197 protein-coding genes, 5 tRNA genes, 2 pseudogenes and 2 riboswitches (2 of these 206 running past the window's edge) are annotated in these 230,686 nt (G+C 72.0%); of the genes and pseudogenes, 149 read left to right on the top strand and 55 right to left on the bottom strand.

All coding sequences use genetic code 11. The annotated features are described in order from the left end of the window. Both ACZ7MY_RS16245 and ACZ7MY_RS16240 read left to right on the top strand, forming a co-directional pair. A protein-coding gene (locus tag ACZ7MY_RS16245; RefSeq protein WP_499602348.1) for a YhgE/Pip domain-containing protein crosses the window boundary here: on the top strand, positions 1–134 show its final stretch. Its footprint begins 958 nt before the window's first position; only the last 134 of its 1,092 coding nucleotides appear in the window; its start codon lies off the left edge, out of view; the stop codon is at positions 132–134. 85 nt (positions 135–219) lie between these two features. Next, on the top strand, positions 220–1,002 hold the full coding sequence (locus tag ACZ7MY_RS16240; protein WP_499602346.1) for a hypothetical protein: 783 nt from the start codon (positions 220–222) through the stop codon (positions 1,000–1,002). Positions 1,003–1,058: 56 nt separating this feature from the next. On the opposite strand, the gene ACZ7MY_RS16235 is transcribed toward ACZ7MY_RS16240, so the two are convergent. The 9 genes from ACZ7MY_RS16235 to gcvT all read right to left on the bottom strand — a co-directional run bounded on the left by ACZ7MY_RS16235 (position 1,059) and on the right by gcvT (position 20,708). After that, positions 1,059–3,389, bottom strand: a complete 2,331-nt coding sequence (locus ACZ7MY_RS16235) for an ATP-binding protein (RefSeq protein WP_499602345.1) — start codon at positions 3,387–3,389, stop codon at positions 1,059–1,061. Next, positions 3,386–6,640, bottom strand: a complete 3,255-nt coding sequence (locus ACZ7MY_RS16230) for a hypothetical protein (RefSeq protein ID WP_499602343.1) — start codon at positions 6,638–6,640, stop codon at positions 3,386–3,388. The genes ACZ7MY_RS16235 and ACZ7MY_RS16230 overlap by 4 nt, the downstream gene beginning before the upstream one ends. Continuing rightward, complete coding sequence (locus ACZ7MY_RS16225; protein ID WP_499602342.1) at positions 6,637–10,338, bottom strand: AAA domain-containing protein; 3,702 nt, start codon at positions 10,336–10,338, stop codon at positions 6,637–6,639. The genes ACZ7MY_RS16230 and ACZ7MY_RS16225 overlap by 4 nt, the downstream gene beginning before the upstream one ends. Then, entirely contained in the window at positions 10,331–14,623 is a 4,293-nt protein-coding gene (locus ACZ7MY_RS16220; RefSeq protein ID WP_499602340.1) for an AAA family ATPase, read from the bottom strand. The genes ACZ7MY_RS16225 and ACZ7MY_RS16220 overlap by 8 nt, the downstream gene beginning before the upstream one ends. A 2-nt stretch (positions 14,624–14,625) precedes the next feature. After that, positions 14,626–15,990, bottom strand: a complete 1,365-nt coding sequence (locus ACZ7MY_RS16215) for a lipase/acyltransferase domain-containing protein (protein WP_499602339.1) — start codon at positions 15,988–15,990, stop codon at positions 14,626–14,628. 265 nt (positions 15,991–16,255) lie between these two features. Then, entirely contained in the window at positions 16,256–17,638 is a 1,383-nt protein-coding gene (locus ACZ7MY_RS16210) for an L-serine ammonia-lyase (protein ID WP_499602337.1), read from the bottom strand. 156 nt (positions 17,639–17,794) lie between these two features. Beyond that, complete coding sequence (gene glyA, locus ACZ7MY_RS16205; RefSeq protein ID WP_499602335.1) at positions 17,795–19,066, bottom strand: serine hydroxymethyltransferase; 1,272 nt, start codon at positions 19,064–19,066, stop codon at positions 17,795–17,797. Positions 19,067–19,129: 63 nt separating this feature from the next. Then, positions 19,130–19,510 (bottom strand): glycine cleavage system protein GcvH, encoded by a 381-nt coding sequence (gene gcvH / locus ACZ7MY_RS16200; RefSeq protein WP_499602333.1) that lies wholly within the window; start codon positions 19,508–19,510, stop codon positions 19,130–19,132. Between the two features lie 85 nt (positions 19,511–19,595). Continuing rightward, positions 19,596–20,708, bottom strand: coding sequence for a glycine cleavage system aminomethyltransferase GcvT (gcvT, locus tag ACZ7MY_RS16195; protein ID WP_499602331.1), 1,113 nt, complete (start codon positions 20,706–20,708; stop codon positions 19,596–19,598). A gap of 179 nt (positions 20,709–20,887) precedes the next feature. Beyond that, positions 20,888–20,988, bottom strand: a riboswitch (glycine riboswitch). Positions 20,989–21,161: 173 nt separating this feature from the next. Between gcvT and ACZ7MY_RS16190 the strand changes: the two genes are divergently transcribed. Beyond that, positions 21,162–21,839: an AAA family ATPase gene (locus ACZ7MY_RS16190; RefSeq protein WP_499602329.1), complete on the top strand. Its 678-nt coding sequence runs from the start codon at positions 21,162–21,164 to the stop codon at positions 21,837–21,839. A 42-nt stretch (positions 21,840–21,881) separates the two neighbouring features. On the opposite strand, the gene ACZ7MY_RS16185 is transcribed toward ACZ7MY_RS16190, so the two are convergent. Continuing rightward, entirely contained in the window at positions 21,882–22,625 is a 744-nt protein-coding gene (locus ACZ7MY_RS16185) for a hypothetical protein (protein WP_499602328.1), read from the bottom strand. Positions 22,626–22,833: 208 nt separating this feature from the next. Between ACZ7MY_RS16185 and ACZ7MY_RS16180 the strand changes: the two genes are divergently transcribed. Continuing rightward, entirely contained in the window at positions 22,834–23,616 is a 783-nt protein-coding gene (locus ACZ7MY_RS16180; RefSeq protein ID WP_499602326.1) for an enhanced serine sensitivity protein SseB, read from the top strand. 77 nt (positions 23,617–23,693) lie between these two features. After that, positions 23,694–24,488, top strand: a complete 795-nt coding sequence (locus ACZ7MY_RS16175) for an enhanced serine sensitivity protein SseB C-terminal domain-containing protein (protein ID WP_499602324.1) — start codon at positions 23,694–23,696, stop codon at positions 24,486–24,488. Positions 24,489–24,627: 139 nt separating this feature from the next. Here the strand turns inward: ACZ7MY_RS16175 and ACZ7MY_RS16170 are convergent, their stop codons facing one another. Beyond that, complete coding sequence (locus ACZ7MY_RS16170; RefSeq protein ID WP_499602323.1) at positions 24,628–26,139, bottom strand: DUF885 family protein; 1,512 nt, start codon at positions 26,137–26,139, stop codon at positions 24,628–24,630. 323 nt (positions 26,140–26,462) lie between these two features. Between ACZ7MY_RS16170 and ACZ7MY_RS16165 the strand changes: the two genes are divergently transcribed. The 21 genes from ACZ7MY_RS16165 to ACZ7MY_RS16065 all read left to right on the top strand — a co-directional run bounded on the left by ACZ7MY_RS16165 (position 26,463) and on the right by ACZ7MY_RS16065 (position 53,485). Continuing rightward, complete coding sequence (locus ACZ7MY_RS16165; RefSeq protein WP_499602321.1) at positions 26,463–27,455, top strand: ABC transporter permease; 993 nt, start codon at positions 26,463–26,465, stop codon at positions 27,453–27,455. Positions 27,456–27,560: 105 nt separating this feature from the next. Next, positions 27,561–29,333 carry an ABC transporter substrate-binding protein gene (locus tag ACZ7MY_RS16160; RefSeq protein WP_499602319.1) on the top strand — a complete coding sequence of 591 codons (1,773 nt, stop codon included), beginning with the start codon at positions 27,561–27,563 and terminating at the stop codon, positions 29,331–29,333. A 105-nt stretch (positions 29,334–29,438) separates the two neighbouring features. Continuing rightward, on the top strand, positions 29,439–30,437 hold the full coding sequence (locus ACZ7MY_RS16155; protein ID WP_499602317.1) for an ABC transporter permease: 999 nt from the start codon (positions 29,439–29,441) through the stop codon (positions 30,435–30,437). Next, the gene (locus ACZ7MY_RS16150) at positions 30,434–31,546 is read left to right on the top strand and encodes an ABC transporter ATP-binding protein (RefSeq protein ID WP_499602315.1); all 1,113 of its coding nucleotides are present in this window, start codon (positions 30,434–30,436) and stop codon (positions 31,544–31,546) included. The genes ACZ7MY_RS16155 and ACZ7MY_RS16150 overlap by 4 nt, the downstream gene beginning before the upstream one ends. 11 nt (positions 31,547–31,557) lie before the next feature. Further along, on the top strand, positions 31,558–32,622 hold the full coding sequence (locus tag ACZ7MY_RS16145) for an ABC transporter ATP-binding protein (protein WP_499602313.1): 1,065 nt from the start codon (positions 31,558–31,560) through the stop codon (positions 32,620–32,622). A 26-nt stretch (positions 32,623–32,648) separates the two neighbouring features. Beyond that, positions 32,649–33,314, top strand: coding sequence for a trimeric intracellular cation channel family protein (locus tag ACZ7MY_RS16140; protein ID WP_499602311.1), 666 nt, complete (start codon positions 32,649–32,651; stop codon positions 33,312–33,314). Positions 33,315–33,404: 90 nt separating this feature from the next. Beyond that, positions 33,405–34,574 carry a cysteine desulfurase family protein gene (locus ACZ7MY_RS16135; RefSeq protein WP_499602309.1) on the top strand — a complete coding sequence of 390 codons (1,170 nt, stop codon included), beginning with the start codon at positions 33,405–33,407 and terminating at the stop codon, positions 34,572–34,574. A gap of 343 nt (positions 34,575–34,917) precedes the next feature. Continuing rightward, positions 34,918–36,081, top strand: coding sequence for a tRNA 2-thiouridine(34) synthase MnmA (mnmA, locus tag ACZ7MY_RS16130; protein ID WP_499602307.1), 1,164 nt, complete (start codon positions 34,918–34,920; stop codon positions 36,079–36,081). A gap of 76 nt (positions 36,082–36,157) precedes the next feature. Further along, positions 36,158–36,697 carry an LOG family protein gene (locus ACZ7MY_RS16125; RefSeq protein ID WP_499602305.1) on the top strand — a complete coding sequence of 180 codons (540 nt, stop codon included), beginning with the start codon at positions 36,158–36,160 and terminating at the stop codon, positions 36,695–36,697. A 27-nt stretch (positions 36,698–36,724) separates the two neighbouring features. Next, entirely contained in the window at positions 36,725–37,414 is a 690-nt protein-coding gene (locus tag ACZ7MY_RS16120; protein WP_499602303.1) for an SDR family oxidoreductase, read from the top strand. 26 nt (positions 37,415–37,440) lie between these two features. Continuing rightward, positions 37,441–38,475 carry a methionine synthase gene (locus tag ACZ7MY_RS16115; RefSeq protein WP_499602301.1) on the top strand — a complete coding sequence of 345 codons (1,035 nt, stop codon included), beginning with the start codon at positions 37,441–37,443 and terminating at the stop codon, positions 38,473–38,475. Between the two features lie 25 nt (positions 38,476–38,500). Further along, positions 38,501–40,711 carry an NAD-dependent DNA ligase LigA gene (ligA, locus tag ACZ7MY_RS16110; protein ID WP_499602299.1) on the top strand — a complete coding sequence of 737 codons (2,211 nt, stop codon included), beginning with the start codon at positions 38,501–38,503 and terminating at the stop codon, positions 40,709–40,711. A gap of 215 nt (positions 40,712–40,926) precedes the next feature. Next, positions 40,927–43,035 (top strand): putative bifunctional diguanylate cyclase/phosphodiesterase, encoded by a 2,109-nt coding sequence (locus ACZ7MY_RS16105; protein ID WP_499602297.1) that lies wholly within the window; start codon positions 40,927–40,929, stop codon positions 43,033–43,035. Between the two features lie 211 nt (positions 43,036–43,246). Then, positions 43,247–43,543 (top strand): Asp-tRNA(Asn)/Glu-tRNA(Gln) amidotransferase subunit GatC, encoded by a 297-nt coding sequence (gene gatC / locus ACZ7MY_RS16100; RefSeq protein ID WP_499602295.1) that lies wholly within the window; start codon positions 43,247–43,249, stop codon positions 43,541–43,543. Positions 43,544–43,548: 5 nt separating this feature from the next. Beyond that, entirely contained in the window at positions 43,549–45,042 is a 1,494-nt protein-coding gene (gene gatA, locus ACZ7MY_RS16095; protein ID WP_499602293.1) for an Asp-tRNA(Asn)/Glu-tRNA(Gln) amidotransferase subunit GatA, read from the top strand. Further along, entirely contained in the window at positions 45,039–45,278 is a 240-nt protein-coding gene (locus tag ACZ7MY_RS16090) for a hypothetical protein (protein ID WP_499602291.1), read from the top strand. The genes gatA and ACZ7MY_RS16090 overlap by 4 nt, the downstream gene beginning before the upstream one ends. A 25-nt stretch (positions 45,279–45,303) precedes the next feature. Next, positions 45,304–46,812, top strand: coding sequence for an Asp-tRNA(Asn)/Glu-tRNA(Gln) amidotransferase subunit GatB (gene gatB / locus ACZ7MY_RS16085; protein ID WP_499602289.1), 1,509 nt, complete (start codon positions 45,304–45,306; stop codon positions 46,810–46,812). Between the two features lie 242 nt (positions 46,813–47,054). After that, entirely contained in the window at positions 47,055–49,256 is a 2,202-nt protein-coding gene (locus ACZ7MY_RS16080) for an MMPL family transporter (RefSeq protein ID WP_499602287.1), read from the top strand. A 17-nt stretch (positions 49,257–49,273) separates the two neighbouring features. Next, positions 49,274–49,948 (top strand): hypothetical protein, encoded by a 675-nt coding sequence (locus ACZ7MY_RS16075; protein WP_499602286.1) that lies wholly within the window; start codon positions 49,274–49,276, stop codon positions 49,946–49,948. 217 nt (positions 49,949–50,165) lie between these two features. Further along, a complete protein-coding gene (locus ACZ7MY_RS16070; protein WP_499602284.1) occupies positions 50,166–50,387 on the top strand; it encodes a hypothetical protein in 222 nt (73 codons plus the stop codon). A gap of 50 nt (positions 50,388–50,437) precedes the next feature. After that, positions 50,438–53,485 carry a helix-turn-helix transcriptional regulator gene (locus tag ACZ7MY_RS16065; RefSeq protein ID WP_499602283.1) on the top strand — a complete coding sequence of 1,016 codons (3,048 nt, stop codon included), beginning with the start codon at positions 50,438–50,440 and terminating at the stop codon, positions 53,483–53,485. Positions 53,486–53,509: 24 nt separating this feature from the next. On the opposite strand, the gene ACZ7MY_RS16060 is transcribed toward ACZ7MY_RS16065, so the two are convergent. From ACZ7MY_RS16060 to ACZ7MY_RS16050, 3 genes are all read right to left on the bottom strand, one after another. Beyond that, positions 53,510–53,680, bottom strand: coding sequence for a DUF6191 domain-containing protein (locus ACZ7MY_RS16060; RefSeq protein WP_179279865.1), 171 nt, complete (start codon positions 53,678–53,680; stop codon positions 53,510–53,512). Positions 53,681–53,703: 23 nt separating this feature from the next. Next, positions 53,704–54,843, bottom strand: a complete 1,140-nt coding sequence (locus ACZ7MY_RS16055) for a PQQ-dependent sugar dehydrogenase (RefSeq protein WP_499602745.1) — start codon at positions 54,841–54,843, stop codon at positions 53,704–53,706. Between the two features lie 211 nt (positions 54,844–55,054). Further along, positions 55,055–56,047 carry an aldo/keto reductase gene (locus tag ACZ7MY_RS16050; protein WP_499602282.1) on the bottom strand — a complete coding sequence of 331 codons (993 nt, stop codon included), beginning with the start codon at positions 56,045–56,047 and terminating at the stop codon, positions 55,055–55,057. Positions 56,048–56,103: 56 nt separating this feature from the next. Between ACZ7MY_RS16050 and ACZ7MY_RS16045 the strand changes: the two genes are divergently transcribed. The 6 genes from ACZ7MY_RS16045 to serA all read left to right on the top strand — a co-directional run bounded on the left by ACZ7MY_RS16045 (position 56,104) and on the right by serA (position 65,759). Beyond that, positions 56,104–57,057 carry a 2-hydroxyacid dehydrogenase gene (locus ACZ7MY_RS16045; protein ID WP_499602281.1) on the top strand — a complete coding sequence of 318 codons (954 nt, stop codon included), beginning with the start codon at positions 56,104–56,106 and terminating at the stop codon, positions 57,055–57,057. Between the two features lie 283 nt (positions 57,058–57,340). Further along, complete coding sequence (locus tag ACZ7MY_RS16040; protein ID WP_499602280.1) at positions 57,341–60,190, top strand: putative bifunctional diguanylate cyclase/phosphodiesterase; 2,850 nt, start codon at positions 57,341–57,343, stop codon at positions 60,188–60,190. 212 nt (positions 60,191–60,402) lie between these two features. Continuing rightward, positions 60,403–62,280 carry an acetolactate synthase large subunit gene (locus ACZ7MY_RS16035; protein ID WP_499602278.1) on the top strand — a complete coding sequence of 626 codons (1,878 nt, stop codon included), beginning with the start codon at positions 60,403–60,405 and terminating at the stop codon, positions 62,278–62,280. A gap of 32 nt (positions 62,281–62,312) precedes the next feature. Further along, entirely contained in the window at positions 62,313–62,840 is a 528-nt protein-coding gene (gene ilvN / locus ACZ7MY_RS16030; protein ID WP_400802304.1) for an acetolactate synthase small subunit, read from the top strand. 77 nt (positions 62,841–62,917) lie between these two features. Further along, positions 62,918–63,916 (top strand): ketol-acid reductoisomerase, encoded by a 999-nt coding sequence (gene ilvC / locus ACZ7MY_RS16025; protein ID WP_499602277.1) that lies wholly within the window; start codon positions 62,918–62,920, stop codon positions 63,914–63,916. A gap of 253 nt (positions 63,917–64,169) precedes the next feature. Beyond that, on the top strand, positions 64,170–65,759 hold the full coding sequence (gene serA, locus ACZ7MY_RS16020) for a phosphoglycerate dehydrogenase (RefSeq protein ID WP_499602275.1): 1,590 nt from the start codon (positions 64,170–64,172) through the stop codon (positions 65,757–65,759). Here the strand turns inward: serA and ACZ7MY_RS16015 are convergent. Both ACZ7MY_RS16015 and ACZ7MY_RS16010 read right to left on the bottom strand, forming a co-directional pair. Beyond that, positions 65,743–67,050 (bottom strand): glycosyltransferase 87 family protein, encoded by a 1,308-nt coding sequence (locus ACZ7MY_RS16015; protein WP_499602273.1) that lies wholly within the window; start codon positions 67,048–67,050, stop codon positions 65,743–65,745. The two genes, serA and ACZ7MY_RS16015, sit on opposite strands and share 17 nt — an antisense overlap. 175 nt (positions 67,051–67,225) lie before the next feature. Beyond that, positions 67,226–68,413, bottom strand: coding sequence for a PucR family transcriptional regulator (locus ACZ7MY_RS16010; protein WP_499602272.1), 1,188 nt, complete (start codon positions 68,411–68,413; stop codon positions 67,226–67,228). A 142-nt stretch (positions 68,414–68,555) separates the two neighbouring features. Between ACZ7MY_RS16010 and ACZ7MY_RS16005 the strand changes: the two genes are divergently transcribed. Next, entirely contained in the window at positions 68,556–69,485 is a 930-nt protein-coding gene (locus ACZ7MY_RS16005; RefSeq protein WP_499602271.1) for a proline dehydrogenase family protein, read from the top strand. A gap of 37 nt (positions 69,486–69,522) precedes the next feature. Further along, positions 69,523–71,163: an L-glutamate gamma-semialdehyde dehydrogenase gene (pruA, locus tag ACZ7MY_RS16000; protein ID WP_499602270.1), complete on the top strand. Its 1,641-nt coding sequence runs from the start codon at positions 69,523–69,525 to the stop codon at positions 71,161–71,163. A 420-nt stretch (positions 71,164–71,583) separates the two neighbouring features. Here pruA and ACZ7MY_RS15995 read toward each other — a convergent pair whose 3' ends face one another. Continuing rightward, positions 71,584–73,191 (bottom strand): purple acid phosphatase family protein, encoded by a 1,608-nt coding sequence (locus tag ACZ7MY_RS15995; RefSeq protein WP_499602268.1) that lies wholly within the window; start codon positions 73,189–73,191, stop codon positions 71,584–71,586. Between the two features lie 130 nt (positions 73,192–73,321). Here ACZ7MY_RS15995 and ACZ7MY_RS15990 point away from each other — a divergent pair, with 130 nt between their 5' ends. Both ACZ7MY_RS15990 and ACZ7MY_RS15985 read left to right on the top strand, forming a co-directional pair. Beyond that, positions 73,322–74,359 (top strand): 3-isopropylmalate dehydrogenase, encoded by a 1,038-nt coding sequence (locus tag ACZ7MY_RS15990; protein WP_499602266.1) that lies wholly within the window; start codon positions 73,322–73,324, stop codon positions 74,357–74,359. Between the two features lie 208 nt (positions 74,360–74,567). After that, positions 74,568–75,656 carry a branched-chain amino acid aminotransferase gene (locus tag ACZ7MY_RS15985; protein WP_499602264.1) on the top strand — a complete coding sequence of 363 codons (1,089 nt, stop codon included), beginning with the start codon at positions 74,568–74,570 and terminating at the stop codon, positions 75,654–75,656. Between the two features lie 99 nt (positions 75,657–75,755). Here ACZ7MY_RS15985 and ACZ7MY_RS15980 read toward each other — a convergent pair whose 3' ends face one another. Beyond that, positions 75,756–77,183, bottom strand: a complete 1,428-nt coding sequence (locus ACZ7MY_RS15980) for a cytosine permease (RefSeq protein ID WP_499602262.1) — start codon at positions 77,181–77,183, stop codon at positions 75,756–75,758. A gap of 143 nt (positions 77,184–77,326) precedes the next feature. On the opposite strand from ACZ7MY_RS15980, the gene ureA reads away from it, so the two are divergent. The 7 genes from ureA to ACZ7MY_RS15945 all read left to right on the top strand — a co-directional run bounded on the left by ureA (position 77,327) and on the right by ACZ7MY_RS15945 (position 84,697). Continuing rightward, positions 77,327–78,010 (top strand): urease subunit gamma, encoded by a 684-nt coding sequence (ureA, locus tag ACZ7MY_RS15975; protein WP_499602261.1) that lies wholly within the window; start codon positions 77,327–77,329, stop codon positions 78,008–78,010. Then, complete coding sequence (locus tag ACZ7MY_RS15970) at positions 78,007–79,695, top strand: urease subunit alpha (RefSeq protein ID WP_499602259.1); 1,689 nt, start codon at positions 78,007–78,009, stop codon at positions 79,693–79,695. Before ureA ends, ACZ7MY_RS15970 begins: the two co-directional genes overlap by 4 nt. 14 nt (positions 79,696–79,709) lie before the next feature. Further along, positions 79,710–80,753 (top strand): agmatine deiminase family protein, encoded by a 1,044-nt coding sequence (locus tag ACZ7MY_RS15965; RefSeq protein WP_499602258.1) that lies wholly within the window; start codon positions 79,710–79,712, stop codon positions 80,751–80,753. A 25-nt stretch (positions 80,754–80,778) separates the two neighbouring features. Further along, entirely contained in the window at positions 80,779–81,396 is a 618-nt protein-coding gene (locus ACZ7MY_RS15960; RefSeq protein WP_499602256.1) for a TetR/AcrR family transcriptional regulator, read from the top strand. A gap of 340 nt (positions 81,397–81,736) precedes the next feature. Beyond that, positions 81,737–83,341, top strand: a complete 1,605-nt coding sequence (gene cimA / locus ACZ7MY_RS15955) for a citramalate synthase (RefSeq protein WP_499602254.1) — start codon at positions 81,737–81,739, stop codon at positions 83,339–83,341. Between the two features lie 427 nt (positions 83,342–83,768). Then, positions 83,769–84,059 (top strand): hypothetical protein, encoded by a 291-nt coding sequence (locus ACZ7MY_RS15950; RefSeq protein ID WP_499602253.1) that lies wholly within the window; start codon positions 83,769–83,771, stop codon positions 84,057–84,059. Between the two features lie 131 nt (positions 84,060–84,190). Continuing rightward, entirely contained in the window at positions 84,191–84,697 is a 507-nt protein-coding gene (locus ACZ7MY_RS15945; protein ID WP_499602251.1) for a hypothetical protein, read from the top strand. Positions 84,698–84,892: 195 nt separating this feature from the next. On the opposite strand, the gene ACZ7MY_RS15940 is transcribed toward ACZ7MY_RS15945, so the two are convergent. Then, a complete protein-coding gene (locus ACZ7MY_RS15940; protein ID WP_499602250.1) occupies positions 84,893–85,726 on the bottom strand; it encodes an MOSC domain-containing protein in 834 nt (277 codons plus the stop codon). Between the two features lie 68 nt (positions 85,727–85,794). On the opposite strand from ACZ7MY_RS15940, the gene ACZ7MY_RS15935 reads away from it, so the two are divergent. The 5 genes from ACZ7MY_RS15935 (at position 85,795) to ACZ7MY_RS15915 (ending at position 90,340) form a co-directional block, all read left to right on the top strand. After that, positions 85,795–86,274 carry a GNAT family N-acetyltransferase gene (locus tag ACZ7MY_RS15935; RefSeq protein WP_499602248.1) on the top strand — a complete coding sequence of 160 codons (480 nt, stop codon included), beginning with the start codon at positions 85,795–85,797 and terminating at the stop codon, positions 86,272–86,274. A gap of 94 nt (positions 86,275–86,368) precedes the next feature. Then, complete coding sequence (locus ACZ7MY_RS15930) at positions 86,369–87,445, top strand: HpcH/HpaI aldolase/citrate lyase family protein (RefSeq protein WP_499602247.1); 1,077 nt, start codon at positions 86,369–86,371, stop codon at positions 87,443–87,445. Then, entirely contained in the window at positions 87,442–88,314 is an 873-nt protein-coding gene (locus tag ACZ7MY_RS15925) for an HpcH/HpaI aldolase/citrate lyase family protein (RefSeq protein WP_499602245.1), read from the top strand. Before ACZ7MY_RS15930 ends, ACZ7MY_RS15925 begins: the two co-directional genes overlap by 4 nt. Positions 88,315–88,481: 167 nt before the next feature. Continuing rightward, positions 88,482–90,104, top strand: coding sequence for an acyl-CoA carboxylase subunit beta (locus ACZ7MY_RS15920; protein ID WP_499602243.1), 1,623 nt, complete (start codon positions 88,482–88,484; stop codon positions 90,102–90,104). Between the two features lie 17 nt (positions 90,105–90,121). Then, positions 90,122–90,340, top strand: a complete 219-nt coding sequence (locus ACZ7MY_RS15915; RefSeq protein WP_089224994.1) for an acyl-CoA carboxylase epsilon subunit — start codon at positions 90,122–90,124, stop codon at positions 90,338–90,340. Positions 90,341–90,496: 156 nt separating this feature from the next. Here ACZ7MY_RS15915 and ACZ7MY_RS15910 read toward each other — a convergent pair whose 3' ends face one another. The 8 genes from ACZ7MY_RS15910 to ACZ7MY_RS15875 form a co-directional block, all read right to left on the bottom strand. Further along, positions 90,497–91,075: a GTP-binding protein gene (locus tag ACZ7MY_RS15910; RefSeq protein WP_089224993.1), complete on the bottom strand. Its 579-nt coding sequence runs from the start codon at positions 91,073–91,075 to the stop codon at positions 90,497–90,499. Next, the gene (locus tag ACZ7MY_RS15905; protein WP_499602242.1) at positions 91,056–91,616 is read right to left on the bottom strand and encodes a DUF742 domain-containing protein; all 561 of its coding nucleotides are present in this window, start codon (positions 91,614–91,616) and stop codon (positions 91,056–91,058) included. Before ACZ7MY_RS15905 ends, ACZ7MY_RS15910 begins: the two co-directional genes overlap by 20 nt. Before the next feature lie 71 nt (positions 91,617–91,687). Continuing rightward, positions 91,688–92,101, bottom strand: coding sequence for a roadblock/LC7 domain-containing protein (locus tag ACZ7MY_RS15900; protein WP_018562059.1), 414 nt, complete (start codon positions 92,099–92,101; stop codon positions 91,688–91,690). Between the two features lie 9 nt (positions 92,102–92,110). Further along, a complete protein-coding gene (locus ACZ7MY_RS15895) occupies positions 92,111–95,224 on the bottom strand; it encodes a sensor histidine kinase (protein ID WP_499602240.1) in 3,114 nt (1,037 codons plus the stop codon). Positions 95,225–95,686: 462 nt separating this feature from the next. Beyond that, positions 95,687–96,295, bottom strand: a complete 609-nt coding sequence (locus tag ACZ7MY_RS15890; RefSeq protein WP_450395134.1) for a GTP-binding protein — start codon at positions 96,293–96,295, stop codon at positions 95,687–95,689. Continuing rightward, a complete protein-coding gene (locus ACZ7MY_RS15885) occupies positions 96,276–96,683 on the bottom strand; it encodes a DUF742 domain-containing protein (RefSeq protein WP_018562062.1) in 408 nt (135 codons plus the stop codon). The genes ACZ7MY_RS15890 and ACZ7MY_RS15885 overlap by 20 nt, the downstream gene beginning before the upstream one ends. Before the next feature lie 76 nt (positions 96,684–96,759). Continuing rightward, positions 96,760–97,173, bottom strand: a complete 414-nt coding sequence (locus ACZ7MY_RS15880) for a roadblock/LC7 domain-containing protein (RefSeq protein WP_018562063.1) — start codon at positions 97,171–97,173, stop codon at positions 96,760–96,762. Positions 97,174–97,182: 9 nt separating this feature from the next. Continuing rightward, positions 97,183–100,737, bottom strand: a complete 3,555-nt coding sequence (locus tag ACZ7MY_RS15875; RefSeq protein ID WP_499602238.1) for a sensor histidine kinase — start codon at positions 100,735–100,737, stop codon at positions 97,183–97,185. Positions 100,738–101,302: 565 nt separating this feature from the next. Here ACZ7MY_RS15875 and ACZ7MY_RS15870 point away from each other — a divergent pair. The 10 genes from ACZ7MY_RS15870 (at position 101,303) to ACZ7MY_RS15825 (ending at position 106,128) form a co-directional block, all read left to right on the top strand. Further along, positions 101,303–101,491, top strand: a complete 189-nt coding sequence (locus ACZ7MY_RS15870; RefSeq protein ID WP_499602236.1) for a hypothetical protein — start codon at positions 101,303–101,305, stop codon at positions 101,489–101,491. An 85-nt stretch (positions 101,492–101,576) separates the two neighbouring features. Next, positions 101,577–102,368, top strand: a complete 792-nt coding sequence (locus tag ACZ7MY_RS15865) for a fumarylacetoacetate hydrolase family protein (RefSeq protein ID WP_499602234.1) — start codon at positions 101,577–101,579, stop codon at positions 102,366–102,368. Continuing rightward, positions 102,361–103,845 carry a glutamate--tRNA ligase gene (gltX, locus tag ACZ7MY_RS15860; protein ID WP_499602233.1) on the top strand — a complete coding sequence of 495 codons (1,485 nt, stop codon included), beginning with the start codon at positions 102,361–102,363 and terminating at the stop codon, positions 103,843–103,845. Before ACZ7MY_RS15865 ends, gltX begins: the two co-directional genes overlap by 8 nt. Positions 103,846–103,914: 69 nt before the next feature. Next, positions 103,915–104,874, top strand: a complete 960-nt coding sequence (locus ACZ7MY_RS15855; protein ID WP_499602231.1) for a pseudouridine synthase — start codon at positions 103,915–103,917, stop codon at positions 104,872–104,874. A gap of 9 nt (positions 104,875–104,883) precedes the next feature. Continuing rightward, positions 104,884–105,603, top strand: a complete 720-nt coding sequence (locus ACZ7MY_RS15850) for an HAD family hydrolase (protein WP_499602229.1) — start codon at positions 104,884–104,886, stop codon at positions 105,601–105,603. Between the two features lie 88 nt (positions 105,604–105,691). Continuing rightward, a tRNA-Gln gene (locus ACZ7MY_RS15845) sits at positions 105,692–105,763 on the top strand. Positions 105,764–105,780: 17 nt separating this feature from the next. Further along, positions 105,781–105,853: transfer RNA gene (locus tag ACZ7MY_RS15840), tRNA-Glu, on the top strand. A 27-nt stretch (positions 105,854–105,880) separates the two neighbouring features. Beyond that, positions 105,881–105,953: transfer RNA gene (locus tag ACZ7MY_RS15835), tRNA-Glu, on the top strand. A 12-nt stretch (positions 105,954–105,965) separates the two neighbouring features. Then, a tRNA-Gln gene (locus ACZ7MY_RS15830) sits at positions 105,966–106,037 on the top strand. An 18-nt stretch (positions 106,038–106,055) separates the two neighbouring features. Continuing rightward, a tRNA-Glu gene (locus ACZ7MY_RS15825) sits at positions 106,056–106,128 on the top strand. Between the two features lie 89 nt (positions 106,129–106,217). Here the strand turns inward: ACZ7MY_RS15825 and ACZ7MY_RS15820 are convergent. Next, positions 106,218–106,862, bottom strand: a complete 645-nt coding sequence (locus ACZ7MY_RS15820) for a MerR family transcriptional regulator (protein ID WP_499602227.1) — start codon at positions 106,860–106,862, stop codon at positions 106,218–106,220. Positions 106,863–106,943: 81 nt separating this feature from the next. Between ACZ7MY_RS15820 and ACZ7MY_RS15815 the strand changes: the two genes are divergently transcribed. Beyond that, the gene (locus ACZ7MY_RS15815) at positions 106,944–107,444 is read left to right on the top strand and encodes a DUF4188 domain-containing protein (RefSeq protein ID WP_499602226.1); all 501 of its coding nucleotides are present in this window, start codon (positions 106,944–106,946) and stop codon (positions 107,442–107,444) included. Between the two features lie 13 nt (positions 107,445–107,457). Here the strand turns inward: ACZ7MY_RS15815 and ndgR are convergent, their stop codons facing one another. Continuing rightward, the gene (ndgR, locus tag ACZ7MY_RS15810) at positions 107,458–108,174 is read right to left on the bottom strand and encodes an IclR family transcriptional regulator NdgR (protein WP_499602225.1); all 717 of its coding nucleotides are present in this window, start codon (positions 108,172–108,174) and stop codon (positions 107,458–107,460) included. A 161-nt stretch (positions 108,175–108,335) separates the two neighbouring features. Here ndgR and leuC point away from each other — a divergent pair, with 161 nt between their 5' ends. The 4 genes from leuC to ACZ7MY_RS15790 all read left to right on the top strand — a co-directional run bounded on the left by leuC (position 108,336) and on the right by ACZ7MY_RS15790 (position 111,456). After that, positions 108,336–109,757, top strand: a complete 1,422-nt coding sequence (gene leuC / locus ACZ7MY_RS15805) for a 3-isopropylmalate dehydratase large subunit (RefSeq protein WP_499602223.1) — start codon at positions 108,336–108,338, stop codon at positions 109,755–109,757. Between the two features lie 5 nt (positions 109,758–109,762). Continuing rightward, positions 109,763–110,356: a 3-isopropylmalate dehydratase small subunit gene (gene leuD, locus ACZ7MY_RS15800; RefSeq protein WP_499602222.1), complete on the top strand. Its 594-nt coding sequence runs from the start codon at positions 109,763–109,765 to the stop codon at positions 110,354–110,356. 134 nt (positions 110,357–110,490) lie between these two features. Beyond that, positions 110,491–110,724: an SCO5555 family protein gene (locus ACZ7MY_RS15795; protein WP_018562075.1), complete on the top strand. Its 234-nt coding sequence runs from the start codon at positions 110,491–110,493 to the stop codon at positions 110,722–110,724. A 123-nt stretch (positions 110,725–110,847) separates the two neighbouring features. Next, the gene (locus ACZ7MY_RS15790; protein WP_499602221.1) at positions 110,848–111,456 is read left to right on the top strand and encodes an HU family DNA-binding protein; all 609 of its coding nucleotides are present in this window, start codon (positions 110,848–110,850) and stop codon (positions 111,454–111,456) included. An 82-nt stretch (positions 111,457–111,538) separates the two neighbouring features. On the opposite strand, the gene ACZ7MY_RS15785 is transcribed toward ACZ7MY_RS15790, so the two are convergent. After that, positions 111,539–111,757: a hypothetical protein gene (locus ACZ7MY_RS15785; RefSeq protein WP_018562077.1), complete on the bottom strand. Its 219-nt coding sequence runs from the start codon at positions 111,755–111,757 to the stop codon at positions 111,539–111,541. 10 nt (positions 111,758–111,767) lie between these two features. Continuing rightward, positions 111,768–112,481 (bottom strand): 2-phospho-L-lactate guanylyltransferase, encoded by a 714-nt coding sequence (gene cofC, locus ACZ7MY_RS15780; RefSeq protein ID WP_499602743.1) that lies wholly within the window; start codon positions 112,479–112,481, stop codon positions 111,768–111,770. 290 nt (positions 112,482–112,771) lie between these two features. Between cofC and ACZ7MY_RS15775 the strand changes: the two genes are divergently transcribed. The 3 genes from ACZ7MY_RS15775 to ACZ7MY_RS15765 are packed head-to-tail and all read left to right on the top strand — an operon-like array spanning position 112,772 to position 115,659. Next, on the top strand, positions 112,772–113,497 hold the full coding sequence (locus tag ACZ7MY_RS15775) for a lysophospholipid acyltransferase family protein (RefSeq protein ID WP_499602220.1): 726 nt from the start codon (positions 112,772–112,774) through the stop codon (positions 113,495–113,497). A gap of 50 nt (positions 113,498–113,547) precedes the next feature. Further along, positions 113,548–114,495, top strand: a complete 948-nt coding sequence (locus tag ACZ7MY_RS15770; protein WP_499602741.1) for an NAD(P)H-dependent glycerol-3-phosphate dehydrogenase — start codon at positions 113,548–113,550, stop codon at positions 114,493–114,495. Between the two features lie 27 nt (positions 114,496–114,522). After that, positions 114,523–115,659, top strand: coding sequence for a D-alanine--D-alanine ligase family protein (locus ACZ7MY_RS15765; RefSeq protein ID WP_499602219.1), 1,137 nt, complete (start codon positions 114,523–114,525; stop codon positions 115,657–115,659). A 33-nt stretch (positions 115,660–115,692) separates the two neighbouring features. Here ACZ7MY_RS15765 and ACZ7MY_RS15760 read toward each other — a convergent pair whose 3' ends face one another. Beyond that, positions 115,693–116,157 (bottom strand): DUF3515 domain-containing protein, encoded by a 465-nt coding sequence (locus ACZ7MY_RS15760; protein ID WP_499602218.1) that lies wholly within the window; start codon positions 116,155–116,157, stop codon positions 115,693–115,695. Between the two features lie 50 nt (positions 116,158–116,207). Further along, positions 116,208–116,441 carry an Lrp/AsnC family transcriptional regulator gene (locus ACZ7MY_RS15755; protein WP_018562083.1) on the bottom strand — a complete coding sequence of 78 codons (234 nt, stop codon included), beginning with the start codon at positions 116,439–116,441 and terminating at the stop codon, positions 116,208–116,210. A 155-nt stretch (positions 116,442–116,596) separates the two neighbouring features. On the opposite strand from ACZ7MY_RS15755, the gene ACZ7MY_RS15750 reads away from it, so the two are divergent. Both ACZ7MY_RS15750 and thiD read left to right on the top strand, forming a co-directional pair. Further along, the gene (locus ACZ7MY_RS15750) at positions 116,597–117,556 is read left to right on the top strand and encodes a thiamine-phosphate kinase (RefSeq protein WP_499602217.1); all 960 of its coding nucleotides are present in this window, start codon (positions 116,597–116,599) and stop codon (positions 117,554–117,556) included. 22 nt (positions 117,557–117,578) lie between these two features. Next, entirely contained in the window at positions 117,579–118,367 is a 789-nt protein-coding gene (thiD, locus tag ACZ7MY_RS15745; protein WP_499602216.1) for a bifunctional hydroxymethylpyrimidine kinase/phosphomethylpyrimidine kinase, read from the top strand. Positions 118,368–118,471: 104 nt separating this feature from the next. Here the strand turns inward: thiD and rpmB are convergent, their stop codons facing one another. Beyond that, positions 118,472–118,657, bottom strand: coding sequence for a 50S ribosomal protein L28 (gene rpmB / locus ACZ7MY_RS15740; RefSeq protein ID WP_014628431.1), 186 nt, complete (start codon positions 118,655–118,657; stop codon positions 118,472–118,474). Between the two features lie 269 nt (positions 118,658–118,926). On the opposite strand from rpmB, the gene ACZ7MY_RS15735 reads away from it, so the two are divergent. From ACZ7MY_RS15735 to mutM, 11 genes are all read left to right on the top strand, one after another. Further along, a complete protein-coding gene (locus ACZ7MY_RS15735; protein ID WP_499602215.1) occupies positions 118,927–120,642 on the top strand; it encodes a DAK2 domain-containing protein in 1,716 nt (571 codons plus the stop codon). 207 nt (positions 120,643–120,849) lie between these two features. After that, on the top strand, positions 120,850–121,650 hold the full coding sequence (locus ACZ7MY_RS15730) for a calcium-binding protein (protein ID WP_499602213.1): 801 nt from the start codon (positions 120,850–120,852) through the stop codon (positions 121,648–121,650). 132 nt (positions 121,651–121,782) lie between these two features. Further along, on the top strand, positions 121,783–123,981 hold the full coding sequence (recG, locus tag ACZ7MY_RS15725; protein WP_499602211.1) for an ATP-dependent DNA helicase RecG: 2,199 nt from the start codon (positions 121,783–121,785) through the stop codon (positions 123,979–123,981). 95 nt (positions 123,982–124,076) lie between these two features. Next, a complete protein-coding gene (locus ACZ7MY_RS15720; RefSeq protein ID WP_499602210.1) occupies positions 124,077–124,622 on the top strand; it encodes a helix-turn-helix domain-containing protein in 546 nt (181 codons plus the stop codon). Positions 124,623–124,692: 70 nt separating this feature from the next. Beyond that, a complete protein-coding gene (gene rsmD / locus ACZ7MY_RS15715; RefSeq protein WP_499602208.1) occupies positions 124,693–125,274 on the top strand; it encodes a 16S rRNA (guanine(966)-N(2))-methyltransferase RsmD in 582 nt (193 codons plus the stop codon). Positions 125,275–125,309: 35 nt separating this feature from the next. Next, positions 125,310–125,789: a pantetheine-phosphate adenylyltransferase gene (coaD, locus tag ACZ7MY_RS15710; protein ID WP_499602207.1), complete on the top strand. Its 480-nt coding sequence runs from the start codon at positions 125,310–125,312 to the stop codon at positions 125,787–125,789. Between the two features lie 10 nt (positions 125,790–125,799). After that, positions 125,800–126,888: an ATP synthase subunit B family protein gene (locus tag ACZ7MY_RS15705; RefSeq protein ID WP_499602205.1), complete on the top strand. Its 1,089-nt coding sequence runs from the start codon at positions 125,800–125,802 to the stop codon at positions 126,886–126,888. A 181-nt stretch (positions 126,889–127,069) separates the two neighbouring features. Next, positions 127,070–127,609: a YceD family protein gene (locus ACZ7MY_RS15700; protein ID WP_499602204.1), complete on the top strand. Its 540-nt coding sequence runs from the start codon at positions 127,070–127,072 to the stop codon at positions 127,607–127,609. Positions 127,610–127,611: 2 nt separating this feature from the next. Next, positions 127,612–127,785 (top strand): 50S ribosomal protein L32, encoded by a 174-nt coding sequence (gene rpmF, locus ACZ7MY_RS15695; RefSeq protein ID WP_026251550.1) that lies wholly within the window; start codon positions 127,612–127,614, stop codon positions 127,783–127,785. A 19-nt stretch (positions 127,786–127,804) separates the two neighbouring features. Next, positions 127,805–128,554 (top strand): ribonuclease III, encoded by a 750-nt coding sequence (gene rnc / locus ACZ7MY_RS15690; RefSeq protein WP_499602203.1) that lies wholly within the window; start codon positions 127,805–127,807, stop codon positions 128,552–128,554. Positions 128,555–128,648: 94 nt separating this feature from the next. Further along, positions 128,649–129,548: a bifunctional DNA-formamidopyrimidine glycosylase/DNA-(apurinic or apyrimidinic site) lyase gene (mutM, locus tag ACZ7MY_RS15685; RefSeq protein WP_499602202.1), complete on the top strand. Its 900-nt coding sequence runs from the start codon at positions 128,649–128,651 to the stop codon at positions 129,546–129,548. Here the strand turns inward: mutM and ACZ7MY_RS15680 are convergent. Beyond that, positions 129,491–129,949, bottom strand: coding sequence for a winged helix-turn-helix transcriptional regulator (locus ACZ7MY_RS15680; RefSeq protein ID WP_499602201.1), 459 nt, complete (start codon positions 129,947–129,949; stop codon positions 129,491–129,493). The two genes, mutM and ACZ7MY_RS15680, sit on opposite strands and share 58 nt — an antisense overlap. Positions 129,950–130,072: 123 nt before the next feature. Here ACZ7MY_RS15680 and ACZ7MY_RS15675 point away from each other — a divergent pair, with 123 nt between their 5' ends. From ACZ7MY_RS15675 to ACZ7MY_RS15665, 3 genes are all read left to right on the top strand, one after another. Then, positions 130,073–130,969 carry a phosphotransferase gene (locus tag ACZ7MY_RS15675; protein ID WP_499602199.1) on the top strand — a complete coding sequence of 299 codons (897 nt, stop codon included), beginning with the start codon at positions 130,073–130,075 and terminating at the stop codon, positions 130,967–130,969. A 221-nt stretch (positions 130,970–131,190) separates the two neighbouring features. Next, on the top strand, positions 131,191–131,568 hold the full coding sequence (locus ACZ7MY_RS15670; protein ID WP_499602198.1) for an SMI1/KNR4 family protein: 378 nt from the start codon (positions 131,191–131,193) through the stop codon (positions 131,566–131,568). Between the two features lie 166 nt (positions 131,569–131,734). Further along, a complete protein-coding gene (locus ACZ7MY_RS15665) occupies positions 131,735–131,926 on the top strand; it encodes a hypothetical protein (RefSeq protein WP_499602197.1) in 192 nt (63 codons plus the stop codon). A 250-nt stretch (positions 131,927–132,176) separates the two neighbouring features. On the opposite strand, the gene ACZ7MY_RS15660 is transcribed toward ACZ7MY_RS15665, so the two are convergent. After that, positions 132,177–133,085, bottom strand: coding sequence for a CAP domain-containing protein (locus ACZ7MY_RS15660; RefSeq protein ID WP_499602196.1), 909 nt, complete (start codon positions 133,083–133,085; stop codon positions 132,177–132,179). Between the two features lie 124 nt (positions 133,086–133,209). Between ACZ7MY_RS15660 and ACZ7MY_RS15655 the strand changes: the two genes are divergently transcribed. The 4 genes and pseudogenes from ACZ7MY_RS15655 to ACZ7MY_RS15640 all read left to right on the top strand — a co-directional run. Beyond that, positions 133,210–133,491, top strand: coding sequence for an acylphosphatase (locus tag ACZ7MY_RS15655; RefSeq protein ID WP_026251710.1), 282 nt, complete (start codon positions 133,210–133,212; stop codon positions 133,489–133,491). A gap of 413 nt (positions 133,492–133,904) precedes the next feature. Further along, positions 133,905–134,093 carry a hypothetical protein gene (locus ACZ7MY_RS15650; protein ID WP_319131640.1) on the top strand — a complete coding sequence of 63 codons (189 nt, stop codon included), beginning with the start codon at positions 133,905–133,907 and terminating at the stop codon, positions 134,091–134,093. A gap of 175 nt (positions 134,094–134,268) precedes the next feature. Then, the gene (gene smc, locus ACZ7MY_RS15645; protein ID WP_499602195.1) at positions 134,269–137,829 is read left to right on the top strand and encodes a chromosome segregation protein SMC; all 3,561 of its coding nucleotides are present in this window, start codon (positions 134,269–134,271) and stop codon (positions 137,827–137,829) included. 61 nt (positions 137,830–137,890) lie between these two features. Next, positions 137,891–138,110 (top strand): annotated as a pseudogene (locus ACZ7MY_RS15640) (MFS transporter); the annotation flags it as partial. Between the two features lie 81 nt (positions 138,111–138,191). Here the strand turns inward: ACZ7MY_RS15640 and ACZ7MY_RS15635 are convergent. Beyond that, positions 138,192–139,181: an LLM class flavin-dependent oxidoreductase gene (locus ACZ7MY_RS15635; RefSeq protein WP_499602193.1), complete on the bottom strand. Its 990-nt coding sequence runs from the start codon at positions 139,179–139,181 to the stop codon at positions 138,192–138,194. 100 nt (positions 139,182–139,281) lie between these two features. On the opposite strand from ACZ7MY_RS15635, the gene ftsY reads away from it, so the two are divergent. Beyond that, positions 139,282–140,508, top strand: coding sequence for a signal recognition particle-docking protein FtsY (gene ftsY / locus ACZ7MY_RS15630; RefSeq protein ID WP_499602192.1), 1,227 nt, complete (start codon positions 139,282–139,284; stop codon positions 140,506–140,508). A gap of 64 nt (positions 140,509–140,572) precedes the next feature. Here ftsY and ACZ7MY_RS15625 read toward each other — a convergent pair whose 3' ends face one another. Beyond that, a complete protein-coding gene (locus ACZ7MY_RS15625; protein WP_499602191.1) occupies positions 140,573–141,247 on the bottom strand; it encodes a bifunctional DNA primase/polymerase in 675 nt (224 codons plus the stop codon). 299 nt (positions 141,248–141,546) lie between these two features. Between ACZ7MY_RS15625 and nsdA the strand changes: the two genes are divergently transcribed. From nsdA to ftsH, 7 genes are all read left to right on the top strand, one after another. Next, entirely contained in the window at positions 141,547–142,995 is a 1,449-nt protein-coding gene (gene nsdA / locus ACZ7MY_RS15620) for a transcriptional repressor NsdA (RefSeq protein WP_499602189.1), read from the top strand. A 418-nt stretch (positions 142,996–143,413) separates the two neighbouring features. After that, positions 143,414–144,772 (top strand): ammonium transporter, encoded by a 1,359-nt coding sequence (locus ACZ7MY_RS15615; protein WP_499602187.1) that lies wholly within the window; start codon positions 143,414–143,416, stop codon positions 144,770–144,772. Continuing rightward, on the top strand, positions 144,769–145,107 hold the full coding sequence (locus ACZ7MY_RS15610; RefSeq protein ID WP_391578994.1) for a P-II family nitrogen regulator: 339 nt from the start codon (positions 144,769–144,771) through the stop codon (positions 145,105–145,107). Before ACZ7MY_RS15615 ends, ACZ7MY_RS15610 begins: the two co-directional genes overlap by 4 nt. A gap of 93 nt (positions 145,108–145,200) precedes the next feature. Beyond that, positions 145,201–147,678 (top strand): [protein-PII] uridylyltransferase, encoded by a 2,478-nt coding sequence (locus tag ACZ7MY_RS15605; RefSeq protein WP_499602186.1) that lies wholly within the window; start codon positions 145,201–145,203, stop codon positions 147,676–147,678. A gap of 84 nt (positions 147,679–147,762) precedes the next feature. Further along, positions 147,763–149,301, top strand: a complete 1,539-nt coding sequence (gene ffh, locus ACZ7MY_RS15600) for a signal recognition particle protein (RefSeq protein WP_499602185.1) — start codon at positions 147,763–147,765, stop codon at positions 149,299–149,301. Between the two features lie 74 nt (positions 149,302–149,375). Then, a complete protein-coding gene (locus ACZ7MY_RS15595; protein ID WP_499602184.1) occupies positions 149,376–149,891 on the top strand; it encodes a GNAT family N-acetyltransferase in 516 nt (171 codons plus the stop codon). Positions 149,892–149,927: 36 nt separating this feature from the next. Further along, the gene (gene ftsH / locus ACZ7MY_RS15590) at positions 149,928–151,862 is read left to right on the top strand and encodes an ATP-dependent zinc metalloprotease FtsH (RefSeq protein WP_499602182.1); all 1,935 of its coding nucleotides are present in this window, start codon (positions 149,928–149,930) and stop codon (positions 151,860–151,862) included. A gap of 60 nt (positions 151,863–151,922) precedes the next feature. Here the strand turns inward: ftsH and ACZ7MY_RS15585 are convergent, their stop codons facing one another. Continuing rightward, positions 151,923–152,756 carry a class I SAM-dependent methyltransferase gene (locus tag ACZ7MY_RS15585; protein ID WP_499602180.1) on the bottom strand — a complete coding sequence of 278 codons (834 nt, stop codon included), beginning with the start codon at positions 152,754–152,756 and terminating at the stop codon, positions 151,923–151,925. A 216-nt stretch (positions 152,757–152,972) separates the two neighbouring features. Here ACZ7MY_RS15585 and proS point away from each other — a divergent pair, with 216 nt between their 5' ends. The 18 genes and pseudogenes from proS to ACZ7MY_RS15495 all read left to right on the top strand — a co-directional run bounded on the left by proS (position 152,973) and on the right by ACZ7MY_RS15495 (position 167,269). Further along, positions 152,973–154,385 carry a proline--tRNA ligase gene (proS, locus tag ACZ7MY_RS15580; protein ID WP_499602179.1) on the top strand — a complete coding sequence of 471 codons (1,413 nt, stop codon included), beginning with the start codon at positions 152,973–152,975 and terminating at the stop codon, positions 154,383–154,385. Positions 154,386–154,575: 190 nt separating this feature from the next. Beyond that, on the top strand, positions 154,576–155,166 hold the full coding sequence (locus tag ACZ7MY_RS15575; protein WP_319140678.1) for a hypothetical protein: 591 nt from the start codon (positions 154,576–154,578) through the stop codon (positions 155,164–155,166). Between the two features lie 227 nt (positions 155,167–155,393). Beyond that, positions 155,394–155,825 carry a 30S ribosomal protein S16 gene (gene rpsP / locus ACZ7MY_RS15570; RefSeq protein ID WP_326572235.1) on the top strand — a complete coding sequence of 144 codons (432 nt, stop codon included), beginning with the start codon at positions 155,394–155,396 and terminating at the stop codon, positions 155,823–155,825. A gap of 2 nt (positions 155,826–155,827) precedes the next feature. Beyond that, positions 155,828–156,067 carry an RNA-binding protein gene (locus ACZ7MY_RS15565; RefSeq protein WP_018562958.1) on the top strand — a complete coding sequence of 80 codons (240 nt, stop codon included), beginning with the start codon at positions 155,828–155,830 and terminating at the stop codon, positions 156,065–156,067. Between the two features lie 91 nt (positions 156,068–156,158). Then, positions 156,159–156,731 carry a ribosome maturation factor RimM gene (gene rimM, locus ACZ7MY_RS15560; protein ID WP_499602178.1) on the top strand — a complete coding sequence of 191 codons (573 nt, stop codon included), beginning with the start codon at positions 156,159–156,161 and terminating at the stop codon, positions 156,729–156,731. Between the two features lie 4 nt (positions 156,732–156,735). Next, positions 156,736–157,545: a tRNA (guanosine(37)-N1)-methyltransferase TrmD gene (gene trmD, locus ACZ7MY_RS15555; RefSeq protein ID WP_499602176.1), complete on the top strand. Its 810-nt coding sequence runs from the start codon at positions 156,736–156,738 to the stop codon at positions 157,543–157,545. Positions 157,546–157,676: 131 nt separating this feature from the next. Further along, positions 157,677–158,027 carry a 50S ribosomal protein L19 gene (rplS, locus tag ACZ7MY_RS15550; RefSeq protein ID WP_105869103.1) on the top strand — a complete coding sequence of 117 codons (351 nt, stop codon included), beginning with the start codon at positions 157,677–157,679 and terminating at the stop codon, positions 158,025–158,027. A gap of 41 nt (positions 158,028–158,068) precedes the next feature. Further along, on the top strand, positions 158,069–158,707 hold the full coding sequence (gene lepB, locus ACZ7MY_RS15545) for a signal peptidase I (protein ID WP_499602175.1): 639 nt from the start codon (positions 158,069–158,071) through the stop codon (positions 158,705–158,707). After that, a pseudogene (lepB, locus tag ACZ7MY_RS15540) lies at positions 158,700–159,386 on the top strand (signal peptidase I); the annotation flags it as partial. The gene lepB (ACZ7MY_RS15545) and the pseudogene lepB (ACZ7MY_RS15540), both read left to right, overlap by 8 nt. Before the next feature lie 295 nt (positions 159,387–159,681). Next, entirely contained in the window at positions 159,682–160,635 is a 954-nt protein-coding gene (gene lepB / locus ACZ7MY_RS15535; RefSeq protein ID WP_499602739.1) for a signal peptidase I, read from the top strand. A gap of 43 nt (positions 160,636–160,678) precedes the next feature. Further along, positions 160,679–161,443 (top strand): signal peptidase I, encoded by a 765-nt coding sequence (gene lepB, locus ACZ7MY_RS15530; RefSeq protein WP_499602174.1) that lies wholly within the window; start codon positions 160,679–160,681, stop codon positions 161,441–161,443. A gap of 2 nt (positions 161,444–161,445) precedes the next feature. Continuing rightward, positions 161,446–161,925: an NUDIX hydrolase gene (locus ACZ7MY_RS15525; protein WP_499602737.1), complete on the top strand. Its 480-nt coding sequence runs from the start codon at positions 161,446–161,448 to the stop codon at positions 161,923–161,925. A 39-nt stretch (positions 161,926–161,964) separates the two neighbouring features. Next, entirely contained in the window at positions 161,965–162,291 is a 327-nt protein-coding gene (locus tag ACZ7MY_RS15520; protein ID WP_018562949.1) for a DUF2469 domain-containing protein, read from the top strand. Positions 162,292–162,423: 132 nt separating this feature from the next. Continuing rightward, positions 162,424–162,795, top strand: a complete 372-nt coding sequence (locus ACZ7MY_RS15515; RefSeq protein ID WP_499602173.1) for a YraN family protein — start codon at positions 162,424–162,426, stop codon at positions 162,793–162,795. Continuing rightward, a complete protein-coding gene (locus ACZ7MY_RS15510) occupies positions 162,795–164,405 on the top strand; it encodes a YifB family Mg chelatase-like AAA ATPase (protein WP_499602171.1) in 1,611 nt (536 codons plus the stop codon). Before ACZ7MY_RS15515 ends, ACZ7MY_RS15510 begins: the two co-directional genes overlap by 1 nt. Next, the gene (gene dprA / locus ACZ7MY_RS15505) at positions 164,402–165,601 is read left to right on the top strand and encodes a DNA-processing protein DprA (protein WP_499602170.1); all 1,200 of its coding nucleotides are present in this window, start codon (positions 164,402–164,404) and stop codon (positions 165,599–165,601) included. Before ACZ7MY_RS15510 ends, dprA begins: the two co-directional genes overlap by 4 nt. Positions 165,602–165,794: 193 nt before the next feature. Beyond that, positions 165,795–166,631, top strand: coding sequence for an RNA polymerase sigma factor WhiG (gene whiG / locus ACZ7MY_RS15500; RefSeq protein WP_499602169.1), 837 nt, complete (start codon positions 165,795–165,797; stop codon positions 166,629–166,631). 80 nt (positions 166,632–166,711) lie between these two features. Further along, positions 166,712–167,269: a TetR/AcrR family transcriptional regulator gene (locus ACZ7MY_RS15495; protein ID WP_499602735.1), complete on the top strand. Its 558-nt coding sequence runs from the start codon at positions 166,712–166,714 to the stop codon at positions 167,267–167,269. Here ACZ7MY_RS15495 and ACZ7MY_RS15490 read toward each other — a convergent pair. After that, the gene (locus ACZ7MY_RS15490) at positions 167,238–167,867 is read right to left on the bottom strand and encodes a murein hydrolase activator EnvC family protein (RefSeq protein ID WP_499602167.1); all 630 of its coding nucleotides are present in this window, start codon (positions 167,865–167,867) and stop codon (positions 167,238–167,240) included. The genes ACZ7MY_RS15495 and ACZ7MY_RS15490 overlap by 32 nt on opposite strands. A gap of 285 nt (positions 167,868–168,152) precedes the next feature. Here ACZ7MY_RS15490 and rpsB point away from each other — a divergent pair, with 285 nt between their 5' ends. The 7 genes from rpsB to ACZ7MY_RS15455 all read left to right on the top strand — a co-directional run bounded on the left by rpsB (position 168,153) and on the right by ACZ7MY_RS15455 (position 174,299). Continuing rightward, complete coding sequence (gene rpsB, locus ACZ7MY_RS15485; RefSeq protein WP_499602166.1) at positions 168,153–169,094, top strand: 30S ribosomal protein S2; 942 nt, start codon at positions 168,153–168,155, stop codon at positions 169,092–169,094. Positions 169,095–169,209: 115 nt separating this feature from the next. Further along, positions 169,210–170,046 carry a translation elongation factor Ts gene (gene tsf, locus ACZ7MY_RS15480; RefSeq protein WP_499602164.1) on the top strand — a complete coding sequence of 279 codons (837 nt, stop codon included), beginning with the start codon at positions 169,210–169,212 and terminating at the stop codon, positions 170,044–170,046. A gap of 162 nt (positions 170,047–170,208) precedes the next feature. Next, the gene (gene pyrH, locus ACZ7MY_RS15475) at positions 170,209–170,973 is read left to right on the top strand and encodes a UMP kinase (RefSeq protein ID WP_499602163.1); all 765 of its coding nucleotides are present in this window, start codon (positions 170,209–170,211) and stop codon (positions 170,971–170,973) included. Between the two features lie 134 nt (positions 170,974–171,107). After that, entirely contained in the window at positions 171,108–171,665 is a 558-nt protein-coding gene (gene frr / locus ACZ7MY_RS15470; RefSeq protein WP_319159891.1) for a ribosome recycling factor, read from the top strand. A 115-nt stretch (positions 171,666–171,780) separates the two neighbouring features. Further along, positions 171,781–172,782: a phosphatidate cytidylyltransferase gene (locus ACZ7MY_RS15465; RefSeq protein WP_499602162.1), complete on the top strand. Its 1,002-nt coding sequence runs from the start codon at positions 171,781–171,783 to the stop codon at positions 172,780–172,782. 189 nt (positions 172,783–172,971) lie between these two features. After that, positions 172,972–173,349 carry a DUF6233 domain-containing protein gene (locus ACZ7MY_RS15460; protein ID WP_499602161.1) on the top strand — a complete coding sequence of 126 codons (378 nt, stop codon included), beginning with the start codon at positions 172,972–172,974 and terminating at the stop codon, positions 173,347–173,349. Between the two features lie 326 nt (positions 173,350–173,675). After that, positions 173,676–174,299, top strand: a complete 624-nt coding sequence (locus ACZ7MY_RS15455; RefSeq protein ID WP_499602159.1) for a DUF4253 domain-containing protein — start codon at positions 173,676–173,678, stop codon at positions 174,297–174,299. A gap of 54 nt (positions 174,300–174,353) precedes the next feature. On the opposite strand, the gene ACZ7MY_RS15450 is transcribed toward ACZ7MY_RS15455, so the two are convergent. Then, positions 174,354–175,748 carry a vanadium-dependent haloperoxidase gene (locus ACZ7MY_RS15450; protein ID WP_499602158.1) on the bottom strand — a complete coding sequence of 465 codons (1,395 nt, stop codon included), beginning with the start codon at positions 175,746–175,748 and terminating at the stop codon, positions 174,354–174,356. A gap of 252 nt (positions 175,749–176,000) precedes the next feature. Next, the gene (locus tag ACZ7MY_RS15445) at positions 176,001–176,828 is read right to left on the bottom strand and encodes a hypothetical protein (RefSeq protein WP_499602157.1); all 828 of its coding nucleotides are present in this window, start codon (positions 176,826–176,828) and stop codon (positions 176,001–176,003) included. Between the two features lie 342 nt (positions 176,829–177,170). On the opposite strand from ACZ7MY_RS15445, the gene ACZ7MY_RS15440 reads away from it, so the two are divergent. Together ACZ7MY_RS15440 and ACZ7MY_RS15435 are read left to right on the top strand one after the other, a co-directional pair. Further along, a complete protein-coding gene (locus tag ACZ7MY_RS15440; RefSeq protein WP_499602155.1) occupies positions 177,171–178,637 on the top strand; it encodes an APC family permease in 1,467 nt (488 codons plus the stop codon). 124 nt (positions 178,638–178,761) lie between these two features. Next, on the top strand, positions 178,762–179,295 hold the full coding sequence (locus tag ACZ7MY_RS15435) for a GNAT family N-acetyltransferase (protein ID WP_499602153.1): 534 nt from the start codon (positions 178,762–178,764) through the stop codon (positions 179,293–179,295). A 36-nt stretch (positions 179,296–179,331) separates the two neighbouring features. Here the strand turns inward: ACZ7MY_RS15435 and ACZ7MY_RS15430 are convergent, their stop codons facing one another. Then, the gene (locus ACZ7MY_RS15430) at positions 179,332–179,928 is read right to left on the bottom strand and encodes a helix-turn-helix domain-containing protein (RefSeq protein WP_499602152.1); all 597 of its coding nucleotides are present in this window, start codon (positions 179,926–179,928) and stop codon (positions 179,332–179,334) included. A gap of 133 nt (positions 179,929–180,061) precedes the next feature. Here ACZ7MY_RS15430 and ACZ7MY_RS15425 point away from each other — a divergent pair, with 133 nt between their 5' ends. Next, positions 180,062–181,063 (top strand): alpha/beta fold hydrolase, encoded by a 1,002-nt coding sequence (locus ACZ7MY_RS15425; protein ID WP_499602151.1) that lies wholly within the window; start codon positions 180,062–180,064, stop codon positions 181,061–181,063. A gap of 77 nt (positions 181,064–181,140) precedes the next feature. Here the strand turns inward: ACZ7MY_RS15425 and ACZ7MY_RS15420 are convergent, their stop codons facing one another. Further along, positions 181,141–181,764 (bottom strand): hypothetical protein, encoded by a 624-nt coding sequence (locus ACZ7MY_RS15420; protein WP_499602150.1) that lies wholly within the window; start codon positions 181,762–181,764, stop codon positions 181,141–181,143. A gap of 158 nt (positions 181,765–181,922) precedes the next feature. On the opposite strand from ACZ7MY_RS15420, the gene rlmN reads away from it, so the two are divergent. The 4 genes from rlmN (at position 181,923) to ACZ7MY_RS15400 (ending at position 186,988) form a co-directional block, all read left to right on the top strand. After that, the gene (gene rlmN / locus ACZ7MY_RS15415) at positions 181,923–183,029 is read left to right on the top strand and encodes a dual-specificity RNA methyltransferase RlmN (RefSeq protein WP_499602149.1); all 1,107 of its coding nucleotides are present in this window, start codon (positions 181,923–181,925) and stop codon (positions 183,027–183,029) included. A gap of 67 nt (positions 183,030–183,096) precedes the next feature. Then, positions 183,097–183,201: riboswitch (TPP riboswitch) on the top strand. Continuing rightward, a complete protein-coding gene (locus tag ACZ7MY_RS15410) occupies positions 183,193–184,281 on the top strand; it encodes a thiamine ABC transporter substrate-binding protein (protein ID WP_499602147.1) in 1,089 nt (362 codons plus the stop codon). Its footprint overlaps the riboswitch before it by 9 nt. 68 nt (positions 184,282–184,349) lie before the next feature. Continuing rightward, positions 184,350–185,963, top strand: a complete 1,614-nt coding sequence (locus tag ACZ7MY_RS15405) for an ABC transporter permease (RefSeq protein WP_499602734.1) — start codon at positions 184,350–184,352, stop codon at positions 185,961–185,963. Then, positions 185,963–186,988 (top strand): ABC transporter ATP-binding protein, encoded by a 1,026-nt coding sequence (locus ACZ7MY_RS15400; protein ID WP_499602146.1) that lies wholly within the window; start codon positions 185,963–185,965, stop codon positions 186,986–186,988. Before ACZ7MY_RS15405 ends, ACZ7MY_RS15400 begins: the two co-directional genes overlap by 1 nt. Before the next feature lie 636 nt (positions 186,989–187,624). Here the strand turns inward: ACZ7MY_RS15400 and ACZ7MY_RS15395 are convergent. The 5 genes from ACZ7MY_RS15395 to ACZ7MY_RS15375 all read right to left on the bottom strand — a co-directional run bounded on the left by ACZ7MY_RS15395 (position 187,625) and on the right by ACZ7MY_RS15375 (position 192,729). Beyond that, the gene (locus ACZ7MY_RS15395; RefSeq protein ID WP_499602144.1) at positions 187,625–188,743 is read right to left on the bottom strand and encodes an LOG family protein; all 1,119 of its coding nucleotides are present in this window, start codon (positions 188,741–188,743) and stop codon (positions 187,625–187,627) included. Between the two features lie 46 nt (positions 188,744–188,789). Next, on the bottom strand, positions 188,790–189,944 hold the full coding sequence (locus tag ACZ7MY_RS15390; RefSeq protein ID WP_499602143.1) for a hypothetical protein: 1,155 nt from the start codon (positions 189,942–189,944) through the stop codon (positions 188,790–188,792). Then, positions 189,926–190,651: an ABC transporter ATP-binding protein gene (locus ACZ7MY_RS15385; RefSeq protein ID WP_499602142.1), complete on the bottom strand. Its 726-nt coding sequence runs from the start codon at positions 190,649–190,651 to the stop codon at positions 189,926–189,928. The genes ACZ7MY_RS15390 and ACZ7MY_RS15385 overlap by 19 nt, the downstream gene beginning before the upstream one ends. 210 nt (positions 190,652–190,861) lie before the next feature. After that, positions 190,862–192,223: an aspartate aminotransferase family protein gene (locus ACZ7MY_RS15380; RefSeq protein WP_499602141.1), complete on the bottom strand. Its 1,362-nt coding sequence runs from the start codon at positions 192,221–192,223 to the stop codon at positions 190,862–190,864. A gap of 2 nt (positions 192,224–192,225) precedes the next feature. Continuing rightward, a complete protein-coding gene (locus ACZ7MY_RS15375; RefSeq protein WP_499602139.1) occupies positions 192,226–192,729 on the bottom strand; it encodes an Lrp/AsnC family transcriptional regulator in 504 nt (167 codons plus the stop codon). A gap of 164 nt (positions 192,730–192,893) precedes the next feature. Between ACZ7MY_RS15375 and ACZ7MY_RS15370 the strand changes: the two genes are divergently transcribed. Together ACZ7MY_RS15370 and ACZ7MY_RS15365 are read left to right on the top strand one after the other, a co-directional pair. Then, positions 192,894–194,330, top strand: a complete 1,437-nt coding sequence (locus ACZ7MY_RS15370) for a gamma-aminobutyraldehyde dehydrogenase (protein WP_499602137.1) — start codon at positions 192,894–192,896, stop codon at positions 194,328–194,330. Between the two features lie 85 nt (positions 194,331–194,415). Continuing rightward, positions 194,416–194,919 (top strand): hypothetical protein, encoded by a 504-nt coding sequence (locus ACZ7MY_RS15365; protein WP_499602136.1) that lies wholly within the window; start codon positions 194,416–194,418, stop codon positions 194,917–194,919. A 38-nt stretch (positions 194,920–194,957) separates the two neighbouring features. Here the strand turns inward: ACZ7MY_RS15365 and ACZ7MY_RS15360 are convergent, their stop codons facing one another. Both ACZ7MY_RS15360 and ACZ7MY_RS15355 read right to left on the bottom strand, forming a co-directional pair. Then, on the bottom strand, positions 194,958–195,620 hold the full coding sequence (locus tag ACZ7MY_RS15360) for a glycerophosphodiester phosphodiesterase (protein WP_499602134.1): 663 nt from the start codon (positions 195,618–195,620) through the stop codon (positions 194,958–194,960). Then, positions 195,608–196,642, bottom strand: a complete 1,035-nt coding sequence (locus ACZ7MY_RS15355) for an adenosine deaminase (protein ID WP_499602132.1) — start codon at positions 196,640–196,642, stop codon at positions 195,608–195,610. Before ACZ7MY_RS15355 ends, ACZ7MY_RS15360 begins: the two co-directional genes overlap by 13 nt. A gap of 114 nt (positions 196,643–196,756) precedes the next feature. Here ACZ7MY_RS15355 and ACZ7MY_RS15350 point away from each other — a divergent pair, with 114 nt between their 5' ends. Further along, positions 196,757–198,334: a DUF4190 domain-containing protein gene (locus ACZ7MY_RS15350; RefSeq protein WP_499602131.1), complete on the top strand. Its 1,578-nt coding sequence runs from the start codon at positions 196,757–196,759 to the stop codon at positions 198,332–198,334. 19 nt (positions 198,335–198,353) lie between these two features. Here ACZ7MY_RS15350 and ACZ7MY_RS15345 read toward each other — a convergent pair whose 3' ends face one another. Next, positions 198,354–200,093: a PucR family transcriptional regulator gene (locus ACZ7MY_RS15345; RefSeq protein WP_499602130.1), complete on the bottom strand. Its 1,740-nt coding sequence runs from the start codon at positions 200,091–200,093 to the stop codon at positions 198,354–198,356. Between the two features lie 326 nt (positions 200,094–200,419). Between ACZ7MY_RS15345 and ACZ7MY_RS15340 the strand changes: the two genes are divergently transcribed. From ACZ7MY_RS15340 to ACZ7MY_RS15300, 9 genes are all read left to right on the top strand, one after another. Further along, entirely contained in the window at positions 200,420–201,937 is a 1,518-nt protein-coding gene (locus ACZ7MY_RS15340; RefSeq protein ID WP_499602129.1) for a gamma-aminobutyraldehyde dehydrogenase, read from the top strand. A gap of 91 nt (positions 201,938–202,028) precedes the next feature. Beyond that, a complete protein-coding gene (locus tag ACZ7MY_RS15335; RefSeq protein WP_499602127.1) occupies positions 202,029–203,258 on the top strand; it encodes a polyamine ABC transporter substrate-binding protein in 1,230 nt (409 codons plus the stop codon). A 29-nt stretch (positions 203,259–203,287) separates the two neighbouring features. Further along, positions 203,288–204,472, top strand: coding sequence for an ABC transporter ATP-binding protein (locus tag ACZ7MY_RS15330; protein ID WP_499602126.1), 1,185 nt, complete (start codon positions 203,288–203,290; stop codon positions 204,470–204,472). Next, positions 204,472–205,407 (top strand): ABC transporter permease, encoded by a 936-nt coding sequence (locus ACZ7MY_RS15325; RefSeq protein WP_499602124.1) that lies wholly within the window; start codon positions 204,472–204,474, stop codon positions 205,405–205,407. Before ACZ7MY_RS15330 ends, ACZ7MY_RS15325 begins: the two co-directional genes overlap by 1 nt. After that, positions 205,407–206,207 (top strand): ABC transporter permease, encoded by an 801-nt coding sequence (locus ACZ7MY_RS15320; RefSeq protein ID WP_499602123.1) that lies wholly within the window; start codon positions 205,407–205,409, stop codon positions 206,205–206,207. The genes ACZ7MY_RS15325 and ACZ7MY_RS15320 overlap by 1 nt, the downstream gene beginning before the upstream one ends. Before the next feature lie 34 nt (positions 206,208–206,241). After that, positions 206,242–207,636, top strand: coding sequence for an NAD(P)/FAD-dependent oxidoreductase (locus tag ACZ7MY_RS15315; protein WP_499602122.1), 1,395 nt, complete (start codon positions 206,242–206,244; stop codon positions 207,634–207,636). A gap of 140 nt (positions 207,637–207,776) precedes the next feature. Next, positions 207,777–208,247, top strand: coding sequence for a hypothetical protein (locus ACZ7MY_RS15310; RefSeq protein ID WP_499602120.1), 471 nt, complete (start codon positions 207,777–207,779; stop codon positions 208,245–208,247). A 141-nt stretch (positions 208,248–208,388) separates the two neighbouring features. Further along, on the top strand, positions 208,389–209,081 hold the full coding sequence (locus ACZ7MY_RS15305) for a nucleotidyl transferase AbiEii/AbiGii toxin family protein (protein ID WP_499602119.1): 693 nt from the start codon (positions 208,389–208,391) through the stop codon (positions 209,079–209,081). 90 nt (positions 209,082–209,171) lie between these two features. Beyond that, on the top strand, positions 209,172–210,677 hold the full coding sequence (locus tag ACZ7MY_RS15300; protein WP_499602117.1) for a CoA-acylating methylmalonate-semialdehyde dehydrogenase: 1,506 nt from the start codon (positions 209,172–209,174) through the stop codon (positions 210,675–210,677). A gap of 75 nt (positions 210,678–210,752) precedes the next feature. Here the strand turns inward: ACZ7MY_RS15300 and ACZ7MY_RS15295 are convergent, their stop codons facing one another. The 3 genes from ACZ7MY_RS15295 to gabT form a co-directional block, all read right to left on the bottom strand. Further along, positions 210,753–211,046: a hypothetical protein gene (locus ACZ7MY_RS15295; protein WP_499602115.1), complete on the bottom strand. Its 294-nt coding sequence runs from the start codon at positions 211,044–211,046 to the stop codon at positions 210,753–210,755. Positions 211,047–211,102: 56 nt separating this feature from the next. Continuing rightward, positions 211,103–211,738 carry a phosphatase PAP2 family protein gene (locus ACZ7MY_RS15290; RefSeq protein ID WP_499602113.1) on the bottom strand — a complete coding sequence of 212 codons (636 nt, stop codon included), beginning with the start codon at positions 211,736–211,738 and terminating at the stop codon, positions 211,103–211,105. Between the two features lie 346 nt (positions 211,739–212,084). After that, on the bottom strand, positions 212,085–213,416 hold the full coding sequence (gene gabT, locus ACZ7MY_RS15285) for a 4-aminobutyrate--2-oxoglutarate transaminase (RefSeq protein WP_499602112.1): 1,332 nt from the start codon (positions 213,414–213,416) through the stop codon (positions 212,085–212,087). 287 nt (positions 213,417–213,703) lie between these two features. Here gabT and ACZ7MY_RS15280 point away from each other — a divergent pair, with 287 nt between their 5' ends. From ACZ7MY_RS15280 to ACZ7MY_RS15230, 11 genes are all read left to right on the top strand, one after another. Continuing rightward, positions 213,704–215,923 carry an ATP-binding protein gene (locus tag ACZ7MY_RS15280; protein WP_499602110.1) on the top strand — a complete coding sequence of 740 codons (2,220 nt, stop codon included), beginning with the start codon at positions 213,704–213,706 and terminating at the stop codon, positions 215,921–215,923. 884 nt (positions 215,924–216,807) lie between these two features. Beyond that, complete coding sequence (locus ACZ7MY_RS15275; RefSeq protein WP_499602733.1) at positions 216,808–218,343, top strand: PucR family transcriptional regulator; 1,536 nt, start codon at positions 216,808–216,810, stop codon at positions 218,341–218,343. Between the two features lie 90 nt (positions 218,344–218,433). Continuing rightward, on the top strand, positions 218,434–219,882 hold the full coding sequence (locus tag ACZ7MY_RS15270; protein WP_499602108.1) for an aldehyde dehydrogenase family protein: 1,449 nt from the start codon (positions 218,434–218,436) through the stop codon (positions 219,880–219,882). Between the two features lie 145 nt (positions 219,883–220,027). Continuing rightward, positions 220,028–222,220, top strand: a complete 2,193-nt coding sequence (locus ACZ7MY_RS15265) for a M48 family metalloprotease (RefSeq protein WP_499602106.1) — start codon at positions 220,028–220,030, stop codon at positions 222,218–222,220. A 122-nt stretch (positions 222,221–222,342) separates the two neighbouring features. Beyond that, the gene (locus ACZ7MY_RS15260) at positions 222,343–224,280 is read left to right on the top strand and encodes an acyl-CoA dehydrogenase family protein (protein ID WP_499602105.1); all 1,938 of its coding nucleotides are present in this window, start codon (positions 222,343–222,345) and stop codon (positions 224,278–224,280) included. Positions 224,281–224,369: 89 nt separating this feature from the next. After that, positions 224,370–225,638, top strand: coding sequence for a 1-deoxy-D-xylulose-5-phosphate reductoisomerase (dxr, locus tag ACZ7MY_RS15255; RefSeq protein WP_499602104.1), 1,269 nt, complete (start codon positions 224,370–224,372; stop codon positions 225,636–225,638). After that, positions 225,635–226,960 (top strand): M50 family metallopeptidase, encoded by a 1,326-nt coding sequence (locus ACZ7MY_RS15250; RefSeq protein ID WP_499602103.1) that lies wholly within the window; start codon positions 225,635–225,637, stop codon positions 226,958–226,960. Before dxr ends, ACZ7MY_RS15250 begins: the two co-directional genes overlap by 4 nt. A gap of 100 nt (positions 226,961–227,060) precedes the next feature. Then, the gene (ispG, locus tag ACZ7MY_RS15245; RefSeq protein ID WP_396347457.1) at positions 227,061–228,215 is read left to right on the top strand and encodes a flavodoxin-dependent (E)-4-hydroxy-3-methylbut-2-enyl-diphosphate synthase; all 1,155 of its coding nucleotides are present in this window, start codon (positions 227,061–227,063) and stop codon (positions 228,213–228,215) included. 132 nt (positions 228,216–228,347) lie between these two features. Continuing rightward, complete coding sequence (locus tag ACZ7MY_RS15240; RefSeq protein ID WP_499602102.1) at positions 228,348–229,193, top strand: GNAT family N-acetyltransferase; 846 nt, start codon at positions 228,348–228,350, stop codon at positions 229,191–229,193. 14 nt (positions 229,194–229,207) lie between these two features. Further along, positions 229,208–229,741 carry a GNAT family N-acetyltransferase gene (locus ACZ7MY_RS15235; protein WP_499602100.1) on the top strand — a complete coding sequence of 178 codons (534 nt, stop codon included), beginning with the start codon at positions 229,208–229,210 and terminating at the stop codon, positions 229,739–229,741. A gap of 70 nt (positions 229,742–229,811) precedes the next feature. Next, on the top strand, positions 229,812–230,686 hold the 5' portion of the coding sequence (locus ACZ7MY_RS15230; RefSeq protein WP_499602098.1) for a proline--tRNA ligase. 814 nt of this gene lie beyond the right edge of the window; only the first 875 of its 1,689 coding nucleotides appear in the window; it begins with the start codon at positions 229,812–229,814; its stop codon lies beyond the right edge, outside the window.

The following is a 230,686-nucleotide window of genomic DNA, read 5'->3' as shown; positions in this document are numbered from 1 at the left end:
CCTACTTCCACCACGACGGCCTGACCCGCGGGATCGTCATCCTCTGCAGCTGGATCGTGGCGAGCGTCGGCACCATGTTCCTGCTCGACCGCATCGCGGCGACCTCGGGGATCGTGCACGCGGCCACCCGCTGACGGGAACCGGCTGCTCCCGGGGGCGCAGCCGGCCGGCCTCCCCCCGGACGACGACCGGCCGCGCCGCCCGCGGCAGCCTGGGGCCATGGCGACGACCACCATCCCCGCGGCCCCGGGACGGACCCTCGGCGGCCCCCGCACGGCAGACCGCCTGTGCCATGCGACCGGTGCCGTGCTGATCCTCTCGGGCCTGTTCCACCTCGCCGTCCTCGCGGTGGACGGCGGCCCCTGGGACGGCCCGGTGTCCTGGCGCAAGCCGGTGACCTTCGGGCTCTCCTTCGGCCTGACGCTCCTCGCGGTCGCCTGGGTCACCTCGTACCTCGACGTCGGCGCGCGCCTGCGCGGGCTGCTGCTCACCGTGTTCGCCGCCGACTGCGTCGTCGAGGTCGCCGGCATCACCCTGCAGGCGTGGCGGCACGTGCCGTCGCACCTCGACATGGAGACCGGCTTCGACACCGCGGTCTCCATGACGCTCGCCGCCGGCGGCGCCGTCCTGGTGGCCGTCCTGTCGGTCTTCGCCGCCGCGTCCTTCCGGCGCCGCCCCGGCGGGCCCACCGGGATGCCCCTCGCCCTGCGTGCCGGCTTCGCGATCCTGCTCGTCGGACTGCTCTCCGGCGCGGCCATGATCGCCCGCGGCGTCTACCTCACCCGCACCGGCCACCAGGCCGCCGCGTACGCCTCGACGGCCCCTCTCAAGCCCCTCCACGGCGTCGGCCTCCACGCCGTCCTCGTCCTCCCCGCCCTCGCCCGGCTGCTGTCCCGCACCCGCCTGTCCGCCCGCGCGAAGCTCCGCGTCCTGCACACCGTCACCGCCTGCTACGCCCTCGCGGTCGCGGCGACGGCGGTGGCAGTGGCCACGTACCGCTGACGCCGCGTGGCCCGGCGCCAGCCAACGCAATGCCTTCCAGTGCTTGTGCGGTGGGACTACGCAAGGGGTAGGACGAGTTTGAAATGGGCGCCATGGAGGACGGGATGGACAGCCTGGCGAGCCGAGAGCAGCAGGTCGCCGTCGGCGAGCTGCGCGAGCGCGCGGGCTCTGTACAAGCCTGCGCCACGACCGGGTCCGCGGGTGGAGACACCCTTGCGGAAGACACGGTGGTCCCCGGCGGTGTCGGCCACGCCTGGGCCACTGTCTTGGACCTCGATGGTCAGGTCGCCGTGGACGACCGTGGCTTGGACGCGTACGGAGCCACCGCTGGTCCCCAACGCCTCCGCGGCGTTGCTGAGCAGTTCGTAGAGGAGCGCCTGCAACATCTCCGGACGGACGGCGGCAACCGCTCCCTGGGACACTGCGACGGTGAGTTCGATGTTCTCGTTGGCTGACTGGAACACGGGCCGTAGCGCGGACAGGACGTCGAGCAGGTCCGCACGGCCGGCCAGTCGCGGATCCCCCGTGAGCAACTTGTCCGTATCGTCTGTGAGCGCCTGCGCAGCCTGCGGACTCGGGTTCGCCCGATACGCCGCAACGCTGGGAGTGAGCGCGTACTTGTACAGGCTCCACTCGTCCAGGAGCTCGACGGAGGTCTCGGCGGTGTTGGCAGTGAGGCGCTCCAGCGCCTCGCCGAGGTATCTCCGGGCGTGGGCGGTCAGGCCGTTCAGAACACCGCTCTCTTCGAAGAGCACGCCCTGGTCGGTGACCTGCCTGACGACAGGAAGGCCGGCGAGCCGGGAGGTGCCCGCCCACAGCACGGATTCCGCCACCGGTTCGAGACGTTCCGTCGCCAATGCGATCTCCCGCATCATGTCATTGACCCCTACGGGCTCGCCCGCCACATTGAGTGCCAGAGCTGTCCAGAAGGCGACTTCGGCCGCGGGATCATTGGAGATCGGGGCGAGCACCGCCGCGCGGACGGACGCCGCCATACGGGGATCGTCGGTCCATCGGGGCAGGTTGTCCAGGGCCCCGCGATGGTTGGCGTAGCGGGGGAGGAAGTCGAGGAAGAGCCGGATCAACTCGGGGTACATGCCCGTCTCGAATGCCAGCGTCGCGGTGGTGGTGAGGTCACCGAGCCCGGTCAGGTCGACGATCCAGGATAGCCTGCGCCAGAGCGTCGTCGGGTCGCTGAGCAGCGGGTCGGCGGTGAACGAACTCAGTGGCCAGTGCCGGCCTGCCAGCCGCAGCAGCGCGACCGGCCGACGAGTGCGGACCCGGACGAGCTGCAGCAGGGACCGCAGGTCGAGGACGGCGGCATGGGAACGATTCGCGTAACCGTCCGGGGCCAGTCCGGCCCCGACCGCGAGGAACGGCTGGAGCCCTTCGAGGGTCGGCACGGACCGAGTGCCCGCGTCGGCCACGAACAGGTCCACGTCGCCGGCGGGACGGAATAGGGCTAGGTCCGGGTCGGTGAACAGGCCGGAAATCGAGGTCAGATGGCCCCCGTCGACCGGATGGGCAGTCTTCGGCTGTGGCTCGTGTCCAAGGAACTGGTCGAGTGCCGTCGCGAAGTCGATGGCGAGCTGAGCGCTGCCCCCCTTCTGTAGCGCCTGGTAGGCGTCGAGCAGCCGATGCTCCGCGGAGCCCGGACGAACCGACCATCTCGCGAAGGACGGCGCCCGGGGCGTGGCGGGATCCAAATGCCAGCGGAGCAGCTCCTCCGGGGTCTCGCGCCAGGTCCACTCCGGCAGGGGGGGCACGGTGGCAGGGCCACCGCTGCGGTCCTCCGGTCGGCTGAGCAGCGCTTCGGCCGCCTGGAGCCGACCGGCGTCGATCAGCGCCAGACAGGCGGCGGTCCATTCGTCGTCGGCGCCTTCCAGAGCGACCAACCGGGGTTTCAGCGCTTCCCTGCCCGCCTGGACTGCGTTCTTCAGGCGTTCCTTCTGCAGGTCAAGTTCGGCGCCCGCCTCGGGCCAGGACGTCCGGCACAGCTCGAGCAGGCCGTCTCGGTCGACGTCGAAGTGGAGGCCAGCGAGCTCCGCCTCCTGCACCAGGGCTTCGATGCGCGCCCGCAACTGACTGTGACGGCGCTGCCGTACCGTTTCGAGTCGTTGTCCGAGCACGGTGGCGCGTTGCCTGTCGAGCGCGTTGCAGTCGGCGAGCATCATATCGGCCAGGGCGAACCGGCCCTCAGCCACGAGGCCGTCAAAGACCTCGTACTCGTCCTGGTCCGCGGCGATCCCTTCGACCAGGGCGCGGGCCAACGCGGCTGGATCGTCACTGTCCGGCACGCCTAGGGCCACCAGGAGCGCACGGAATTTGAACCGGCCGGGCCAGGACCGCAACAGCGTGCCCAGGAGCTGGTCTAGCTCTTCCGTCATCGCTGCTCCCTGGCCCAGTCGTGGAGCGGGCGCAACCGTTCCAGGAAGGCGGTCATGGGGAGCCGGTAGGGGGCGTCAACACGGCCGGCCTCGCTGAACAGGTCGTCCCATGTCGTCGAGAGGACCGTGCCGAGTCGCCTGCAGTAGTGCGGCTCCTGAGGGTCGGCGGCAACACCGGAGATCTCGGCCTCCGCGACGACCAGTTCCCGGGCGGTCCCGACGATTCCCTCGATCCTCCGCAGGAAAGAGGCCTGGCTACGCCAGTTGATGGCCTTCTTGCCGGCGTCGTGCACGAGGGCATCCATGAAACGCTTGATGTTGTCGGGCAGTCGTCGCTCCAGCGAGGCACGAAGGCTCTGGTCCGCAGCGCCCGCCCTAATGGCCGTCAGCAGTCCGTTATTCATGAACAGGCCGTCGTGCAAGGCGATTCCGGCGTCGAAATCGAACCGTCGGCGCAACTTTTCGATGTGGTCGATCTGGGCGGCGAGATCCGCCCAGGAGCTCTCTGCCGCGGCCTGGTCCGCTGCATAGGCGAGTTCGGCCGACAGCCATTTCATCGGCAGTGGCCGGCGTGACTGCCGCTCGCTCGCGACTTCGGCCAGGCGCTGCCAGCGGCCCGGAAGCGACGGTAGGAACATGCGGGTGACGCCGGCACCCTCGGAGCCTCCCCACAGGAGCGTCTCGGCCATACCGGCCACCGCGCCGACGACCTGGGCGGGTGAGTCGCGCTCGGCCAGGATCAGTGCGGAATTGACCAGCAGCTCGTCGATCGGACCGACCTCCAGGGCTGTCGCCGCAGTGCATGCGGCCACGTCGTGGGGCGCGGACAGCAGACGCCCGACCACTGCCGCCTCCACGAAGGCGCGGCGCTGCCAGGCGTCCGACACCAGCCACTGCGCCCACCGCTCCCTTTGGTTTCTGGAGGCGGCGTCCCGGGCCAAGCCGAGCACCAGCGCGGCGCCACGCCGCAGTTCGACTGGGGAGACGTCGGCATCCTGCCACAGGTCCAGTACCTGCCACGGGTCGTCGAGTTCGCTGATCCGCTCACCGACGACACTGGTGAACCCGTTCGGTCCCTGAGCCAACTTCGCCTGCTCCAGCAAGGGCAGCGCGGCGCTCACCGCAACCCTTGAACGACGGGGGACGGCCGCGGTACCGACGCCCGAGTGTGTTTGATCCGGGACGTCGCCCCGCAGTGCGTCGCCCACGTCGGTGCCCCCGGCGAGCGGAATGCCCAGCGCGGTGGCGAAGGCGTCGGCGAAGTCCAGACCGCGGATGCGTACACCCACCTGGCTGATCCGGCCTGACGGATTACTGCGTGCACCCTCGCTCAACGGGGAGAAGCTACCGAGCAGCACCACGTCGTCACTGAGCATGGCCCGCACGCGGGCCTTCCGGCGCTGTACGTGGATGCCCGCCTCTTGCGCCGCCAGCAATTCGGTGAAGGCCTTCCCAACATTGCCGGTCACGGTCGTGGCCGGATGAATGAGGTGGACGGCGGCACCGCCCTTGGCGATCTCCTTGATTCGACGGGCCATAACGTCGTTGGCGACCCTGGGGTCGATACGGTCGTCGGCGATCGCCAGTCGGTAGCTACGGGTGGTCAGCGCCGAGGTCAGCAGGTTGCGGTGGGAGCTGTCGCGGATCAGCTCGACGGAGGGCGTGCGGCCGGCCGTCCCCCGGATCGACTCGGTGACAGCCGCGTGGTACTCGGCCCAACTGTCGGCCCACAGCCGGACGGCCGCCTCGTCTGCGAGCGAGGGGCCGGGGGTGGGCAGATGGTCAGCGAGTTCCCGGCGGCCCTGGGCGCGGTGGGACGGCTGCTGGGTTTCCTCCGGCTGGAGCTGGATACGGGCACCGTCGGCCGCGAATGGGTAGGTCCTGCGTGCCCACACGAGTGCCTCCGCGATGCACAATGGTGCGAGCGGCGTGTCCGGTGCGGGTTCCACGAGCACACCGATCTCGCCCTGGTCGTTCGCGGGATCCACCGCAAGCGGGCTCTGCGATCCGAAGAGGGCGCGGCACCCGTCCTGGATTACCATGCACGCATCCGTCTGAGAGCTGCGCTCGTCGAAGACGACCTGGGCACGGTACCGGGTCTTCAGTTCGTTCAGTGCGGTCAGCACCGGTGAGGCCAGTGTGTCCTCCGGAGTGCGCCCCCACAGCACCACCAGCCCCACACCCTTGGCGAGGCGCTCATTGAGCAGGGACAGCACATGATTGAGCGTGCTGTAGCGGATCAGCGGGCTGGAGATGACCACCTGCGCTGTGGCCGAACCGATCAACTCCTCCACTGCCCATGTGTAGCCGGCCGCATGCTCAACGAGGGTTGCCATGGCCCTGCCGCGCTCGGAGTCCGCAACGCGTTCGCTGATGCCGATAGCGAGCTCGGCCAGCTGCTTCTGCACCAGGCCGATGTGCTCGGGGCGCTTCGTAGGCAATTCGGCGACGAGTCCCGCCATTTTCGCGAGCAGGCTTTCCAGGGTCTCCGCTTTGACCAGGCCGCGATCGGCCTGTCCGGTCAGTTTGCGGACGAACTCGTGCTCGGGCTGCTCCTCGGCCAGGTTGGTCAGATGTTCGGCCATCCGCTGGCGGGCTCTCGCCCCCCACATGTGCTCGTCGTCGATCAGGCTCGCCGAAAGGACCTCCCGGGCGGTGTCCACGCGGACTGCCACGCGCACCGCGAGCCAGCGGAGTTCGTCCGGCGGTCGCAGCACCGGGCTGCCGAAACCGACGTCGAGGACATTCTGCCGAAATCCGGTACGGCGTCGGTCGTGGTGGATGGCGGACTGCACGGCCTCCAGCAGGTCGCTAGCGGAGAGGTCGGCCTCGGTCACACCATGGTGCGCGGGCAGTTCGAGACTTCCCTCCGGGGCGAAGCGGACACCGCGCTGCTCGGGAAAGAACTGGCCGGTCACCGGCTCGAACAGGAAACGCCGGGTCTCGTTCTTCGCGGCCACGTCTCTGAGGCCGCCGCTGGTCAGCATGTCCCGTGCGCCGTCCGTGAGATCCAGGTCCCCTGTGTCGAACCTGACCAGGACGTGCCCCTTGCTCCACAGGCTGTGCACGACGTCCACGATGATGCGTTCAGGGAGCCGGAAAAGGTCGACCTGCCCCTCCACCGTGGTTCGCCCGGCGGCGATCGCGCGGGCCACCAGGTCCTCCAAGGTCGTCAGCCCGCTCTCCGGCCCCAGCAGCACCTTCAGAGCCACGAGGCGGCAGGGCAGCGCCAGTTGCACGACTCCGTTCATCGTTCCACCATGTCCTTGACCTGCTGGACATGGCCGTACCGCTTCACCGCGTTGGTGATGATCTCCCAGTAGGTGCCGCCGTTCTCGGCGAAGTGCGCGAGGTTTCCGACCAGGACGAGCAGCCGGCGACCCCGTGAGAGCAGCACGTTGGCAACCTCGCTCTGTCCGACGTGGCCGACATTCCCGGCGACGGTATTGCCCGACTGGGTGGAACGCACGAGAGAGACGATGACTCGGTCGGCCTCGCGCCCTTGGAAGGAATGTACGGTGTGCACCCTGCCGCGTAGCGACCCCTTGGCCTCCAGTAGTTTCTTCTGCGCCCGGTAGGGTGTCAGCACGACCAGCCCCCGGTCGTCTTCCTGCGCTTCGTCGACGTCGAGCGGGGACGGGATCATGCGGGTGACCACTTCGTCAATGAGCTCGACCTCGCCGGGGTTGTACCAGAAGGGATGCTCGGTGCACTCCTCCAAACCGTCGGTGTCGAGCCATACGAGGGCGTGACCCCTCAGGAATCCCGGTTGCGTCACGTCGTGGTCGAGCGCGGCGAGTCCGGAGGTCCTCAGATAGGTCTTCGGCAGCCCATCGTCGTCGAGCTCCAGGGGATCGGATCGGTAGAAGGCCCGGCCGACCGGTTGCGCGATGTCCGGGTGCATACGGAACTGCAGTTTCAGCTGGCCCAGCGGCGCGGTCTCGTAGCTGGTCTTCTCATCCGCGATCTCGGCGCGGTCGAAGATGTGACCGAAGGTCCTGAGTACCTGCTCGCGCTGTTTGCGTTCCTCGAAGTGCTGCCGCATGTCCTTGTCGGCGTTGTTCCGCAGGCTGGTGAGAAAGCGCATCACCTCCTCCTCACGGTGCGCGCCCAGTTGCTGGTGGTCGCCGATCAGGGTCCATCGCGACCCGAGCACCAAGGGGATGATTAGTTCGGTGGGCCAGGCCTTGGCCGCCTCCTCCACGATCACCCAGTCGAACATGTCGCCCGGATCCCGCTCCGTGTCCGTGATCGTGGCCGCGATGGAGCAGGTTGCCAAGACAATGCTCGCCCCGCTCTTGATCCGGTCCGTCAGCTCGATCTTGTTGGAGGTCACGTTCTGCAGCCACTCGAGGGCCACCGGCCGATCCTTGGGAGTGAGGGCCGACGGACGCTCCTCTAGGGGAAGGTCCTCGAACTTCTTGCGCTGTACGGGGGTCAGCCGCTCCGGGCGAAGCATCCACGTCAGTTCGAGCTCGATGCTCTGAGCCAGCCGCTCGGTCAGCCGGCCAAGCGTGTACTCCAGGATCTTATTGTCCTTGACCTTTTCCGCGCCGTCCTTCCCCTCGGGGGTCTCCCGAAGAATCAGTGCATCCGGCATCTCCTTGATCAACCGTGCCGCCAGGTTGTCGAGCGCGTAGTTCGACTGTGCGCTCACCAGGATGCGGGCCCCCGGTTCCTCCTTCAGGAACCGGCGCATGGCATGTGCGGCGACGGTGGACTTGCCCGTGCCGGGCGGCCCTTGGAGGGCATAGAAGGGGTGCAGCGCCAGCATGTCGTTGATCCGGTCGGGTGCCTCGCCCTCGAGGTCGCCGCCCTCCCCGGCGTCCCACCGGCCTCGCCCGAGGTCGTAGGCGATTGGTTCGCGCAAACTGCGGATCAACGCGGACTGGTTCTCCAGCATGGTTCTGGCCCGGCTCTGCCGGCCGATCTGGGACTCCGAGCCGCCGTCGTCCGCGGGGCGTAGCCAGCCCACGCTCGGCAGCATCTCGTTCTTGTGCGGCCGAACCACAATGGTGTTCCCGTCCTTGCGCTCGACGAAGTCCACCTTGATCCGGCTACGCCCGAAGTACGGGCCCTTCTGCACGCCGCTGACGATGTCGAGTGTGATGTAACCGGTCTCGCCGTCTAGGTTCTCGACGAAGTCCGCCAACCGCGGACGTCGCTTGAGGTCCTCGCTGTAGGCGGTCAGCAGCGGCGACCGATGGCGCCACTCTCGATCGCGCCGCTCGTCGAAGGTGAGGACGGCCAGACCGGGATCCTCAGCGCGGTCGGTGCGTGTGAAAGGATACTTACGTGCATCCAAGGCCGTGCGCTGGTACGCGAGCAGGAAGTCCAGTGAGCGGATGTACTCCTGCTCCTCGCTGCTGCGCTTGCGGGTCTTCTGCACCGAATCGGTCAGCGGCGCCCACGAGGGCCGGCCCTTCCGAACGTGGGCCAGGCTCTGTCCGGGGTAGAAGGGCACGACCTCGATGCGGCCCACCTTGCGGCGCGGTCGCGCGTGGGTCAGGCCCTGCGCGTGGTTGCGGTCCTTGAGGTACTTGATGACCAGGGTGTCCTCGTAGTACTCACTGCGTTGCCGGCTGAGCAGGTTCTCGTCGTAGAGGTACGCGCAGAACCAGACGGCCTGTTCCCCAATCAGGACCCAGCGCGCCTCCTCCAGCTTGTAGGTTTCGTCCGTGGCGTAGCCGACGGCACCGGTCGGCGACCATACGAGTTCGGCCCTCCGCAGTTCGCGGATGTAGAAGTTCCGCAGCGCCTCTCTGCCGGCGGCGGTGTCGGGACTGTGGCTGATCCACTTGCGGAGTTCGAAGATCGTCTCGACCGACTGGTCTGGCATGAAGGCGACGAGGCGGGGAGTGCTCTCGGCGGGTTCCTCCCACAACTGCCTGATCCCGTCCCAGTTCTGTTCCAGTCGCCGCAAAGCCTGGAAGGACGTGGGGCGTGACTCGGGTGCTTGGCGCAGCATCTCCCTGAGCAGCGCGGTGAGCGGCTTGGGCAGGTCGAAACGGCCCGTGAGGTGAGACCTCATCCCGTCGTGCAGCCGGGCCAGTGCCACGGCGAGCGCCGATCCATCAGCTGCCTGAGCAGCAGCGTATGCCTCGGGTAACAACTCAGGGATCGGGCCGCAGAACCATTCCCAGCCGAGTACGCCGAGGCCGAAGACGTCCGTGGTCTCCCAGTCACGACGCCGGCCGTTGCGCTCGCGCAGGAGGAAGTCGAGCGTTTCCGGAGCGAGGTAGGCCAGGTGCCGTACCTGGTCCATCCCCTGGGGCGGCGACAGGTAAAGGCGGCGGACGAGTTCGCGAACCTGGGCGGAATCCTGCAGTACGGTGCGCCGTACGAGGTTGCCGATCAGGGCACTCAGTTCGAACCTGGTGAGCTGGACCGTAACCGTGGTCTCGCCGTGGATCTGCACGGCACGCAGAGCACCCATCGTCAGGTTGCGGTGAAGCAGTCGCGCGCCGTGCAGATGACTGAGGGCGTCAAGCAGGACGCTGAACGATTCGAATGCCGCAACGCGGTCAGAGATGGCCCAGGCAATCGTCTCGTCCACGTTGAGCTGTTGGCCCTGGCTTTCGGTGATCGCGAAGGCGATCTCGTCCGCGGCGTGGAAGCTTCCGCTTACGATCTTGGGCAAGGCCGGATGTCCGAGCGCGTCCAGTCGGAGCAGACTGCGTACCTCGTGCTCCCACAGTTCGCCGGCGAAGCCCTGGATGCCCATGAAGATCGACGCTTCGAGACGCCCGGACATGTCTCCGGGGCGGTGCAACTCGACGCGGACCAGGAGCCCTGGCACGACCACCTCGGGCTCCCCGACTCGCTCGTACGGGCCATACGGAGCATTCGGCCGGCAGAAGAGCCGGTCGACCAGTTCCCGGTACTCCTCGGCCCGGTAGTTGCGTGCCTCTCGGCGGGAGCCGATCACGCCTTCCAGCCACTCATCCATCATTAGTCCCCCCGTCACCTCGTACGATGCTCAAACTCCCGCCCAGGCGCAGGGTCAGCAGCCCCGCGTCGGTACCGACAGCGAGCAGGCCGCCCACGGTGCACAGCGACCTGCACGGCACACCGAGAGGTATCGCGTGCAGTTGCATTCGGGTGAGCGGCTCCCAAACCCGTACGGTGCCGTCCTCGCCCGCCGATGCCACCAGGGGAGTGCCGTACGCCCCGTAGTAGGACACCAGCCCCTCCACCCAGCCCTCGTGGCCGTCGAGTTCCCCGATGAGGCGCTCGTCCTCGGCGGCGGAACACCGAACGGTCCCATCGGTCGCAGTCCTGATCACGACGATCGACCCGTCAGGCGCGCGGAAGCCACTGATGGCGCGGATCGCGCCGTGGCCCTCAGTGTCGCCTTCAGGAACGTCGTTCCGGTGCGGGCGGTCCACCCAATTGCCGCGTCGGCAGCTCCACATCCGCACGGCCCCCGAATCCCAACCGGTGAGCAGAAGGTCCGGGGCTCCTGCGCAGCCCGCAACAGCGGTGATCGTCTCCGTGGGGACGGCAGCCCCCTGCGCGTTGCGTGCGGTGAGCCGAGTGCTGAAGAGTGCCTCACGCCGACCGCTCGTCGGGAAGACCTCTGTCACTACCATGGGGGATCGGGCCATTGCGCCCCGGAGGCCAGGGACGATCACCAGACCCGACCGTCCCGAGGCGTGGGCGAGAGCGGTCATCGCCCTGGGCGTGGGCCAAACCTGTGTTTCCGGCAGCGGCCCATCCTCCGGTGAGGGCCAAAGGGTGGGGCCCCAACTCGTGCCGCCGGCAGCGAGCACCGGTCCCGCCTGAACGGTGACAGATGCCACCGTCCGTACCGGGCCGGGCGCGCTTGTGTCCCGGGCGTTCCGGGCGGCGGTGTGATTCCAGACCTTTGCCGTGCGGTCGTGCGCACAGCTCACCAACCGGGTCCCGCTGCCGGTGGGTAGGACGGCGAGTGCGTTGACACGCTGACGATGCCCGGTGAGCAGGCGCGGTTCGTGCGAACCTGCGGTGACGCTGTGCACAGACACGGTTCCGTCCTGCGATCCGACGGCGACAGTTTCCGGCGACAGGGCGGCGAGAGCGTGGATGCCCCCGGTGACATGGGTCGGACAGCGCACCGGTTCGCCGCCGTGGGGGTTCCACACCACGAGCTCGCCCCGCGGTCCGCCGACCGCCAGACGGATCCCGTCCCTGGTCCGCAACGCAGCGGCAGCTTCGAGGGGGCCGCACTCGGCGTTGAGATGCCGGATCTGCCGGCCCGTCTCCGGCTCCCAGACCCGTACCGTTCCGTCGTCACCGGTGCTGACCAGCAAGGTGGTGTCATGGGTGTCGAGGGCGGTAAGCGTGGTCACCGGATTGGTGTGGCCGGTCAGCGGAGACCCGGCGGGTTTGCCTGTGGAGGGATCGAAGAGGTGGATGCGGCCGGCATACGTGCCGAACGCGATCAGTCGGCGGCCGTCGGGCCCCGTGTACGCAGCGCTGGAGACGTACCACTCCGGGCAATCGAACTCGTGCTCCCTGCCGGTCTCCACCGCCCACAACCGCAGGGTGCCGCGGGTCTTCCGCGCACCGGTGATGACCAACAGCTGGGTACCGTCGACCGCGGTCACCGCTGTCAGGGTGAGGATGCGGTCTCCGTGCGACCTGGGCGCCGGGACGACCGAGTGGCCGGCAACTGGGTCCCAGATGCGGACGGTATGGTCGTCGCCACCGGTAGCCACCAGCCAGGTCCCGTCCGCAGCGCGCAGGCCCGCCACGGCTCGCACGGGTTCGCTGTGACCGGCGAGCGTGAGGTGTGGCACCTGACGGTCTAGCGCCGACCAGGCCACGTCCCAGGTCGCCGTCGTTTGAAGGGGGGCCGGTGAGGCCGGGGCGGACAGCAGGGGGACCGGCCGATCCGGGATGCGGTCACGGGACGGCACCGGTCTGTCAGACGCCTTCTCCGCTGGATCCCCGACCGCGGCGGCCGGTCTGTCCGGACGTTCGGCAGCGGGCGCCAGGCCAGTTGTCTGGGCCATGCCCAGTCGGCGTAGCCCCTGTCGGTCCTCCGCTGTAGCGCGGTCACTGAGGTGGGCCGTCACGACGGTGCCGAGCACCTCTGCCGGCAACTCGTTGAGGTCGCCGCCGCGCATGGCGTCAGCGGTAACGGCCCGTGGGTCGAGGCGGTCGAGGATGTCGGGGCGCATGCTCAATTCCCGCCACGGGTCGGCCATGGAAGCCGTGAGGTGGCCCGACAGGTGGCGGGTCAGGTAGGGATTGAGGTCGCCTTCCTGCCGGTCTGCCAACTCCAGGAGGGCCGTAGCCATCGCCAGACGGTGCCTGGGACTCTGCGGTCCTTCCAGGAAGTGCTCCTGAAAGGTGCGGTGCGCCAGCCTGAACACCGCCTGCCCGGCATCGGCATCCACCATGATGTAGGGGGCAGCCACCTTCTGAACCCGACGGATCACCTCGTCGTTGACCTGCTCCGAGCCGAGCGACGCAGCCGCAGTCGCCCAGACCCGGTCCGCTTCCGGCAGACCTCGGCCCTGAGCGAGGGCCAGTGCCTCCAACACCTGGCCACCGCACCGAACATCGCGGGTCACCCGGGCGACGGCGGCGGCGAAGAGGTCACTTTGATCGCCGCTGAGCAGGTCTGTCAGCTCGGCGGTGCGTTCAGGAGTCAACAGGCCCGGGTCGGCGAGTATTTCGTGGATGGCCAGGCCCGCGTAGAGGAACTCGCGCTTCTCACCGGTGACCACCCCCGTCACGTGATCGAGCACTGCGGTGAATCCGTCACCGTGACCGTCCCTCAGTTGCTCCAGTGACGTTCGGACCAGCTCCGCGAGGGACTCCTCGTCCCGTTCGATCCACAGTGTCTCGACGGGCACAGAGTTCTCCTCCGCACCCAGCGCGTGCAACAGATTCGGTTCGGCGTCCGGCGGGAGATGAACGTCGTCGAAGGTTGACGACCGGGTGCCGACGATCACGCGCAGGCCTGCCACATCGGTGAGCTGCCGGAGCAGCGCGGCGACGACCAACGGTTCGCGCGCCTCGTCCAGCGCGTCGGCCATGATGGTGAGAGTGCGGTTGCCGTGGTCGAGTGCCTCATTCAGCGCGTCGGCAAGCGCACGTGTACGTTCGCTGGCGGACAGGGCGGCACCAGGGGCCGCCACGCCGGCCGACCGCGCGATCGCCGTGGTGACATCGTCAACGGTGGCACCGGTCAGCGGGATCGACAGATCGAGCCGGGGCATTGCCCGCTCGTCGGCCCAGCCTGCCCCCGGGAACCCCGCCCGGGCCAGTATTGCGTTGATCTCCGGATAGCTGTTCAGCAGCACGTTGCCCAGCACTGCCGACTTGCCGGAGCCGGGCCGGCCGGTCACCACGAGCATGCCTGAGCCGGTGTGTGCCAGCCAGTCCGCGATGTGCTGCCGCTCGGGGCGCCGACCAACGAAGTTCCATGCGAGTTCGCCCAGAGCGGTACCAACGCCTCGTCGTGCGAAATGCACCCGCTCTTGATCCGGGAGTTCCGAGATCAGCGTCTGGAACCTCGTGTAGACGTCGATTGGCGCGGTCAGCGGTTCGGACAGGCGGGAGGGACGGGTCAGCGGTCGCACGCCGACCAGACCGCGATGCGTCACCGAGCCATGACCGTCGGCTTCCAGTTGCTCCTCGAGCCGCCATACGAGGTCGCGCAGTCCTATCTCGGTGTAGTTGTCGTTGTAGGTGGCGAGCACTTTCGCCAGCCCCTCGCGAAACACGGAGATGTAGCCGCGACCCTGGTCCTTGCCGGTGGCAACCAACACCAGCCCAGCGGTAGCCCGGACGCGCAGCAGTTCGGCCTCCGCCAGGTCCAGGAACCGCTTGGCTCCGCATGCCTCGACCAGGACGAAGGTCCAGTGGGGACCCGAACCGCGCTCGCGGATGTGGCTGGCGATGTGCTCCGCCAGCGTGCGTGGATTCATGCTCGAGTCGGTGTCCGTGCCTACGGGGCCGGGTACTGCCAGCCACGCGTCATCCTGATTGGACCCGCCGTGCCCGAACCAGAGAAGCATCGACGAGCGCCCGTGTGCGCGCGTGCTCCATTGACGGAGCCGCTGGTCCGTGCCGGTCAGGTCCCGGACCGATGCCTTGTCCCAGGCGACGACCGACCCACCCAGCGAGGCGAGCAGATCGGTTACGGCCCTCGCCTCCTCGGTCGCGGGGATCGGCGGATGAAGCCTGGTGTTGCGGTACTCGTCGAACGCCACGGGGACGACTTGGAATCCGGCTTCCACGCTCAGTCCTGAATGAGGACGAGCTGCGTGACGGGATCGGTGCCGGCGGAAACCGCCACCCGGTACAGCCCGGGGTCGTCGATGACCACCGGGGCGAGCAACTGGCCGTTCTCGTCGCCGCGGGTCAGAAGCGGACGGGACACGGGTGTGCCTGTCTGATCGAGGGCGTCCTCAATCAGACAGCTCGTTCCGGCTGCGTCGTGGGCGCGGTCGACCGTGACGGTGAACGGCTGGCCGACCTTCGCCAGGTCCGGTACCGACAACCCCACCGCGTCATTGGGTATCCGCGGACCCCCCAGGGCCGCCCGAGGCGGTGTGCGGGTGACGACGCCACACACGATGTCCACCGCGGAGGCGCTGCTGGCGAGGGCGCCGTGCTGCTGGCCAAGGCAGAGCTCCGTCATCCCGTCGAGAGGGGTCGCGGAGTAGCGGAACACCGTGCCGTCTCCCGTGTGGTCCACAGGGATCGGGCGCCCGATGGAGTCCCGCGTCAATTCGTCGTGCTCGTCGCGGAGGTAGCCGAGCGGAAAGGCTTCCACGACACCGTCGCGCAACGCCATCGTCTGGTCGGTTCGCTGGCCGGTACCCACCACGAGCCGGTGGTTCGGCAGCACCGAGGGGTCGAGGTACGGGCGGTCCCGCACGGTGCGCTCGTAAAGTTCCGTATCGGCGCCCAAGGCTGCGGCTGTGCTCGCGTCGAGTGCGACGACATGATCCACGCCGTCGTCCTCGGTGAGTAGGCAGCGGTAGTTCGGCAGCAGGTCGTGCACGCTGGGCAAGGTGCGGGCCAGTTCACGCAGGTTCTCGTGTTCCAGTGCCGTGCCGTGACCGCTGTTGAGTATCGTCGCGGCCTTCACGGCGCCGAGGAACGGTGTCCCCAGCGTGACGGTCGACCGGACCTCCTGCACCAGGTCCGGGTGCCGTGCGCACATCGCAGCGGCGACGAGCCCGCCCATGGAATGCGCGACGATGACTAGTGACGGCTCCGGCCCGCGTGGCCGGGCCGGATGGGCACGCCAAGCGTTCATGTGTTCCCGCAGCACCAGGGCCAGGACGTCGGCGTTGTGCGTGACCGGCAGTCGCCAGTCGTACCCGAATTCGAGCAGTGCGTCCGGATGCGCGAGGACACCTCGGATGCGGCGCACTAGCGAGCCGTAGGGTTCGATTCCGCGCAGGACGGGCGCCCATTCGGCCGTGTCGAGCAACCCGTCAGCGATGACCCTTCCGACCCGTCCGTCGCGTTCCTCGGGCGTCAGCGCGAGTTCGCCCAGGCCCTGACCGTGCCGCCAGCGCAGTCCGAGCTGCACGGCTTTGCCCAGCCCCCAAAGGGTTCGTCCGGTCTCGGCTTCGATCAGCCGACTGCCCATGATCCCTGGGATCACCACTACCGCGTCCGCGCTGACCGGTCTGCGTACAACGACGGGTTGCAGCGGCCTAGGTGCCGTCATACGAGCAGATTAGACGGGTTCCGCTCACAGTGAGGGCACTCTGGGTATTTGGTCTCTGTCACGCGATCAGCTCCCGCGGCCTGCGGGGCAGGGGGCTTCGGACGGATCGCGGTGCGGGCGGCCGGCGGCGGGTACGGCGGGGCCCCGGCCGCCCGGAGGTCCGGGGCGGCCGGGGCCCGCGGCGTCAGCACTCGATGACGTTGACCGCGAGCCCGCCCCGCGCGGTCTCCTTGTACTTGACCTTCATGTCGGCCCCGGTCTCCTTCATGGTCTTGATGACCTTGTCGAGGGAGACGTGGTGCCGGCCGTCCCCGCGCATCGCCATGCGGGCGGCGGTGACGGCCTTGACCGCGGCCATGCCGTTGCGCTCGATGCAGGGGATCTGGACGAGCCCGCCGACGGGGTCGCAGGTGAGGCCCAGGTTGTGCTCCATGCCGATCTCGGCGGCGTTCTCGACCTTCTCCGGGCCGCCGCCGAGGACCTCGGCGAGCCCGCCCGCGGCCATGGAGCAGGCGGAGCCGACCTCGCCCTGGCAGCCGACCTCGGCGCCGGAGATGGAGGCGTTCTCCTTGAAGAGCATGCCGATCGCGCCCGCCGCGAGCAGGAAGCGGACGACGCCGTCCTCCTTCTCCGCCTCCGTCGACTGCCCGGCCACGAAGTTGACGTAGTAGTGCAGCACGGCCGGGATGATGCCGGCGGCACCGTTGGTCGGGGCGGTGACGACGCGGCCGCCCGCGGCGTTCTCCTCGTTGACGGCCATGGCGTACAGGGTGACCCACTCCATGGCGTGCGCCGCCGTGTTGCCCTCGGCGCGCAGCTGGCGGGCGGTGGCCGAGGCGCGGCGGCGGACCTTGAGGCCGCCGGGGAGGATGCCCTCGCGGGTCAGCCCGGCCTTGACGCAGTCCTGCATGACGCGCCAGATCTCCAGCAGGCCCGCGCGGATCTCCGCCTCGGTGCGCCACGCCTTCTCGTTCTCCAGCATCAGCCCGGAGATCGACAGCCCGGTCTCCCGGGTGAGCCGCAGCAGCTCGTCGCCGGTACGGAAGGGGTACCTCAGCACGGTGTCGTCGAGCTTGATGCGGTCCTCGCCGACCGCGTCCTCGTCGACGACGAAGCCGCCGCCCACCGAGTAGTAGGTCTTCTCCAGCACGGGCGCGCCGGTCTCGTCGTACGCGGCGAGCGTCATGCCGTTGGCGTGGTAGGGCAGCGAGCGGCGCCGGTGCAGCACCAGGTCGTCGTCGGCGGAGAACGGGATCTCGTGGGCGCCGAGCAGGTTGATGCGGCGGCTGCCGCGGATCTGCTCGACCCGCTGGTCGGCGGTGTCCACGTCGACCGTGCGGGGGGAGTGCCCCTCCAGGCCCAGCAGCACCGCCTTGGGGGTGCCGTGGCCGTGGCCGGTCGCGCCGAGCGAGCCGAACAGTTCGGCGCGCACGGAGGCGACGCCCGCAAGCATGCCGTCGTTCTTCAGCCGCTGGACGAACATCCGCGCGGCGCGCATCGGGCCCACGGTGTGGGAGCTGGAGGGGCCTATGCCGATCGAGAAGAGGTCGAAGACGGAGATGGCCACGGTGCGATGACTCCTCGGGTTCGCGGACCCCGTTGTCCGCGGGCGGCCGGCGGGTTCGCCGCCGGGTGGTACGTGGGCGCGGCGTGGGTGCGCCGCATGTGTTCCAGTGTGCGGGACCGTCCTGACGGAGCGGCCCTGCACACCGGGTGACACTCGCTACTTCAGGCCGGGGTACAGCGGGTGCTTGCCGGCCAGGGCGGTGACCCGGGCGCCGAGCGCCTTCGCGGTCTCCGCGTCGAAGCCCGGCTTGAGGGCCTCGGCGATGACGTCGGCGACCTCACGGAAGTCCTCCGTGCCGAAGCCGCGGGTGGCCAGCGCCGGGGTGCCGATGCGCAGGCCGGAGGTGACCATCGGCGGGCGCGGGTCGTTGGGGACCGCGTTGCGGTTGACCGTGATCCCGATCTCGTGCAGCCGGTCCTCCGCCTGCTGCCCGTCGAGCTCGCTGTCGCGCAGGTCGACCAGGACCAGGTGGACGTCGGTGCCGCCGGACAGCACCGAGACGCCGGCCGCCGCGACGTCGTCCCGGGTCAGCCGCTCGGCGAGGATCCGCGCGCCCTCCAGGGTGCGGACCTGGCGGTCCTTGAACTCCTCGCTCGCCGCGATCTTGAAGGCGACCGCCTTCGCCGCGATGACGTGCTCCAGCGGGCCGCCCTGCTGGCCGGGGAAGACCGCCGAGTTGATCTTCTTGGCGAGCTCCGCCTTGCAGAGGATGACGCCGCCGCGCGGGCCGCCCAGCGTCTTGTGCGTGGTGGTGGTGACGACGTCCGCGTACGGCACGGGGGAGGGGTGCAGGCCCGCCGCCACCAGACCGGCGAAGTGCGCCATGTCGACCATCAGGTAGGCGCCGACCTCGTCGGCGATCCGGCGGAAGGCCGCGAAGTCCAGCTGCCGCGGGTACGCCGACCAGCCGGCGATGATCAGCTTCGGCCGGGACTCCTTGGCCAGGCGCTCGACCTCGGCCATGTCGACCTGACCGGTCTCCTGGTCCACGTGGTAGGCGACCACGTCGTACAGCTTGCCGGAGAAGTTGATCTTCATGCCGTGGGTCAGGTGCCCGCCGTGGGCGAGGTTCAGACCCAGGATCGTGTCGCCGGGGTTCAGCAGCGCGAACATCGCGGCCGCGTTGGCCTGCGCGCCCGAGTGCGGCTGGACGTTGGCGTGCTCGGCGCCGAAGAGCGCCTTGATCCGGTCGATCGCGAGCTGCTCGACGACGTCGACGTGCTCGCAACCGCCGTAGTAGCGGCGGCCGGGGTACCCCTCGGCGTACTTGTTGGTCAGCACCGAGCCCTGGGCCTGGAGCACCGCGACCGGAGCGAAGTTCTCCGAGGCGATCATCTCGAGGGTGGACTGCTGACGGTGGAGTTCGGCGTCGACGGCGGCGGCGACGTCGGGGTCGAGCTCGTGCAGTGAGCTGTTGAGAAGCGACATCAGGGGGTCATCCGTCCGGAGGTCGGAGTGGACAGGGCGGAGCTGCCGGGAGGTCCCGAGCGGTCAGTTGCCGGTGAAGGCGGTGTACTCGTCCGCGGAGAGCAGGTCGCCCGGCTCCTCGGTGACCTTCACCTTGAACAGCCAGCCGCCCTCGAAGGCCGCCGAGTTCACCAGCGAGGGGTCGTTGACGACGTCCTCGTTGACCTCGGTGACCTCACCGGAGACCGGGGCGTACAGGTCGCTGACCGACTTGGTCGACTCCAGCTCACCGCAGGTCTCGCCCGCGGCGACCGTGTCGCCGACCGCCGGGAGCTGGACGTAGACGACATCGCCGAGGGCGTTCGCCGCGTGCTCGGTGATGCCCACCGACGACACGCCGTCCGCGTCGGCGGCCGAGACCCACTCGTGCTCCTTGCTGTACCGCAGCTGCTGGGGGTTGCTCATGGCGTGAATTCTCCTGGATGACGGTATGTGCTGGTGAACGGCTGTCTTGACAGGTGGGACGGGTGTGCCGGATGTGACCGGGAACTCAGCGCTGCCGCTTGTAGAACGGCAGGGCCACCACCTCGTACGGCTCATGCGTACCGCGGATGTCCACGCCCACACCGGAGGTACCCGGCGCGGCGTGCGCGGCGTCCACGTACGCGATGGCGATCGGCTTGCCCAGGGTCGGGGAGGGGGCGCCGGAGGTGACCTCGCCGACCACCTCGCCGCCCGCCACCACCGGGTAGCCCGCCCGGGGTACCCGGCGGCCCTCGGCGACCAGGCCGACCAGCTTGCGCGGCGGCGTGGCCTCGGCCTTGGCGGCGGCCGCGGCCAGCGCCTCGCGGCCCACGAAGTCACCCGGCTTGTCGAACTTCACGACCCGGCCGAGCCCGGCGTCGAACGGGGTGAGCGCGGTGGTCAGCTCGTGCCCGTACAGCGGCATGCCCGCCTCCAGGCGCAGCGTGTCGCGGCAGGACAGGCCGCACGGCACCAGGCCGGCGTCCGCGCCGGCCTCGGTCAGCGCCTGCCACAGCTTCTCCGCGTCGGCCGGGGCGACGAAGAGCTCGAAGCCGTCCTCGCCGGTGTAGCCCGTGCGGGCGATCAGCGCGGGGACGCCGGCCACGGTGCCGGGCAGGCCCGCGTAGTACTTCAGCCCGTCGAGGTCGGCGTCGGTGACCGACTTCAGGATGGCGGGGGAGTTCGGCCCCTGGACGGCGATCAGCGCGTAGGCGTCCCGGTCGTCGCGGACCGCGGCGTCGAAGCCGGCGGCGCGCTCGGTCACCGCGTCGAGGACGACCTGGGCGTTGGAGGCGTTGGCGACGACCATGTACTCCTCGTCGCCGAGGCGGTAGACGATCAGGTCGTCGAGGATGCCGCCGTCGGGAGCGCAGATCATCGTGTAGCGGGCACGGCCCACGGCCAGCGCCGAGATGTGGCCCACCAGCGCATGGTCCAGGGCCTCGCCCGCACCCGGACCGGTGACCGTGATCTCACCCATGTGGGACAGGTCGAAGAGACCGGCCCGGGTCCGTACGGCGGTGTGCTCGTCGCGCTCGCTGGCGTACCGCAGCGGCATGTCCCAGCCCGCGAAGTCGGTCATGGTGGCGCCGAGGGCGCGGTGCAGCGCGTCCAGTGCGGTACGGCGGGATTCACTCATCGGGCGGGCTCCCAAGGCAAGGAAGAGACAGGTAGGGCGATGACGGGGCAGGTCCTCCCCATCTGTCATCGGAACCTGAGAGGTTCACCTGGACCCTCCGTGCGGAGGAGTCCCGGCTTGCACCTTGGGTGGGGCGGCACCCCCGTGGCCGGGAGGGCTCGCCCGCTTTTCAGATGTGCCTCGAACGCGCGGTATCTGTGCCTGAGAGATTCAAGGGAGGACTTGCTCCTTCGGCGTCCCGCCCGCCACAGCGGTGCGGAAACTCTCCCGCGCGGCCTCGAACGGCCTATATGCGATTGAGGCCGCCATCATTGCACGGGCGCCCGCCGTTGTCGCGATCGCGTCCCGGATGTCCCGGTCCGGTCCCGATCCGGTAGTAACGCCGCCGTTCCTCTGGGTAGGCAAAGACACAGGATTTACCATTTCTTGAACGTCGGACCCGGAGGGCGAACTGTGCGGTGGCAGAGTGCGTATGCGACGGCCGGGGGTCCGGCCGTGTCCCGGCCGGTACCGGCGCGGGCCGGGGAAGCGCGTCGCGGGGGACGTGCCGTACGGCCGCGGCGGCTGATCGATCTGCGACGGGGGCGCCGGCCCGTACGCACCCTGCGCTACCCGCCGGGGGACGTCCTGCTCGTCTCCGGCCTGCCGGGCGGCGGCAAGAGCACCCTCATGCGGCGCGCGACCGGCGGCGCCCGCCTGATCGACTCACAGGACGTCAGGGAACGCTGGCAGGCCCGGGTTCCGCGGCTGCTGCCGTACGCCCTCTACCGTCCCCTGGTACGGATCGCGCACTACGCCGGGCTGTGGCGGGCGCTGCGCTCGGGCGACAGCGTCGTCCTCCACGACTGCGGAACCCTGCGCTGGGTGCGCGCCTGGGTCGCCCGTGAGGCCCGGCGCCGGGGAAGGGGCATGCACCTGGTGCTGCTGGACGTCCCCGTCCGGACCGCGCTGGACGGCCAGCGCGAACGCGGCCGCCGGGTGTCGGCGTACGCCATGGCCCGGCACCGTGCCGCCTCCCGCCGCCTGCTGACGGAGGCGGAGGCGGGCCGGCTGCCGGGGGCGTGCGCCTCGGTGGTGCTGCTGGACCGCGAAGCGGCCCGGGAGCTCGAGGCCATCGACTTCGACGGCTGAGCGGCCGGGCCGCGACGCGTGAGGGGCGGTACCGCTGAACGATCAACCAAACTGCGGATCCACCTGGGCCTGGGGCGCGATCTGCGCCTCGGGCGGCAGCTGCTGCCCCTGGTCGTTCAGGGGGAGCGGCAGCGGGAGCGGAAGCGGCAGCGGCAGTGCGCCGGTGAGCAGCTTCGGCACCGCCAGCAGCAGGGCCTGCAGGTCGGCGACGACGGCGGCGACACCGGCCGTCACACCCGCGAGGTCCTTGGCGACCACCTTGGCCAGCAGGTCCGTGACGTCCTGGACCAGCTTGGTGAGCGCGTTCTTGACGTCGGTGACGGCGTCCGCGGCGCCCTGATCGCCGGGACCGCCGACCTGGTCGATGGTGCTCGGGTCACCCGGCAGGCCGGGGTCCCCTGGCTCCAGGCCCGGTTGTGGCGCGCCCGGATCCATGGCCGCCGGGTCGGTGAAGCCGGGAGAAACCGCACCCGCCTGGTCGAGGACCGAGGCCAGCTGCCCGCTCGCCTCCTCCAGACCCTTGCGGAGTTCCTCGAGCTTCGCCGAGTCCGGGCTTTCGACCTGGGCTTCCTGGGTGAGCTTGGCCCCGATGGACAGCGTGTCACCGAGCTTGGAGATCAGTTCGGCGTTGCCCGTGTCCGCCGCGCGAGCGGCGAGGTGCTCGACCTCGACGGCCGTGCTCCGGGTGGGGGCCTGGGCACTCGCGACACCGCCGGTGAGGCCCATCGTCAGCGAGGCGCACACGGCCGCCGCTATGAGGGTGGAGTTGATCCTGGTGATGCGCATGTCGAGATATCTCCCGGTTGAGGGTGTTCTCCTTGCTCGTCCTACCTTCGGAGCCGCTGTGACGCTTCGCAACCGGACGATCGCAATATGTGACCACGGCGTGGGGCGGCCGATGTGACGGGCGCGTGATGCGGGGGTCGTCCGCGCCCGCCGCCGGATAGGGTTTCCACGGAGCGCACCACCACAGGAAATTGCGAGGCGAAACGCAGTGAACATCCCGGGGCAGCGGATACCGGACGGCTTCGCCCCGCCTGGCCACGGCGCCGGCGGCTGGCCCGCCAACGAACTCGAGGAAGTGCTCTCCGTGGCACTCGGCGATCCGGGTGCCACGGCCCGCGTCCTGGAGGTGCTCGGACGCTCGCAGTTGTGGATCCCGCTGCCGAACGGCGGCAGCCCCGAGAGCACCGACCTCGACCTGCCGACGCTCGAACTCGACGGCGGCGTCTACGTCCCCGTCTTCAGCTCCGAGCAGCAGTTCCTCGCCGCCGGTACCGGCATGAGCTTCGCCGTCGCCCCCGCCCGTGAGTTCGCCCGGGGGCTGCCCCCGCAGATCGGGATCGCCGTGAACCCCGGAGGCGCGGTGGGCATCCCGCTGCCGCCCGCCGCGGTGATGGAGCTGTGCCGTACCGACCGCGAGCCCGGCACCCCCACCGGCGCCCGGGTCCGGCTGTGGGAACCCTCGCCGGACGAGGAGCCGGTCGACTTCCTGGCCGTTGCCGCGGGCGAGTTCGCCGTGACCCCGGTCGTGCTCTCCGCCCGCCGCGCGCTGGCCAGCGTCGAGGGCGACCCCGCCACCCTCTTCGTCGGCGTCGAACTCGACCGCTGGCAGGAAGAGGACCGGGCCGCCGCCATGGCCGCCCTCGGGCGCGCGCTCGGCGCCGTACCGCTGCCCTGGCAGGTCAATCTGGTGCTGCTGGACGTCGCACAGGACCCCATCGGCGACTGGATGCTGGAGCGCGTGCGACCCTTCTATGTCGGCACGGGCGCATAACCTGGGTCCCGTACGGCACCAGAGGCATTCGGCGGAGCAGACGACGCGGACGAGGCAGACGCGGAAGGGCGGGACACGTGAGCGCCGGCGTGGGAGGGGGCGGGGGGCTGGAGCATGCGCTCCGGCAGGTGACGCCCGGTAGGTACGACGCCTACGAGGAAGTGCTGCGGGCCCTCGCCGACAGCCAGGTGTGGATGCTGCTCTGGCAGGGCACCCCCGGCGGGGCGGACGCGCAGTACGGCAACATGGAGGTCGCCGGCCACGGCTACGCGCCGTGCGTGACCTCGCCGCAGGAGTTCACCGCCTGCGGCTGGAACCGGGCCCACGAGGTGGTGTCCGGCCGCGAGATCGCGGCCTCGCTCTTCCCCGACCGCTGGGGCCTGTGGCTCAACCCGCACGCTCCCGGCGGCGGCGTCGGCATCCCCTGGCTCGACCTGCGGCGCGTCAGCCTCGGCCTCGACCGCTCCCCGGCCGGACCGCTGCGGATCGGCGAGCCCGCGCTCCAGATCCCCCAGTACTACGCCCTGTTGTCCCAGCAGGCCCATCGCAGCCCGGCCGTCCGCTCCCTGCGGCGCGCCTGGGTCCAGCCCGTGCTGGGCGAGCCCTACCTGGCGATCGGCGTGGACCTCTACGACGCCGGGCCCCAGGCCGTGGAGTCGGTGCGCCTGATGATGCAGTCCGCCCTCGGGGCGGTGCCCCAGGGGCTGCCGGTCGCCACGGTCGCGCTCACCGACGAGTACGACCCGGTCGGTATGTGGATGCGGGCCTCGGCGCAGCCCTTCTACTCCCGTGACGCCCACGGCGCGCCGGGTGCACAGGGCGCGCCGGGTGCTCCCGGGGCGACGTACGGGTGGGCCCCGCAGCCCTACTGACGCTTCCGGCGGGTCTCTTCCACCCGCCCACCCGGACGGCGCCTCCGTTCAGGTCAGGAAGGCGGTGACGGGCGGGTGGTGAGTGGGTGGAAGGCGGCCCGCCGCAGGCGCGGCGGACCCGCTCCGCGGGGGACCCCGGTCACAGGATCGTGTCGATGAGCCCCAGCGGCGGGCTCCCCATTTCCAGCAGCGCCCCGTGGAACCGCTGGAGCGAGAACTCCGGCCCCCAGGCGCGCCGGGCGCGCTCCCGCAGCCGCATGATCTCCAACTTGCCCCAGGTGTAGCGCCCGTAGGCCGCGTCGAAGGTGCCGCGCCGGGCCTCGGAGGCCGCGCCGGCCCGCGCGAGGTGGGCGTCCCGCATGAAGCGCTGCGTGGCCTCCTCCAGCGTCATCGCCCCCGTGTGCAGCCCGATCGCGCACGCCAGGCGGGTGACGCGTACGAGCGCCTCCAGCGCCACGCCGATCGCGAAGCGGGGGTCGCGGGCACGGAAGCCCTCCTCCAGGCAGACCTCCTCGACGTAGTGCGCCCAGCCCTCGCAGAAGGAGAGCGAGTGCAGGACACGCCGTACCTGCGTGGGTGCGTGCCGCAATGCCCGGCCGTGGGCGAAATGGCCGGGCGCGACCTCGTGGACGGTGATCGCCGGCAGGCTCGTGCGGCTGAAGACGGAGAGCCACTCCTCGCGTTCCTCCTCCGGCCAGTCCGGCTCCGGCGGGGTGACGTGGTACCAGGAGGCGGAGTCGGCCTCCTCCGGTGCGGCCCAGGTCATCATCGCCATGGACCAGCGGCGTGACGGCGGTGCCGGTCCGACGAGGCAGTCCCCGTCGAGCCAGGGCACGAGCCCCCGCTGCCGGGTGAACTCGATGACCTCCTCGGTGAGCCGGGCGGCCTCGGGGATGACCCCGTCCGCGTCCGGGTGGTCGGCCAGCAGCCGCGGGATGAGCTCGTCCACGCCGGCCTTCGGGTCCAGCCGCCCGCAGGACTCGGTGAGGAGCGCGGTGAGCCGGTCCCGCTCGCGCTCGGCCTCGTCGGCCAGGGCCGACAGGTCGACGCGCAGGCCTTCCTGACTGCCCATCAGCAGGGCCAGCGCCTCGCCGCCGAGCCGCGGGTCGGGGTCGCCGGTCTCGGCGGCGCGGGCGATGTGGTCGACCAGCCGGGCGTGCGCGGCGAGCGCGGGACCCGCCTCCGGCTCGGCCTCCGGGTCGAGGTCGGCGGCGAGTCCGCGGACCGCCCCGAGGAGTGCCCCGGCGACCGGCGCGCTCACCCGGTCGAGCGACGCGATGGCCGCATCGACGGCGTCCGGCCACTGCTGCAGGTGGCGTCTGCGGGCCTCGGCCAGCTCCTCGCGGGGCGCGTACTCGCGGTCGTAGGCGGTGAGTTCGAGATTGGACAAATGCGGATATGGGTCGCGGCGGTGCAGTTCCAGTTCCCCGTACTGGACCTTGAGGGTGTCCTCGAAGACCGAGAGGTGCCGTTCGTCGTGGGGGTCGGCGAGGGCCGGCTCGCGCAGTCGGGCGTGGGCGAGCGAGGACAGTCCGCGGCGGACGCCGGCGGGCGACAGATCCTGCACCTGGCCGTCGTACTCGTGGAGTCCCGCCATCTCCCTGACCACGGGGACCATCAGGTCGCACACCGAGCGAAGCCGATCATTCATGGCGTCGACGGTAGCGACTCCAGTTGCATCGCGGCGATCTGTCAACGCGCGTAACACTGCGGTAATAACGGACGAAGGCTCACCACATCACGGTTGCGCATCGCTTCCCTGTGGGGTCTGGCGCGTGATCCACGCCCCATGAAGACTCGCGCACCAAGACGCCTCACGCGTCGCCTTAACGATTCATCACACGTCAAACACACAGCCCAGCGCCACCGCACCACCATCAAGAGCTGCGCCCGACATGGTCGGTCCGCTCCGTCGACCCGGGCGGACGGCCAGGCGAAGCCGGCCACCGCCGGCAGGGGGATGCACGAGGAGACATGACAGCACCGCTGCACGACACCGCTGAGACGGCCGTCGCCGACGTCGCCGCCGACATACCCGCGAAGGCGATCGAGGGGCGTTCGCCCGGGCGCATCGCATGGATGCGCCTCAAGCGCGACAAGGTGGCGCTGGCGGGCGGCGTGATCGTCGTCCTCCTCATCCTGGTCGCGATCTTCGCCCCCCTCATCGTCAGCGCCTTCGGCCACCCGCCGAACGACTTCCACGAGGACAAGATCGACCCGCTGTTCGGCACGCCCACCGGCAAGTGGGGCGGCATCAGCGGGGATTACCTCTTCGGCGTGGAGCCGGTCAACGGCCGCGACGTCTTCAGCCGCATCGTCTACGGCACGCGCATCTCCCTGCTGGTGGCCTTCCTGTCGGCGATCGTCGCCGTGGTCCTCGGCACCTTCTTCGGCATCATGGCCGGCTACTTCGGCGGCTGGGTCGACGCCGCCATCGGCCGTGTGATGGACGTGCTCCTCGCCTTCCCGCAGCTGCTCTTCATCATGTCCCTCGTCTCGGTCATGCCGAACTCGCTGCTGGGATTCAGCGGCACCGGCGTGCGCATGGGCGTCCTGGTGGTCGTGATCGGCTTCTTCGGCTGGCCGTACGTCGGGCGCATCGTGCGCGGCCAGACCCTGAGCCTGAGGGAGCGCGAGTACGTCGACGCGGCCCGCAGCCTCGGTGCCGGCCGCGGCTACATCCTCTTCCGTGAACTGCTGCCCAACCTCGTCGCGCCCATCACCGTCTACGCGACGCTGATGATCCCGACGAACATCCTCACCGAGGCCGCCCTGAGCTTCCTCGGGGTCGGCGTGAAGCCGCCCACCTCGTCGTGGGGACAGATGCTCTTCAAGGCGCTGTCCTTCTACGAGACGGACCCGATCTTCATGCTGATCCCGGGCCTGGCGATCTTCATCACCGTGCTCGCCTTCAACCTCTTCGGTGACGGCGTACGGGATGCGCTGGACCCGAAGGGCTCCCGCTAGCCCCTCGCACACCGCCCCTGCCATTCCCGTCAGGTGGCTTCTCACCGAGAAGGACCGCAGGTCCGCGGAAAGTCGCGGACCGCGAATCACGGAGGTTACGAAAAAGTGACATCCCCACGCTCATCGAGGCGCAGGCTGGCCGCAGGGACGGTCGTCGTGGTCGCCACGCTGCTGTCCACCGCCGCCTGCGGCGGAGGCGGCGGTGGCAAGTCCGACGGCAACGCCAAGGCCCCCGGATTCAACGCCGCCGTCAACAAGGTGGCGAACGCGTCCGACAAGAAGGGCGGCACGCTCAAGTTCATCGGTACCCAGGACGCCGACTCCTGGGACCCGCAGCGTGGTTACTACGGCTTCATGTGGGACTTCGCCCGGTACTACACCCGTCAGCTGGTCTCCTTCACCCCGGAGCCGGGCCTGGCCAGCACCACGCTGAAGCCGGACCTCGCGACCGGCCTCGCGAAGGTCGGCGACGGCGGCAAGACCTACACGTACACCCTGAAGGACGGCCTGAAGTGGGAGGACGGCTCCCCGCTGACCTCCAAGGACGTCAAGTACGGCATCGAGCGCATCTGGGCGCAGGACGTCATCTCCGGCGGCCCGATCTACCTGCAGCAGGTGCTCGACCCCAAGGGTGAGTACAAGGGTCCCTACAAGGACACCTCGCCGGACAAGCTCGGTCTGAAGGCCATCGAGACGCCGGACGACAAGACCATCACCTTCCACCTGGCGACGCCGAACAGCGACTTCGAGCAGATGCTCGCGATGCCGTCCGGCTCCCCGGTCCCCGCGGCGAAGGACACCGGCGCCAAGTACGGTCTGAAGCCGTTCTCCAGCGGCCCGTACAAGTTCCAGTCGTACACGCCGAACAAGTCGATGGTCCTGGTCCGCAACACCAACTGGAGCGCGTCCACCGACGACCTCCGCAAGGCGCTGCCGGACAAGATCACGGTCACCCTGACGACCAACGCCGACGACATGGACAAGCGCCTGATCAACGGCGACTACGACCTGGACCTGAACGCCACCGGCGTCGGCCAGGCCGCGCGCGCCGAGGTGCTCGGCAAGAACAAGGCCAACGCCGACAACCCGGACACCGGCTTCATCCGGTACGCGGTCTTCCCGACCACGGTCAAGCCGATGGACAACATCCACTGCCGCAAGGCGGTCATCCTCGCCGCCGACCACAAGTCGCTGCAGACCGCCCGCGGCGGCCCGCAGGCCGGCGGTGCCATCGCCCCGAACATGCTCCCGCTGGGCATCAAGGGCGCCGACGGTGCCTACGACCCGTACAACGTCCTGAAGGACACCACGGGCAACGTCGAGGAGGCCAAGAAGGAGCTCAAGGCCTGCGGCCAGCCCAACGGCTTCAAGACCACGATCGCGGTCCGCAACAACAAGCCGATCGAGATCGCCACGGCCGAGTCGCTGCAGGAGTCGCTGAAGAAGGTCGGCATCACCACCGAGCTCGACGAGTTCGACGGTGCGCAGACCTCCGGCATCATCGGTGCCCCGAAGACGGTCAAGTCCAAGAACTACGGCATCATCATCATGGGCTGGGGCGCCGACTTCCCGTCGGGCCAGGGCTTCCTCCAGCCGCTGGTCGACAGCCGGTTCATCCTCGAGAGCGGCAACAACAACTTCGCCGAGATCAAGGACAAGTCGATCGACGGCCTGTTCGACCAGGCGTTGCAGCAGACCGACCCGAACGCGGCGGCCGAGCTGTACAAGCAGATCAACCAGAAGGTCTCCGAGGGCGCGTACTACCTGCCCTTCACCTTCGAGAAGAACATCATCTGGCGCAGCTCGCGCCTGACCAACGTCTACACGGCCGACGCGTACAACGGCCGCTACGACTACGCCTCGCTGGGCGTGCAGTAACAACCCTCGAATCGATCGAGTGCCACACCCGCTAGGCACGAAGGGCAGGTGATGGCCGCGTGCGGCGGCCCGGGGAACCCCCGGGCCGCCGCCGGGCCGAGCACAGTGCTTGCATACATCATCCGGCGACTGTTCGCTGTCGTCGTCATGTTGCTGGTCATCACGTTGGTGACCTTCGGGATCTTCTTCCTGATCCCCAAATGGGTCGGTGTCGACCCCGCCACCTACTTCATCGGGAAGCAGGCGGACCCGGCCTCCCTCGAGGGCATTCGGAAGAAGATGGGCCTCGACGATCCCATCCTCGTGCAGTTCGGCAAGTTCCTGTGGGGGCTGATCGCCGGGCGTGACTACGCCAATGGCACCGACGTCACGCACTGCTCCGCCCCTTGCTTCGGCTACTCCTTCCGCAACGAGCAGGCGATCTGGCCGGTCCTGACGGACCGTCTCCCGGTGACCCTGCAGCTGGCGGCCGGCGCCTGCGTCATCTGGGTCGTCGTCGGCGTCGGCACCGGTGTCGTCTCCGCCCTCAAGCGCGGCTCCGCCCTGGACCGCACGCTGATGACGGTCGCGCTCGCCGGCGTCTCGCTCCCCATCTACTTCACCGGCATGATCGCCCTCGCGGTGGTCGTCTACGGACTCGGATGGATCGACGGCCAATACGTGCCGTTCGGTGATTCGCCATCCGGGTGGTTCGGCGGCATGCTGCTGCCCTGGGTCACGCTCGCCTTCCTCTACGCAGCCATGTACGCCCGGATGACCCGGGCCACCATGCTGGAGATCATGGGCGAGGACTACATCCGCACCGCCCGTGCCAAGGGCCTGCGCGAGCCGGTCGTCATCGGCAAGCACGCCATGCGCTCGACCATGACCCCGGTGCTGACCATCCTCGGCATGGACCTCGGCGCCCTCGTCGGCGGCGCGATCCTCACCGAGACGACGTTCAGCCTGCCCGGCATCGGCCAGGCGGCGGTGAAGGCGATCGGGGACAAGGACTTCCCACTGATCCTCGGCGTCACGCTGATCGCGGCCGTCGCCGTGGTGGTGGCCAACCTCCTCGTAGACCTGCTGTACGCCGTCGTCGACCCGCGCGTGAGGCTGTCATGACCGACCTCCCCATCCAGAAGTCCGGTACCGGGGCGGATTCCGCGCCGAACGAGCCGGTGGCCGGGAAGGCGCAGCCCACGTCGTTCCTCGAGGTCCGCGACCTCAAGGTGCACTTCCCGACCGACGACGGCCTGGTGAAGTCCGTCGACGGCCTCTCCTTCCAGCTGGAGAAGGGCAAGACCCTCGGCATCGTCGGCGAGTCCGGCTCCGGCAAGTCCGTCACGTCGCTCGCCATCATGGGCCTGCACCGGACCGGTCAGTACGGCCGGAGCAAGGCCCGGATGTCCGGCGAGATCTGGCTCGAGGGCAAGGAACTGATCTCGGCCGACCCGGACGAGGTCCGGCGGCTGCGCGGCAAGGACGTCGCGATGATCTTCCAGGACCCGCTGTCGGCGATGCACCCCTACTTCACCGTCGGGGCGCAGATCGTCGAGGCGTACCGGGTCCACCACGACGTGTCCAAGGCCGTGGCGCGCAAGCGCGCCATCGAGATGCTCGACCGTGTCGGCATCCCGCAGCCCGACAAGCGCGTCGACGACTACCCGCACCAGTTCTCCGGCGGCATGCGGCAGCGCGCCATGATCGCGATGGCGCTGTCCAACAACCCCGACCTGCTCATCGCGGACGAGCCGACCACCGCGCTCGACGTGACCGTGCAGGCGCAGATCCTGGACCTCATCCGGGACCTGCAGAAGGAGTTCGGCTCCGCGGTCATCATCATCACCCACGACCTCGGCGTCGTCGCCGAGCTCGCGGACGACATCCTGGTGATGTACGGCGGACGCTGCGTGGAGCGCGGGCCGGCGGACAAGGTCTTCTACGAGCCGCAGCACCCCTACACCTGGGGCCTGCTGGGCTCGATGCCCCGTCTGGACCGTGAGCGCACCGAACGGCTCAACCCGGTCAAGGGCTCGCCGCCCAGCCTGATCAACGTGCCGTCCGGCTGCGCCTTCCACCCGCGCTGCCCGTACGCGGAGCTCACCGGCGGCGCCAGCACCACCGTCGTTCCGGAACTGCGCGAGGTCGGCAGCCGGCACCACGCCGCCTGCCACCTGGGCGTGGCGGACCGGGAGCGCATCTGGACCGAAGAGATTGCGCCGAAGCTGTGAAAGGCCAGGAGATGACGATCCCCCAGCAGTCGACCGCCGACGGGTCGGATGCGCTGCTCAAGGTGAGCGGCCTGGTCAAGCACTTCCCGATCACCAAGGGCCTGCTGCGCCGTCAGGTCGGCGCGGTCAAGGCGGTCGACGGCATCGACTTCCACGTCAACCCCGGGGAGACCCTCGGCGTGGTCGGCGAGTCCGGGTGCGGCAAGTCCACCATGGGCCGGCTGATCACCCGGCTGCTCGAACCGACCGGCGGGACAATCGAGTTCGAGGGCCGCGACATCACGCACCTGGGCACCGCGGGCATGCGCCCGCTGCGCCGCGACGTGCAGATGATCTTCCAGGACCCGTACTCCTCCCTCAACCCGCGGCACACCGTCGGCACCATCGTCGGCGCGCCGTTCCGGCTGCAGAAGGTGCAGACGGAGAACGGGGTGAAGAAGGAGGTCCAGAACCTCCTGGAGCTGGTCGGCCTCAACCCCGAGCACTACAACCGCTACCCGCACGAGTTCTCCGGCGGACAGCGGCAGCGCATCGGCATCGCCCGCGCGCTGGCGCTCAAGCCCAAGCTCGTGGTCGCGGACGAGCCGGTCTCGGCGCTCGACGTCTCCATCCAGGCCCAGGTGGTCAACCTCCTGGACGACCTGCAGAGCGAGCTCGGCCTGACCTACGTGATCATCGCGCACGACCTGTCGGTCATCCGGCACGTGTCGGACCGCATCGCGGTCATGTACCTCGGCAAGATCGTGGAGGTCGCGGACCGCGAGGACCTCTACACCAAGCCGATGCACCCCTACACCAACGCACTGCTCTCCGCGGTGCCGGTGCCGGACCCCAAGCGGCGCGCCAAGCGCGAGCGGATCCTGCTGACCGGTGACGTCCCGTCGCCGATCTCCCCGCCGTCCGGCTGCCGCTTCCACACCCGCTGCTGGAAGGCGACCGAGGTCTGCAAGACCACGGAGCCCCCGCTGGCGACCCTGGCCACCGGGCACCAGGTGGCCTGCCACCACCCGGAGAACACCGGCGACTCCGGTGCCTCCGGCGACGGCACGGCGGGGAAGACGACCGAAAAGGCGTAACCCCGGCACCCTGCAGAATGGGACCGGTGCACACCGAACTGTTCAGCCACTCCGTCCAGCACGTGCTCGACCTCGTCGGAATCTTCGTCTTCGCGATCTCCGGCGCGCTGCTCGCCGTACGCAAGAACTACGACGTCTTCGGCATGGCGGTGCTCGCCGAGGTCACCGCGCTGGGCGGAGGGCTGATCAGGGACCTGATCATCGGGGCGGTCCCACCGGCCGCCTTCACCGACCTCGGGTACTTCCTCACCCCGCTGATCGCCACCACGGTGGTGTTCTTCCTGCACCCCCAGGTCGAGCGGATCAACACCACGATCAACGTCTTCGACGCCGCCGGCCTCGGCCTCTTCTGCGTCGCCGGCACCACCAAGGCCTACGACCACGGCCTCAACCTCACCGCCTCGGCCACCCTCGGGCTCGCCACCGCCGTCGGCGGCGGCGTACTGCGCGACCTGCTCGGCAACGAGGTCCCCTCGCTGCTGCGCTGGGACCGTGACCTGTACGCGGTGCCGGCCATCGTGGGGGCGACCGTGGTGGCGGTGCTGATCAAGTTCGAGGCCCTGACCCCCGGCACCGGGGTCCTCGCCGTGATCAGCGCCTTCACCCTCCGGCTGCTGGCCATGCGCTACCACTGGCGGGCCCCCCGCGCCTGGCACCGGCGCACCACCGCGGCGGAACAGCTCCACCTGTAGGCCACCCCCGCGGGGCACCCCAGCGACGGCGTACCCGGGGCGGGCCTCGGTCCGGGAAAGCGCCGCAGCGGCCGTAGAATCACGCTCATCATGGCCTACCTCGACCACGCCGCCACGACCCCGATGCTGCCGGAGGCGGTCGAGGCGATGACCGCGCACCTCGCCGTCACGGGCAACGCGTCCTCCCTGCACGCCGCCGGCCGCCGGGCCCGGCGCACGGTGGAGGAGTCCCGCGAGTCCCTGGCCGCCGCGCTCGGCGCCCGCCCCAGCGAGATCGTCTTCACCTCGGGCGGCACCGAGGCCGACAACCTCGCGGTCAAGGGCCTGTACTGGGCGCGCCGCGACGCGGACCCCCGGCGCACCCGGGTCCTCGCCAGCCCCGTCGAGCACCACGCCGTCCTCGACGCCGTCGACTGGCTCGCCACGCACGAGGGCGCCCGGGTCGAATGGCTCCCCGTCGACGCCCACGGACGCGTCCACCCCGAGGCCCTGCGCGAGGCCGTCGCCCGTGACCCCGGCGATGTGGCGCTCGCCACCGTGATGTGGGCCAACAACGAGGTCGGCACGGTCTTCCCGGTCGCCGAACTCGCGGCGGTGGCCAGGGAATTCGAGGTGCCGCTGCACTCCGACGCCGTCCAGGCCCTCGGCCAGGTCGAGGTCGACTTCGCGGCGTCCGGGCTCGACGCGATGACCGTCACCGGGCACAAGGTCGGCGGCCCGTACGGGGTCGGCGCGCTGGTGCTCCGGCGTGAGCTCGGCCCGGTCCCCGTCCTCCACGGCGGCGGCCAGGAGCGCGGCGTACGCTCCGGCACGCTCGACGTCCCCGCGGTCGCCGCGTTCGCCGTCGCCGGGACGCTGGCCGCGGAACGGCACGAGGCGTTCGCGCGGGACATCGGCGCCCTGCGCGACGACCTGGTCGCCCGAGTCCGGGAGGCCGTCCCCGAGGCCATCCTCAACGGCGACCCCGCCCCCGGCGGCCGCCTCCCCGCCGGCGCCCACTTCTCCTTCCCCGGGTGCGAGGGGGACTCCCTGCTGATGCTGCTCGACGCCCAGGGCATCGAGTGCTCCACCGGGTCCGCGTGCACCGCCGGCGTGCCCCAGCCCAGCCACGTCCTCCTCGCGATGGGCGCCGACCCCGACCTCGCGCGGGGCTCCCTGCGGTTCTCCCTCGGGCACACCTCGACGGCCGAGGACGTCGCGGCCCTCGGCGACGCCATCGCCCCCGCGGTGTCCCGCGCCCGCAGCGCGGGCTTGATGTAGCGCCCGCGGCGCCCTCGCCCTCGCCCTCGCGTTGCGTGCGGTGCCGGTTCGTGGGCGGCTCGCGCGCCGTTGCGCCTGCGGCGGGCCTCTCCCGCCCGCCCACCCGTGCGGCGCCGTGGGCGTGTGCGGGTGGCTCCCGTGGGTGGTCGCTGTGCGTCGGCGGCCTGCGGCGGTGTGCCGCCTTTCCGTTCACGCAACGCAGGGGGCAACGGGTGGGCGGTGGGAGACAGCCCGCCGCAGGCGCAACGCACCCGCACTCGCCCGCACACCCGCAGCCCCGCAACGGCCCCGCGGCGACCGGCCCCGCGAACCGGCGCCGGGGCGCCGTACCCTAGGAGGCGCTATGACTGACTTCCCCGGTGCACCCACAGGCCCTGGCGACGGCCGTCGCCTCCGCGTGCTCGCCGCGATGAGCGGTGGCGTCGACTCGGCCGTGGCGGCCGCCCGCGCCGCCGAAGCGGGGCACGACGTCACGGGCGTGCACCTCGCGCTCTCCGCGAACCCGCAGTCCTTCCGTACCGGCGCCCGCGGCTGCTGCACGATCGAGGACAGCCACGACGCCCGCCGCGCCGCCGACGTGATCGGCATCCCCTTCTACGTGTGGGACCTCGCCGACCGCTTCCGCGCCGACGTCGTCGACGACTTCGTCGCCGAGTACGCCGCCGGCCGCACCCCCAACCCCTGCCTGCGCTGCAACGAGAAGATCAAGTTCGCCGCGCTGCTCGACAAGGCGATCGCCCTCGGCTTCGACGCCGTGTGCACCGGCCACTACGCCACCGTCGTCGTCAACACCGACGGCTCCCGCGAGCTGCACCGCGCCTCCGACGCGGCCAAGGACCAGTCGTACGTGCTGGGCGTCCTCGACGAGCGGCAGCTGGCGCACGCCATGTTCCCGCTCGGCGACACCCTCACCACCAAGGACGAGATCCGGGCGGAGGCGGCCCGGCGCGGCCTGTCCGTCGCCAAGAAGCCCGACAGCCACGACATCTGCTTCATCGCGGACGGCGACACCCAGGGCTTCCTCGCGCGCCGCCTCGGCGCCGCCGAGGGCGACATCCTGGACGAGGACGGCAACCGCCTGGGCACCCACTCCGGCGCCTTCGGCTACACCGTGGGCCAGCGCAAGGGCCTGCGCCTGGGCGTGCCCGCCGCCGACGGCAAGCCGCGCTACGTGCTCGACATCTCCCCGGTGAACAACACGGTGACCGTCGGCCCGGCCGAGGCCCTGGACGTCACGGCCCTGACCGCGATCCGCCCGCGCTGGTGCGGGACCGCGCCCGACGGCGCCGGGCCGCGCACGTACACCGCCCAGCTGCGCGCCCACGGCGACGACGTGCCCGTCACCGCCGAGCTGGCCGACGGCGAACTGCGCGTCCGCTTCACCGGCGGCGCCGTCCGCGGCGTCGCGCCCGGCCAGGCGGTCGTGCTCTACGACGGCACGCGCGTCGTCGGCTCGGCGACCATCGCCACCACGGAGCGCAGCCGGCGCGCCACCGCGAGCGCCTGAACGCCCCCACGCGGCTCCCGGACGGGCCGGGCGCCCCCCTGCCCGGCCCGCGGCGTCATGCGCGAGACTGGCCCGCATGAACATCTGCGTCTTCCTCTCCGCCGCCGACCTCGAGCCCCGCTACACCGAACCCGCCCGCCAGTTCGCCGAGTTGATCGGCAAGGGCGGTCACACCCTGGTGTGGGGAGGCTCGGACGTGGGCCTGATGAAGGTGATGGCGGACGGGGTGCAGGAGCACGGCGGACGCCTGGTCGGGGTCTCGGTGGAGTTCCTGGCGGCCAAGGCCCGCAAGGGCGCCGACGAGATGGTGATCGCGGCCGACCTCGCCGAGCGCAAGGCGGAGCTGCTGGCCCGCGCCGACGCCGTGGTGGTCATGGTGGGCGGTACCGGCACGCTGGACGAGGCGACCGAGATCCTGGAGCTGAAGAAGCACGGGCTGCACACCAAGCCGGTCGTCCTGCTCAACACGGCGGGCTTCTACGACGGGCTCAAGGAGCAGTTCCAGCGCATGGACGCGGAGGGCTTCATGCCGCTGCCCCTCACCGACCTGGTGTTCTTCGCCGAGGACGGCGTCTCGGCGCTCGCCTACCTGGAGGAGGGCGCCGGCATCGTGTGAGCCGGCCGGGATGACAGCATGGGGCCCATGTCGATTCACCTGATCACCGGCGCGGGCTCCGGCATCGGAGCCGTCGTGGCCCGGCGTCTCCTCGACCGCGGCGACGAACTGTGGCTGCTGGCCCGCAACGCCGGACGCGCCAAGGAACTCGCCGACCGCTTCCCGGGCGCGCGGACCCTCGTCGGCGACCTCGCGGAGCCGGAGCGGCTGTCCTGGGCGCTGGGCCAGCAGGCGCCGCCGGACCGGCTGGACTCCCTGATGCACATCGCGGGCGTCGTGGACCTGGCGCAGGTCGGCGAGCTCACCCCGAAGGTCTGGAACCGGACGCTCGCCGCCAACCTCGTCGCACCCGCCGAGCTGACCCGTCTCGTCCTTCCCCAACTGCGGCTGTCCCGGGGCCACGTGCTCTTCGTCAACTCCGGCGCCGGACTCAACGCGCACGCCGAGTGGGGCGCCTACGCGGCCAGCAAGCACGGCCTCAAGGCGCTCGCCGACTCCCTGCGCGAGGAGGAGCACGCCAACGGGGTACGGGTCACCTCCGTCTACCCGGGCCGCACCGCCACACCGATGCAGGCCAAGGTGCACCAGCAGGAGGGCAAGACGTACGACCCCTCGCGGTGGATCGACCCCGGGTCGGTCGCGACGGCGATCCTGACCGCGATCGACCTGCCGCGGGACGCGGAGGTCAACGACCTGACCATCCGGCCGGGAGCCTGACCCGCCGGTCGTCGTAGGCTGCACCGGTGAGCACGGAAGGTACCGAAGCGAAGTTCCGGCTGCCCGAAGGGGCGGCCACCGGTGTGGGCTCGATGCCCGGAGGCGACGCGCGCGAGGCGGCAAGGACGGCGACCGGGGCGCTGGAGGCGCTGCCGTTCCTGCCGGAGCTGCCCGCGCGCGGCCCGGGCGCCGACATGATCGGCCGCACCCTCGGGATGCTGGTCGAGCTGTACGCGCGCGTGGAGCCCAGCGGATGGCGGTTCGGCGACCGCCCCGGCCGGGACACCCGCCGGGCCAGGGCGTGGCTGGGGGAGGACCTCGACGCCGTCGAGGAGTTCACCCAGGACTACCGGGGCCCCCTCAAGCTCCAGGCGGTCGGCCCCTGGACGCTCGCGGCCTCGGTCGAGCTGAAGAACGGCGAGGCCGCGCTCTCCGACCCGGGTGCCTGCCGCGACCTGGCCGCCTCGCTCGGCGAGGGGCTGCGGCTGCACCTGGAGGACGTGCGCCGGCGCGTGCCGGGCGCACAGCCCGTGCTGCAGCTGGACGAGCCCTCGCTGACCGCCGTCCTCCAGGGCCGGGTCAGGTCCGCCAGCGGCTACCGCACGCACCGCGCGGCGGACCGGGGCGTCGTCGAGGGCGCGCTGCGGGACGTCATGGCGGCCGCCGGCGGCGGCGCGGACGGCGTGCCCGTGATCGTGCACTCCTGCGCTCCCGAGGTGCCCTTCGCGCTGCTGCGCAGGGCCGGGGTGGCGGGGGTGTCGTTCGACTTCTCGCTGCTCACGGAGGGTGACTGGGATGCCTTCGGTGAGGCGGCCGAGGCGGGAACCGCGCTCCTCACCGGTGTCGTCCCGGGTACGGATGCCCCATTGTCGGACCCTGCGGGTAGCGTCAGTGGTGTTCGGGCGCTGTGGCGCAGGCTGGGGCTGTCCCCGGGGGATCTGGGCACCTCCGTGGCGGTGACCCCGTCCTGCGGTCTGGCGGGGGCCTCGCCGGCCTATGCCCGTGCCGCGCTCGTGCACTGCGCGAAGGCGGCACGCTCGCTCGTCGACAACCCTGAGTGAGGATGGGAAGAGGAAGGACGTGGACGTGGAGGACTCCGTGATCCCCGAGGGCGCCAGGAACGAGGACGTGCCGGCGAAGGCGCGCGAGCTGCACGCCTCCCTGGCCGAGCAGGTCGAGGAGCACCGCTTCCGCTACTACGTCAAGGACCAGCCGGTCATCAGCGACGCGGACTTCGACAAGCTGCTGCGGCGGCTGGAGGCGCTGGAGGACGAGCACCCCTCGCTGCGCACGCCGGATTCGCCGACCCAGAAGGTCTCCGGCGCGTATGCGACGGAGTTCACCTCCGTCGAGCACCGCGAGCGCATGCTCTCCCTCGACAACGCCTTCACCGAGGAGGAGTTGGACGCCTGGGCCGACCGCCTCGCCGCGGAGCTGGGCCCCCCGGCGGGCGAGGGGGGCACCTACCACTTCCTGTGCGAGCTGAAGGTCGACGGCCTCGCCGTCAACCTCACGTACGAGAACGGCCGTCTGGTGCGCGGCGCCACCCGCGGCGACGGCCGCACCGGCGAGGACATCACGCCCAACGTCCGCACGATCGCCGAGATCCCGGACCGGCTGGCGGGGGAGCGCGTCCCCGCCCTGGTCGAGATCCGCGGCGAGGTCTTCTTCCCCATGGAGAAGTTCGAGGAGCTCAACGCCCGCCTGGTCGGGGCCGGCGACAAGCCCTTCGCCAACCCGCGCAACGCCGCCGCCGGTTCCCTGCGGCAGAAGGACCCCCGGGTCACCGCGAGCCGCCCGCTGCACATGGTGGTGCACGGCATCGGCGCCCGCGAGGGCTTCACCATCGACTGCCAGTCGCACGCCTACGAGCTGCTGCACGAGTGGGGCCTGCCCACCACCAGGTACGCCCGGGTGGTCGGCACGCTCGCCGAGGTCAAGGAGGCCATCGCCTACTACGGCGAGCACCGCCACGACGTCGAGCACGAGATCGACGGCATCGTCGTCAAGATCGACGAGATCCCGCTGCAGGGCCGGCTCGGCTCCACCGCCCGCGCGCCGCGCTGGGCCATCGCGTGGAAGTACGCGCCGGAGGAGGTCAACACCAAGCTGGTCGACATCCGCGTCGGCGTGGGCCGTACGGGTCGCGTGACGCCGTACGCGGTGGTCGAGCCGGTCACGGTGGCCGGATCCGAGGTCGAGTTCGCCACCCTGCACAACCAGGACGTGGTCAAGGCCAAGGGCGTGCTCATCGGCGACACCGTCGTGCTGCGCAAGGCCGGTGACGTCATCCCGGAGATCCTCGGCCCGGTCGTCGACCTGCGGGACGGCGGCGAGCGCGAGTTCGTGATGCCCGCCGACTGCCCCGAGTGCGGCACCCCGCTGCGCCCCATGAAGGAGGGCGACATCGACCTGCGCTGCCCCAACGCGCGGGGCTGCCCGGCGCAGATCCGGGAACGGCTGTTCTACCTGACCGGCCGCAAGTGCCTGGACATCGAGAACTTCGGCTACGTCGCGGCGGCCGCGCTCACCCGGCCGCTGGAGCCCGCGGAGCCGGCGCTGCGAGACGAGGGCGACCTGTTCGACCTCACGCCTGAGGACCTGCTGCCGATCCGCGCCCACGTCCTCGACCAGAACACCGGCCTGCCCAAGCGCGACCCGGAAACCGGCGAGGAGAAGGTCGTCTCGGTCTTCGCCAACCAGCAGGGCGAGCTGAAGAAGAACGCGGCGGCCATGCTGGAGCACATCCAGGACGCCAAGGAGCGCCCGCTCGCCCGCATCATCGCGGGCCTGTCGATCCGTCACGTCGGCCCGGTCGCCGCCGAGGCCCTGGCCCGCGAGTTCCGCGACCTGGACGCCGTCTTCGCCGCCGACCAGGAGCGCCTGGCGGGAGTCGACGGCGTCGGCGGCATCATCGCCGCGTCCCTCAAGCAGTGGTACGAGGAGGAGTGGCACCGCGAGATCCTCCGCAAGTGGAAGGCGGCCGGGGTCCGCTTCACCGAGGAGGGCTCCGACGAGGGACCGCGCCCGCTGGAGGGCCTCACCGTCGTCGTCACCGGCACCCTCGCCACCCACACCCGGGACGGCGCGAAGGAGGCGCTCGTGAGCCGCGGGGCCAAGGTCACCGGGTCGGTCTCCAAGAAGACCGACTTCGTGGTCGTCGGCGACAGCCCGGGCTCCAAGTACGACAAGGCGGTGCAGCTGAAGGTGCCGGTCCTGGACGAGGACGGCTTCGCCGTCCTGCTCGGACAGGGTGCGGACGCCGCCCGGGAGGCCGCCGTGAACCCGGAGGCCTGACACCCCATCATCACCCTTTCGGCCCAGAGCGGGACGATCCGGGATGGTGGGATCCATTCGGGCAACAGCAGCCGATCGGTGCCCGTGACAGCCTTTATCGGCCTACTGTTGAGAGGCGCGCCTTCCGGGCACGGGCCCTCCGGCAGCCCGGCCGTCAATCCCGCGGGCAGGGGCGTGTGGTGGAACGGCACACGCGGCTGCGAGAGGGTACGGGCATGGAACCGACGGACAGCGCCGGACCGGCGCAGCGGCTGCTCGGACCGGCCGCGCCGGTGCTGCCCACGGCGGCACTCAGGTACTCGGTCGTGGGCGCTGCGGCGGCGGCCCTGGCCGTGGGCGTCGTCCGGATGCTCGTGGACGGCAACGCCTTCTTCCCCGGCGGCGACGTCGGCTGGGCGTTCGCCGTGCTCACCGGCATCATCGTCGGCCACCTGGTCGCGATGGGCCGGGACCGCTGGTGGGGCGGCACGGGCTCCGGCGCCGCCCTGACCCTCGCCATGCTGCTGCTCTACGGCTGGGTGCCCGCGGTGCTGATCAGCCTGGCCGTCGTCGTCCTGGTCGGCGCGGCTCGCCGGCACCGCTGGCGCGAGGCGCTGCTGCACGGCGCCGTGGACATCCTGGGCATCGGCGCGGCCTCGCTGGCGCTGTCCGCCTTCGGCACCCACCCGTCCGTCGAACAGCCCTGGCAACCCGCCACTTGGGGGATGGCGGCCGTCCCCGCGGTGCTCGCCGCCGCACTCGGTTACCTCGCCGCGACCCGCACGCTCCTGTGGTACGCGATCGTGCCGCGCGCCGGAGCGCTGCCCACCGTGGCCCGTACCGCGCTGATACGCCAGGGCTTCGTCGGCGTCGCACTGCTCGGCATCTCCCCGCTGATCATCATCGTCGCGGCCGATCTGCCCCTGCTGCTGCCGCTGTTCGCCGTGCCCCTGATCGCGCTCGACTCCACGCTCTGGATCGCCCACGCCCGCGCCGAGGAGCAACTGCGCGACCCGCTCACCGGACTGCCCAACCGTCAGTGGCTGCTGGAGCGCACCTGGACCGCGCTGGACGACGCCGCCCGCAGCGGCGAACGCGCCGCCCTGGTCCTCATCGACCTCGACAAGTTCCGCTCCGTCAACGACACCCTCGGCCACATGGCCGGCGACCGGCTGCTGCTGCAGATCGCCGACCGCCTGCGGCTCGCCCTGCCGCGCGGCGCCGAGGTCGCCCGGCTCGGCGGCGACGAGTTCGCCGTCCTGCTCCCCACCTGCGACGCGCCGACCCGCGCCCAGCGCATCGCCAGGGCCCTGGTCGCCGCGCTGGGCTCGCCGTTGAGCCTCGACGGCCTGACCCTGGTCCTCGAGGCCAGCGCCGGGGTCGCCGTCTACCCCGATCACGCCGGTGACGCCGAGGGCCTGCTGCGCCGCGCCGACGTCGCGATGTACCAGGCGAAACGTGACCGCAGCGGGGTCGAGGTCTACGAGTCCTCCCGCGACGGCAACACCCCCGACCGCCTCGGTCTCCTCGGCGACCTGCGCCGGGCCCTGGACCGCGGCGAGGTCGAGCTGCACTACCAGCCGAAGGTCCGCTTCGACGGGCAGGTCGCCGGCCTGGAGGCGCTGGTCCGCTGGGTGCACCCCGAGCGCGGCCGGGTCAGCCCCGAGGAGTTCATCGCGATCGCCGAGACCTCCGGGCTGATGCCGCAGCTCACCGAGTACGTCCTGGAGACCGCCCTCGGGCAGGTCGCCCGGTGGCGGGCGATGGGTCTCGACGTCCCCGTCGCCGTCAACGTCTCGCCGCGCGACGTCCACTCGCCCGGCTTCGCCGGGGCCGTCGCCGCGCGGCTGGCCCGGCACGGCGTCCCGCCGGGGGCCCTGCAGCTGGAGATCACCGAGCACGTGCTGCTGGAGGACCCGCAGCGTGCCGCCGACACCATGGCCGGGCTGACCGGGCACGGGGTGAAGATGTCGCTCGACGACTTCGGCACCGGTTACTCCTCGCTGGTGCACCTGCGGCGGCTGCCGGTCAGCGAGCTGAAGATCGACCGCTCGTTCGTGGCCCGGCTGTCCGTCGACGCCGAGGACGCGGAGATCGTGCGCTGCACGGTCGACCTCGCCCACTCCCTCGGCCTCCTCGTCGTGGCGGAGGGCGTCGAGGACGACGAGACGTGGGAGCGCCTGCGGGACCTGGGCTGCGACGCGATCCAGGGCTGGCTGGTCGCCGCGGCGATGCCCCCGGATGAGACCACGGCCTGGCTGCGGCTGCGCGGCCGCGCCGGATGGCGCCGTCCGGCGGAGCTGGAGGCCGCGAAGGAGCGGGCCGCCGTCCCCGACGCGCAGTAACGTTTGCGGGCCCGTGACCTGCGGACCCGTACCCGCCGCAGGGCGCCTGGGGCGCCCCGCGCACCCCACCGGTCCCGGCGGTACCACCGCTACGGCCGGTGCCGCCCGGCGCACCCCGGCCCGGCGAAGCGCAAACCGTTTCGCCCCCGGGGCGCCCGCGCCCATAGGATTGGGCGCGAAAAGACCAAACTCACCCCCAGAGGATCGCTGCATGCCAGGCATCACGCGCGAGGAGGTCGCCCACCTCGGCCGGCTGTCGCGTCTGGAGCTGAAGGACGAAGAGCTCGATCACTTCGCCGGACAGCTCGACGCCATCATCGGCGCGGTCGCCCGCGTCTCCGAGGTGGCCGGCGAGGACGTACCGCCGACCTCCCACCCGCTGCCGCTGACGAACGTCATGCGCCCCGACGAGGTCCGGCCCAGCCTGACCCCGGAGCAGGCGCTGTCCGGCGCTCCCGCCGAGGAGCAGCAGCGCTTCAAGGTGCCGCAGATCCTGGGGGAGGACTGATCACGATGACCGATCTGACCAGGCTCACCGCCGCGCAGACCGCGGCCGCCGTCGCCTCCGGCGAGACCTCCGCCGTCGAGGTCGCCCAGGCCCACCTGGACCGCATCGCCGCCGTCGACGAGAAGGTGCACGCCTTCCTGCACGTCGACACCGAGGGCGCCCTGAAGGCCGCCAAGGCCGTCGACGACAAGCGCGCCGCCGGTGAGAAGCTCGGCCCGCTCGCGGGCGTCCCGCTGGCGCTGAAGGACATCTTCACCACCAAGGGCGTCCCGACGACCGTGGGTTCCAAGATCCTCGAGGGCTGGGTCCCGCCGTACGACGCGACGCTGACCGCCCGCCTCAAGCAGGCCGGCATCGTCATCCTCGGCAAGACCAACATGGACGAGTTCGCCATGGGGTCCTCCACCGAGAACAGCGCCTACGGCCCGACCGGCAACCCGTGGGACCTCACCCGCATCCCCGGTGGCTCCGGCGGCGGTTCCTCCGCCGCCCTGGCCTCCTTCCAGGCCCCGCTGGCCATCGGCACCGACACCGGCGGTTCCATCCGCCAGCCGGCCGCCGTCACCGGCACGGTCGGCGTCAAGCCCACCTACGGCGGCGTCTCCCGCTACGGCATGGTCGCCTTCAGCTCCTCCCTGGACCAGGGCGGCCCCTGCGCCCGCACGGTGCTGGACGCGGCGCTGCTGCACGAGGTCATCGCGGGCCACGACCCGATGGACTCCACCTCCATCGACGCCCCCGTCCCGCCGGTCGTCGAGGCCGCGCGCAACGGCGACGTCAAGGGCCTGCGGGTCGGCATCATCAAGGAGTTCGCGGGCGAGGGCTACCAGGCCGGCGTCATGGAGCGGTTCAACGAGTCCGTCGAGCTGCTGCGCGAGCTCGGCGCCGAGGTCGTCGAACTGTCCTGCCCGTCCTTCCAGTACGCGCTCGCCGCGTACTACCTGATCGCGCCGTCCGAGGCCTCGTCCAACCTGGCCCGCTTCGACGGCCTGCGCTACGGCCTGCGGGTCGGCGACGACGGCACCCGCAGCGCCGAGGACGTCACCGCCCTCACCCGCGAGGCCGGCTTCGGCGCCGAGGTCAAGCGCCGCATCATGCTCGGCACGTACGCGCTCAGCTCCGGCTACTACGACGCGTACTACGGCAGCGCCCAGAAGGTCCGCACCCTGATCTCACGCGACTTCGAGCGCGCCTTCGGGCAGGTCGACGTGGTGATCTCGCCGACCACCCCCACCACCGCGTTCCCGATCGGCGAGCGCGTGGACGACCCGATGGCGATGTACCTCGCCGACCTGTGCACCATCCCGGCCAACCTGGCCGGCAACGCCGCCATGTCCGTGCCCTGCGGCCTCGCGGCCGAGGACGGGCTCCCGGTCGGTCTGCAGATCATCGCCCCGGCCATGGCCGACGACCGCCTCTACCGTGTCGGTGCGGCCGTCGAGGCGGCGTTCACCGCACGCTGGGGTCACCCGCTGCTGGAGGAGGCACCGATCCTGTGAGCAAGCTCGAGAAGGCCAAGGGCTTCAAGAAGAGCAAGTCCGGCACCTACCTGTCGATCGGCACCACGCTCTTCGGCGCGGTCGGTGTCGCACGGCAGATGAAGCGGGGCCGCGCGGAGAGCGACACGCTGCTGCTGATCGACGCGGTGGTGAGCGCCGCGGCGATCGCCACCGGTGTCGCCCTGCTGCTCCGGCAACTGCGCCGGATCGGCGACGACGACGTGCTGTCATCCTGACGGGGAACTGAGAGGTATCAAGACTGTGACCGTCACGGACCTGGTGTCGTACGAGGACGCGCTCGCGTCCTATGACCCGGTGATGGGCCTCGAGGTCCACGTCGAGCTCGGCACCAAGACGAAGATGTTCTGCGGCTGCTCCACCACCCTGGGCGCCGAGCCGAACAGCCAGGTGTGTCCCGTGTGCCTCGGGATGCCCGGCGCGCTGCCGGTCGTCAACGCGACCGGCGTGGAGTCCGCGATCAAGATCGGTCTCGCGCTCAACTGCGAGATCGCCGAGTGGTGCCGCTTCGCGCGGAAGAACTACTTCTACCCGGACATGCCGAAGAACTTCCAGACCTCCCAGTACGACGAGCCGATCGCCTTCAACGGCTACCTCGACGTGCAGCTGGAGGACGGCGAGATCTTCCGCGTGGAGATCGAGCGCGCCCACATGGAGGAGGACACCGGCAAGTCCACGCACGTGGGCGGTGCCACCGGCCGCATCCACGGCGCCTCGCACTCGCTGCTGGACTACAACCGGGCCGGCATCCCGCTGATCGAGATCGTCACCAAGCCGATCGTGGGCGCCGGCGAGCGCGCGCCCGAGGTCGCCAAGGCGTACGTCACCGAGCTGCGCGAGCTGATCAAGGCGCTGGGCGTCTCCGAGGCCCGCATGGAGATGGGCCAGATGCGCTGCGACGTCAACCTGTCGCTGCGCCCCCACGGCCGGGAGAAGTTCGGCACCCGCAGCGAGACCAAGAACGTCAACTCGCTGCGCAGCGTCGAGCGGGCCGTCCGCTTCGAGGTCCAGCGGCACGCGGCCGTGCTCTCCTCCGGTGGCACGATCGTCCAGGAGACCCGGCACTTCCACGAGGACACCGGTTCCACCACCTCCGGCCGCATCAAGGAGGAGGCGGAGGACTACCGGTACTTCCCGGAGCCCGACCTCGTCCCCGTGGCGCCGGCCCGCGAGTGGGTCGAGGAGCTGCGGGGCGGCCTGCCGGAGCTCCCGCGGGTGCGCCGTATGCGCCTCCAGGAGGACTGGGGCATCTCGGACCACGAGATGCAGTCGGTGCTCAACGCGGGCGCGATCGACCCGATCGTCGCCACCATCGAGGCCGGGGCCGACGCGGCCTCCGCCCGCAAGTGGTGGATGGGCGAGCTGGCCCGCCGCTCCAACGAGGACGGTGTGGAACTGACCGCCCTGCCCATCACCCCGGTCCAGGTGGCCCGGGTGGCGGCGCTGGTGGCCGAGGGCTCGCTCAACGACAAGCTGGCCCGCCAGGTCATCGAGGGCGTGCTGGCCGGTGAGGGCGAGCCGGACGAGGTCGTCGACAAGCGTGGTCTGAAGGTCGTCTCGGACGAGGGCGCGCTCGGCGCGGCCGTCGACGAGGCCATCGCGGCCAACGCCGCCGTCGCGGACAAGATCCGCGGTGGCAACCTCGCGGCGGCGGGCGCGCTCATCGGCGCCGTCATGAAGATCACCCGCGGCCAGGCCGACGCCAAGCGCGTGCGCGAGCTCGTGCTGGAGAAGCTGGGCGTCCAGGGCTGATCCGGCGGCCGGCGCGGCCGGCAGGCATGCGAGGGGCGGGCTCCCGGTCAGGGGGCCCGCCCTTCGGCGTCGCCGCAGGTCCGTGGCGTGTAAGGGCGACATAAATTCCCCGGACGATATGTGATTAAGCGCACGAACGCGGCCAACGATCTCTTCTTCCTGGTTCAGTCGAGGACGTACGTGTTGTGTTCTTTGCGGGCTCTTCCCCGGCCTGAAAGATCCGCGCAATCCCAGGGAGAGCAATGGCTGCACTCGCCCGCTGGTGCCTTGACCGTCGTCTCGCCGTCGTCCTGCTGTGGCTCGTCGCCCTGCTCGGCCTGTCCACGGCCGCCCTGCTCGCCGGTTCCGCGTACTCCAACGACTACGACATCAAGGGCACCGACTCCAGCAAGGCCACCGCCCTGCTGAAGGAGGCCTTCCCGGGCTCGGCGGGCGACAGCGACACCATCGTCTGGCACACCGACAAGGGCACCGTCGGTGTCGCGTCCGTCAGGGAACGGCTGACCGGCACGCTGGACGAGGTGGCCGGGCTCCCCGGCGTCGCCTCGGTGACCAGCCCCTACAGCACCGAGGGCGCCGCGCAGATCAGCCAGGACGGGCACACCGCCTACGCGACCGTGGTGTTCGACAGGCCCTCGGACGACCTGCAGGCCGGTCAGGTGCAGAAGGTCGTCGACACGGCCAGGGCCGCCGCCGACGACAACACGCAGGTCGCCCTGGGCGGCGGCGCCATCGCGCTGACCGAGGGCGGCGGCGGGCACATGAGCGAGGTCGTGGGCGTCGCCGTCGCGGCCGTGGTGCTGCTGGTGGCCTTCGGCTCGCTCTTCGCGATGTTCATGCCGATCGTCACCGCGCTGGTCAGTGTCGGCGCCGCGTACATGACGATCCAACTGCTCGGCCACCTGATCAGGGTCGCCGACTTCGCCCCGATGCTCGGCCTGCTCATCGGGCTGGGCGTCGGCATCGACTACGCCCTGTTCATCGTCACCCGCCACCGCAGGGGCCTCAAGCAGGGCCTGCCGGTGCGGGAGGCCGCCGAGAAGGCGGTCGCCACCACCGGCAGGGCGGTGGTCTTCGCCGGCGGCACGGTCTGCGTGGCCCTGCTCGGCATGCTGATCCTGCGGCTGTCGTTCCTCAACGGCGTGGCGATCGCCGCCTCCCTCACCGTGATGCTCACCGTCGCCGCCTCGGTGACGCTGCTGCCCGCACTGCTGGGCGCCATCGGCATGAAGGCGCTGAGCCGCCGGGAACGGCGCCGGCTGGTCGAGCACGGCCCGTCGCCCGAACTACCGACCGGGTTCGCCGCCCGCTGGTCCGCCTTCGTCGAACGGCACCCCAAAGCCCTCGGCGCGGTCGCCGCCGTCGTCATGCTCGCGCTGGCCCTGCCCACGACCTCCCTCCACCTGGGCGCCTCCGACCAGGGCAACAGCGCCGCGGGCACCACCACCCGCCAGGCGTACGACCTGCTCTCCGACGGCTTCGGCCCGGGCTTCAACGGCCCGCTGCAACTGGTCGCCAAGTCCGGCGACGCCGCCGACCGGGCGGCCCTGGAGCAGCTCACCGCCGACCTCGGGCGCACCGAGGGCGTCGCCGCGGTGCACAAGGAGCAGGCACAGCACGGCAGCGGGCTGGACGTCATCGACGTCGTCCCCACCACCTCCCCGCAGGACCAGGCCACCGACCGGCTCGTCACGCACCTGCGCGAGGACGTCATCCCGGAGGCGACCGAGGGCACCTCCCTCGAGGTGTACGTCGGCGGTGTCACCGCGGGCTACGCGGACTTCGCCTCGGTGATCGTCGGCAAGCTGCCGCTCTTCGTGGGCTCGGTCATCGGGCTGGGCTGCGTGCTCCTGCTCCTGGCCTTCCGCAGCTTCGGCATCCCGATCAAGGCCGCGGTCATGAACGTCGTCGCCGTCGCCTCCTCCTTCGGCATCGTGGTCGCGATCTTCCAGTGGGGCTGGGGGAGCGAACTGCTGGGGCTGGGAGCGGCCGGACCGATCGAGCCCTTCCTACCGGTGATCATGGTCTCGGTGCTCTTCGGGCTCTCCATGGACTACCAGGTCTTCCTCGTCAGCCGCATGTACGAGGAGTGGCGCGAGACCCGCGACAACCGCCGTGCGGTCCGGGTGGGCCTCGCCGAGACCAGCCGTGTGATCAACTCCGCCGCGGTCATCATGATCTCCGTCTTCCTCGCCTTCGTGCTCAGCGGCGACCGCGTGATCGCGATGTTCGGCATCGGCCTGGCGGCCGCCGTCGCGCTCGACGCCTTCGTCCTGCGGACCCTGCTCGTACCGGCGCTGATGCACATGATGGGCGACTGGAACTGGTGGCTGCCCCGGTGGCTGGAACGCCGGCTGCCGCGGATCTGCATCGAGGGCCCGGTGGGGCAGCGCACGCCAGTCGCCGTGGAGGAGCCCGGTTCTCAGAAGGCTCTCAGAATGTGACCGTACGGTTGCCGCCCATGGAGACCACCAAGACCCCCGAGGCGGCAGCCGGCGACCTCGCCGCGGACGCCGAGCCCGACCGATCCGGTGACGACGGCGCGAATCCCGCGACCGCGCCCGGCGCCGAACCCACGACAGCCGACGAGCCGCAGGCCTTCGACGAGCCCGGCCGACGAGAAGACCCGGAAGACTCCGAAGCCCGCGAAGAGGCCGAAGCCAGCGAAGAGGCCGACGACGTCGACGCGGCCGAGCAGAGCGACGCCACCGGCACCCCGGAGGCGGCGGACGCCTCCACCCCCGCGGTCGTCCCGGGCGCCGCGGCCGTCGTCGGCGCCGCCCTCGGCCTCGCGTCCCTCACCGGCACCTGGCTGGGCACCGTACTGGCCGAGCGGCGGCAGCTCGTCGGGCAGATCCACGCCTCCTCCGGCACCGCCGCCCAGCAGATCGAGCAGATATACGGCGCCCCCTGGCACACCACCGCCGTCGTCAACGGCGTCTGCGCGCTGGTCGCCCTTGTTGTCCTCGGCGCCGTGCTGCTCGCCGGACGGAACGCCGCGCCCTGGGTGCGCGCGGTCGCCTGGGGCGGTCTCGCCCTCGGCGTCCTCGGGCTGTTCGTCGCCGCCGGAACGTGGTTCGACCTCTTCGGCGGCCTGCCGAGCGTGGCCGAGGCCCCGGTCTCGACCGGCGGCTGAGGCACCTGCCGAGGCACCTGAGGCCGAGGCGTGCGAGCCCCCTGAGGAGGGGCCGCGCGGTCGACCCGGGGACCTGGGCACTTCGCCGCGCGGCCTAAGGCATCCGCACCCTTCAAGCCTGGGCGGTTGCCCGATGTGGCCCACCCCCCTCGGGGACGAGGCTGATGGCACGGAGAAGAAGACTCCGGACCATCGGTCCCGGACCCGAGGAGCAACGATGTACCCACACGAACTGCTGGGCCGCGAAAGGGCGGAGCAGCTGCTGCGCGAGGCCGCCGAGTACCGGCTGGCCCGCCAGGCCGACCAGGCCCGCCGGGCCGCGCGGCAGGCCGCCCGCGAGTCCGGTGGCGCCCGCGTGACCACCGCCGGCCAGGACGGGGGAAGGCGGCACGGAAGGAGGGCCGGCCGGCTCTCCCGCCGGCTGCGGGCCGCCGGATGAGCACCGTGGTGCCGGTGCAAACCGGTACCGCGCCGTCAGGGCCCCGTGCGATGCTCGGGACCGTGCAGAACCAGTCGGTCAGCCCGGTGTTCGTCGGACGCAGCCGCGAACTGACCCGCCTCACCTCCGCGCTCGCCCGCGCCCACGCGGGCGAGCCGCAGGCGCTGGTGATCGGCGGCGAGGCAGGCGTCGGCAAGACCCGGCTCGTGGAGGAGTTCCTCGCCGCGGCCCAGGACGGACCGGCGACCGTGACCGCCGTCGGCGCCTGCGTGGAGATCGGCGCGGACGGACTGCCCTTCGCCCCCGTCGCGACGATCCTGCGCGCCCTGCACCGCCGGCTCGGCGACGAACTGGTCGCCGCGGCCGCCGGCAGCGAGGCCGAACTCGCCCGCCTGCTGCCCGGGCTCGGCGGCACGGACGCCCCCGACCCCCTCGCCGACCAGCGCGACGAGCACGGCCGCGCCCGGCTCTTCGAGCTCACCTCGCGGCTGCTGGAGCGGCTGTCGGAGGAACGCACGCTCGTCGTCGCGCTGGAGGACCTGCACTGGGCCGACCGCTCGACCCGCGAACTCCTCGGCTACCTGCTGCGCTCGCTCTCCCGCGGCCGGCTCGTCGTCCTGGCCACCTACCGCTCCGACGACATCCACCGCCGGCACCCGCTGCGGCCCTTCCTCGCCGAACTCGACCGGATGCGTTCCGTCGCACGGCTGGAACTGGCCCGCTTCAACCGCGCCGAGGTCCGCGCCCAGGTCGCCGGGATCCTCGACTCCGAGCCCGCCCCGACCCTGGTCGACCGGGTGTTCAGCCGCTCCGACGGCAACCCCTTCTTCGTCGAGGAACTCGCCTGCAGCATCACCCAGGGCTGCCGCACCGGGCTCAGCGACAGCCTGCGCGACCTGCTGCTGGTCCGCGTCGAGACGCTGCCCGAGACCGCGCAGCGCGTCGCGCGCGTCGTCGCCGAGGGCGGCTCCACCGTCGAGTACCGGCTGCTGGAAGCCGTCGCCGGGCTCGGCGAGGACGAACTCATCGAGGCCCTGCGCTCGGCCGTCGGCGCCAAGATCCTGCTGCCCACCGACGACGGCGACGGCTACCGCTTCCGGCACTCGCTGGTCCGCGAGGCCGTCGGCGACGACCTGCTGCCGGGCGAGCGCAGCCGCATCAACCGCCGCTACGCGCAGGCCCTGGAGGCCGACCCCGCTCTGGTGCCCGCCGACGAACTCCCCGCCCGGCTGGCCAGTTACTGGTACCACGCCCACGAGCCCGCCAAGGCGCTGCCCGCGGTGCTGAGCGCCTCCGTCGAGGCGCGACGCCGGCACGCCTACGCCGAACAGCACCGGCTGCTCGAACGCGCCCTGGAGCTGTGGGACGACACGCCCGCGGACGTCCGCGAGGAGCTGCGCCCCGTCGACTACGTCGAGGTGTTCCCCCCGTGCGGCTGCGACCCGGGCAGCAAGCCCCTGCAGTACATGGACCTGCTCGCCGAGACGACCGTGGCCGCCCGCCTCAGCGCCGACCGCGAGGGCGCCTACGAGGTCACCAAGCGCGCGCTGCGCCTGCTGGAGCGCTCCGGCAGCAACCCGCTGCGCGCCGCGTGGTTCTGGATCCAGCGCTCCCGGCTGATGGTCGCCATGGGCCGAGGCGACGGCTGGGCGGAGATCGCCGAGGCCCAGGAACTCGTCCGCGGGCTGCCGCCGTCACCGGTCCACGCCGAGGTGCTGGAGAGCGCGGCCGGCTGGGACATGATGCACGACCCGGGACCGGACAGCATCACCACGGCCGAGCGCGCCATCGAACTGGCCCGGCTGGTCGGCGCCGAGGAGACCGAGCTCCACGCCCGGGTCACCCTCGGCATCCTCCTCGCCGACTCGGGTGACACCGCCGCCGGCATCGCCGAACTGGAGGCGGCCCGAGAACGGGCCGCCGCCGCCCGGTACGGCAACCTCACGGTGAACACCGACGCCAACCTCGCCGCCCTGCTGGAGTCCGTGGGCCGCTCGGAGGAGGCGATCGCGGTCGCCCGCAGGGGCGTGGAGAGCGCCACCCGCCACGGGCTGCGCGACGGAGCCACCTTCGCCTCCGCCAACCAGGCCGAATCGCTGCTCGCCCTCGGCCGCTGGGACGAGGCCGCCGAGGTCGCCGTCCGCGGCCGGGAGAACACCAACCACGCCCTGTACCTCGGCTGGGCCGCGACGCTGCTGGCCCACCTCGCCGTGCTGCGCGGGGAGTACGACCGCGCCGAGGCCGAGGTCGCCGCCGCCCGGGACCACCTGGGCCCGCAGGACCACCAGCCGCAGAACACCCTGCCGCTGCGCCATCTGACCATCGCCGTCGCCGCCGGGCGCGGACGCTTCCTGGAGGCCCGCGCCGCGGTGATGACGGCCCTCGAAGCCGGGTTCCCGCCCGCGTTCCACCGTTACGCCTGGCCCATGCTGCACACCGCGGCGGCCCTGGAGGCGGACGCCCTGGGACTTCCCGGCGCGGAGGCCGGCCGGTCCGCGATGCTCGCCCTCATCCGCAAGGCGGCGGGGCGGCTGCCCCGGCTGTCCCCGGTGTGGGCCGCCCACGCCCTGCTGGTCGAGGCCGAACTGCTGCGCGCCGACGGGAGCACCGACCCCGGTCCCTGGGCCGCCGCCGAGGAGGCCTACGCCGCCCTCGACCGCCCCTACCCGCTCGCCCTGGTACGGCTGCGGCTCGCCGAGACCCTGCTCGCGCGGCACGATCCCGGCGCCCGCGAGCGTGCGGCCGCCCTGCTGCGCCTGGCGTGCGAGGTCGCCGACTCCCTCGGCGCCGTACCGCTGCGGGAGGCCGTCCGGCTGCTCGCCCGCCGCGGCCGGCTCGCGCTGGACGAACCGGAGGCCGCCGCCCCCGAAGCGGCCGGAGAGCCCGAGCCCTTCGGGCTGACCGCGCGCGAACGCGAGGTGCTGCGCCGGGTCGCCGCCGGCTACACCAACCGCCGGATCGCCGAGGAACTCTTCATCTCACCGAAGACCGCCAGCGTGCACGTCTCCAACATCCTCGCCAAGCTGGGCGTCTCGGGCCGCGGCGAGGCGGCCGCGCTCGCCCACCGGCTGCGGCTGTTCGCCGGGCAGCCGGGCTGAACCCCGCACCGCGGGCCGGTGGGCCTAACCGCCGGCGCGCGGCGGACGTATCAGGACGGCGCCCGAGTCGAGGTCGACCGGGCCCCGGCCGGGATCCGCGTCGCCCTCCTCGTCCCGCACGAGCTCCAGGCGGTTGCGTTCGTCCTCGGCGTGCCTGCGGCCCGGAGCGAACAGCTCGTCCAGCGCGTTGAACATCGCACCCCCCAAGGTGTCGTCGGTCAGCTCACCCGCAGCCGCAGGATTCGGTCGTCGCCCTTGCGGGGCTCGCCTCGGCCGTCGGTGTTGCTGGTGGTCAGCAGCAGCCCGCCGTCCGGATCGGCGAGGACGGTGCGCAGCCGCCCGTATGTGCCGACGAGGAACGCCTGCGGGTCGGCCGCGGCCTTCGTACCGGCCAGGGGGATCCGCCACAGGCGGGCGCCGCGCAGCGAGGCCATCCAGATCGAGCCGTCCGCATAGGCGATGCCGCTGGGCGAGGCGTCGTCCGTGCGCCACTGTGCGACCGGGTCCGCGTAGCCGTCGCGGTGGGCGAGGCCCTCCACGACCGGCCAGCCGTAGTTCCTGCCCGGCTCGATCAGGTTGAGCTCGTCCCAGGTGTCCTGCCCGAACTCCGAGGCCCACAGCCGTCCCTGGCCGTCCCAGGCCAGACCCTGCACGTTGCGGTGCCCGTAGGAGTAGACGACGGAGTCCGCCTCGGGGTTGCCGTGCACGGGTTCGCCGTCCGGGGTCATCCGCAGGATCTTGCCGCCCAGGGACTTCTTGTCCTGCGCCAGGCCCCGTTCGCCGCTCTCGCCCGTGCCCGCGTAGAGCATGCCGTCGGGGCCGAAGGCGATCCGCCCGCCGTTGTGGATGGCGCCGTGCGGGATGCCGCGCAGGATCGTGTCCGGTGCGCCCAGTTGTTCCCCGGCGGGCTTCGCCGGGTCGTAGAGCATGCGCGCGATGCGGTTGTCCGAGTCGGTGGTGAAGTACGCGTACACCATGCGGTCGGTGGCGAAGTCCCGCGAGACGGCGAGCCCCAGCAGGCCGCCCTCGCCGCCGGAGGAGACCCCGGGCACCGTGCCGAGGACGGTCGTACGGCCGCCGTCCGCGGCGACCCGGACGATCCTTCCGGTGTCCCGGGAGGCCACCAGCAGATCGCCCTCCGCGAGCGCGGCCACGCCCCACGGGGTGGTGAGCCCGGTCGCGACCGTGCCGGTCACCTCCGCCGTGCCTTTCGCCGGCGCCGCGGGCCCCTCACTGCCGCCGGGCGCCGGCGCCGACTTCGTGGCGGAAGAGGAGGAGGCCGGGGGAGCGGGCGCGGCACCACCGTCCGAGGAGCATCCGGTGGCGAGCAGCGCGGCACTGGCCAGCGCGGCGGTCACGACGGCGGCACGGCGTCCCACGCTTCCCTCCCGGGGGTTCTCCGGCTCGGACTCCAAGAACATCACATCCCTCACTACACCGCCCGGCCGTTCGGGGTTCCCGCGGTACGACGTCGGTTTCCGGCACCGCCGACTCAGGGCCCGTCCAAGGTGCATGGCGGCAGTGTCGCCACCGGGCTCTCTCCGGCCCCGTCCGTCCCGGCCGTTGCCCTCAGTCCCAGGAGCCCCGCGCCGGCGGCAGCGCCGCGATCTCCGCGAAGTCCTCCTCGGTCAGCCGCAGTTCCGCGGCCCCGGCGTTCTCCACCGTCCACCGCTGCTGCTTCGCGCCGGGGATCGGCACGACCTGCGGTCCCTGGGCCAGCACCCAGGCCAGCGCGACCTGCGCGGGTGTCGCCCCGTGCACCTCGGCGACCCGGCGCAGCCCCGCGACGATCGGCTGGTTGGCGGCCATCATCTCGGCCGTGAAGCGGGGGTGGCGGGCCCGTACGTCGTCCGGCTCGAAGCCCTGGCCCGGGGTGAGGGTGCCCGTCAGGAAGCCGTTGCCGAGGGGCATCGCGGCCATGAAGCCGACCCCGCGCTGCGTGCACCAGGGCAGCAGCCCGGCCAGTGCCTCGGGCGACCACACCGACAGCTCGGCCTGCACGCAGCTCACCGGGAAGACCTGCTGGGCGCGGCGCAACTGCCGCAGCGTCTCGTCGTATATGCCCGCACCCGCGCGCCGTGCCGCCCGGGCGCCCACCGCGCACCATCCCAGCGCACGCACCTTGCCGGCCGTCACCAGTTCCGCCATCGCGCCCCACGTCTCCTCGACGGGGACCTCGGGGTCGGCGCGGTGCAGCTGGTAGAGGTCGATCACATCGGTCTGCAGCCGCCGCAGCGACGCGTCGCAGGCCCGCTTCACGTACGAGGGGCGGCCGTTGGCCACCAGGTGCTGCTCGCCGACGAGCAGTCCGCACTTGGTGGAGACGAAGACCTCCCGCCGACGCTCCCTCAGCACCCGCCCCAGCAGCAGCTCGTTGGTGAACGGCCCGTACATGTCGGCGGTGTCCAGCAGTGTCGTGCCGCGGTCGACCGCCGCGTGCACGGCCCGCAGTGACGATTCGCCTTCCTGCCGGGACGCCGTGTAGGCCCAGCTCATCGGCATGCATCCCAGACCGACGGCGCCCACCTCCAGAGCCGCCGATCCGACCGTCCTGCGCTCCACCTGGCTGACCTCCGCTGACCTCTCGCGCCGCCCCACTGTGCCATAGCCTCCTGACCATGGCTGACATCACCCGGAACCACCGCCCCACGGTCTGGCTCCCGATCCCCGCGCAGGACGTCGAAGGGCTCCCCGCCGGACTCGACTACCTCTTCTGGGACGGGGGCGACGAGTTCCCGGCCGACCCCGCCGACGCCGCGTTCTACGTGGTGCCCTACATGAAGGGTCCGGAGGTCGCCGGCCGTCCACTGCCCCGCATGTCCGGGGTCAGGGTCGTGCAGACCCTCAGCGCGGGTGTCGACCACGTCACGCCGTACCTCCGGCAGCTCCCCCAGGGGGTGCGGCTGTGCAACGCCCGCGGGGTGCACGAGGCGAGCACCGCCGAACTGGCCGTCGCCCTCACCCTGGCGGCCCTGCGCGGCATCCCCCGCTTCGTGCGCGGCCAGGAAGCCGAGGAGTGGCACGCCGGCTTCTACCCCGCCCTCGCCGACAAGCAGGTGCTCATCGTCGGCTACGGCTCGATCGGCGCCGCCATCGAGGACCGGCTCACCCCGTTCGAATGCCACGTCACCCGGGTCGCGCGGCTGGCCCGGCGCTCCCCGCACGGCCCGGTGCACGCCCTGGGGGAGCTGCCCCGGCTGCTGCCGCGGGCGGACGTGGTCGTCCTGTCGACCCCGCTCACCCCGGACACCCGCCATCTGGCCGACGCCCGGTTCCTGGCCGGGATGAAGGACGGGGCCCTGCTGGTGAACGTGGCCCGCGGGCCCGTGGTGGACACCAAGGCACTCCTCGCGGAGCTGGAGGCAGGCCGCCTCCTGGCGGCACTCGATGTCACCGATCCGGAACCGCTTCCTCCGGGACACCCGCTGTGGCACGCGCCGGGCGTCCTGGTCAGTCCGCACGTCGGCGGCAGCACCTCCGCCTTCCTGCCCAGGGCCAAGCGGCTGCTCCGCGAGCAACTGGGCCGCTTCGCGGCCGGCCAGGACCTCACGAACGTCGTCCTGACCACCTGAGCACCCGCACCACACGCCCTGGCACCGGGTGCCCCACGCGTGGGGCAGGGCGCTACGCGTGGTCACGCTGTGTAGAGGAACTATGTCCCTGAGTGACTGAACTGGTGTATCGTCCCGCACTGGGGGAACACGACCGGCGTGGCTCGGCGAGCCGCGAACGGGCGTGGGACGACTCGGCACTTGATGGGGGGCGACGGGCGATGCACGGCCAATGGAGAGAGCATCCGACGCTGGACCACGGCACACCGTGCCGGGGACGCTCACGGTTCCACGGGACGACACCGTGAGCGCGCCCGGTGCGGTCCTCTCGCAGGCCTCCGCGCCGGGCAGCCGGGCCGGCCTGCTGCCCCAGATGCTGCTGGCCGTGCTCTGCGGCGGCTACGCCATCGGGGCAACCCTCGGCTGGGGTTCCAGGGGGCTGGCCGTCGTCATGGGCGACTTCGGCCTCTCCGCGGCCGCGCTGGCCGCCGCCGTCTCCTGTCTGGTCTACGTCCGCAAGGCGGCCGACGACCGCTACCGCCCCGCGTGGGCGCTGTTCGCCGTCTCCTCCGCCATGGTGGCGCTCGGCAACGGCATCTGGGGCTGGTACGAGGTCGTGCTGCGCGACGACGTGCCGCGCACCTCGGTCGCCGACTTCTGCTTCCTGCTCTTCGCACCTCCCGCGATCATCGGGCTGCTGGTGCTCGCCAAACGGCCGGTCACCCGGGCCGGCTGGGTCTGCCTCGGGCTGGACGCCTGGCTCATCGGCGGCTCCCTGCTGACCCTCTCCTGGACCCTCGCCCTGGCCCAGACGGCCCTGTGGGAGGGCCGCAGCACCGCGCGCATCGCCCTGTCCCTGGCCTACCCCCTGCTGGACATCATGCTGGTGAGCATGGTGCTGGCGCTGCACTTCCGGCGGTCCTCGGCCAACCGGGCCGCGGTGAACACCGCCATCGCCTCGCTCGCCCTCACCGTGCTGTGCGACGCGCTGTTCACCTCGCCCCTGCTGCGCGAGCACTACAGCTCCGGCCAGATCCTGGACGCCGGGTGGTTCGCCGGCAGCATGCTGCTCGCCTACGCCCCCTGGGTCGGCGAACGCGCCACGGCCGAGCCGGGCACGACCGAGCGGGGGACGGCGCGACGGCAGCAGGAGCAGGGGCGCCGGGTGAGCGGCTCGCTGGCGGCCCTGACCCCGTACCTGGCCGCCGCGGTCTGCGTGCTCGGGATCCTCTACAACGTCATCGACGGCCGCAAGAGCGACCGGGTGGTGCTCCTGACCGGCTGCACCGTCGTGCTCGCCCTGGTCGTGCGGCAGGGCATCATGCTGCTCGACAACATGGCCCTCACCCAGGAGCTGGCCCAGAAGGAGAACCACTTCCGGTCCCTCGTGCAGGGCTCCAGCGACGTCATCATGATCGCCTCGCCGACCGGCGCGCTGCGCTACGTCAGCCCCGCCGCCAAGGGTGTGTACGGCTGCGACCCCGAGGAGTGGGTCGGCACCGAGTTCGCCACCCACATCCATCCCGACGACCTGGGCCGGGTGGTGCACGAGGTGCGGCGCTTCCTGGCCGCCCACGCGGCCGAGGAACCCGCCACCCGCATCGAGTGCCGCATACGGCACGGGGACGGCAGCTGGCTCAACGTCGAGTCCAGCGTCAACCGCCACCAGGGCGGCCTGATCTTCAACAGCCGCGACGTCACCGAACGGGTCCGGCTCCAGGCCCAGCTGCAGCACAACGCCGAGCACGACCCGCTCACCGACCTGCCCAACCGGGCCCTGTTCACCGAGCGGATCCGCCAGGCGATCGGCGGCCGCCGGGCCGGCGACGGCGACACCGGCACCACCGCGGTGCTCTTCATCGACCTGGACGGCTTCAAGGCGGTCAACGACACCGTCGGCCACCAGGCCGGCGACGAGCTGCTCGTCCAGGCCGCGCGACGCCTGCAGGACTCGGTGCGCGCCGGCGACACCGCCGCGCGCCTGGGCGGCGACGAGTTCGCCGCCCTCATCTGCGGCACCAGCGCCGACCGTCATCTGCGCGAGTACCAGGTCCACGAGGTGGCCGACCGGCTCCGCGCCGCGCTGTCCGAGCCCTACCGGGTGGACGGCACCGAGGTCCGGGTGGCCGCCAGCATCGGGGTGGCCTTCGCCGACCCCGGGGTCAGCGCCGGCGAGCTGCTGCGCAACGCCGACCTGGCGATGTACCGGGCCAAGCAGGCCGGCAAGGGCCGGGTCGAGATGTACGCGCCCGCGATGCAGGCCGAGGTGGTGCGCCGCGCCGAGCTCGCGGGACGGCTGCGCACCGCCCTGCGGGACGGCGAGTTCGCCCTGCTCCACCAGCCCGTGGTCGACCTCGGCAGCGGCGAGGTGGCGGCGGTCGAGGCGCAGGCCCGCTGGCGTTCCGCGCAGGGCATCCTCTTCACCCCCGCCGAGTTCCTCCGGGTCGCCGAGGACACCGACCGCACCGCGCAACTGGCCCGCTGGCTGCTGGAGGAGGCGGTCGGGCAGGCCGCGCTGCGCCATGCCGCGGGCTGCCCGGTGCCCGTCGCCGTACGGCTGTCCACCCGCCGCCTGATGCACCGCGAGCTGCCCACCAAGGACGTCGAGGCGCTGCTCGAACGGCACGGGCTGCCGCCGGACTCCCTCGTCCTGCAGATCGCCGACCAGGATCCGCGGATCTCCCTGGACGAGCTGGAGCGGCGGCTCACCGCGCTCAACCGGCTCGGGGTGCGCATCGCCCTGGAGGGCTTCGGCAGCGGCTACGCGCCCATGGACGCGCTGCGTCGGCTCCCCGTCGACGTGCTGAAACTGGACCGCGGCCTCACCGAGGGCCTCGTGGAGTCGCCGCGCCTCAGGAAGATCACCGCCGGGCTGCTGCGCATCGCCGCGGACCTCGGGATCCGCTCGGTGGCCGAGGGCGTGGACCGTCCGGAGCAGGTGCTGGCGCTGCGTGAGATGGACTGCACCCATGGGCAGGGCATGGCGTTCTCGGGGCCGCTGGACGAGCACCGGCTGCGCTCCTCGCTGACCCGCGGGAGCTATCCCGTGCCCGGCGGGCCGGTCCCGCTGAACAGCACCCGGATCTCCGTGCGCGGCACACGGAAGGCGGAGGAGCTACGCTCAAATAATGAGACGCCCGTCCCACCCGCTTGACACTCCCCGCAGGCGAGGAGGAAGGTCAGTCCCATGCGCACCCGAATTCTCGTACTTGGAAAGCGCGTCGGCTGACCCGGGGCCCCTGACCGCCTCGTGGAACGCACCGACGCGCTCCCCTCGCTTGCCTGCCGGCACGGGGGGTTTTTTGTTGCCTGGGATCCAGACATACCGCCCTCTCCACCCTCACCCTCCTGAGAGATGAGAACCAGATGACCGAGCAGGCCACCGGGGCCCACCACCCGCAGCCGCGGGCCCGCGGCGCCGCGCCGCAGCCCACTCCCGCCGAGCGCGTCACGGGCGCCCAGTCCCTCATCCGCTCTCTCGAGGCGGTCGGCGCCGACACCGTGTTCGGCATCCCGGGTGGTGCGATCCTCCCCGCGTACGACCCGCTCATGGACTCCTCGAAGGTGCGCCACGTCCTCGTCCGGCACGAGCAGGGGGCCGGTCACGCCGCCACCGGCTACGCGCAGGCCACCGGCAAGGTCGGCGTCTGCATGGCGACCTCGGGCCCGGGCGCGACCAACCTGGTCACCCCGATCGCCGACGCCCACATGGACTCGGTCCCCATCGTCGCGATCACCGGCCAGGTGGCCTCCAAGGCGATCGGCACCGACGCCTTCCAGGAGGCGGACATCTGCGGCATCACGATGCCGATCACCAAGCACAACTTCCTCGTCACCAACGCGGACGAGATCCCGCGCACCATCGCCGAGGCCTTCCACATCGCGTCCACCGGCCGTCCCGGCCCGGTCCTGGTCGACATCGCCAAGGACGCGTTGCAGGCGCAGACCACGTTCTCCTGGCCGCCCGCCACCGACCTGCCCGGCTACCGCCCGGTCACCAAGCCGCACGCCAAGCAGATCCGCGAGGCCGCCCGCCTGATCAACGAGGCCAAGCGCCCCGTGCTGTACGTCGGCGGCGGCGTCCTCAAGGCCCGCGCCACCGGCGAACTGCGCATCCTGGCCGAGCTGACCGGCGCCCCGGTCACCACCACGCTGATGGCGCTGGGCGCGTTCCCCGACAGCCACCCCCAGCACGTCGGCATGCCCGGCATGCACGGCTCGGTCTCCGCTGTCGCGGCCCTGCAGAAGGCCGACCTGATCGTCACCCTGGGCGCCCGCTTCGACGACCGCGTCACCGGCAAGCTCGACTCCTTCGCCCCGTACGCCAAGATCGTCCACGCCGACATCGACCCGGCCGAGATCTCCAAGAACCGCGTGGCCGACGTGCCGATCGTCGGTGACGCCCGCGAGGTCATCGCCGACCTGATCGTCGCCGTCCAGGGCGACCACGACGCCGGCCGCCGCGGGGACTACGCCGACTGGTGGAAGCTGCTGAACGGCCTGCGCGACACCTACCCGCTCGGCTACGACCTGCCCGCCGACGGCAGCCTGTCCCCGCAGCAGGTCATCCAGCGGATCGGCGCGCTGGCCCCGGAGGGCACCCTCTTCGCGGCCGGCGTCGGCCAGCACCAGATGTGGGCCTCGCAGTTCATCTCCTTCGAGCGGCCCAACACCTGGTTCAACTCCGGCGGCGCCGGGACGATGGGGTACGCCGTGCCCGCCGCCATGGGCGCCAAGGCCGGCCGGCCCGGTACGACCGTGTGGGCGATCGACGGCGACGGCTGCTTCCAGATGACCAACCAGGAGCTGGTCACCTGCGCGCTGAACAACATCCCGATCAAGGTCGCCATCATCAACAACGGCGCCCTCGGCATGGTCCGGCAGTGGCAGTCGCTCTTCTACAACGAGCGCTACTCCAACACCGTCCTGCACGCCGGCGAGACCAACGCGGGCCGCGGCTCCCATCAGGGCGTCAGCCAGACCCCGGCGCCCGGCACCCGGGTCCCGGACTTCGTGAAGCTGTCGGAGGCGATGGGCTGCGTGGGCCTGCGCTGCGAGTCGCCCGACGAGCTGGACGAGGTCATCGAGAAGGCCAACGCGATCAACGACCGCCCGGTGGTCGTGGACTTCATCGTCCACGAGGACGCCATGGTGTGGCCGATGGTCGCCGCCGGCACCTCCAACGACGAGATCATGGCCGCCCGCGACGTCCGCCCCGACTTCGGCGACGCCGCGGACGACTGAGGACCGAGAGAGAAGCAGAGGAACGACGCGACATGTCCAAGCACACGCTCTCCGTCCTGGTGGAGAACAAGCCCGGTGTCCTGGCCAGGATCACCGCCCTGTTCTCCCGCCGCGGCTTCAACATCGACTCCCTCGCCGTCGGCACCACCGAGCACGCCGACATCTCCCGCATCACCATCGTGGTGAACGTGATCGAGGAGCTCCCGCTGGAGCAGGTCACCAAGCAGCTGAACAAGCTGGTGAACGTCCTGAAGATCGTCGAGCTGGAGCCCTCCGCCGCCGTCCAGCGCGAGCTGGTCCTGGTGAAGGTGCGCGCCGACAACGAGTCCCGCTCCCAGATCGTGGAGATCGTCCAGCTGTTCCGCGCCAAGACCGTGGACGTCTCGCCCGAGGCGGTCACCATCGAGGCCACCGGCGGCGCCGACAAGCTCGAGGCCATGCTGAAGATGCTGGAGCCCTTCGGCATCAAGGAGCTCGTCCAGTCCGGCACGATCGCGATCGGCCGGGGTGCACGCTCGATCACCGACCGCTCTCTGCGCGCCCTCGACCGGACCGCATAGCGAGACCCCCAGACTTGATCCCGGCCCGCGGACGTACTGTGTGGGCAACCCCCCAGATCACCAAGGAGAGACCCGAAGTGGCCGAGCTGTTCTACGACGACGACGCCGACCTGTCCATCATCCAGGGCCGCAAGGTCGCGGTCATCGGATACGGCAGCCAGGGCCACGCCCACGCGCTGTCGCTGCGCGACTCCGGGGTCGACGTGCGCGTCGGCCTGCACGAGGGCTCCAAGTCCAAGGCGAAGGCCGAGGAGCAGGGCCTGCGCGTGGTCACCCCCGCCGAGGCCGCCGCCGAGGCCGACGTCATCATGATCCTGGTCCCGGACCCGATCCAGGCGCGGGTCTACGAGGAGTCCATCAAGGACAACCTGAAGGACGGCGACGCGCTGTTCTTCGGACACGGCCTGAACATCCGCTACGGCTTCATCAAGCCCCCGGCCGGCGTCGACGTGTGCATGGTCGCCCCCAAGGGCCCGGGCCACCTGGTGCGCCGTCAGTACGAGGAGGGCCGCGGCGTCCCGTGCATCGCGGCCGTCGAGCAGGACGCGACCGGGAACGGCTTCGCGCTCACGCTGTCCTACGCCAAGGCCATCGGCGGCACCCGCGCCGGCGTCATCAAGACGACCTTCACCGAGGAGACCGAGACCGACCTGTTCGGCGAGCAGGCGGTCCTCTGCGGTGGTACCACCGCCCTGGTCAAGGCAGGTTTCGAGACCCTGACCGAGGCCGGCTACCAGCCGGAGATCGCGTACTTCGAGTGCCTGCACGAGCTGAAGCTCATCGTGGACCTCATGTACGAGGGCGGCCTGGAGAAGATGCGCTGGTCCATCTCCGAGACCGCCGAGTGGGGCGACTACGTCACCGGCCCCCGCATCATCACCGACGCCACCAAGGCCGAGATGAAGAAGATCCTCGGCGAGATCCAGGACGGCTCCTTCGCCAACAACTGGATCGCCGAGTACAACGCCGGCCTGCCGCGCTACAACGAGTACAAGAAGGCCGACGAGAACCACCTGCTGGAGACCACCGGCAAGAAGCTGCGCAAGCTGATGAGCTGGGTGGACGAGGAGGCGTAGGTCCTCCGCACCGACGTCGACACGGTCCCGGGGGCGCCGCGCCCCCGGGACCTGCCGCTTTGGCCACCCCGTACACCCTCGTGCGGGTGATCCTTCCACGTTGGCGCAGGATGCCGGGCCCGCCGCCGATAGACTCCATGAACAAGCGCGTCAGGCTCACAGCGTCGTGCGTCTTCCACGCGGCATGCCATTCCCCTCCACCGCCTTCGGCCGTCGGGACGCGGCCGTTGACCTGGGACTAGTGAGGACTCACGTGAGCAACCCCGTCGTACTCATCGCTGAAGAGCTGTCGCCCGCCACCGTCGACGCCCTCGGACCGGACTTCGAGATCCGGCACTGCAACGGCGCCGACCGGGCCGAGCTGCTGAGCGCGATCACCGACGCCGACGCCATCCTGATCCGCAGCGCCACGAAGGTGGACGCCGAGGCGATCGCCGCCGCCTCGAAGCTAAAGGTCGTCGCCCGTGCGGGCGTCGGACTCGACAACGTGGACGTCTCCGCCGCCACCAAGGCCGGCGTGATGGTCGTCAACGCCCCGACCTCCAACATCGTCACCGCCGCCGAGCTCGCGTGCGGTCTGCTGATCTCCGTCGCCCGCAACATCGCCCCGGCGAACGCGGCGCTGAAGCAGGGCGAGTGGAAGCGCAACAAGTACACCGGTGTGGAGCTCGCCGAGAAGACCCTCGGCGTGGTCGGACTCGGCCGCATCGGCGCCCTTGTGGCCCAGCGCATGTCGGCCTTCGGGATGAAGATCGTCGCGTACGACCCCTACATCCAGCCCGCGCGCGCCGCCCAGATGGGTGTGAAGATCCTCAGCCTCGACGAGCTGCTGCAGGTCTCCGACTTCATCACGGTGCACCTCCCCAAGACCCCCGAGACGGTCGGGCTCATCGGGGACGAGGCGCTGCGCAAGGTCAAGCCGCACGTCCGCATCGTCAACGCCGCCCGCGGCGGGATCGTGGACGAGGAGGCGCTGTTCGCCGCGCTGAAGGAGGGCCGGGTGGGCGGCGCCGGCCTGGACGTGTACGCCAAGGAGCCGTGCACGGACTCGCCGCTCTTCCAGTTCGACAACGTCGTGGCCACCCCGCACCTGGGCGCCTCCACCGACGAGGCACAGGAGAAGGCCGGCATCGCGGTCGCCCGCTCGGTGCGCCTCGCGCTCGCCGGTGAGCTGGTGCCGGACGCGGTCAACGTCCAGGGCGGGGTCATCGCCGAGGACGTCCGCCCGGGCCTGCCGCTCGCCGAGAAGCTCGGCCGGATCTTCACCGCCCTCGCGGGCGAGGTCGCGGTCCGCCTCGACGTCGAGGTGCGCGGCGAGATCACCCAGCACGACGTGAAGGTGCTGGAACTCTCCGCCCTCAAGGGCGTCTTCGAGGACGTCGTCGACGAGACCGTCAGCTACGTCAACGCCCCGCTCTTCGCGCAGGAGCGCGGCGTCGAGGTCCGCCTCACCACGAGCAGCGAGTCGCCCGACCACCGCAACCTGGTCACCGTGCGGGGCACCCTCTCGGACGGCACCGAGGTGTCCGTCTCCGGCACGCTGGCGGGCCCCAAGCACATCCAGAAGATCGTCGCCGTGGGCGACGACGACGTGGACCTGGTCTTCGCCGACCACATGGGCTTCCTGCGCTACACCGACCGCCCCGGTGTCGTCGGCACCATCGGCCGCATCCTGGGCGAGGCCGGCGTCAACATCGCGGGGATGCAGGTCGCCCGTGACCAGGCGGGCGGCGAGGCGCTGGTCGCGCTGACCGTCGACACCGCCATCCCGGCGCCGGTGCTGGCCGAGATCGCCGAGGAGATCGGCGCGTCCTCGGCCCGCGCGGTCAATCTCGAGGACTGACGGCCGGTTCGCTCCGCTGGGGGCGGCCGACCCGGGCGATCCGGGCCGGCCGCCCCTTCGCCGTCTGCGCCGCCGTCGCGGGGGAGCCGGGCCGGAAGCGGAGCGCCACCGCGGCCAGGAAGACCAGACCCAGCACGGGGTACGGGGAGGCGAGGGGCTGCAGCCACCACGCCAGGTGCAGATCGAGGTCACCGGCCTTCGGCACGATCCACAGGGTGCGGGCCAGGAAGACCACCGCGGCCACCCGCAGCGCCCAGCGCGGCGCCTCGGCGGCGAGGAGGATCAGCATCGGCACGCACCACACCCAGTGGTGCGACCAGCTGATCGGTGTGATGAGCAGCGCCGTCACCGCGCAGCACACCACGCCCCAGGCCTCCCGGCCCAGCCGGCCCATCCGCACCGAGACCGCGAGCCCCGCGCAGGCCACGAGCAGCGCGGCGGCCGCCCACACGGCGCCGGGGTGCTCGGTGTGCAGCACCCGGGCGACGAGGCCCTGCAGCGACTGGTTGTCGACGATCCAGACCTTGCCGATGCGGCTGGTGTCGAAGAGGCAGCGGGTCCAGTAGTCGACCGTCGCGCCGGGCAGCGCGAGCGCACCGAGCAGTGCGGTGCCGGCGAAGCTCGCGGCGGCGACCGCGGCCTCCTTGCGGCGACCGGTCAGCAGCAGGTAGACGGCGAAGATCGCGGGGGTGAGCTTGATGCCCGCCGCCACGCCGATGGCGATGCCCTTGCCGCGTGCGCCGTCCGGCCGGCTCAGGTCCCACAGCACGAGCACCGTGAGCAGCAGGTTGATCTGGCCGTAGAGCATCGTCTGGAAGACGGGCTCCAGCCACAGCCCGAGGGCCATGGCCAGCAGCACCACGACCCACCGCGAGCCGCGGGCGCGGGGCCAGCCCGTCGCCCGGCAGGAAAGGTGTGCGAGGAGCCCGAGCAGCAGCAGGTTCCCGCCCATGAAGACCGGCTTCAGCAGCGCCACGGGCAGCCACGTCGTCGGCACGAACAGCATCGCGGCGAAGGGCGGGTAGGTCGCCGGGAGCTTCCACTCGGTGACGGTGAAGCCGTACAGGTCGGTGCCGTTCACGACGGCGGCGCCCTCGGCCCGGTAGACCTGCATGTCGGCCATGGGCACGGCCATCGACAGGCACAGCGCGGTGAAGGCGGCCAGCGACACGACCAGCAGCAGCCCGGCGAGGAGGAGCCTGCGGTCGGCGCGCGGTCTGCCGGGGACGGCAGGCGGTGTCCTCCACAGCGCCGGGCGTTCGCGTCCGTGGGCCTCCGTGGAATGAGTCACCGGCTCCCGATCCCCTTGTTCGCCATCCGCGGTGTCCGCGCCGGACGCGCGGTCCGGCCGCGTCCCACGCGTACTGATCAAGCCCCCCTGGGCCTTGCTGCCGAAGCCCGCCCGCCCCGCGGCGCCGGGCCGCGCGCCACGTTACTTGTGCCCCCTCGGGTCGGCAACAGTCGCTTCAGCCCCCGAGCCCGGCCGTCTTGAGGGCTATGTGGAGCAGCAGCCGGTCCTCCCCGTCGTCCAGGTCGAGGCCGGTCAGCCGCTCGACGCGGGACAGCCGGTAGTAGAGCGTCTGCCGGTGTATCCGGAGCTCCGCGGCGGCGCGCCCGGCCTGCCCCGCACGGTCGAGGTACACCTCGGCGGTACGTGCGAGGTCGGCGTGCGAGGGGTCGAGGAGCGGACGCACCGAGGGGTCCACCGCCCCGGCGGGCAGCGCGGCCAGCATCCGGTAGGGGCCGATGGCGTCCCACTCCGCGGTGCGCCCGAGCCTCGGCTGGGCGCGGGCGGCGCGGGCCGCGGAGACGGCCTCGTGCCATGCCTCGGGCAGTTCGGCCAGTCCATGGCGCGGGGTGCTGATCCCGGCCCTGGCGTCCGACTCCGCCGCCTTGCCGTTGTCCTCCATCAGCCGTGCGGCGGCGGTGAGCGCGGGCCCCGGCATCGTCGCCGAGCGCAGCCTGACCAGCGCGGCGAGCGCCGCGACCGGGGGCTCCCGGTGCTTGTCGACCGTGCTCTCCTGGGGCGGCACCACGCACAGCGCGGCGGCGCCCGGCACGCCGCGCGGTCCCGGGGCCTCGCCGTCCTCGCCGCCCGGCCAGGGCAGGACGCACACCACCGCGTGGGCCTCGTCGGCGTCCGGGCCGAGCGCGGCGCGCAGCGCCTCGCGGGCGGCCGTGCGGCCGGGCCCGGGGGACGAGCCGAGGAGGTCGCCCAGCGCCCGGCCGGCGTCCGCGCCCGCACGGGACTCGGCGGCCAGCAGCGCGCCGATCCGGGCCGCGACCGCCATGGCGGCGGCCAGCTGGGCACCGGTGTGCCCGCTGGTGTCCAGCAGCCAGACGTAACCGTGGACGACGCCGCCGTGCCGCACGGGCAGGCACAGCCGGGGCCGGAAGACCCCGGCGTCGGGGGCGGCCGGGATGCGGACCGGGGCCGTGGCGCGGGCGATGCCGAACCGCTCGAACCAGGAGCGGACCTCGGCGGTGGAACGGCGGGTGAGGATCGACCGGGTGCGCACCGGGTCCATGGCGCCGTCGTCGTCGCTGTCGTGCGCGCCGAAGGCGATCAGCCGGAAGTCGCGGTCCTCCAGGGTCGCGGGGGCGCCGAGCAGCGCCGAGACCTCGTCGACCAGCTCCTGGTAGTCACCGCGCACGCCGCCATTCTCCCTCATACATCTGTATGAGGGATGCCGATCGGATGCGTGACAGCTGTCGATGGCGGGCGGGGTAGGTGAATCCTAGATTTCACGGCGACGCTGCCTTCCCCCTGGGCAGCCCTTCATCCAGGAGGAGACCGTGCTGGGTCCCGTGCTGCTCGCCGCCTCGCGCAGCGACCGTATGCGCCGCGTCGTCGCGGGCGCGCCGATCACCCGTCCCGTGGTGAACCGCTTCATCGCGGGTGACGAACTGGTGCCCGCCATGGACACCGTGCGGTCGCTGACCACCTCCGGCCTGGAGGTCACGCTCGACCACCTGGGTGAGGACGTCACGGACAAGGCGACCGCGCTCGCCACCCGCGACGCCTACCTGCGGCTGCTGGAGGCCCTCCAGGCCGAGGGACTGGGCACCCGCGCCGAGGTCTCCGTCAAGCTGTCGGCGTTCGGGCAGGCCCTGCCGGCCGGCGGCCACGACATCGCGCTGGAGAACGTCCGCCCCGTCGCCGACCTGGCGAGCGAGATCGGCACCACCGTCACGCTCGACATGGAGGACCACACCACGGTCGACTCCACCCTCGCGATCCTCGCCGACCTGCGGCTGCGCCACCCCGGCACCGGCGCCGTCCTGCAGTCGTACCTCTTCCGCACCGAGGAGGACGCCCGCGCCCTGGCCGTCGCCGGCTCCCGCGTGCGCCTGGTCAAGGGCGCCTACAAGGAGCCCGCCACGGTCGCCCACCAGGACAAGGCCGAGGTCGACCGCGCCTACGTGCGCTGCCTGAAGATCCTGATGGCGGGCGAGGGCTACCCGATGATCGGCTCCCACGACCCGCGGCTGATCTCCATCGCCCAGGACCTCGCCCACCGCCACGGCCGCAAGCAGGGCTCGTACGAGTTCCAGATGCTCTACGGCATCCGCACCGCCGAGCAGCGGCGGCTGGCCGACGAGGGCGAGCGCATGCGCATCTACGTCCCGTACGGCGCAGACTGGTACGGGTACTTCATGCGCCGTCTCGCGGAGCGGCCGGCGAACCTGGCCTTCTTCCTGCGGTCCTTCCTCCCCACCCGCTGAGCCCACGACCCCTCAAGGACACAAGGAGATGTCTTCCATGGACGCTGTGACCCAGGTCCCCGCCCCGGTGAACGAGCCGGTGCACTCCTACGCCCCGGGGAGCCCGGAGCGGGCCCGGCTGGAGGCGAAGCTGAAGGAGCTGGCCGGGAACCCGGTCGAGCTGCCGATGACCATCGGCGGCGTGCGGCGGATGGGCGGCGGCGAGCGCTTCGACGTCGTGCAGCCGCACAACCACGGCGCCCGCCTCGGCACCTATGCCAACGCCACCCAGGACGACGCCCGCGACGCGATCGACGCCGCGCTGGCCGCCGCCCCGGCCTGGCGGGCCATGTCCTTCGACGACCGCGCCGCCATCATCCTGCGCGCGGCCGACCTGTTGGCCGGCCCCTGGCGCGAGACCATCGCGGCCTCGACGATGCTCGGCCAGTCCAAGACCGCGCAGCAGGCGGAGATCGACAGCCCCTGCGAGCTGGTCGACTTCTGGCGCTTCAACGTGCACTTCGCCCGCCAGATCCTGGCCGAGCAGCCGATCGCCAACTCCCCGGGCGTCTGGAACCGCCTGGACCACCGCCCGCTCGAGGGCTTCGTCTACGCGATCACGCCCTTCAACTTCACCGCGATCGCCGGCAACCTGCCGACCGCCCCGGCCCTCATGGGCAACGTCGTGGTGTGGAAGCCGTCCCCGACCCAGACGCACGCCGCCGTTCTGCTGATGGAGCTGCTGGAGGAGGCCGGGCTGCCCAAGGGCGTCATCAACCTGGTCACCGGCGACGGCATCGCGGTTTCCGAGGTCGCCCTGGAGCACCCGGACCTGGCCGGCATCCACTTCACCGGCTCCACCCGGACCTTCCAGCACCTGTGGCGGACCGTCGGCAACAACATCGACAAGTACCGCTCCTACCCGCGGATCGTCGGCGAGACCGGCGGCAAGGACTTCGTCGTCGCCCACCCCTCGGCCGACCCGGCGGTGCTGAAGACCGCGCTGACCCGAGGCTCCTTCGAGTACCAGGGCCAGAAGTGCTCCGCCACCTCCCGCGCCTACATCCCGCGCTCCCTGTGGAAGAACGGCTTCAAGGAGGAGTTCGCGGCGGAGGTCGACGGCCTGACCATGGGTGACGTCACCGACCTGTCGAACTTCATCGGCGCCGTGATCGACGAGCGCGCCTTCGCCAAGAACAAGGCCGCCATCGACCGCGCCAAGTCCGACCCGACCGTCGAGGTCGTCGCCGGCGGTACCTACGACGACAGCGTCGGCTACTTCGTCCGGCCGACCGTGCTGGTCTCCTCCGACCCGGAGAACGAGATCTTCCGCGAGGAGTACTTCGGCCCGGTCCTCGGCGTCCACGTCTACGACGACGCCGACGAGGACGCCTTCGAGGCGATGCTCACCCAGATGGAATCGGTCGCCGCGTACGCGCTGACCGGCTCGGTCGTCGCCCGTGACCGTGCCGCCGTCGCCCACGTCATGGAGCGGCTGCGCTTCGCCGCGGGCAACTTCTACATCAACGACAAGTCCACCGGCGCCGTGGTCGGCCAGCAGCCGTTCGGCGGCGGCCGCGCCTCCGGCACCAACGACAAGGCGGGCGCCGCGCAGAACCTCATGCGCTGGACGTCGACCCGGTCGATCAAGGAGGCCCTGGTGCCCCCGACCGACTACCGCTACCCGCACATGGGCTGACCTTCGCGTCACCCGGACGAGCCCGCAAGGGGCAGGGCCCGGTACCCCCGATTCCGTGGGGTGCCGGGCCTTCGCCGTCTCAGATAGTAGGAAGTCCGAGTAATTGTGGAGACAGATCGGCGGAGCTGTCCTAGCTTTGTAGGAGCCGAACGTCTCGCTCCACCAGCGACCGGCGGACGTCAGCCGCGCACCTTCGCGGGGTCACCCCCCGCAGCGCCGCTCCCCGCCCCGTTCTATGGCGACACAACCCTCCTCTTCTTCTCCGGGAGCTGTTCACCATGGACGAGACCGCCCGCAAGAACGCCGCCGAAGCCCTCCAGCGCGCCCTGGACCGTCGTGACAACGGCGGCTCGACGGGTCACGAGCCGCGATGAGCGGCCTGATCGTTCCCCGCCGGATCAGCCGCCTGCGGCGCCTGGCCTACCTGGCCGTGCGCGCGATGGTGAAGTGATCGATCCGTCCGCCGTTCTCGGCCAGTGCCGAGACGAGCAGCCGCGCCGTCCTGCCGGGCGGTGCCGGCTGCGACTCCACGGCCAGGAACGAGTGGCCCGTGTAGCGGACGCGTGACCACTCCACCGTCTCCACGGCCTTGTGGGCACCCTTCACCCAGCGGTAGGTGTCCACGCTGTCCAGGTCCTTGACCTGCCCTTCGTGACTGTCCGGGACGGGGAAGGCGTACAGGCTCTTCCCCGCGCCGCCCGCCGTGACGTAGACGATGCCGTCCCGCTCGGGGTACGTGGTCGCCCCGACGGGGACGGCCCTGCCCACCGCGTCGCGGCGCACCGCGTCGGTGCGCTCGTAGACGTGGTTGTGCCCGTTCACCACCAGGTCGACCCGGTGCTTCTCGAAGAGCGGCACCCAGGCCTCGCGCACCCCGCCCTCGGAGGCGTGCGCGCTGGTGGTCGAGTAGGCGCAGTGGTGGAAGAAGACGACCACGAAGTCGACCCCGCGCCGCGCCCGCAGCTCGCCCAGCCGCCGGTCCAGCCAGGCGGTCTGACGGCCACCGCTGATCCCGTGGTTGGCCGGGATCTCGTACGACACGTCGTTGGCGTCCAGCGCCACGACGGCCACGTTGCCGTACGTGAACGAGTAGGCGCCGGGGATCCGCGCGGGGTCGGGGCCGTTGCCCGGCAGGGTCCAGCGGGCCTCCTGGCCGCCGTAGCCGTTGGGGGAGTACCAGGCCTCCATGTCGTGGTTGCCGAGCGCGACCATCCACGGGACGCGGGAGGCGACGCTTTCGGTCTGGGCGAGGAACTGGTCCCACACCCGTGCGTCGTAGGTGTCGTCCGCCTTGCCGTGGCCCGAGTCGTCGGCGTAGCAGATGTCGCCCGCGTGGAGATGGAATGCGGGGTTCCGGGCCAGGATCAGGCTGTCGTTGGCCAGCGCGTGGTAACTGACGCCCTGGTCGCCGAAGGCCGTGAACACGAACGGCCGGCGCTGTGCGGGGTCCGGGGCGGTGGTGAAGGAGCCGATCGTGGCGTAGGCGGACGCCGTGGCGGGGTCGAAGCCCCGGTGCCCCACGCCGTAGTAGTACGTGGTGCCCGGTTGCAGCCCGTCGAGCGCCGCGTGCAGGTAGTACTGCTCGACCGGGGGCAGGTCCTTGCCGAGCGCGGCCGTGTGCAGCGGCCGCTCCTCGGCCTCGATCCGCTGCCCGAGCTCCCAGGGCCGCAGGCCCACCCGTACGAACGGCCCCCGGACCGGCAGCGGCACCTGCCAGGAGATGCGCATCTGGGTACCGGGGTCGCCGCCGAAGGCCAGGTGCCGGCCGAACGGGGCCACCAGCGCGCCGTCCACGCGGGCGGCGGCCGGCGGGGCGAGCACCTGCGGGAAGCGCACCGGCGCGGAGGCCTCCCCGCCGGGGTGGGCGGACGCGCCCAGGACACCGGCCCCGGCGACGATCCCGGCGGCCGCGACGCCGCCCCGGACCACCCGTCTGCGGGAGTGCCGCTCCCGGAGCCAGGCGTGCTGCTCCGCCATGCTCAGACGGCCGGCGAGGTGCTCGTCGATGCCCATCCGTGGAGTGTCCATGGACAGGGAATTCCCATCCGCCGCCGACTCAGCACGGTCAGACGGGTGAACAGCGCCTGGCGGGTATGCGGCGCGTCCGCCATGCGGACATCACATGTCATTCCATGGACGGGGGAGTAGGGTTCTCGCCATGTCTCGCAGCATCAGTCTCGCAGTGATCCCCGGTGACGGAATCGGCCAGGAGGTGGTGGCCGAGGGCCTGAAGGTCCTGTCCGCCGTCCTTCCGCAGGACGTGAAGCTGGAGACCAAGGAGTACAGCCTCGGCGCCAAGCGCTGGCACGAGACCGGCGAGACCCTGCCGGACGCGGAGCTGGAGCAGCTCAAGGCGCACGACGCGATCCTGCTGGGCGCGGTGGGCGACCCGTCGGTTCCCTCCGGCGTCCTGGAGCGGGGGCTGCTGCTGAAGCTCCGCTTCGCCTTCGACCACCACGTCAACCTGCGGCCCTCCCGGCTCTTCCCCGGGGTGAAGGGCCCGCTGGCCGGCGAGCCGGACATCGACTTCGTGGTGGTCCGCGAGGGCACCGAGGGCCCGTACGTCGGCAACGGCGGTTCCCTGCGCACCGGTACGCCGCAGGAGGTGGCCACCGAGGTCAGCCTCAACACGGCGTTCGGCATCGAGCGCGTGGTGCGCGACGCCTACGCCCGCGCCCAGGCGCGCCCCCGCAGGAAGCTGACGCTGGTCCACAAGAACAACGTCCTCGTGCACGCCGGCCACCTGTGGAAGAACATCTTCGACAAGGTCGGCGAGGAGTACCCCGAGGTCACCACCGACTACCTGCACGTGGACGCGGCGACGATCTTCTTCGTCACCCAGCCCGAACGGTTCGACGTGATCGTCACCGACAACCTCTTCGGTGACATCCTCACCGACCTGGCCGCCGCCGTGACCGGTGGCATCGGCCTCGCCGCCAGCGGCAACATCAACCCCGGCGGCGAGTTCCCGTCGATGTTCGAGCCGGTGCACGGCTCCGCGCCGGACATCGCGGGCCAGGGCAAGGCCGACCCGACGGCCACCGTGCTCTCGGTCGGCATGCTGCTGCGGCACCTCGGCTACACCGCCGAGGCCGAGCGGATCGAGGCCGCCGTCGCCGCGGACCTCGCCGAGCGCTCCGGGACGCGCAGCACCGCCGTGATCGGTGACGCGCTCGCCGCGCGAGTAGCCGGCTGACCGCCGGGTAAGCCTCCGCCAGTCGGCCCGGCCGGTCAGCGACCGTTCCACGACTGCCCTCGACCTCTCGGGCCGCGCATGTATGTCCTCGGCCCCGCCGCTGCGATAATCAGCGGTGGGGCCGCTGTGCGAGGGGAAACTCGGACGTCCTGGCAGCTGGGGACGGCGGGTGCGGTCCGCCCTGACCCTGACGCGAAGGACACCACACATGACGACGCCCACGATCGAGCTCAAGCCCTCCTCGCGCCCGCTGCCCGACGCGCAGCGGGAGGCGATCCTCGCCAGCCCCGGGTTCGGCCGCCACTTCACCGACCACATGGTGACGATCCGGTGGACCGAGGGCCGCGGCTGGCACGACGCCGAGCTCGTCCCGTACGCGCCGCTGTCCATCGACCCCGCGAACATGACGCTGCACTACGCGCAGACGATCTTCGAGGGCCTCAAGGCCTACCGCCAGCCCGACGGGTCGGTCGCCACCTTCCGTCCCGAGGCCAACGCCGAGCGCTTCCAGGCCTCCGCCCGCCGTCTGGCCATGCCCGAGCTGCCCGTCGAGACCTTCATCGCCGCGGTCGACGCGCTCGTCACCCAGGACGAGGCGTGGGTTCCCAGCCAGGGCGAGCAGTCCCTCTACCTGCGTCCGTTCATGTTCGCCACCGAGGTCGGCCTCGGCGTCAAGCCGGCCAACGAGTACCTGTTCATGGTCATCGCCTCCCCGGCCGGCGCCTACTTCCCCGGTGGCGTCAAGCCCGTCTCCGTCTGGCTCTCCGAGGAGTACGTGCGTGCCGCGCCCGGTGGCACCGGCGCCGCGAAGGCGGGCGGCAACTACGCCGCGTCCCTGGTCGCGCAGGCCCAGGCCATCCAGCACGGCTGCGACCAGGTCGTGTGGCTCGACGCGATGGAGCGCCGCTGGATCGAGGAGATGGGCGGCATGAACCTGTACTTCGTGTACGGGAACACGATCGTCACCCCCGAACTCACCGGCTCCCTCCTCCCCGGCATCACCCGGGCCTCGTTGCTTCGCATCGCCGCTGACCTCGGCTACGAGGTCAGCGAGGGCCGCATCTCCGTGGACGACTGGAAGAACGGCAACGCGGACGGATCGCTGACCGAGGTCTTCGCCTGCGGCACCGCGGCGGTCATCACGCCGGTCGGTTCCGTGAAGTCCACCCGCGCGGACTGGACCGTCGGCGACGGCCGGCCCGGCGAGGTCACCATGAAGCTGCGCAAGGCGCTGCTCGACATCCAGACCGGCCAGTCCCCCGACACTCACGGCTGGATGCACCCCCTGGGCAGCTGACCCTCCGCCGTGTCCGCGCGGCGCCGCACGGGGCAGGGCCCGTGCGGCGCCGCGCCGACGTCTCCGCGGGGCCGGCGCCGGGCGGGGGAGCGGCCGCCCTCACACGGTGACCGCCACCCGCTCCGGGACCCGCGTCGGCGGCACGGGGTGCGGGCGGCCCGCGTGGAGCACGAGGTACACGGCGGCCGTGACGGCTCCCGACACCAGGAAGCTGAGGTCGATGCCGCCGGTCGCGGGGAGCAGGGGCCCGCTGTAGGCCGGGGTGTCCACGGCCAGCAGCCCGATGCCGGACCCCGCCGCCCACGCGACCGCTGCCCGCACGTTCCAGCCGCCGCGGTACCAGTACAGACCGCCGCGGCTGCGCCGGTTGTAGACCTGGAGGGCGTCGGCGTCGTAGCGCCCCCGGCAGCGGGCGAACCCGATCAGGGTGATGACCGCCCACGGGGTGCCCACCGCGGTGAGCAGCAGGACGAACGAGGTCATCGCGTCCTGTGCGGCCCAGGCGAAGTGCCCGACGTAGACCAGCAGGGTGGAGACCGCGGCGACCACGTAGGTGGCCTGCGCGCGCGTCGCCCGCGGCAGGATCGCGTCCAGGTCGAGGCCCATGCTGTAGAGCATCAGCCCCGCGTTGCCCACCGATCCCGCCGAGGCGTTGACCAGGAGCAGCCCCAGGTACCAGGCGGGGGCCGCCGCGACCAGGGGCCCCGCGTAGTCCTCACCGGCCCCGACCGCGAGCGCGGTGAAGGTGCCGAAGAGCTGGGGCACCAGCAGTCCCGCGACGAGCCCGGCGCAGGTGGCCCGGAAGACCCGCGGCTGGGAGAACCGGCGCGGCGATATGTAGCGGGTGTAGTCGCCCAGCAGCGTGATGAACGCGATCGGTCCGCTCAGGCCCGCCGAGACCGTGGCGAGCAGCCAGGTCGGCCAGAAGCCACCGAGCAGGTACCCCGTGCCGGCGGGCGCGGCCGTGGTGAAGTCCCCCGCGTACGCGAGGACCCCGACGAGCAGCAGCACCGTCAGCCCTATGGACAGGGCGCGGCTGAGCCGCAGCAGCATGCGGTAGCCGAAGACCGCGGACGTGGCGGTGCAGGCCGCGAGCAGCGCGTAGACGACCGCGTAGCTCCAGCCGCCGGCCGGGAGCCCGGCGATCCGGTGGAGGCAGCCGACGACGGCGTCGCCGCCGACCCACAGGGTCAGCGCGGTATAGCCCAGCGACAGCAACAGCCCGATGACCGAGCCGAGCAGTCTGCCGCGCACGCCGAAGTGGGCCCCGCTGCTGGTGGACAGGTTGGTGGCGGTGCGCAGCGAGACCAGTGCCAGCGGCGCGACGAGCACCGTGCCGACCACGGTGCCCACGAGCAGGGACGTGAAGGAGGCCCACCAGCCGAGACCGAAGGAGACCGGGAGCCAGCCGAAGACGATCACGCCCAGCGCGAGGTTGGAGCCCAGCAGGATGCTGACCAGATCGCGCGGACGACTCGTCCGTTCCTCCTCGGGGACCGTGTCCACTCCGCGTCGTTCGATCTGCATGGCTGGCTCCCTTGCCGTGCCCGGATAGTTAGAACGTCACTCAATCTCCTCCGATCGTCGGCTCCCGGTCAATACTTCCCACGGGTGACTGCGAGGTTTAGAGTGGTGCTCTAACATGTGATCGATGTGGGAGGTGCGGAGGCGTGAGGCTCACCCCGACCGAGCGCGACCGGCTGCTGCTGTTCGGCGCCGCCGAGCTGGCCCGGGCCCGCCGGGCCCGCGGGCTCCGGCTCAACGTGCCCGAGGCCACCGCGTTGATCGCCGACGCGGTCTGCGAGGCCGCGCGGGACGGCGCGCGCCTCGCGGAGGCCGTCGAGGCCGGCCGTGCCGTGCTCGGCCCCGAGGACGTGCTGCCCGGCGTGGCGGACGTCGTCACCGAGGTCCACGTGGAGGCCGTCTTCGACGACGGCTCGCGGCTGGCCGTGGTCCCGGACCCGATCGGCGGGGGCTCGCTGGGGGCGGAGGCGCCCGGCGCCGTGCTGCCCGGCCCGGCCCTGCCCCAGCGGTCCCCGGACGTGGTGGTGGCCGTGCGCAACACCGCCTCGGTGCCGGTCAGCGTGACCTCGCACTTCCACTTCTTCGAGGCCAACCCCCGGCTGGACTTCGACCGTTCGGCGGCGTACGGCATGCGGCTGAACGTCCTGGCCGGCTCCTCCGTCCGCTTCGGGCCGGGGGAGGAGCGGGCGGTCGAGCTCGTCCCGATCGGCGGGGACCGCGTCGTGATCGGCTTCGCCGGGCTCGTCGACGGTCCGCTCGACGCGCCCGGCGCGAAGACGGAGGCCCTGCGGCGGGCCGCCGCCTGCGGATACCTGGGGGCGCGGCGATGACCATCGACCCGTACGAGTACGCCGCCGTCCACGGACCGCGCGCCGGGGACCGGGTCCGGCTGGGCGACTCGGGCCTGGTGGTCCGCGTCGAGTCGGACTCCCAGCGGCCCGGGGACGAGTTCCTCGCCGGCTTCGGCAAGACCGCCCGCGACGGGCTGGCCCTCAAGGCCGCCGCCGTACGCGAGACCTGCGACGTGGTGATCAGCAACGTCCTGGTCATCGACGCCGCCGTCGGCATCCGCAAGGTGTCCGTCGGCATCCGCGAGGGCCGCATCCACGCCATCGGCAGGGCCGGCAACCCGGACACCCTCGACGGGGTGGACGTCGTGGTCGGCACGGGCACCTCCATCGTCTCCGGCGAGGGCCTGATCGCCACCGCCGGGGCCGTGGACACCCACGTCCACCTGCTCTCACCGCGGATCATGGAGGCCTCGCTCGCCTCCGGTGTCACCACGATCATCGGCCAGGAGTTCGGGCCCGTCTGGGGCGTCGGCGTCAACTCGCCCTGGGCGCTGCGGCACGTGTTCAACTCCTTCGACGCCTGGCCCGTCAACATCGGCTTCCTCGGCCGCGGTTCCTCCTCCGACCCGGCGCCACTGGTCGAGGCGCTCGCCGAGGGAGGGGCCTGCGGCTTCAAGGTCCACGAGGACATGGGCGCCCACACCCGGGCCCTGGACACCGCGCTGCGGGTCGCCGAGGAGTACGACGTCCAGGTCGCGCTGCACAGCGACGGCCTGAACGAGTGCCTGTCGGTGGAGGACACCCTGCGGGTGCTGGAGGGCCGGACGATCCACGCCTTCCACATCGAGGGCTGCGGCGGCGGGCACGTCCCCAACGTCCTGAAGATGGCGGGCGTCCCCAACGTCATCGGCTCCTCGACCAACCCCACCCTGCCCTTCGGCCGGGACGCGGTCGGCGAGCACTACGGGATGATCGTCTCCGTCCACGACCTGAAGCCGGACCTGCCGGGCGACGCCGCCATGGCCCGCGACCGCATCCGCGCCGGCACGATGGGCGCCGAGGACGTGCTGCACGACCTCGGCGCGATCGGCATCACCTCCTCCGACGCCCAGGGCATGGGCCGCGCCGGCGAGACCGTGCGCCGCACCTTCGCCATGGCGGGGAAGATGAAGGCCGAGCGCGGCCCCCTGGAGGGGGACGGCCCGGACGACGACAACGCCCGGGTGCTGCGCTACGTCGCCAAGCTCACCATCAACCCGGCCATCGCCCACGGCCTCGCCCACGAGATCGGCTCGATCGAGGTCGGCAAGCTCGCCGACATCGTGCTGTGGCGGCCGCAGTACTTCGGCGCCAAGCCGCAGATGGTGCTCAAGTCCGGCTTCCCCGCCTACGGGGTCACCGGCGATCCCAACGCGGCCACCGACACCTGCGAACCCCTCGTCCTCGGACCGCTGTTCGGGGCCCACGGCGCCACGGCGGCGGAGCTGTCCGTGGCGTTCGTGGCCCGCCCCGCCATGGAACTGGAGCACGACCGGATGCCCACCCGGCGCCGGCGCGTCGCCGTGCGCGGCACCCGCGGCATCGGCCCGGCCGACCTCGTCCTCAACTCCCGCACCGGGCAGGTCGACGTGAAGGACGCCACGGGCCTGGTGACCCTCGACGGCGACCCGCTGCGCTCCGAGCCCGCGGAGCGGGTGTCGCTCAGCCGTCTCTACTTCTTGTGACAAGGACCGGCACCATGCCCACCACCCCCGCCGCCGACGGCTACACGATGCCGCCCGAGTGGGCCCCGCACACCCGCACCTGGATGGCGTGGCCGTCGCCCAGCGTCACCTTCGACGGCGCGGACGACCTCGCCGAGTCCCGCGCCGCCTGGGCCGCGGTGGCCCGGACGGTCGCCCGCTTCGAGCCGGTGACCGTCGTCGCCCGTCCCGAGGACGCGGCGGCCGCCAGGGAGCTGCTCGGCGCCGGCGGCGCGGACGTCACGGTCACCGAGGCGCCGCTGGACGACGCTTGGATGCGCGACATGGGCCCCACCTTCCTGACCGGCGGCGGACGCCTCGCCGCCGCCGACTGGACGTTCAACGGCTGGGGCGCCCAGGAGTGGGCGGCCTGGGGGCACGACGCCGAGATCGGCGCCTTCGTCGCCGGGCAGGCCGGCGCCGCCCGCTACGCCACGTCCTTCGTCAACGAGGGCGGGGGCCTCCACGTCGACGGCGAGGGCACCGTGCTGCTCACCGAGACCGTGCAGCTCGATCCGGGCCGCAACCCGGGCTGGACGAGGGAGCGGGCGGAGGCCGAGGTCCACGCCTTCCTCGGCACCCGCAAGGCGATCTGGCTGCCCCGCGGCCTCACCGCCGACTACGGCCGCTTCGGCACCCGCGGCCACGTCGACATCGTGGCGGCCTTCGCGCGTCCCGGTGTGGTCGTCGTCCACAGCCAGCAGGACCCGGCCCACCCCGACCACGCCGTCTCCCGGGAGGTCGCGTCCCTGCTGCGGGCCGCCACCGACGCCCGGGGCCGGTCGCTGGAGGTCGTGGAGCTGCCCGCGCCCCAGGTCCGCGAGGTGGACGGCGAACTCGTCGACTACTCGTACGTCAACCACTACCTCTGCAACGGCGCCGTGATCCTCTGCGCCTTCGACGACCCGGCGGACGAGGTCAACAGGGCGGTCTTCGAGCGGCTCTTCCCGGACCGGGAGGTCGTACTGGTGGACGCTCGTACGATCTTCGCCCACGGTGGTGGTATTCATTGCATCACCCAGCAGCAGCCCCAGGTGTGACCGTCCCACCGCCCCCGGAGGAACCGTGACCGGACCCGCCCGCCCGCGGCGGCGGCTCAAACAGCCCCGCGAGGACGTGATGTCCGCCGCCATGGCGACCATCGCCGAGCGCGGTCTGGCCGAACTGACCATCGCGGGCCTCGGCCGGCAGGTCGGTATGAGCAGCGGCCACATCCTCTACTACTTCGGCAGCAAGGACGAGCTGCTGCTGCAGACCCTCGAATGGAGCGAGGAGCAGCTCGCCGCCGAGCGCCGGCGGGTGCTGGGCGGCCCCAGCGCCCCACGGGAACGGCTCGACGCCGTGATCGACCTCTACCTCCCCGACGGGCGCCGGGACCCGCGCTGGACGCTCTGGTCCGAGATCTGGAACAGGACGACGGCCGCCGAGGACGTCCTGCGCCGCCAGCTCGACCTCGAACTGGTCTGGCACCGCGACCTGGTCGCCCTGCTCGCCGAGGGCATCTCGCGCGGCGACTTCCGGCGGCTGGACCCCGAGCGCTTCACCGTGCGGCTGCGCGCCCTGCTGGACGGCTTCGGGGTGCCCCTGGTCATCGGGCTGCCGGGAATGGACCGCGAGCAGGCCCTGGAGCACGTCCGGGAGTTCCTGGACGACGCCCTCACCCCGGCCCCCGCGGCGGGCTGAGGGACGGCCGGGACACCCCCTCTTCCGCCCGCCGACGAGCGGGTGCCCGCATCCTGAGACCGTGTCCCACGTCCGCGGGTCCTGTGGCACACTGCCGATGTGCCCTCGTTCGCCATGATTATCGGCAGCAGGCGCGCCGGTCCTCAGTGATCGCACCACCGCAGACCACCGCGGAAGCGACCACCGTGTCCCAGACCCGCGCGCAGACCTCTCGCACCCGCGAGAGGTTTTTTCGTTTCCCGGCCCACCCGCGCCGGGGGCGGCGCAGCGCGAGGGATGATGGGGGCAAGTGGAGCCCGGTCTTCCGGAACCACTCACCCGACAGGAGTTGGAACGAACCATGACGGCCGTACTGGACGACAGCTTCCACGTCTTCGACACCACGCTGCGCGACGGCGCGCAGCGCGAGGGCATCAACCTCACCGTCGCCGACAAGCTGACGATCGCCCGGCACCTGGACGACTTCGGGGTGGGCTTCATCGAGGGCGGCTGGCCCGGCGCCAACCCCCGCGACACCGAGTTCTTCGCACGCGCCGCCGACGAGCTCGACCTGCAGCACGCCCAGCTGGTGGCCTTCGGCGCCACGCGCCGGGCCGGCGGCAGCGCCGCCGAGGACCCCCAGGTCAGGGCGCTGCTGGAGTCGGGCGCCCCGGTCGTGACCCTGGTCGCCAAGTCCCACGACCGGCACGTCGAGCTGGCCCTGCGCACCACGCTCGAGGAGAACCTGGAGATGGTCCGGGACACCGTCTCCCACCTGCGTTCCCAGGGCCGCCGGGTCTTCGTCGACTGCGAGCACTTCTTCGACGGCTACAAGGCCAACCCGGCGTACGCCAAGGAGGTCGTGCGCACCGCCCACGAGGCCGGCGCCGACGTCGTGGTCCTCTGCGACACCAACGGCGGGATGCTGCCCGCACAGATCACCGCCGTCGTCCGCACCGTGCTCGCCGACACCGGCGCCCGCCTGGGGATCCACGCCCAGGACGACACCGGCTGCGCGGTCGCCAACACCCTCGCCGCCGTCGACGCCGGGGCCACCCACGTCCAGTGCACCGCCAACGGCTACGGCGAGCGGGTCGGCAACGCCAACCTCTTCCCGGTCGTGGCGGCCCTGGAGCTCAAGTACGGCCGCAAGGTGCTGCCCGCCGGTTCCCTCGCCGAGATGACCCGCATCTCGCACGCCATCGCCGAGGTCGTCAACCTCACGCCCTCCACCCACCAGCCGTACGTGGGAATCTCGGCCTTCGCCCACAAGGCGGGCCTGCACGCCTCGGCGATCAAGGTCGACCCCGACCTCTACCAGCACATCGACCCGGAACTGGTCGGCAACACCATGCGCATGCTGGTCTCCGACATGGCGGGCCGCGCCTCGGTGGAGCTCAAGGGCAAGGAGCTCGGCATCGACCTCGGCGACGACCGCGAGCTGATCGGCCGCGTCGTCGAGCGGGTCAAGGAGCGCGAACTCGCGGGCTACACCTACGAGGCGGCCGACGCCTCCTTCGAACTCCTGCTGCGCGAGGAGGTCGAGCGCCGGCCGCTGCACTACTTCCGGGTCGAGTCCTGGCGCGCCATCGTCGAGGACCGCCCCGACGGCACCCACGCCAACGAGGCGACGGTCAAGGTATGGGCCGACGGACAGCGCATCGTTGCCACCGCCGAGGGCAACGGCCCGGTCAACGCGCTCGACCGCGCGCTGCGCGTCGCACTGGAGCGGACCTACCCGCAGCTGGCGAAGCTGGAGCTGGTGGACTACAAGGTCCGCATCCTGGAGGGCAAGCACGGCACGGAGTCCATCACGCGGGTGCTGGTCGCCACCTCGGACGGCAGCTGCGAGTGGTCCACCGTCGGCGTCGGCGAGAACGTCATCGCCGCCTCCTGGCAGGCCCTGGAGGACGCGTACGCGTACGGGCTGCTGCGCGCCGGCGTGGAGCCGCTCCGGAACGACTGAAGGGCGCGGACCGAAGTGGCGGACGCGGCGCATTCGCCCGCGTCCGCCGCGCCGAAAGGGCGTCCGGGCACGTGACGCGGCTGCCGCACCGGAATAATTGCCGTGGGCACCGGAATTCCCGCTCCAGTAATTCCGCGCGATTGATCCGTCCGCGCCGGGCCACCGTCCATGAGTGGACACCCGGCTCCCGTGTCGTTACGGTCGAATTGTCGGCGTCATCGACATGGGATGACTTGATCCGCAGGTCAGATGGCGTCCGCAGTCGGAATCGCCCGGCTGTCATGGTGCCTCGCGCATTGCATTGCAGATTTCGCCCTCCGGCCCTCTGCCGCATGTCCTCCATGTGCCCCGGCCGGGTTGAGGCACCATCCGCGCGTACCAGATTCCAGGGAAGAAGAAAGTCATGCGCGCCAAGCGAAGCATCGCATTGCTGGCAAGCCCCCTCGTCGCGGCCGCGGCGCTGGCGTTCTCGTCGGCGGTACCGGCAACGGCACACGCGGACACAGCGCACCATGCGACGGCGTCCGCGCAGCAGGCTCCCAGCAAGGACGACCCTAAGTACCAGCAGGGTTACAACGCCGGGCTCCTCGACGGACGCTTCGACGGAAAGTCCTGCTCCTACTACGACTCCTACAGCCCGGAGACGACGAACTCGAAGTACAAGTCGGGCTACTCCAGCGGCTACAACGTCGGCTACAGCGCCAAGTGCGCCCACTAGCGCCCCGCGGGATCCGCGTGCGTGCGCCCCGACTGCCGCGCATACGCGCGTAGAACACCGGGCACACTCCTCCTGCTCCACCTGCACCGCCGCCCCACCGGAAGCACGGCCCCCAGCAGGAGGAATCGCCCATGAAGTTCCGCTCCGTCCTGAGCGCGCTCGTCCTCGCGCTCGGGGTGCTGTTCGCGCCCGGCGTCGGTCTCGCCGCGTCCCACGACGCCTACGCCGTCACGAAGCTGACGCATGCCCAGGCCACCACGATGTTCCGCAACGCCGGGATCACCTGGTCCTCGTCAGGCGGCTGTTCCAACCGCAACAACGCGACCTGCACGTCCTTCGACCAGCTCAACCAGCCGACCGCTCAGGGTGCGGTGACCCTCAAGCACGCCACCGGATGCGCCCTGAACATCACCGGCGGCACCGAGACCGGTCACGCGAGCGGCACCTACTCGCACTGGAACGGCTACAAGCTCGATTACGGCAAGAACAGTTGCGTCACCAACTACATCCACAGCGCCTTCACCTACATCGGCCTGCGCGGTGACGGCGCCCCCCAGTACCGCTCCGGCTCGGGCAACGTCTACGCCGACGAGGGCAACCACTGGGACGTCCTCTACTACAACTGCGGCGGCTGCTGAGCCCGTTCGGTGAGCCGCCCGCGGCCCGGTCCCGGCCGGGCCGCGGGCGGTCCTCTCTTGCGTGGCGCGCAGCCGGGCGACGAGGTCCGCGATGGTCCGCGTTCCCGCCGAAGTCATCAACGCCGGGCGGCCGTTCGCGCCGGTTCCACTTCCACGGCACGCGGCGCGGTGTGCGCGGCCGGTGCGGGAGGGGCCTCACGCCCAGGCCAGGACCTCCACCGGGTCGCCGACCGCGATCGTGCCCGGCCGGAGCACCGCCGCCTTCATCGCGAAGCTCACCTTGTTGCCGTACTCCGGCTCGCGCCGGTAGCCGGCCAGGGTGCGCACCGGCTCCGGGCCCGCCGTACGACCGGTCGCCTGGTCGACGAGCGGCACGGAGCAGCGCATCGCGCGCACGGAGTAGCCGAGCCGGGCGGTGCCGGCGTCCATGACCCGCACCCGGTCCTCGGTGTGGGGCTCGGTCCAGCCGACGACCACGACGTTGGGCCGGAAGCGGTCCACGGGCACGGGTGCGCCACCGCGTTCGGTGATGCGCCGGTTGAGGTCGTCGAGCGAGGCCAGCGAGGCCACCGAGAGGGGGTGGGCGTCGGCGAAGTTGACCTTGCCCGGGTGCTCGCCCCAGCCGTCCCGGTCGAAGCCCGGACGCACGCGCACCAGGCGCGAGGGCGCGCCCAGCGCCTCGGAGAACCAGCGCGCGGCCTCCTCGCCCTGGTCCACCGCCGGCCCCAGCGGCCGGCCGAACAGGACGACCTCGCGCGGCGGCCCCTCGTACGCCACCTCCAGCGCCAGCTCCCCGGCGCCGGGCGCCGACAGCGCCAGGTGCTTGCCGTCGTCGGCGACCTCCGCGCGCACCACCGCCATCCGCGGCAGCGTCCGCTGGCTGCGGAAGGTCCCGTCGGCCGCGTCGACCACCATGAACGTACGGTCGTGGACCAGACCGGTCGCGGTGACGGAGGCGTTCGCCAGCGGCACGCCGGCGCAGCCCTTGACGGGGTAGCAGGTCAGCGAGTGCACGGTCGCTGAGGTCATGGGGCTCGTCCTTCCGGGGCGGGTAAACCCATTCGATCACGCCCCCGGGCCCGGCGTAGGTTCATCGCGTGACCGACGACACAGCGATACGGATCAGGGGCGCGCGGGGCGCGGACGCGGACGCGATCACCGCCGTCTTCCTCGCCTCCCGGGCCGCCGCCATGCCCTGGCTGCCCCGGCTGCACACCGACGCCGAGACCCGGTGGTGGGTCGCGAACGTGGTGCTGGAGCAGTGCCGGGTGTGGCTCGCGGAGGAGACCGGCACGGGTGCCGCGGCCGGCTTCGCGGCGCTCGACGGCGACTGGCTGGAGCACCTCTACCTGCGGCCCGACGCGCGCGGACGCGGCATCGGGACGCGGCTGCTGGAGGAGGTCGTGCGCCACCACCCGGACGGCCCACTGTCGTTGCACGTCTTCCGGCGCAACACCGCGGCCCGCGCGTTCTACGAACGGCGCGGCTTCCGGGCCGTCCCCGGCAGCGGGAGCACCGCGAACGAGGAGGGCGAGCCGGACCTGACCTACCGTCTGCCGTCCGTGGCGGACCGGTGACCAACGGCACACGTACCGACCAGTAACGCGAGCACCCCGCGGATCATAGGGTGAGCGCCGTACGCTCCCCAACCCTCGAACCCCGGGAGACCGCATGCGTTCCGCGAAGGACTTCTTCCGACCGCTGGCCGTGGGGGCCCCGGCCCCCGTACGGGAAGTGCCGTTCCGGCCGTCGCGGATGATCCACTTCTTCGATCCGAGCAACGAGAAGATGGCGGCGAAGGTCCCCTCCATCGCCCCCAAGGTGGACGTCCTGCTGGGCAACCTGGAGGACGCCGTCTCCGCCGACCGCAAGGAGGCCGCCCGTGCGGGGCTGGTCGCCACGGCCAAGGCCAACGACTTCGGCGACACCCAGCTGTGGACCCGGATCAACAGCCTCGACTCGCCCTGGGCGCTGGACGACCTGCTGACCCTGGTCGCCGAGATCGGCCACAAGCTCGACGTCGTGATGGTGCCCAAGGTCGAGGGCGCCGAGGACATCCACTACGTCGACCGGCTGCTCGCCCAGTTGGAGGCCAAGGCGGGCGTCGAGCGGCCGATCCTCGTCCACGCGATCCTGGAGACCGCGACGGGCGTGGCGGCCGTCGAGGAGATCGCCGGTGCCAGCCCCCGGATGCAGGGCATCTCCCTCGGCCCGGCCGACCTGGCGGCGAGCCGCCGCATGAAGACCACCCGCGTCGGCGGGGGACACCCCGGGTACCTCGTGCGGGAGGACCCCAAGGACCCCGACATGGAGCTGCCGCGGCTGACCTTCCAGCAGGACCTGTGGCACTACACGATCGCGCGGATGGTCGACGCCTGCGCCGCGCACGGGATCCTGCCCTACTACGGCCCCTTCGGCGACATCAAGGACACCACCGCCTGCGAGGACCAGTTCCGCAACGCCTTCCTGCTCGGCTGCGTCGGCGCGTGGAGCCTGCACCCGGTCCAGATCGACATCGCCAAGCGGGTCTTCTCCCCGGCGCCGGCGGACGTGGCCTGGGCGCGCCGGGTCATCGACGCCATGGGCGACGGCACCGGCGCGGTGATGATCGACGGCAAGATGCAGGACGACGCCACGGTCAAGCAGTGCCACGTCGTCGTCGAGCTCGCGGAGGCGCTGGCCGCCCGCGACCCGGAGCTGGCCGAGGCGTACGAGTCCGCGTACAAGGAGCAGGAGCAGAACCGATGACCGACGCGATCCTGCGGCCGCGCCGCTCCGTCCTGTACATGCCCGGTGCGAACGAGCGCGCCCTGGAGAAGGCGAAGACCCTCCCCACCGACGCGCTCATCCTCGACCTGGAGGACTCCGTCGCGCCCGACGCCAAGGCCGACGCCCGCAAGCGGGTCGCCGCGGCCGCCGCCTCGGGCGAGTACGGGTACCGGGAGGTCACCATCCGGGTGAACTCGCCGGGCACCCCCTGGCACGAGGACGACCTGCGGGCCGCCGCCGAGGCGGGTCCGGACGCCGTGGTCGTCCCCAAGGTCGACTCGGCGGCGACCGTGCACGCCGTCGAGCGCGCCCTGGAGGCCGCCGGCGCCCCGGACCGCACCGCCATCTGGGCGATGGTGGAGACCCCGCGCGCGATGCTGGACGCCCGGGCTGTCGCGGCGGCCTCGGAGCGGCTGCGCGTGCTGGTCATGGGCACCAACGACCTCGCCAAGGAGCTGCACGCCGAGCACGTCCCGGGCCGCGCCCCGCTGCTCACCGGGCTCTCCCTCGCCCTTCTGGGTGCACGCGAGGCAGGCAAGGTGATTTTGGACGGTGTCTACAACGACGTCACGGACGAGACCGGCTTCGAGGCCGAGTGTGTCCAGGGCCGGCAGTGCGGCTTCGACGGCAAGACCCTCATCCACCCCCGGCAGGTGGGGATCTGCAACAGGGTCTTCGCCCCCTCGGAGGAGGAAGCCGACAAGGCGCGGCGCGTCATCGCGGCCTTCGAGGAGGCCGTGGCCGAGGGCCGCGGGGTCGTCACGGTGGACGGCCGGATGGTCGAGAACCTCCATGTGGATGACGCCCGGCGTGTCCTTGCCCTGGCCGAGGCGGTATCCGGAAGGTAGCGCTCCCGTAGAGTCCGGGTGGACGACCGCTACAAAGAAAAGGTCCCGCACGTGCCGTGCGGGGCCTTTCTTGTGTTGGTTCTGTCCAGATGCTCCATGAAGCGGGTCCGGACACTGTACGAAGTCGACGCCGATTTCGGCGGCCCTCCGCTCGTATGGTCGATGGCATGAGCGTTTTGGACGAGGTGCCGACCCAGCCCGCCGAGGCCGGAGGGGCCGAAGAGGCCGCGCAGCCGGCGAACGACGCCCGCGGGCGCGTCGCGGAACTGCGCGCCATCCGCGAGCAGGTCCGGCTCGGCCCCAGCGAGAAGGCCACCCAGGCCCAGAAGGCCAAGGGCAAGCTGACCGCGCGCGAGCGCATCGAGCTGCTGCTCGACGAGGGCACCTTCAACGAGGTCGAGCCGCTGCGCCGGCACCGCGCCAGCGGCTTCGGCCTGGAGGCGAAGAAGCCCTACACCGACGGTGTCATCACCGGCTGGGGCACCGTCCACGGGCGGACCGTCTTCGTGTACGCCCATGACTTCCGGATTTTCGGCGGCGCGCTGGGCGAGGCCCACGCCAGCAAGATCCACAAGATCATGGACATGGCGATCTCGGCCGGCGCCCCGCTGGTCTCGCTCAACGACGGTGCCGGCGCCCGCATCCAGGAGGGCGTCTCGGCGCTCGCCGGCTACGGCGGCATCTTCCAGCGCAACACCCGCGCCTCCGGTGTGATCCCGCAGATCTCCGTGATGCTCGGCCCCTGCGCCGGCGGCGCCGCGTACTCCCCGGCCCTGACCGACTTCGTGTTCATGGTCCGCGAGACGTCCCAGATGTTCATCACCGGCCCGGACGTCGTCCAGGCCGTCACCGGCGAGAAGATCTCCCAGAACGGGCTCGGCGGCGCCGACGTCCACTCGGAGGTCTCCGGCGTCTCGCACTTCGCGTACGACGACGAGCAGACCTGCCTCGAGGAGGTCCGCTACCTGCTGTCGATGCTGCCGCAGAACAACCGCGAGAACCCCCCGTCGATCCCCGCGGCGGACCCGGCCGACCGGCGCGGCGACGTCCTGCTGGACATCGTCCCCGCCGACGGCAACCGCTCGTACGACATGCACCAGGTCATCGAGGAGCTCGTCGACGACGGCGAGTACCTGGAGATCCACGAGCGCTGGGCGACCAACATCATCGTGGCCCTGGCCCGCCTCGACGGCCAGGTCGTCGGCATCATCGCCAACCAGCCCGCCTCCCTCGCCGGCGTCCTCGACATCGAGGCCAGCGAGAAGGCCGCGCGCTTCGTGCAGATGTGCGACGCCTTCAACATCCCGCTCCTCACCCTTCTGGACGTACCCGGCTTCCTCCCCGGCGTCGACCAGGAGCACGGTGGGATCATCCGGCACGGCGCCAAGCTGCTGTACGCGTACTGCAACGCGACCGTGCCCCGGATCTCGCTGATCCTGCGCAAGGCGTACGGAGGTGCCTACATCGTCATGGACAGCCAGTCGATCGGCGCCGACCTGACCTACGCCTGGCCGACCAACGAGATCGCCGTCATGGGCGCCGAGGGCGCCGCGAACGTGATCTTCCGCCGCCAGATCGCCGAGGCCGACGACCCCGACGCCATGCGCGCCCGCATGGTGAAGGAGTACAAGTCCGAGCTGATGCACCCCTACTACGCCGCCGAGCGCGGCCTGGTGGACGACGTGATCGACCCGGCCGAGACGCGCGAGGTCCTCATCCGCTCGCTCGCGATGCTGCGCACCAAGCACGCCGACCTGCCGTCCCGCAAGCACGGCAACCCGCCCCAGTAAGGGAGAAGACGAACCCCGTGAGCACCCCTGCCGACAGCACCTCCGCCGCCCTCGTGCGCGTGGAGCGCGGCCACGCCAGCGACGAGGAACTGGCCGCCCTCACCGCTGTCCTGCTCGCCCGCGCCGCGGCCCAGGGCCAGGACGCGACCGACTACGTCAAGCCCCGCTCCACGGCCGGCTGGCGCCGCCTGGAGCGGCAGTCCGGCTTCAGCGCGCCCCACAGCTGGCGCAGCTGACCCTCCGGCCCCGTACGGCGGCGCGGCACCCCTTCCCGGGTGCCGCGCCGCCGTCGTCGTACGGGCCGGGCGGTCGCCGTCCCGGGCGCGAGGACAACGCGAAGGCCCCGCACATCCCGTGCGGGGCCTTTCGCGTCGTCGCGGGAGCGGGGACCGCTACCGCAGGCGCGCCATCAGCGCGTGCTCGACCAGCGTGATGAGCGCGCTCTTCGCCTCGGCGCGGTGCCGGGCGTCCGTGATGATGATGGGTGCCTCGGGACCGATCTGGAGGGCCTCGCGGACTTCCTCCGGGTTGTACGGCTGGTGGCCGTCGAAGCCGTTGAGGGCGATGACGAACGGCAGGCCGCTGTTCTCGAAGTAGTCGACCGCGGGGAAGCAGTCGGCCAGCCGGCGGGTGTCCACGAGGACGACCGCGCCGATGGCGCCGCGCACCAGGTCGTCCCACATGAACCAGAAGCGGTCCTGGCCCGGGGTACCGAACAGGTAGAGGATCAGGTCCTCGTCCAGGGTGATGCGGCCGAAGTCCATCGCCACGGTCGTCGTGGTCTTGTCCGGCGCGTGCGTCAGATCGTCGATCCCCGCGGAGGCGGAGGTCATCACGGCTTCGGTACGCAGCGGGTTGATCTCCGATACGGCACCGACGAACGTGGTCTTGCCCACGCCGAAGCCGCCCGCCACCACGATCTTCGCCGAGGTGGTTGAGCGAGCTGGACCGCTAGAGCTTGCGAAGTCCACTGAGCACCCTTTCGAGCAGTGTCACGTCTGGCTGTCCGCCCGAGGCATCGTCGCCACCGGGCTGGTGAATGGCGACGAGCCCGGCCTCCGCCAGGTCGGCGACGAGGATTCGGGCGACGCCGAGGGGGATGGAGAGGAGCGCGGAGATCTCCGCGACCGACTTGATCTCCCGGCAGAGGATGCAGATCCGCTGGTGCTCCGGCAACTGGCCCCGCAGCTGGGCCGGATCGGCGGTCGTGCTGACCAGTGCCTCGATGGCGAGCTGGTAGCGCGGCCGGGTGCGGCCTCCGGTCATGGCGTAGGGGCGTACCAGACCGGACGGCGTCCTGGCGCGCCCGGTCTGAGCTGTCCGAGGCGGTGGCGCCTGCGGGGGTTCGTACGGCTGGATCCTCGGCTGCCGGTGCGGCGGCATGGGGCCGGGGTTCCCCCCACCGTGGGAGGGGGGTGGCTCCTGGCTCGGTGCCGAGGGGAAGTTGAACCGCTTCAGGGGCGGCTGCTGTTGGTGATTGCCGTACTGATCTCCGCCTGGGGGCGTTGCCACGGTTCCTCCTCCAGCTGGGTAGCGCGTCTGAAAACCCTACGGGTCCCCAGACGCGCCCGCATGCCTGTCCGTTAGTTGAGCAGGCTGCCCTGCAATTCCGCACGCAGATCGGGGGTGAGCACATTGCCCGCCCGGTCGACCAGCAGGGCCATCTCGTAGCCCACGAGGCCGATGTCGCACTCGGGGTGCGCCAGCACGGCCAGCGAGGAGCCGTCCGAGACGGACATGATGAAGAGGAAGCCGCGCTCCATCTCCACGACGGTCTGGTTCACGTGGCCGCCCTCGAAGATGCGCGAGGCACCCGCGGTCAGCGAGGTCAGACCGGAGGCCACCGCGGCCAGCTGGTCCGCGCGGTCCCTCGGGAATCCTTCGGACATCGCCAGCAGCAGGCCGTCGGCAGAGACCACAACCGTATGGGAGACCCCTGGGGTCTGGTCCACGAAACTGGTGATCAACCAGTTCAGGTTCTGTGCCGCCTGGCTCATCGGACTCAACTAACGCTCCTGGTGCTTGGGGCCGAAGCCCTGGCCGTTCGTGTCAGTTCCCGCAGTGCGTCCCTGCTGGACACCGCGCCGGAGATTGCTCAGCCGGCCGCGGACGTCCTCGGGTGCACGGGAGACCATGGGGCCGCCCTGCGGAGTCTGCTGTGCGGTGCCCGGGACCAGGTTGGCCTTGGGGACCCGCCGGGGCAGGCCGGAGGGGGTGACCCCGCCCGCCTTGGGCTTGCGGGCCTGTTCGGCCCGCTGCCAGTTCTCGTCGTTCGTGGAGCGCCAGTCGGACTCCCCGTCCGGCGCCGGAGCGGAGGGCGCCGGCTGCGCCGGGAAGGCCTCCGCCGCCTGGGGCTCCGGCTGCGCCGGAACCGCCTGGCCGGACTGCTGCCACCCGCGGTCGCGGCGCGGCAGGCCCGCGTCGGTCACCGAGGAGTGCAGCGGGCCGGTGGTCGGACCCGGTCGGTCGAAGCCTACGCGGTCCGGGGCCTCGAAGGGGGCGGCTGCGGCGGAATCGGTCGCGGGCTGCCCGGGGAAGCCCTGCGGCTGGGCCGTCTGCGGCAGGTCCCCGGGCGTCGCCGTCCACTGCTCCTGCGCGTAGCCGTTCTGCTGCTGCCAGTCCTCCTGGGCGGCGTAGCCGTTCTGCGGAGCGGCGTACCCCTGCTCGGCGAAGGCGCCGTCGGTGTACACCGGCTCCTGGAAGCTGGGCTGGGCGTCGTAGCCGTGCTGCTCCTGGAACGGCTGGGCCTGCGGCTCCTGGAAGCCCTGCCCGTCGAAGCCGTTCGCGGGGAAACCGCTGTCCTGGAAGCCGCTGTCCTGGAACCCGTTGTCCTGGAAGGGGGTCTCCTGGAACGCGGCCTCGGCGGCGGTCTCCTGGAAGACCTGCTCCTGCGCCTCGCCCTCGAAGGGCGGGCGCTCCGCGGTGCGGTCGCCGGCCGCGGCCTCGAGCTGGGCGCGGCGCTGGTCGCGCATGAGCGAACGGCCGACCGGGTCGAGCGAGCGGGCGTCCTCCGGTGCCTCGGCCCGCTCGTAGCGCGAGTCGTCGAAACCGAGCTCCGCGGCGGTCGGCCCGTAGGCGGCGAACTGCGGGGTCTCGAGTTCCGGCACGATCCGGGACACGGTGAAGTCGTCGTCCAGCGGCATCTCCTCGCCACCGCCACCGTGGGTGATCGGCTCGGGGAGCATGACCAGCGAGGTGGTGCCGGCCTGCTCGCCCGACGGGCGGAGCTGGACGCGGATGCCGTGCCGGTCGGCGAGGCGGCCGACCACGAACAGGCCCATGCGCTTGGAGATCGACGCGTCGACGGTCGGCGGGTCGGCCAGCTTGTGGTTGATGTCCGCGAAGTCCTCGGCGGTGAGGCCGATGCCCTTGTCGTGGATCTCGACCATGACGCGGCCGTCGGGCAGCCGGGTGGCGGTGACCCGCACCTTGGTCTGCGGCGAGGAGAAGGTGGTGGCGTTCTCCAGCAGCTCGGCGAGCAGGTGTACGAGGTCGGTCACGGCGGTGCCGTGGATCTCGGTCTCCGGTATGCCGACCAGCTCGATGCGGTCGTACGCCTCCACCTCGGAGGCCGCGGCGCGGAGCACGTCGACCAGCGGGACCGGCTGGTTCCAGCGGCGGCCGGGCTCCTCGCCCGCGAGGACCAGGAGGTTCTCGCCGTTGCGGCGCATACGGGTCGCCAGGTGGTCCAGCTTGAAGAGGTTCGCCAGCTGGTCCGGCTCCGCCTCGTTGTTCTCCAGGTCCGTGATCAGCGTCAGCTGGCGCTGGATGAGGCCCTGGTTGCGGCGGGAGAGGTTGGTGAAGATCGCGTTGACGTTGCCGCGGAGCAGTGCCTGCTCGGCGGCGAGCCGTACGGCCTCGCGGTGGATCTGGTCGAAGGCGCGGGCGACCTCGCCGATCTCGTCGTTGGAGGTGATCGGGATCGCCTGGACGCGGGTGTCGACCTTGCCCGGGTCGGTGCGCGAGAGCTGGTCGACCAGGCCGGGCAGGCGCTGCTCGGCGACCTCGAAGGCCGAGGTGCGCAGGCGGCGCATGCTGTTGCTCATGGAGCGGGCGACCATCGCGGCCACGATGAAGGCGATGATCAGCGCCACCAGCACGACGGCGGAGTTGACGATCGCGTCGATGCGGGCGCTGTTGGCGAGGTCGTTCGCGTCGCTGTACGCCTGGTCGGCCAGGTGCTGCTCGACGTTCTTGTAGGCGTCGAACGCGAGGGTGCTCGCGCCGAACCAGCTCTCGACGGTCAGGCCCTGGGACTTGAGCTGCTCGGGGCCCTGGCCGGAGGCGATCAGCTTGATCATGGTCTCGAGGTTCGGCGGCGCCTTGAAGGGCTGGCCCGCGTCCTTGGCCGCCTGCGCGGCCTGGGCGGCCTGCGCCTTGCCCTTCTCCAGCGCCGCGGCCTGCTCGTCGAGCAGCCGGCGGTAGTCCGCGTCGGTGCCGCCGCCGCGGAACTCCTCGAGGGCGACCTGCTGGAGGTAGGCGTACGAGGTGAAGGCGGTGAGCTGGAGCTGCAGCTCACCGTCGGCCAGCTTGCTGCGGTCCTCGACCAGCAGGTGGGTGCCGATGGAGCGGGTCAGCGACTCGGCGGCCTTGGTCAGTTCGAGCGCGTAGAGGGTGCGGCCGTAGGAGGCGATGCTGTCGGTGCCGTAGCCCAGTTCGTTCGCGAGCTCCATCAGCGGGTGCTGGACCTCGACGTACTTCTCCTCGGTCTGCACGCCCGGGAGCTGCCGGGTGAAGGCCGTGTCGCGCAGCTTCGCCAGGACCTTCTCGCCCTCGCGGATGTTCTCCACGCGGCGCTGCAACCGGTCGGTCACGGGCAGCTGGGCGACGGCCGCGTCGAACTTCGCGGCGGCCTGGTCGGTGGCCGCACGGGTCGCGACGACGTTCTTGTTGTCGGCGTCGCCGGCCAGCAGGGGAACCACGCTGAGGTCGCGCTCGTTCAGGATGGCGTTCGCGTAGTCCACGGCCGCGCGCACGGCGCTGGCGGTGCGTACGGCGTCGTCCGCGTCCTGCCAGGTCTGCACCGAGCTCTGCACCCGGAAGCCGCCGAAGACCAGGGCGACCAGCACCGGGATGAGGAGGATGACGTTCAGACGGGTTGCCACCCGCCAGTTGCGCATGGCGAACCGGCTGCCCGTGCTCGCCACCGGCGCGGGAGCGGTGCCGGACTCGGGGTCAGTGACCTGCGCCGTGCCGTACCGCGCAGGCGGGGTGAAATTGCCACGCGGGTGGTCCGCGGGACCCGGCTCTGCTCGCCTCGTGTTCCTCACTCGACCAACAACCTCTCGGCGACGGCGCGGGCGGCGCCGTTCCTACTCTCGGGTTTCGATGAATTCCAGCACGTCATGGGGGTGCTCCACAAACGTCCGGCGAGGACTGCGAACCCATGATCACGCGCCGGTTAAAACGGGCATAAGCGTAAAGCGGTGGCAATTCACTGGTTCGATGTGTGCGCAGTGAAGCCGACTGGGCGCGGGGGGTGTTCGGGTTGTTCCGATTCGCGGTCGAAACGTTATGAACAGAAGGACCGGCCATGTCAAAAGACACAGCCGGTCCATACGCGAAGTGGCAAGCTGGAACGCTTACTTGAGACGAGCGAGCAGCGCGTGTTCCACGAGCGTGATGAGCGCGCTCTTCGCCTCGGCGCGGTGCCGCGCGTCCGTGGTGATGATGGGGGCGTCCGGGCCGATCTGCAGCGCCTCCCGGACCTCGTCGGGCGTGTACGGCTGGTGGCCGTCGAAGCCGTTGAGGGCGATGACGAACGGCAGGCCGCTGTTCTCGAAGTAGTCGACCGCGGGGAAGCAGTCGGCCAGTCGGCGGGTGTCGACCAGGACGACGGCGCCGATGGCACCGCGGACCAGGTCGTCCCACATGAACCAGAAGCGGTCCTGGCCCGGCGTACCGAACAGGTACAGGATCAGGTCGTCGTCGAGCGTGATACGACCGAAGTCCATCGCCACGGTCGTGGTGGTCTTGTCGGCCACGTGCGTCAGATCGTCCACGCCCGCGGACGCCGAGGTCATCACGGCCTCCGTGCGGAGCGGGTTGATCTCCGAGACCGCTCCGACGAACGTGGTCTTGCCCACGCCGAAGCCACCCGCCACCACGATCTTCGCCGAGGTGGTGGACCGGGCCGCGGGCGGCGCACCGTACGCCGCCTGCTGCCCCGGCCTAGAGCTTGCGAAGTCCACTGAGCACCCTTTCGAGCAGTGTCACATCAGGCTGTCCGCCGGCCTCGCCACTGCTCGGCTGGTGGATGGCGACCATACCGGCCTCAGCCAGGTCGGCCACCAGAATCCGGGCCACTCCCAGCGGGATCCCCAGCAGTGCGGAGATCTCGGCGACCGACTTGATCTCCATGCACAGGTGGCAGATGCGCTGGTGTTCGGGGAGTAGCCCCTGGAAGGCACTCGCGTCCGCGCTGGTGCTGACCAGCGCCTCGATGGCGAGCTGGTAGCGGGGCCGGGTGCGACCACCGGTCATGGCGTACGGCCGCACCAGCGGCTGGTCGCCTTCATCCCCGTACGGCGCATGGTGGGGCGCGCCGTACGGGCCGGGCGAGGCGGGCGGCGGGGTCATGAATGGTCCTCCGGGTAAGAGCGGACGCGTGTCGCGAGTAGTCATGGGGCGTGCATTCGGCCGGGCTCCGGAGAGCTCAGCCCATCAGGCTGCCTTGGAGTTCTGCGCGCAGGTCGGGGGTGAGGACGGCGCCCGCTCGGTCGACGAGCAGGGCCATCTCGTAGCCCACGAGGCCGATGTCGCACTCGGGGTGCGCCAGGACGGCGAGTGAGGACCCGTCCGAGACCGACATCAGGAGGAGGAAGCCGCGCTCCATCTCCACGACGGTCTGGTTGACGCTGCCGCCCTCGAAGATGCGGGACGCGCCCGCGGTCAGCGAGGTCAGGCCGGAGGCCACCGCGGCCAGCTGGTCGGCGCGGTCACGGGGGAAACCCTCGGACATGGCCAGCAGCAGGCCGTCGGCGGATACGACCACGGTGTGGGACACCCCGGGGGTGTTGTCCACGAAGTTGGTGATCAACCAGTTCAGATTCTGTGCCGCCTGGCTCATCTGACTCAACTAACGCTCCTGCTGGTGAGTGGTGCCAAAGCCGCGGCCGTCGGTCGTTCCCGTACCGGCCTGGCGGCCCTGCTGGATACCGCGACGGAGGTTGGTCAGGCGTCCGCGCACGTCGTCGGGGGCCCGGGAAATCTGCGGACCGCCCTGTGGGGCTTGCTGGGGAGCACCGGCTCCCGGGACGAGGTTGGCCTTGGGGACCCGCCGCGGCAGACCGGAGGGGGTGACCCCGCCGGCGGACGGCTGGCGCACCTGACCGGCGCGCTCCCAGACCTCGTCGTTCGGCGAGGAGCGCCACGACGCCGGCTCGCGCCGCGGGGGCTGCGGCGGCTGCGTGGGCGGTGCCGGGTGCGCGGGCGGCGCGGGGTGCTCGGCGCGGGCCCGCTGCGGCTGCTGCGGCTGCTGCGGGTGGTGCTGCGGCGCCGGCTGCTGCGGGCGCTGCGGCGGCCGGGTGGGCGCTCCGGCGTTCATGCCGTTGCCGTTCAGCTGCGGGGCGGCCGGGCCGCTCTCGACGTGCACCTGCTGCATGCGCTCCGCACGCCCGGTACGGAACCAGTCCGACTCGAGGGAGTCGAAGATCGGGCTGGGCTCGTCCGCGCGGATCGGGGCCGGCGGCAGTGCCATCGGCTCGCTGGCGGCCGGCAGCGGGTGCCGGTCGGCCTGCGGAGCCGCGGGACGCTGCTGCGGTATACCCGGCTCCTGGGCGTAGGCCCCTGAGTGCCGCGGACCCTGCGGGGCCGCCGGAGCGGCCTGCGGGGCCTCCGGCGCCTGCTGGTACTGCGGCGCCTGCGGGTACTGGGGCGCCTGCTGGTACTGCGGTGCCTCCGGCGCCTGCTGGTACTGGGGCGCCTGCGGGGCCTGCGGGTACTGAGGCGCCTGCGGGGCCGCGGGGCGCTGGAAGACGTCGCTGCGGGTGAACTGGCCCTGCTGCTGCGGGACATGGCCACCGTGCTGCGGCATCTGCGGAGCCGGGGGCATGTGCGGGGCCTGCGGCGCCTGGGGGCCACCGTACGCCGGCCCCGTGTTCGGCATCGCGTTGAAGTCCGGGCGCTCGAACTGCGCCGTGGACTCCAGGTCCTCGTGACCGCGCGGCATGTCGGCCTCGGGGCCGTGGGCCGCGCCCATCGGCTGCGGGGCCGCCGGACGCTGCGGGGGCGCCGCGGGCCGCTGGGGCTGCTGCGGACGGCCCTGGCCACCGGGGACCTGCTCGTTGGCCCAGCTCGGGCCGGAGCGCTGCGGGCCGGGGGCCGCGGGGGCGCCGGGGCCGGCCGGACGGCCGCCCTGCGGGCCCATGCCGGGACCGGAGTTGAGGGCCGGACGGGCCCCGGAGCCGGAGACCTGGCCGCGCTGGCCACCGCGGTGCATGCCCGCGAGGCCCGTGCCGGCGCCGCCGCCCATGGCCGCCGGCGGAGGACCGCCCGGAGCCGCGGCGGGGGCACCGCCCGGCTGCTGGCCGCGGTTGCCCGCGCCCGGCTGCGGCTTGGCGCCGCCCTGGGTGACGTCCACCGGCAGCATGACGAGCGCGGTGGTGCCGCCCGAGTCGGACGGACGGAGCTGGATCCGGATGCCGTGCCGCAGGGACAGGCGGCCGACCACGAACAGACCCATGCGGCGGGAGACGGAGACGTCCACCGTCGGCGGGTTCGCGAGCCGCTCGTTGATGTCGGCGAGGTCCTCCGGGGAGAGACCGATGCCGGTGTCGTGGATCTCGATCAGCACGCGGCCGTCGGGCAGCGCGTGACCGGTGACCCGCACCTTGGTCTGCGGGGAGGAGAACGAGGTCGCGTTCTCCAGCAGCTCCGCGAGCAGGTGGACGAGGTCGTTGACGACTCGGCCGGTGACCTCGACCGCGGGCACCGAGGTGAGCTCGATGCGCTCGTACTGCTCCACCTCGGAGGCCGCGGCGCGGAGGACGTCGACCAGCGGGACCGGGCGGGTCCAGCGGCGGCCGGGCTCCTCGCCCGCGAGGACGAGGAGGTTTTCGCCGTTCCGGCGCATACGGGTCGCGAGGTGGTCGAGCTTGAAGAGGCTGGACAGCTGGTCCGGGTCGGCCTCGCGGGACTCCAGTTCGGAGATCAGGCTCAGCTGACGCTGGATCAGGCCCTGGCTGCGGCGCGAGAGGTTGGTGAACATCGCGTTGACGTTCCCTCGCAGCAGCGCCTGCTCGGCGGCGAGACGGACGGCCTCGCGGTGGACCTCGTCGAACGCGCGGGCCACCTGGCCGATTTCGTCGCGCGTGTGGATGCCGATCGACTCGACCGAGGTGTCGACGTCCTGCGGGTCGGACTCGGAGAGCTGCTTGACCAGCTCGGGCAGTCGCTTCTGGGCGACTTCCTGGGCGGTGTCCTGCAGCCGGCGCAGCGAGCGGACCATGGACCGGGCGACGACGAAGGCGCCGACGACCGAGATGCCGAGCACGAGGAGGATCAGCGCACCGCTGAGGATGGCCTCTTGCTGGGCCTCGTCGCGCAGCGTCAGGGCCTTCTGCTGCATCTGCTGCAGAAGGGTCTGCTCGATCTGGCCCATGACCTGGAGCTTGGTCTTGGCCGCGTCGTCCCAGTCCAGGTAGCCGCCCTGGAAGTTCTGGATGCTGGACTCGGACGCCGTGATGCGGGCGGCCTGGTCGTTGACGGTGTTGACGACGTCGTTGCCGCCGTTGAGGCCCTTGAGGAGGGTCTCGGCGTTCGACCGGCCGTAGATCTGGGTGAACTGCTTCAGCTCCGTGGCCTCGGAGCGGAAGGTGCCCTGGAGGTAGCGGAAGTCGTTGGAGCTGAGCTGGTGGTTGTGGGCCAGCGCGGCGCTGATCACGGCGCGCTGGATGGAGTCGAACTCCTTGGCGGCCGAGAAGGCCGCCAGCGCGCGGGTACTGGAGATCATGTCCGGGTTACCGGTCGCCTCGGCCATCTCCTGGGAGAGGTCGATCAGCGACTGGATCAGCTCGTTGTACTCGCTGGCGGTCTGCGCGATGTACTCGGGCTGCTCGTAGGCACGCTCTCGGATGGGACCCAGGCTGCCGAGCTGCCGGTTGATCGTGGTGATCGAGGCGTTGACGCCCGTGAGGTCAGGCGAGACCTGGTTGGCGGCGTTGACGAACGCCGTGCGCGCGAGCTTGGTCTTCTCCCTCGCGGCCTCGATGTTGTCGTCGTCCTTGTCCACGGGCGTGCTGGACAGCGGGCCGGCGGAGACGTCTCGCTCCTCCTGGAGCGCGGCGGCCAGCTTGGTCGCCTGCTCCGTGAGGTCGGTCAGCGAGGTCATTGCCTCCAGCTGCTGCACGTTCTCCAGCGAGCTCTGGATGCGCAGCGCACCCAGCGTGGTCGCCGCGACCACCGGCAGCGCGAGCAGCGACACCAGACGCGTGCTGATGCGCCAGTTGCGCATGGCTATCCGGGAGCCGTGCTTCGGGCCGGTGCGCACACCGCTTCCCGGCGTGACGTCGCTCTGCGCGCCCGCGGTTCCGGCGTCTGCGGTTTCCTCCCGGCGGGCAGGACCGTGTTCGGTCCCACCGCGCTGCTCCGGGTCGCCCGCAGCGCCGCCATCCCTCTTGAAACGTCCCTGCACTAGCGTCGCAACCTCTGGACCAGGCGTCCCCCGCACGGGCGGCAGGACGGTGTCGAGTCTTCGGAGTCCCGCCCTCCCCGGCGGATACCCATTGGCCGCCGCCGCTCGGCGATCGCACGCTCCCCCCTGCGCGCCGGCATCTGTTGATACGGCGGTCCGGGGAATTCCAGCACAGTGCCGGACGTCCAACAAGGGCCGACAGGTTTCGAGTGGAATACGTGACTCAGCGCGTCCGATGGATCACACGGTGTCGGTGCGCTTTCGGCTGTCTTCCGGCAATCCGGGCTTTCTCCAGGGGAGTTCGACCCCCTTGGCCGCTGCCCGGCTGCTGCCAACCGGGGGTGAAGAGTCCGGTTGGGCCGTGATGTCGGATTCGAGGGCATCGGCCGGCCGACCGATTCGTCCTGCTTGTCCTCGCGTTCGTGAGGAAAATCACACGCTGTCAGTTGTATTGGGCATCCGGATCGGGGAATGGGCGCCGATAGATTGACGTTTGACACAGCCGTGTACTACGTCAACCGCGCCTCGCCAGGCGCCCGGTACAACACGAGGTTCTGACCGGCCCATGAAGACGACCATGATCATGCGACCCATAGCCAACCCGCGCCGCACCACCCTCGCGCACCTCACGGACGCCGAGGACACGCGGACCGCAGAGGTCGCCCCGGCCGTCGAGGCCACGGATGCGGTCGTGCTTCCCCGGCAGACCGCCAACCCCCGCCGCACCGTGCTGACGGAGCTGCCGACCGCCTGAGGCGCGGCTCGGCGGGCGGGTCGGGCAGCCACCCCCGGGATAACCTGGAGCGTCAGTCTCCGGCCAGTGAGGTGAGCTGCTTCCCGTGCGCATCGCCAGGTTCTCCATCGACGGCAATGTCGCCTTCGGCGTCGTCGAGGGCGACGAGTCCGTCCCGGACGGACTCGTCCTCGACATCATCAAGGGCATCCCGTTCGCCGAGTACGAGCGCTCCGGCACCAAGGTGCCGCTGAGCAAGGTCCGGCTGCTGCCGCCCGTGCTCCCCAGCAAGGTCGTCGCGATCGGCCGGAACTACGCCGAGCACGCCGCCGAACTCGGCAACGATGTGCCGGAGGTCCCGGTCGCCTTCTTCAAGCCGTCCACCTCGGTGATCGGCCCCGGCGACCCCATCGTGTACCCCTCCTTCTCGCAGGAGGTGCACCACGAGGCCGAGCTCGCCGTCGTCATCGGCCGGCTGTGCCGTGAGGTCCCGCGCGAGCGCGTCGCCGAGGTCGTCCTCGGCTACACCTGCGCCAACGACGTCACCGCGCGGGACGCCCAGAAGGCCGAGAAGCAGTGGGCGCGCGCCAAGGGCTTCGACTCCTCGTGCCCCATCGGCCCCTGGATCGAGACCGACCTCGACCTCGCCGCCGCGAACGACCTCGCCGTCACCGCGACCGTCAACGGCGAACTCCGCCAGTCCGGCCGCACGAGCCAGATGATCCGGTCCGTCGAGGACCTGATCGTCCACGTCACCGAGGCCATGACGCTGCTCCCGGGCGACGTCGTCCTCACCGGCACCCCGGCGGGCGTCGGCCCGCTCCACGTCGGCGACGAGGTCGCCGTCACCATCGAAGGCATCGGCACTCTCACCAACAAGGTGATCAAGCGTGACTAGCGCAGCTCCCGTACGCGTACGTTTCTGCCCCTCGCCGACCGGCAACCCCCACGTGGGCCTGGTCCGCACCGCCCTGTTCAACTGGGCGTTCGCCCGGCACCACCAGGGCGCCCTGGTCTTCCGCATCGAGGACACCGACGCCGCCCGCGACTCCGAGGAGTCGTACCAGCAACTGCTGGAGGCCATGCGCTGGCTCGGCTTCGACTGGGACGAGGGCCCCGAGGTCGGCGGCCCGCACGCGCCCTACCGGCAGTCGCAGCGCATGGACGTCTACAAGGACGTCGCCGCGAAGCTGCTGGAGTCCGGCCACGCGTACAAGTGCTACTGCACCACCGAGGAGCTCGACGAGCGCCGCGAGGCCGCCCGCGCCGCCGGCCGTCCCTCCGGCTACGACGGCCACTGCCGCGACCTCACCGCCGAGCAGGTCGACGCGTACGAGCGCGAGGGCCGCGAGCCGATCGTCCGCTTCCGCATGCCCGACGAGACGATCACCTTCACCGACCTGGTGCGCGGCGAGCTGACCTTCACCCCGGACAACGTGCCCGACTACGGCATCGTCCGGGCCAACGGCGCCCCGCTCTACACGCTGGTCAACCCGGTCGACGACGCGCTGATGGAGATCACGCACGTGCTGCGCGGCGAGGACCTGCTGTCCTCCACCCCGCGCCAGATCGCGCTCTACCGCGCGCTCGCCGAGATCGGCGTCGGCAACGGCACCACCCCGCACTTCGGCCACCTGCCGTACGTCATGGGCGAGGGCAACAAGAAGCTCTCCAAGCGCGACCCGCAGTCCTCCCTCAACCTCTACCGGGAGCGCGGCTTCCTCCCCGAGGGCCTGCTGAACTACCTGTCGCTGCTCGGGTGGTCGCTCTCCGCCGACCGCGACGTCTTCAGCGTCGAGGAGATGGTGGCCGCCTTCGACATCGACGCGGTCAACGCCAACCCGGCGCGCTTCGACCTCAAGAAGGCCGAGTCGATCAACGGCGACCACATCCGCATGCTGGATGTGAAGACGTTCGTCGAGGCCTGCGGGCCGTGGCTGAAGGCCCCGTTCGCCCCCTGGGCGCCCGAGGCGTTCGACCAGGCCGCCTTCGAGGCGGTCGCGCCGCACGCGCAGACCCGTCTGACCGTGCTCTCCGACATCACCGACAACGTCGACTTCCTCTTCCTCGACACGCCGGTGGAGGACGAGGCGTCCTGGCAGAAGGCGATGAAGGACCCGGCCGCCGCCTCGGCGCTGCTGACCACCGCCCGGGAGAACCTGGCGGCCGCCGACTGGAACGCCGAGGCCCTGAAGGACGCGGTCCTCGCCGCCGGCGAGACCCACGGCCTCAAGCTCGGCAAGGCCCAGGCGCCGGTACGCGTCGCCGTCACCGGCCGCACCGTCGGCCTGCCGCTCTTCGAGTCCCTCGAAGTGCTCGGCCGTGAGCGCACCCTGGCCCGCGTCGACGCCACCCTGGCGAAGCTCGCCGGCTGACCGCGGTACGCCGAACCGCCCCGGGCCCTCCACCAGGCGCCCGGGGCGGCACGCCTCCCGGACCACCTCGTGCGCCGCAGGACCAGGCCCCCGGTACCCCCGCTGCCCCAGCGCCGCGGGGTCGATCCCGTACGCGTCCGGCTGCCCGGCACCGGCACCTGGACGACGGTCCGCGACCACCTGGTGGACCGCTTCGGCACGGCGGTTCCCCCGGAACGGGTGGACGCCATGTTCGCGGCGGGCGAGGTGCACGGCGCCGAAGGCCCGCTCGCACCCGACGCCGCCTACCACCCGGGCGGCCACGTCTGGTTCCACCGGGAGCTGCCGGAGGAGGCCCCGGTGCCCTTCGCGATCGAAGTGCTCCACCGCGACGACCGGCTGCTCGTCGTCGACAAGCCGCACTTCCTCGCCACCATGCCGCGCGGCGCCCACGTCGTGCAGACGGCGCTGACCCGGCTGCGCCACGACCTCGCGCTGCCCGAGCTCAGCCCGGCCCACCGGCTCGACCGGCTGACGGCGGGCGTGGTGATGTTCGTCGTCCGCCCCGAGCTGCGCGGCGCCTACCAGACGATCTTCCGCGACCGGCTGGTGCGCAAGGAGTACGAGGCCGTGGCCCGGCACGACCCCGCCCTGGTGCTGCCGCGCACGGTGGAGAGCCGGATCGTGAAGGAACGCGGTGAAATGGCGGCCCGCGAGGTCCCCGGCGAGCCCAACGCCCGCAGCCACGTGGAACTGCTGGACCACCGCGACGGACTCGCGCGCTACCGGCTCCGCCCCGAGACCGGCCGGACCCACCAGTTGCGGGTGCACATGAACGGCCTGGGCCTGCCGATCCTCGGCGACCCCGTCTACCCGCACGTCCTGCCGCCCGCCGCGCCCGGCGACTTCTCCCGTCCGCTGCGGCTGCTGGCCCGGGCGCTGGAGTTCGAGGACCCCGTGACGGGCGAGGCACGCCGTTTCGAGAGCCGCCGGAGGCTGTTCACCGGGTGGCCGCCGGCCACCGGCACCCCGGACGGAGTACCGGGCTAGAGTCGGCATATGCCGATCCGCGCCGTGCTCTGGGACATCGACGACACGATCTTCGACTACTCCGGTGCCGAGCGGTCCGGCGCGCTGCGTCACCTCGAGGCCGAGGGTCTGCTCGGCGCGTTCGGCGGCGAGGAGCGGGCGCTGCACACCTGGCGCGAGGTGATGGAGACGCACTACGCGCGCTTCCTCACCGGGGAACTGACCTTCACCGAGCACCGCAGGGAGCGCGTCCGGGCCCTCCTGGGTCCGTCCGTGCCCGACACCGAGGCCGACGCCTGGTTCGCGGCCTACTACGTGCACTTCGAGGCCGCCTGGGCGGTCTTCCCCGACGTCCTGCCGGCGCTGGACGCCCTCACCCCCCACTACCGGCACGGTCTGCTGTCCAACTCCAGCACCGCCCACCAGGAGCGCAAGCTGTCCCGGCTCGGGATCCGCGACCGCTTCGAGTGCCTGGTGTGCTCGCAGGAACTCGGGCACGCCAAGCCCGCGCCGGAGGCCTTCCTCGGAGCGTGCCGGGCGCTCGGGCTGCCGCCGGAGGAGGTCGCCTACGTGGGCGACAAGGCCGACACCGACGCGCGCGGCGCGGACGCGGCGGGCCTGTACGGGGTGTGGCTGGACCGTACGGGTTCCGTCACCGCGCCGGACCTGCGCCGGATCACCGGGCTCGGGGAGCTGCCCGCACTTCTGGCGGCGGATACTCGTTTTGGAGCCCCGTCACCGATCGGGTAATGTTCTTCCTGCGCCGCCCGGGCGGGCCGAAAAGGCCGGCACGGGAAGCGCGGCCAAACAAAACCCCCTGCGGGGGGTTGAGTTTTGGTGGGGTATGGTGTAATTGGCAGCACGACTGATTCTGGTTCAGTTAGTCTAGGTTCGAGTCCTGGTACCCCAGCGCAGATCTTCTGCAAAGCCCCCGTTGTGTAGCGGCCTAGCACGCTGCCCTCTCAAGGCAGTAGCGCCGGTTCGAATCCGGTCGGGGGTACGGATCTCTCTCGCAGGGATCGCTAGGGCCCCCGTTGTGTAGCGGCCTAGCACGCCGCCCTCTCAAGGCGGTAGCGCCGGTTCGAATCCGGTCGGGGGTACTTGACACACCATGGGGTATGGTGTAATTGGCAGCACGAGTGATTCTGGTTCATTTAGTCTAGGTTCGAGTCCTGGTACCCCAGCGTATTTCCTGAAGACTTGCCCCCGTTGTGTAGCGGCCTAGCACGCCGCCCTCTCAAGGCGGTAGCGCCGGTTCGAATCCGGTCGGGGGTACATCGGGGAGAGGCCCTCCGCTTCGGCGGGGGGCCTCTCCCGTTTCCGCCGGTCCCGACCCCCGCCCGGCACCTTCCCGGCGTTCCGGGTCACTCAACTCCGAAGCGGCGCCGGGACTCCTCGGCCTCGGCGAGCCGGCGCAGGCCCAGCAGCACGGGTTCGTAGAGCACGGTGAGCGTCACCGCGGCCGCCGCCTGTTCGAGCGGGGTGTCGTACGTCTCGACCAGATCCAGGTCGTGGACGGCCTGTTGGGCGGCGAGCCGCGCGTACGGCGCCAAGTGCCGTGCGCTGCTGGGGTATCCGAGGCGGGTCAGGGCGGCGACCGCCGTGACGAGCATCCGGTACGCGGGGGAGGGGCCGTACTCCTCGCTGCCGTAGCGCCAGCCGAGTTCGGCCATCAACCGGTCCACCTCGCGGCGGGCCGTGCCGGTCGCCGGGTCGTCCTCGTCGGGCTCCGGGCCGTGCGGCAGGACGAAGGTGGCGGCGCCGAGCCGCGTGTGCCGGCCGAGCGACTCGTCCTCCACCGCGGCGAGCACCTCGCGGGCGGTGGTCACCGGCACCTTGCCGACCTGGATCAGCGCCCGGACGAACCGCAGCCGGCGCAGGTGGTCCTCCCCGTACTCGGCTTGCGTGGCCGTCACGCGGCGGCCGGCCGGGAGCAGGCCCTCGCGCAGGTAGTACTTGATCGTGGCCGTCGCCACGCCGCTGCGTTCGCTCAACTCCGCCAGTCGCATTCCCTTGCGCCCTCCATCGGATAGTGGCACTATCTAAGCATGGATAGTGCCACTATCCAACACGACCGACAGGGGTTCCTCATGTCCGCGCAGGTGATTCCGGGCCGCAACACCGCCGCCGCCGAGGGGGGCATCGTGGTGTTCCTCATCGGGATGCGGATCAACCGCTTCCGGTCCCTCGGCAGCTGGCTGCCGGTCTTCCGTGCGATGCCCCGCATGCTGCGGGAGCTGTCGCAGGACGACGGGAGCGGGTTCCTGGGGTACCGGTTGCTGTTCGGCGGGCCCCGGGTGATCTACGTCGTCCAGTACTGGAGGTCCACGGAGCAGCTCTTCGCGTACGCCTCGCAGCAGGACAAGCAGCACCGGCCCGCGTGGGCGGCGTTCAACCGCCGCGCGCGGGCCGGCAAGGGCAGAGTGGGCTTCTGGCACGAGACGTACGCGACGCCGGCGGGCGCCTACGAGTCCGTCTACGTCGACATGCCCGCCTTCGGGCTGGGTGCCGCGACGGGCGTGGTCCCGGTGGGACGCCGGGGCGAGACGGCGGCCCAGCGGCTGAAGGCGGGTGAGGAGCGGGCGGCCTGAGGCCGGCGCCGGCTCAGCTGCTGCGGCGCAGCGACTCCGACAGCCGGGCCGCGGCGTCCACGACGGCCTGGGCGTGCATGCGCCCGGGGTGACGGGTGAGCCGCTCGATCGGACCGGAGACGGACACCGCCGCCACCACGCGGTTGGACGGGCCGCGCACCGGGGCCGAGACGGAGGCCACGCCGGGTTCGCGCTCGCCGATCGACTGCGCCCAGCCGCGGCGCCGCACACCGGAGAGCGCGGTGGCGGTGAAGCGGGCCCCCTGCAGACCGCGGTGGAGCCGCTCCGGCTCCTCCCAGGCGAGCAGGACCTGGGCCGCCGAACCCGCCTTCATCGGCAACGTGGAGCCGACGGGGACGGTGTCCCGCAGTCCGGACAGCCGCTCGGCGGCGGCCACGCAGATGCGGGTGTCGCCCTGGCGACGGTAGAGCTGGGCGCTCTCGCCGGTCACGTCCCGCAGGTGCGTGAGCACCGGACCGGCGGTGGCCAGCAGTCGGTCCTCGCCCGCCGCGGCGGCGAGTTCGGACAGCCGCGGACCGAGGATGAAGCGCCCCTGCATGTCGCGGGCAACCATCCGGTGGTGTTCCAGGGCGACGGCCAGGCGGTGTGCGGTGGGGCGGGCGAGACCCGTGGCGCCCACGAGCCCGGCCAGGGTGGCCGGGCCGGACTCCAGCGCGCTGAGCACCAGAGCCGCCTTGTCGAGAACGCCGACGCCACTACTGTTGTCCATGCAACGATACTCCCGTCTCACTCTGTGAAACGCAAGTTCAATTTTCCGGTGGACGCGGCACGCTGGAATGCACAGGGCCGCTGCGGCCACTCCCCACAAGGGCGCGGACACGCAGGGCAACGACGAACAGGCCGGCAGAGCGGCCGGTCGGAGGGAATGCGATGGCAAGGACACTCGCGGAAAAGGTCTGGGAGGATCACGTCGTACGGCGCGCCGAGGGCGAGCCCGACCTCCTCTTCATCGACCTGCACCTGCTCCACGAGGTCACCAGCCCGCAGGCCTTCGACGGTCTGCGGATGAACGGCCGCCAGGTCCGCAGGCTGGACCTCACCATCGCGACCGAGGACCACAACACCCCCACCCTCGACATCGACAAGCCGATCGCCGACCCGGTCTCGCGCACGCAGCTGGAGACGCTGCGCAAGAACTGCGCCGAGTTCGGGGTGCGGCTGCACCCGCTGGGCGACGTCGAGCAGGGCGTGGTGCACGTCGTCGGTCCGCAGCTGGGCCTGACCCAGCCGGGCATGACCGTCGTCTGCGGCGACAGCCACACCTCCACCCACGGCGCCTTCGGCGCGCTGGCGTTCGGCATCGGCACCAGCCAGGTCGAGCACGTGCTGGCCACCCAGACCCTGCCGCTGGCCCCGTTCCGGACCATGGCGATCACCGTCGACGGCGAGCTGCCCGACGGCGTCACCGCCAAGGACCTGATCCTGGCGATCATCACCAGGATCGGCACCGGCGGCGGCCAGGGCTACGTCATCGAGTACCGCGGCTCGGCCATCGAGAAGCTCTCGATGGAGGCCCGGATGACCATCTGCAACATGTCGATCGAGGCGGGTGCCCGGGCCGGCATGATCGCCCCGGACCGGACCACCTTCGACTACCTGCAGGGCCGTCCGCACGCCCCGCAGGGCGAAGACTGGGACGCCGCGGTCGCGTACTGGGAGACGCTCAGGACCGACGAGGACGCCGTCTTCGACCACGAGGTCGTCATCGACGCCTCCCAGCTGTCCCCGTTCGTCACCTGGGGCACCAACCCCGGCCAGGGCGCCCCGCTGAGCGCCGCCGTGCCGGACCCGGCCGGTTTCGAGGACCCCAGCGACCGGCTGGCCGCCGAGAAGGCCCTGGAGTACATGGCCCTGGAGCCCGGTACACCACTGCGCGAGGTGAAGGTCGACACCGTCTTCGTCGGCTCCTGCACCAACGGCCGCATCGAGGACCTGCGCTCCGCCGCCTCCGTCGTCAAGGGCCGCAAGATCGCCGACGGCGTGCGGATGCTGGTGGTGCCCGGCTCGGTCCGGGTCGCGCTGCAGGCCGTGGAGGAGGGCCTGGACAAGGTCTTCAAGGAGGCCGGCGCCGAGTGGCGGCACGCGGGCTGCTCGATGTGCCTGGGCATGAACCCCGACCAACTGGCCCCCGGTGAGCGCTCCGCGTCCACCTCCAACCGCAACTTCGAGGGACGGCAGGGCAAGGGCGGCCGCACCCACCTGGTGTCGCCGCAGGTCGCGGCCGCGACCGCGGTCACCGGCCACCTCTCGTCCCCCGCCGATCTGCCCGGCGCAGCCGTCCTGGAGGCCTGAGAACGATGGAAGCTTTCACCACGCACACCGGGCGCGCCGTGCCGCTGCGCCGCAGCAACGCCGACACGGACCAGATCATCCCGGCCCACTGGCTGAAGAAGGTCACCCGCAACGGCTTCGAGGACGGCCTGTTCGAGGCCTGGCGCAAGGACCCCGAGTTCGTGCTCAACCGGCCCGAGCGCCAGGGCGCCACCGTCCTGGTCGCCGGCCCGGACTTCGGCACCGGCTCCTCCCGCGAGCACGCGGTGTGGGCCCTGCAGAACTACGGTTTCAAGGCCGTCATCTCATCCCGCTTCGCCGACATCTTCCGCGGCAACTCGTTGAAGAACGGCCTGCTCACCGTGATCCTGCCGCAGGAGACGGTCGAGGAGCTCTGGCGGCTGACCGAGGCCGACCCCACGGTCGAGATCACCGTCGACCTCCAGGACCGCGAGGTACGCGCCGGGGACGTCACCGCCCCCTTCGAGCTGGACGACAACGCCCGCTGGAGGCTGCTCAACGGCCTGGACGACATCAGCCTCACCCTGAAGAACGAGGCCGACATCGCCGCCTACGAGGCCGAGCGCCCCTCCTACAAGCCGCAGACCCTGCAGGTCTGAGCGGTCCGGCGGCCCCCGCGGCCGCCCGCCGGCCCCACCTCCGCAGCGCCCCCCGCCCCCACCGGGCGGGGGGCGCTGCGGCGTGTTCGGCTCCACACCTCGTGACAACTCACCGCAGATGACACAATCGGCACATGGAACACGATGGCCAACTCGAGCTGTACGGGTTCCTCGCTGCCAGGTTGAAGCAGGCCCACACCCGGGTGGCGGGTCTGCAAGTGCCGGAGGACGTCAGGATGCAGTTGACCCGGCGGCTGCTCGTCATCACCGCGGCCGCGAAGCACGATCTCGCGGGTGCGGCAAGGCGTCTGGAGGAACTGATGAAGGACCTCGACGAAGGCCGATTCCCCGATCAAAGGTCTTCCTGAGCCCCGAGTTCGTTGCGGCACAAGGGTGATTCGCCCGTTTCGTATTTGATTTGCGGTATATATCCGCCTAGCGTGCGAAAAAGCCCGAACTTCATCGCCGGGCAAGTTTCCGAAGGGGAAGACGTGAACAAGGCGCAGCTCGTTGAAGCGATTGCCGACAAGCTCGGCGGCCGTCAGCAGGCCGCGGACGCGGTCGACGCCGTCCTGGACGCGATCGTCCGCGCGACGGTCAGCGGGGACCGGGTCTCGGTCACCGGCTTCGGCTCGTTCGAGAAGGTGGAGCGTCCCGCCCGCTACGCCCGCAACCCCCAGACCGGGGAGCGGGTCCGGGTCAAGAAGACCTCCGTCCCGCGCTTCCGCGCCGGTCAGGGCTTCAAGGACCTGGTCAGCGGGTCGAAGAAGCTCCCCAAGATGGGAGAGGTCTCCGTCAAGAAGGCGCCCAAGGGCAGCCTGAGCGGAGGCGTCACCGCCAAGGCCACCACCAAGAAGGCCGCCGCGAAGAAGACCACGGCGAAGAAGGCCGCCACCAAGGCGGCCACGGCCAAGAAGACCACCGCCGCCAAGACCACGGCCAAGAAGACCACCGCGGCCAAGGCGACGACGGCGAAGAAGGCGGCCGCCAAGAAGACCACGGCGAAGAAGGCGACCGCCAAGAAGACCGCCCCGGCCAAGAAAGCGCCCGCCAAGTCGGCGGCCCGGAAGACCGCCGCCAAGCGGACCGCGAAGCGGTAACGATTCCGCGGCCCCGTACACGCCGACGGGCCGGGCACCCCGACTCAGGGGTGCGCGGCCCGTCGGCGTGTACGGCGTGTGCTCAGGCCCCCGGGTCGGGGAAGGTCTGCAGCGTCACGAACACCACCCGGCGCCCGTCCCCGCTGCCCTCCGTGCGGATCCGCACGCGTTGACCGGGCCGCAGCAGCCGCAGGCCCCCGGCGTCGAACGCCGCCGCGTCGAACGGCAGCGGCGTCCCGTCGTCCAGCAGCACGCTGCCGGCACGGGTCTCGGGGTCGTAGGTGTACGCGGTGGCCTGCATGGGCCTCAGCCTATCGGGCACCGCCGCCCGGGGCCGGTGCCCCCGCGGCCGGGCACCCGGCCGGGCCGGGTGCGGTGGACCCGTCCTGCGGCGCCGCCCGAAGTCCCGGCAGCAGCAGCGCCCGCGTGTGCGGCCCGGCGCCCAGCAGCAGCGCGGCGGCCAGGTCCTCGCCCGTATCGACGTCCCGGCGCACGGAGTCCACGTCCGGCAGGGCGATCTCACGGGCGCCGGAGGCCCGGTGGCGGGCCCGCGAGGGCCCCCCGAAGGCCGGCGCGAGGGCGTTTCCCGCGGTGGCCGCCAGCAGCGTGGTGCCGATTCCGGCCGCGTCGGCCAGAAACGACCGCCCTGGGCGCCGCGCGGCCGCGCGGAGCACCGCGGCCAGTTCGGCGGGCCGCAAGGCCGGGAGATCGGCGTTCAGGGCCGCCACGGCGGCGGTGGGGTGTTGCCGGCGGACCGCTTCGGCGCCGTGCCGCAGCGCGGCGTTGAGGCCGGCCGCCGGCGAGTCCGGCACGACACGCGCCCCCAGGGCCGCCAGCGCGGCCCCGGCGAGCGGGTCATCGGTGACGACCGTCACATTTCGTACCGCCGCGCAGGCCAGCGCGGCGGCCACCGTGTCCTGCGCGAAGGCCAGTGCCAGCCCGCGCCGCACGGGGCCGACGGCCTCCGCGAGGCGGCTCTTGGCAGCGGCCAGCGGCTTCAGCGGGACGACGAGCGACCATTCCACGGGTGGCGACACCGAACTATTGTGCTCGGGTCCCACGGGCCCACCGCCACCCTGCCCCAACCCCCCTTCCCGGCGGCCCGCCTCCGGGTGCACGATCTCCCTGGCACGTGCCCTGGCCCCCCGGCCCGGCGCCCGCGCCGGGGGCGCGCCCCCCGAGGGCCTTTCGCCCTGGCGTTACGGTGGCCCTTCCGGCGACACTTGTGCGGCCGCACCGGCCGTACGGTGCCGCCGACCACAGCAGGCCGCGGTCCGGTGATCCCGGGCCGGCGGCGGAACGAGGAGGAGTTCTGGTGTCCCGCCGCAGAATCGGCTTCTGGTACCGGCTCGCAGCCGTCATCGCCAAACCGCCGCTCGTCGTTCTCTTCAAGCGGGACTGGCGCGGAATGGAGCACATTCCGGTCCGGGGCGGATTCATCACGGCGGTCAACCACAACTCGTACCTCGACCCCCTGTCGTACGCGCATTTCCAGTACAACACCGGACGGGTCCCCCGCTTCCTGGCGAAGGCGCCGCTGTTCAAGCCTGCCTTCGTCGGCGCGATCCTGCGCGGCACCGGCCAGATCCCCGTGTACCGGGAGAGCACCGACGCCGCCAACGCCTTCCGCGCCGCGGTGGACGCCATCAACTCCGGCGAGTGCGTCGCCTTCTACCCGGAGGGCACGCTGACCCGCGACCCCGAGATGTGGCCGATGGTGGGCAAGACCGGCGTGGCCCGGGTCGCGCTGATGACCAAGGCCCCCGTGATCCCGGTCGCCCAGTGGGGCGCCAACGAGGTCATGCCGCCGTACGCCAAGGACAAGAAGGTCCGCCTCTTCCCGCGCAGGACGCTGCGGGTCGTCGCCGGACCGCCGGTGGACCTGTCGGCCTTCCACGGCCAGGAGGCCAACGCCGAGGTGCTCAGGGACGCCACCGACACCATCATGGCCGCGGTCAGCGAGCTGCTGGGCGAACTGCGCGGTCAGACACCGCCCGCCGAGCGCTTCGACCCGCGCAAGCAGAAGGGGACCACCAAGTGACGACGCGCTGCGCGGTCTACGGCGCGGGCTCCTGGGGCACCGCCTTCGCGATGGTGCTCGCGGACGCCGGCGCCCAGGTGACCATGTGGGGCCGCCGCCCCGAGGTCGTCGAGGCCGTCAACAACACGCGCAGCAACCCGTTCTACCTCCCCGGTACCGAGCTGCCCGCGACGATCACCGCCACCACCGACCCCGCCGAGGCCGCCCGGGACGCGGAGTTCGTGATCCTCTCCGTACCGTCGCAGACGCTCCGCGGCAACCTGGCCGAGTGGCAGTCGCTGCTGCCCCGCGACTCGGTGCTGGTCAGCCTGATGAAGGGCGTCGAACTCGGCACGGCCAAGCGGATGAGCGAGGTCATCGAGGAGGTCGCCAAGGCGGGCCCGGAGCGCGTCGCCGTGCTGTCCGGCCCCAACCTGGCCAAGGAGATCGCCGCGCGGCAGCCCGCCGCCAGCGTCGTCGCCTGCCGCGACGAGGCCGTCGCCAAGCGGCTGCAGGCCGCCAGCCACACCGCGTACTTCCGCCCGTACACCAACACCGACGTGGTCGGCTGCGAACTCGGCGGCGCGGTGAAGAACGTGATCGGCCTGGCGGTCGGCATCGCCGACGGCATGGGCCTGGGCGACAACACCAAGGGATCGTTGATCACGCGCGGCCTGGCCGAGACCACCCGGCTCGGCATCGCGCTCGGTGCCGACCCGCTGACCTTCTCCGGTCTCGCGGGCCTGGGCGACCTGGTCGCGACCTGCTCCTCGCCGCTGTCCCGCAACCACACCTTCGGTTTCAACCTGGGCAAGGGCATGACGCTGCAGGAGACCATCGCGGTCACCCGGCAGACCGCCGAGGGCGTCAAGTCCTGCGAGTCGGTCCTCGACCTGGCCCGCCGGCACGGCGTCGACATGCCCATCACCGAGACCGTCGTCGACATCGTGCACAACGGGAAGCAGCCGGTCGTCGCGGTCAAGGAGCTGATGTCGCGCTCCGCCAAGTCGGAACGCTGACGTCCGGAACGGTAAGGTCAACGCGACATGAGCATTCAGCCTTCTTCCCGCAAGCCGCGCGTCGCGGTCGTCTTCGGCGGACGCAGCTCCGAGCACGCCATCTCGGTCGTCACCGCAGGCGCCGTACTCAGCGCGATCGACCGCGACAAGTACGACGTGCTGCCGATCGGGATCACCACCGACGGCCGTTGGGCGCTCACCGCCGACGACCCGTCCCGGATGGCGATCGCCGACCGCGCGCTGCCGAGCGTCGAGCAGCTCGCCGAGTCCTCCGACGGCTCGGTGGTGCTGCCGGTGGACCCGGCCAGCCGCGAGGTCGTCTACAGCGAGCCCGGCTCGGTGCCCAAGGTCCTCGGCGACGTCGACGTCGTCTTCCCCATGCTGCACGGCCCGTACGGCGAGGACGGCACCCTCCAGGGGCTACTGGAGCTCTCCGGCGTGCCCTACGTCGGCTCCGGCGTGCTCGCCTCCGCCGTCGGCATGGACAAGGAGTACATGAAGCGGGTCTTCATCTCCTTCGGCCTGCCGGTCGGCCCGTACGTCGTCATCCGCCCCCGCGAGTGGGAGAACGACCCGGCCGCGGCCCGCGCGAAGGTCGTCGAATTCGCCGCCGACCACGGCTGGCCGGTCTTCGTCAAGCCCGCCCGCGCCGGGTCCTCGATGGGCATCAGCAAGGTCAACGACCTCGCCGGCCTGGACGAGGCGATCGAGGAGGCCCGCCGGCACGACCCCAAGGTGCTCGTGGAGTCGCTGCTGCGGGGCCGCGAGATCGAATGCGGTGTCCTGGAGTTCGAGGACGGTCCCCGCGCGTCGGTGCCCGCCGAGATCCCGCCGGTCACCGCGCACGACTTCTACGACTTCGAGGCGAAGTACATCGACTCCGCCGAGGGCGTCGTCCCCGCGCCGCTGACCCCGGAGCAGACCGCCGAGGTGCAGCGGCTCGCCGTGGCCGCCTTCGACGCGGCCTCCTGCGAGGGCCTGGTCCGCGCGGACTTCTTCCTGCAGGAGGACGGCGAGTTCGTGATCAACGAGATCAACACGATGCCGGGCTTCACGCCGATCTCCATGTACCCGCGCATGTGGCGGGAGAGCGGCGTCGGCTACGCGGAACTGGTGGACCGGCTGATCCAGGCCGCGCTGCGGCGCTCCACCGGCCTGCGCTGAGCCCGACCGGACGGGGGCCGTACCCCCGGTGCGTCAGAGCTCGGAGGGGATCGTCGTCTCCACCGCGTGCCCGAGGTCGGTCAACGGATTGACCTCGGGCTTGTACCGGGCGGGTACCGTCACCTCGACGAAGGCCTTGCGGCCGGTCGTCGTGAAGCGGTAGCCGTCGCCGGTCGGCTCGACGAGCCAGCTGACGCCGTTGACCTCCACCGCGTCCGCGGTGGGGTTGTACGACGGGTTGCCCGGGGTCAGCATCTCGGGTCGCGGCACGCCGCAGCGCAGCACCACCGTAGGATCCCCCCAACCGGCGGTGAGGTCGGAGACGGGACGCACCGACCGCTTCGACAGGCCGTCGACCTTCCCCGGCAGCGCGTCGTGGAGCGCGCCGCACATCCGGGCGGCGGAGGCGGAGGGCGACGGAACGGCGACCCCGCCCGCGTCACCGCCGGAGGCGGAGATCCAGACCGCCGCCGCGGACACGCACGCGGCGGCGGACACGGAGACTAGCGCTACCCGGCGGTACATCACCCGCCGAGCCTACAGGGGGCCTACAGATGGACGACCGGACAGGTCAGGGTGCGGGTGATCCCCTCGACCTGCTGCACCTTCGCCACCACGAGGCGCCCGAGGTCGTCGACCGTGTCGGCCTGGGCGCGCACGATCACGTCGTACGGGCCGGTGACGTCCTCGGCCTGGATGACCCCGGAAATCTTGGAGATCACCTCCGCTACTGCCGAGGCCTTCCCTACCTCGGTCTGGATCAGAATGTACGCCTGTACCACGGAACCTCCAGGGCGGCTACGAGGATCATGTGGGAGGGAACGTCACGGTACCGCGTCGCCGCATGCCGCGGGGAGACCCGCGCGGTACCGGCCGTGCCGAAGCCGCCGCGCAAGCGCACACAGAAGGGGACCGGCCAGGTGAAGGGGACAGTCAGATGAAGGGCACCGTGGGCGAACTGGGGGAGTTCGGGCTCATCAGGGAGTTGACCGCCCGGCTCACCTCCAGCCCCGCCGTCCGGCTCGGACCGGGTGACGACGCCGCCGTGGTGGCGGCGCCGGACCGGCGGGTGGTGGCCACCACCGACGCGCTCGTGGAGGGGCGGCACTTCCGCCGCGACTGGTCCACCGCCTACGACGTGGGCCGCAAGGCCGCCGCGCAGAACCTCGCCGACATCGCCGCCATGGGCGCCGTGCCGACCGCGGTGCTGCTCGCCCTGGTCGTCCCGGCCGACCTGCCGGTGACCTGGCCGGTCGAGCTGATGGACGGCATCCGGGACGAGTGCCAGGTGGCCGGCGCGGCCGTGGTCGGCGGCGACGTCGTCCGCGGCGACACGATCATGCTCTCCATCACCGCACTGGGTGACCTGCGCGACCGTGAACCCATCACCCGATCCGGTGCCCGGCCCGGCGACGTCGTCGCCGTCACGGGGTGGCTGGGCTGGTCCGCGGCGGGACTCGCCGTCCTCTCCCGGGGGTTCCGCTCCCCGCGTGCCTTCGTCGAGGCCCACCGCCGCCCCGAACCGCCATACCACGCCGGTCCCGCCGCCGCGGAACTCGGCGCGACGGCCATGACCGACGTCAGCGACGGGCTCGTCGCCGACCTCGGCCACATCGCCGCCGCCAGCGGGGTCGCCATCGACCTCTCCTCCGCCGACATCGACGTCCCGGCGCAGATGGCCGACATCGGCCAGGCCGTCGGGGTCGACCCGCTGCACTGGGTGCTGACCGGGGGAGAGGACCACGCGATAGTCGCCGCCTTCCCCCCGGACACGAAGCTGCCCGCCCGCTGGCGGGTCATCGGCCGGGTGGTGAAGGCCACCACGGCGCCCCAGGTCACCGTGGACGGCGCCCCCTGGGACAAGGCCGGCGGATGGGACCACTTCGGGGCCGAGTGACGGCGGCGACTAGATTCGCCCCATGACGATTCCACCGCGCGTGCTCACCGTCGCCGGCTCCGACTCCGGCGGCGGCGCGGGCATCCAGGCCGACCTGAAGACCATGCTCGCCCTCGGCGTCCACGGGATGAGCGTGGTCACGGCCGTCACGGCGCAGAACTCGCTGGGCGTCCAGGGCGCCTGGGAACTGCCCGTGGAGGCCGTACGGGCCCAGTTCCGCAGCGTCGTGGACGACATCGGCGTGCAGGCGGTCAAGACCGGGATGCTCGCCTCGGCCGGGCTCGTCACCGCCGTCGCCGAACTCCTCGCCCCACTCGACGTCCCCGTGGTCGTCGACCCGGTCGGCGTCTCCAAGCACGGCGACCCGCTGCTCGCCGCCGACGCCGTCGAGGTCGTCAGGACCCGGCTGTTGCCGCTGGCCACCGTCGCCACCCCCAACCTGGACGAGGTGCGCCAGATCACGGGCGTCGTCGTGGACGGCGAGCCGGCCATGCGCGAGGCCGCGGCCGCCGTCCTCAAGTGCGGGCCCCGCTGGGCCCTGATCAAGGGCGGCCACCTCAGCGGCGACGCCGTCGACCTGCTCACCGACGGCAGCAGCGAGCACTGGCTGCGCGGCCCGCGGCATGACAACCGCCACACCCACGGCACCGGCTGCACCCTGGCCTCGGCCGTCGCCTCGTTCCTCGCCCGGGGACTGGACGTCCCGGAGGCGGCCCACGCCGCCAAGGAGTACGTCACCGGCGCCATCGCGGCCGGCTTCCCGCTGGGCGGCGGCATCGGCCCGGTGGACCACGCCTGGCGGCAGCGCTGACGGATCCCGCCGGCCGACGTGCGGGAGGTCACAGCAGAAAGCCGGTCCACCCGAGGGTGGACCGGCTCCGGCAGCCGCAAGGCTGCGCTACGACGTCCTATGCGTCAGCGCGCGACCTTGCCGGCCTTGATGCACGAGGTGCAGACGTTGAGGCGCTTCGGCGTCCGACCGACCACGGCACGCACCGTCTGGATGTTGGGGTTCCAACGACGGCGAGTACGGCGGTGCGAGTGCGAGATGTTGTTGCCGAAGCCCGGCCCCTTGCCGCAGACGTCGCAGTTGGCAGCCACGGGTCACTCCAAAGACTTCAGATGCACTAACGGATAAATCCCGGCGGCGCCGTCGCCCGTCCAAGTGCATTGAAGGAGGACCGGTGGTGCCGTGGGACGGCCCGGGACAGCCCCGGGCAACCGGAGCAGCATACTACGACCGCTCCTGTCCCTCGAAATTACCATGGTCAGCGGTACGGGGCGGTCGCCCGGAGGGCCCCGGCGCTCAGTACGCTGCGTGCGGACACCTCCCCACCCCAGGTCCCCGGCCGCCCCCGCAGGAGGAACACGTGCCGCCGACGCTCGACCCCCCCGCGGTGCGCGCATGGTGCCGGCTGTCCCTCCAGGCACTGGGGCGGGCCCGCGAGGAGATCGACGCGATCAACGTCTACCCCGTCGCCGACGGGGACACCGGCACGAACCTCTTCCTGACCGTGGAGTCCGCCGCCCAGTCCGTGGACGCCGTCTTCGAGGGCCACGCCGCCTCGGGAAGCACCCCTGACCTCACCTCCTGCCTGCGCTCCATGGCGCACGGCGCGCTCATAGGGGCGCGCGGCAACTCCGGGACGATCCTGGCCCAACTGCTGCGCGGCATGGCCGAGGTCCTCACCGTGGACGCCGGCGACCTGCGTCCGGCCCTGCGCCGGGCCGCGGAGTCCGCCTACCAGGCGGTCGCGCACCCGGTCGAGGGCACGATGCTGACCGTCGCCACGGCCGCCGCGGAGGCCGCCTCCGCGGCGAGCGGCGGCGTCCACGAGGTGTCCCGGGCCGCGTACGAGGCGGCCCGCCTCGCGCTGGCGGCAACTCCGCGGCAACTGGCCGTCCTCGGTGACGCCGGTGTCGTCGACGCCGGCGGGCGCGGCCTCGTCGCCGTCCTGGGCGCCCTCGCTGACGCGGTCTCCGGGCAGGCCCCGATGGGCCCGCTCGACGACGCCCTGCGGGTGCCGCTGCCCAGGGGCGCGTCCCCGGTCGTGCCGTACGGCTGCGCTGCGGCGGGCGAGGGCGCGGAAGGCGGCGACCCGCACGCGGTGCCCGGCGGGCCGGGCTTCGAGGTCATCTACCTCCTGGAGGCGCCCGACCGCGCCGTCCCCGCGCTGCGCACGCGGCTGGACCGGCTCGGCGACTCCCTGGTGGTCGTGGGCGGGGACGGGCTGTGGAACGTCCACGTGCACGTCGACGACGTGGGCGCCGCCATCGAGGCGGGGATCGAGGCCGGCCGGCCGTACCGCATCAAGGTCACGCACTTCGGGGACCAGGCGAGGGCGCTGGAGCGCGGGCGCCGCGGGACCAGCGGCGTGCACGGGGCGGGCGGCGTCCACGGGGCGGGCAAACGGGGCGAGCGTGCGGTGCGTGCTGTGGTCGCCGTGGTGCGCGGCGAGGGCCTGGCCGCGCTCTGCGCCCGGGCCGGCGCCACCGTGGTCGCGGTACGGCCCGGGGAGCCGCCGGCGAGCGGCGACATCGCGGAGGCCGTCCGCCGGGCCCACGCCCGCGAGGTCGTCCTGCTGCCCAACGACGTCGAACTGCGGCACGCGGTGGGCGCCGCGGCCGAACAGGCCCGCGCGGAGGGCGTCCGCGTGGCCCTAATCCCCACCCGGTCCGCGGTCCAGGGCATCGCGGCCATCGCCGTCCACGAGCCCACCCGGCGCTTCGACGAGGACGTCGTCGCCATGACCTCCGCGGCCGGCGCCACGCGCTACGCCGAGCTCGCCGTCGCGGAGGCCCAGTCCTGGACCATGGCCGGCGTCTGCCAGGGCGGGGACGTCCTCGGGCTCATCGACGGGGACGTCGCGGTGATCGGCGGGAACCTCGTGGAGACCGGGATCAACGTCCTGGACCGCATGCTCGCGGCGGGCGGGGAGATGGTCACCCTCGTCATCGGGGCGGACGCGCCCGCGGACCTGGCGGACCGGCTCGAGGCGCACGTCCGCGACAGCCACCTCGCGGTCGACACGGTCGTCTACGACGGCGGCCAGGAGACGTGCCCGCTCCTGATCGGCGTGGAGTAGGCCCCGCTCGCCGGGCGGGGGCCGCCGTACATGAACGGCAGGCGCGGCCGTGCGGCCCGTCCGGTGACCATGTCGGCATCCTGCAACAGCCGTTCGACCGGCGGGCGACGGTCGGGAGGGATTCCTCGGCGCGGCCGGACAGCGCGTGCACAGTGGTCGGGACGGCAACGTCACCCGCCGGGGGGAACACGGCGGGACCGTACCGATGTGGGGGTAATCGTGAACATGCGCATCCGCTCCGCCGCGGCCGTCGCGGTCGGCGCCCTGGCCCTGTCCGCTCTCGCGCTGCCGTCCGTCCAGGCGGCTCCCGCGGCCGCACCGGGCGGCACGCGGATATCCAACGTGATCGTCAACGGCGGCAAGTCCATCGTGGTCGACCCCTCGGGCAGGGCCTCCGTCACCGTCAAGCTCACGGCCTCCGACCCGGACGGCATCAGCGACGCGGGCGGGATCCTCTACCACGGCAAGGACGTCAACCACGACGACTGGGGCGTGGTGCTCCCCAGCTGCGGTGTGCACGCCGTCACCAGCTACACCTGCACCCTGGTGCTGAAGAGCACCTCGGACTACCGGCACTTCGGCGTGAGCAAGAACTCGCAGGCCGGCACCTGGAAGATGTGGGCCTACGCGAACGGCCTCAACAACGGGCACTACGTCCAGATCGACCCCGCCAGGACCTTCAAGGTGCTGCGCGCCACCAAGCTGACGGTCAACGCCACCCCGGAGCCGGTGAAGAAGGGCAAGACGATCACCATCACCGGCGCCCTGACCCTCGCGAACTGGGAGACGCACAAGTACGGCGGCTACGCCGGCCAGAAGGTCGTGCTGCAGTTCCGCAAGGCGGGCACGACCAACTACGTGAACGTCAAGGGCATCCCGTCGAGCAGGACGGGTTCGCTGAGGACCACGGTCAAGGCCGCCCAGGACGGCTACTACCGCTTCAGCTACACCGGTTCGCCGACCGCCGCGCCCGTCGCCGTCGCGGGCGACTACGTCGACGTCAAGTGACCGGATGACCACGGTGTCCCGGGCGGCGCGCCCCAGGCGTCCGCCCGGGACACCCGGCGGCGACGCCGTACCGGCGGCCCGTGCGGCGCCGCGCGCCGCACTTTGTCGGCGGGGTGCGCAAAGATGGACGCGATGTCTGCTGCCCTTGACGAACCCCTCGCCCGATCCGTCGGCGGCCGCACCGCAAAGGTGTTCGCCGACCACCTCGACCTGCGCACGGTCGGGGACCTGCTGCACCACTACCCCCGCCGCTACGCCGAACGCGGCGAGCTGACCCGCCTGTCCGACCTCCCGCTCGACGAGCACGTCACCGTCGTCGCCCGCGTCGCCAAGGCGACGAAGAAGACGTACGGCGCGGGCAAGGCGCGCCTGGAGGTGGTCGTCACCGACGGTAGCGGTTCGCTGACGCTGGTCTTCTTCGGCCGGGGGGTGTTCAAGCCGGAGCACGATCTGCTGCCCGGCCGCCGCGGCATGTTCGCCGGCAAGGTGTCCGTGTTCAACCGGGCCCTGCAGCTGGCGCACCCCGAGTACCAGTTGCTGGACGCCGAGGACAGCGAGGAGGCCGTGGACGCCTTCGCGAACCGGCTGATCCCGATCTACCCGGCGGTCAAGCAGGTCAACTCGTGGACGATCGCGAAGACCGTGGACACCGTGCTCACCTCCCTGGGGGCCACGCAGTGGGCCGGCACGGGCGAGCCGCTGCCCGCCGCGCTGCGGGAGACGCGGGGGCTCGCGCCGCTGCCTGAGGCGCTGGAGAAGATCCACCGCCCGCGGTCCAAGGCCGACATCATGGTCGCCAAGGAGCGCCTGAAGTGGGACGAGGCGTTCGTGCTGCAGGTGGCCCTCGCGCGGCGCAGGGCGGCGGACGACGCGCTGCCGGGCGTACCGCGGGTCCCCGCGGAGGACGGGCTGCTGAAGGCGTTCGACGCCCGGCTGCCGTTCACGCTCACCGAGGGCCAGGAGACGGTGTCGGCGGAGATCTTCGCGGACCTCGCGACGGACCACCCGATGCACCGGCTGCTCCAGGGCGAGGTGGGTTCCGGCAAGACGATGGTGGCGCTGCGCGCCATGCTCGGCGTGGTCGACGCGGGCGGCCAGGCCGCGATGCTGGCGCCGACCGAGGTGCTGGCGCAGCAGCACCACCGCTCGATCACGGAGATGATGGGCGACCTCGCCGAGGGCGGCATGCTCGGCGGCTCGGACCTGGGCACCAAGGTCGTGCTGCTGACGGGTTCCATGGGGGCCGCCGCCCGCCGCCAGGCGCTGCTGGACCTGGTGACCGGCGAGGCCGGGATCGTCGTGGGCACGCACGCGCTGATCGAGGACAAGGTGCAGTTCCACGACCTGGGCCTGGTCGTGGTCGACGAGCAGCACCGTTTCGGCGTCGAGCAGCGCGACGCGCTGCGCGGCAAGGCCAAGCAGCCGCCGCACCTGCTGGTGATGACGGCGACGCCGATCCCGCGCACGGTCGCGATGACCGTCTTCGGCGACCTGGAGACCTCCGTGCTGGACCAGCTGCCGGCCGGCCGTTCGCCGATCGCCACGCACGTCGTGCCGGCGAAGGACAAACCGCACTTCCTGTCGCGCGCCTGGGAGCGGGTGCGCGAGGAGGTCGAGAACGGCCACCAGGCGTACGTGGTGTGCCCGCGGATCGGCGACTCGGACGACGAGGCGGACGCGTCGAAGAAGAAGTCCGCGGAGGACGAGGCGGAGCGGCGGCCGCCGCTGGCCGTGCTGGAGACCGCCGAGCAGCTGGCCAAGGGGCCGCTGGCGGGGCTCCGGGTGGAGGTCCTGCACGGGAGGATGCAGCCGGAGGCGAAGGACGACGTGATGCGCCGCTTCGCCGCCGGCGAGGTCGACGTGCTGGTGGCGACCACGGTGATCGAGGTCGGCGTCAACGTGCCGAACGCCACCGCCATGGTGATCATGGACGCGGACCGCTTCGGCGTCTCGCAGCTGCACCAGTTGCGCGGCCGGGTCGGCCGTGGTGCGGCGGCGGGCCTGTGCCTGCTGGTGTCCGAGATGCCGGAGGCGACCTCGGCCCGCGCCCGGCTGGACGCCGTGGCCGGGACGCTGGACGGCTTCGAGCTGTCGCGCATCGACCTGGAACAGCGGCGTGAGGGCGACGTGCTGGGCCAGGCCCAGTCCGGGACGCGGTCGTCGCTGCGCATGCTGACGGTGATCGACGACGAGGACGTGATCGCGGCGGCCCGCGAGGAGGCCACCTCGCTGGTCGCCGCGGACCCCGAACTGGCCGGTCAGCCGGATCTGCGCAGCGCGCTGGAGAGCCTGGTCGACGCCGACCGCGAGCAGTACCTCGACAAGGGCTGACGGACCGTCATTGTCAGTGCCCCCTGGGAGAATGGACACAGTCCGCGCCGATCCGCTCGGGAATCGGCGTAGTTGGACCTTTGGGGGCTGATTTCATGTCGTTCCGTCATCTGAACGAACTGCCGCTCGGTGAGAAGGTCTTCCGGATCGAGCTCTCCAGCGACGACGACACCACCGTCACCCTGACCCTGGCCGGTTGGTCCGAGGACGACCCGGACGTCCTCCTCGCTTCCGGCACCCTCACGCTGCCGCTGACCGACGTCCCGTCCCTGCGCATCGCCCTCAACCGGGCGCTGCGCGCCCTCGCGCTCGTGGCCGACGTGTCCGAGCCCATCCCCGACCGCGACGTGCTGCGCGAACTGTTCCCAGGGCACGGCGCGCCCTGGGTGCCGCAGCACGAGGAGGAGCTGGTCCGCCGGTTCCACGACGGCGAGTCCATCGCCCGCGTGGCCGCCCGCTTCGGCCGCACGCCCGACTCCGTCCGGACGAAGCTGCGTGAGCTCGGTCACGACCCGCGCCGCCCCGAGTACTGCCCGCCCGACGGCTGCCTGTCCTGGTCGCGTTACGCCTCGCCCGCGCTCGTCGGGACGGTGGCGGGCTCCCCCCTGCCGGAGGCCGGGGACGAGCAGGGCCGGGACTGACCTACGTATCGTGGGGGAGCGGCGCCGCGCAGGCGCCGTTCCGCCCGCCCACGAGACGAGTGAGCCGCAGATGACCCGCGTGATCGCCGGAGCCGCCGGTGGCCGCCGCCTGGCCGTTCCGCCCGGCAACGGAACCCGACCCACCTCCGACCGGGCGAAGGAGGGGCTGTTCTCCACCTGGGAGTCGCTGCGCGGCGCCCTGCACGGCGCGCGGGTCGCCGACCTGTACGGGGGATCGGGCGCCGTCGGCCTGGAGGCGCTCTCGCGCGGCGCCGCGCACGTACTGCTGGTCGAGGCCGACCCCCGCGCCGCCCGGGTCATCCGGGAGAACGTCCGCCACCTCGGGCTGCCCGGGGCCGAGGTGCGGGCCGGCAAGGCCGACAAGGTGATCGCGGGAGAACCCCCGGCGCAACCGTACGACCTGGTGTTCCTGGACCCGCCGTACGCCGTCACCGACGACGAGCTCCGCGAGATCCTGCTCACACTCCGCACCCAGGGCTGGCTGGACGCCGACGCCGTCGCCACCGTGGAGAGGAGCACCCGCGGCGGGGAATTCCGCTGGCCCGAGGGGTACGAAGGGATCAGGGCCCGCCGGTACGGCGAAGGGACGCTTTGGTACGGTCGCGCCGCCGACGTTACTGACGCGTCATGAACCACCCGCAGAACCCTCAGAGCGAGGAGTCACCGTTGCGCCGCGCAGTCTGCCCCGGGTCCTTCGACCCCGTCACCAATGGACACCTCGACATCATCGCCCGAGCCTCGCGCCTGTACGACGAGGTCTACGTGGCCGTGATGATCAACAAGTCGAAGCAGGGCCTCTTCCCGATCGAGGAGCGCATCGCCCTCATCGAGGAGGTCACCGCCGAGTACGGCAACGTGCGCGTGGAGGCCTTCCACGGCCTGCTGGTGGACTTCTGCAAGCAGCGCGACATCCCCGCCATCGTGAAGGGCCTGCGCGCGGTCAGCGACTTCGACTACGAGCTGCAGATGGCCCAGATGAACAACGGGCTGTCCGGCGTGGAGACCCTGTTCGTCCCCACCAACCCCACCTACAGCTTCCTGTCCTCCAGCCTCGTCAAGGAGGTGGCGCAATGGGGCGGCGACGTCGCGCACTTGCTGCCGCCCGTCGTGCTGGAGGCCCTCAAGAAGAAGCTCGGGCAGCAGTAGAGTCTGGGACGTGGACGTCCAGAAGAAGCTCGACGAGATCGTGGCCGCCGTGGAGGCCGCCCGGTCCATGCCGATGTCGGCCTCCTGCGTGGTCAACCGTGCCGACCTGCTCGCCATGCTCGAAGACGTGCGGTCGGCGCTGCCCGACTCGCTCTCCCAGGCCCAGCAGCTGCTGGGCGGGCGGGAGCAGATGGTCGAGGAGGCCCGGGCCGAGGCCGGCCGGATCATCGGGGCCGCGCACGCGGAACGCGGTTCGCTGATCTCCGACACCGAGATCGCCCGCCGCTCCCAGCAGGAGGCCGAGCGCATCGTCACGGAGGCGCAGCGCGAGGCCACCGAGATCCGCGCCGAGGCCGACGACTACGTCGACAGCAAGCTCGCCAACTTCGAGGTCGTGCTGACCAAGACCATCGGCTCGGTGGACCGCGGCCGCGAGAAGCTGCTGGGCCACGGCCCGGCCCTCGACGAGAACGGCTACCCGTACGAGGACGACGACGCGCCGGAGCGCAGCGGCGACCCCGAGACGCTCCGCCGCCGCGCCGACGAGTACGTGGACGCCAAGCTGGGCGCCTTCGAGGCGGTCCTCAGCAAGACCCTGGAGGCCGTCGGCCGCGGCCGCCTGAAGCTCACCGGCCACCGCCCCATCGACGAGCTGGGCGACCACCTCGCCCACGACACGGACGCCGAGGGCCAGGTCCCCGGCCAGTCCGACGCCGAGTACCTCGCGGGCCTCGCCGCCCCCGTGGCGCCCGGCGACTACCAGTACGACCCGAACGCCGTGCAACAGCCCGACTACGGCTACCAGCAGCACGACCCGTACCAGCAACAGCAGCAGGTCCAGCAGCCGGACCCGTACCAGCAGCAGGGCCAGTACGCCGACCCGTACGCCGCGCAGCCGCAGCAGGCGTACTACGACCCGAACTACGGCTGGCAGCAACCGCAGCAGCCGCAGCAGACCGGCTACGAGCAGCAGCACTACGTCCCGCAGCAGCACCAGCAGGGCCCGGGCGCGGCGCTGGACGAGACGAGCTTCTTCGACACCAGCATGATCGACCTGAACCGGCTGCGGGAGCTGGAGCAGGAGCGCGGTTTGGGCTGAGCCCGGGGGACCGGTATCCTGATCCCTCAGCCGTGTGATCCCCGGCGCTTTGGCGTGCCCGCCGTCGTCCCGACGGGCCCGCACCACCGGACCGAAGAAAGCAGGAGCCCTGAACACCCGCCTCGACCACCGCAACCCGCTCGTGTTCGACACGCACGAGCTGGGTCGTCGTCCTGGGGCGATGAAGAAGGTCTCCCGCTCGGTGCCGGCCCCCAAGGACATGGGCATCGAGGTCATCGGTGTCCGCGAGGGCACGGAGATCACGTTGGACCTCCGCCTGGAGTCGGTGATGGAGGGGGTGCTCGTCACGGGCACCGCCCGCGCACCGCTCTCGGGGGAGTGCGTAAGGTGTCTGGAACCGGTCGAGCGCGAGCTCGAGACGGACTTCCAGGAGATGTACTCCTACCCCGACGCCGACACCCGGACCGGTGGGCACCACGGTGCCGCCGACGCCGGTGACGACGCCGAGGAGGAGGACACTCTCTTCCTCGAGGGCGACCTGCTCGACCTCGAGCCCGTGCTGCGGGACGCGGTGGTTCTCGAACTGCCGCTGCAGCCGGTGTGCCAGGACGACTGCCCCGGCCTGTGCTCCGACTGCGGCGCGCGGCTGGCGGACGACCCGGACCACCACCACGAGGCCACCGACATCCGTTGGGCGGCCCTGCAGGAAATCCAGCTGAGCGGTGCCGAGGACGGCGCCGACGAGAACCAGGAGAAGTAGCCGTGGCTGTTCCCAAGCGGAAGATGTCGCGCAGCAACACGCGCCACCGCCGTTCGCAGTGGAAGGCTGCGCCCGTGAGCCTGGTGGCGTGCGAGCGCTGCCACGAGCCGAAGCAGCAGCACATCGCGTGCCCGAGCTGCGGCACCTACAACCGTCGTCAGGTCCTCGAGGTCTGATCGGCGGGTGAGGGGCTCCATGTCGTCAGACGGCGCAACGTCGACGGACGCCGGTAAGGCAGCCTCGTCCCCCGCGGTTCTGGAAGGGCGGCTCGGGTACACACTCGAACCCGCCCTTCTGGTGCGTGCGCTGACCCACCGCTCGTACGCGTACGAGAACGGTGGTCTGCCCACCAACGAGCGCCTGGAGTTCCTCGGGGACTCCGTGCTCGGCCTGGTGGTCACGGACACGCTCTACCGCACGCACCCGGACCTCCCGGAGGGCACGCTTGCCAAGCTCCGGGCCGCGGTGGTGAACTCCCGTGCCCTGGCCGACGTCGGCCGCGGCCTCGAACTGGGCAGCTTCATCCGCCTCGGCCGGGGCGAGGAGGGCACGGGCGGCCGGGACAAGGCGTCCATCCTCGCGGACACCCTCGAGGCGGTGATCGGCGCGGTCTACCTGGACCAGGGCCTGGACGCCGCGTCGGAGCTGGTGCACCGGCTCTTCGATCCGCTGATCGAGAGGTCCTCCAACCTCGGTGCGGGACTGGACTGGAAGACCAGCCTCCAGGAACTCACCGCGGGCGAGGGACTCGGTGTCCCGGAGTACGTGGTCTCCGAGACCGGACCCGACCACGAGAAGACCTTCACGGCTGCCGCCCGCGTCGGTGGTGTCGAGTACGGCACCGGCACCGGCCGCAGCAAGAAGGAAGCGGAGCAGCAGGCCGCCGAGTCCGCCTGGCGCGACATCCGCGCCAAGCGCGACGCGAACGGCACTGTCGCGAGCTGAACCCGTCAGGCCCGTCCGGCCGGCCCCCGAGGCCGCCCGGACGGGCCTTGCGGTTCCCCGGGCGGGGAACCGCCGTCCGAGAGGAGCGCACCGCGTGCCGGAGCTGCCCGAGGTCGAAGTCGTACGCCGGGGCCTGGACCGCTGGGTGAGCGGCCGTACGGTCGCCCGGGCCGAGGTGCTGCACGCCCGTGCCGTGCGCCGCCACCTCGCGGGCGGCGCGGACTTCGCCGCCCGGCTGGAGGCGCAGACCTTCGGTCCCGCCCTGCGCCGCGGCAAGTACCTGTGGCTGCCCCTGGCGGACTCCCCGCTGGCACTCCTCGGCCACCTCGGCATGAGCGGCCAGCTGCTCGTCCAGCCCGAGGACGCGCCCGCGGAGACCCACCTGCGGATCCGGATCAGCTTCGAGGACGACCTCGGCACGGAGCTGCGCTTCGTCGACCAGCGCACCTTCGGGGGCCTGTCGCTGCACGAGTGCGTACCCGGCGACCCCGAGCGGCTGCCGGTGCCCCTGTCGCACATCGCCCGGGACCCGCTCGACCCCCGCTTCGACGACGCGGCCTTCCACACCGCGCTGCGCCGCCGCCGCACCACGATCAAGCGGGCGCTGCTGGACCAGTCCCTGATCAGCGGGGTCGGCAACATCTACGCCGACGAGGCGCTGTGGCGCACCAAGCTGCACTACGAGCGGCCGACCGCGACCCTGACCCGGCCGGTCACCACCGAACTGCTCACCCACATCCGCGAGGTCATGACCGACGCCCTCGCCGCCGGCGGCACGAGCTTCGACAGCCTGTACGTCAACGTCAACGGGGAGTCCGGCTACTTCGACCGCTCCCTGGACGCCTACGGCCGCGAGGACGAGCCCTGCCGCCGCTGCGGCACCCCGATCCGCCGCCGCCCCTGGATGAACCGGTCGAGCTACTTCTGCCCCCGCTGTCAACGACCGCCGCGCGCCGGGGCAGGCGCCACCGCGCTCGTCGTCCGCTCGTCGTAGCTCCGCTGCGCCGTCAGCACCTCGGGCATCCGCGACTCCACGAGCTCGATCAGCGCCAGCAGCCGCTCGGCCGTGTCCCGGCCCAGTGGCGTCAGGCTGTAGTCGACGCGCGGCGGGTTGGTGGGCCGGGGCTCGCGGCGTACGAGGCCGTCCCTTTCGAGCGCGTGCAGGGTCTGCGAGAGCATCTTCTCGCTGACTCCGTCGACACGGCGGCGCAGCTCGTTGAACCGCAGTGCCCCGCCGGCCAGCGCGCCCAGCGCCAGCGAACCCCACCGGCCGGTCACGTGCTCCAGCGTGGGGCGCGACGGGCAGGAGCGGGCGAACACGTCGAACTCCAGGGCCTCCGGCCGGGCACCACCGCTGCCGCCGGGGGCGTCACAGGTACGCGCGGACGTCTCCATGGGCGGGAGCGTACCCGCCCGCGGCACACCCCATGGGTCGCGCTGCGCCTCGGCGGGGACCCGCCCTGAACCCCTGCCGTGAACCCCCGGCGCGCCCCGGGCCGTACGCCGCACAATGGGCGGATGCTTCCCGACGGCCCGCCCTCCCCGGCGTCCCCGGCTACTCCGCCCGGCCCAGCCGCCACGTACGCCGAGACCGCCGAGCCGCAGGCGGAGATCCCGCTGCTCGGCGGTGACGTGACCGAGGGCGTCGTCCGCGTCGGCGACACCGTCCGCCGCCCGACCGGCGCCCACAGCCCCCTGGTGCACGCCCTGCTCCGCCACCTGGAGGACGCCGGATTCCCCGGCGCCCCGCGCCTGCTCGGCATCGACGCCGCCGGCCGCGAGGTGCTGACCTACGTCACGGGCGAGGTCGCCGGACGTCCGCGGCCCGCCTGGATCGCCGACGAGGGCCGCCTCATCTCGGTCGGCCGCCTCGTCCGTGCCTACGACGACGCGGCCGCCGGCTTCACCCCGCCGGAGGGCGTCGGAGCGCCGTCCGGTCCCGCCCCGCACCCGGACATGCCACCCGCTCCCGACCACCCCGCCGAGCTGATCGGCCACATGGACTTCACGCCCGACAACATCGTCTTCCGCGACGGGCGGGCCGCCGTGCTGATCGACTTCGACCTGGCCAAGCCCGTCCCCAGGGTCGAGGAGATCCACAACGCGATGCTCTACTGGGCCCCGATCGGCGACCCCGCCGACGCCGACCCCCACCTGCGCGGCGTCGACGTCCCCCGCCGCTGCCGCCTCCTCGCCGACGCGTACGGGATGTCCGGCACCGACCGCGGCCGCCTGCTGGAGGTCGCCGTGCTGCGGGCGCGCCGCGCGTGGTTCTCCATGAAGCTGATGGCCGAGACCGAGGGCGGCGGCTGGGCCCGCATGTGGCACGAGGGGGTCGGCGACCAGATCAAACGCCGCGAGGCCTGGCTCGAGCGCCACGGCACCTCGATCGAGGCGGCACTCACCGCCCCGTAGCGCCGACACCGCACGGCCGCACCCCCACCCCACGGCCGCGTCCTGCGGCACCACGTCCGTCTCGACCACACCCACCACTACGCGGCCGAAGCCGCCGCCGTTCAACAGCCCGCCCGCGGCGCAGCAACCCGCTCGGGACGGTCCGTCCTGGCGATTAGGCTGCGCCCGTGTGGAAAGAAGTTGCCGTCGGAGCGCTGCCCAGCGCCGGACTCCGACCGCCTGTGGACAGGCTCGCTCTCGCTGAGGCGGAACGGCGCCTCGGCCGAGGTCTGCCGGCTCCCCTGGCGGCCCTGCTGCTGGAGACCAACGGGGTGGTCGGCACCTACGGGAAGGACGTCGTCTGGTCCCTGGACCGGATCGTGCAGCAGAACCAGCTGTTCTGGTCTCCCGATGCCTTCCCGGGCCTCTACATGCCCTTCGATCCCCTGTTGTTCTTCGGCGACAACAGTGGGGGTGACCAGTTCGCGTTCGTGGTGACGCCTGACCGTCCGGACATCTTCGTGTGGACCCACGAGGACGACAGCCGGCTGTGGGCCGCCCGGGACCTGGAGGACTACCTCAGCCGTTCCCTCGCAACCGGCGCCGACTGGTATCGGTAGCCACGCACAGCAGCGAGCGCACCCGCTCGCGAATCGAGCGGCCGATGGTTGTCAGCGAGGATTTCCGGCCGTGCAAGACCAGTGATCGCCTCGCTTAATGTGGGGTCTCGCCATGGGTGAGTGGCCTGGGGCTGACGGAGACGAAGCGTGTTTTTCGCTGCATCTCATGTGGGGCGCGCTGACGGATTGGGTCGTGCTCCGGCCGGCGGAAACGGATCAAGCTGAGGCGCACATGATCACGGCGGCCCGTGAGTGGCTGACCATCGAAGGTGACCGGCAGGCCGAAGCCGCGTACTTCGATCATTGGGTCCACGACATTCTCGGATACGAGCGTCAGGCTTCGGTGGCGGATCAATAGGCGATCTTGAAAACCGTCGCGGCAGCGGTATCCCCGTGGTTTGAGATCCCAACGGTTTGAAAAGCCGAGGCTCCGGACCCGGGCTGAGCCGGACTGACCCTGACCGCTATGGCGGCCGGAGCTTTCGCTTGTGCGCGAGAACGGTATGGGCGACGCATGCACGAAAGCCGCCGTCGATCTCGGTCCCGGAAGGAAACCTGTGATCGACGACGGCCCGCCGCGAGCTACCTGACCTGCGACTACCTCTGCCTCAGTAGCCGAAGTCCTGCGTCCACCAGGGGCCGCCCTCGCCGAACACCGCGCCGACGCCGATCTTCTTGAAGTCGCAGTTGAGGATGTTCGCGCGGTGGCCGTCGCTGTTCATCCAGGCGTCCATGACCTCCTCGGCCGTCGCCTGGCCGCGGGCTATGTTCTCGCCGCCGAGGTCCTTGACGCCCGCCTGGGCCGCGCGGTCCCAGGGGTCGTCGCCGTCGGGGTCGGTGTGGTCGAAGAAGCCCCGGGCGGCCATGTCGGCACTGAAGTCGGAGGCGAGCTCGGAGAGCTTCTTGTCGGCGTGCAGCGGCTGGCAGCCGGCGGTGGCCCGGACGGTGTTCACCAGGGCCAGGACGGAGACCTCGGCGACGCTCTGGTCGCCGTCCGCCACCTCCTCGTCGCCGCCCGGCACGGTGGTGGCCGCGGGCGGGGACGGGATGGTGGCCGGCGCGGTGGACGCGGAGGGCTGCGGTGCGGCGGGCGTGGTGGGGACCTCGACCGGGGCGGAGCTCGGTGCGGAGGGGGTCGGCGTCGTGGCGGTCACGGGTGCCGACGGCGCTGCCGGGGGAGCGGTCGTACGGGCGTCCCCGCGGCTCGCGGGGGCCGAGGTGTCGCGGTCGGCGGGCACGGCGCCGACGTCTTGGGGGCTCGCGGTGTTCGGCAGCCCGGCGGCCTGGACCTGGCCGGGAGCGTCGTCATGGTACGCGAACCCGCCGGAACCGTCCGGCGAGGGAAGCAGTCCGCTGGAGACGCCGATCGCACCGACGGCCAGCGCGGCGGAGGAGGCCAGCAGCCCGGTGCGCACCGGGTTCTGCTTGCGCCGCCGGGCCCTGCTGCTCTGCCCGCGGTGGCGCGGCGCCTCCGAGAACGGCGCCGGCTCGGAGGCTGTACGGCTGTGGCGGCCCATCCGGTGCAGTCCTTTATGTCGACGGTGTTCACCCGAACGGGTGAGTCCTGTTGCGGCGCGACTGTACCGAAAGACAGGCGGGGCCGGTGTGAACCCTGTGCAACTGGCGGGTTAGCGTGCTTCCATGAACGACGCTGTCCGACTCACGGCCTGGGTGCGAGGCCGAGTACACCAAGTGGGTTTCCGCTGGTGGACGCGGGCGAACGCACTGGAGATCGGTGGGCTCGACGGCTATGTGAGCAATCTCTCGGACGGACGTGTGCAGATCGTGGCCGAAGGCGACCGGTCCCACTGCGACCGACTGCTCGACTGGCTGCGGACCGGCGACACGCCCGGCCGCGTCGACGGCGTGACCGAGATCTGGGGCGAGCCGCGCGGTGGCTACGAGGGCTTCGCGATCCGCTGAGGCACCGCCCGGCGCACCGCCCCGTCCTCGCAGGTGAGGGGCCGGGCGACAGACCACCGGCATTCTCACGTGGCAAGAGCGGTAAGGAGGTTGCCATTTCGCGCACCACGTGCGAGGCTGCCGACAACGAGGACGCGGTGATCTTCGGGGAGCGGTTGACGGCCCCGTCCTCCACGCCACGCGGGACGCCCGCGGCGCCGTTCTCGCGCCGTGCTTTCTTAGGCGCACCCGACGACCGGGCTGTGATCGTGTTGACCGTCCAACCATTTGGTGAGACGCTGGAAGCCCCGCGCACCGCAGCTGTAGGCATGGCAAAGGGCAGCTTCGGCGCACACGGCGCGGGTGCCTCTAACCCCTCACAAACGACCCACACCGCTCCCCGGTCGGTCACTCAGCGTGGAGGACCATCCATCATGGCAAAGGCGCTTCTCGGTTACGTCGGCGGCCCCGACCCTCGACTCCTCGCCGAGATGCGAAGGCTGCAGCAGCGTGTCCAGGACCTGGAAACCGAGCTCGTACGAATCCAGGCCGAGAACGATGCGCTGGCCGCCGCCTCGCACGAGCTCGTCGACGTACCTCACGCGGAGCCGGTTCTCGCCTGACGCGGCCTTTCGGCCGGTCAAGTGGAAACGACTCCGTTTGGGAATGTGCAAGGGACGCCCCGGCGTCCCTTCGTCGTTTTCCGCCCCGTTGCCCTCCCATGATCTCCGCCCTTGCCTTGCATGTGCCCCCCGCATTCCTCGGTGAAACCGGGAGCGGGAGGTAGAGTCCAACGGCGTGCACCTCAAGAGCCTGACCCTGCGCGGGTTCAAGTCATTCGCCTCGGCGACGACACTGCGGTTCGAACCCGGAATCACCTGTGTCGTCGGCCCGAACGGTTCCGGCAAGTCCAACGTCGTGGACGCGCTGTCCTGGGTCATGGGCGAACAGGGCGCCAAGTCGCTGCGCGGCGGAAAGATGGAGGACGTCATCTTCGCCGGCACGACGGGGCGGCCGCCGCTAGGCCGCGCCGAGGTGTCGCTCACGATCGACAACAGCGACGGTGCCCTCCCGATCGAATACGCCGAGGTCACCATCACGCGGATCATGTTCCGCAACGGTGGCAGCGAATACCAGCTCAACGGTGACACCTGCCGTTTGCTGGACATCCAGGAACTGCTCTCCGACTCCGGTATCGGCCGCGAAATGCATGTCATCGTCGGTCAGGGACAGCTGGATTCGGTGCTGCACGCCGATCCGATGGGCCGCCGCGCCTTCATCGAGGAGGCGGCCGGCGTCCTCAAGCACCGCAAGCGCAAGGAGAAGGCGCTGCGCAAGCTGGACGCCATGCAGGCGAACCTGGCCCGCGTCCAGGACCTGACGGGGGAACTGCGCCGTCAGCTCAAGCCGCTGGGACGGCAGGCGCAGGTGGCCCGCCGGGCGGTGGTCATCCAGGCCGACCTGCGTGACGCCCGGCTGCGGCTGCTCGCCGACGACCTGGTCACCCTGCGGGACGCGCTGCGCTCCGAGGTCGCCGACGAGGCCGCGCTCAAGGAGCGCCGCGACGCCGTCGAGACGGACCTGGCGGCCGCCGTGCAACTGGAGGCGCGGCTGGAGGAGCAGGTCAGGGCCCTCGCCCCGCGGCTCGCCGACGCCCGGGCCACCTGGTACGGACTGTCACAGCTGGCCGAGCGTGTCCGCGGCACCATCGGCCTGGCCGAGCAGCGCGTACGTCATGCCACCGCGCAGCCGACCGAGGAGCGGCGCGGCCGCGACCCGGAGGACATGGAGCGCGAGGCCGCCCGCATCCGCGAGCAGGAGGCGGAACTCACCGACGCCCTGGAGGCCGCGCAGCGCGCCCTGGACGACACCGTCGACCACCGCGCCGAGCTGGAACGCCGCCTCGCCGAGGAGGACAAGGCGCTCAAGGCCGCGGCCCGGGCCATCGCCGACCGGCGTGAGGGCCTGGCCCGGCTGCAGGGCCAGGTCAACGCCGCCCGCTCCAAGGCCGGGTCCGCCGAGGCCGAGATCGGCCGGTTGGCCGCGGCCCGCGACGAGGCGCGCGAGCGCGCCGAGTCCGCCCAGGAGGAGTACGAGGAACTGCGCGCCCGGGTCGAGGACCTGGACGCCGACGACTCCGAGCTCGACGAGCGCCTGGAAGCCGCCAAGGACGAGCAGGTCCGCGCCGACGAGGCGCACTCCGCCGCCCGCGAGGCCGCGACCGCCGCCGAACGCCGACGGGCCGCGCTCGCCGCCCGCCACGACGCCCTCGCCCTCGGCCTGCGCCGCAAGGACGGCACCGGCGCCCTGCTCGCCGCGGGCGACCGGCTGGCCGGGCTGCTCGGCCCCGCCGCCGAACTGCTCACCGTCGCCCCGGGCCACGAGGTGCCGGTGGCCGCCGCGCTGGGCGCCGCCGCCGACGCCGTGGCCTTCTCCGGCCCGTCCGCCGCCGCCGAGGCGCTGCGGCTGCTGCGCAAGGACGACGCGGGCCGCGCCGCGCTGCTGGTCGCCGGCGAGAGCGGCCCGCAGGAGCAGGCCACCGAGGTGCCCGCGGCTGCGCGGGCCGCGGCCGCGCTCGTCAGCGGCCCCGACGAACTGCTCCCGGCCGTGCGACGTCTGCTGCGGGACCACGTCGTCGTGGAGAGCCTCGCCGAGGCCGAGTCACTGGTCGCCGCCCACCCGCGGCTGATCGCGGTGACCGCGGAAGGCGACGTCCTCGGCGCCCACTTCGCGCACGGCGGCTCGGCCGGCGCCCCCAGCCTGCTGGAGGTCCAGGTTGCCGTCGACGAGGCCGCCGCCGAGCTGGAGGCGCTGGCCGGGCGCTGCGAGACGCTCGCGGAGGAGCAGGCCGCGGCCAAGGAACGCCGGGGGGCGGCCGCGCGGGTGGTCGACGAGCTGACGCAGCGTCGCCGGGCCGCGGAGAAGGAGAAGTCGGCCGTGGCCCAGCAACTGGGCCGGCTGGGCGGCCAGGCCCGCGCCGCGGCGGGGGAGGCGGAACGTTCTGCCGCCGCCGTGGGCCGCGCCGAGGAGTCGCTGGCGGCCGCCATAGAGGAGTTCGAGGAGCTCTCCTTCCGGCTGAGCGAGGCGGAGGCCGCCCCCGCCGACGAGGAGCCGGACACGTCCGTGCGGGACCGGCTGGCCGCCGACGGCGCCAACGCCCGCCAGACCGAGATGGAGGCCCGGCTCCAGGTCCGTACCCACGAGGAGCGGGTCAAGGGCCTGGCCGGACGTGCGGACGGCCTGGACCGCGCGGCCCGCGCCGAACGCGAGTCCAGGGCCCGGGCCGCCCGCCGCAAGGCGCGCCTGGAGTACGAGGCGCAAGTCTCCTCCGCGGTGCTGAAGGGGGCTCAGGGCCTGCTGGCGTACGTCCAGGTCTCGCTGGGGCGCGCGGACGAGGAACGGGGAGCGGCCGAGCGCGCCAAGGCCGAGCGCGAGGCGGAGCTGGACACCGCCCGCCGCCGGGGCCGTGAGCTGAAGTCCGAACTGGACCGGCTGACCGACTCCGTCCACAAGGGCGAGGTGCTGGGCGCCGAGAAGCGCATGCGGATCGAGCAGCTGGAGGGCAAGGCGCTGGAGGAGTACGGCGTCGAGCCCGCGGGGCTGGTCGCGGAGTACGGGCCCGAACAGCTCGTGCCGCCGTCGCCGCCCGCCGAGGGCGAGGTGCTGCCGGAGGACCCGGAGCACCCCCGCAACACGCCGCGCCCCTACCACCGGGGCGAGCAGGAGAAGCGGCTGAAGGCGGCGGAGAAGGCGTACCAGCAGCTGGGCAAGGTCAACCCGCTGGCGCTGGAGGAGTTCGCGGCGCTGGAGGAGCGCCACAAGTTCCTCTCGGAGCAGCTGGAGGACCTCAGGAAGACCCGGGCCGACCTGCTGCAGGTGGTCAAGGAGGTCGACGAGCGGGTCGAGCAGGTGTTCACCTCCGCCTACCACGACACCGCGCGGGAGTTCGAGGGCGTCTTCTCCCGGCTCTTCCCCGGCGGTGAGGGCCGGCTGATCCTCACCGACCCCGAGAACATGCTCACCACCGGTGTGGAGGTGGAGGCCCGTCCGCCGGGCAAGAAGGTCAAGCGGCTGTCGCTACTGTCGGGCGGCGAGCGCTCGCTGACCGCCGTGGCGCTGCTGGTGTCGATCTTCAAGGCCCGGCCGAGCCCCTTCTACGTGATGGACGAGGTCGAGGCCGCGCTGGACGACACCAACCTGCAGCGGCTGATCCGCATCATGCGGGAGCTGCAGGAGAGCTCGCAGCTGATCGTCATCACCCACCAGAAGCGGACGATGGAGGTCGCCGACGCGCTGTACGGCGTGTCCATGCAGGGCGACGGCGTGTCGAAGGTGATCAGCCAGCGCCTCAAGGCCTGATCGACCGGCCGACTTCACGTGGTGAACGAAGAAGGGTCGTCGCCATCGAGCTGATCGGCCGGTGATCGGCCCCGCCGACGGCGACCAGCGCGGTGAGCTGCCGGGCGTCGAGGCGTGGCGGGTCGTGCTCGGCGTGATGGTCGTGCCCGCCGTCCTGTGCGGCCTGCTGTCGTTCGCCATCCCCGAGCCGCCCCGCTTCCCGATCTCGGCCGGGCGGATCGCCGAGGCCGAGAAACGACGTCGAGGGCGAGCGCGCCGACACGGGCGCGCGGGTCACCGAGGGCCGCGAGCACCTGCGCCGTGGTGCCCGTCCGGGCCCCGGGACGTCGCCGTCGACGGCCGGGCCACCCGCGCCCGCCGGATCAGTCCTTGAGCCGGGGCAGTACCTGCTCCGCGAACAGCCGCAGGCTCCGCCAGCCCTCCTCGACCGGCATCCCCCCGCACAGCGGGTGCAGCACGAGCGCGGCGGCCGGGTCGGTGCTCGCCTCCGCGAAGGCGACGCACTCGTCGGGGGTGACCACGCGGTAGACGCCCTCGCGGCGCAGTTCCTCCGGGGAGGCGGCCGTCGAGCGCACCGCCGAGTGGATGCCGGCGGACTGCCAGGAGGCGTAGGTGGCGGCCTCGTGGAACAGACTGCCGCCGTGCTCGGCCCAGGTGCGGTCGGGGTCCTCGGACAGGTGGAGCAGCGGCACCTGCGGCGGGGGCATCAGGCACCAGCCCTCCGTGCCGTGCTCGGCGAGCTGCTCCCGGTAGTACGCCTCCAGCTCCGGCAGGTGGGCGCTGGGGAAGAACGGCAGACCGAAACGCGCCGCCCGGCGCGCCGCGGCGCGCGAACTGCCGCCGACGATCAGCAGCGGGTGCGGCGAGCTGTGCGGGCGGGGCGTGACCCGGACCGTCCGGCCGCGGAAGACGAAGGGCTCACCGGTCCACGCCTTCAGGAGCGTGTCCAGCAGTTCGTCCTGGAGGGCGCCGCGCCGGTGCCAGTCGACCCCGAGGGCCGCGTACTCCTCGGGGCGGTAGCCGATGCCGGCGACGGTGACCAGTCGCCCGCCGCCGACGTGGTCGAGCACCGCCAGGTCCTCCGCCAGCCGCAGCGGGTCGTACAGCGGCCCGATCAGCGCGGAGACGGTGACCGCGATACGGCGGGTCGCGCCGAGGACGGCCCCCGCGAAGGTCAGGGGCGAGGGCAGCCAGCCGTCGGGGGAGCCGTGGTGCTCCTCGGTCTGGAGGGTGGCGACGCCGTGCTCGTCGGCGTACGCGGCCATCTCCAGGGCGGCCCGGTAGCGGTGGCTCAGCGCCCCGGGCGAGGCCGCGGGGTCGACGAGGTTGAAACGTACGACAGTGGCGGGCATGCGCCGACGTTAGCTGACGAACCGTCAGATGAACAGAGTCGCGGACGCCCGCCGGGTGGCTCCCGGGAGGGCGGGCCGCGTGACCGATACTGGACGGGTTATGGAAACCGTCATTCTTGCCGTAGTCATCGCCCTGGTCGTGATCCTGGCGGCCGGCGGGCTGGTGGTGGGCAGCCGCCGCAGGAAGCAGCTGCCCCCCGCGCCGCCCACCGAGCAGCCGACGATCACCGCGCCTCCCGCCGAACCGCAGGTCGGCGACGAGGCGGAGGCCCCGCGGGACGAGCCCCGCCGGACCATCGAAGAGGTCGAGCTCCCCGAGTCCGAGGACGCCTCCGCAGGCGGCGTCATCGTCGAGGAGCGCCCGGCCGCCCCCGAGATCGAGCAGCCCGAGCCCACCGCCGGCCGTCTGGTACGGCTGCGCTCCCGGCTCTCGCGCTCGCAGAACGCGCTGGGCAAGGGCCTGCTCACGCTGCTCTCGCGCGAGCACCTCGACGAGGACACCTGGGAGGAGGTCGAGGACACCCTGCTCACCGCGGACGTCGGTGTCGCCCCCACCCAGGAGCTGGTGGAGCGGCTGCGCACCCGGGTGAAGGTGCTCGGCACCCGCACCCCCGCCGACCTGCGGCAGCTGCTGCGCGAGGAACTACTGACGCTGGTCGGCACGGACCTGGACCGCACCCTGCACACGGACGGGCTGCCGAACGCGGACGGTGCCGAGCAGCCGGCCGTGCTGATGGTCGTCGGCGTCAATGGCACCGGCAAGACCACCACCACCGGCAAGCTCGCGCGCGTCCTGGTGGCCGACGGCCGCAGCGTCGTGCTGGGCGCCGCCGACACCTTCCGTGCCGCGGCCGCGGACCAGCTGCAGACCTGGGGCGAGCGGGTGGGCGCCCGCACCGTGCGCGGGCCCGAGGGCGGCGACCCGGCGTCGGTCGCCTTCGACGCGGTCAAGGAGGGCATCGCCGAGGGCGCGGACGTCGTCCTCATCGACACCGCGGGCCGGCTGCACACCAAGACCGGCCTGATGGACGAGCTCGGCAAGGTCAAGCGCGTCGTGGAGAAGCACGGCCCGGTGAACGAGGTCCTGCTGGTCCTGGACGCCACGACGGGTCAGAACGGCCTCGTGCAGGCCCGGGTCTTCGCCGAGGTCGTCGACATCACCGGCATCGTGCTCACCAAGCTCGACGGCACCGCCAAGGGCGGCATCGTCGTCGCCGTCCAGCGCGAGCTGGGCGTGCCGGTCAAGCTGATCGGCCTGGGGGAGGGGGCGGACGACCTCGCCCCGTTCGAGCCCGAGGCCTTCGTGGACGCGCTGATCGGCTCCTAGCCGGCGGCAGCGGTCGACCAGCGGACGAGGGGCGCACTCCCGGGAGTGCGCCCCTCGCCGTCGTTCACGCGTACGCGCGGTCCCGGTGGCAGACGTACGCCAGCGTGCCCAGCAGCAGCCGGGCCTCCGGGGGCTGGCGGTCGGCGTCCAGCGCCGGCGGCCGCAGCCAGCGGACCGGGCCCAGGCCGCCGAGGTCGGAGGGCGGGGCGGTCACGTGCTCGCCCGGCCCGAGACAGCGCAGGTCGAGGTCGGCGTCGTCCCAGCCCATGCGGTACAGCAGGTGCGGGAGTTCGGCGGCGGCCCCCGGCGCGACGAAGAACTGCGCCCGGCCGTTCGGGGTGGCGACGACCGGGCCGAGCCGCAGGCCCATCCGCTCCAGGCGCACCAGAGCGCGCACGCCGGATCGTTCCGCCACGTCGATCACGTCGAAGGTGCGCCCCACGGGAAGCATCAGCGCCGCGCCCGGGACGTGCTCCCAGGCCGCCACGGCCTCCTCGAGGGTCGCCCCGGCCGGCACCTCGCCGGCGAAGTCCAGTGCGTGGGCGCCCGGTGCCTCGCACCCCGGGTCACCGCAGGAGCACTGCCCGCCCCCGCGTGTGGCGCGCGCACCCGGCGCCACCGCCCATCCGCACAACCCGGTGTACTCCGCCACGGTGGTGCACGCCGAGGCGTGCGTCCGGCGGCGCGCGCCGGAGCGGATGTGACGCATCTCCCGCATGCTGCCGATCGTGAAGCCCATGACACCCCCAACGGGTCGCAGTTGCCGATGGTTACGCCCGTGCCTGATCGGCATGTGTCAAGTGAATCGCTCCGCGTGCACATGTAGTTCATTCGAAGGGGTGGCGAATGGTGGCGTTTTCGCTGAAGGCATCGTCGGATGGGTGATCGTAGGATTACTTTCGGTTTGCAAGCCCCGGAAGTGTGCGGGCCGGCGGGTATGCCGGAGGCAAGACTCGTAGGACACTGAGGCACTGGGGGCCCAGGCAGGCAACGGCCCTCATCCCCGAAGGTGTTGGGCGACGGAATGGGGGCGTCACGGTGGGCGGCACACAGGACAAGCAGCCCAACGCGCAGCTGACCTCTTGGTTTGTGCGCAGTGGCTGGTCCAAGGGCGAACTCGCCCGTCAGGTGAACCGCAGAGCGCGCCAGATGGGTGCCCTGCACGTCAGCACGGACACCTCACGGGTGCGCCGCTGGCTGGACGGCGAGCAACCGCGCGAACCCATCCCGCGCATCCTGTCCGAGCTGTTCTCCGAACGCTTCGGCACCGTCGTCCCGGTGGAGGACCTGGGGCTGCGCCCCGCCCACCAGCCGCCCGCCTCGACCGGGGTGGACCTGCCGTGGGCGGGGCCGCAGACGGTCCAGCTGATCAACGAGTTCTCCCGCAGCGACCTCATGCTCGGCCGCCGCGGCTTCCTCGGGACCTCACTGGCGCTGGCCGCAGGCCCCTCCCTGGTCGAGCCGATGCAGCGCTGGCTGGTGCCCACCCCCGCGTCCGGCGCCGACGTGCCCCCGCCGCGCGACTCCGGCGGCAGGGTCCGGCTCTCCGAGCCCGAGCTGGAGCTGCTGGAGGCCACCACGGTGATGTTCCGGCAGTGGGACAACCAGTGCGGCGGCGGCCTGCGCCGCAAGGCCGTGGTGGGCCAGCTGCACGAGGTCACCGACCTGCTGCAGGAGTCCCATCCGCAGTCCGTCGCCAAGCGCCTCTACCGCGTCACGGCCGAGCTCGCGGCGCTCGCCGGCTGGATGTCGTACGACGTCGGCCTGCATCCGACGGCGCAGAAGTACCTGGTCCTGGCCCTGCACGCGGCCAAGGAGGCCGACGACCGCCCGCTGGGCGCGTTCGTCCTGTCCAGCATGAGCCGCCAGATGATCCACCTGGACCGGCCGGACGACGCACTGGAACTCATCCACCTGGCGCAGTACGGCAGCAGGGACACCGCGAGCGCCACCACCCAGGCGATGCTGTACGCGATGGAGGCCCGCGCCTACGCCAACATGGGCCAGGTCAGCAAGTGCCACCGCGCCGTGCGGATGGCCGAGGACTCCTACACCGACTCCCGGCCCACCGAGGACCCGGACTGGATCAGCTTCTTCAACGAGGCCGAGCTCAACGCCGAGAACGCCCACTCCTACCGCGACCTGGCGTACGTCGCCGGCCGCAGCCCCACGTACGCCTCGCTGGCCCACCCGGTGATGCAGCGGGCCGTCGACCTCTTCGCGAAGGACAGCGTCCACCAGCGCGCCTACGCCCTCAACCTGATCGGCATGGCCACCGTGCACCTGCTCCAGCGCAGCCCGGAGGAGGCCGCCGGGCTCACCGTCCAGGCGATCGACGTAGCCAAGCACGTGCGCTCCGAGCGGGTGAACACCCGTATCCGCAAGACCGCCGACAGCGCCCTGCGCGACTTCGGCAAGGTCGCCGAGGTCGCCCAGCTCAGCGAGCGCCTCGCCGCCGACCTCCCCGAGGTCGCCGAGACCGCCTGAACCGGCGGTCCGCCCCGTACCCCGGCCGCGGCCGGCCATCCCGACAGCCCGACTCGGCTCCCCCATGCCAGGTCAACCGGGTGGCCCGCCGCGGCCGGTCCTCGTTCACCGGCGCTTCGTCCTCCGGTGCGTCCTCCCGCGCCCCCTCGACGGCGTGGCGAGGTTTGTCCACCCCGGCCCGCGCGGCACGTATACAGCTCGTCGGCCCGCCAGAGGGGTCGCGGCGTCGTGACGGCGTCGTCATGGCGGCACCCGCTGGGGCGGCGGTTCATCGCGACGTAACACGGACGACTTCTTCGTCACGGTGACGAAACACCCGATGGCGCCGACGGAAACCCGGCTGGGACAACCTCATGGCGAAAACCGGCCCACCGAGCCCGCTTCCCGCACGGGCCGTTCGGATGACGAGGAGACGCCGATGGCAGCAGGCTTTCTGACGCTTGCCGCAGACACGCCCACGCTCGACAGCGGTAGCACGGCGTTCATGCTGCTGAGCGCGGCACTGGTGCTCGTGATGACCCCCGGCCTGGCCTTCTTCTACGGCGGCATGGTCCGGGTCAAGAGCGTCCTGAACATGCTGATGATGAGCTTCATCGCCATCGGCATCGTCACGGTGCTGTGGACGCTCTACGGCTTCAGCGTCGCGTTCGACTCCGGCAACGCCTTCTTCGGCGGCTTCGAGTGGGCCGGCATGCGCAACATCGGGATCAACCAGCTGTGGGACGGCTACACGATCCCGGTCTACGTCTTCGCCGTCTTCCAGCTGATGTTCGCGATCATCACGCCCGCCCTGATCAGCGGAGCCCTGGCCGACCGGGTGAAGTTCACCGCCTGGTCGCTCTTCGTGGCCCTGTGGGCGACCGTGGTGTACTTCCCGGTGGCCCACATGGTCTGGGCCTCGGACGGCTTCCTCTTCACGCGCGGCGTGATCGACTTCGCCGGCGGTACGGCGGTGCACATCAACGCCGGTGCCGCGGCGCTCGGCGTGATCCTCGTCATCCGCAAGCGCGTGGGCTTCAAGAAGGACCCGTTCCGGCCGCACAACCTGCCGCTGGTCATGCTCGGCGCCGGTCTGCTGTGGTTCGGCTGGTTCGGCTTCAACGCCGGCTCCTGGCTCGCCTCCGACGGCGTCGCGGCCGTGGCCTTCACCAACACCCAGGTCGCCACCGCCTCCGCGATGCTCGGCTGGCTCGTCTACGAGAGGATCAGGCACGGCTCCTTCACCACCCTGGGCGCCGCCTCCGGAGCGGTCGCCGGCCTGGTCGCCATCACCCCGGCCTGCGGCTCGGTCAGTCCGCTCGGGGCCATCGCGGTCGGCGCCATCGCCGGTGTGGCCTGCGCCGCCGCGGTCGGCCTGAAGTTCAGGTTCGGCTTCGACGACTCCCTCGACGTGGTCGGCGTGCACATGGTCGGCGGCATCGTCGGCTCGCTGCTCATCGGCTTCTTCGCCACCGGCGGGGTCGGCCAGACCGCCAAGGGCGTCTTCTACGGCGGTGGCTTCGACCAGCTGTGGAAGCAGTTCCTGGGCGTCGGCGTGGTGCTGGCCTACTCGCTGGTCGCCTCGGCGATCCTTGCCAAGCTGATCGACCTGGTGATCGGATTCACCGTCAGCGAGGAGACCGAGGTCGCCGGCATCGACCAGGCCGAGCACGCGGAGACCGGCTACGACTTCGCGGGCGTGGCCGGCGCGGTCAGGGCCGCCCTCTCCTCCCTGGACAGCAGCAGTGGCAGCGGCACCCAGGTGACCGACGCCCCGTCGAAGAAGGTGGACGCGTGAAGCTCATCACCGCGGTCGTGAAGCCGCACCGGCTGGACGAGATCAAGGAGGCCCTGCAGGCCTTCGGCGTCCAGGGCCTGACGGTCACCGAGGCCAGCGGCTACGGCCGCCAGCGCGGCCACACCGAGGTCTACCGCGGTGCCGAGTACACCGTCGACCTCGTGCCCAAGATCCGCATCGAGGTGCTCGTCGAGGACGGCGACGCCGACCAGCTGATCGACGTCGTCGTCAAGGCGGCCCGCACCGGCAAGATCGGTGACGGCAAGGTCTGGAGCATCCCGGTCGAGACCGCCGTACGGGTCCGGACCGGGGAGCGCGGCCCGGACGCACTCTGAGGACGCGGGGGGCGCGGCCGGGAGACCGGCCGCGCCCCTTCCGCACCACCGAAACCGGGCGGTTCCGCCGCACGGCCTGCGACTGGAGACAGTGTGACGGAGAACGTCGACGCGAAAGCCCCCGACGGACACGCCCCCGCAGGCTACGCGGCGGCCCGGCTGGCCCTCCTGAACGGCGGGGGACCGTCCGGGCCGCCGCGGCGCAAGGCGCTGGCCGCCCTCACCGACGGCTGGCTCGCCGACCTCGCCCGCGGTGCGGCCGACCGGACCGGGGCCCGGGGCTGGTCGCTGGTCGCCGTCGGCGGCTACGGCAGGGGCGAGCTCTCCCCGCGCAGCGACCTCGACCTGCTGCTGCTCCACGACGGCTCCGCCGGGCCCGGTGACGTCGCCGGCCTCGCCGACGGGATCTGGTACCCCGTCTGGGACCTCGGCGTCGCCCTCGACCACTCCGTCCGCACCCCCGCCGAGGCCCGCGGGACCGCCGCCGAGGACCTGAAGGTCCAGCTCGGCCTCCTCGACGCCCGCCACGTCGCGGGCGACACCGCCCTCACCGCCTCCCTGCGCACCGCCGTCCTCGCCGACTGGCGCAACCAGGCCCCCAAGCGGCTCCCCGCGCTCCACGAGCTGTGCCAGGAGCGCGCCGAACGCCACGGCGAGCTCTCGTACCTGCTGGAGCCCGACCTCAAGGAGGCCCGCGGCGGGCTGCGCGACGCGACCGCGCTGCGCGCCGTCGCCGCGTCCTGGCTCGCCGACGCGCCCCGCGAGGGCCTGGAGGAGGCCCGTACCCGGCTGCTCGACGCCCGCGACGCACTCCACCTGGTGACGGGCCGCGCCACCGACCGGCTGGCGCTGCAGGAGCAGGACCAGGTCGCCGACGCGCTCGGGCTGCTGGACGCAGACGCGCTGCTGCGCCAGGTGTACGAGGCGGCCCGCACCGTCGGCTACGCCTTCGACGTCACCTGGCGCGAGGTCGGCCGGGTCCTGCGCTCCCGCCAGACGCGCCCCCGCAGGCGCGGGCTGCTCGGCCGCTCCCGTCCCGAGCAGGGGAACGCCCCCGAGCGCACCCCGCTCGCCGAGGGCGTCGTGGAGCACGAGGGCGAGGCCGTCCTCGCGCTCACGGCCAGGCCCGAGCGCGACCCGGTGCTGCCGCTGCGCGCCGCGGCGGCCGCCGCCGAGCACGGCGTACCGCTGTCGCTGCACGCGGTCCGCCGGCTGAGCGCGGCCCAGGCCACCCGGCCGCTGCCGGTGCCGTGGCCCGCCGAGGCCCGCGAACAGCTCGTCACCCTGCTCGGCGCGGGGGAGTCCACCGTCCAGGTGTGGGAGGCCCTGGAGGCCGAGGGCATGATCACCCGGCTGCTCCCCGACTGGGAACGGGTCCGCTGCCGCCCGCAGCGCAACGCCGTGCACATCTGGACCGTCGACCGGCACCTCATCGAGTGCGCGGTGCGCGCCTCGCGCCTGACCCGCCGGGTCGGCCGCCCCGACCTGCTGCTCATCGCCGCACTGCTGCACGACATCGGGAAAGGCTGGCCCGGCGACCACTCCGAGGCCGGCGAGGTCATCGCCCGGGACGTCGCGGCCCGTTTCGGCTTCGGACGCGCCGACGTGGCGACGCTGGCCCTGCTCGTCCGCCACCACCTGCTGCTGATCGACACCGCGACCCGGCGCGACCTGGACGACCCCGCCACCGTGCAGGGCGTCGCCGACGCCGTGCGCGACGGCGAGACGCTGGAGCTGCTGCACGCGCTGACCGAGGCGGACGCCCTCGCCACCGGCCCCGCGGCCTGGAGCGCCTGGCGCTCCTCACTCGTCGGCGACCTGGTCAAGCGGGTCGCCGCCGTCCTGGCCAGCGGGGCGGTGCCTGAGCCCGCCGACCGCGAGCCCACCGCCGAGGAGGAGCGCCTGGCCGTCGAGGCGGCGCGCACCGGGGGCCCGGTCATCGCCTTGCACGCCCAGGCCGAGCCCGACCCCGACGGGACCGCCCCGCGGACCGCGGAGGACGAGCCCGAGCCCGTCGGCGTGGAACTGCTCCTGGCGGTCCCCGACCGCCCCGGGCTGCTCGCCGCGGCGGCCGGCGTGCTCGCCCTGCACCGGCTCACCGTCCGCGCCGCCGACCTGCGAACGGTCGACCCCATCGGCGAGGGCCCGGTGACCCTCCTGCGCTGGCGGGTGGCCGCCGAGTACGGCTCGCTGCCCGAGGCGGCACGGCTGCGCAACGACTTCGCCCGGGCCTTCGCGGGCTCCCTGGACATCGAGGCGCGCCTGGCGGAACGCGAGTCCGCCTATCCCCGCCGCCGCGGGGTCACGCCCCCGCCGCCCCGGGTGGCCGTCGCCCCCGGCAGCTCCACCGCCGCCACCGTCATCGAGGTCCGCGCCCACGACGCCCCGGGACTGCTGCACCGCATCGGCCGGGCCCTGGAGTCCACCGGCGTGAACGTCAGGTCCGCCCGGATCAGCACGCTCGGCGCCAACGCGGTGGACGCGTTCTACGTCACCGACACCGCCGGCGCTCCGCTCCCCGACGTACGCGCGGCCGAGGTGGCCGACCAGGTGGAGCGGGCCCTGCGCTGACGCGGTGGAGACCATTCGCGGGCCGGGCGGATACCCTTGAGGACGACCTATCACCCGCCCCCGACCTGAGGATCCGCGACCGACGTGTTCGACACCCTTTCCGACCGCCTCGCAGCGACGTTCAAGAACCTCCGGGGCAAGGGCCGCCTCTCGGAGGCGGACATCGACGCCACGGCGCGCGAGATCCGCATCGCGCTGCTGGAGGCGGATGTCGCGCTGCCGGTGGTCCGTGCCTTCATCAAGCAGGTCAAGGAGCGGGCGAGCGGGGCCGAGGTGTCCCAGGCCCTCAACCCCGCCCAGCAGGTCATCAAGATCGTCAACGACGAGCTCGTCGGCATCCTCGGCGGTGAGACGCGGCGGCTGCGCTTCGCCAAGCAGCCCCCGACCGTCATCATGCTGGCCGGTCTGCAGGGTGCCGGTAAGACCACCCTGGCGGGCAAGCTCGGCCGCTGGCTGGCGGGCCAGGGCCACACCCCGCTGCTGGTCGCGGCCGACCTCCAGCGTCCCAACGCCGTCAACCAGCTCCAGGTCGTCGCCGAGCGGGCGGGCGTCGCGGTCTTCGCGCCGGAGCCGGGCAACGGCGTGGGCGACCCGGTCCAGGTCGCCAAGGACTCGCTCGAGCACGCGCGCACCAAGCAGTACGACGTCGTCGTCGTCGACACCGCCGGCCGCCTCGGCATCGACGCCGAGATGATGCAGCAGGCCGCGGACATCCGCGACGCCGTGCAGCCGGACGAGATCCTCTTCGTCGTCGACGCCATGATCGGTCAGGACGCGGTCAACACCGCGGAGGCCTTCCGCGACGGCGTCGGCTTCGACGGCGTGGTGCTCTCCAAGCTCGACGGCGACGCCCGCGGTGGTGCCGCGCTGTCCATCGCGCACGTCACCGGCCGCCAGATCATGTTCGCCTCCAACGGCGAGAAGCTGGACGACTTCGACGCCTTCCACCCCGACCGGATGGCCTCGCGCATCCTGGGCATGGGCGACGTCCTCAGCCTGATCGAGAAGGCCGAGCAGACCTTCAGCCAGGCCGAGGCCCAGAAGATGGCCGAGAAGCTGGCCAAGGGTCCCAAGGAGTTCACCCTCGACGACTTCCTCCAGCAGATGGAGCAGGTCCGCAAGATGGGCTCGATCTCCAAGCTGCTCGGCATGCTCCCCGGCATGGGCCAGATCAAGGACCAGATCAACAACCTCGACGAGCGCGACGTGGACCGCACGGCCGCGATCATCAAGTCGATGACGCCGGGCGAGCGCCAGGACCCGATGATCATCAACGGCTCCCGCCGGGCCCGCATCGCCCGCGGTTCCGGTGTGGACGTCAGCGCCGTGAAGAGCCTGGTGGAGCGGTTCTTCGAGGCCCGCAAGATGATGTCCCGGATGGCCCAGGGCGGCATCCCGGGGATGCCCGGCATGCCGGGCCTGGGCGGTGGCGCCCGCCAGAAGAAGCAGCAGAAGAAGGCCAAGGGCAAGCGGCAGAGCGGCAACCCGCTCAAGCGGGCCGAGCAGGCGAAGGCCGACGCCGAGCGCCGCGAGCAGCAGGCCGGCGGCGCCTTCGGCCTGCCGGCCGGCCAGGACGGCCAGAACTTCGAACTGCCCGACGAGTTCAAGAAGTTCATGGGCTGATCCGGCCCGAAGCGCGTACGACGGCGGCGTCCCCCGGGGAGGGGGAGCCGCCGTCACGCGTGCATCATGGATCCATGCGCGTACACATCCGCCCCCCGGAGCCGGCCGACGCCCCCGCGTACCGGGAGGCGGTGCTGCGTTCCGCAGGCCACGTGGGCCGGTGGAACCCGGTCGAACCGGACGGGCTGCCCGAACTGCTGCGGCGCCAGGGACCCGTGCTGCGGACGTTCCTGATCCTCGACGAGGAGAGCGGCGGGATCGTCGGCAAGTGCAACGTGGCCAACATCGTCATGGGGCGCTTCCGCAACGCCAGCCTGGGATACGACAGCTACGTGCCCTTCGCCGGCACCGGGCGGATGAGCGAGGGGCTGCGCCTGGTCGTCGACCGCTGCTTCGCCCCCGAACCGCACGGCCTGGGCCTGCACCGGCTGGAGATCAACGTGCAGCCGGAGAACGAGCGGTCCGTCGCGATGGCCAGGCGCCTCGGCTTCCGCCACGAGGGCTTCACACCGCGCATGCTCTACCTGAACGACGCCTGGCGCGACCACGAGCGCTTCGCGCTGACCGCCGAGGAGTGGCCCGGGGCCTGAGGGGCGGCGGAGCGGCGCTGTCCTTATGGTCGGGTTATGGGCAATCCCGTACCGCCCCGGCAGAATCCGGACGACCCATGGCGGACGGAGGGCGCGCCACCCTCGCCGCCCACCCGGCGACGACGCCGCATGGGCGGCTGGGGCGGCATGATCCTGACGGCGCTCGTCGTCTTCCTCATCACCGACCTGGTGCTCTCGTTCTTCACCGGGCCCCGGCCGACGACGATCTCGTACACCGAGTTCGACCGGCAGCTCGACCGGGACAACATCTCGAAGATCTACTCCAAGGGCGACTCCATCGAGGGGCAGCTCAAGAAGAAGCAGGACGTGCCCGGCGCGGCCGAGGGCACGTACATGCAGTTCAAGACCCAGCGGCCGGTCTTCGCCGACGACGACCTGTGGGCGGCCCTGTCGAAGAACGGGGTCACCGTCACCGCGGAACCCGTGGTCCAGCAGCGCGGGCTGCTCTACAACCTGCTGCTCTCGCTCGCCCCCGTGCTGCTGCTGGTCGTGCTGTGGCTCTACGTCTCCCGCCGGATGAGCAAGCTCGCGGGCGGGCTCGGCGGACTGGGCGGCATCGGCCGCAGGGGCCCGCCGCGGCCGGTCGTCCCCGAGCTCGGCCGCCGTACGACCTTCGCCGACGTGGCGGGAATCGACGAGGTGGAGGCCGAGCTCAACGAGGTCGTCGACTTCCTCAAGCGCCCGCAGGCCTACCGGGCGCTCGGGGCGCGGATGCCGCGCGGCGTGCTGCTCGCGGGACCGCCCGGCACCGGCAAGACCCTGCTCGCCCGCGCCGTGGCCGGCGAGGCGGACGTGCCGTTCTTCTCCGCCTCCGCCTCGGAGTTCATCGAGATGATCGTGGGCGTCGGCGCCGGCCGGGTGCGCGAGCTGTTCGCCGAGGCCCGCAAGGTCGCCCCGGCGATCATCTTCATCGACGAGATCGACACCATCGGCCGCGCCCGCGGCGCCGCGGGCGGCATCGGCGGCCACGACGAGCGCGAGCAGACCCTCAACCAGATCCTCACCGAGATGGACGGCTTCTCCGGTTCCGAGGGCGTCGTCGTCATCGCCGCCACCAACCGGCCCGACGTCCTGGACCCGGCCCTGACCCGGCCCGGCCGGTTCGACCGCGTCGTCCACGTCAGCCCGCCCGACCGCACGGGCCGCGAGTCCATCCTCCGCATCCACCTGCGGCAGGTCCCGCTGGAGAGCGGCATCGACCTGACCGCCGTGGCCCGCGCGACGCCGGGGATGACGGGCGCGGAGCTCGCCAACCTCGCCAACGAGGCGGCGCTGCTCGCGGTCAAGCGCGGCAAGGGCGCCGTCGGGCAGGGCGAGCTCTCCGACGCCCTGGAGAAGGTGCAACTCGGTGCGGCACGCCCGCTCGTCATGCCCGCCGAGGAGCGCCGCCGCACCGCCTACCACGAGTCCGGGCACGCCCTGCTCGGCATGCTGCACCCGGGCGCCGACCCCGTGCGCAAGATCACCATCGTGCCGCGCGGCCGCGCCCTCGGCGTCACCCTCTCCACCCCCGACTCCGACCGCTACGCGTACACCGAGGAGTACCTGCGCGGCCGGATCATCGGCGCGCTCGGCGGCATGGCCGCCGAACACGTCGTCTTCGGGGTGATCACCACCGGCGCCGAGAACGACCTCGAACAGGTCACCAACGTCGTCCGGGGCATGGTCGGCCGCTGGGGCATGAGCGAGAAGGTCGGCCCGCTCTCCGCGATCCCCGCCGACTCCCAGCAGCCCTACGGACTGTCCGCCGCCCCCGCCACCCTCGACGTGATCGACACCGAGATGCGCAGGATCGTCGACGAGTGCTACGGGACGGCCTGCCGGCTGCTGGACCGGCACCGCGAGCAACTGGACGCCCTCGCGGAGCGGCTCCTGGAGGCCGAGACGCTGGAGGAGAACGAGGCCTACGAGGCGGCGGGCATCCCGCGGCTCGCGAAGGCCGCGGAGTAGCCGCCGCAGCCGCGTCGCCGCCGCCTGGGTCGCGGCCGCCGTCGCGCGGGGGCATCCGGGCTACACCCGGGCCACCAGGTAGCGGAAGACGTTCTCCATCCGCACCGTGCCGTCCGCGCGCCGGTACGCGTGCAGCGCCTCGCGCAGTTCCTTGCGCACCTGGTCCTCGTCGGTGGCGGCCACGGCGGCGTCGAAGAGCCCGGTCGACACCAGGCCGCGCACCGCGCTGTCCATGTCGGGGTAGCCGAACGGGCAGGACACCCGCCCCGAGCCGTCCGGGCGCAGTCCCGCGTCCCGCGCCAGGTCCTCCAGGTCGTCCCGGCCGCTGAGCCGGACCGCGGCCTCGAGCGCGGTGCCGCGCGGCTCGGCCAGCCGGGACGCGACCCGCAGCACCCGCCCGGTGGCGCAGCGCTCGGGCGGTCCCCAGCCCGCCAGCACGACCGGGGTGCCCCGCTCGGCCAGGCCCGCCGCGGCCCGCAGCGCCGGGACCAGCGTCGCCGGTGCCGTCCCCGGGTCGAGGGCGGTGACCAAGGTGAACGGTGCCCCGTCCGGCAGCGTGACCTCCTCCGGGCCGCCCGGCACGAGCCGGGTGCGCCCGCGTGACCGTACCGGCGCGCCCCACTGCGGCTCGGGCAGCAGCCGCTGCCGGGCCAGTGCCAGCCGCCGCTCGTCCGGGTCGCACCCGGTGACGGCCGCGCCGCGGGCCGAGGCCATCAGCAGCGCGAGTCCCGATCCGCACCCCACGCCGAGCAGCCGGGTGCGGGGGCCGACCTCCAACCGCTCGTGCACCGCCTCGTAGAGCGGTACGAGCATCCGCTCCTGGATCTCCGCCCAGTCACGCGCCCTGCCGTCGGTCCGGTGTGTTTGTGGGTGCCGTGCGAGCGTAGGTGTCATCGAGCGCCCCAATCAGCCGCGTCGCCGTCTCGCCGAAAGCCTTCCTCGTACGCCCCCCGGTTACGCCGCGCATGTCCTCCGTCACGCCGCGCATGCCCCCGGAGCCAGACAACTCCCCTTCCGGGCCGTAGTCCAGAGGTTTGAAGGTGAGGATTGGGCCGATTCCCGACCACGCCGATTCACGTCCGGTGCCGCTGTCCCCGTACCATCTGCGGCATGGCAAAGGCTCCCGTACTCACACCCCAGGCGGACGACTTCCCGCGCTGGTACCAGGACCTGATCAACAAGGCCGAGCTGGCCGACAACGGCCCGGTGCGCGGCACCATGGTCATCCGGCCGTACGGGTACTCGCTGTGGGAGCGGATGCAGCAGGAGATGGACGCGCGGATCAAGGAGGCGGGCGCCCAGAACGCGTACTTCCCGCTCTTCATCCCGCAGTCCTACCTGACCCGGGAGGCCGAGCACGTCGAGGGCTTCGCGCCGGAGCTCGCCGTGGTCACCCACGGCGGCGGCAAGGAGCTGGAGGAGCCGGTCGTCGTCCGGCCCACCTCCGAGACGATCATCAACGAGTACTTCTCCAAGTGGGTGCAGAGCTACCGCGACCTGCCCCTGCTCATCAACCAGTGGGCCAACGTGGTCCGTTGGGAGATGCGCTCGCGGCTCTTCCTCCGTACGAGTGAGTTCCTGTGGCAGGAGGGGCACACCGCGCACGCCACCTACGAGGACGCCCGCGAGTACGCCGCGATGATCCACCGCGACGTGTACGGCGACTTCATGACCGACGTCCTGGGCATCGACGTCGTCCTCGGCCGCAAGACCGCCCGCGAGCGCTTCGCCGGCGCCGTCAACACCCTCACCCTCGAGGGCATGATGGGCGACGGCAAGGCCCTGCAGCTGGGCACCAGCCACGAGCTGGGCACCAACTTCGCCAAGGCCTTCAACACCTCCTACCTCTCGAAGGAGGGGCAGCAGGAGCTGGTCTGGCAGACCTCCTGGGGCGTGTCGACCCGCATGGTCGGCGGCCTGATCATGTCCCACGGCGACGACAACGGACTGCGCGTGCCGCCGCGGCTCGCACCGGTGCAGGCCGTCGTCCTGGCGATCAAGGGCGACGACGAGGTCGTCGCCAAGGTCCGCGAGATCGGCGACCGGCTCAAGGCCGCGGGCGTGCGCGTCCAGGTCGACGTGCGCACCGACACCCCGTTCGGCCGGCGCGCCGTGGACTGGGAGCTCAAGGGCGTGCCCGTCCGGGTGGAGGTCGGCCCGCGCGACCTGGAGAACGGCACCGCGATGCTCGCCCGCCGCGTCCCCGGCGGCAAGGAGCCGGTGGCGATCGACGAGCTGGCCGCGCTGCTGCCCAAGGTGCTGGAGGAGGACCAGGCCACGCTGCTGCGCCAGTCCCGCGAGCGCCGCGAGTCCCGCACCGTGGACGTCAGGACGATCGCCGAGGCCGCCGAGGCCGCGGCCACCGGCTGGGGCCGCATCCCATGGGCGGACCTGGGCCCGGAGGGCGAGGCCAAGCTGGCCGAGCAGGGCGTGTCCGTGCGCTGCCTCCTCACCGAGGACGGCGGTGTTCCGGAAGCGGACGACGCGCCGGGTACCGTCGCGATCGTCGCGCGGGCATACTGACCGTCAACTGACTGAAAAGCGACGTACGTAATCGGCAGTACGTCCATGCTTGAGGCGGGTGCGTGACTTCTCCACTGTCCTCCGCACCCGCCCTCAGCCGTACGCATCATCCGGAACTGACTAGTACGTGCAAAATATTTGGGATGGCCCGGTATCGGAACACAGGGCGCCCCCGGCTCGTTGTCACGACGTGAGCACGACACCACCAGTCCTCGCCGCCGAGCTGGCAGTCGCATGGGCCGACATTCAACGGCACCATCCCGAACTGCCCGACCTGGCCGCCCCCGAGTCCCTGATCGGAGAGTCCTCGTCCGCGTGCGGCACGGAGCTCTCCTTCGAGCGCCTGCTGCACGAGGCCGTCCACGGAGTCGCCGCCGCACGCGGCGTCCGGGACACCTCGCGGGCGGGCCGCTACCACAACCGTCGATTCCTGGCCATCGCCGACGAGCTCGGCCTGGACCACTCCGAGGAGCCGCACCCCAGCAGCGGCTTCTCCCTGGTCCAGCTGCGCCCGGACACCAAGAAGCGCTACCGGGCGACGATCGACCGGCTGCAGCGCGCCCTCAGAGCGCACACCGCGGCGACCGCCGCCGATACCGCCCGCAGTTTCCGCGGGCCTGCCGCCCGGCACGGGTCCTCGGGCGGAGGCGTACGGGTGAAGGCGGTCTGCGACTGCGGACGCAACGTCCGGGTCGTGCCGTCCGTGCTCGCGCAGGCGCCGATCGTCTGCGGGGCGTGCGGTACGCCGTTCCGGATCCCGGAGGCCGCGGCGGTCGCGTGAGCGCCCGCCGCGGCACGGGGGGCGGCTCGTCACGGGGGCAGCGCCGGTGGGGCCGCCGGCGTACGGCGGCATGCCCGCCGTATGGCACAATGGTCAGCTGAGCACTCGGCAGCCGTGCAGGACCCCTCTCTCCTTCGGCTGACGCGTCCGTCGGGCAAACCGGCTCCACAACCCCACGTGGCGGTCCGGCCTGCCCAACCACGTCAACACCAGGAGAACCCACTCCCGTGGCAGTCAAGATCAAGCTGAAGCGTCTGGGCAAGATCCGTTCGCCTCACTACCGCATCGTCGTCGCCGACTCCCGTACCCGCCGTGACGGCCGGGCCATCGAGGAGATCGGTCTGTACCACCCCGTGCAGAACCCGTCGCGCATCGAGGTCAACGCCGATCGCGTCGCGTACTGGCTGGGTGTCGGCGCGCAGCCGACCGAGCCCGTGCTCGCCATCCTGAAGAAGACCGGCGACTGGCAGAAGTACAAGGGCGAGCCGGCTCCGGCCCCGCTCCTGGTCGCCGAGCCCAAGGCCGACAAGCGCGCCCTCTTCGAGGCCGCCGCCAAGGACGCCGGTGACGAGCCCAAGGGTGAGGCCATCACCCAGAAGGCCAAGAAGTCCGACAAGAAGGACGAGGCCGCCGAGGCGGCCGAGTCGACCGAGGCCTGATCGTGCTCGAGGAGGCCCTCGAGCACCTGGTCAAGGGCATCGTCGACAATCCCGACGAGGTGCAGGTCGCCGCGCGCACCCTGCGTCGCGGGAAGGTCCTCGAGGTCCGGGTGCACCCCGACGACCTCGGCAAGGTGATCGGCCGTAACGGCCGCACCGCCCGCGCCCTGCGCACCGTCGTGGGAGCGATCGGCGGACGGGGTGTCCGCGTCGACCTCGTCGACGTGGACAACGTCCGCTGAGGTACGCAGCACCGGCACGGGCCGGGGGTGGCTCTTGGGCCGCCCCCGGCCCGTGGTCTTATCCGACACGTGAGCACAGGAGCGCGAACAAGTGCAGCTGGTAGTGGGACGCATCGGCCGCGCCCATGGCATCAAGGGCGAGGTCTCGGTGGAGGTGCGCACCGACGAGCCGGAACTGCGGCTCGCCCCGGGCGCCGTGCTCGTCACGGACCCGGCCTCGGCCGGCCCGCTCACCGTCGAGACCGGCCGGGTGCACAGCGGCCGTCTGATGCTGCGCTTCGCGGGCGTCAAGGACCGCAACGGCGCCGAGGCGCTGCGCAACGTCCTGCTCATCGCCGACGTCGACCCTGACGAGACGCCCGAGGACCCCGAGGAGTTCTACGACCACCAGCTGGTCGACCTCGACGTGGTCACCACCGACGGGACCCCGGTCGGCCGGATCAAGGAGATCTCCCACCTGCCCTTCCACGACCTGCTGGTCGTCGAACGGCCGGACGGCAGCGAGGTCATGGTGCCGTTCGTCGCCGAGATCGTCCCCGAGATCGACCTGGAGCAGCAGCGCGCGGTCGTCGACCCCCCGCCCGGCCTGCTGGACGAGATCGAGGACGAGGACGAGATCGACGACGAGGCGGACGGCGAGACCGGGGCCGAGGCGGAGCGGTAGGACCATGCGCATCGACGTCGTCACGATCTTCCCCGAGTACCTGGAGCCGCTGAACGTCTCCCTGGTCGGCAAGGCCCGCACGCGCGGCCAACTGGACGTACGCGTCCACGACCTGCGCGAGTGGACCCACGACCGGCACAACACGGTCGACGACACCCCGTACGGCGGCGGGCCCGGCATGGTCATGAAGCCCGAGCCGTGGGGCGAGGCGCTGGACGCGGTCCTGGAATCGGGCGAGGGCGCGCCCGTGCTGGTCGTCCCCACCCCGAGCGGCCGTCCCTTCACGCAGGAGCTCGCGGTCGAGCTGTCCGGGAAGCCCTGGCTGGTCTTCACCCCGGCCCGCTACGAGGGCATCGACCGCCGGGTCATCGAGGAGTACGGCGACCGGTTCGACGTCCGCGAGGTCTCCATCGGCGACTACGTGCTGGCCGGCGGCGAGGCCCCGGTCCTGGTGATGGTCGAGGCGGTCGCCCGGCTGCTGCCGGGCGTGCTCGGCAACGCCGAGTCCCACCGCGACGACTCCTTCGCCCCCGGTGCCATGGCCGACCTGCTGGAGGGCCCGGTCTTCACCAAACCCCCGGTCTGGCGCGACCGCGGGGTGCCGGAGGTGCTGCTCAGCGGCCACCACGGCAAGGTCGCCCGCTGGCGTCGCGACGAGGCCTTCCGCCGTACCTCGGAGAATCGCCCCGACCTGATCGAGCGCTGCGACCCGGCGACCCTCGACAAGAAGGACCGCTCCATGCTCGCCGCGCTCGGCTGGGTCGTCGGCGAGGACGGGCGATTTGGGCGCGTGCCGGAGTCCGTGGAAGAATAGGCGGCTGCCGCTGTGCGTCCGGCGTGCGCCCCTGCCACAGGGGGACATGACGACCGTCCGACGTCGCGGCACTCGTATCACCACCACGATCCGCCGATGACCTGTGGCATGGGCGAAGAAAGCAGACGAACATGTCCCACCTGCTCGACTCCGTCGACGCCGCGTCGCTGCGCAGCGACGTCCCGGCCTTCCGCCCGGGTGACACCGTCAACGTCCACGTCCGCGTGATCGAGGGCAACCGCTCCCGTATCCAGCAGTTCAAGGGCGTTGTCATCCGTCGCCAGGGCGCCGGCGTCCGTGAGACCTTCACGGTCCGCAAGGTCTCCTTCAGCGTCGGCGTCGAGCGCACCTTCCCGGTGCACAGCCCGATCTTCGAGAAGATCGAGCTCGTGACCCGCGGTGACGTGCGTCGCGCCAAGCTGTACTACCTCCGTGAGCTGCGCGGCAAGGCCGCGAAGATCAAGGAGAAGCGCGACAACTGAGTCCGGCCGGCACATGCGGGGCCCTATAGGCTCTGCGCCTGATGGACACAGAGGTACACCTTCCGGAGCGCGACCGCGCGGATCCCGCCGAACAGCGGGATGAGCGGTCGCGCTTCGGCGTACGTACACAGCGGTACGCGCTCCTGGTCGTCGCGGCCGCCGCCGTGGTGGCGCTGGTCAACGTGTTCGTGGCGCAGCCCTTCGAGATCCCCAGCGGGTCGATGGAGAACACCCTGCGGTCCGGGGACCGCGTGCTGGTCAACAAACTGGCGTACCGTTTCGGCAGCACGCCCGCCAGGGGTGACATCGTGGTCTTCGACGGCAAGGGGTCGTTCGTGCAGGGCTCCGGGGGGACCGACTTCGTCAAGCGGGTCGTCGGTGTCGGCGGGGACCGGGTGACCTGTTGCGACGACAACGGCAGGATCACCGTCAACGGGCGGCCGCTGGACGAGACCTATCTTTATCCCGGGGACACGCCGTCCCGGGTAGCGTTCGACATCGAGGTGCCGGAGGGGAGGCTGTGGGTGATGGGTGACCACCGTGCCGACAGCCGGGATTCCCGCGACCACCTCGGCGACCCCGGAGGGGGCACGGTTCCGGTGGACGAGGTGATCGGCCGGGCGGAGGCGACCATATGGCCGCTGGGCCGCCGTCGGTCCCTGGACGGCGCCCATGGGTAGCCGCGGCCGGGCGCAGCCCGGTCAGCCGAGCCGTGCCGAGTACCTGGGCGAGGAGCCGGCGGGTCCGCGCAGGGGTGGTGGCCGGGCCGAGCGGCGCAAGCTGGCGCGGAAGGTCAAGCGCAGGCGCCGGCGTTCCGCCGCCAAGGAGATACCCCTGCTCATCGGGGTCGCGCTGCTGATCGCGCTGGTGCTCAAGACCTTCTTGCTGCAGGCCTTCGTCATCCCGTCGGGTTCGATGGAGCAGACGATCAGGATCGGCGACCGCGTGGTCGTCGACAAGCTCACGCCGTGGTTCGGCTCGCGTCCGCAGCGCGGTGACGTGGTGGTCTTCAAGGACCCCGGCAACTGGCTGGAGGGCGAACAGGCCCAGTCCGGCGAGGACCCGGTGGTCGTCAAGCAGGTCAAGGAGTTCTTCACCTTCATCGGGCTGCTGCCGTCCGCGGACGAGCAGGACCTGATCAAGCGCGTGGTCGCGGTCGGCGGCGACACGGTGAAGTGCTGTGACGCCCAGGGCAGGATCACCGTCAACGGGACCCCGCTGGACGAGCCCTACATCCACCCGGGGAACCCGCCGTCGGAGATCAAGTTCACGGTCCACGTGCCCGCGAACCGGCTCTTCGTGATGGGCGACCACCGCTCCAACTCCGCGGACTCGCGCTTCCACCTCAAGGACGCCGGCAACGGCACCGTGCCCGAGAACATGGTGGTCGGCAGGGCCTTCGCCGTGGCCTGGCCGATGGGCCACTGGGCGGGACTGAAGGAACCGGCGACGTACTCCGGCGTCGCCGCCCCCGGGGGCTCGGGCGCGTCTGCCGCGAGGGCCGGCCCGGGAGTGGCAACATCCAACAATCGGCAAGGAATGACCCCGCTCCCGACTCCTGCGGAACTTCCGCTCGTTATGGGATTGGTGGGTCTGCGCCGCACATGGCGCGGGCGGCAGCGCGCAGCACGAGTAAGGAGTGGATGTGGGGGACCTGGTGGTCGGCGCAAGGTCCGGACGCGAAGAGCCGGAGGATCGGGACCCCACGTCGGGCGGCTCGGCTGGCGACGGCGAGGCGCAGCTCGGAAAGAAGGGCCCGGACGCGGGCGCGGAGACCTCCGAAGGCGCGGGGACCTCCGAAGAGGCGGGCGAAACGGACGGCCGTGACGGCGGCGGGGAGAAGAAGCAGCAGCGCTCGTTCTGGAAGGAACTCCCGCTGCTGATCATCATCGCCCTCGCGCTGGCGTGGCTGATCAAGACCTTCCTGCTGCAGGCGTTCTCCATCCCGTCGGCGTCGATGGAGAACACCCTGAGGATCGGCGACCGCGTCCTGGTCGACAAGCTCACGCCCTGGTTCGGCTCCGAGCCCGAGCGCGGCGAGGTCGTGGTCTTCCACGACCCGGGCGGCTGGCTCGGCGAGACCGTCCCGGTGGACACCAACCCGGTGACGGGCGCGATCCAGAAGGGTCTGAGCTTCGTCGGCCTCATGCCGTCCGCGGAGGAGAAGGACCTGATCAAGCGGGTCATCGCGGTCGGCGGCGACACGGTGGAGTGCAAGGGCACGGGCCCCGTCAAGGTGAACGGCAAGGCGCTGGACGAGCCGTACATCTACCCCGGGAACACGCCGTGCGGTGACCGCCCGTTCGGTCCGATCAAGGTCCCGCAGGGCCGCATCTGGGTGATGGGCGACCACCGTCAGGACTCCCTGGACTCCCGTTACCACCAGAACCTCCCGGGCAACGGCACGGTCTCGGTGGACGAGGTCGTCGGACGCGCGGTCGTCGTGGCCTGGCCGATCAGCAACTGGTCCACCCTTCCCGTGCCCAGCACCTTCGACCAGCCCGGCATCAGCGCGGCCGCCGCCGGTCTGCCGGCCGCGGGCGGACTGGCCGGCGCGGTCCCGCTGGTCATGTGGCGGCGGCGCCGTCTGATCAACCGGGCCGGGTGACAGGGCTGCCCCCGGTCCGTACCCCCGGGTAGGGTGCGGACGCATGAGCACGAGCACAGGCACGGGCACGCGCACGGCGACGGGGCGAGCGGGCGGACGGGGCGGCGGACGGACCGGACGAATAGTCTCCGGTCTGGCCGTCGCCCTCGGCTGCGTCCTCTTCCTCGGCGGTTTCGTCTGGGGAGCGCTGGTCTACCGGCCGTACACCGTCCCCACCGGATCGATGACCCCGACCGTGGACGCGGGCGACAAGATCCTCGCCCAGCGGATCGACGGATCCGAGGTGCGGCGCGGGGACGTCGTGGTCTTCACCGATCCGCTCTGGGGCGACGTCCCCATGGTGAAGCGGGTCGTGGCGGTCGGCGGTGACGAGGTGGCCTGCTGCGACAAGCAGGGGCGGCTCACGGTCGGCGGCAAGCCGGTCGACGAGCCGTACCGCCTGGACACCGACGGTCCGGCCTCACCGACCCCCTTCTCGGCCACCGTGCCCCGGGGCAACCTCTTCATGATGGGCGACAACCGCGCCACGTCCGAGGACTCCCGCCTGCGCCTCGGCGACTCCGACAACGGCTCCGTGCCGCGCAGCACGGTGTCCGCGCGGGTCGACGGCGTCGTCTGGCCGTTCGGCCGCGCGGGCATGCTGGAGCGGACCGGTGCCTTCGCCGCCCTGCCGGGCGACGGTCCCTCGGATCCCGGCCCGCTGCGTACGGTGGGTGTGGCGATCGCGGCCGGCGTGGTCCTGATCTTCGCGGGCGCGGCCTACGGCCCCGTCGCGGACCGGACCCGGCGGCGGAAGGCGGCGCGATGACCATGCGACGGCGTGCCGCCCGGGTCATCCTGCTCGACCCCTCCGACCGGATCCTGCTGCTGCACGGGTACGAGCCGGACGACCCGTCCGTCACCTGGTGGTTCACCCCGGGCGGCGGCGTCGAGGAGGGCGAGAGCCTGGAGGCCGCGGCGCGCCGCGAGCTGGCCGAGGAGACCGGGATCACCACGGCCCGGCTGGGGCCGGTGCTGTGGGAGCGCTCGTGCGCCTTCGCCTTCGACGGCCGGGACTGGGAGCAGGACGAGTGGTACTACCTGGCCCGCACCGACGACCTCCGGGTGCACACGGGCGGCCTCACCGAACTGGAACGGCGCAGCGTGCACGGCCTGCGGTGGTGGACCTGCGAGGAACTGCTCGCCTCGCATGAGACGGTGTACCCGACCAGGCTCGCCGGGCTGCTGCGCACGCTGCTCGACGAAGGTCCCCCATTGTCCCCGATTCACCTGGGGACGGAGCGTGACTGACGCACAATGGGGGGACGTACGGCTGAAGGGGAACATGCCATGAGCGCCGAGGACCTCGAGAAGTACGAGACCGAGATGGAGCTGAAGCTCTACAGGGAGTACCGGGATGTCGTCGGCCTGTTCAAGTACGTGATCGAGACGGAGCGTCGTTTCTACCTCACCAACGACTACGAGATGCAGGTGCACTCGGTCCAGGGCGAGGTGTTCTTCGAGGTCTCCATGGCTGACGCGTGGGTGTGGGACATGTACCGGCCGGCCCGCTTCGTGAAGCAGGTGCGCGTGCTGACGTTCAAGGACGTGAACATTGAGGAGCTGAACAAGGCCGACCTCGACCTGCCCTCGGACGACTCCGGCTTCAACGGCTGAGGCCGCCGGGGCCGCGGGGGCGCGCGGCGATCCGTCGGGGGTCCGGCGGAGGGCGGGAGTTGTCCACAGGCTCCGGTCAAGATCATCTCTCGGGCGCCATCTCCCTCACAGTGAGTGACGGAGGTGGTACGGATGAACGCTCGAGGAGCTTTCGGACGCTACGGCGAGAAGCTGGCGGCACGGTCCCTGACCGAGGCCGGGATGATCGTGCTGGAGCGGAACTGGCGGTGCCGGCACCGCGAACGCCACGGAGAGATCGACATCCTGGCGGCGGACGGCGACGCGCTCGTCGTGTGCGAGGTGAAGTCGCGCGCCGAGAACTGCGGTGAGCACCCGATGGCCGCGGTCACCGCGCGCAAGGCCGAGCGGCTGCGGCGGCTGGCCGAGTGCTGGCTGGCCGACCACGGCGGACCGCCCCCGGGAGGGGTGCGGATCGACGTCGTGGGCGTGGTCCTGCCGGCCCGGGGTGCCGCACGCGTCGAGCACGTGCGGGGGGTGCAGTGATGGGCTTCGCGCGCACGTGCTCGGTGGCGCTGCTGGGCGTGGAGGGCGTCGTCGTCGAGGTCCAGGCGGACCTGGAGGCGGGGGTGCCGGCGTTCACGCTGGTGGGGTTGCCGGACAAGAGCCTCAGCGAGAGCCGCGACCGGGTCCGCGCCGCGATCGTGAACAGCGGTGAGACCTGGCCGCAGAAGAAGCTCACGGTCGGCCTCAGCCCGGCCTCCGTCCCCAAGGGCGGCAGCGGGTTCGACCTGGCGGTGGCGTGCGCGGTCCTCGCCGCGAACGACCGCGTCGCCCCGCGCGACATCGCCGACCTGATGATGATCGGCGAGCTCGGCCTCGACGGCCGCGTCCGCCCGGTCCGCGGGGTGCTGCCCGCGGTGCTGGCCGCCGCCGACGCGGGGTACCGCCACGTGGTGGTGCCCGAGCGCACGGTCGCCGAGGCCTCGCTCGTGCCGGGGGTCTCGGTGCTCGGGGTCCGCAGCCTGAGGCAGCTGATCGCACTGCTCAACGACGAACTCGCCCCGGAGGAGGAAGAAGAGCCCACGGACGGGCGGCCCGACCCGATGCTGGCCGGCCTCACCCTGCCCGGCGCCGGCCACGGCACCGGCCTCGCCGACGCCGGCGCCCCGGATCTCGCCGAGGTCGCGGGCCAGGGCACCGCCAGGACCGCCCTGGAGGTCGCGGCCGCGGGCGGCCACCACATCTACCTCAAGGGGCCGCCCGGGGCGGGCAAGACGATGCTCGCCGAGCGGCTGCCGGGGCTGCTGCCGCCGCTCACCCGTCAGGAGGCGGTGGAGGTCACCGCCGTGCACTCGGTCGCCGGGATCCTGCCGGCGGACCGGCACATGGTGGACCAGCCGCCGTACTGCGCCCCGCACCACTCGGCGACCATGCAGTCCCTCGTCGGCGGCGGGAACGGGCTGCCGCGGCCGGGGGCCGTCTCGCTCTCCCACAAAGGAGTGCTCTTCCTGGACGAGGCGCCGGAATTCAACGGTCAGGCCCTCGACGCACTGCGCCAGCCCCTGGAGTCAGGGCACGTGGTGATCGCCAGGGCCGCCGGGGTCGTCCGCCTGCCCGCGCGGTTCCTGCTCGTCCTCGCCGCCAACCCCTGCCCCTGCGGACGGTACGGCGCTCCCGGCGGCTTGTGCGACTGCACGCCGAACATGATCCGCCGCTACCAGGGGCGGCTGTCCGGGCCGCTGCTGGACCGGGTCGACCTGCGGGTGGAGGTGGAGGCCGTCGGCCGCTCCGAGCTGATCGGCGGCGCCGGCACCGCCGAGACCACCGCGGTGGTCGCCGCGCGGGTGCGGGAGGCCCGCGAGCGCGCCGCCGCCCGGTACGCGGGCACCCCGTGGCGGCTCAACAGCCAGGTCCCGGGCCACGAGCTGCGCACCCGCTGGGCCCTCGCGCCCGGGGCCCTGCGCTCCGCCGAACGGGACATGGAGCGCGGACTGCTCACCGCGCGGGGGCTCGACCGGGTGCTGCGCGTGGCCTGGACGGTCGCCGACCTCGCCGGACGCGACCAGCCGGCCGGCATCGACATGGAACGCGCCCTGGAGCTGCGCACGGGTGTGCGCCGCGCCATGGCGACGGCGACGGGGGACGTCCGATGACGCAGATGCCGCTCGGCGCGGACGGGGACGTCGTGCCGGAACCGGAGGAGGAGCCGTCCCCGACACCGGATGAGCGCCTGGCCCGGGCCGCCCTGACCCGGATCGCCGACCCCGGCGACGGGCTCGTCGGCAGTTGGCTCCAGGAGTTCGGCCCCCTCGAGACCGTACGGGCGCTCACCGCCGGTGAGGCGCTGCCCGGGGCCGGGGAGCAGCGGACGGCCGGGTACGCCCTGCGGGCCCGCCGGGCGAAGCCTGAGCGTGAGCTGGCGGCGGCCGGCGCCACGGGCACCCGCTTCGTCTGCCCCGGTGACCAGGACTGGCCGCGGCAGCTCGACGACCTGGGCGGCGAACGCCCGTACGGGCTCTGGGTGCGCGGCGGCGCCTCGCTGCGGATGTGGGCACAGCGGTCGGTCGCCGTCGTGGGCGCCCGCGCGTGCACCGAGTACGGCTCCCACATGGCGGCGACCCTCGGGGCCGACCTCGCGGAGGCCGGCTGGGTCACCGTCTCCGGGGCCGCCTACGGCATCGACGGCGCCGCGCACCGTGGAGCGCTGTCCGCGACGGGCGCGACCGTCGGGGTCGTCGCCTCCGGGGTGGACGTGCCGTATCCGCCGGGTCATGCCGAGTTGATCGGACGCATCGCCGAACAGGGCCTGCTCGTCGGTGAATTGCCGCCCGGATCGCACCCCACCCGGAGCCGCTTCGTGCTGCGCAACCGTGTGATCGCCGCCCTCACCCGGGGCACCGTCGTCATCGAGGCCCAGTACCGCAGCGGCTCCCTGATCACCGCCCGCCGGGCCCGCAAGCTGGGGCGCTTCGTCATGGGCGTGCCGGGCCCCTGCACCTCCGCGCTGTCCCACGGTGTGCACGAGCTCCTGCGCGTCGACGGCGTCCTGGTCACCGGCGCCGCAGACGTCATCGAACTCGTCGGCCGCATCGGCGAGGACCTCGCGCCCGAGCGCCGCGGACCGGTCCTGCCGCGGGATCTGCTGCCGCCCGCGGCCGCCCGCGTGCTGGAGGCCCTGCCCGCCAGGGGTGCGACCGGCTGCGCGGAGCTCGCGGTGGCCGCGGGCAGCACCCCCGACGACACCCTCACCAGGCTGCATGAGCTGCACGCCCTCGGTTTCGTCGAACGGGAAGGCCCTCGATGGAAGTTGGCGCGCGTCCGTGAGACCGCTCCCCCGACGGAGGGATGACGCCAAGCCGACACGCTCTCCCGGTGAACACACCATCAGGTGACAGGACGGTTCTTGACCTGGGACCCCCTGGATGGCGAGGTTATGGGGACGCCCCGACGTCGCCCTGAGCGACGGTATGGTCACGCTACGCTCAAGGAGGTTCGAGTCCCGCCCGTCCCTCAGGTCAACGCAGAACGGCTCAGATCGACGCATGCACCGGCACACTCCCGGGCACGAAGGCAGCACGGCGGCGACCGCCGTCACCGGAAACCCCCGGCCGCCCGCCCCCACCTCGCTCGACGCGCTGTGGCGGACCTACAAGGCCACGGGGGACGCGCGTCTGCGCGAGCAGCTGATCCTGCACTACTCGCCCCTGGTGAAGTACGTGGCGGGGCGCGTGAGCGTCGGCCTGCCCGCGAACGTGGAACAGGCGGACTTCGTCTCCTCCGGGGTCTTCGGGCTCATCGACGCCATCGAGAAGTTTGACCCGGAGCGCGCGATCAAGTTCGAGACGTACGCGATCACCCGGATCCGCGGTGCCATGATCGACGAGTTGCGCGCCCTGGACTGGATCCCGCGCTCGGTGCGCCAGAAGGCCCGCGCCGTCGAACGCGCCTACGCCACGCTCGAGGCCTCCCTGCGGCGCACCCCGAGCGAGTCGGAGGTCGCCGCCGAGATGGGCATCGCCCTGGAGGAGCTGCACGGGGTCTTCAGCCAGCTCTCCCTGGCCAACGTCGTCGCCCTCGAGGACCTGCTCCACGGGGGCACCGAGGGCGGCGACCGGCTCACCCTGGTCGACACCCTGGAGGACACCGGCGCCGACAACCCCGTCGAGGTCGCCGAGGACCGCGAGCTGCGCCGGCTGCTGGCCCGCGCCGTCAACACGTTGCCCGAGCGTGAGAAGACCGTGGTCACCCTCTACTACTACGAAGGGCTCACCCTCGCCGAGATCGGCCAGGTGCTCGGCGTCACCGAGAGCAGGGTCAGCCAGATCCACACCAAATCCGTTCTGCAATTGCGCGCGAAACTGGCCGACGTCGGCCGTTGACGCCGCTTTGCCGACGCGTGCGCCCGGCGGCCGCACCACTTCCGTACAGTGGTGAGGTGCCCAAGATTCGAGCGGCCTCGGTGGCCGAGCACCGGTCGATGCAGCGCGACGCCCTGCTGGACGCCGCGCGCAGTCTGCTCTCCGAGGGCGGGACGGAGGCTCTGACCTTCCCCGCCCTGGCGGAGCGCACCGGGCTGGCCCGGTCCTCCGTCTACGAGTACTTCCGCTCCCGGGCCGCCGTCGTCGAGGAGCTGTGCGCCGTCGACTTCCCCGTCTGGGCGGCCGAGGTCGAGGCGGCCATGGCGGCCGCACCCACCGCCGAAGCCAAGATCGAGGCCTACGTCCGCAGTCAGCTCGCCCTCGTCGGCGACCGCCGGCACCGGGCCGTGGTCGCGATCTCCGCGGGCGAACTGGACGCCGGCGCCCGCGAGAAGATCCGCGCCGCGCACGGCGGTCTGGTCGCCATGGTCGTGGAAGCCCTCGCCGGGCTCGGCCACGACGAGCCGAGGCTCACCGCGATGCTGCTCCAGGGCGTCGTCGACTCCGCCGTCCGCCGGATCGAGCTCGGCGCCGCCGAGGAGCCGGACACCATCGGCGACGCGGCCGTCACCATGGCCCTGCGCGGCGTACTGGGCTGAGCAACGCCACCGGCCGCAGGTCCGTCCCGTCCGCGGCCTCCGGCAAGGGCACCCCGAACACCGGCAGCAGTCGCGACGGCCCGCCGCGCAGCATCGACTCCGGCAGCAGCGACAGCGGGTCGAGGTAGACGTCCCCGCGCAGCAGCCCCCAGTGCAGACAGCCGCCGGGGCAGTGCCACGGGCCGTCCCCGAGCGCCCCCACCACCTGCCCCGCGTCCACCGCGTCGCCCACCACGACCGAGGCCCGCACCGGCTGGTACGTGATGCGCAAGCCACCGGCGAGCTCGATCGCCACCACCGCGCGCCCCGCCACCTGCCCGGCGTACGACACCCGCCCGGGCGCCGCCGCACGCACCGGTGCGCCCGGTCCCGCGCGCAGGTCCACCCCGCGGTGGCCAGCCGCCCACGGCACGGCGGGCGGGTCGAACCCCCGCTCCACGACCGGCCGCCGCCCACCGTCGCCCGGTGCCACTGGCCAGGCCCGGTCCGCGTCCCCGCCGGCCGGGACCGCCGGCACCCGGACCACGGCCCCCACCGGATGCACGAGCCCCCCGAGCCACGCCAGCACCGCCAACACCACCACCACGTAAGTCCTCATGGGCCAACGATGACGCCTCCCGCACCAACGGGACGATCATGGAACCGGCCTGTGGACAACCCCGGACGGCCCCTGCCCCCAGGCACGATGTCGCCCGCCGCTCCGGCGGTCCCGTACACTTTCCATGGCGATCCGGGTCACCGGGTCGACTTCGCACGCCCCGCCACCGCCCTACAGCGAGCGGTGGACGCGCTCCTCGGTCCCTCGTGGCACGGCGCGTTCGGGGCGTCAGGCGTGGCCTCCGTCCGGCGGCCGCGAAAACCGAGTACCCCTAGGAGTACGGCCATGGCCGTCGTCACGATGCGGGAGCTGCTGGAAAGCGGCGTCCACTTCGGGCACCAGACCCGCCGCTGGAACCCGAAGATGAAGCGCTTCATCTTCACCGAGCGCAACGGCATCTACATCATCGACCTGCTCCAGTCGCTGTCGTACATCGACCGCGCCTACGAGTTCGTCAAGGAGACCGTCGCGCACGGCGGCACCATCCTCTTCGTCGGTACGAAGAAGCAGGCCCAGGAGGCCATCGCCGAGCAGGCGACCCGTGTCGGCATGCCCTACGTCAACCAGCGCTGGCTGGGCGGCATGCTCACCAACTTCTCGACCGTCTACAAGCGCCTGCAGCGCCTGAAGGAGCTCGAGGAGATCGACTTCGAGGACGTGGCCGCCTCCGGCCTCACCAAGAAGGAGCTCCTGGTCCTCTCCCGTGAGAAGGAGAAGCTGGAGAAGACCCTCGGCGGTATCCGCGAGATGCAGAAGGTGCCGAGCGCCGTCTGGATCGTGGACACCAAGAAGGAGCACATCGCCGTCGGCGAGGCGCGCAAGCTGCGCATCCCGGTCGTCGCGATCCTCGACACCAACTGCGACCCCGACGAGGTCGACTACAAGATCCCGGGCAACGACGACGCGATCCGCTCCGTCACCCTGCTGACCCGTGTGATCGCCGACGCCGTCGCCGAGGGCCTCATCGCCCGCTCCGGTGCCGCCACCGCCGGTGACAAGGCCGAGGGCGAACCGCTGGCCGCCTGGGAGCGCGAGCTGCTCGAGGGTGACAAGGCGAAGGCCGATGAGACCGCCGCCGAGGCGCCGGCCGCCGAGGCCGCTCCGGCGGAGGCTGCTCCGGCCGAGGCTGCTGCGGAGACGGCCGCCGCGGAGACGACTGAGGCCGCTCCGGCCGAGGCCGCCGCTGAGACCGCCGAGGCGCCCGCCGCCGACGCCGAGCAGGCCTGAGCCTCAGCCCGCCTTCCGATGCGTGTGAGGACGGCGGGGGCTCCGGCCCCCGCCGTTCGTCCGTAGAACCACCGCTCACCGGATTCACCGACTTCCGAGAAGAGACTGACAGACCATGGCGAACTTCACCGCCGCCGACGTCAAGAAGCTCCGCGAGCTGACCGCCGCGGGCATGATGGACTGCAAGAAGGCGCTCGAGGAGGCCGAGGGCGACCTGGACAAGGCCGTCGAGATCCTCCGCGTCAAGGGCCAGAAGGGCGTCACCAAGCGCGAGGGCCGCTCCGCCTCCAACGGCGCCGTCGTGTCCCTGATCGCCGGTGACAACAGCGAGGGCGTCCTCGTCGAGCTCAAGTGCGAGACCGACTTCGTCGCCAAGGGCGACAAGTTCATCGCCGCCGCCGACGCGATCGCCGCCCACGTCGCCGCCAGCAAGCCGGCCGACCTGGAGACGCTGCTCGCCTCCGAGATCAAGGACGGCCAGACCGTCCAGGCCTTCGTCGACGAGGCCAACGCCACCCTCGGCGAGAAGATCGTCCTGGACCGCTTCGCGCAGTTCACCGACGGCTACGTCGCCTCCTACCTGCACCGCACCAGCCCGGACCTGCCCCCGCAGGTCGGCGTCCTGGTCGAGCTGGACAAGGAGAACGCGCAGGTCGCCAAGGACGTCGCGCAGCACATCGCCGCCTTCGCCCCGACCTTCCTGTCCCGCGAGGAGGTGCCGGCCGAGACCGTCGAGAACGAGCGTCGCGTCGCCGAGGCCACCGCCCGCGAGGAGGGCAAGCCCGAGGCCGCCCTGACGAAGATCGTCGAGGGTCGCGTCAACGGCTTCTTCAAGGAGAACGTCGTCCTCGAGCAGGCCTTCGCCAAGGACAACAAGAAGACCGTCCAGAAGGTGCTCGACGAGGCCGGCGTCTCGCTGAAGCGCTTCGCCCGCTTCCGCGTCGGCGTCTGAGCGACCAGCCGCGCAAGCGTTTGACCGACGGCCCCGCTAGGGTCGTACGCAGCCGGCCGCTCACCGGCGGGCCGCAGTTGTGACGAGGAGGCCATTGCCCACAGGGAACCATCACGGACCCTCGGCAATGGCCTTCTTCGTACGTGCACGAGGAGATCTCCAATGGAACAGGACGCCGACAAGGCACCCACCGCCACCGGCAGCGCGCACAAGGGCCGGTACCTGCTCAAGCTCTCCGGCGAGGCCTTCGCCGGCGGAGGGGGGCTCGGAGTCGACCCCGACGTCGTGCACACGATGGCCCGCGAGATCGCCGCGGTCGTCCGCGACGGCTACGAGATCGCCGTCGTCATCGGCGGCGGCAACTTCTTCCGCGGCGCCCAGCTCCAGCAGCGGGGCATGGACCGTGCCCGTTCCGACTACATGGGCATGCTCGGCACGGTCATGAACTGCCTCGCCCTCCAGGACTTCCTGGAGAAGGAGGGCATCCAGTCGCGGGTGCAGACGGCGATCACCATGGGCCAGGTCGCCGAGCCCTACATCCCGCTGCGCGCCGTGCGCCACCTGGAGAAGGGCCGCGTGGTGATCTTCGGCGCCGGTATGGGCATGCCGTACTTCTCCACCGACACCACCGCCGCGCAGCGTGCCCTGGAGATCCACGCCGAGGCGCTGCTGATGGGCAAGAACGGGGTCGACGGGGTCTACGACTCCGACCCCCGCTCGAACCCCGACGCGGTGATGTTCGACGCCCTGGAGTACGCCGACGTCATCGCCCGCGACCTGCGCGTCGCGGACCTGACGGCGATCACGCTGTGCCAGGACAACAAGCTCCCGATCCTCGTCTTCGAGCTGCTCGCGGAGGGCAACATCGCGCGGGCCGTGAAGGGTGAGAAGATCGGCACGCTCGTCAACGACACGGGCGCCCGCTGACGGACGCCGCCGGCCGCAACCCGGCCGGCGATCCGCCCGGAACGGGGATGGACAAGACGCTGCCGGTCGGACACCGTGCAGGAAAGACGCGCGCAAGGGCCGAGGCTCTGCCTTCTGAATACCAGGAGCACATGGTGATTGAAGAGACCCTCCTCGAAGCCGAGGAGAAGATGGAGAAGGCCGTCGTCGTCGCCAAGGAGGACTTCGCCGCGATCCGCACCGGCCGCGCCCACCCGGCGATGTTCAACAAGATCGTGGCGGACTACTACGGCGCCCCGACCCCGATCAACCAGCTCGCCTCCTTCGCGGTGCCCGAGGCGCGGATGGCCGTGATCACCCCGTTCGACAACTCGGCGCTGCGCAACATCGAGCAGGCGATCCGGGATTCGGACCTGGGTGTCAACCCGACCAACGACGGCCGTATCATCCGGGTGGTCTTCCCGCAGCTCACCGAGGAGCGGCGCAAGGAGTACATCAAGGTCGCCCGCGGCAAGGCGGAGGACGCCCGGATCTCGATCCGCAGCGTGCGCCGCAAGGCCAAGGAGACCCTCGACAAGCTCGTCAAGGACGGCGAGACGGGCGAGGACGAGGTGCGCCGCGCGGAGAAGGAGCTCGACGACACGACCCACAAGTACGTGGCGCAGGTCGACGAGCTGCTCAAGCACAAGGAATCCGAGCTGCTGGAGGTCTGATCCGGCGCGCTGCCGGACCCGCTCCACGGCCCGGCCCGTCCGCGGCTGGGCCACCCATCCACCCGACCATCCATCCGACCGACCCGGACCGGACGAAAACGCGAGGCTGAACTCCGTGAACGACTCTTCTTGGGGGCCCTCGCCACACGCCGGTTCCTGGGGAGGCGGGGACGAATCAGGCACCCGGATGGGCGGCCCCTTGTTCCGTGACGACGCCCCCGAACCGGAGCGGCACTCCGCCCGGCCCGACCGTTCCGCACCGCAGCCCTCGGCGGCGGGCGGGAACGGCGGCCGGGCGAAGAAGAGCGCGGGGCGCAACCTGCGCGCCGCGATAGGGGTCGGCGTCGGCCTCGGCGTCGTCATCATCGCCTCGCTCTTCATCGTCAAGGCCGTCTTCGTGGGCGTCGTCGCCGCGGCGGTCGTGGTGGGCCTGTGGGAGCTCACCTCGCGTCTGGCCGAGCGCAAGGAGATTCGCGCGCCCTTGGTGCCGCTCGCCGTCGGCGGCGCCGCCATGGTCGTCGCGGGCTACGTGCGCGGCGCGGAGGGCGCCTGGGTGGCGATGGCGCTCACCGCGCTCGCCGTCCTGGTGTGGCGGATGACGGAGCCCCCGGAGAACTACCTCCGTGACGTCACGGCGGGCGTCTTCGCCGCGTTCTACGTGCCGTTCCTGGCCACCTTCGTGGTCATGATGCTCGCCGCGCACGACGGCCCGTGGCGGGTTTTCGTCTTCCTGCTCCTCACGGTGATCAGCGACACCGGTGCCTACGCCGTCGGCTGGCGCTTCGGCACGCACAAGCTCGCCCCCCGCATCAGCCCCGGCAAGACCCGCGAGGGCCTGATCGGCGCGATCACCTTCGCGATGGTCGCGGGCGCCCTGTCCCTGCAGTTCCTGATCGACGACGGGCAGTGGTGGCAGGGACTGCTGCTGGGGCTCGCCGTGGCGGCCAGCGCCACCCTCGGCGACCTGGGCGAGTCCATGATCAAGCGGGACCTCGGTATCAAGGACATGGGCAAGCTGCTGCCCGGCCACGGCGGCATCATGGACCGCCTCGACTCGCTGCTGCCGACCGCCCCCGTGGTGTGGTTGCTGCTCGTCGTCTTCGTCGGCTCGGGCTGATCCCCGTCGGGCCTCACCGCCCCTGTGCTGTGCCCCGCCCCGTACGCGCGCCCGCGTACGGGGCGGCGTCGTGTGCGGCCGCCACCTTTGCTGACCTGGGCCGTAGAGGGCCCGGCGTGACGGCGGTCGCAGGGTGCGGTGGCCCGCGCATGCTGGTCGGCGGTGCATCTGCCAATTACACTCGAACATGTGTACGAGCTTCCTCCGGATCCGCAACGCCTGCGGGTGATACGCCTCTATCTGCAGATGCAGATCGCCGTAGTCGACGCCAAGATCCAGGAGGCGGAGTCCGTTTCCCCCGTAGGGGCGGGGGAGAGGCCCGAGGCCGGGGAGGGCACTGCGCGGCGAGCGGGGGGCAGGAGCGGCGCCCGTACCCCTGCCCGCGCCTGGCGGCTCCAGAGCGTGCCTGATCCACGGGGCGGCGCGGGCCGGGGCATTCTCCACCGCGACGACTGCCGCGTCCCCGGGGGCGGCCGGCTGAACCGGCAGGAGTTCGAAGTGGCGCTCGGCATGCCGGACGTCACGCCGTGCGAAATCTGCCATCCGGAGCCGGACGGCACTCCCTGAGGGCCTGGTGTTCGTGCCCTTGCCCGGGAGGTACGCCATGCCCATGCGCAGACGTCTGTTCCCCGCAGCTGTCGCTGTCGCCGCTTGCCATGGGTGTGACCGGACACCGTGGTGTCCCGGAGGGCCACGCGTCCCGTGGCGTACCGACTTTCGGCCGAACTGCCCACGGCCAAAGCCACCCTGACGCGCGCTGAGCCACTGCCGCGGCACCAGCGGCACCAGGAGTGTCAGACCCTCGGCGCAGACTGTGTACGTGCCGTCGCTTCGGACCAGGAAGGTCGCCGGCGCGTCCGCGGGGTGCGATGGCCGGAGGAACGGGGGAGACGATGAGCGCTTACCGTACGGTGGACCGGATCCTCGGTGAGCGGTGGGAAGGGTACGCGCAGGAGGCAATCGCGGAGGCGGGACGCGACTACCCCGGACGCGACGTGGTGGTCGAAGTCTTCGGTGAACCGGACACGTTCGAGGCGCTGGTCGCTCCCTTCGGCCCCCGGTGGCCGGGGGCCGCGGCGCCCCCGGCCGGCTTCCGGGCCGATCCCGACCGGCTGGCCGCCGAGATCCTTGCTCAATGGGCGGACGAGGAGGACGAGGAGACCGCGGACGGCGACTGGGGCGTGCTGGAGCGGGGGTGCCCCAGCACGGACCTGCCCGCCCTCGCGGACGTGCGCGGGCTGCCGGACGAGTGGTCGGACGACGTCGAGGGCATGTGCACCGTGCTGCGGTCGTGGGAGGACCGCTTCGGCATACGCATGCTCGCCCTCGACCGTGACAGCCTGGTCCTTTCGGTGGCGATCCCGCCGAGCACCATGGCCGAGGCCCTCGCCGTCGCAGCGGAGCACTTCGCGTTCTCACCGGACACCATCACCCAGATGAGCGAGCACGACACCCTGCGCACCTTCGCGGCCCATGAACTCCTGGGCAAGCAGATGTGGAGGTTCTGGTGGGACTGATCGAGGTCCGGGACGCTCCCGCGCTCGGTGTGGGCATGTGATGGTGCGGGGGCGTCAACTCATCGCTTCCGGAGGGCACGTTCGGGGGACGGGCGGCGGGGCATGGGCCGGGCGATGGAGTGGCCGGAAGTAGTGCGCGAGGGTCCAGCGGGCGACACGGGCTCCCGCGAGGCAGCCTTCGGTGTCGGCGGTACGGGTGTGGATGCCGGCCCAGACGCGGGCGTCGATCATGTCCTGGTTGAACCGCACGGCATCTTCGTAGTGCCGTGTGGTGCCCGTGGCGTCGGAGGGGAAGGTGAGGTCGACGCGGGTCGTGCCGAAGAGCCCCGCCAGGGTCTGGGCGACCGCTCCGGCGACCGCCGCGTGCCCGCTGATGTGGTCGGGGTGTGGCGGTGTGACGAGCAGCGGCTGCCACTGCGGATCGGCCTCGGTCGCCGGATTGCCGTCGGTGTCGGCGAGTTGGACGGCGGTGACGGGTCGCCAGGAGCCGTAGTGGAGCTTGGCGTCCCACGCGGTGACGACGGCGTCGGTGGCCGCCGCGTTCGCTGCGGCGAACAGCCGTGCCGTGTCGGCGATGTCCAGACGGTGGCGCGTGCTGTGGTCGCGGAACGCGGACTGGAGCTGTACGGCCAGGTTGCCCCCGAAGAACAGGGCGGTCTCGGTCTGCTGCGCGGTACGGGGCGATCCCGTCCTCGCGCCCATGGTCCTCACCTCGTTCACGTCCCGGGCGTAGCGGGCCGAGGTCAGGGCGGGCGGCGGCCCGGGCCGGAACTGGGAGGGTGACGTCAGCACCAGCGGGCGCAGCCGGGCGAGCCAGGTGTCGATGAAGGGCAGGTTCCCCGGTGAGGTGGGCCGCCATACGCCGGGCGCGGGCGGGACGGTGAACTCCACGGTCGCGAACCGGCCGTCGCCTGCGCGCAGTTGGATCACGCGGTCGGCGGCGCGCGCCCCGAAGGCCACGCCCTGCCGCTTGGCGGTGCCGTCGGGGATCCGGGCGAGGGAATCGGCGTACGCGGCGTCGAGGAGGGCCCGGGACGCGGGGAAGTCGGAGAGCAGGACGTGGTGCGCGGCGGTGACGGCCGCCGCCTCCGGTGATGCGCCCGCGGGGCCGCGCGCGTGCCATTTGTAGGGCGCGTAGCGTCCCTCGATGCCGACCACCGCGTTGTAGACGGCGACCGAGACGAACCCGTGCCAGACGACCGCCTGCCCGGAGGGCCGGGTCGCGCCGAGGTTGGTGCCGATGACGTCCGTGGCGATGGCGTTCCACTCACGGACGGCGGCCGGATCCGCCGCGGGCCGCCGTTCCTTGCCCGCGGCCTGCGCAGGGACGAAGGCGGCGGCCGATACGGCGGTGGCGGCGAGGGCCACGGGAACGATCACGCGGGTGAGCCACCGGTACCACTGTGCGGGCCGCCCGGAGGAGGGGGCGGCCCTGTCTGCAGGACTCATGGAGAGACTCCTCGTCGACGCCGGGCCCGAGCCGGACCGGAGGGGATCCCCGCCCGGTTCGGGCCACATCGACGTCGTTCCTACCCATGGCCGGGCGGGATGTCCGCCCGGTTCCTCAGGTGCGCGACCGGTTCCCGCCCTCCGCCTCACCGGCGGGACCCACTGGAGGACGACCGCCCCTCGTACGACCGGCCACCGCGGTGCCCACCGTCCGGCGGGCGCCCACTGCGACGGGCCGTCGACGCGGGCCGGTCAGGGGAAGGAGATCGGGGGCGGCGGCTGCAGGGGCCCCTGCAGCGGGTTCCACGCACCGCAGACCGGGAGGGCACCGGTGGTGGTGCAGCGGTTCTCCGCCACGTCGCCGCGGAAGGTGACGACCTTGACCGACAGTTCCGCGGTCGAGGTGGTGCTCACGCTCGCGCCGCACACGCCGGTGACGGGGTATCCGGGGAGTCCGCTGAGATCCTGCCAGGTGTAGGTGCCGCCCACCGGGACGGTGTCGCGCTGCCCGACGAACGTACGGCCGCGGACGACGGCGACGGAGAAGTCGCGGGTGGTCGCGTTGGCCACGCCGGCCGAGTCGATGTCGCATCCCGAGAGCCTGCCGGGGCCGGGGAAGGGGGCCACGAAGGGCCCGCGGCCGGGGCCGAGGAGCGGGGCGGCGGGGTCGATGACGGGACCGGCACCGCTGTCGACGATGGGGCTGGTTCCGGGACCGAGAAGGGGCCCGCGACCGGGGTCGAGGAGAGGGCCGGAACCGAGGAGCGGACCGGAGCCGAGGAGGGGCCCGAGGCCCAGCCCGGGGCCGAGCCCGAGTCCGGGATCGGAATCGACGCCGTCGCCGGGGTACGGGTAGTACGGGTCGTCGTACGGGTCGTTGTACGGGTCGGGCCAGGGGAGGCCGGACGCCGATGCCGCGGGCGCGGGGGCGCCGTCCGAGTCGGCGGCCTGAGCCGTCGTCAGGGAGGCCGCGGATATCACGGTGGCGATCAGGGCCGCCGGCACCACCGCGCCGGCGAGCCGTCCGAACCGTCGAAGGGACCGCCCGCAGGGCGGCGGGGTCCTGTCTGCAGGACGCATGGAGACACTCCTCGTCGATCTCTGGCCGGCACCGAACCGGAGGGCCTTCCGGCACGGCTCGGGCCCCTGTCGGCGGGATCCGTACCCGCGCCCACCGGCGTCCGGCGCCAAGGTCATCCCAGTGGCGCAGCCCGTTCCCTCCCACCGGGCCGCGCTCACCCGATCGACGCCCCGTGCCTCGACAGACCCTGACCCTCCGTGAGCCGTGCAGCGCTGGCCAACGTTCGCGGAGTGCCGGCAGCCGAGGGGGCCTCAAAATGCAGGCCGGACAACATTCATGACATACATGTGGAAAACGGATGAGGCCCGGAGCGGGTCCTGAGCGGGGACGAGGTGACCGACGTGGCGGAAGCCCCGGCGGGCGAGGCGGCCGGCGAGAGGTCCGTCGAGGAGGGGGGATACCAGCAGGAGCTGAAACGGACGCTCGGCTCCTTCCAGGTCTTCGCGATCTCGTTCGCGTTCATCTCCGTGGCCGTCGGCATCTTCTCGACCTACGACGACGTGCTGCAGAACGCGGGCCCCGTGGGCATCTGGCTCTGGATCCTCGTCGCGGTCGGGCAGTCCCTGGTGGCCCTCGTGGTCGCGCAGCTCGCGGGGCGCATCGCCCTCAGCGGCTCCTCGTACCAGTGGGCCTCGCGGCTGGCCGACCCGAAGGTGGGCTGGGGGTTCGGCTGGCTGACGTTCTGCTACCTCGCGATCGCCGTGGTCGCGATCGACAACGCCCTCGCGAGCCAGGCCTTCATGCCGCTCGCCGGTATGAGGCCGGACGAGGACACGGCGCGCGTCATCACGCTCGTGGTGCTGCTCGTCCAGGCCGTGCTCGCCGTGGCATCGACCCGCCTCGTCAGCCTGATCAACACCGCGGCCGTCGGCCTGGAACTCGCGCTCGTCGTGGTGATGGCGGTCGCGCTCGTCATCGCGGCGGCGGTCACCGGGAACGGCGCCGTCGGCAACCTCACCTCACGCGGCGTCACCGAGGACGCCCCGCACTACTTCGCCGTCGGCGGCGGGCTCATGATCGCGATGATCATGGGTCTGGCCACGCTCGTCGGCTTCGACTCCGCCGCGAACCTCGCGGAGGAGGCCAAGGACCCCTACCGCAGCGTCCCCCGGGCGATCGTCGGCTCGGTCGTGGCCGCGGGACTGCTGGGCATGCTCTTCCTGATCACGCTCACCGTCGCCATCGAGGACGTTCCCCGGATCAGCCGCGACGGCTCCCCGGTCGCCACGATCATGCGGGACCAGCTCGGTCCGGTCATGGAACGGACCCTGCTGGTCGCGATCACCTTCGCCTTCTTCGGGGCGGGGATGGTGGTGATGGTCGCGTGCTCGCGGATCATCTTCGCCATGTCGCGCGACGGGCGCTTCCCCGCGCACCGGCTGATGCGCCGGGTCAACCCGCACACGCGGACCCCGATCCCGGCCACCGTGCTGATCTTCGCCATGGGCGTCGTCCTGATGGTGGCGCTCCCGGGCGCCGCGCTGCTGGAGCTCATCACGGCGTCGACGATCCTCCCGGCCCTCATCTACGGCGCGACGATCGTCCTCTACCTCGCGGTCCGCAAGCGCCTGGGCCGCCGCAAGGGCGCCTTCGACCTCGGACGCCTCGAACTGCCCGTCTCCCTCGCCGCCCTGGTGTGGACGGTCGTCGCGCTCATCGCCCTGGTGACACCGGAGGAGGCGCTGGTCCCCCTGGTGATCGTGGTGGGGCTGCTCGTCGTGGGCGGGCTGTTCTTCCTCGGCATGCTGATCTTCGACCGCCGGTCCTTGGAGGCGGAGCCCGGCGGGGTGGACGTCTTCAAGCACTGAGCCGCCGCGAACGCGTCCGCCGGTCACGGCACGGGCGTGGGAACGACTGGTCAGCTCGCAGCCGGTGCCGTCACCCACGCAAAACGCCGGGCGCGGGTCGCCGAGGCGCTCCTAGACTCGGCCTGTGATCCGCACCGCAGTCCCCGAGGACGCACCGGCCATCGGCGCCCTGAAGGTCCGTGCGTGGCGCGCGGCGTACGCCGGGTTCATGAGCAAGGAATACCTCGACGGGCTCGACCCGGTGAGCGACGCAGCGGACTGGGCCGAGTACCTTGCCGAACTCCCCGCCGAGCACCGGCTGTGGGTCGTGCAGGAGGGCGGCAGCGTGACCGGCTTCTGCCGGACCGGCCCGGCCGATCGGTCCCAGGAACCGGACCTCGGCCCCCGCGCCGCCGAGGTCTACGGCCTGTACCTCGAACCCGCTCGCATCGGCACCGGCCTGGGCCACCGGCTCTTCGGCCACGCGGTGACCGACCTTGAGCGGCGCGGCCACGGCCCGCTGTGCGTGTACGCGTACGTTCCGAACGCTTCGGCGCTGCGGTTCTACGAACGGGCCGGCTTCGGGTGCGACGGCACGACTCGCGCCGCCGACGAGGGCGGGACCGGGCTCATCGAAGCGCGACTGGTGAAGCCCGGCCGTACCCGCGGCGTCAGCTGACGCGGCGGGCCCCGGCCGTTCGCCGTTCCCTGCGTCTCACTTGGGGGTGAACTGGACGCGGGTGTGCAGACGTTCGCCCTGGGGGCCGTACATGATCAGATATTCGACCGGTCTGCCGAGGTCGGCGTTGACGACGGCATGGGGCGTGCGGGTGTCGAACTCGGCGACGTCTCCGGCGGTCAGGACGAGGTCGTTGTCGCCGAGTGCCAGCCACAGCCGTCCGGACAGCACGCACAGCCATTCGAAGCCTTCGTGCGACGCCTGGCGCGGCCGCGGGGGCCGCTCGTCGACGGCCGGCAGGACGTGCTTGTGCGCGTGCAGCCCTCCGACGTAGTGGGTCAGCGGCAGGACGGCCTTGTCGTCGGCCGCACGCCGGTGTGCCGTGCCGGACGGCTTCCGCGTCGACGCGGGGGCGGTGCCGGCCAGCGCGTCCAGGGAGACGTCGTACGCCTTCGCCAGGCGCAGCAGCAGTTCCAGATTGGGTTTGCGAAGGCCGTTCTCGACGCGTGACAGCGTGCTCGCGGCGATGCCGGTCGCCCGGCTGACCTGGGTGAGCGTTTCCCCGCGCTTCTCGCGCTCGCTCCGCAGGCGCGGCCCCATCGCGGCCAGGGCCGCGGCGACCTCGTCCGGCATTCCCCTCCGCCTCTCTTTCGCTCACCTCTCCGGCCTGCCATTTTGCCATTCTGTCAACGTTTCTCGCATCCCCGTCCGCCGACATCGCATGATCGACGGGTACCGCGGCCACCGGGAAATCCGAGGAGAAGCCATGCACCAGCCCACACCGTCCGGCGACCTGTCCCACCGCACCATCGACGCGCCCGCCGGACGGCTGCACCTGGTTGAGCAGGGCAGCGGACCGCTGGTCCTGCTCGTCCACGGCTTCCCCGAGTCCTGGTACTCCTGGCGTCACCAGCTCCCGGCACTGGCGGCGGCGGGATACCGGGCGGTGGCACCGGACGTGCGCGGCTACGGCCGTTCCTCCAAGCCCTCGGAGACCGGCGAGTACCGCATGCGTGCCCTGGTGGAGGACAACGTCCGCCTGGTACACGCCCTGGGCGAGGAGACGGCGGTGGTCGTCGGGCACGACTGGGGCTCGAACATCGCCGCCGCCTCCGCCCTCCTGCACCCCGAGGTCTTCCGTGCGGTGGGGCTGCTCAGCGTCCCCTACACCCCGCCCGGCGGCCCGCGCCCCAGCGAGATCTTCGCGCGGATGGGCGGGGACGAGGAGTTCTACGTCTCCTACTTCCAACAGCCGGGCCGCGCCGAGGCCGAGATCGAGCCGGACGTCCGGGGCTGGCTCGCGGGGTTCTACGCCGCCCTGTCCGCCGACACCATGCCGGCCCAGGGGCAGCCCACTCCGTACTTCGTCACCCGCGGCGGGACACTGCGCGAGCGCTTCCCCGCCGGTGGGCTCCCCTCCTGGCTCACTGAGGCCGATCTCGACCACTACGCCGGGGAGTTCGAGCGCACGGGCCTGACGGGAGCGCTCAACCGCTACCGGAACATGGACCGCGACTGGGAGGACCTCGCCGAGTTCAACGGCTCCCCTCTGACCCAGCCGTCCCTGTTCGTCGGCGGCAGCCTGGACGCCACCACCACCTGGATGTCCGACGCGATCGCCGCCCACCCGACGACCCTGCCCGGACTGGTGGGCTCCCACCTCCTGGACGGCTGCGGCCACTGGCTCCAGCAGGAACGTCCCCAGGAGGTCAACGACTTGCTGACCACCTGGCTCGCGGCCCCGCCTCAGCCGGTTCCCCTGCGATAGTTCGCGACCTCATCCCGTTCGCGGCGCCCCGGAGACAGTCAGCGGGTCATGAGTCCTCCGCCCTGCCGCTGCCGGCGTCAGCCGTCGAACCAGACGACCAGACGGACGCCCTCGTCGCCGTGCAGGGTCGCCAGTGTGCGCATCACCGACCAGACGGCGGCCCAGTCGCTGTCCGGTACGGCATCCTTGCGGCGGAGGCGTCCGATGCGGAAGAGGCGGTCGCCGTCCGGCCACTCGGTGCCCTCGGCGAAGGTGCTGCCCGCGCGGTACAGAGCGTGGGGGTCGGTGAGGCCGGCGAGCTCGGCGAACCGGGTGAGGCCGGAGTTCCGGCCGTGCAGCTCCCAGGACCCCTCGGGGCTCCGGCGGTACTCGTGAACGCAGTCGTCGACCTTGTCGGCGACCTCCTCCCAATCCGCCGCCGCGAGCTCCGCCCAGGTGATCCAGGACGCACCGGACGCGCCCGAGCCCCAGGACTCGAAGTCGGCGAGAGCCTCGCGCGACACGTCGCGAGGCAGGCCGCGATGATCGGCGAGTGGGCGGAAGGAGGTGGTGTCGCGGACGCCGAACAGGGACCCGAAGGCGGCGTAGCAGCGCCCGTTGTAGAGATGCGCGAGGTCGACGGCCCCGTGCCAGCTGCGGTCGTCCTCGTCCAGCCAGCGATCCCAGCGGCACTCTATGAACCCGTGTATGTCCGTCCCCATGGTGGGAATTGTTCTGCGCCGGGGTGAGGAGTGCGACGCGATTTCCGCCGTGCCGGCCGGGCCACACCCCCGACGTCGGCAGGGGACGCCCGAGGGTGACGGGAGCCTCACCCATCTGACCTGGGCGGCCCCGAACGATCTGCGACACTGGTTGAACCATGCCTGCACCCGGAGAACTCACATTCGTCGCGCCGCGCGGAGCCAAGAAGCCGCCGCGGCACCTTGCCGACCTCTCGCCCGAGGAGCGCCGGGAGGCGGTCGCGGAGCTGGGGGAGAAGCCGTTCCGCGCCAAGCAGCTGTCGCAGCACTACTTCGCGCGGTACGCCGATGACCCCGCCGCCTGGACGGACATCCCGGCGGGGGCGCGGGGGAAGCTGGCGGAGGGGCTCCTGCCGGAGCTGATGTCCGTGGTGCGGCACAGCAGCACCGACAACGACACCACGCGCAAGACGCTGTGGCGGCTGTTCGACGGGACGCTGGTCGAGTCGGTCCTGATGCGCTACCCGGACCGGGTGACCATGTGCATCAGCTCGCAGGCCGGCTGCGGCATGAACTGCCCGTTCTGCGCCACCGGCCAGGCCGGCCTGGACCGGAACCTGTCGACCGGGGAGATCGTGCACCAGATCGTGGCGGGCATGCGCTCGCTGCGCGACGGGGAGATCCCGGGCGGCCCCGCGCGGCTGTCGAACATCGTCTTCATGGGCATGGGCGAGCCGCTCGCGAACTACAAGCGCGTCGTCGGCGCCATCCGCCGGCTGACCGATCCGGAGCCGGACGGGCTGGGGCTGTCCCAGCGGGGCATCACCGTGTCGACGGTGGGCCTGGTCCCGGCCATGCTGCGCTTCGCCGACGAGGGCTTCAAGTGCCGGCTCGCGGTGTCGCTGCACGCGCCCGACGACGAGCTGCGCGACACCCTGGTGCCGGTGAACACCCGCTGGAAGGTGCGCGAGGTGCTGGACGCCGCGTGGCACTACGCGGACGTGTCCGGGCGCCGGATCTCCATCGAGTACGCGCTGATCAGGGACATCAACGACCAGGCGTGGCGGGCGGACCTGCTGGGCCGGCTGCTCAAGGGTCGCCGCGTCCACGTCAACCTGATCCCGCTCAACCCGACCCCCGGCTCGAAGTGGACGGCCTCCCGTCCCGAGGACGAGCGGGCCTTCGTGGCGGCCCTGGAGGCGCACGGCGTGCCGGTCACCGTCCGGGACACCCGGGGGCAGGAGATCGACGGCGCCTGCGGTCAGCTGGCGGCTTCCGAGCGCTGACCTGCGCTTGCTATGGTGACGGTCGTTTGCGGCCGTTTGCCGCGACGTCACGCAGATCACACAAAAGAACATCCGACAGGGGAGCGCGGAGAGCGCTGAGAGTGCGGCACGGCCGCAGACCCTCGGACCTGATCCGGGTCATACCGGCGTAGGGAGTCACCACATGAGCACCACCCGTCGGCGTGTGGCCGGCACCGCACTGGCCGTCGCGCTCGGCGCGAGCGCGCTCGCCGCCTGCGGCGGCGACGGCGACACCGCCAAGGACAAGGGCGCCGCCGCCTCCAAGACCGTCACCCTGGTCAGTCACGACTCCTTCGCCGCGTCGAAGGAGGTGCTGAAGGCGTTCACGGCGCAGACCGGCTACACCGTCAAGGTGCTGCGCGGCGGCGACGCCGGCGCCGCGCTCAACCAGGCCGTGCTGTCCAAGGGCAACCCGCAGGGCGACGTCTTCTTCGGCGTCGACAACACCCTGCTGTCCCGGGCCCTGGACAACGACCTGTTCGAGCCGTACGAGGCCAAGGACCTCGACAAGGTGCCCGCCGCGCTCCAGCCGGACGCCGCGAAGCACCGCGTCACCCCGATCGACTTCGGCGACGTCTGCGTCAACTACGACCGGAAGTACTTCACCGAGCACAAGCTCCCCGTGCCGGAGAGCCTCGACGACCTCGTCAAGCCCGCGTACAAGGACCTGCTGGTCACCGAGAACGCCGCCACCTCCTCCCCGGGGCTCGCCTTCCTCCTCGCCACCACCGCCGAGTACGGGGACGGGGGCTGGGAGGCGTACTGGAAGAAGCTCAAGGCGAACGGCGTGCAGGTCGTCGACGGCTGGGAGCAGGCCTACTACGACACCTTCTCCGGCGCCGGCGGCGGCAAGGGCGACCGGCCGCTGGTCGTCTCGTACGCCTCCAGCCCGCCCGCCGAGGTGCTCGCGCTGAAGACGCAGCCGGCGGAGGGGCCGACCGGTGTCGCGACCGGTACCTGCTTCCGGCAGGTGGAGTTCGCCGGCCTGCTCAAGGGCGCCGGGAACCCCGAGGGCGGCAAGGCGCTCGTCGACTTCCTGCTGAGCCGCGCCTTCCAGGAGGACATGCCGCTCAGCATGTTCGTCAACCCCGTGCGGGACGACGCGAAGCTGCCCGAGGTCTTCACCAAGTACGCGCCGGTCGTCGCCGACCCGGCCACCGTCGCCCCGGAGAAGATCGCCGAGAACCGTGAGCAGTGGGTCAAGTCGTGGTCCTCGCTCGTGCTGAAGTAACGAAGGACGCCGGGCGGCGGCGCGCGGGGACGGTGGCCCTGCGGCCGCTCGCCGTACGGGTCGGCCTGATGGCCGTGCCGGTCGCGTTCTTCGGGCTGTTCTTCGGCTACCCGGTCGCGGCCATCGTCGCCCGCGGGCTCCGCGAGGACGGACGGTGGCGGTTCGGCCGGTTCGCGGACGTCCTGGGCGAGCCCGACGTCCTGCACGTGCTGTGGTTCACCTGCTGGCAGGCGGCCGCCTCCACCGCGCTCACCCTGGCGATCGCGCTGCCCGGCGCCTACGTCTTCGCCCGCTTCGACTTCCCCGGCAAGCAGTTGCTGCGCGCGGTGGTGACCGTGCCCTTCGTGCTGCCGACGGTGGTCGTCGGCTCGGCCTTCCTCGCGCTGCTCGGGCGCGGCGGGCTGCTCGACGAACTGTGGGGGGTGCGCCTGGACACCACGGTGTGGGCGATCCTCCTCGCGCACGTCTTCTTCAACTACGCGGTCGTCGTACGGACCGTGGGCGGGCTCTGGGCTCAGCTCGACCCCCGGCAGGAGGAGGCCGCGCGGGTCCTCGGCGCGGGACGCCTCACGGCCTGGCGCAAGGTGACGCTGCCCGCGCTCGCCCCCGCCGTCGCCGCGGCGGCGCTGATGGTCTTCCTCTTCACCTTCACCTCCTTCGGCGTCATCCAGATCCTCGGCGGCCCCACCTTCTCCACCCTGGAGGTGGAGATCTACCGCGAGACCGCCCAGTTGCTGGACCTGCCGACGGCCGCCGTGCTGACCGTCGTCCAGTTCGCCGCCGTCGCGGCGATCCTCGCCGTGCACGCAGGGACGGTACGGCGCAGGGAGGGCGCGCTGCGCCTGGTGGACCCGGCCCGCACCGCCCGGCGGCCGCGCGGCGCCGGCGAGTGGGGGCTGCTGGCGGGCGTGCTCGGGGTGGCAGCGCTGCTGATCCTGCTGCCGCTGGGCGTGCTCGCCGAGCGTTCGCTGCACGGACCCGACGGCTACGGCCTCGGCTACTACCGCGCGCTGGGTTCGGTGGCCGGAAGCGGCGGGACGTTCCTGGTCGCGCCGGTCTCCGCGGTCTGGAACTCGCTCCAGTACGCGGCCGCCGCCACCGCGATCGCCCTGGTCGTCGGCGGGCTCGCCGCGGCCGCCCTCACCCGCCGGGCCGGGCGCCTCGTACGGGGCTTCGACGCCCTGCTCATGCTGCCGCTCGGCACCTCGGCGGTGACCGTCGGCTTCGGCTTCCTCATCACCCTCGACGAACCGCCGCTGGACCTGCGCTCCTCGTGGATCCTGGTGCCGCTCGCCCAGGCGCTGGTCGGGGTGCCCTTCGTGGTGCGCACCATGCTGCCCGTGCTGCGTGCCGTGGACGACCGGCTGCGCGAGGCGGCGGCGGTGCTCGGTGCCTCCCCGCTGCGGGTCTGGCGCGAGGTCGACCTGCCGCTGGTGCGGCGGGCGCTGCTGGTGGCGGCGGGCTTCGCCTTCGCCGTGTCCCTCGGCGAGTTCGGCGCCACCGTGTTCATCGCCCGCCCCGACAACCCCACCCTGCCGGTCGCGGTCGCCCGCTTCCTCGGACGGGCCGGGGAGCTCAACCACGGCCAGGCGATGGCGCTCAGCACCGTGCTGATGCTGGTGTGCGCGGTCGCGCTGCTGGCGCTGGAACGTATCCGCATCGACAGGTCGGGGGAGTTCTGATGACCCTGCTGCGACTGGACGGCGCCACCGTGCGCTTCGGCGGCCACACCGCCCTGGACGCCGTGGGCCTGGAGGTCGCCGAGCACGAGACGGTCTGCGTGCTCGGGCCCAGCGGCAGCGGCAAGTCCACGCTGCTGCGGGTCGTCGCCGGGCTGCAGCCGCTGGACGCCGGGCACGTCCTGCTGGCGGGTCGCGACCAGGCGGGGGTGCCGGCGCACCGGCGCGGCGTGGGCCTGATGTTCCAGGACCACCAGCTCTTCCCGCAGCGCGACGTCGCCGGGAACGTCGACTTCGGCCTGCGCATGCGCGGCGCCGGTCGCACCGAACGGCAGCGCGCGGTGGAGGAGTTGCTGGAACTCGTCGGCCTGCCTGGTGCGCAGCGGCGCGCCGTCGCCTCCCTGTCAGGCGGTGAGCAGCAGCGCGTCGCCCTGGCCCGGGCGCTGGCGCCGGGGCCCCGGCTGCTCATGCTCGACGAGCCGCTCGGCCAGCTCGACCGGGGCCTGCGCGAGCGCCTGGTCGTCGAGTTGCGCGGGCTCTTCCGGCGGCTGGGCACCACGGTGCTGGCCGTCACCCACGACCAGAGCGAGGCTTTCGCGCTCGCCGATCGCGTCGTCATCATGCGCGACGGCCGTGTCGAGCAGGCCGGCACCCCGCTGGAGGTGTGGCAGCGGCCCGTCTCCGAGTTCGTGGCGCGCTTCCTCGGCTTCGACAACGTGGTGCCCGCCACCGTCACCGGCGACGCCGCCGACACCGCCTGGGGCAAGGTCCCCGTCCCCCCGGGCTCCCCGCAGGGCGCGGGACGGCTTCTCGTGCGTCCCGCCGGCGTACGGCTCGTCCCGCCCTCCGACGGGCTGCGCTGCGACGTCCTCGCCCGTACGTTCCGCGGTGACCAGGTCACGCTTCTCCTGCAGCCCGAGGAGGGCCCGCGGCTGGAGGCGGGCTGCGCCCTGCGCGACGCCCCCGCCGAGGGCGAGACGGTCGGCGTCTCGTTCAGCGCGGACGAGGTCGTGGTCCTGGGCGAGTAGGCCCCGTTCAGCGCGGGGGGTGTCGGGGCACGAGGCGGTGCGGTGCTGCGGTGGGGCCGGTGGGTGGGCGCGGGTTCGTCTCGCGCCCTTCGGGCGCACGGCGGCTGGCTGCGGAGGGGAGGGTGGGGGCCTGCCTTGTTCGCAGTGTGCGGGTGGGTGGGGGGTGCGGATTCAGGCGCCGGAGGGGGTTGCCTTTCCGGCGGTGTCGGTCTCGTTGCCGTCCGCGGGTATAGATGGCCGCTTCCACGCCTACTGCCGGTGGTGGGCGCGCCCGCCGTTACCTGCGACTGCGGGTGCTTCGGGGTGCTGTCAGGGGTTGGCGGGAGAGCGGGCTCGCTTTCGACGGCATGGACGTCGGAACAGAGCCCGATCCTCGGATCGGGGAAGCACCCGCAGACGCCGGTTACGGCGGGCGCGCCACCCACCAAGGGTGGGCGTGGCAACCGGCCATCCGTACCCGCGGACGGCAACGAGACCGGCACCAGAAGAACAACCGGCCCCACTCCGGCGCCTGAACCCCGACCACCAACCCACCCGCACACTGCGGACAAGCCCCGGACCGCCACCCTCCCCTCCGCAGCCAGCCGCTTTACGCCCGCAGGGTGCGAGACGGCGCGACAGCCGGCGACGTACGGGCTAACCCCGCGTCAGGCGTGCCAGGGCCTGCGGGGCGTCCTCGACGGAGTCGACCAGCGCGATGCGCGGCTCCATGGAGCGGCCTTCCGCCAGTGCCTGGAGGAGGGGCCAGGCCGGCAGCCGCCGGGTCCAGTGGTCGCGGTCGACCAGCACCATGGGGCGCGGGGCGCCGTTGGACTCGTAGTAGTTCGGCGTGGTGTTGTCGAAGACCTCCTGGACGGTGCCCGCGGCGCCCGGCAGGAAGACGACCCCGGCGGTGCAGCGGGCCAGCAGGCCGTCCTCGCGGGTGGCGTTCGCGAAGTACTTGGCGATGTGCGCGGCGAAGGCGTTCGGCGGCTCGTGGCCGTAGAACCACGTCGGCACGCCGATCGACTCGCCGCCACCGGGCCACCGGTCGCGAACGTCGAAGGCGACGCGCGCCCAGTCCGTGACGGAGGGACGGAAGGAGGGGATCTTGGCCACCGTCTCCAGGGCATCGAGGAGCATCGCGTCGTCGAAGGGCGCGGCGTAGGCGCCGAGGTTGGCCGCCTCCATGGCGCCGGGCCCGCCGCCCGTGGCGACGGTCAGGCCCTCGCGGGCCAGCGCGCGGCCGAGGCGGGCGGCGCCCGCGTACGCGTCGGTGCCGCGCTCCATGGCGTGACCGCCCATGACGCCCACGACGCGGGCGTCCATGACGAGTTCGTCGAAGGCGTCGGAGACCGCGTCGTCGTGGATGCTGCGGAGCATCGAGGCGTAGATGTCGCGGCTGCCCCGGGTGCGCAGGAACCACTGGTAGGCGCGGGCGTCCGGGGTCGCCTCGTAGCCGTCGGCCAGGCCCTCGAACAGCGTCCCGGGGGCGTAGAGCGAGCCCCGGTACGGGTCGAAGGGAAGGTCCGGCAGCGGGGGGAGGACCATGGCACCGGCGGCGCGGACGCGGGACGTCGTCTCCGGCTCCATCGGGCAGCCCAGGAACACGGCCTCGGCGGTGTCGGCGGACAGCAGGGCGTCCGTACGGGTCGTCAGGTCGACCGACTGGACGCGGTATCCGCGCAGCGAGCCCGACGCGGCGACGCGGTCGAACTCCTCGAGGGTCTCTATCTCGTGATCGTTCGGATCGTTCGGCGAGAGCACGCCCGCCACCCTAGCGCCCGCGGCGGAGGCCGCCGCCGCGGGGCTGCTCGGGGCGTCACGGCAGCGGCAGGGTGCCCAGGCGGGCGACGAGCAGGGTCAGCGGCAGCACCGCGCCGAGGACCGCCAGGGCCCGCACGGCGGCCGCGTTGCGCAGCAGGGCGGCGGGCGCGCCGAGCCGGGTGAGGGCGGCGGTGGCCGGACGGCGGGCGCGCCTGGCGTCCACGGTCGCGGTCAGGGCGGTCGCGACCGCCGACAGGACGACGAGGACGGCACCCAGCACCGTGAGCGGTCCGACGGGGTGCGCCACGGCGCCGAGCCGGTCGCTGCCGGCGAGGGCGGTGGCGGCCACCGCGCACAGCGCGCCCAGCGGACGCCCCACGAGCGCCGCTTCCTCCTGGAGGGCCCGGCCCGCCAGCAGCCGCAGGGCGCCGGGCCGGTACGCCGCCAGCAGCCGTCCGGACAGGTGGACCACGCCCGGCATGGCCAGCACCATGCCGGTGGCCGTCAGCAGCCAGCCACCGACGACGGCCGCGGCGGCGTGGCCGAGTCCGCCGGGCAGCGGCAGCGTGCCGCCGGGCGCGGCGGCGCCGGCGCCCCCGGCCGAGGAGATCTGCACGGCCAGGCCGATCACGACGAGCGCGACACCCCACGGCAGTCCGGACGGCGTACGGCCCTCGCGGGTGGCGGGCTCCTCCTGACGGGCGCGTCGCGGCCGGAGTACGACCGCGGCCGAGACCGCCGCGGCCAGCGGCAGCGTGGCCAGCAGGGTCAGCGCGCCCGCGAGCGGCAGCTCCCGGTCCGCACCCAGTGCCTCGGCCGCGCCGGTGAAGTGCGGGCCGGGCAGGTCGCCGCGGAGGAAGAGGAAGCCGAAGAGCGCGATCAGCACGCCCAAACCGCAGTTGAGCGCGGAGCTCGCAGCGGCCAGCAGGGGCAGTCCGTGCCGGCCGAGTCCGGCGGCGGCCAGTCCCGCGTGCAGCCGCCCGCTCGGCTCCGTACGGGCCACGAGCACCGACAGGTGGACGGTGGCGGCGAACGGGACCGCGCACCACAGCAGCCGGAGCAGGCCGTCCGGGGCGTCCTCGGGGTGCGCGAGGGCGTGCCCGAGCACGGCGAGCAGCAGGAATCCCGTGCCCGCGGCCGCGGCGACGACCATCAGCCGGCGCAGCAGCACCTCCGGGCGGGAGCCGAGGGCTACACGGAGGCTGAGCACGAGTCGGCGTCCTCCCGCTCCTGTCGCGGCATGCCCGCCGCGAAGCGTCCGTCGACGAGGGTGACCACCCGGTCGGCGAGGGAGACGACCTCGGGCTCGTTGGAGGCCAGCACCACGGTGATGCCGTGCGAGCGGGCGGCGCTGGTCAGCATGCGCAGCACCTGGGCGCGGTCGGCACGGTGCAGCGGCGCGGTCGGCTCGTCGGCGAAGACCACCGAGGGCCGGTTGACCAGGGCGCGGGCGATCGCCACCCGCTGCCGCTCGGCCTGCAGCAGCCGGCCGGGACGCTGGCGGGCGGCCCCGCCGATGTCCAGCCGGTCCAGCCACTCCTGGGCGGCCGCCCGGGCCGTGCGGAACGGGACGCCGCACAGCAGGAGGGGCAGCGCGGCGTTCTCCCGGACGGTCAGTTCGGGCAGCAGCTGCGGGCTGCTGTCGATCCAGCCGAAGCGCTCACGCCGCAGCCGCTCGCGCGCGGTCGCGCCGAGGGTGTGCACGGGGGAGCTGTTGAACCACACCTCGCCCTGCTCGGGGAGCAGTTCGCCGGACAGACAGCGCAGCAGCGTGGTCTTCCCGGCGCCGTGCGGGCCGAGGAGGCCGAGGATCTCGCCCTCCCGCACACCGAGGGACACACCGAGCAGAGCGGGTGAGCGGTCGTGCGTGTGGCGCAGGCCGCGGGCCCACAGCACGTCGTTGTCGGGTGGGTTCACGTTGGCCTCTAACGAACGCGGGGAGTCCGGGTCACTGCGGCACCGTACGCGCCCCACGGCCCGGGACCCCGGTCACCGCGGCGTGTTCCGCGCCCGCGCCCACCCGTGCGGCGTACGCACGGGCCCCTGTACGGCCTCCGGCCCGCGCGGACGCCGACAGGCCGGGGCACGCGGTGTGCGTGCCCCGGCCCGTGGGGGGCGAGGGGACCGTCAGAGCTTGGTCCAGGCCTCCGTGAGGACGGTGCGCAGGACGCCCTCGATCTCGTCGAACGTCGACTGGTCGGCGATCAGCGGCGGCGCGAGCTGGACGACCGGGTCGCCGCGGTCGTCGGCGCGGCAGTACAGGCCGTTCTCGAACAGGGCCTTGCTGAGGAAGCCGTACAGGACGCGCTCGGTCTCCTCGTCGGTGAAGGTCTCCTTGGTGACCTTGTCCTTCACCAGCTCGATGCCGTAGAAGAAGCCGTTCCCGCGGACGTCGCCGACGATCGGCAGGTCGTGGAGCTTCTCCAGGGTGGCGCGGAAGGCGCCCTCGTTGTCGAGCACGTGCTGGTTGAGCTGCTCGCGCTCGAAGATGTCGAAGTTGGCCAGGGCGACCGCCGACGACACCGGGTGGCCGCCGAAGGTGTAGCCGTGCAGGAAGGTGTTGTCGCCCTTGTAGAAGGGCTCGGCGACGCGGTCGGAGATGATGCACGCGCCGATGGGGGAGTAGCCCGAGGTCATGCCCTTGGCGCAGGTGATCATGTCCGGGACGTAGCCGAACTTGTCGCAGCCGAACATCGTGCCGAGCCGGCCGAAGGCGCAGATGACCTCGTCGGAGACGAGCAGAACGTCGTACTGGTCGCAGATCTCGCGGACCCGCTGGAAGTACCCGGGCGGCGGCGGGAAGCAGCCGCCGGCGTTCTGCACCGGCTCCAGGAAGACGGCCGCGACGGTGTCGGGGCCCTCGAAGAGGATCTCCTGCTCGATCTGGTCGGCGGCCCAGCGGCCGAAGGCCTCGGGGTCGTCGCCGAAGAGCGGCGCGCGGTAGATGTTGGTGTTGGGCACCTTGTGGGCGCCGGGGACCAGCGGCTCGAAGGGGGCCTTGAGGCCCGGCAGTCCGGTGATGGACAGGGCGCCCTGCGGGGTGCCGTGGTAGGCGACGGCGCGCGAGATGACCTTGTACTTGGTCGGCTTGCCCTTGAGCTTGAAGTACTGCTTGGCGAGCTTCCACGCGGTCTCGACGGCCTCGCCGCCGCCGGTGGTGAAGAAGACCTTGTTGAGGTCGCCCGGGGCGTAGTCGGCCAGGCGCTCGGCGAGCTCGACGGCCTTGGGGTGGGCGTAGCTCCACACCGGGAAGAAGGCGAGCTCCTGGGCCTGCTTGTAGGCGGTCTCGGCGAGCTCCACGCGGCCGTGGCCGGCGTTGACCACGAACAGCCCCGCGAGGCCGTCGATGTACCGCTTGCCCTTGTCGTCGTAGATGTACGTGCCCTCGCCGCGCACGATCGTCGGCACAGGGGCGTTCTCGTACGACGACATGCGGGTGAAGTGCATCCACAGGTGGTCGTACGCGGTCTTGGAAAGGTCCGCGCTCATGGCTATCTGGTTCCCCAGGTGTAGGTCTGCTTCCGGAGCTTGAGGTAGACGAAGCTCTCGGTGGACCGCACGCCGGGCAGCGTGCGGACCCGCTTGTTGATCGTCTCCAGGAGATGGTCGTCGTCCTCGCAGACGATCTCGATCAGCAGGTCGAAGGAGCCCGCGGTCACGACGACGTATTCGACCTCCGTCATCTCCGCGAGCGCGTCGGCGACGTGTTCGATGTCGCCCTCGACGTTGATGCCGACCATCGCCTGCCGCCGGAACCCCACGGTGAGCGGGTCGGTGACGGCGACGATCTGCATGACGCCCTGGTCGAGCAGCTTCTGGACGCGCTGGCGGACGGCCGCCTCCGACAGGCCCACGGCCTTGCCGATGGCGGCGTAGGGACGCCTGCCGTCCTCCTGGAGCTGTTCGATGATCGCCTTGGAGACGGAATCGATCACGAAGGCGCCGTTGGCGCCCCTGTGATCCGGAGTACGAGTGGCCACGCCCCCACTGTGCACGAGAGGTCAGCCGTCACGCAACCCCCGATCGATGAAATCCGTGGTTTCGGGGCTCGAATCTCACGGAATCCATTGTTTCGGAGTTTCGGCTATGTCGAATACCGCAGTGCTGCAGGTAGGCTGGTGCCCGTCTCACACATCGGACAGGAACAGGGAGAGGTGCAGTGAGCGAGCTCCGTACCTTGCGCAACCACATCAACGGAGAATTCCGCGACGCCGCCGACGGGCGCACCACCGACGTGGTGAACCCCGCCACCGGCGAGGTCTACGCGACCGCGCCGCTCTCCGCCGCCGCCGATGTCGACGCGGCCATGGCCGCGGCCGCGGCCGCCTTCCCGGCCTGGCGCGACACGACGCCCTCCGAGCGCCAGAAGGCGCTGCTCAAGATCGCGGACGCCTTCGAGGCGCGCGCGGACGAGCTGGTGGCCGTCGAGAGCGAGAACACCGGCAAGCCGATCGGGCTGACGGCCAGCGAGGAGATCCCTCCGATGGTCGACCAGATCCGTTTCTTCGCGGGCGCCGCCCGCCTGCTCGAGGGCCGCTCGGCCGGCGAGTACATGGAGGGCATGACCTCCATCGTCCGCCGCGAGCCGGTCGGCGTCTGCGCCCAGGTCGCCCCGTGGAACTACCCGATGATGATGGCCGTGTGGAAGTTCGCCCCGGCGATCGCCGCGGGCAACACGGTCGTGCTGAAGCCCTCGGACACCACCCCGGCCTCCACCGTGCTGATCGCCGAGATCATCTCCGGGATCCTGCCCAAGGGCGTCTTCAACGTCGTCTGCGGTGACCGCGAGACGGGCCGGCTGATGGTCGAGCACCCGACCCCGGCGATGGCCTCCATCACCGGCTCGGTCCGCGCCGGCATCCAGGTCGCCGGCAGCGCCGCCAAGGACGTCAAGCGGGTCCACCTGGAGCTCGGCGGCAAGGCGCCGGTCGTGGTCTTCCAGGACACCGACATCGCCAAGGCGGTCGAGGACATCGCCGTCGCCGGCTACTTCAACGCCGGCCAGGACTGCACGGCCGCCACCCGCGTCCTGGTCCACGAGTCGATCCACGACGAGTTCGTGGCCCAGCTCGCCAAGGCCGCCACCGACACCAAGACCGGTGCCGCGGACGACGAGGACGTGCTGTACGGCCCGCTGAACAACGCCAACCAGCTCGCCCAGGTCACCGGCTTCATCGAGCGCCTCCCGGCGCACGCCAAGGTCGAGGCCGGCGGCCACCGCGTCGGCGAGAAGGGCTACTTCTACGCCCCGACCGTCGTGTCCGGCCTCCAGCAGGACGACGAGATCATCCAGAACGAGGTCTTCGGCCCCGTCATCACCGTGCAGTCCTTCACCGACGAGGACCAGGCCGTGGAGTGGGCGAACGGTGTCGAGTACGCCCTCGCCTCCTCGGTGTGGACCAAGGACCACGGCCGTGCGATGCGCATGTCCAAGCGCCTGGACTTCGGTTGCGTGTGGATCAACACGCACATCCCGCTGGTCGCCGAGATGCCGCACGGCGGCTTCAAGAAGTCCGGCTACGGCAAGGACCTGTCCGCCTACGGCTTCGAGGACTACACCCGCATCAAGCACGTCATGACCTCCCTGGACGGCTGACGCCGCAGGGCGCGAGCCCACGTGCCACGGCCCCGGCGCGACCCCCGCGTCCGGGGCCGTGGCACGTGCGCGTACGCTCCGGACCATGGAGGATCGAAGATCTCTTGAACAGCGCATACGCGCATGGCTCGTTGTCTTCGTGGTGTGCCTGGTGTTGAGCGGCGTGACCGCGTTCCCGCTGGTGCACGAGGTGCGGTGGGTGGACGGCTGGGGTCTGCCCGGGGCCGTCGGAGACTGGATCGCCCACGTGCGGGAGGCGCTCGACGCCACCGACTCCGAGTACCCGTTCCTGATGTACGGGACGGACTGGCTCGCCTTCGCCCACCTGGTGATCGCCACGGCCTTCTACGGCGTCTGGCGCGACCCGGTCCGCAACGTCTGGATCGTCGAGTGGGCCATGATCGCCTGCATCGGGGTCCTCCCGCTTGCCGCGATCTGCATCCCGCTGCGGGGTCTGCCGCTGTGGTGGATGCCGGTCGACATGGCCTTCGGCGTCTTCGGGATCGTGCCGCTGCTGATCCTGCGGCGGATGATCAAGCGGCTGGAGCACGCCTCCGACGGCGCGTCAGCCGTGCCGGCCGGCGTCTGACGGCGCACGCCGGTCCCGGCCGCCGTGCGGAAAGCGGCTCAGCGGCCGCCGAGTTCCGCGCGCAGCACGTCGATGCGGTTGCTCGTGACGGCGTCCACGCCGAGCCGCTCCAGCCGCCGCATCGTCCGGCGCACGTCCACCGTCCACGCCGCGACGAGCAGCCGCTCGCCGCGCGCCCACTCCACCAGGGGCGCGCGCACCAGCCCGAAGCGCAGGTTGATCCAGCGCGGCCGCAACTCCGACAGCAGCAGCGGCGGCACCGCCGCGGAGGTCTTCCAGGTCAGCGCGATCTCGGCGGCCGGGTCGAGGTCCCGGACCGCCAGGACGGCGGCCGCCTCGCCGCAGTAGTACGTACGGTCCCCGGCCCCCGCCTCCCGGACGGCGGACAGCACCGGGCCCGCGGACTCCGGCAGGGTGAGGTCGACCAGCGCCCGGCAGCCGTCGACCGCGGCCAGCGCGTCGAACAGCGTCGGGACGCCCGCCGGCAGCCGGTCCGCGGCGAGGCCGGCGACGGGGGACTCCACCCCCCACAGCCGCTTCAGCGTGGGGTCGTGGAGCAGCACGGGCACCCCGTCGCGGGTCAGCCGTACGTCCATCTCCACCGCGTCCGCCCCCGCGCGCAGCGCGCTGCGCAGCGAGGGCAGGGTGTTCTCGCGGTGGCGGTACGGGTCGCCGCGGTGGGCGACCGCTAGCGCCGCCATCCCGCCAGGTGGGAGTCGATCTCGGCGGTGAGCTTCGCCTTGCCCGGGGCGTCGAGGAAGGAGGCCTCGACGGCGTTCCTGGCGAGCTGGGCCAGGCCGCCCTCGTCGAGCTGCAGCAGCCGCGCGGCCACCGCGTACTCGGTGTTGAGGTCGGTGCCGAACATCGGCGGGTCGTCGCTGTTGACGGTGACGAGCACGCCCGCGGCCACCATCTCCTTGACGGGGTGCTCGTCGAGCGTGGCGACGGCGCGGGTCGCGATGTTGGAGGTCGGGCAGACCTCCAGCGGGATCCGGTGCTCGGCCAGGTGGTCCAGCAGGCGCGGGTCCTGGGTGGCGCTGGTGCCGTGGCCGATGCGCTCGGCGCCCAGCTCGTTCAGCGCGTCCCAGATCGTCTGCGGGCCGGTGGTCTCGCCCGCGTGCGGCACGCTGTGCAGACCGGCCGCCCGGGCGCGGTCGAAGTACGGCTTGAACTGCGGGCGCGGCACGCCGATCTCGGGACCGCCCAGGCCGAAGCTGACCAGCCCGTCCGGCTGCAGTTCGGTGGCGATGCGCGCGGTCTCCTCCGCGGAGGACAGCCCGGCCTCGCCCGGGATGTCGAAGCACCAGCGCAGCACGATGCCGAGCTCCGCCTCGGCCGCCTTGCGCGCGTCCTCGATCGCCTCGACGAACGCCCGGTCCGGGATGCCGCGGCGGACCGAGCTGTACGGGGTCACGGTCAGCTCGGCGTAGCGGATGTTCTGCCGCACCATGTCGCGGGCCACCTCGTACGTCAGCAGGCGCACGTCCTCCGCGTCGCGGATCAGGTCGACGACGGACAGGTAGACCTCGATGAAGTGGGCGAAGTCCCGGAAGCTGAAGTACTCGGCGAGCGCGGCGGGGTCGGTGGGCACCTTGGAATCCGGGTGCCGCGCGGCCAGCTCCGCCACGATGCGGGGCGAGGCCGAGCCCACGTGATGCACGTGGAGCTCGGCCTTCGGCAGCCCCGCGATGAAGGCGTCGAGGGATGACGCGGTGTCGGACATGGGGTGATCCTCCTGCGGGGTGGTCGGCAACCGCCATCGTAAACGCGGAATTGCCTCGGCCCGGTGTCTTCGCAGGCCATAGCATTGCCCGACGTAGCCACCAGGAAGGCAGCGATGTCCCACGACCCCGAGAACCCGACGCCGCGCGACGCCGCGAGCGACACCCCCGCAGCGGCGGCCCCGTCGTCCTCGGCGGCCCCGGCGGACGCACCGCCCGCCCCCGACTACGAGCTGCCCGCCCCGGCCCCGGCCTCGACCCCGGCACCGACGCCGGCGGATGCCGCGCCGGTCGGCGCCGCGGAGTCCGACGCCCCGGCCGGGGACGGGGGTACGCAGGTGCTGGGCGGCGTGGCGCCCGTTGACGCGGTGCCGTCTGCCGATGCGCCCGTCGGCGCTGCTGGGGGCGATGCCCAGGTTGTTGGGGACGCGCCTGTTGCCGTGCCGGTTGCGGATGCCGGGGACGGGGGTACGCAGGTGCCGGGAGGGGTCGCGCCCGCCGGTGCCCCCGCGGGGGTGGGCGACGCTCCCGCGGCCCAGGCCCCGCCCGCGCCCGCCGTGCCGCCCTTCGGGGTGCCCGGGCCGCGGGATCCGTGGGCACCGCCGGTGCCGGTCGCTCCCGGGTACGGGCAGCCCGGTGTGCCGGCCGGGTACAACCCCTGGGCGCCGCCCGTGCCGCCCGTACCGCAGGCGCCGCAGGACCACATGACGCTGACCAAGCGGCCGGTGCCCGAGGACGCACCCGCGCCCGGGCCGGGGGAGCAGCCGCGCGACCCCTGGGCGCCGCCCGCCCCCGACGCGGCGGCGACCGTGCCCCCGCAGCCGCCGTACGCCACGTACCCCGGCCACCCCGGCGACACCGGCTACCCCGGTCACGCCGGCCCGCCCGGCTACCCCACGTACCCGGGCTACCCCGGGTACCCCGCCCACCCCGGCTACCCGGCCCACCCGGGCTACGCGATGGGCCCCTACGGCGGGTGGGCACCGCCGGCCGCCCGCAACGGCGTCGGCCTGACCGCGATGATCCTCGGCATCGTGGGCGCCGTCATGGCCGTCTCCTGCTTCGGGGCCTTCCTCGGCCTCCCGCTCGGCATCGCGGCCCTCATCTGCGGCATCGTCGGTCTGCGGATCGCCCGCCGCGGCGAGGCGACCAACCGGCCGCAGGCGTTGACCGGGCTGATCCTCGGGATCGTCTCCGTCGTCCTGTCGGGCGCGATGATCGCCCTGGTGGTCGGCGGGATCGACGACGGCTGGTTCGACGGGGGGCCGGACGACGACCTCATCACCTCGCGCAACGGCGACTGGGAGTCGCCGCTGGACGCCGACGGCACCGCGCTCTACGACGACGGGGTCCACGTCACGCTGTCGGACGCCGAGCGGACGGTCGCCCTCCCGAACGACATGCTCCAGGGCGGGACCGCCGTCACCTTCTCCATCGAGTTGGAGAACACCGGCGACGTCACCGCCGACCTGGGCGAGAGCGAGGTCTCGGCCTACGGCGACGACTTCGACGAGGAGGGCCTGCGCGACCTGACCACCGGCGTGGGCCTGCCCGAGTCGCTGGAGCCGGGGGAGCGCGCGAGCAGGGAGATCACCGTCGTCGTGCCGAAGGACGACGACGACGGCAGTTTCGAGGTCGAGGTCGCCCCCGGTTACGCCTACGACTACACCTACTGGGTCCTGGACGTGCCGTGACACCCGTGCCGCGCGGGCCTCATCGCCGGACCGCGTCCAGCGCGAGCAGGGCCACGTGCAGCGAGAGGCAGGACTCGACCTGGTCCAGGTCGATGCCGAGGACGCGTTCGACGCGGTGCAGCCGGTCGTAGAAGGAGGGCCGCGACAGGTGCGCGGCGTCGGCCGCGGCCGACTTGTTGCGGCCGGCGTCCAGGTAGACGGTGAGGATCCGGACGAGGTCCGTGCCGTGCTCGGCGTCGTACGCGAGCAGCGGCCCGAGTTCGCGCTCGACGTACGTCTGCAGCCGCGCGTCGTCGCGCAGGAGGTGCAGCAGACCGCGCAACCGGACGTCCGGCAGCCGGTAGTACGCCCGGCCGCCGCCCGCTCCCACCCTCTTCTCGGAGGGCTGAGCCCGGCCGCCCTCGCCACGCCCGCCGTGCATCGCGGCGTCCGCGACCTGTGCCGCCTCCAGCAGGGTGCGGCGGGCGTCGCGCAGTGAGCCGACCGAGGAGCCGGCCGCCATGACGAAGGTGGGGCCGCCGTCGGGTGCGGGCTCGGTCAGCCGGGTGAGCGCGGCGGCGAAGTCCTCCAGCGCGGTGTGCTCGTGGTCGGACGGGCCGAGGGAGACCAGCACGCCGACGCCGCCGTCGTCGAGGGTGCCGGTGAGCGCGGTCAGGCCCCGCTCGCGGACGGCCTGGGCCGCCGTCTCGGTGAAGTCGCGCAGCCGGGCCTGCGCCTCCAGCGCGGCCGAGGCCGGTCCGCCGCGCAGCCGCAGCATCACGCCCACCAGCCGCCGGCCCTCCAGCGGCACGCCCAGCGCCCGGGCACGCAGCGCCACATCGGAGACGGTCAGGGCGTGGGTGAGGATGCCGGAGAGGAGGGTGCGGTGCGTCTGCCGTTCCAGGGACTCGCGGTCGCGTTCCAGGAGCCGGTTGAGCGCAAGGGTGGCGGCCCCGCGTTCCAGCAGCACGCTGTGGCGGTGCGGGCGCTCGGCCGGTTCCGGTCCGGCTTCGGGCTCGGGCTCGGGCCCGGAGGCGGACCCGGACGAGGGCCCGGGCGCGGGCTCGCCGACGATCACCAGCCTGCCCCAGTCCCGGCCGCGCGCCCCGACGGCGGTGACCAGCCAGCCGCTGCGCGGGTCGTGGCCGGTGCGCCCGGCCGGGTGGACGCCGCGGCTGCGCCGTTCCCAGCCGTCGAGCAGGGCCTCGGGATCCCGGCCCGCCGGGTCGAAGGCCAGCACCTGGTGGGAGAGGTTCTCCAGCACGACGGGCGCGCCCGCCATCCGGGCCACCTCGCGGACGACCTCGCCGGGCTCCGCGCCCTCGACGGACAGCTCGTTGAAGGTCTGGTGCACCGCCTCCGAGGCCCGCAGTTCGGTCAGCTGGGCGTCGACGACGTGGGCGTGCACGGCCTCGGTCACCGCGACGAAGCGCACCTCGGTGCGGAGCGCCACCAGCGGCAGTCCGCGCCGTTCGGCGGCGCGGACCAGGGGGCGGGGGAGGACGTCCGCGTAGCGCCGGCCCAGTTCGACGACGAGTCCCGCGGCGCCGACGTCGGCGAGGCCGTCGATGTAGCGCGCCAGGGACTCCTTGTCGTCGGGCAGCATCACGCCCGTGGTGAGGACCAGCTCGCCGCCGTGGAGCATGCCGGCGATGTCGGCCAGCTCGCTGATGTGCACCCAGCGGACCGGGCGCTGCAGGCCTCCGGAGCCCGCGACGACCTGCGGCGAACCCCGCCTGAGCACGTCCAGTTCCAGGACCTCGGCGACGGTGGGGAACACAGGTGACCTCCGGGGCGGAACGGGGCGGAACGGGGTGGATCGGGGGTGGATCGGGGCGGTACGACCGTCCGGTGCGTCGTGCCACGGTAACCGCAGGGTGTAAAGGCCCCCGTTGCACGCCATGCGATGTGTCGGTTGCCCGACGCACCCGGCGCCCGGCATCGTCCACCGTGACGATCTGCTGCGGGCCGACAGGTGAACACAGAATTCGTCGCGTAACCAAAAGGCAACAACGGAATCACTTGTTGGGGCGAGCCTACTCTGTCAGGATCGTCCACCAATCCAAGCTTTGGCCACGCCGCCGAGCGGAGTGCGAGGAGAAGACGATGGACCTCAGCGCGAACGGCGGGTTCGATGTGCGGGAGCGTTTCGCCGAGGGAGCCCAGCACATCGGCGGAACCCTGCGCGGCGGAACCTCCGGCCGGGCGCACCCCGTGGTCGACCCGGCCACCGGCGAGAGCGTGTACTCCTACGAACTCGCCGGCACCGCCGACGTGGACGCCGCCGTCGCCGCCGCCGCGCGGGCCCTGCCGGACTGGGCCGGCGCCACCCCCGGCGAACGCTCCGACGCCATGCACCGGTTCGCGGCCGTCCTCGCCGGGCAGGCCGCCGAGTTCGCGTACGCCGAGTCGCTGCAGTGCGGCAAGCCGCTGCGGCTGACCACGGAGTTCGACGTCCCCGGCACGGTCGACAACACCGCCTTCTTCGCGGGCGCCGCACGGCACCTGGAGGGCAGGGCGGCGGGGGAGTACTCCGGCGACCACACCTCCTACGTGCGGCGCGAGCCCGTCGGCGTCGTGGGCTCCGTCGCGCCGTGGAACTACCCGCTGCAGATGGCCGCCTGGAAGGTCCTCCCGGCGATCGCCGCGGGCAACACGATCGTGCTCAAGCCGGCCGAGCTGACCCCGCTGACCTCGCTGATGTTCGCGCAGGCGGCGACCATGGCGGGCATCCCGGCGGGCGTGGTCAACGTCGTCACCGGGGCGGGCAAGGAGGCGGGCGAGCACCTGGTGGGGCACCCGGACGTCGCGATGACCTCGTTCACGGGCTCCACCGCGGTCGGCAAGCGCGTCGCGGAGATCGCCACCGCCACCGTCAAGCGGCTGCATCTGGAGCTCGGCGGCAAGGCGCCGTTCGTCGTCTTCGACGACGCCGACCTGGAGGCGGCCGTCCACGGCGCGGTCGCGGGCGCCCTGATCAACACCGGCCAGGACTGCACCGCCGCCACCCGCGCCTATGTGCAGCGCCCCCTCTACGACGCCTTCGTCGCCGGCGTCGCCGACCTCTTCTCGGGCATCCGGGTGGGCGACCCGTTCGACGCCAAGACCGACCTCGGCCCGCTCATCTCCCACGCCCAGCGCGACCGCGTCGCCGGCTTCGTCGAACGCGCCCGCGCCTACGCCACGGTCGTCACCGGCGGCGAGGCCCCCGCCTCGCCGGGCGCGTTCTACCGTCCCACGCTGGTGACCGGGGCCGCGCAGGACAGCGAGATCGTCCGGTCCGAGATCTTCGGCCCGGTACTGGTCGTGCTGCCGTTCGACAGCGATGATGAGGGCCTGGCCCTGGCCAACGACACGCCGTACGGCCTGGCCGCGTCCGCGTGGACCCGCGACGTCTTCCGTGCGGGTCGTGCCACCCGTGAGATCAAGGCGGGGTGCGTCTGGGTCAACGACCACATCCCGATCATCAGCGAGATGCCGCACGGGGGGTACAAGGCGTCCGGCTACGGCAAGGACATGTCGGCGTACTCCCTGGAGGAGTACACACAGGTCAAGCACGTGATGTACGACAACACCGCGGTCGCCAGGAAGGGCTGGCACCGCACGATCTTCGGCGACCGCTGACCCCCGGCCGCACCCCCCCCCGCGGACCGTCCCCCACCGGCCCGACAGTCCGTCCGTCCCACGCACCACCGTCCCTGGAGGCCGCACCGCAATGGAGATGTTCGAGGGCCTGTCCGAGCCCGTACGCAAAGCGTGGGAACGCAGCCTGACCAGCGGGAGGGCATCCCTCAGCCGGCGCCGGGTGCTCGGCGCCGGCCTCGGAGTCGCGGGCGCCGGGGCGCTGTCCGCCTGCGGCATCCCGGCGGCGACCAACAACCAGGGCGGCGTGAAGAGCGACGACCTGTCCGACAAGGACAAGTCGCTGGTCTTCTCGAACTGGCAGCTCTACATCGACATGAGCGACGACGAGAAGCACATGCCGACCCTGGAGGCCTTCGAGAAGAAGACCGGGATCAAGGTCAAGTACAGCGACGACATCACCGACAACGTCGAGTTCTTCGCCAAGATCAAACCGCAGCTCGCCGCCGGCCAGTCCACCGGCCGCGACCTGGTCGTCCTCACCGACTGGATGGCCGCCCGGATGATCCGCCTGGGCTGGGCCCAGCCGCTGGACCCCACCTACCTGCCGCACGCCTTCACCAACCTGGAGCAACGTTTCCGCAACCCCGACTGGGATCCCGGACGCGCCCACTCCTACCCCTGGCAGGGCATCGCCACCGTCATCGCCTACAACGAGAAGGCCACCAAGGGGAAGAAGGTCGGCAGCGTCTCCCAACTGCTGGACGACCCCGACCTCAAGGGCCGCGTCGCGATGCTCAGCGAGATGCGCGACACCATAGGCATGACCCTGCTCGACATGGGCAAGCAGCCGGAGTCCTTCACCGCGGACGACTTCGACGCGGCCGTGGCCCGCGTCCAGAAGGCCGTGGACGGCAAGCAGATCCGCCAGTTCACCGGCAACGAGTACACCGACGGCCTCGCCTCGGGGAACATCGCCGCCTGCGTCGCCTGGGCCGGCGACCTCGTCCAGCTCCAGGCCGACAACCCCGAGATCAAGTTCGTGATCCCGTCCGCCGGCTACATCTACTCCACGGACAACATGCTGGTCCCGGCCGGCTCCAAGCACCGCAAGAACGCCGAGCGGCTCATGGACTGGTACTACCAGCCGGAGATCGCCGCCGAGCTCGCGGCATGGGTCAACTACATCACGCCCTGCGCGGGCGTCTACGAGGAACTCCTCAAGATCGACGAGGACGTGGCCAACAACCCGCTGATCATTCCCAACGCGGAGATGAAGGCGAAGGCCCATCCCTTCCGGTCGCTCTCCGCCCAGGAGGAGACCGCCTTCGAGGACAAGTTCGCCAAGCTCATCGGCGCCTGACCGGCCACCGCAGTTAGGGACCTGACGACATGACCCAGCAGACCGCACCCCTCTCCGACGAGCCGGCCGGAGCCAAGGACCACGCCCCCGCGGGGGGCGCCGTGACCCTCACCGGCATCGGCAAGGACTACGGCGACTTCACCGCCGTCCACCCGCTCGACCTCACCATCCCCGAGGGCTCCTTCTTCGCGCTCCTGGGAGCCTCCGGCTGCGGCAAGACCACCACACTGCGCATGATCGCCGGCCTGGAGGACCCCAGCGGCGGCAGCGTCCGCATCGGCGACCAGGACGTCACCGGACTGCCGCCGTACAAGCGGCCGGTCAACACGGTCTTCCAGAACTACGCGCTCTTCCCGCACCTCGACATCTACGAGAACGTCGCCTTCGGCCTGCGCCGCCGCGGCGTCAAGTCCGTCAGGGGCCAGGTCGAGGAGATGCTCGAGCTCGTCGAGCTGGGCCACCTCGCCCGCCGCAAGCCGCACCAGCTCTCCGGCGGCCAGCAGCAGCGCGTCGCCGTCGCCCGCGCCCTGATCAACCACCCCAAGGTGCTCCTCCTCGACGAACCGCTGGGCGCCCTGGACCTGAAGCTGCGGCGGCAGATGCAGTTGGAGCTCAAGCGCATCCAGACCGAGGTGGGCATCACCTTCGTGCACGTCACGCACGACCAGGAAGAGGCCATGACCATGGCCGACACCATCGCCGTGATGAACGCCGGCCGCATCGAGCAGCTCGGCGCGCCCACCGACCTGTACGAGAACCCGCGCACCACCTTCGTCGCCAACTTCCTCGGCCAGTCCAACCTCATCGAGGCCCAGGTCGCCGGCACCAGCGGCGACGACCTGCTGCTCAGCGTCGGCGACGGCCGGCTGGCGATGCCCACCGCGCGCTGCGTCCCCTCCGTGCGGGCGGGCGACAAGCTCCTCGCCGGGGTGCGCCCCGAGAAGATCACCATCGTCCACGCCGACGACGCCGCCGAGGTCCCCGAGGGCCGCAACAGGATCACCGGCCGGATCGTCGACGCCAGCTTCATCGGCGTCTCCACCCAGTACGTCGTCAACAGCCCCTGGTGTCCCGAGCTGGCCGTCTTCGCGCAGAACGTGGAGCGCGACGGCCGCCTCGTCCCCGGCGCCGAGGTGGTGCTGCACTGGAGCCCGGCGCACACCTTCGGTCTCGACGCCGCGCAGGACATCGAGGCGGGGGAGGTCAACGCGTAATGGCCGCCCTGTCCACCGCCCCCGCGGGGGCACCGGCGCAGAACCCGCCGGAGCCGTCCGGCTCCGCCGCCCGGCGGCGCAGACTCGTGCCGTACTGGCTGCTGCTGCCCGGCATCCTGTGGCTGCTGGTCTTCTTCGCCGCCCCGATGGTCTACCAGGCCTCGACCTCGGTGCAGACCGGCTCCCTGGAGACCGGCTACCGCGTCACCTGGCACTTCGCCACCTACTGGGACGCCTTCACCGAGTACGACGTCTTCTACCTGCGGTCGCTGATCTACGCCGGCATCGCCACCGTGCTCTGCCTGGCGATCGGCTACCCGCTGGCGTACACCATCGCCTTCAAGGCGGGCCGCTGGCGGAACGTGCTGCTGGTCATGGTCATCGCGCCGTTCTTCACCAGCTTCCTGATCCGCACCCTGGCCTGGAAGACGATCCTCGCGGACGACGGCTACGTCGTGACCGTGCTGGACAAGCTGCACGTCCTGAACGTCACCGCGTCCCTCGGCATCACCGCCGACGACCGCGTACTCGCCACGCCGCTCGCGGTGGTGTGCGGTCTGACGTACAACTTCCTGCCCTTCATGATCCTGCCGCTCTACAGCTCGCTGGAGCGCATCGACCCGCGGCTGCACGAGGCGGCGGGCGACCTGTACGCCCGGCCCTTCACCACCTTCCGCAAGGTGACCTTCCCGATCTCGCTGCCCGGCGTCGTGGCCGGCACGCTGCTCACCTTCATCCCCGCCTCCGGCGACTACATCAACGCCGAACTGCTGGGCAGCCCCAGCGAGCAGATGATCGGCAACGTCATCCAGTCCAAGTTCCTGACGGTGCTCGACTACCCGACCGCCGCCGCACTGTCCTTCATCCTCATGGCCGCGATCCTCGTGATCGTGTCCGTCTACATCCGCAGGGCGGGGACGGAGGAACTGGTCTGATGCCCGTGCTGAACTGGGTGCGACGGCACCTCGTCGTCTTCGCCGGCGTGGCCGCGCTCGCCTACATGACGATCCCCAACGTGATCGTCCTGGTCTTCTCCTTCAACCAGCCCAAGGGCCGCTTCAACTACTCCTGGAACCACTTCTCGCTCGACGCCTGGACGAACCCCTGCGGCGTCGGCGACATGTGCGACTCGGTGTCGCTGTCCCTGCAGATCGCCGTCCTCGCCACCCTCGGCGCCACCGTCCTCGGCACCATGGTCGCCTTCGCGCTCGGCCGCCACCGCTTCCGCGGCCGCGGCCCGGTGACCGGCCTGATCTGGCTGCCGATGGCGATGCCCGAGATCGTGATGGGCGCCTCGCTCGGCACCCTGTTCCTCAACATGCGCATCCAGTTCGGCTTCTGGACGATCCTCATCGCGCACATCATGTTCTGCCTCAGCTTCGTGGTGACGGCGGTCAAGGCGCGCGTGATGAGCATGGACCCGCGACTGGAGCAGGCCGCGCAGGACCTCTACGCCACCCCGTGGTCGACGTTCTGGCGGATCACCTTCCCGATCGCCGCGCCCGGCATCGCGGCGGGCGCGCTGCTGAGCTTCGCGATCTCCATCGACGACTTCATCATCACGCAGTTCAACGCCGGCCCGGCCACCGTGACCTTCCCGATGTTCGTCTGGGGCGCCGCCCAGAAGGGCCTGCCCGTCCAGGTGAACGTCATCGGCACGCTGATGTTCGTCGTGGCGGTGCTCTGCGTCGTCGTCGGACAGCTGCTCAGCCGCCGCAGGAAAGCCCATAGTTGACCCGCCGACCGCATCCGCAAAGGTGTGAGACCCCATGGACCCAGCCCGTTCGCTCGCCGACGCGCAGCCGACACCGTTCTGGCTGGAGGACCCCGGCAGGCCGCGGGCGGGATCGGCCCTCGTGGGCGACGAGCACTGCGACCTGCTGGTGGTCGGCGGCGGCTACACCGGGCTGTGGACCGCGTTGCTGGCCAAGGAACGCGACCCGCGCCGCGACGTCGTCCTGATCGAGGCCAAGGAGGTGGGCTGGGCGGCGTCCGGCCGCAACGGCGGCTTCTGCGCCGCCAGCCTCACCCACGGCCTGGCCAACGGACTCGCCCGCTGGCCCGAGGAGTTCGGGCAGTTGGAGGAGCTGGGCAACCGCAACCTCGACGGCATCGAGGAGGCGGTCGCCCGCTACTCCATCGACTGCGACTTCGAACGCACCGGGGAGATCGACGTCGCCACCGAGCCCTACCAGCTCGACGACCTCCGGGCGTCCGCCGAGGACGCCGCCCGGCACGGCGTCGGACTGGAGCTTCTCGACCGCGACCAGGTCCGCGCCGAGGTCGACTCGCCCACCTTCGTCGGCGGCCTGTGGGACCGCCGCGGCGTCGCCATGCTGCACCCCGCCAAGCTCGCCTGGGGCCTGCGGCGCGCCTGCGAGGAACTGGGCGTACGCGTCTACGAGCACACCCGTGCCACCCAGCTCGCCCACAACGGCTCCGGCACGGCCGTGCGCACCCCTTACGGGCGGGTCTTCGCCCGGCACGTCGCGCTCGGCACCAACGTCTTCCCCTCGCTGGTGCGCCGGGTGCGCCACTACATCGTCCCCGTCTACGACTACGCGCTGGTGACCGAGCCGCTGACGCCGCAGCAGCTCGGCGCCGTCGGCTGGAAGAACCGTCAGGGACTCGGCGACAGCGCCAACCAGTTCCACTACTTCCGGCTCACCGCCGACAACCGCGTGCTGTGGGGCGGCTACGACGCCATCTACCCCTACGGCGGACGCCTGGACGCCGCCCGGGACGAACGCCCGGAGACCTACCTGAAGCTCGCGGAACACTTCTTCCGCTGCTTCCCGCAACTGGAGGGCGTGCGCTTCACCCACGCCTGGGGCGGCGCGATCGACACCTGCTCGCGCTTCTCCGCCTTCTACGGCACCGCCCACGACGGGAAGGTCGCGTACGCCGCCGGCTACACCGGCCTCGGTGTCGGCGCCACCCGCTTCGGCGCCGACGTCATGCTCGACCTGCTCTCCGGCGGACCCACCGAACGCACCACGCTGCGCATGGTCCGCACCAAGCCGCTGCCCTTCCCGCCCGAGCCGCTGGCGTGGGCGGGGATCGGCCTCACCAAGTGGTCACTGGACCGCGCCGACCGCAACGCCGGGCGGCGCAACCTGTGGCTCAAGGCGATGGACCGGCTGGGCCTCGGCTTCGACAGCTGACCGGCGGCCCCGCACCCCGCGCGAGCCCCGTGATCCGGATCACCCCATCGGGCGTGGTGAAACCCGCGTAATGATCCGTCCCCGGCCCCCTCTCTCCGCGTGACAGCACGACAGCGCACACACGGAACGGAGGAACCGGCATGGTGGGCACAGACGCGCGGGGCGCGGTCGAATGGCTGGTTTCCGTGGCACCCGACCCCGACGCCACCCGGTGGGAATGGGAGCGCCACCCCCTCGGGGTGACGCTCCTGCCCGCCGGGAGGCTGTGGGACGTCCTCATCGTCACCGGCGAACTGGGCTACCCGACGCTCGACGTCCTCACCCGTCTCGTCGACCGCCCGGGCCCGGTCCTGGCCGACTTCGGGGACTCCCGCATGGGCTGGTTCGTGCCCCCGGGCACCGCCGCCCGGTGGGTCGGCACCGGGGTGCGCACCGCGGGGCCCGGCACCTGGATCGTGGTCCCCTACCCCGGCCGCGCCACCGGAGGCGTCCGCTGGCTCGTGCCGCCCGACGGCACGGGCAACCTCACTGACCCCGGCGTCCTGGAACTGGCCATGCACGAGGCGGCCGCCCACCTGGCGGGACGGCGGGGCCGTGATCCGGGCGCGTGACCCGGCGGACGGGGGCCCGCCCGTCGTACGCCCCGGTGCGCGACACTGGTTCCGTGATCCCGACGGAAGGCGGCCGGTCCCGGAGCGGCCGCGGACACCCGGGCGCGCCGCGGCGCGCCCCCGTTCCCGCGGCGGGCTGAGATGGTCCTCCCGCCCGGCCTCGCGCACCTCGTCGAGACCGCCCTGCCCGTCTGCGGGCGCCACGGCCTGGCCGTGGCGGGCGGCCTCGCGCTGATCGCGCACGGCTTCGAGCGCCGTCCCTCCCGCCACCTCGACCTGGTCACCTTCAGCTCCACCCCGGTCGGCGACATCGGGGCCGCGCTCGCCACCGCCTGCACCGGGGCCGGCTACGAAGTGGCCCCGCTGCCCGGCACGCCGCTCGCCGCCCACCTCGGGGTCACCGAGCCGGGGGAGGCCGGCCGCACGGTCCACGTGGCCAAACAGCCGCTCTCCCGTCCCCCGGTCCCCGTCGGACTCGGCCTGTCCGGGCCCGTGCCGGTGGTGGCGCTGGAGGACTGCGCGGCCCTGAAGGTGGCCGCCGTCGCCGACCGCGCCACGGTTCGCGACCTCGTCGACGTCCATGCCCTGACCGCCTGGTTCACCCCGGGGGAGCTGCTGACGATGGCCGTCCACCTCGACGACGACCTCCAGCCGCGCCTGCTCGCCGACCGCCTCGACAAGCTCGTCGAGGCCGACGACGCGGCGTACGCGGCGCAGGGACTGGACGGCGCGGGCACGGCCGCCGTCAAACGCTGGGCCTTCGACTGGGCGCAGGACATCCGGCTGGACCTCATGGAGGGCATGGAGCACCCCGACGAGCTCTACGACCTGTAAAGCTCCCGGCCCCGGCGCCGACACCTTGGTGCTTGAGGGTGCCCTGCCCGCTGACGACACTGGCAGGAGACGAGGAGAGGAAGGTCCGCCGTGACCGACAAGCACATCACGCACTGGATCGCCGGACAGTCGTGGACCGGCACCACGGAGCGGCACGGAGACGTGTACGACCCCGCCACCGGTGCCGTGACCGGGCGGGTGGACTTCGCGTCGAACGCCGAGGTCGACCAGGCCGTCGGCGCCGCGGCCGCCGCGTTCAAGGAGTGGCGCCACGCCTCGGTGGCCAAGCGCAGCACGGTGCTCTTCGCCTTCCGCGAGCTGCTCAACGCCAAGCGCGAGGAGCTGGCCGCGATCATCGTCTCCGAGCACGGCAACGTGCACTCCGACGCGCTCGGCGAGATCGCCCGCGGCCTGGAGGTCGTCGAGTACGCCTGCGGCATCCCGCAGCTGATCAAGGGCGGCTTCACCGAGCAGGCCTCGACCGGCATCGACGTCTACTCGATCCGCCAGCCGCTCGGCCCGGTCGCGATCATCTCGCCCTTCAACTTCCCGGCGATGGTGCCGATGTGGTTCTTCCCCATCGCCATCGCCGCGGGCAACACCGTCGTCGTCAAGCCCTCCGAGAAGGACCCGTCCGCCGCCAACTTCCTCGCGGAGCTGTGGAAGCAGGCCGGTCTGCCGGACGGCGTCTTCAACGTCGTGCACGGCGACAAGGTCGCCGTCGACCGCCTCCTGGAGCACCCGGACGTCAAGTCCGTCTCCTTCGTCGGCTCCACCCCGATCGCGCGCTACGTCTACGAGACCGGCACCCGCTACGGCAAGCGCGTCCAGGCCCTGGGCGGCGCCAAGAACCACATGCTGGTGCTCCCGGACGCGGACCTGGACCTCGCCGCCGACGCCGCCGTCAACGCCGGGTTCGGCGCGGCCGGCGAGCGCTGCATGGCGGTGTCCGTCCTGGTCGTCGTCGACCCGATCGGCGACACGCTGGTCGAGAAGATCAAGGAGCGGATGTCCGGCCTCACGGTCGGCCCCGGCTGCAGCGCCGCCTCCGAGATGGGCCCGCTGGTGACCGGCGCCCACCGCGACAAGGTGACGTCCTACCTGGACGCGGGCCTCGCCGACGGCGCGACCCTCGCCGTGGACGGCCGTACCCACGCCGTCAGCGGCGAGGACACCGAGGGCGGCTTCTGGCTCGGCCCGACCCTCTTCGACGACGTCAAACCCGGCATGTCGGTCTACAACGACGAGATCTTCGGCCCGGTGCTGTCCGTGGTGCGCGTGGGCTCGTACGACGAGGGCCTGGAGCTGATCAACTCCAACCCGTACGGCAACGGCACGGCCATCTTCACCAACGACGGCGGCGCCGCCCGCCGCTTCCAGCACGACGTCGAGGTCGGCATGGTCGGCATCAACGTGCCGATCCCGGTGCCCGTGGCGTACTACTCCTTCGGCGGCTGGAAGGCCTCGCTCTTCGGCGACACGCACGCCTACGGCCCGGACGGCGTCCACTTCTTCACCCGCGGCAAGGCCGTCACCCAGCGGTGGCTCGACCCGAGCCACGGCGGCATCAACCTCGGTTTCCCGACCAACAACTGACACCCCCGCTCCGAGGCCCGCCGACCCGCGCTTCCGCGGTCGGCGGGTCTCGCCCGTCAGCACCGGGTGGGACGCTCACGCGTCCGTCCCCGGGCCGCCGACCTCAGGCAGGTGCGCGGAGAGGTGGCGCAGGTACGCGCCGGCGTCGGCACGGTAGTCCTCGGCGCCCCGCGCCTTGGCCAGCTCGAAGACGACGAACATGTTCAGGTTGAGGAGCCCGGCGACCATGCGCATCCGTTCCGCGCCGTCGAGACTCTCGACCACGCCGGCGATGTGTCTGGCGGCCCCCTCCCGGTCGTCCTCCAGCCACAGAGTGAGGAACTCGATCGCGAGGCGGGTCGCCTCTTCCGCTTTGCTCGGTTCGGTCATGTGGGGAGGGTAAGCCGCCGCGCCCGCGGTCCGTGCCGGTCACCCGGACCGGCGGCTCAGCGCGCTGGGTGAGGACGTCCCGACCGGCGACCGACCGCCAGGGCGGCGCCCGCGAGCAGGGCGCCGCACAGCAGCCAGCTCCCCACGACGTCGAGCGGCCAGTGGTAGCCGCAGCGGACCAGGGCGACCCCCACCGCGGCGTCGAGCAGCACGACGGCGGCGACCAGCAGCCGCCGTGCGGCCGTGCGCACCAGCCACGGCAGCAGCAGGAGCACCGCGCCGCCGTACGCGGCGGCCGCCGTCGCCGTGTGGCCCGAGGGGTAGAGCCCCGGATAACCGGGGGAGAGGGTCAGCGAACCGGGGCCGGCCCGGCCGATCAGCGGCTTGACCAGGGCGACCAGCAGCGGCGCGACGACCATCACGAGCGCGTAGGCCAGCGGCGGCAGCCAGGGGCGGGACAGCCCGTACCGCCGGGCGCGCCAGGTGGTCCAGACCATCGCAAGCAGCAGCACGGGCACGGCGACCCGCCAGTCGCCCAGGTCGGCGAGGAACTGCGACACGGAACGGTCCGCGGGGTGGGGGGAGGGTCCCGCGAGGGTGGCACGCACCGGTCCGTCCAGGGCCAGCAGGCGCCCTCGTATTGCCTCCTGCCAGGTCAGCAGTCCGAAGAGCGCCGTGCACACCACGGCCACCAGAGAAGTTGGCCGCCCCGGAACAGGGGGGAGAGTTCCGGGGCGGCCAGAACGATCGCCGTACCGCCCGCCCCGGGGGGTTTGGGGCAAGCGGCCGACCGATCGGCGAGGATTGCCGGAGCCTTCGGCTTCGGCGCTGTGCGCGAGGGCACTGCTGTGCCGGTGATGGGGAGTCACCGGCAAAGTGTCGCCCGCGGACTTCCGCAGACGGGGTGTTTCTTCCATCTGCCGAAACCGTACGTCACCGGGGGGCCGCCGGGCAGGGGTTGCACCCTCCCGCCATCAGGCCCGCACACCTTCTTCACGCTGTGTGCCGTACGCGCCCGGTCACCGGCGAAGCACCTGGTCACAGCCGGGCGAGCGCGCCCTCGATGATGTCCAGGCCCTCGTTCAGCAGGTCCTCCCCGATCACCAGCGGCGGCAGGAAGCGCAGCACGTTGCCGTAGGTGCCACAGGTCAGGACCACCAGGCCCTCGGCGTGGCAGGCCTTGGCCACGGCGGCGGTGGCGGCGGCGTTCGGGGTCTTGCTCCCCGGCTCCACCAGCTCGATCGCGATCATGGCGCCGCGGCCCCGGACGTCACCGATGACCTCGAACTTCTCCTGCATGCCGCGCAGCCGGCCGAGCATGATGCCGCCGATGCGGCGCGCCCTGGCGTTGAGGTCCTGCTCCTTCATCGTCTCGATGGCGCCCAGCGCACCGGCGCACGCCACCGGGTTGCCGCCGTAGGTGCCGCCCAGACCGCCGGAGTGCGCGGCGTCCATGATCTCCGCGCGGCCGGTCACCGCGGCCAGCGGCAGACCGCCGGCGATGCCCTTGGCGGTGGTGATGAGGTCCGGGACGATGCCCTCGTCCTCGCAGGCGAACCACTGGCCGGTGCGGCAGAAGCCGGTCTGGATCTCGTCCGCGACGAAGACGATGCCGTTCTCCCGCGCGAACTCCACCAGCTTGGGGAGGAAGCCCTTGGCCGGCTCGATGAAGCCGCCCTCGCCCTGGATCGGCTCGATCACGATCGCGGCCACGTTCTCCGCCCCGACCTGCTTGGTGATCATGTCGATCGCCTGGGCCGCCGCCTCCTCCGCGCAGTTCTCCGGGCCGGTCAGCCAGCGGTAGGGGTAGGCCAGCGGCATCCGGTAGACCTCGGGCGCGAACGGGCCGAACGAGTGCTTGTACGGCATGTTCTTCGCCGTCAGCGCCATCGTGAGGTTGGTGCGGCCGTGGTAGCCGTGGTCGAAGACGACCACGGCCTGGCGCTTGGTGTACGCGCGGGCGATCTTCACCGCGTTCTCGACGGCCTCGGCACCCGAGTTGAACAGCGCGGTGCGCTTCTCGTGGTCGCCCGGGGTCAGCTCGTTGAGGGCCTCGGCGACCTCCACGTAACCCTCGTACGGCGTCACCATGAAACAGGTGTGGGTGAAGTCGGCCAGCTGCGCCGACGCGCGGCGCACGACCGCCTCGGCGCTGTTGCCGACCGAGGTCACCGCGATGCCGGAACCGAAGTCGATCAGGGAGTTGCCGTCCACGTCCTGCAACACGCCGCCGCCGGCGCGGGTGACGAAGACGGGCAGGGTCACGCCGACGCCGCTCGGGACCGCCGCCGTCTTGCGCGCCAGCAGCTCCTGCGACTTGGGGCCGGGGATCGGGGTGACGAGTCGACGCTCCTGGGCCAGATCGGTCATGGCGGACGTACTCCTTCGAACCGTGGTCTTTCCTCGCAGGCTAAGCCCGTACGGCGGAGCCCCGCACACTCCGATAGGGCGCACTGCGGAACGCCTCTTCGACGTGACGGACATGAGCGTGCCAAGATCCTTCAGACTGCGGTGGCCGCTCGACTACATTGAGTGCGGACCTGCGAGGGGTGGCACACGCGATGGAACGCGACGGTACGCACGAGAAGCCCGCGGCGCCTCCGCCCGGGGGCTCCGGCCCGCAACCGGGCCCGCCGCCGGTACCCGGTGCCCGGCCGATGCCGGACGCCCCGCCCGCGCACGCCGGGCCGCCCCCCGTGCCCGGCGCGAGGCCCGGCCCCGCCGGCCCCGGACGCGCGCCCAGGGCCGTCCCGGCCACGCCCCCGCTGCCCCCCGGGCCCCCGCCGCAGCCCGCCACCCGCCCGGACACCGGCGCGTGGCGCGCCCCCGCCGAGTCCGCGCCGTCCGCCACCCCGGACGGCTCCGGTTTCCTCGCCTGGCTGCGGGCCCCGCGCCCCGCCGCCGCCCCCGGCGTCTGGCGGCTCGGCCACCGCCCCCGCCCCGCCGCCGACCCGGACGCCGTGCCGGGCCGCCAGCTGGTCGCCGGCGCCCTGATCTCCTTCCTCGGCGGCTGGCTGCTGTGGTCCCTGCTGTGGAACGGCTACCTCGGCAGCTACTGGCTCTGGCCGCTGCTCGCCCTGACCCCCGAGTCCTGGCGGCAGGCGGGCGGCAACCAGACCGCCTACCTGTGGGCCTCGTACCTCTACTACGCGCTCATCGGCGGCGCCCTGCTGGTCTTCTTCGCCCGCGTCGGACGCTGGGCCGAACTGTGGCGCCGCTCCATCAGCGCGCCGCTGCGGCGCGCGCGCGAGGAGGAGCGGGCGGCCACCGGCCGCGAACCCGCCGACCCCGCCCAGGACCCCGCCGCCTTCCCCGAGCTCCGCCGCGGCGGCGCCGCCGACGCCGCGGACCGGCTCGCCGAGGACGCCCGTTCCGGGCTGATGAACGACGTCGACTTCGCCCGCCTCGGCCGCGCCTGGCAGTCCGTACGCTCCGAACCCGGCCGGCTCACCGCCTTCACCGACACGGTCCTGCGCTACGGCGCCGCCGCCTGCGCCCACCCGTCCGGCGCCCGCGACCTGCCCGCCCGCACCGCCCGGCACGACCTGCTGGCCGGCCAGGTCCGCATCGGCGCCGCCTCCGACGACGAGCGCAACCCCCGCACCCACCGCGGCGCCGGCTACGCCCTCGACCCGTCCGTCCTCGGCACGTCCCTGCTGGCCGTCGGACCGCCCGGCTCCGGCAAGACCGTGCGCTTCGCGCGGCCCGCGCTGGAACTCATGTGCCTGCAGGCCCTTGCCGGGCGGGCGGCCGTCGTCGTGGTCGGCACCGACGGGGCACGCCTCGCGCCCGACGAGTCCTTCGACGTCGTCGTCAAGATCGGCCAACCCGACTCCGCGTACGACCTCGACCTGTACGGCGGCACCGCCGACCCCGACGAGGCCGCGGGCTTCCTCGCCGAGGCCCTCGTCGGGGACCTCGCCGCGGCGCTGCCCGGCGGCGACAGCCGCCGCGCCGCCACCGCCCTCGCCCAGCTCCTCGGGCCCTTCCACGCGGCCCACGGCCGTTTCCCCTCCGTCCCCGAACTGCGCGAGCTCCTCGACGGCACCGCGTCGGCCCTCGCCGCACTGCGCTCCGCCCTGCAGGCCCGGGGCGCCGCCGCCCAGGGGCAGTTGCGCGAACTCGACGCCCGTGAACGGCAGTCCGCCCGGGCCGGCGACGCGGGCCCCCTGCTCGCCGACCGCATCGCGCTGCTCGACCGGCCCGCGTTCGCCGGATTCTTCGACACCACGGGCGGCAGCCACCCCTTCTCCCTGCGCGGCCTCGAACACCCCCTGCGGGTCCGCATCGACCTCCCGGAACGGGGCCACACCGAGGTCTCCCGGATGCTGGCGCGGCTCGTCCTCGCCCAGTTCGCCGAGTGCGCCGCCGCCCGGCGGGACCGCTCCCTGTTCGCCTGCCTCGTCCTCGACGACGCCTCCCACACCGTGACCGCGGAGTCCGTGCGGGGCCTGCAGCGCATGCGCTCCGCCAACGCCGGCGCGGTGCTCACGCTGCGCACGCTGGACGACGTCCCCGAAGCGCTCCGGGGCGCCCTGCTGGGTGCCGTCGGCTGCCGGGCGGCGCTCGCCGGGCTCACCGCCTGGGACGGCGCCCGGTTCGCGGAGGTGTGGGGCAAGGAGTGGGTGGACGTCCACGACGTCACCAACCGTCAGATCATCGCGGACGAACCGCTCACGCGGGTCTTGCACGCCGTGCGGCGGCTCGTCACGGGGAAGGCGGTCACGGCGGAGTCGGTGACGGTGCGGCGGGTCGAGCGCGAGCGGTGGTCCGCGTCGGACCTGGCGCACGCGGTTCCCGCGGGGCACGCCGTGGTTTCCCTCACGGCGGTCGACGGGGAACATGCGGCTCCGGTGTTGGTGGATTTGCGCGCGTGATTCTTGTGTGTGGCCCGGTGGTTGTGTGCGGGTTGTCTGCGCCTGCGGCGAGCTGTCCCCCGCCCTCCCGCCCGATTGCCCGGCGCGGTCAGTGACCGTCTCGCACCGTGTGCCTGGGTCGGTGCCGCGCCGGCGCACGTCCTCAACGCTCGCGGTTCAGCCCTACGTCATTCGGCACCCGGGTCCGCCGCTCGTCGTTTCCGGGCGCACCCCGCCACACCCCCTCCCGCCGGTTCGGGCGCATGACGGCCGGAGGGTGGTGAGAGGGCGGTCCGGGGTTACCGCACGCGTTTCACCGAACGCCCACACCATCCGGCTCGATGCCAGCGGCACGGTGAGCACCGGGCCGGCCGCGCCACCGGTACAGCGCACCCTCGCTCGGCCTGCGGCCGGGGGACCCAGCTGAGGGCGGGGTTGTGCCCCCACCCCCGGCGCTCGCCGTGCCTCCGGCTACTGGTGCGCGCACCTTCGCTCGGCCTACGGCCGGGGGACCCCCGCTGGGGGCAGCTTCCAGCGGTGTGGGGAGGGGTGCCCCCCATCACGCCCCTCCGGCCGTTGGTCGCGACACACGGAGGGGGCGGGGTCGTAGGGGTGGGCGTTCTGGACGCTGACGTGTATTTGTTGTGCGGCATCCGGGGCGGCAAGGGCGGGTGCCCGCCATGCACATAAATGTGCGGTACAGAATGCCCACCCCGGAGGCCCCGGCCCCGGCCCACCATGTACGCGCGCAGGCCCGCACCAATCGCGCCGGGCAATCGGGAGGGCGGGTGGGCAACCCCCCAACCGCAGCCACGACGCACCCGCACCCACAGACGGCCCGGCACCGCAGGTATACGGTGAGGCAGAATCGGAAGTGAACGCACTCCGAGATGGAGAAAAAGCCCGTGCCGCCCACGCTCGCCTCGCTGCTGCGGAACCCCGCCCTGAAGCTGGCCGCCCTCGCCGGAGGCGACCGCCTGGAGGAGGCCGCCGTCCGCTGGGTGCACACCAGCGAGCTGGACGACCCCGCCCCGTACCTGGAGGGCGGCGAGCTGCTGCTGACCACGGGCCTCAAGCTGGACGTCGGCTCGCCCGAAGCGCTCGGCGCGTACGTGGCGCGCCTGGCCGGCGCCGGCGTCGTGGGCCTCGGGTTCGGCGTCGGGGTGAGCCACGACACCGTGCCGCAGGCGCTCGTGGACGCGGCGGCCGCGCACCGGCTGCCGTTGCTGGAGGTGCCGCACAGGACCCCGTTCATCGCGATCAGCAAGGCCGTCTCCGCGGAGATCGCCGCCGACCGGTACAAGGCGGTGACCGCGGGGTTCGAGGCGCAGCGGGAGCTGACCCGGGCGGCGCTCGCCCCGGACGGGACGACGGCGCTGCTGTCGCGGCTGGCGGCGCACCTGAACGGCTGGGCGGCGCTGTACGACGCGTCGGGCGCCGTGGTGGCCGCGGCGCCGGAGTGGGCGGGGCGGCGGGCGGCGCGGCTCGCCGGGGAGGTGGAGCGGCTGCGCGGCAGGCCCGCCCCGGCCAGTGCGGCGGTCGCGGGCCCGGCCGGCACGGAGGACCGCGTCGAGCTGCAGTCGCTGGGCACCGGCCGCCGCCCCCGCGGCTTCCTCGCGGTCGGCACGGAGGAGCGGCCGGACACCTCCGCCCGGTACCTCGTGCACGCCGCCGTGGCGCTGCTGACGCTGTCCCTGGAGCAGTCCCGGGCGCTGCAGGACACCCAGCAGCGGCTGGGCGCCGCGCTGCTGCGGATGCTGCTGGTCGGGGAGCCGGAGCACGCGCGCACCGTGGCGGGCCGGTTGTACGGGGGCCTGTTCGACGCGCCGGTGCGGGTGCTGGTCGCGGAACGCGCGGAGGCCGCGGGGGACGCGGTGGGGCTGCTGGCCGAACGGGTGGAGACGGCCGGGATGCGGGCCGCCGAGCCCGTGCTGGCGGTCCGTGACGAGGACCGGCTGACGGTGCTCGCGGCCGCGGACGGCGAGGTGACACGGGCCTGCGTGGCGGCGGTCGACGGAAGCGAGGACCTGGTGGCCGGGCTGTCCGCCGCGGTGCGCACCGCGGGCGTCCCCGGTGCGCACGAGCAGGCCGAGCGGGCGCTGGCGGTGGCCCGGCGGCGCGGCCGCAGTCTGGTCGAGCACGACGAGGTCGGTGCCGGCTCGATGCTGCCGCTGCTGGGCGACGACGCCGTACGGGCGTTCTCCGAGGGCCTGTTGCGGCCGCTGCGCGAGCACGACGCCACCGCCCGGGGTGATCTGGTCGCGTCGCTGCGGGCATGGCTGTCGCGGCACGGGCAGTGGGACGCCGCCGCGGCGGACCTGGGCGTCCACCGGCACACCCTGCGCTACCGGATGCGGCGCGTGGAGGAGATCCTCGGGCGTTCGCTGGACGACCCGGACGTCCGCATGGAGCTGTGGCTGGCGCTCAAGTCCGGTGGCTGAGCCCGTCCCGCCAAAACGTCGCATCGGCCCGGGACCGTAGGACGCACTGGACAAGACCGGCCGGGTGCCGCCCGTCCTACGGTGGTCCGCATGAGCACCCCCACCGCCTTCTGGCTCGCCGGCCGCCCCGCCACCGGCGAGGACACCTTCGATGTCGTGAACCCGTACGACGGCAGCGTCGTGGCCTCCGTCGGCGTGCCGACGCCCGCCCAGGTGGAGGAGGCCGTCGCCGCGGCGAAGGCCGTCGAGGCGGAGTTCGCCGCGACCCCCGCCCACGTGCGGGCCGCCGCCCTGGACCACGTGTCCAAGCGGCTGGCCGAGCGCGCCGAGGAGATCGCCCGGCTGATCACCGCGGAGAACGGCAAGCCGGTCAAGTGGGCCCGCGGCGAGGTCGGCCGCGCCGTGTCCGTCTTCCGCTGGGCGGCGGAGGAGGCCCGCCGCTTCAACAGCGGTGAGGCCCAGCGCCTGGACACCGACGCGGGCGGCACCGGCCGCCTGGCGCTGACCCGGCGCTTCCCGCGCGGCAGCGTGCTCGGCATCGCGCCCTTCAACTTCCCGCTGAACCTGGTGGCCCACAAGGTGGCCCCGGCGATCGCGGTGGGCACCCCGATCATCCTGAAGCCGGCCCCGGCGACCCCGCTGTCCGCGCTGCTCCTCGGCGAGATCCTGGCCGAGACGGACCTGCCGGCCGGCTCGTGGAGCGTGCTGACCGTCCCCAACGACCGCATGCCCGCCCTGGTGCGGGACGAGCGGCTGCCCGTCATCTCCTTCACCGGTTCCGACCGGGTCGGCTACCAGATCATGGACTCGGTGCCGCGCAAGCACATCACCCTGGAGCTGGGCGGCAACGCCGCGGCCGTCGTCCTGGCCGACTGGTCCTCGGAGGAGGACCTGGAGTGGGCGGCGAACCGCATCGCCACCTTCGCCAACTACCAGGGCGGCCAGTCCTGCATCTCGGTGCAGCGGGTCGTCGCCGACGCCTCGGTGTACGACCGGCTCGTGGAGAAGGTCGTCGCCAAGGTCCGTGCGCAGGTCACCGGCGACCCCGCGGACGACGCCACCGACGTCGGCCCGCTCGTCGACGGCAACGCCGCCGCGCGCGTCGAGTCCTGGGTCGACGACGCGCTCGCCAAGGGCGCGAAGCTGCTGACCGGCGGCCGGCGCGACGGCGCCGCCGCCTACGAGCCGACCGTCCTCGCCGACCTCCCCGCTGACGCGATCATCGCCACCGAGGAGGTCTTCGGCCCGGTCCTGTCCCTGCACAGGGTGGACGGTGCCGACGAGGCCTTCGCGGTCGTCAACGACTCCCGGTTCGGGCTGCAGTGCGGTGTGTTCACCCACGACCTGCAGACCGCGTTCCGCGCCCACCGCGAGCTGGAGGTCGGCGGCGTCGTCATCGGCGACGCGCCTTCCTACCGCGCGGACCAGATGCCGTACGGCGGCGTCAAGGACTCCGGCGTGGGCCGTGAGGGCGTCAAGTACGCCATGGACGACTACACGTACGAGCGGGTCCTGGTCCTGACCGGTCTCGCCCTGTAGTCCGAACGGCAGGAGCCACCTTTTCCAGCGGCCGGGGCGCATGTGCGGTGCGTCCCGGCCGCGCTGTGCGTGCTGTCGACATGGGCACGTAAAGTGACCCTCTCGTGAACGGCGCCGGGGAGGCGCCAGGGAGGGGAAACGCAAGGTGGCAACGTATGCGGTGGTCTGCACGGCGGAGGCCGGGGCGACCGCGGAGGCCGTGGCCGCGGGGCCGGTCGGCGGCTGGGTCGTCGGGGGCGAGGGCGGTACGGGGGTGCTGTTCGACGCGCCGGTGACCGAGGGCGAGGGCATCGGGATCGGCGACGTGGTGCCGGCCGGCCGTGAGCTGGCCCGGCGGCTGGAGGTGCCGGCCCTCGTGCTGGTGGCGACGCCGCAGGTCGCGTACGCGGTGTTCGTGCGCCCGGACGGCGAGGGCAGTCAGAGCATGGTGTGGGCCGCGGACTGGGAGCCGCCCACCGAGCCGCAGGAGTACGCGGAACACCGCGCCCAGTGGGACGAGCAGGCGGCCCGCTGCGCGCAGTGGTTCCGCCGTCCCGAGGCGGCCGCCGCCCTGGCGGAGGTCCGCAACGACCCGCGCCCCGGCGAGGCGAAGCCGGGCCCTGAGGATTTGCTGCGTCAGGTGTGCGCGGCACTCGGCGTCCCGTCCACGACGGTCGGCGTCTCCTCGCTGACCAGCCCGGACGGCGTCGCCGACGACGGGGTGCCCCAGGACGCGGTGCGCGCCGAGGCAGCGCCGCCCGCCGGATCCGAGCCGGCCGCGGCGGGCAGCTCCACGCTGCGCGCCGTACGCGCCCTGGTGCTGCTCGCGGGCTTCTACCTGCTGGGCGTGGTGCTGCTCGCGGTGCTGGCCGGGATCGACGTCCTGGTCGCCTCGTGGGGCGTGGGCGGACTGACCGGCAAGGTCGTCCTCGTCAGCGTCGTCCTCGCCGTCCCCATCGTCCGCGGCATGTTCATGCTGCGCCGCCCCCAGGACGACGGCCCGTCCGGCGTCCCCGTCACCGATGCGCAGCAGCCCGAGCTGTGGGCGGCCGTCCGCGACCTCGCGGCGCGCTACGGCACCCGCGCCCCGGACGAGATCGTCCTCGTCGGCGAGGTCAACGCCGCCGTGTCCGAGAAGTCCCGGCTCCTCGGCCTGCTCGGCGGCCGCCGCCGCATGTACATCGGCGTCCCCCTGCTCGCCGGGCTGACCGAGCGCCAGCTGCACGCCGTCCTCACGCACGAGCTCGGCCACTACGGCAACAGCGACACCCGGCTGTCCGCCATCACCCTGCGCGGCCAGGAGCGCATGCTGCGCACCATCGCCCACTTCGAGGAGCGCGCCGCCAGCGCCCAGGGCCGCGAACAGGCCCGCCAGGAGGACAAGGCCGCCAAGGCCCTGGCCAAGGGCCGCAAGGCCAAGGAGGTCGACACCTCGGGCGCCGGTGTCACCTACCGCGCCATGGCGGCGATCTACACGGCCTACGCCAAGTTCTACCTCCGCGCCTCGCACAGCGTCGGCCGCGCCCAGGAGCTCGCCGCCGACCAGGCCGCCGTACGCCTCGCCGGGCGCGACGCCACCGCCTCCGCGCTGCGCGAGATCCCGGTCCTGGACGCCGCCTTCGACCACTACATGCGGCAGTACGCCGCCTTCGGCGCCCCGGCCCGGCTGCTGCCGCCCGCCGGGGAGGTCTACGGCGGCCTGCCCCGCTTCCTGACCGACCCCGCGCGCCGCGCGGAGCTGGACCGGCTGCGGGCCCGGCTGCCGCGTGAGCAGCGCTCCCCGTACGACTCGCACCCCCCGATCGCCGAACGCGTCCGCCTCGTCGAGGCAGCGCCCGCCGACGGCCCGCAGGCGCCGGCCGCCGGGCAGGACCGCCCGGCCATGGAGCTGCTGCACGACCGTGACCAGGTGCTGATCGCCCTGGAAGCGGCCACCCTCAGCCCGGAGAGCCAGGCGTTCACCCGAGTGGAGTGGAGCGCGCTGGCGGATCCGGCGGTGCGTCTGGTGCTCGCCGAGAGCGCCGCGCCGATGCGCGTCGCGCTGTCGGCCGCGGGCACCGAGCCGACCGTGGCGGCCCTGCTCGACGCCGCCGACCAGGGCCGCCTGCCGGCCCTGGCGCAGGGGCTGCCCGAGGGCGCGCTGCACGCGGGAGTCGCCGCCCTCGCCGGTCTCGCACTGGCGGAATCCGGCGCGGCCCACTGGGAACTGACATGGGATCAGGGAGTGCGGCTGGTGCTGGCCGACGGCACCGACGAGTCGGAGTTCGGCTCCGCGGTCGACGCGCTCGCCGACCCCGTCACCGAGGGCGGCTCCGCCCCCGACACCGCCCCCCTGCGCAAGCTGCTCGCGTCGGCCTGAACCGCCGTCGGAAAGGTCACCGGCCCTCCGCACCCCGTGCGCGAGGGCTGGTGACCATGCCGGAACCGGGGTACTAACGAACAAGTAGCACCGGTCGGTAACCGACGCGAGGTGACGCCCCCATGTCCGCAGCATCCGCCCGCCCCACCGTTTCCGAACGCGAAGCGCGCCAGGTCGCAGAGGCCGCCCGCGAACAGGAATGGCGAAAGCCGAGCTTCGCCAAGGAACTGTTCCTGGGCCGCTTCCGGCTCGACCTGATCCATCCCCACCCCACACCGTCGACCGAGCAGGTCCAGCGCGGCGAGGAGTTCCTGGCCAAGCTGCGCGACTTCGTCGAGACGAAGGTGGACGGGGCCCTGATCGAGCGTGAGGCGAGGATCCCCGACGAGGTCATCACCGGGCTCAAGGAGCTCGGCGCCCTCGGCATGAAGATCGACCCCAAGTACGGCGGCCTCGGCCTCACCCAGGTGTACTACAACAAGGCGCTCGCCCTCGTCGGCTCCGCCAGCCCCGCGATCGGCGTGCTGCTCTCCGCGCACCAGTCGATCGGCGTACCCCAGCCGCTGAAGCTGTTCGGCACCCCGGAGCAGAAGGAGCGGTTCCTGCCGCGCTGCGCCCGCACCGACATCTCGGCCTTCCTGCTCACCGAGCCCGACGTGGGGTCCGACCCCGCACGCCTGGCGACCACGGCCGTACCCGACGGGGACTCCTACGTCCTCGACGGCGTGAAGCTGTGGACCACCAACGGCGTCGTCGCCGACCTGCTGGTCGTCATGGCGCGGGTGCCGAAGAGCGACGGCCACAGGGGCGGCATCACCGCCTTCGTCGTCGAGGCCGGCTCCGAGGGCATCACCGTCGAGAACCGCAACTCCTTCATGGGGCTGCGCGGCATCGAGAACGGCGTCACCCGCTTCCACCAGGTACGCGTCCCCGCCGAGAACCGCGTGGGTCCCGAGGGTTCCGGGCTGAAGATCGCCCTGACCACCCTCAACACCGGCCGCCTCTCGCTGCCCGCGTCCTGCGTCGCGGCCGGCAAGTGGTGCCTGAAGATCGCCCGCGAGTGGTCGGCCGCCCGCGAGCAGTGGGGCCGGCCGGTCGCCCGCCACGAGGCCGTCGGCGCGAAGATCTCCTTCATCGCGGCGACCACCTTCGCGCTCGAAGCCGTCATGGAGCTGTCCAGCCAGATGGCCGACGAGGACCGCAACGACATCCGCATCGAGGGCGCGCTGGCCAAGCTCATCGCCTCCGAGATGAGCTGGACCATGGCCGACGAACTCGTCCAGATCCGCGGCGGCCGCGGCTTCGAGACCGCCGAGTCCCTCGCCGCCCGCGGCGAACGGGGCGTCCCGGCCGAGCAGTTGCTGCGCGACCTGCGGATCAACCGGATCTTCGAGGGCTCCACGGAGATCATGCACCTGCTGATCGCCCGTGAGGCCGTCGACGCCCACCTGTCCGTCGCGGGTGACCTCATCGACCCCGACAAGGCGCTCGGCGACAAGGCCAAGGCCGGCATGAAGGCGGGCGGCTTCTACGCCCGCTGGCTGCCGAAGCTGGTGGCCGGCCCCGGCCAGATCCCCGGTACGTACTCGGCCTTCCACCCGGCGGGCCACCCCGACCTCGCCGCGCACCTGCGCTACGTCGAGCGCAACTCCCGCAAGCTCGCCCGCTCCACCTTCTACGCCATGTCGCGCTGGCAGGGCCGGATGGAGACCAAGCAGGGCTTCCTGGGCCGCGTCGTCGACATCGGCGCGGAGCTGTTCGCCATGAGCGCCGCCTGCGTCCGCGCCGAGATGCTCCGCAACCGCGGCGAGAACGGACGCGAGGCCTACCAGCTCGCCGACGCCTTCTGCCGCCAGTCGCGGATCCGCGTCGAGGAGCTCTTCGGCCGGCTGTGGACCAACACCGACGCCATCGACCGCAAGGTCGTCGACGGTGTCCTCGGCGGCGCCTACACCTGGCTCGAGTCCGGCATCGTCGACCCCTCCAGCGACGGTCCGTGGATCGCCGACACCACACCGGGCGCCTCCGGCAAGGAGAACGTCCACCGGCCGATCCGCTGACAGGACAAGGTGCGCGCCCCCGGCGCGCGGGGCACCGCCTTCACGGAGGCGGTGCCCCCGCCGTGCCGGCGACCCGACACAATGGGGGGATGACGGACTCTCTCGCCGACCCCCACCTGCGGCTGCCCGTACCGGACGCAGCCGGCGGCGCCCACGACGGACCCCGCGACATCGTCGTCCTGGGCTCGACCGGATCGATCGGCACCCAGGCCATCGACGTCGTCCTGCGCAACCCCGACCGCTTCCGGGTGGTGGCCCTGTCCGCCGCCGGCGGCCGGGTCGGGCTCCTCGCCGACCAGGCGCTGCAGCTCGGCGTCTCCGCCGTCGCCGTCGCGGACGAGGACGCGGAGGGCCCGCTGCGGGAGGCGCTGGCCGAGCGCTACGGCACCGAGCCGCTGCCGGAGATCCTGGTCGGCCCGGACGCCGCGACCGAGCTGGCCGGCCGTCCGTGCCACTCCGTCCTGAACGGCATCACCGGCTCGATCGGCCTGCGCCCCACGCTGGCCGCGCTCGAGGCGGGGCGGATCCTGATCCTCGCCAACAAGGAGTCGCTGATCGTCGGCGGCCCCCTGGTGAAGGCCGTGGCGAAGCCGGGCCAGATCGTGCCCGTCGACTCCGAGCACTCCGCGCTGTTCCAGGCCCTCATGGGCGGCTCCCGCGCCGAGGTCCGCAAGCTCGTCGTGACCGCCTCCGGCGGCCCCTTCCGCGGCCGGGGCAAGGAGGAGCTGGCCGGGGTCACCCCCGAGCAGGCGCTGGCCCACCCCACCTGGGACATGGGCCCGGTGGTGACGATCAACTCGGCCACCCTGGTGAACAAGGGCCTGGAGGTCATCGAGGCCCACCTGCTCTACGACATTCCCTTCGACCGCATTGAGGTCGTCGTCCACCCGCAGTCGTATATCCACTCGATGGTGGAATTCACTGACGGCTCCACGCTGGCCCAGGTCAGCCCGCCCGACATGCGGATGCCGATCTCGCTGGGCCTCGGCTGGCCCGAGCGGGTGCCCGACGCCGCGCCCGGGTGCGACTGGACCAAGGCGGCCACGTGGACCTTCTTCCCGCTGGACGACGAGGCGTTCCCGGCGGTGGCGCTCGCGCGCCACGTCGGTAGCCTCGGGGGTACCGCCCCCGCGGTGTTCAACGCGGCCAACGAGGAGTGCGTGGCCGCGTTCCTCGCGGGCACGCTGCCCTTCACGGGCATCGTGGACACCGTCGCAAGGGTGGTGCAGGAGCACGGCACTCCCGCCGAAGGAACCTCCCTCACCGTGGAGGACGTCCTCGAGGCGGAGAGCTGGGCGCGGGCCCGCGCCCGGGAACTGGCTGCGGAACAGGCGACAACGGAGGCAGCACACGTATGACAGGACTCATGTGGGGTCTGGGGATCGCGGTCTTCGTGGTCGGGCTTCTGGCCTCCATCGCCTGGCACGAACTCGGCCACCTCTCCACGGCCAAACTCTTCAAGATCCGCGTGCCGCAGTACATGGTCGGCTTCGGGCCGACCATCTGGTCCCGCCACAAGGGTGAGACCGAGTACGGCGTCAAGGCGATCCCGCTCGGCGGCTACATCCGCATGATCGGCATGTTCCCGCCCGGCGACGACGGCCGGATCGCCGCCCGCTCCACCTCGCCCTTCCGGGGGATGATCGAGGACGCCCGCTCCGCGGCGTACGAGGAACTCAAGCCCGGCGACGAGACCCGGATGTTCTACACGCGCAAGCCCTGGAAGCGCGTGATCGTCATGTTCGCCGGCCCGTTCATGAACCTGATCCTGGCCTTCGGCCTCTTCCTGGCGCTCTTCATGGGCTTCGGCATCCCCACCCAGACGACGACGGTGGGCTCGGTATCGGACTGCGTCATCCCCGCTTCCGACACCGAGGCCCTCAAGGCCAAGGACCCCTGCACCCGCGGCGACTACCCGGCCGCTCCCGCCAAGGCGGCCGGTCTGCGGCAGCGCGACCGGATCGTGGCCTTCAACGGGGTGAAGGTCGACGACAGCCAGTGGACGGTGCTGCAGCAGGAGATCCGCAAGACCATCGGCCCCGCCACGATCACCGTCGTGCGCGACGGCAAGACCGTCGACCTGCACGCGAACCTGATCCCCAACAAGGTCGTCAAGACCGACGGGCACGGGGGCATCGTCAAGGACCAGTACGTCCAGGCCGGGTTCCTCGGCTTCACGCCCGCGGACGGCGTGGTGACGTACGGTTTCGGGCAGTCCATCGACCACATGGGCACCACCGCCGAGGAGAGTGTCCGGTCCCTCGCGGCGCTCCCCGGCAAGATCCCCGACCTGTGGAACGCGGTCTTCAGCGGCGCCGAGCGGCAGCCCGACTCCCCGGTCGGCATGATCGGTGCGGCGCGTCTCGGCGGCGACATCTTCTCGCTGCCGCTGCCGGCCACGCAGAAGGTCGCCACGATGGTGAACCTGCTCGCCATGATCAACATGGCCCTCTTCCTGTTCAACATGCTCCCGCTGCTGCCGCTCGACGGCGGGCACATCGCGGGCGCCCTGTGGGAGTCCGTCCGCCGGAAGTTCGCCAAGGTCTTCCGCCGTGCCGACCCCGGCCCCTTCGACGTGGCGAAGCTGATGCCGGTCGCCTACGTCGTCGCCGGAATCTTCATCTGCTTCACGGCCCTGGTCATGGCCGCGGATCTCATCAATCCGGTGCGTTTGACATAGCGCGATGTCGGAGGCGTGGGTGGGGTGACGTAGTCTCGTTCAACGGAGCCCGCCCACGCCGCCGGGACCTCGATCCGCTTACTTTGGGGATGCCACGCACATGACCGCGATTTCGCTCGGGATGCCGTCCGTTCCGATCAAGCTCGCCGACCGCCGCAAGAGCCGCCAGATCCAGGTCGGGTCGGTCGCGGTCGGCGGCGACGCCCCGGTCTCCGTCCAGTCCATGACCACCACCGTCACGGCCGACATCGGCGCCACGCTGCAGCAGATCGCCGAGCTCACCGCGTCCGGCTGCCAGATCGTCCGCGTCGCCTGCCCCTCGCAGGACGACGCCGACGCCCTCGCCACCATCGCCAGGAAGTCGCAGATCCCGGTGATCGCGGACATCCACTTCCAGCCGAAGTACGTCTTCGCGGCCATCGACGCCGGCTGCGCCGCGGTGCGGGTGAACCCGGGCAACATCCGGCAGTTCGACGACAAGGTGAAGGAGATCGCCAAGGCGGCCTCCGACGCCGGCACCCCGATCCGGATCGGTGTGAACGCCGGGTCGCTCGACAAGCGGCTGCTGGAGAAGTACGGCAAGGCGACGCCCGAGGCGCTGGTGGAGTCGGCGCTGTGGGAGTGCTCGCTGTTCGAGGAGCACGGCTTCCGGGACATCAAGATCTCGGTGAAGCACAACGACCCGGTGGTGATGGTCAACGCGTACCGGCTGCTGGCGGCGCAGTGCGACTACCCGCTGCACCTGGGCGTGACCGAGGCGGGTCCGGCGTTCCAGGGCACGATCAAGTCGGCGGTGGCGTTCGGTGCGCTGCTGAGCGAGGGGATCGGTGACACGATCCGGGTGTCGCTGTCGGCGCCTCCGGCGGAGGAGGTCAAGGTCGGCATCCAGATCCTGGAGTCGCTGAACCTGCGGCAGCGGCGGCTGGAGATCGTCTCGTGCCCGTCGTGCGGGCGGGCGCAGGTGGACGTGTACAAGCTGGCGGACCAGGTGACGGCGGGTCTGGAGGGCATGGAGGTCCCGCTGCGGGTCGCGGTGATGGGCTGTGTCGTCAACGGCCCGGGTGAGGCGCGCGAGGCGGACCTGGGGGTGGCCTCGGGCAACGGCAAGGGGCAGATCTTCGTCAAGGGCGAGGTCATCAAGACCGTCCCCGAGTCGAAGATCGTCGAGACCCTCATCGAAGAGGCCATGAAGCTCGCCGAGCAGATGGAGGCCGACGGCGTCACCTCCGGCGAGCCCTCCGTCTCCGTCAGCTGAACCACCGGCCGCTCCCGCGTCCCGGACCCCCGCGGTCCGGGATACGGGCCGGCCCGGGCGGAACACGCGTTCGCGAGGTAAGGTTCGGGGACTTCCCCCGACCGCTGCGGCCCGTACGGTGAGGCGCCCCACGTGTTGACGACCACGACGACCAAGGTCATGGAACCCGGCGAACTCGACGCCGCCCTCGCGGTGCTCGACCGCGACCCGGTGGCCAACGCCTTCGTTGCCTCCCGGGTCGCCGTCGCCGGCCTCGACCCCTGGCGCCTCGGCGGCGAGATGTGGGGCTGGTACTCCGGAGGCCGCCTCGAGGCGCTCTGCTACGCCGGCGCCAACCTCGTCCCGATCAGCGCCGGCCCCGAAGCCGTCCGCGCCTTCGCCGAGCGGGCCCTGCGCGCCGGACGCCGCTGCTCCTCCATCGTCGGGCCCGCCCCCGCCGCCTCCGCGCTGTGGTCGCTGCTCGAACCCAGCTGGGGCCCCGCCCGCGAGGTCCGCGCCCACCAGCCGCTGATGGTCACCCGCGCACTGCCCGCCCAGGTCGAGCCCGACCCCCACGTGCGGCGGGTCCGGCGCGACGAGATGGACGTGATCATGCCGGCCTGCGTCGCCATGTTCACCGAGGAGGTCGGCGTCTCCCCGCTCGCCGGCGACGGCGGACTGATCTACCAGGCCCGCGTCGCCGAACTCGTCAGCGCCGGCCGTGCGTTCGCCCGCATCGAGGACGGCAGGGTCGTCTTCAAGGCGGAGATCGGCGCCGTCACCCGGCACGCCTGCCAGATCCAGGGCGTCTGGGTCGCCCCCGAGTACCGCGGCCGCCGCCTGTCCGAGACCGGCATGGCCGCCGTCCTCCACTACGCGCTGCGCGACGTCGCCCCGGTGGCCAGCCTCTACGTCAACGACTTCAACGCGCCCGCCCGCGCCGCCTACCGCCGGGTCGGCTTCACCGAGGTCGGCGCCTTCATGAGCGTCCTGTTCTAGTAGTGTCGCCGCCCATGGAGGACGTGGCGGTAGAGCCGATCGACCTGACGGCACGGGTGGACGAGGCGCTGGCCGTCCAGGCGGTCGCCTTCGGACTGGGCGCGGAGGAGGTCGCCATCCGGCGGCAGATCGTGCTGCGGCACCTCTGCTTCCCCGGCGTCCGCTCGCTCGGCGCGCTCACCCCCGACGGACGGCTCGCCGGCTTCGTGTACGGCATGCCCAACAGCCGCACCCACTGGTGGTCCACCGTCGTCGAGCCCTACCTGCGGCGCACCGGCACCGACGCGTGGCTCGACGACTCCTTCACCATCACCGAACTGCACGTCCACCCCGATTTCCAGGGCCGCGGCATCGGGCGCGCCCTCATCACCACCATCACCGACGGCGCTGACGAACCCCGCAGCATCCTGTCCGCCATCGACACCGAGAGCCGGGCCCGGCGGCTCTACCGCGCCCTCGGCTACACCGACCTGGCGCGGCCCGTGCACTTCCCCAGCGCCGCCAGCCCCTACGCCGTCATGGGCGCCCACCTCCCGCTCGCCCGGTAAACGCGTTTCCGGCTGCGCGCCACGGCTCGATATCCTCGGCGGAACGGTACGAAACCCCCTGGAGAGCCCCATGGTCCTGCGCATGTCCCGGCTGATGCTCAAGACGCTGCGCGACGACCCGGCCGACGCCGAGACCGCGAGCCACAAACTCCTGGTCCGGGCCGGATACGTCCGCCGCTCCTCCGCGGGGGTGTGGACCTGGCTGCCGCTCGGCAAGCGCGTGCTGGAGAACGTCGCCCGCGTCGTCCGCGAGGAGATGGACGCCATCGGGGGCCAGGAGGTCCTGCTGCCCGCGCTGCTCCCGCGCGAGAACTACGAGGCCACCGGCCGCGCCGGCGAGTACGGCGACCTGCTCTTCCAGCTCCGCGACCGCAAGGGCGCGGACTACGTGCTCGGTCCCACGCACGAGGAGATCTTCACCCAGGTGGTGAAGGACCAGTGCACGTCCTACAAGGACCTGCCGGTGATCCTCTACCAGATCCAGACCAAGTACCGCGACGAGGCCCGGCCCCGGTCCGGCGTGCTGCGCGGCCGCGAGTTCCAGATGAAGGACTCCTACTCCTTCGACACCACCGACGAGGGGCTGGCCGAGGCCTACCGGCTGCACCGCGAGGCCTACGTCAAGATCTTCTCGCGGCTCGGCTTCGACTACCGCATCGTCTCCGCCGTCTCCGGCGCGATGGGCGGCTCGGCCTCCGAGGAGTTCCTCGCCCCCGCCTCCGCCGGCGAGGACACCTTCGTGGACTGCCCGGCCTGCGACTACGCGGCCAACACCGAGGCCGTCACCACCGTGGTGCCCCCCGTCGAGGGCGCCGCGCACCCTCCGCTGGAGGAGGTCGACACCCCCGACACCCCCACCATCGAGACCCTCGCGGCCCACCTCGGCGTGCCGGCCTCGGCCACCCTGAAGAACCTGCTCGTCAAGGTCGACGGCGAGATCGTCGC

This window comes from Streptomyces sp. NPDC111520 (genome assembly GCF_055635295.1).
Note: the sequence above shows the minus strand (reverse complement) of the source record. Positions and strands in the feature narration are given on the sequence as shown.

Excerpts from the sequence above, each read along its gene's own strand:
- ACZ7MY_RS15880 (WP_018562063.1), bottom strand. The coding sequence starts at position 97,173 with ATGAGCCAGGCGGCACAGAATCTGAACTGGTTGATCACCAACTTCGTG.
- gabT (WP_499602112.1), bottom strand. The coding sequence starts at position 213,416 with ATGACCGATCTGGCCCAGGAGCGTCGACTCGTCACCCCGATCCCCGGC.
- rlmN (WP_499602149.1), top strand. The coding sequence starts at position 181,923 with ATGCCTGCACCCGGAGAACTCACATTCGTCGCGCCGCGCGGAGCCAAG.
- ACZ7MY_RS16135 (WP_499602309.1), top strand. The coding sequence starts at position 33,405 with ATGGCCTACCTCGACCACGCCGCCACGACCCCGATGCTGCCGGAGGCG.
- ACZ7MY_RS15635 (WP_499602193.1), bottom strand. The coding sequence starts at position 139,181 with ATGCCCGCCACTGTCGTACGTTTCAACCTCGTCGACCCCGCGGCCTCG.
- ACZ7MY_RS15340 (WP_499602129.1), top strand. The coding sequence starts at position 200,420 with ATGGACCTCAGCGCGAACGGCGGGTTCGATGTGCGGGAGCGTTTCGCC.
- ACZ7MY_RS15815 (WP_499602226.1), top strand. The coding sequence starts at position 106,944 with ATGTCCGCGCAGGTGATTCCGGGCCGCAACACCGCCGCCGCCGAGGGG.
- ACZ7MY_RS15235 (WP_499602100.1), top strand. The coding sequence starts at position 229,208 with ATGGAGGACGTGGCGGTAGAGCCGATCGACCTGACGGCACGGGTGGAC.
- leuC (WP_499602223.1), top strand. The coding sequence starts at position 108,336 with ATGGCAAGGACACTCGCGGAAAAGGTCTGGGAGGATCACGTCGTACGG.
- pruA (WP_499602270.1), top strand. The coding sequence starts at position 69,523 with ATGGACGCTGTGACCCAGGTCCCCGCCCCGGTGAACGAGCCGGTGCAC.
- ACZ7MY_RS15925 (WP_499602245.1), top strand. The coding sequence starts at position 87,442 with ATGACCGACGCGATCCTGCGGCCGCGCCGCTCCGTCCTGTACATGCCC.
- ACZ7MY_RS15335 (WP_499602127.1), top strand. The coding sequence starts at position 202,029 with ATGGAGATGTTCGAGGGCCTGTCCGAGCCCGTACGCAAAGCGTGGGAA.
- dprA (WP_499602170.1), top strand. The coding sequence starts at position 164,402 with ATGACGCAGATGCCGCTCGGCGCGGACGGGGACGTCGTGCCGGAACCG.
- ispG (WP_396347457.1), top strand. The coding sequence starts at position 227,061 with ATGACCGCGATTTCGCTCGGGATGCCGTCCGTTCCGATCAAGCTCGCC.
- ACZ7MY_RS15700 (WP_499602204.1), top strand. The coding sequence starts at position 127,070 with ATGAAGAAGGTCTCCCGCTCGGTGCCGGCCCCCAAGGACATGGGCATC.
- lepB (WP_499602174.1), top strand. The coding sequence starts at position 160,679 with ATGAGCACGAGCACAGGCACGGGCACGCGCACGGCGACGGGGCGAGCG.
- ACZ7MY_RS15430 (WP_499602152.1), bottom strand. The coding sequence starts at position 179,928 with ATGCCGGACGAGGTCGCCGCGGCCCTGGCCGCGATGGGGCCGCGCCTG.
- trmD (WP_499602176.1), top strand. The coding sequence starts at position 156,736 with ATGCGCATCGACGTCGTCACGATCTTCCCCGAGTACCTGGAGCCGCTG.
- ACZ7MY_RS15295 (WP_499602115.1), bottom strand. The coding sequence starts at position 211,046 with ATGACCGAACCGAGCAAAGCGGAAGAGGCGACCCGCCTCGCGATCGAG.
- ACZ7MY_RS15360 (WP_499602134.1), bottom strand. The coding sequence starts at position 195,620 with ATGGCGGCGCTAGCGGTCGCCCACCGCGGCGACCCGTACCGCCACCGC.
- ACZ7MY_RS16065 (WP_499602283.1), top strand. The coding sequence starts at position 50,438 with ATGCTCGGGACCGTGCAGAACCAGTCGGTCAGCCCGGTGTTCGTCGGA.
- ACZ7MY_RS16230 (WP_499602343.1), bottom strand. The coding sequence starts at position 6,640 with ATGAACGGAGTCGTGCAACTGGCGCTGCCCTGCCGCCTCGTGGCTCTG.
- ACZ7MY_RS15985 (WP_499602264.1), top strand. The coding sequence starts at position 74,568 with ATGACGACGCCCACGATCGAGCTCAAGCCCTCCTCGCGCCCGCTGCCC.
- ACZ7MY_RS15660 (WP_499602196.1), bottom strand. The coding sequence starts at position 133,085 with ATGGGCCGCCACAGCCGTACAGCCTCCGAGCCGGCGCCGTTCTCGGAG.
- ACZ7MY_RS15250 (WP_499602103.1), top strand. The coding sequence starts at position 225,635 with ATGACAGGACTCATGTGGGGTCTGGGGATCGCGGTCTTCGTGGTCGGG.
- ndgR (WP_499602225.1), bottom strand. The coding sequence starts at position 108,174 with ATGGACAACAGTAGTGGCGTCGGCGTTCTCGACAAGGCGGCTCTGGTG.
- ACZ7MY_RS15980 (WP_499602262.1), bottom strand. The coding sequence starts at position 77,183 with ATGCAGATCGAACGACGCGGAGTGGACACGGTCCCCGAGGAGGAACGG.
- ACZ7MY_RS15320 (WP_499602123.1), top strand. The coding sequence starts at position 205,407 with ATGCCCGTGCTGAACTGGGTGCGACGGCACCTCGTCGTCTTCGCCGGC.
- ACZ7MY_RS15365 (WP_499602136.1), top strand. The coding sequence starts at position 194,416 with ATGGAGGATCGAAGATCTCTTGAACAGCGCATACGCGCATGGCTCGTT.
- ACZ7MY_RS15515 (WP_499602173.1), top strand. The coding sequence starts at position 162,424 with ATGAACGCTCGAGGAGCTTTCGGACGCTACGGCGAGAAGCTGGCGGCA.
- ACZ7MY_RS15990 (WP_499602266.1), top strand. The coding sequence starts at position 73,322 with ATGTCTCGCAGCATCAGTCTCGCAGTGATCCCCGGTGACGGAATCGGC.
- recG (WP_499602211.1), top strand. The coding sequence starts at position 121,783 with ATGTCTGCTGCCCTTGACGAACCCCTCGCCCGATCCGTCGGCGGCCGC.
- rsmD (WP_499602208.1), top strand. The coding sequence starts at position 124,693 with ATGACCCGCGTGATCGCCGGAGCCGCCGGTGGCCGCCGCCTGGCCGTT.
- ACZ7MY_RS15525 (WP_499602737.1), top strand. The coding sequence starts at position 161,446 with ATGCGACGGCGTGCCGCCCGGGTCATCCTGCTCGACCCCTCCGACCGG.
- ACZ7MY_RS16225 (WP_499602342.1), bottom strand. The coding sequence starts at position 10,338 with ATGGATGAGTGGCTGGAAGGCGTGATCGGCTCCCGCCGAGAGGCACGC.
- ACZ7MY_RS15310 (WP_499602120.1), top strand. The coding sequence starts at position 207,777 with ATGGTGGGCACAGACGCGCGGGGCGCGGTCGAATGGCTGGTTTCCGTG.
- ACZ7MY_RS15425 (WP_499602151.1), top strand. The coding sequence starts at position 180,062 with ATGCACCAGCCCACACCGTCCGGCGACCTGTCCCACCGCACCATCGAC.
- ACZ7MY_RS16145 (WP_499602313.1), top strand. The coding sequence starts at position 31,558 with ATGACGATCCCCCAGCAGTCGACCGCCGACGGGTCGGATGCGCTGCTC.
- ACZ7MY_RS15520 (WP_018562949.1), top strand. The coding sequence starts at position 161,965 with ATGAGCGCCGAGGACCTCGAGAAGTACGAGACCGAGATGGAGCTGAAG.
- gcvT (WP_499602331.1), bottom strand. The coding sequence starts at position 20,708 with ATGAGTGAATCCCGCCGTACCGCACTGGACGCGCTGCACCGCGCCCTC.
- ACZ7MY_RS15870 (WP_499602236.1), top strand. The coding sequence starts at position 101,303 with ATGAAGACGACCATGATCATGCGACCCATAGCCAACCCGCGCCGCACC.
- ACZ7MY_RS16165 (WP_499602321.1), top strand. The coding sequence starts at position 26,463 with ATGACAGCACCGCTGCACGACACCGCTGAGACGGCCGTCGCCGACGTC.
- ACZ7MY_RS16070 (WP_499602284.1), top strand. The coding sequence starts at position 50,166 with ATGTACCCACACGAACTGCTGGGCCGCGAAAGGGCGGAGCAGCTGCTG.
- ACZ7MY_RS16235 (WP_499602345.1), bottom strand. The coding sequence starts at position 3,389 with ATGACGGAAGAGCTAGACCAGCTCCTGGGCACGCTGTTGCGGTCCTGG.
- ACZ7MY_RS15405 (WP_499602734.1), top strand. The coding sequence starts at position 184,350 with ATGGCCGTGCCGGTCGCGTTCTTCGGGCTGTTCTTCGGCTACCCGGTC.
- pyrH (WP_499602163.1), top strand. The coding sequence starts at position 170,209 with ATGGAACAGGACGCCGACAAGGCACCCACCGCCACCGGCAGCGCGCAC.
- rplS (WP_105869103.1), top strand. The coding sequence starts at position 157,677 with ATGTCCCACCTGCTCGACTCCGTCGACGCCGCGTCGCTGCGCAGCGAC.
- tsf (WP_499602164.1), top strand. The coding sequence starts at position 169,210 with ATGGCGAACTTCACCGCCGCCGACGTCAAGAAGCTCCGCGAGCTGACC.
- ACZ7MY_RS15965 (WP_499602258.1), top strand. The coding sequence starts at position 79,710 with ATGCCCACCACCCCCGCCGCCGACGGCTACACGATGCCGCCCGAGTGG.
- ACZ7MY_RS15445 (WP_499602157.1), bottom strand. The coding sequence starts at position 176,828 with ATGCGTCCTGCAGACAGGACCCCGCCGCCCTGCGGGCGGTCCCTTCGA.
- ACZ7MY_RS16035 (WP_499602278.1), top strand. The coding sequence starts at position 60,403 with ATGACCGAGCAGGCCACCGGGGCCCACCACCCGCAGCCGCGGGCCCGC.
- cimA (WP_499602254.1), top strand. The coding sequence starts at position 81,737 with ATGACGGCCGTACTGGACGACAGCTTCCACGTCTTCGACACCACGCTG.
- ACZ7MY_RS15850 (WP_499602229.1), top strand. The coding sequence starts at position 104,884 with ATGCCGATCCGCGCCGTGCTCTGGGACATCGACGACACGATCTTCGAC.
- ACZ7MY_RS15625 (WP_499602191.1), bottom strand. The coding sequence starts at position 141,247 with ATGGGCTTCACGATCGGCAGCATGCGGGAGATGCGTCACATCCGCTCC.
- ACZ7MY_RS15455 (WP_499602159.1), top strand. The coding sequence starts at position 173,676 with ATGAGCGCTTACCGTACGGTGGACCGGATCCTCGGTGAGCGGTGGGAA.
- mnmA (WP_499602307.1), top strand. The coding sequence starts at position 34,918 with ATGACTGACTTCCCCGGTGCACCCACAGGCCCTGGCGACGGCCGTCGC.
- ACZ7MY_RS15665 (WP_499602197.1), top strand. The coding sequence starts at position 131,735 with ATGTGGGGCGCGCTGACGGATTGGGTCGTGCTCCGGCCGGCGGAAACG.
- ACZ7MY_RS15380 (WP_499602141.1), bottom strand. The coding sequence starts at position 192,223 with ATGAGCGCGGACCTTTCCAAGACCGCGTACGACCACCTGTGGATGCAC.
- ACZ7MY_RS16185 (WP_499602328.1), bottom strand. The coding sequence starts at position 22,625 with ATGCGCATCACCAGGATCAACTCCACCCTCATAGCGGCGGCCGTGTGC.
- ACZ7MY_RS15325 (WP_499602124.1), top strand. The coding sequence starts at position 204,472 with ATGGCCGCCCTGTCCACCGCCCCCGCGGGGGCACCGGCGCAGAACCCG.
- glyA (WP_499602335.1), bottom strand. The coding sequence starts at position 19,066 with ATGTCGCTTCTCAACAGCTCACTGCACGAGCTCGACCCCGACGTCGCC.
- ACZ7MY_RS15585 (WP_499602180.1), bottom strand. The coding sequence starts at position 152,756 with ATGACACCTACGCTCGCACGGCACCCACAAACACACCGGACCGACGGC.
- ACZ7MY_RS16045 (WP_499602281.1), top strand. The coding sequence starts at position 56,104 with ATGGCTGACATCACCCGGAACCACCGCCCCACGGTCTGGCTCCCGATC.
- ACZ7MY_RS15680 (WP_499602201.1), bottom strand. The coding sequence starts at position 129,949 with ATGGAGACGTCCGCGCGTACCTGTGACGCCCCCGGCGGCAGCGGTGGT.
- leuD (WP_499602222.1), top strand. The coding sequence starts at position 109,763 with ATGGAAGCTTTCACCACGCACACCGGGCGCGCCGTGCCGCTGCGCCGC.
- ACZ7MY_RS15330 (WP_499602126.1), top strand. The coding sequence starts at position 203,288 with ATGACCCAGCAGACCGCACCCCTCTCCGACGAGCCGGCCGGAGCCAAG.
- ACZ7MY_RS15885 (WP_018562062.1), bottom strand. The coding sequence starts at position 96,683 with ATGACCCCGCCGCCCGCCTCGCCCGGCCCGTACGGCGCGCCCCACCAT.
- ACZ7MY_RS15450 (WP_499602158.1), bottom strand. The coding sequence starts at position 175,748 with ATGAGTCCTGCAGACAGGGCCGCCCCCTCCTCCGGGCGGCCCGCACAG.
- ACZ7MY_RS15420 (WP_499602150.1), bottom strand. The coding sequence starts at position 181,764 with ATGGGGACGGACATACACGGGTTCATAGAGTGCCGCTGGGATCGCTGG.
- ACZ7MY_RS16080 (WP_499602287.1), top strand. The coding sequence starts at position 47,055 with ATGGCTGCACTCGCCCGCTGGTGCCTTGACCGTCGTCTCGCCGTCGTC.
- gatA (WP_499602293.1), top strand. The coding sequence starts at position 43,549 with ATGACCGATCTGACCAGGCTCACCGCCGCGCAGACCGCGGCCGCCGTC.
- ACZ7MY_RS15750 (WP_499602217.1), top strand. The coding sequence starts at position 116,597 with ATGAAGGGCACCGTGGGCGAACTGGGGGAGTTCGGGCTCATCAGGGAG.
- ACZ7MY_RS15305 (WP_499602119.1), top strand. The coding sequence starts at position 208,389 with ATGGTCCTCCCGCCCGGCCTCGCGCACCTCGTCGAGACCGCCCTGCCC.
- ACZ7MY_RS15900 (WP_018562059.1), bottom strand. The coding sequence starts at position 92,101 with ATGAGCCAGGCGGCACAGAACCTGAACTGGTTGATCACCAGTTTCGTG.
- ACZ7MY_RS15595 (WP_499602184.1), top strand. The coding sequence starts at position 149,376 with ATGCGCGTACACATCCGCCCCCCGGAGCCGGCCGACGCCCCCGCGTAC.
- ACZ7MY_RS15270 (WP_499602108.1), top strand. The coding sequence starts at position 218,434 with ATGAGCACCCCCACCGCCTTCTGGCTCGCCGGCCGCCCCGCCACCGGC.
- ACZ7MY_RS15355 (WP_499602132.1), bottom strand. The coding sequence starts at position 196,642 with ATGTCCGACACCGCGTCATCCCTCGACGCCTTCATCGCGGGGCTGCCG.
- ACZ7MY_RS16240 (WP_499602346.1), top strand. The coding sequence starts at position 220 with ATGGCGACGACCACCATCCCCGCGGCCCCGGGACGGACCCTCGGCGGC.
- ACZ7MY_RS15820 (WP_499602227.1), bottom strand. The coding sequence starts at position 106,862 with ATGCGACTGGCGGAGTTGAGCGAACGCAGCGGCGTGGCGACGGCCACG.
- proS (WP_499602179.1), top strand. The coding sequence starts at position 152,973 with ATGGCAAAGGCTCCCGTACTCACACCCCAGGCGGACGACTTCCCGCGC.
- ACZ7MY_RS16150 (WP_499602315.1), top strand. The coding sequence starts at position 30,434 with ATGACCGACCTCCCCATCCAGAAGTCCGGTACCGGGGCGGATTCCGCG.
- ACZ7MY_RS16075 (WP_499602286.1), top strand. The coding sequence starts at position 49,274 with ATGGAGACCACCAAGACCCCCGAGGCGGCAGCCGGCGACCTCGCCGCG.
- ftsY (WP_499602192.1), top strand. The coding sequence starts at position 139,282 with ATGGAAACCGTCATTCTTGCCGTAGTCATCGCCCTGGTCGTGATCCTG.
- ACZ7MY_RS16170 (WP_499602323.1), bottom strand. The coding sequence starts at position 26,139 with ATGAATGATCGGCTTCGCTCGGTGTGCGACCTGATGGTCCCCGTGGTC.
- rnc (WP_499602203.1), top strand. The coding sequence starts at position 127,805 with ATGTCGTCAGACGGCGCAACGTCGACGGACGCCGGTAAGGCAGCCTCG.
- gatC (WP_499602295.1), top strand. The coding sequence starts at position 43,247 with ATGCCAGGCATCACGCGCGAGGAGGTCGCCCACCTCGGCCGGCTGTCG.
- ACZ7MY_RS15895 (WP_499602240.1), bottom strand. The coding sequence starts at position 95,224 with ATGCGCAACTGGCGGGTGGCAACCCGTCTGAACGTCATCCTCCTCATC.
- ACZ7MY_RS15765 (WP_499602219.1), top strand. The coding sequence starts at position 114,523 with ATGAGCATTCAGCCTTCTTCCCGCAAGCCGCGCGTCGCGGTCGTCTTC.
- ACZ7MY_RS15785 (WP_018562077.1), bottom strand. The coding sequence starts at position 111,757 with ATGCAGGCCACCGCGTACACCTACGACCCCGAGACCCGTGCCGGCAGC.
- ACZ7MY_RS15930 (WP_499602247.1), top strand. The coding sequence starts at position 86,369 with ATGCGTTCCGCGAAGGACTTCTTCCGACCGCTGGCCGTGGGGGCCCCG.
- ACZ7MY_RS15615 (WP_499602187.1), top strand. The coding sequence starts at position 143,414 with ATGGCAGCAGGCTTTCTGACGCTTGCCGCAGACACGCCCACGCTCGAC.
- ACZ7MY_RS16060 (WP_179279865.1), bottom strand. The coding sequence starts at position 53,680 with ATGTTCAACGCGCTGGACGAGCTGTTCGCTCCGGGCCGCAGGCACGCC.
- ACZ7MY_RS15720 (WP_499602210.1), top strand. The coding sequence starts at position 124,077 with ATGTCGTTCCGTCATCTGAACGAACTGCCGCTCGGTGAGAAGGTCTTC.
- ilvN (WP_400802304.1), top strand. The coding sequence starts at position 62,313 with ATGTCCAAGCACACGCTCTCCGTCCTGGTGGAGAACAAGCCCGGTGTC.
- gcvH (WP_499602333.1), bottom strand. The coding sequence starts at position 19,510 with ATGAGCAACCCCCAGCAGCTGCGGTACAGCAAGGAGCACGAGTGGGTC.
- rpsB (WP_499602166.1), top strand. The coding sequence starts at position 168,153 with ATGGCCGTCGTCACGATGCGGGAGCTGCTGGAAAGCGGCGTCCACTTC.
- ACZ7MY_RS16105 (WP_499602297.1), top strand. The coding sequence starts at position 40,927 with ATGGAACCGACGGACAGCGCCGGACCGGCGCAGCGGCTGCTCGGACCG.
- ACZ7MY_RS16120 (WP_499602303.1), top strand. The coding sequence starts at position 36,725 with ATGTCGATTCACCTGATCACCGGCGCGGGCTCCGGCATCGGAGCCGTC.
- ACZ7MY_RS15995 (WP_499602268.1), bottom strand. The coding sequence starts at position 73,191 with ATGGACACTCCACGGATGGGCATCGACGAGCACCTCGCCGGCCGTCTG.
- ACZ7MY_RS15260 (WP_499602105.1), top strand. The coding sequence starts at position 222,343 with ATGTCCGCAGCATCCGCCCGCCCCACCGTTTCCGAACGCGAAGCGCGC.
- ACZ7MY_RS15400 (WP_499602146.1), top strand. The coding sequence starts at position 185,963 with ATGACCCTGCTGCGACTGGACGGCGCCACCGTGCGCTTCGGCGGCCAC.
- ACZ7MY_RS15920 (WP_499602243.1), top strand. The coding sequence starts at position 88,482 with ATGAGCGTTTTGGACGAGGTGCCGACCCAGCCCGCCGAGGCCGGAGGG.
- ACZ7MY_RS15410 (WP_499602147.1), top strand. The coding sequence starts at position 183,193 with ATGAGCACCACCCGTCGGCGTGTGGCCGGCACCGCACTGGCCGTCGCG.
- ACZ7MY_RS15350 (WP_499602131.1), top strand. The coding sequence starts at position 196,757 with ATGTCCCACGACCCCGAGAACCCGACGCCGCGCGACGCCGCGAGCGAC.
- ACZ7MY_RS15655 (WP_026251710.1), top strand. The coding sequence starts at position 133,210 with ATGAACGACGCTGTCCGACTCACGGCCTGGGTGCGAGGCCGAGTACAC.
- ftsH (WP_499602182.1), top strand. The coding sequence starts at position 149,928 with ATGGGCAATCCCGTACCGCCCCGGCAGAATCCGGACGACCCATGGCGG.
- ACZ7MY_RS15490 (WP_499602167.1), bottom strand. The coding sequence starts at position 167,867 with ATGAGGACTTACGTGGTGGTGGTGTTGGCGGTGCTGGCGTGGCTCGGG.
- ACZ7MY_RS15945 (WP_499602251.1), top strand. The coding sequence starts at position 84,191 with ATGAAGTTCCGCTCCGTCCTGAGCGCGCTCGTCCTCGCGCTCGGGGTG.
- lepB (WP_499602175.1), top strand. The coding sequence starts at position 158,069 with ATGGACACAGAGGTACACCTTCCGGAGCGCGACCGCGCGGATCCCGCC.
- ACZ7MY_RS16215 (WP_499602339.1), bottom strand. The coding sequence starts at position 15,990 with ATGGGCAGTCGGCTGATCGAAGCCGAGACCGGACGAACCCTTTGGGGG.
- ACZ7MY_RS15770 (WP_499602741.1), top strand. The coding sequence starts at position 113,548 with ATGGTGCTCGCGGACGCCGGCGCCCAGGTGACCATGTGGGGCCGCCGC.
- ACZ7MY_RS15510 (WP_499602171.1), top strand. The coding sequence starts at position 162,795 with ATGGGCTTCGCGCGCACGTGCTCGGTGGCGCTGCTGGGCGTGGAGGGC.
- ACZ7MY_RS15940 (WP_499602250.1), bottom strand. The coding sequence starts at position 85,726 with ATGACCTCAGCGACCGTGCACTCGCTGACCTGCTACCCCGTCAAGGGC.
- ACZ7MY_RS15315 (WP_499602122.1), top strand. The coding sequence starts at position 206,242 with ATGGACCCAGCCCGTTCGCTCGCCGACGCGCAGCCGACACCGTTCTGG.
- whiG (WP_499602169.1), top strand. The coding sequence starts at position 165,795 with ATGCACCGGCACACTCCCGGGCACGAAGGCAGCACGGCGGCGACCGCC.
- ACZ7MY_RS15675 (WP_499602199.1), top strand. The coding sequence starts at position 130,073 with ATGCTTCCCGACGGCCCGCCCTCCCCGGCGTCCCCGGCTACTCCGCCC.
- ACZ7MY_RS15650 (WP_319131640.1), top strand. The coding sequence starts at position 133,905 with ATGGCAAAGGCGCTTCTCGGTTACGTCGGCGGCCCCGACCCTCGACTC.
- ACZ7MY_RS16125 (WP_499602305.1), top strand. The coding sequence starts at position 36,158 with ATGAACATCTGCGTCTTCCTCTCCGCCGCCGACCTCGAGCCCCGCTAC.
- dxr (WP_499602104.1), top strand. The coding sequence starts at position 224,370 with ATGACGGACTCTCTCGCCGACCCCCACCTGCGGCTGCCCGTACCGGAC.
- ACZ7MY_RS15970 (WP_499602259.1), top strand. The coding sequence starts at position 78,007 with ATGACCATCGACCCGTACGAGTACGCCGCCGTCCACGGACCGCGCGCC.
- ACZ7MY_RS15280 (WP_499602110.1), top strand. The coding sequence starts at position 213,704 with ATGCCGGACGCCCCGCCCGCGCACGCCGGGCCGCCCCCCGTGCCCGGC.
- thiD (WP_499602216.1), top strand. The coding sequence starts at position 117,579 with ATGACGATTCCACCGCGCGTGCTCACCGTCGCCGGCTCCGACTCCGGC.
- ACZ7MY_RS15795 (WP_018562075.1), top strand. The coding sequence starts at position 110,491 with ATGGAACACGATGGCCAACTCGAGCTGTACGGGTTCCTCGCTGCCAGG.